Source organism: Streptomyces sp. GQFP, assembly GCF_021545335.1.
Classification (GTDB): Bacteria; Actinomycetota; Actinomycetes; order Streptomycetales; family Streptomycetaceae; genus Streptomyces.
The window spans coordinates 5,499,444-5,722,945 of the sequence record NZ_CP089312.1 but is presented as its reverse complement, the minus strand read 5'-3'; the positions used below and the strand labels follow the sequence as shown (position 1 = coordinate 5,722,945).

230 protein-coding genes, 1 tRNA gene, 9 pseudogenes and 1 riboswitch (1 of these 241 only partly in view) are annotated in these 223,502 nt (G+C 69.7%); of the genes and pseudogenes, 115 read left to right on the top strand and 125 right to left on the bottom strand.

Annotation, left to right across the window (positions count from 1 at the left end):
* The first annotated feature begins 457 nt into the window (after positions 1–457).
* The 3 genes from LUX31_RS25575 (at position 458) to LUX31_RS25565 (ending at position 2,872) form a co-directional block, all read left to right on the top strand.
* Positions 458–1,612 carry a hypothetical protein gene (locus tag LUX31_RS25575; RefSeq protein ID WP_235477350.1) on the top strand — a complete coding sequence of 385 codons (1,155 nt, stop codon included), beginning with the start codon at positions 458–460 and terminating at the stop codon, positions 1,610–1,612.
* A 9-nt stretch (positions 1,613–1,621) separates the two neighbouring features.
* Positions 1,622–2,296 carry a hypothetical protein gene (locus tag LUX31_RS25570; RefSeq protein ID WP_235477348.1) on the top strand — a complete coding sequence of 225 codons (675 nt, stop codon included), beginning with the start codon at positions 1,622–1,624 and terminating at the stop codon, positions 2,294–2,296.
* 96 nt (positions 2,297–2,392) lie between these two features.
* Positions 2,393–2,872, top strand: coding sequence for a carboxymuconolactone decarboxylase family protein (locus tag LUX31_RS25565; RefSeq protein ID WP_235477347.1), 480 nt, complete (start codon positions 2,393–2,395; stop codon positions 2,870–2,872).
* Positions 2,873–2,943: 71 nt separating this feature from the next.
* On the opposite strand, the gene LUX31_RS25560 is transcribed toward LUX31_RS25565, so the two are convergent.
* Positions 2,944–3,837 carry a nuclear transport factor 2 family protein gene (locus tag LUX31_RS25560; RefSeq protein ID WP_235477345.1) on the bottom strand — a complete coding sequence of 298 codons (894 nt, stop codon included), beginning with the start codon at positions 3,835–3,837 and terminating at the stop codon, positions 2,944–2,946.
* Positions 3,838–3,981: 144 nt separating this feature from the next.
* Here LUX31_RS25560 and LUX31_RS25555 point away from each other — a divergent pair, with 144 nt between their 5' ends.
* Entirely contained in the window at positions 3,982–4,977 is a 996-nt protein-coding gene (locus LUX31_RS25555) for an aldo/keto reductase (protein WP_235477343.1), read from the top strand.
* Positions 4,978–5,624: 647 nt separating this feature from the next.
* On the opposite strand, the gene thpR is transcribed toward LUX31_RS25555, so the two are convergent.
* Entirely contained in the window at positions 5,625–6,209 is a 585-nt protein-coding gene (gene thpR, locus LUX31_RS25550; protein WP_235477342.1) for an RNA 2',3'-cyclic phosphodiesterase, read from the bottom strand.
* Positions 6,210–6,294: 85 nt separating this feature from the next.
* On the opposite strand from thpR, the gene LUX31_RS25545 reads away from it, so the two are divergent.
* Complete coding sequence (locus LUX31_RS25545) at positions 6,295–7,056, top strand: bestrophin-like domain (protein ID WP_235477334.1); 762 nt, start codon at positions 6,295–6,297, stop codon at positions 7,054–7,056.
* On the opposite strand, the gene LUX31_RS25540 is transcribed toward LUX31_RS25545, so the two are convergent.
* Positions 7,049–8,491 (bottom strand): MFS transporter, encoded by a 1,443-nt coding sequence (locus tag LUX31_RS25540; RefSeq protein ID WP_235477332.1) that lies wholly within the window; start codon positions 8,489–8,491, stop codon positions 7,049–7,051. The genes LUX31_RS25545 and LUX31_RS25540 overlap by 8 nt on opposite strands.
* Before the next feature lie 80 nt (positions 8,492–8,571).
* Positions 8,572–9,009, bottom strand: a complete 438-nt coding sequence (locus LUX31_RS25535; RefSeq protein ID WP_235477330.1) for a MarR family winged helix-turn-helix transcriptional regulator — start codon at positions 9,007–9,009, stop codon at positions 8,572–8,574.
* A 154-nt stretch (positions 9,010–9,163) separates the two neighbouring features.
* Here LUX31_RS25535 and LUX31_RS25530 point away from each other — a divergent pair, with 154 nt between their 5' ends.
* Positions 9,164–9,346 carry a BrnA antitoxin family protein gene (locus tag LUX31_RS25530; protein WP_235477329.1) on the top strand — a complete coding sequence of 61 codons (183 nt, stop codon included), beginning with the start codon at positions 9,164–9,166 and terminating at the stop codon, positions 9,344–9,346.
* A gap of 22 nt (positions 9,347–9,368) precedes the next feature.
* Here LUX31_RS25530 and LUX31_RS25525 read toward each other — a convergent pair whose 3' ends face one another.
* The 3 genes from LUX31_RS25525 to LUX31_RS25515 form a co-directional block, all read right to left on the bottom strand.
* Complete coding sequence (locus LUX31_RS25525) at positions 9,369–10,748, bottom strand: RICIN domain-containing protein (RefSeq protein ID WP_235480207.1); 1,380 nt, start codon at positions 10,746–10,748, stop codon at positions 9,369–9,371.
* 57 nt (positions 10,749–10,805) lie between these two features.
* A complete protein-coding gene (locus LUX31_RS25520; RefSeq protein WP_235477328.1) occupies positions 10,806–11,546 on the bottom strand; it encodes a Crp/Fnr family transcriptional regulator in 741 nt (246 codons plus the stop codon).
* Positions 11,547–11,831: 285 nt separating this feature from the next.
* On the bottom strand, positions 11,832–13,244 hold the full coding sequence (locus tag LUX31_RS25515; protein WP_235477326.1) for an NCS2 family permease: 1,413 nt from the start codon (positions 13,242–13,244) through the stop codon (positions 11,832–11,834).
* Positions 13,245–13,357: 113 nt separating this feature from the next.
* Between LUX31_RS25515 and LUX31_RS25510 the strand changes: the two genes are divergently transcribed.
* Together LUX31_RS25510 and LUX31_RS25505 are read left to right on the top strand one after the other, a co-directional pair.
* On the top strand, positions 13,358–13,618 hold the full coding sequence (locus LUX31_RS25510) for a DUF2530 domain-containing protein (RefSeq protein ID WP_235477325.1): 261 nt from the start codon (positions 13,358–13,360) through the stop codon (positions 13,616–13,618).
* 220 nt (positions 13,619–13,838) lie between these two features.
* Complete coding sequence (locus LUX31_RS25505) at positions 13,839–16,259, top strand: HAD-IC family P-type ATPase (RefSeq protein ID WP_235477324.1); 2,421 nt, start codon at positions 13,839–13,841, stop codon at positions 16,257–16,259.
* Positions 16,260–16,274: 15 nt separating this feature from the next.
* Here the strand turns inward: LUX31_RS25505 and LUX31_RS25500 are convergent, their stop codons facing one another.
* The 4 genes from LUX31_RS25500 to LUX31_RS25485 all read right to left on the bottom strand — a co-directional run bounded on the left by LUX31_RS25500 (position 16,275) and on the right by LUX31_RS25485 (position 22,653).
* Positions 16,275–17,201 (bottom strand): hypothetical protein, encoded by a 927-nt coding sequence (locus tag LUX31_RS25500; RefSeq protein ID WP_235477323.1) that lies wholly within the window; start codon positions 17,199–17,201, stop codon positions 16,275–16,277.
* Between the two features lie 197 nt (positions 17,202–17,398).
* Positions 17,399–18,328: a hypothetical protein gene (locus tag LUX31_RS25495; RefSeq protein ID WP_235477322.1), complete on the bottom strand. Its 930-nt coding sequence runs from the start codon at positions 18,326–18,328 to the stop codon at positions 17,399–17,401.
* A gap of 155 nt (positions 18,329–18,483) precedes the next feature.
* Entirely contained in the window at positions 18,484–19,284 is an 801-nt protein-coding gene (locus LUX31_RS25490) for a hypothetical protein (protein WP_235477321.1), read from the bottom strand.
* Positions 19,285–19,506: 222 nt separating this feature from the next.
* The gene (locus LUX31_RS25485) at positions 19,507–22,653 is read right to left on the bottom strand and encodes a sacsin N-terminal ATP-binding-like domain-containing protein (protein ID WP_235477320.1); all 3,147 of its coding nucleotides are present in this window, start codon (positions 22,651–22,653) and stop codon (positions 19,507–19,509) included.
* Positions 22,654–22,840: 187 nt separating this feature from the next.
* On the opposite strand from LUX31_RS25485, the pseudogene LUX31_RS25480 reads away from it, so the two are divergent.
* Positions 22,841–23,101: pseudogene (locus LUX31_RS25480) on the top strand (helix-turn-helix domain-containing protein); the annotation flags it as partial.
* Between the two features lie 96 nt (positions 23,102–23,197).
* Positions 23,198–24,085, top strand: a complete 888-nt coding sequence (locus tag LUX31_RS25475; RefSeq protein WP_235477317.1) for a prohibitin family protein — start codon at positions 23,198–23,200, stop codon at positions 24,083–24,085.
* Between the two features lie 84 nt (positions 24,086–24,169).
* Here LUX31_RS25475 and LUX31_RS25470 read toward each other — a convergent pair whose 3' ends face one another.
* The gene (locus LUX31_RS25470; protein ID WP_235477316.1) at positions 24,170–25,129 is read right to left on the bottom strand and encodes a DUF3027 domain-containing protein; all 960 of its coding nucleotides are present in this window, start codon (positions 25,127–25,129) and stop codon (positions 24,170–24,172) included.
* 439 nt (positions 25,130–25,568) lie between these two features.
* Between LUX31_RS25470 and LUX31_RS25465 the strand changes: the two genes are divergently transcribed.
* From LUX31_RS25465 to LUX31_RS25450, 4 genes are all read left to right on the top strand, one after another.
* Positions 25,569–26,993, top strand: coding sequence for an MFS transporter (locus LUX31_RS25465; protein WP_235477314.1), 1,425 nt, complete (start codon positions 25,569–25,571; stop codon positions 26,991–26,993).
* Positions 26,994–27,065: 72 nt separating this feature from the next.
* Entirely contained in the window at positions 27,066–27,545 is a 480-nt protein-coding gene (locus LUX31_RS25460; RefSeq protein ID WP_235477312.1) for a DUF2771 domain-containing protein, read from the top strand.
* A complete protein-coding gene (locus tag LUX31_RS25455; protein WP_235480044.1) occupies positions 27,515–28,246 on the top strand; it encodes a futalosine hydrolase in 732 nt (243 codons plus the stop codon). The genes LUX31_RS25460 and LUX31_RS25455 overlap by 31 nt, the downstream gene beginning before the upstream one ends.
* The gene (locus LUX31_RS25450; protein WP_235477310.1) at positions 28,218–29,087 is read left to right on the top strand and encodes a 1,4-dihydroxy-6-naphthoate synthase; all 870 of its coding nucleotides are present in this window, start codon (positions 28,218–28,220) and stop codon (positions 29,085–29,087) included. Before LUX31_RS25455 ends, LUX31_RS25450 begins: the two co-directional genes overlap by 29 nt.
* Before the next feature lie 36 nt (positions 29,088–29,123).
* Here the strand turns inward: LUX31_RS25450 and LUX31_RS37710 are convergent, their stop codons facing one another.
* Positions 29,124–29,507, bottom strand: a complete 384-nt coding sequence (locus tag LUX31_RS37710; protein WP_328285693.1) for a cold-shock protein — start codon at positions 29,505–29,507, stop codon at positions 29,124–29,126.
* A 175-nt stretch (positions 29,508–29,682) separates the two neighbouring features.
* Here LUX31_RS37710 and LUX31_RS25440 point away from each other — a divergent pair, with 175 nt between their 5' ends.
* Positions 29,683–29,937, top strand: a complete 255-nt coding sequence (locus tag LUX31_RS25440) for a hypothetical protein (RefSeq protein WP_235477309.1) — start codon at positions 29,683–29,685, stop codon at positions 29,935–29,937.
* Here the strand turns inward: LUX31_RS25440 and LUX31_RS25435 are convergent.
* Complete coding sequence (locus LUX31_RS25435) at positions 29,910–30,557, bottom strand: HAD family hydrolase (RefSeq protein WP_443046002.1); 648 nt, start codon at positions 30,555–30,557, stop codon at positions 29,910–29,912. The genes LUX31_RS25440 and LUX31_RS25435 overlap by 28 nt on opposite strands.
* Positions 30,558–30,583: 26 nt before the next feature.
* Positions 30,584–31,594 (bottom strand): hypothetical protein, encoded by a 1,011-nt coding sequence (locus LUX31_RS25430; protein ID WP_235477307.1) that lies wholly within the window; start codon positions 31,592–31,594, stop codon positions 30,584–30,586.
* 238 nt (positions 31,595–31,832) lie between these two features.
* Here LUX31_RS25430 and LUX31_RS25425 point away from each other — a divergent pair, with 238 nt between their 5' ends.
* The 3 genes from LUX31_RS25425 (at position 31,833) to LUX31_RS25420 (ending at position 35,027) form a co-directional block, all read left to right on the top strand.
* Complete coding sequence (locus LUX31_RS25425) at positions 31,833–34,391, top strand: helicase C-terminal domain-containing protein (RefSeq protein ID WP_235477305.1); 2,559 nt, start codon at positions 31,833–31,835, stop codon at positions 34,389–34,391.
* Positions 34,392–34,583: 192 nt separating this feature from the next.
* Complete coding sequence (locus LUX31_RS37530; protein WP_268828199.1) at positions 34,584–34,712, top strand: hypothetical protein; 129 nt, start codon at positions 34,584–34,586, stop codon at positions 34,710–34,712.
* 93 nt (positions 34,713–34,805) lie between these two features.
* A complete protein-coding gene (locus tag LUX31_RS25420; protein ID WP_235477304.1) occupies positions 34,806–35,027 on the top strand; it encodes a hypothetical protein in 222 nt (73 codons plus the stop codon).
* Between the two features lie 4 nt (positions 35,028–35,031).
* Here the strand turns inward: LUX31_RS25420 and LUX31_RS25415 are convergent, their stop codons facing one another.
* From LUX31_RS25415 to fxsA, 6 genes are all read right to left on the bottom strand, one after another.
* Entirely contained in the window at positions 35,032–35,583 is a 552-nt protein-coding gene (locus LUX31_RS25415; RefSeq protein ID WP_235477302.1) for a hypothetical protein, read from the bottom strand.
* Between the two features lie 44 nt (positions 35,584–35,627).
* Positions 35,628–36,845, bottom strand: a complete 1,218-nt coding sequence (locus LUX31_RS25410; RefSeq protein ID WP_235477301.1) for an aKG-HExxH-type peptide beta-hydroxylase — start codon at positions 36,843–36,845, stop codon at positions 35,628–35,630.
* An 86-nt stretch (positions 36,846–36,931) separates the two neighbouring features.
* Entirely contained in the window at positions 36,932–38,131 is a 1,200-nt protein-coding gene (locus LUX31_RS25405) for an FxsB family cyclophane-forming radical SAM/SPASM peptide maturase (protein WP_235477299.1), read from the bottom strand.
* A gap of 166 nt (positions 38,132–38,297) precedes the next feature.
* Complete coding sequence (gene fxsT / locus LUX31_RS25400; protein WP_235477298.1) at positions 38,298–42,332, bottom strand: FxSxx-COOH system tetratricopeptide repeat protein; 4,035 nt, start codon at positions 42,330–42,332, stop codon at positions 38,298–38,300.
* Positions 42,333–42,344: 12 nt separating this feature from the next.
* Complete coding sequence (gene fsxC / locus LUX31_RS25395; protein WP_235477297.1) at positions 42,345–43,667, bottom strand: FxsC protein; 1,323 nt, start codon at positions 43,665–43,667, stop codon at positions 42,345–42,347.
* Between the two features lie 132 nt (positions 43,668–43,799).
* On the bottom strand, positions 43,800–43,985 hold the full coding sequence (gene fxsA, locus LUX31_RS25390; protein ID WP_235477296.1) for an FxSxx-COOH cyclophane-containing RiPP peptide: 186 nt from the start codon (positions 43,983–43,985) through the stop codon (positions 43,800–43,802).
* 215 nt (positions 43,986–44,200) lie between these two features.
* Between fxsA and LUX31_RS25385 the strand changes: the two genes are divergently transcribed.
* Positions 44,201–45,850, top strand: coding sequence for a DNA repair helicase XPB (locus LUX31_RS25385; RefSeq protein ID WP_235477291.1), 1,650 nt, complete (start codon positions 44,201–44,203; stop codon positions 45,848–45,850).
* Between the two features lie 62 nt (positions 45,851–45,912).
* On the opposite strand, the gene LUX31_RS25380 is transcribed toward LUX31_RS25385, so the two are convergent.
* Entirely contained in the window at positions 45,913–46,098 is a 186-nt protein-coding gene (locus LUX31_RS25380) for a hypothetical protein (protein ID WP_235477289.1), read from the bottom strand.
* Between the two features lie 341 nt (positions 46,099–46,439).
* On the opposite strand from LUX31_RS25380, the gene LUX31_RS25375 reads away from it, so the two are divergent.
* Positions 46,440–48,470, top strand: coding sequence for a HelD family protein (locus LUX31_RS25375; protein ID WP_235477288.1), 2,031 nt, complete (start codon positions 46,440–46,442; stop codon positions 48,468–48,470).
* Between the two features lie 222 nt (positions 48,471–48,692).
* Here LUX31_RS25375 and LUX31_RS25370 read toward each other — a convergent pair whose 3' ends face one another.
* Both LUX31_RS25370 and LUX31_RS25365 read right to left on the bottom strand, forming a co-directional pair.
* Entirely contained in the window at positions 48,693–49,385 is a 693-nt protein-coding gene (locus LUX31_RS25370; protein WP_235477286.1) for a copper homeostasis protein CutC, read from the bottom strand.
* A gap of 95 nt (positions 49,386–49,480) precedes the next feature.
* Entirely contained in the window at positions 49,481–50,173 is a 693-nt protein-coding gene (locus LUX31_RS25365) for a maleylpyruvate isomerase family mycothiol-dependent enzyme (protein ID WP_235477284.1), read from the bottom strand.
* A gap of 46 nt (positions 50,174–50,219) precedes the next feature.
* Here LUX31_RS25365 and LUX31_RS25360 point away from each other — a divergent pair, with 46 nt between their 5' ends.
* The 5 genes and pseudogenes from LUX31_RS25360 to LUX31_RS37970 all read left to right on the top strand — a co-directional run.
* The gene (locus LUX31_RS25360) at positions 50,220–50,924 is read left to right on the top strand and encodes an HD domain-containing protein (protein ID WP_235477283.1); all 705 of its coding nucleotides are present in this window, start codon (positions 50,220–50,222) and stop codon (positions 50,922–50,924) included.
* 52 nt (positions 50,925–50,976) lie between these two features.
* Complete coding sequence (locus tag LUX31_RS25355; protein WP_235477281.1) at positions 50,977–52,059, top strand: GNAT family N-acetyltransferase; 1,083 nt, start codon at positions 50,977–50,979, stop codon at positions 52,057–52,059.
* Between the two features lie 171 nt (positions 52,060–52,230).
* A complete protein-coding gene (locus LUX31_RS25350) occupies positions 52,231–52,647 on the top strand; it encodes a Pepco domain-containing protein (protein ID WP_235477280.1) in 417 nt (138 codons plus the stop codon).
* Positions 52,648–52,661: 14 nt separating this feature from the next.
* On the top strand, positions 52,662–55,091 hold the full coding sequence (locus LUX31_RS25345; RefSeq protein ID WP_235477278.1) for a caspase family protein: 2,430 nt from the start codon (positions 52,662–52,664) through the stop codon (positions 55,089–55,091).
* Positions 55,016–56,932: pseudogene (locus tag LUX31_RS37970) on the top strand (wHTH domain-containing protein); the annotation flags it as partial. The gene LUX31_RS25345 and the pseudogene LUX31_RS37970, both read left to right, overlap by 76 nt.
* A gap of 433 nt (positions 56,933–57,365) precedes the next feature.
* On the opposite strand, the pseudogene LUX31_RS25340 reads toward LUX31_RS37970, so the two are convergent.
* Positions 57,366–57,506 (bottom strand): annotated as a pseudogene (locus tag LUX31_RS25340) (DUF4031 domain-containing protein); the annotation flags it as partial.
* Between LUX31_RS25340 and LUX31_RS37525 the strand changes: the two are divergent.
* From LUX31_RS37525 to LUX31_RS25325, 4 genes are all read left to right on the top strand, one after another.
* Positions 57,489–57,620: a hypothetical protein gene (locus LUX31_RS37525; RefSeq protein ID WP_268828198.1), complete on the top strand. Its 132-nt coding sequence runs from the start codon at positions 57,489–57,491 to the stop codon at positions 57,618–57,620. The pseudogene LUX31_RS25340 and the gene LUX31_RS37525 overlap by 18 nt on opposite strands.
* Positions 57,621–57,658: 38 nt before the next feature.
* Positions 57,659–57,955, top strand: a complete 297-nt coding sequence (locus tag LUX31_RS25335) for a hypothetical protein (RefSeq protein ID WP_235477276.1) — start codon at positions 57,659–57,661, stop codon at positions 57,953–57,955.
* Entirely contained in the window at positions 57,952–58,251 is a 300-nt protein-coding gene (locus LUX31_RS25330) for a hypothetical protein (RefSeq protein WP_235477275.1), read from the top strand. Before LUX31_RS25335 ends, LUX31_RS25330 begins: the two co-directional genes overlap by 4 nt.
* 81 nt (positions 58,252–58,332) lie before the next feature.
* On the top strand, positions 58,333–58,554 hold the full coding sequence (locus LUX31_RS25325; RefSeq protein WP_443046071.1) for a GNAT family N-acetyltransferase: 222 nt from the start codon (positions 58,333–58,335) through the stop codon (positions 58,552–58,554).
* Here LUX31_RS25325 and LUX31_RS25320 read toward each other — a convergent pair.
* Both LUX31_RS25320 and LUX31_RS25315 read right to left on the bottom strand, forming a co-directional pair.
* Entirely contained in the window at positions 58,536–58,835 is a 300-nt protein-coding gene (locus LUX31_RS25320) for a DUF4031 domain-containing protein (protein ID WP_235477274.1), read from the bottom strand. The two genes, LUX31_RS25325 and LUX31_RS25320, sit on opposite strands and share 19 nt — an antisense overlap.
* On the bottom strand, positions 58,832–59,224 hold the full coding sequence (locus LUX31_RS25315) for a hypothetical protein (RefSeq protein WP_235477272.1): 393 nt from the start codon (positions 59,222–59,224) through the stop codon (positions 58,832–58,834). Before LUX31_RS25315 ends, LUX31_RS25320 begins: the two co-directional genes overlap by 4 nt.
* A gap of 56 nt (positions 59,225–59,280) precedes the next feature.
* Here LUX31_RS25315 and LUX31_RS25310 point away from each other — a divergent pair, with 56 nt between their 5' ends.
* From LUX31_RS25310 to LUX31_RS25290, 5 genes are all read left to right on the top strand, one after another.
* Entirely contained in the window at positions 59,281–60,249 is a 969-nt protein-coding gene (locus tag LUX31_RS25310) for a MurR/RpiR family transcriptional regulator (protein WP_235477271.1), read from the top strand.
* Positions 60,250–60,341: 92 nt separating this feature from the next.
* On the top strand, positions 60,342–61,289 hold the full coding sequence (gene murQ, locus LUX31_RS25305) for an N-acetylmuramic acid 6-phosphate etherase (RefSeq protein ID WP_235477268.1): 948 nt from the start codon (positions 60,342–60,344) through the stop codon (positions 61,287–61,289).
* 60 nt (positions 61,290–61,349) lie between these two features.
* Complete coding sequence (locus LUX31_RS25300; protein ID WP_235477266.1) at positions 61,350–61,883, top strand: GNAT family N-acetyltransferase; 534 nt, start codon at positions 61,350–61,352, stop codon at positions 61,881–61,883.
* 124 nt (positions 61,884–62,007) lie between these two features.
* Positions 62,008–62,598 carry a hypothetical protein gene (locus LUX31_RS25295; protein ID WP_235477264.1) on the top strand — a complete coding sequence of 197 codons (591 nt, stop codon included), beginning with the start codon at positions 62,008–62,010 and terminating at the stop codon, positions 62,596–62,598.
* Positions 62,595–63,458, top strand: a complete 864-nt coding sequence (locus tag LUX31_RS25290; protein WP_235477263.1) for an aldo/keto reductase — start codon at positions 62,595–62,597, stop codon at positions 63,456–63,458. Before LUX31_RS25295 ends, LUX31_RS25290 begins: the two co-directional genes overlap by 4 nt.
* 79 nt (positions 63,459–63,537) lie before the next feature.
* Here LUX31_RS25290 and LUX31_RS25285 read toward each other — a convergent pair.
* The 4 genes and pseudogenes from LUX31_RS25285 to LUX31_RS25270 all read right to left on the bottom strand — a co-directional run.
* Positions 63,538–63,837, bottom strand: a pseudogene (locus LUX31_RS25285) (MMPL family transporter); the annotation flags it as partial.
* Positions 63,838–63,961: 124 nt separating this feature from the next.
* A complete protein-coding gene (locus tag LUX31_RS25280) occupies positions 63,962–64,381 on the bottom strand; it encodes a PIN domain nuclease (RefSeq protein WP_235477261.1) in 420 nt (139 codons plus the stop codon).
* Positions 64,372–64,578: a type II toxin-antitoxin system VapB family antitoxin gene (locus LUX31_RS25275; RefSeq protein WP_235477259.1), complete on the bottom strand. Its 207-nt coding sequence runs from the start codon at positions 64,576–64,578 to the stop codon at positions 64,372–64,374. Before LUX31_RS25275 ends, LUX31_RS25280 begins: the two co-directional genes overlap by 10 nt.
* A gap of 107 nt (positions 64,579–64,685) precedes the next feature.
* Positions 64,686–66,953 carry an MMPL family transporter gene (locus LUX31_RS25270; protein WP_235477257.1) on the bottom strand — a complete coding sequence of 756 codons (2,268 nt, stop codon included), beginning with the start codon at positions 66,951–66,953 and terminating at the stop codon, positions 64,686–64,688.
* Positions 66,954–67,066: 113 nt separating this feature from the next.
* Here LUX31_RS25270 and LUX31_RS25265 point away from each other — a divergent pair, with 113 nt between their 5' ends.
* Positions 67,067–67,825, top strand: coding sequence for a TetR/AcrR family transcriptional regulator (locus tag LUX31_RS25265; protein ID WP_235477256.1), 759 nt, complete (start codon positions 67,067–67,069; stop codon positions 67,823–67,825).
* A 121-nt stretch (positions 67,826–67,946) separates the two neighbouring features.
* The gene (locus LUX31_RS25260) at positions 67,947–68,237 is read left to right on the top strand and encodes a DUF6355 family natural product biosynthesis protein (RefSeq protein WP_235480043.1); all 291 of its coding nucleotides are present in this window, start codon (positions 67,947–67,949) and stop codon (positions 68,235–68,237) included.
* A 45-nt stretch (positions 68,238–68,282) separates the two neighbouring features.
* Here the strand turns inward: LUX31_RS25260 and LUX31_RS25255 are convergent, their stop codons facing one another.
* Together LUX31_RS25255 and LUX31_RS25250 are read right to left on the bottom strand one after the other, a co-directional pair.
* Positions 68,283–68,486, bottom strand: coding sequence for a hypothetical protein (locus LUX31_RS25255; protein ID WP_235480206.1), 204 nt, complete (start codon positions 68,484–68,486; stop codon positions 68,283–68,285).
* On the bottom strand, positions 68,483–68,695 hold the full coding sequence (locus LUX31_RS25250) for a hypothetical protein (protein ID WP_235477255.1): 213 nt from the start codon (positions 68,693–68,695) through the stop codon (positions 68,483–68,485). The genes LUX31_RS25255 and LUX31_RS25250 overlap by 4 nt, the downstream gene beginning before the upstream one ends.
* A 117-nt stretch (positions 68,696–68,812) precedes the next feature.
* On the opposite strand from LUX31_RS25250, the gene LUX31_RS25245 reads away from it, so the two are divergent.
* From LUX31_RS25245 to LUX31_RS25230, 4 genes are all read left to right on the top strand, one after another.
* The gene (locus LUX31_RS25245) at positions 68,813–69,652 is read left to right on the top strand and encodes a helix-turn-helix domain-containing protein (protein WP_235477253.1); all 840 of its coding nucleotides are present in this window, start codon (positions 68,813–68,815) and stop codon (positions 69,650–69,652) included.
* Positions 69,636–69,842, top strand: coding sequence for a DUF397 domain-containing protein (locus LUX31_RS25240; RefSeq protein ID WP_235477252.1), 207 nt, complete (start codon positions 69,636–69,638; stop codon positions 69,840–69,842). The genes LUX31_RS25245 and LUX31_RS25240 overlap by 17 nt, the downstream gene beginning before the upstream one ends.
* A 293-nt stretch (positions 69,843–70,135) precedes the next feature.
* Positions 70,136–70,948, top strand: coding sequence for a hypothetical protein (locus LUX31_RS25235; RefSeq protein ID WP_235480042.1), 813 nt, complete (start codon positions 70,136–70,138; stop codon positions 70,946–70,948).
* A gap of 562 nt (positions 70,949–71,510) precedes the next feature.
* Positions 71,511–72,185, top strand: coding sequence for a Uma2 family endonuclease (locus LUX31_RS25230; protein WP_235477251.1), 675 nt, complete (start codon positions 71,511–71,513; stop codon positions 72,183–72,185).
* Positions 72,186–72,238: 53 nt separating this feature from the next.
* On the opposite strand, the gene LUX31_RS25225 is transcribed toward LUX31_RS25230, so the two are convergent.
* Both LUX31_RS25225 and LUX31_RS25220 read right to left on the bottom strand, forming a co-directional pair.
* Complete coding sequence (locus LUX31_RS25225) at positions 72,239–73,093, bottom strand: hypothetical protein (RefSeq protein ID WP_235477249.1); 855 nt, start codon at positions 73,091–73,093, stop codon at positions 72,239–72,241.
* A 9-nt stretch (positions 73,094–73,102) separates the two neighbouring features.
* Positions 73,103–73,636 carry a SigE family RNA polymerase sigma factor gene (locus LUX31_RS25220; protein ID WP_235477247.1) on the bottom strand — a complete coding sequence of 178 codons (534 nt, stop codon included), beginning with the start codon at positions 73,634–73,636 and terminating at the stop codon, positions 73,103–73,105.
* Between the two features lie 154 nt (positions 73,637–73,790).
* On the opposite strand from LUX31_RS25220, the gene LUX31_RS37965 reads away from it, so the two are divergent.
* Positions 73,791–74,126 carry a VOC family protein gene (locus LUX31_RS37965; RefSeq protein WP_443046001.1) on the top strand — a complete coding sequence of 112 codons (336 nt, stop codon included), beginning with the start codon at positions 73,791–73,793 and terminating at the stop codon, positions 74,124–74,126.
* A gap of 9 nt (positions 74,127–74,135) precedes the next feature.
* Here LUX31_RS37965 and LUX31_RS25210 read toward each other — a convergent pair whose 3' ends face one another.
* From LUX31_RS25210 to thrC, 7 genes are all read right to left on the bottom strand, one after another.
* Positions 74,136–75,302 carry a subtype B tannase gene (locus tag LUX31_RS25210; RefSeq protein ID WP_235477241.1) on the bottom strand — a complete coding sequence of 389 codons (1,167 nt, stop codon included), beginning with the start codon at positions 75,300–75,302 and terminating at the stop codon, positions 74,136–74,138.
* A gap of 219 nt (positions 75,303–75,521) precedes the next feature.
* Positions 75,522–76,655, bottom strand: a complete 1,134-nt coding sequence (locus LUX31_RS25205) for an NADH:flavin oxidoreductase (protein WP_235477239.1) — start codon at positions 76,653–76,655, stop codon at positions 75,522–75,524.
* Between the two features lie 166 nt (positions 76,656–76,821).
* Positions 76,822–77,199 (bottom strand): hypothetical protein, encoded by a 378-nt coding sequence (locus tag LUX31_RS25200; RefSeq protein ID WP_235477238.1) that lies wholly within the window; start codon positions 77,197–77,199, stop codon positions 76,822–76,824.
* 566 nt (positions 77,200–77,765) lie between these two features.
* A complete protein-coding gene (groL, locus tag LUX31_RS25195) occupies positions 77,766–79,388 on the bottom strand; it encodes a chaperonin GroEL (RefSeq protein ID WP_235477236.1) in 1,623 nt (540 codons plus the stop codon).
* 386 nt (positions 79,389–79,774) lie between these two features.
* Positions 79,775–79,981 carry a cold-shock protein gene (locus tag LUX31_RS25190; protein ID WP_019057200.1) on the bottom strand — a complete coding sequence of 69 codons (207 nt, stop codon included), beginning with the start codon at positions 79,979–79,981 and terminating at the stop codon, positions 79,775–79,777.
* A gap of 453 nt (positions 79,982–80,434) precedes the next feature.
* Positions 80,435–80,710 (bottom strand): MoaD/ThiS family protein, encoded by a 276-nt coding sequence (locus tag LUX31_RS25185; protein WP_235477234.1) that lies wholly within the window; start codon positions 80,708–80,710, stop codon positions 80,435–80,437.
* Between the two features lie 92 nt (positions 80,711–80,802).
* Positions 80,803–82,101, bottom strand: coding sequence for a threonine synthase (gene thrC / locus LUX31_RS25180; protein ID WP_235477233.1), 1,299 nt, complete (start codon positions 82,099–82,101; stop codon positions 80,803–80,805).
* Positions 82,102–82,118: 17 nt separating this feature from the next.
* Positions 82,119–82,265: riboswitch (SAM riboswitch) on the bottom strand.
* A gap of 163 nt (positions 82,266–82,428) precedes the next feature.
* Here thrC and LUX31_RS25175 point away from each other — a divergent pair.
* Positions 82,429–83,373 carry a glucosyl-3-phosphoglycerate synthase gene (locus LUX31_RS25175; protein WP_235477232.1) on the top strand — a complete coding sequence of 315 codons (945 nt, stop codon included), beginning with the start codon at positions 82,429–82,431 and terminating at the stop codon, positions 83,371–83,373.
* 88 nt (positions 83,374–83,461) lie between these two features.
* The gene (locus tag LUX31_RS25170; RefSeq protein WP_235477231.1) at positions 83,462–84,892 is read left to right on the top strand and encodes an alpha,alpha-trehalose-phosphate synthase (UDP-forming); all 1,431 of its coding nucleotides are present in this window, start codon (positions 83,462–83,464) and stop codon (positions 84,890–84,892) included.
* 3 nt (positions 84,893–84,895) lie between these two features.
* Here the strand turns inward: LUX31_RS25170 and otsB are convergent, their stop codons facing one another.
* The 4 genes from otsB to LUX31_RS25150 all read right to left on the bottom strand — a co-directional run bounded on the left by otsB (position 84,896) and on the right by LUX31_RS25150 (position 88,923).
* Positions 84,896–85,741 (bottom strand): trehalose-phosphatase, encoded by an 846-nt coding sequence (gene otsB, locus LUX31_RS25165; protein WP_235477230.1) that lies wholly within the window; start codon positions 85,739–85,741, stop codon positions 84,896–84,898.
* 222 nt (positions 85,742–85,963) lie between these two features.
* On the bottom strand, positions 85,964–86,209 hold the full coding sequence (locus LUX31_RS25160; protein ID WP_235477229.1) for a DUF3263 domain-containing protein: 246 nt from the start codon (positions 86,207–86,209) through the stop codon (positions 85,964–85,966).
* Positions 86,210–86,245: 36 nt separating this feature from the next.
* The gene (locus LUX31_RS25155; RefSeq protein ID WP_235477228.1) at positions 86,246–87,469 is read right to left on the bottom strand and encodes an extracellular solute-binding protein; all 1,224 of its coding nucleotides are present in this window, start codon (positions 87,467–87,469) and stop codon (positions 86,246–86,248) included.
* 200 nt (positions 87,470–87,669) lie between these two features.
* Positions 87,670–88,923 (bottom strand): ABC transporter substrate-binding protein, encoded by a 1,254-nt coding sequence (locus LUX31_RS25150; RefSeq protein WP_235477227.1) that lies wholly within the window; start codon positions 88,921–88,923, stop codon positions 87,670–87,672.
* A 156-nt stretch (positions 88,924–89,079) separates the two neighbouring features.
* Here LUX31_RS25150 and LUX31_RS25145 point away from each other — a divergent pair, with 156 nt between their 5' ends.
* The 3 genes and pseudogenes from LUX31_RS25145 to LUX31_RS25135 all read left to right on the top strand — a co-directional run bounded on the left by LUX31_RS25145 (position 89,080) and on the right by LUX31_RS25135 (position 92,196).
* Positions 89,080–90,021 (top strand): ROK family protein, encoded by a 942-nt coding sequence (locus LUX31_RS25145; protein WP_235477223.1) that lies wholly within the window; start codon positions 89,080–89,082, stop codon positions 90,019–90,021.
* A complete protein-coding gene (gene nagA, locus LUX31_RS25140) occupies positions 90,021–91,223 on the top strand; it encodes an N-acetylglucosamine-6-phosphate deacetylase (protein ID WP_235477222.1) in 1,203 nt (400 codons plus the stop codon). Before LUX31_RS25145 ends, nagA begins: the two co-directional genes overlap by 1 nt.
* A gap of 32 nt (positions 91,224–91,255) precedes the next feature.
* Positions 91,256–92,196 (top strand): annotated as a pseudogene (locus tag LUX31_RS25135) (1-phosphofructokinase family hexose kinase).
* Between the two features lie 80 nt (positions 92,197–92,276).
* Here the strand turns inward: LUX31_RS25135 and LUX31_RS25130 are convergent.
* Both LUX31_RS25130 and cdgB read right to left on the bottom strand, forming a co-directional pair.
* Entirely contained in the window at positions 92,277–93,275 is a 999-nt protein-coding gene (locus tag LUX31_RS25130) for a CBM35 domain-containing protein (RefSeq protein ID WP_235477221.1), read from the bottom strand.
* 158 nt (positions 93,276–93,433) lie between these two features.
* Positions 93,434–95,170: a diguanylate cyclase CdgB gene (gene cdgB, locus LUX31_RS25125; RefSeq protein ID WP_235477220.1), complete on the bottom strand. Its 1,737-nt coding sequence runs from the start codon at positions 95,168–95,170 to the stop codon at positions 93,434–93,436.
* A 480-nt stretch (positions 95,171–95,650) separates the two neighbouring features.
* Between cdgB and LUX31_RS25120 the strand changes: the two genes are divergently transcribed.
* Positions 95,651–96,142, top strand: coding sequence for a flavin reductase family protein (locus tag LUX31_RS25120; protein WP_443046070.1), 492 nt, complete (start codon positions 95,651–95,653; stop codon positions 96,140–96,142).
* A 48-nt stretch (positions 96,143–96,190) separates the two neighbouring features.
* Positions 96,191–96,661 carry a GNAT family N-acetyltransferase gene (locus LUX31_RS25115; RefSeq protein WP_235477212.1) on the top strand — a complete coding sequence of 157 codons (471 nt, stop codon included), beginning with the start codon at positions 96,191–96,193 and terminating at the stop codon, positions 96,659–96,661.
* 212 nt (positions 96,662–96,873) lie between these two features.
* Here LUX31_RS25115 and arfB read toward each other — a convergent pair whose 3' ends face one another.
* Positions 96,874–97,311, bottom strand: coding sequence for an alternative ribosome rescue aminoacyl-tRNA hydrolase ArfB (gene arfB, locus LUX31_RS25110; RefSeq protein WP_235477211.1), 438 nt, complete (start codon positions 97,309–97,311; stop codon positions 96,874–96,876).
* A gap of 175 nt (positions 97,312–97,486) precedes the next feature.
* Here arfB and LUX31_RS25105 point away from each other — a divergent pair, with 175 nt between their 5' ends.
* Together LUX31_RS25105 and LUX31_RS25100 are read left to right on the top strand one after the other, a co-directional pair.
* Positions 97,487–98,062, top strand: a complete 576-nt coding sequence (locus LUX31_RS25105) for a TerD family protein (RefSeq protein ID WP_235477210.1) — start codon at positions 97,487–97,489, stop codon at positions 98,060–98,062.
* 128 nt (positions 98,063–98,190) lie between these two features.
* On the top strand, positions 98,191–98,691 hold the full coding sequence (locus LUX31_RS25100) for a hypothetical protein (RefSeq protein WP_235477209.1): 501 nt from the start codon (positions 98,191–98,193) through the stop codon (positions 98,689–98,691).
* A gap of 302 nt (positions 98,692–98,993) precedes the next feature.
* On the opposite strand, the gene LUX31_RS25095 is transcribed toward LUX31_RS25100, so the two are convergent.
* On the bottom strand, positions 98,994–99,692 hold the full coding sequence (locus tag LUX31_RS25095) for a pentapeptide repeat-containing protein (RefSeq protein ID WP_235477208.1): 699 nt from the start codon (positions 99,690–99,692) through the stop codon (positions 98,994–98,996).
* 144 nt (positions 99,693–99,836) lie between these two features.
* On the opposite strand from LUX31_RS25095, the gene LUX31_RS25090 reads away from it, so the two are divergent.
* Both LUX31_RS25090 and LUX31_RS25085 read left to right on the top strand, forming a co-directional pair.
* Complete coding sequence (locus LUX31_RS25090; RefSeq protein WP_235477207.1) at positions 99,837–101,096, top strand: NAD(P)-binding protein; 1,260 nt, start codon at positions 99,837–99,839, stop codon at positions 101,094–101,096.
* A 68-nt stretch (positions 101,097–101,164) separates the two neighbouring features.
* The gene (locus tag LUX31_RS25085; RefSeq protein ID WP_235477206.1) at positions 101,165–102,145 is read left to right on the top strand and encodes a zinc-binding dehydrogenase; all 981 of its coding nucleotides are present in this window, start codon (positions 101,165–101,167) and stop codon (positions 102,143–102,145) included.
* Between the two features lie 120 nt (positions 102,146–102,265).
* Here the strand turns inward: LUX31_RS25085 and LUX31_RS25080 are convergent, their stop codons facing one another.
* On the bottom strand, positions 102,266–103,663 hold the full coding sequence (locus LUX31_RS25080; protein ID WP_235477205.1) for an NAD(P)/FAD-dependent oxidoreductase: 1,398 nt from the start codon (positions 103,661–103,663) through the stop codon (positions 102,266–102,268).
* An 11-nt stretch (positions 103,664–103,674) separates the two neighbouring features.
* Positions 103,675–104,328, bottom strand: a complete 654-nt coding sequence (locus tag LUX31_RS25075; protein ID WP_235477204.1) for a rhomboid-like protein — start codon at positions 104,326–104,328, stop codon at positions 103,675–103,677.
* A 33-nt stretch (positions 104,329–104,361) separates the two neighbouring features.
* Between LUX31_RS25075 and LUX31_RS25070 the strand changes: the two genes are divergently transcribed.
* Positions 104,362–105,261 (top strand): aminoglycoside phosphotransferase family protein, encoded by a 900-nt coding sequence (locus LUX31_RS25070; RefSeq protein WP_235477203.1) that lies wholly within the window; start codon positions 104,362–104,364, stop codon positions 105,259–105,261.
* A gap of 199 nt (positions 105,262–105,460) precedes the next feature.
* Here LUX31_RS25070 and LUX31_RS37960 read toward each other — a convergent pair whose 3' ends face one another.
* From LUX31_RS37960 to LUX31_RS25060, 3 genes are all read right to left on the bottom strand, one after another.
* Positions 105,461–105,604, bottom strand: coding sequence for a hypothetical protein (locus tag LUX31_RS37960; protein ID WP_443046000.1), 144 nt, complete (start codon positions 105,602–105,604; stop codon positions 105,461–105,463).
* Between the two features lie 545 nt (positions 105,605–106,149).
* A complete protein-coding gene (locus LUX31_RS25065) occupies positions 106,150–106,650 on the bottom strand; it encodes an NUDIX domain-containing protein (protein ID WP_235477202.1) in 501 nt (166 codons plus the stop codon).
* A 36-nt stretch (positions 106,651–106,686) separates the two neighbouring features.
* Positions 106,687–108,042, bottom strand: a complete 1,356-nt coding sequence (locus tag LUX31_RS25060; RefSeq protein ID WP_235477201.1) for a tetratricopeptide repeat protein — start codon at positions 108,040–108,042, stop codon at positions 106,687–106,689.
* Between the two features lie 226 nt (positions 108,043–108,268).
* On the opposite strand from LUX31_RS25060, the gene LUX31_RS25055 reads away from it, so the two are divergent.
* The 4 genes from LUX31_RS25055 to LUX31_RS25040 all read left to right on the top strand — a co-directional run bounded on the left by LUX31_RS25055 (position 108,269) and on the right by LUX31_RS25040 (position 111,307).
* Positions 108,269–109,018 carry a hypothetical protein gene (locus LUX31_RS25055; protein WP_235477200.1) on the top strand — a complete coding sequence of 250 codons (750 nt, stop codon included), beginning with the start codon at positions 108,269–108,271 and terminating at the stop codon, positions 109,016–109,018.
* A gap of 76 nt (positions 109,019–109,094) precedes the next feature.
* Positions 109,095–110,006, top strand: a complete 912-nt coding sequence (locus LUX31_RS25050) for a phosphotransferase family protein (RefSeq protein ID WP_235477199.1) — start codon at positions 109,095–109,097, stop codon at positions 110,004–110,006.
* 1 nt (position 110,007) lies between these two features.
* Positions 110,008–110,700 (top strand): class I SAM-dependent methyltransferase, encoded by a 693-nt coding sequence (locus LUX31_RS25045; RefSeq protein WP_235477198.1) that lies wholly within the window; start codon positions 110,008–110,010, stop codon positions 110,698–110,700.
* Between the two features lie 28 nt (positions 110,701–110,728).
* Positions 110,729–111,307 (top strand): HAD domain-containing protein, encoded by a 579-nt coding sequence (locus LUX31_RS25040; protein ID WP_235477197.1) that lies wholly within the window; start codon positions 110,729–110,731, stop codon positions 111,305–111,307.
* A gap of 181 nt (positions 111,308–111,488) precedes the next feature.
* On the opposite strand, the gene LUX31_RS25035 is transcribed toward LUX31_RS25040, so the two are convergent.
* A tRNA-Thr gene (locus LUX31_RS25035) sits at positions 111,489–111,562 on the bottom strand.
* A 177-nt stretch (positions 111,563–111,739) separates the two neighbouring features.
* On the opposite strand from LUX31_RS25035, the gene LUX31_RS25030 reads away from it, so the two are divergent.
* From LUX31_RS25030 to LUX31_RS25015, 4 genes are all read left to right on the top strand, one after another.
* Positions 111,740–113,158, top strand: a complete 1,419-nt coding sequence (locus LUX31_RS25030) for an RNA-guided endonuclease InsQ/TnpB family protein (RefSeq protein ID WP_235477196.1) — start codon at positions 111,740–111,742, stop codon at positions 113,156–113,158.
* Between the two features lie 327 nt (positions 113,159–113,485).
* The gene (locus LUX31_RS25025; protein WP_235477195.1) at positions 113,486–114,622 is read left to right on the top strand and encodes an ABC transporter ATP-binding protein; all 1,137 of its coding nucleotides are present in this window, start codon (positions 113,486–113,488) and stop codon (positions 114,620–114,622) included.
* A 201-nt stretch (positions 114,623–114,823) separates the two neighbouring features.
* Positions 114,824–115,273 carry a hypothetical protein gene (locus LUX31_RS25020; RefSeq protein ID WP_235477194.1) on the top strand — a complete coding sequence of 150 codons (450 nt, stop codon included), beginning with the start codon at positions 114,824–114,826 and terminating at the stop codon, positions 115,271–115,273.
* 121 nt (positions 115,274–115,394) lie between these two features.
* Positions 115,395–116,126 carry a nucleotidyltransferase family protein gene (locus tag LUX31_RS25015; RefSeq protein WP_235477193.1) on the top strand — a complete coding sequence of 244 codons (732 nt, stop codon included), beginning with the start codon at positions 115,395–115,397 and terminating at the stop codon, positions 116,124–116,126.
* Positions 116,127–116,227: 101 nt separating this feature from the next.
* On the opposite strand, the gene LUX31_RS25010 is transcribed toward LUX31_RS25015, so the two are convergent.
* The 6 genes from LUX31_RS25010 to LUX31_RS24985 all read right to left on the bottom strand — a co-directional run bounded on the left by LUX31_RS25010 (position 116,228) and on the right by LUX31_RS24985 (position 122,914).
* The gene (locus tag LUX31_RS25010) at positions 116,228–117,913 is read right to left on the bottom strand and encodes a DoxX family protein (RefSeq protein ID WP_235477192.1); all 1,686 of its coding nucleotides are present in this window, start codon (positions 117,911–117,913) and stop codon (positions 116,228–116,230) included.
* A gap of 117 nt (positions 117,914–118,030) precedes the next feature.
* Positions 118,031–118,972, bottom strand: a complete 942-nt coding sequence (gene rlmB, locus LUX31_RS25005) for a 23S rRNA (guanosine(2251)-2'-O)-methyltransferase RlmB (RefSeq protein WP_235477191.1) — start codon at positions 118,970–118,972, stop codon at positions 118,031–118,033.
* A gap of 120 nt (positions 118,973–119,092) precedes the next feature.
* Complete coding sequence (gene cysS / locus LUX31_RS25000) at positions 119,093–120,496, bottom strand: cysteine--tRNA ligase (RefSeq protein ID WP_235477190.1); 1,404 nt, start codon at positions 120,494–120,496, stop codon at positions 119,093–119,095.
* A 376-nt stretch (positions 120,497–120,872) separates the two neighbouring features.
* Positions 120,873–121,373, bottom strand: coding sequence for a 2-C-methyl-D-erythritol 2,4-cyclodiphosphate synthase (ispF, locus tag LUX31_RS24995; RefSeq protein WP_235477189.1), 501 nt, complete (start codon positions 121,371–121,373; stop codon positions 120,873–120,875).
* The gene (gene ispD, locus LUX31_RS24990) at positions 121,363–122,115 is read right to left on the bottom strand and encodes a 2-C-methyl-D-erythritol 4-phosphate cytidylyltransferase (RefSeq protein WP_235477188.1); all 753 of its coding nucleotides are present in this window, start codon (positions 122,113–122,115) and stop codon (positions 121,363–121,365) included. The genes ispF and ispD overlap by 11 nt, the downstream gene beginning before the upstream one ends.
* Positions 122,116–122,431: 316 nt before the next feature.
* Positions 122,432–122,914 carry a CarD family transcriptional regulator gene (locus tag LUX31_RS24985; protein WP_003953493.1) on the bottom strand — a complete coding sequence of 161 codons (483 nt, stop codon included), beginning with the start codon at positions 122,912–122,914 and terminating at the stop codon, positions 122,432–122,434.
* A 556-nt stretch (positions 122,915–123,470) separates the two neighbouring features.
* Between LUX31_RS24985 and LUX31_RS24980 the strand changes: the two genes are divergently transcribed.
* Positions 123,471–124,142, top strand: a complete 672-nt coding sequence (locus LUX31_RS24980; protein WP_235477187.1) for a DUF461 domain-containing protein — start codon at positions 123,471–123,473, stop codon at positions 124,140–124,142.
* 82 nt (positions 124,143–124,224) lie between these two features.
* Here LUX31_RS24980 and LUX31_RS24975 read toward each other — a convergent pair whose 3' ends face one another.
* Together LUX31_RS24975 and LUX31_RS24970 are read right to left on the bottom strand one after the other, a co-directional pair.
* Positions 124,225–124,905, bottom strand: coding sequence for a response regulator transcription factor (locus LUX31_RS24975; protein WP_235477186.1), 681 nt, complete (start codon positions 124,903–124,905; stop codon positions 124,225–124,227).
* Positions 124,902–126,227, bottom strand: a complete 1,326-nt coding sequence (locus LUX31_RS24970; protein ID WP_235477185.1) for a sensor histidine kinase — start codon at positions 126,225–126,227, stop codon at positions 124,902–124,904. Before LUX31_RS24970 ends, LUX31_RS24975 begins: the two co-directional genes overlap by 4 nt.
* 202 nt (positions 126,228–126,429) lie before the next feature.
* On the opposite strand from LUX31_RS24970, the gene phoU reads away from it, so the two are divergent.
* The 5 genes from phoU (at position 126,430) to LUX31_RS24945 (ending at position 129,545) form a co-directional block, all read left to right on the top strand.
* Positions 126,430–127,119: a phosphate signaling complex protein PhoU gene (phoU, locus tag LUX31_RS24965; RefSeq protein WP_235477184.1), complete on the top strand. Its 690-nt coding sequence runs from the start codon at positions 126,430–126,432 to the stop codon at positions 127,117–127,119.
* Between the two features lie 122 nt (positions 127,120–127,241).
* Complete coding sequence (locus LUX31_RS24960) at positions 127,242–127,394, top strand: hypothetical protein (RefSeq protein ID WP_235477183.1); 153 nt, start codon at positions 127,242–127,244, stop codon at positions 127,392–127,394.
* Between the two features lie 291 nt (positions 127,395–127,685).
* Complete coding sequence (locus LUX31_RS24955) at positions 127,686–128,822, top strand: sugar ABC transporter substrate-binding protein (RefSeq protein WP_235477182.1); 1,137 nt, start codon at positions 127,686–127,688, stop codon at positions 128,820–128,822.
* A 124-nt stretch (positions 128,823–128,946) separates the two neighbouring features.
* Entirely contained in the window at positions 128,947–129,195 is a 249-nt protein-coding gene (locus LUX31_RS24950; RefSeq protein ID WP_235477181.1) for an SCO4226 family nickel-binding protein, read from the top strand.
* A 98-nt stretch (positions 129,196–129,293) separates the two neighbouring features.
* A complete protein-coding gene (locus LUX31_RS24945; RefSeq protein WP_235477180.1) occupies positions 129,294–129,545 on the top strand; it encodes an SCO4226 family nickel-binding protein in 252 nt (83 codons plus the stop codon).
* Between the two features lie 73 nt (positions 129,546–129,618).
* On the opposite strand, the gene LUX31_RS24940 is transcribed toward LUX31_RS24945, so the two are convergent.
* Together LUX31_RS24940 and LUX31_RS24935 are read right to left on the bottom strand one after the other, a co-directional pair.
* Entirely contained in the window at positions 129,619–130,425 is an 807-nt protein-coding gene (locus LUX31_RS24940; protein ID WP_235477179.1) for a calcium-binding protein, read from the bottom strand.
* Between the two features lie 161 nt (positions 130,426–130,586).
* Entirely contained in the window at positions 130,587–131,348 is a 762-nt protein-coding gene (locus tag LUX31_RS24935; protein WP_235477178.1) for a phosphoglyceromutase, read from the bottom strand.
* A 150-nt stretch (positions 131,349–131,498) separates the two neighbouring features.
* On the opposite strand from LUX31_RS24935, the gene LUX31_RS24930 reads away from it, so the two are divergent.
* Positions 131,499–132,776: an MDR family MFS transporter gene (locus tag LUX31_RS24930; RefSeq protein ID WP_235477177.1), complete on the top strand. Its 1,278-nt coding sequence runs from the start codon at positions 131,499–131,501 to the stop codon at positions 132,774–132,776.
* Between the two features lie 60 nt (positions 132,777–132,836).
* Here LUX31_RS24930 and LUX31_RS24925 read toward each other — a convergent pair whose 3' ends face one another.
* The 5 genes from LUX31_RS24925 to LUX31_RS24905 form a co-directional block, all read right to left on the bottom strand.
* The gene (locus LUX31_RS24925) at positions 132,837–133,232 is read right to left on the bottom strand and encodes a hypothetical protein (protein WP_235477176.1); all 396 of its coding nucleotides are present in this window, start codon (positions 133,230–133,232) and stop codon (positions 132,837–132,839) included.
* A complete protein-coding gene (locus tag LUX31_RS24920) occupies positions 133,229–133,690 on the bottom strand; it encodes a hypothetical protein (RefSeq protein ID WP_235477175.1) in 462 nt (153 codons plus the stop codon). Before LUX31_RS24920 ends, LUX31_RS24925 begins: the two co-directional genes overlap by 4 nt.
* 86 nt (positions 133,691–133,776) lie before the next feature.
* Positions 133,777–134,619, bottom strand: a complete 843-nt coding sequence (locus tag LUX31_RS24915; protein WP_235477174.1) for a helix-turn-helix domain-containing protein — start codon at positions 134,617–134,619, stop codon at positions 133,777–133,779.
* Positions 134,616–135,152 carry a DUF6879 family protein gene (locus LUX31_RS24910; RefSeq protein ID WP_235477173.1) on the bottom strand — a complete coding sequence of 179 codons (537 nt, stop codon included), beginning with the start codon at positions 135,150–135,152 and terminating at the stop codon, positions 134,616–134,618. Before LUX31_RS24910 ends, LUX31_RS24915 begins: the two co-directional genes overlap by 4 nt.
* 5 nt (positions 135,153–135,157) lie before the next feature.
* A complete protein-coding gene (locus tag LUX31_RS24905) occupies positions 135,158–135,394 on the bottom strand; it encodes a hypothetical protein (RefSeq protein WP_235477172.1) in 237 nt (78 codons plus the stop codon).
* A gap of 193 nt (positions 135,395–135,587) precedes the next feature.
* Here LUX31_RS24905 and LUX31_RS24900 point away from each other — a divergent pair, with 193 nt between their 5' ends.
* On the top strand, positions 135,588–136,199 hold the full coding sequence (locus LUX31_RS24900; RefSeq protein WP_235477171.1) for a class IV adenylate cyclase: 612 nt from the start codon (positions 135,588–135,590) through the stop codon (positions 136,197–136,199).
* Here the strand turns inward: LUX31_RS24900 and LUX31_RS24895 are convergent.
* Positions 136,196–136,441 carry a GntR family transcriptional regulator gene (locus tag LUX31_RS24895; RefSeq protein ID WP_235477170.1) on the bottom strand — a complete coding sequence of 82 codons (246 nt, stop codon included), beginning with the start codon at positions 136,439–136,441 and terminating at the stop codon, positions 136,196–136,198. The genes LUX31_RS24900 and LUX31_RS24895 overlap by 4 nt on opposite strands.
* 135 nt (positions 136,442–136,576) lie before the next feature.
* On the opposite strand from LUX31_RS24895, the gene LUX31_RS24890 reads away from it, so the two are divergent.
* The 4 genes from LUX31_RS24890 (at position 136,577) to LUX31_RS24875 (ending at position 138,028) form a co-directional block, all read left to right on the top strand.
* Entirely contained in the window at positions 136,577–137,026 is a 450-nt protein-coding gene (locus tag LUX31_RS24890) for a hypothetical protein (RefSeq protein WP_235477169.1), read from the top strand.
* A gap of 20 nt (positions 137,027–137,046) precedes the next feature.
* Positions 137,047–137,223: a hypothetical protein gene (locus LUX31_RS24885; RefSeq protein ID WP_235477168.1), complete on the top strand. Its 177-nt coding sequence runs from the start codon at positions 137,047–137,049 to the stop codon at positions 137,221–137,223.
* A gap of 266 nt (positions 137,224–137,489) precedes the next feature.
* Positions 137,490–137,714 (top strand): type II toxin-antitoxin system CcdA family antitoxin, encoded by a 225-nt coding sequence (locus LUX31_RS24880; protein WP_235477167.1) that lies wholly within the window; start codon positions 137,490–137,492, stop codon positions 137,712–137,714.
* Positions 137,711–138,028 (top strand): type II toxin-antitoxin system PemK/MazF family toxin, encoded by a 318-nt coding sequence (locus LUX31_RS24875; RefSeq protein WP_235477166.1) that lies wholly within the window; start codon positions 137,711–137,713, stop codon positions 138,026–138,028. The genes LUX31_RS24880 and LUX31_RS24875 overlap by 4 nt, the downstream gene beginning before the upstream one ends.
* Before the next feature lie 118 nt (positions 138,029–138,146).
* Here the strand turns inward: LUX31_RS24875 and LUX31_RS24870 are convergent, their stop codons facing one another.
* On the bottom strand, positions 138,147–138,602 hold the full coding sequence (locus LUX31_RS24870) for a DUF2000 domain-containing protein (RefSeq protein ID WP_235477165.1): 456 nt from the start codon (positions 138,600–138,602) through the stop codon (positions 138,147–138,149).
* 49 nt (positions 138,603–138,651) lie between these two features.
* On the opposite strand from LUX31_RS24870, the gene LUX31_RS24865 reads away from it, so the two are divergent.
* Complete coding sequence (locus LUX31_RS24865; RefSeq protein ID WP_235477164.1) at positions 138,652–139,458, top strand: helix-turn-helix transcriptional regulator; 807 nt, start codon at positions 138,652–138,654, stop codon at positions 139,456–139,458.
* Here the strand turns inward: LUX31_RS24865 and LUX31_RS24860 are convergent.
* Both LUX31_RS24860 and mshA read right to left on the bottom strand, forming a co-directional pair.
* On the bottom strand, positions 139,448–139,945 hold the full coding sequence (locus tag LUX31_RS24860) for a YbjN domain-containing protein (RefSeq protein ID WP_235477163.1): 498 nt from the start codon (positions 139,943–139,945) through the stop codon (positions 139,448–139,450). The two genes, LUX31_RS24865 and LUX31_RS24860, sit on opposite strands and share 11 nt — an antisense overlap.
* Positions 139,938–141,242, bottom strand: coding sequence for a D-inositol-3-phosphate glycosyltransferase (gene mshA / locus LUX31_RS24855; RefSeq protein ID WP_443045999.1), 1,305 nt, complete (start codon positions 141,240–141,242; stop codon positions 139,938–139,940). Before mshA ends, LUX31_RS24860 begins: the two co-directional genes overlap by 8 nt.
* A gap of 190 nt (positions 141,243–141,432) precedes the next feature.
* Between mshA and LUX31_RS24850 the strand changes: the two genes are divergently transcribed.
* The 3 genes from LUX31_RS24850 to LUX31_RS24840 all read left to right on the top strand — a co-directional run bounded on the left by LUX31_RS24850 (position 141,433) and on the right by LUX31_RS24840 (position 145,380).
* Positions 141,433–142,245, top strand: a complete 813-nt coding sequence (locus LUX31_RS24850; RefSeq protein WP_235477162.1) for a class I SAM-dependent methyltransferase — start codon at positions 141,433–141,435, stop codon at positions 142,243–142,245.
* A 222-nt stretch (positions 142,246–142,467) separates the two neighbouring features.
* A complete protein-coding gene (locus LUX31_RS24845; protein ID WP_235477161.1) occupies positions 142,468–143,562 on the top strand; it encodes a C40 family peptidase in 1,095 nt (364 codons plus the stop codon).
* A gap of 324 nt (positions 143,563–143,886) precedes the next feature.
* Positions 143,887–145,380: a PP2C family protein-serine/threonine phosphatase gene (locus LUX31_RS24840; RefSeq protein ID WP_235477160.1), complete on the top strand. Its 1,494-nt coding sequence runs from the start codon at positions 143,887–143,889 to the stop codon at positions 145,378–145,380.
* An 85-nt stretch (positions 145,381–145,465) separates the two neighbouring features.
* On the opposite strand, the gene LUX31_RS24835 is transcribed toward LUX31_RS24840, so the two are convergent.
* From LUX31_RS24835 to LUX31_RS24825, 3 genes are all read right to left on the bottom strand, one after another.
* The gene (locus tag LUX31_RS24835) at positions 145,466–145,804 is read right to left on the bottom strand and encodes a DUF2516 family protein (RefSeq protein WP_235477159.1); all 339 of its coding nucleotides are present in this window, start codon (positions 145,802–145,804) and stop codon (positions 145,466–145,468) included.
* Positions 145,805–145,951: 147 nt separating this feature from the next.
* On the bottom strand, positions 145,952–146,635 hold the full coding sequence (locus LUX31_RS24830) for a hypothetical protein (protein ID WP_235477158.1): 684 nt from the start codon (positions 146,633–146,635) through the stop codon (positions 145,952–145,954).
* Between the two features lie 128 nt (positions 146,636–146,763).
* Positions 146,764–147,270 carry a helix-turn-helix domain-containing protein gene (locus tag LUX31_RS24825; protein ID WP_235477157.1) on the bottom strand — a complete coding sequence of 169 codons (507 nt, stop codon included), beginning with the start codon at positions 147,268–147,270 and terminating at the stop codon, positions 146,764–146,766.
* 343 nt (positions 147,271–147,613) lie between these two features.
* Here LUX31_RS24825 and LUX31_RS24820 point away from each other — a divergent pair.
* Together LUX31_RS24820 and LUX31_RS24815 are read left to right on the top strand one after the other, a co-directional pair.
* Positions 147,614–148,135, top strand: a pseudogene (locus tag LUX31_RS24820) (TnsA-like heteromeric transposase endonuclease subunit); the annotation flags it as partial.
* Between the two features lie 50 nt (positions 148,136–148,185).
* Complete coding sequence (locus LUX31_RS24815) at positions 148,186–149,124, top strand: hypothetical protein (RefSeq protein ID WP_235480205.1); 939 nt, start codon at positions 148,186–148,188, stop codon at positions 149,122–149,124.
* Here LUX31_RS24815 and LUX31_RS24810 read toward each other — a convergent pair.
* The gene (locus LUX31_RS24810; RefSeq protein WP_235477156.1) at positions 149,117–150,334 is read right to left on the bottom strand and encodes an MFS transporter; all 1,218 of its coding nucleotides are present in this window, start codon (positions 150,332–150,334) and stop codon (positions 149,117–149,119) included. The genes LUX31_RS24815 and LUX31_RS24810 overlap by 8 nt on opposite strands.
* Positions 150,335–150,498: 164 nt before the next feature.
* On the opposite strand from LUX31_RS24810, the gene LUX31_RS24805 reads away from it, so the two are divergent.
* From LUX31_RS24805 to LUX31_RS24790, 4 genes are all read left to right on the top strand, one after another.
* A complete protein-coding gene (locus LUX31_RS24805) occupies positions 150,499–150,678 on the top strand; it encodes a hypothetical protein (RefSeq protein WP_235477155.1) in 180 nt (59 codons plus the stop codon).
* 68 nt (positions 150,679–150,746) lie between these two features.
* A complete protein-coding gene (locus LUX31_RS24800) occupies positions 150,747–151,001 on the top strand; it encodes a hypothetical protein (protein ID WP_235477154.1) in 255 nt (84 codons plus the stop codon).
* 739 nt (positions 151,002–151,740) lie between these two features.
* Positions 151,741–153,123 (top strand): erythromycin esterase family protein, encoded by a 1,383-nt coding sequence (locus LUX31_RS24795; protein WP_443045998.1) that lies wholly within the window; start codon positions 151,741–151,743, stop codon positions 153,121–153,123.
* 502 nt (positions 153,124–153,625) lie between these two features.
* Positions 153,626–154,456, top strand: a complete 831-nt coding sequence (locus LUX31_RS24790; RefSeq protein ID WP_235475860.1) for an IS5 family transposase — start codon at positions 153,626–153,628, stop codon at positions 154,454–154,456.
* On the opposite strand, the gene LUX31_RS24785 is transcribed toward LUX31_RS24790, so the two are convergent.
* On the bottom strand, positions 154,374–154,940 hold the full coding sequence (locus tag LUX31_RS24785; protein ID WP_235475859.1) for a hypothetical protein: 567 nt from the start codon (positions 154,938–154,940) through the stop codon (positions 154,374–154,376). The two genes, LUX31_RS24790 and LUX31_RS24785, sit on opposite strands and share 83 nt — an antisense overlap.
* Positions 154,941–155,539: 599 nt before the next feature.
* On the opposite strand from LUX31_RS24785, the gene LUX31_RS24780 reads away from it, so the two are divergent.
* Together LUX31_RS24780 and LUX31_RS24775 are read left to right on the top strand one after the other, a co-directional pair.
* Entirely contained in the window at positions 155,540–156,010 is a 471-nt protein-coding gene (locus LUX31_RS24780) for a TnsA-like heteromeric transposase endonuclease subunit (RefSeq protein ID WP_328285692.1), read from the top strand.
* 88 nt (positions 156,011–156,098) lie between these two features.
* On the top strand, positions 156,099–157,073 hold the full coding sequence (locus LUX31_RS24775; protein ID WP_443045997.1) for an IS5 family transposase: 975 nt from the start codon (positions 156,099–156,101) through the stop codon (positions 157,071–157,073).
* Here the strand turns inward: LUX31_RS24775 and LUX31_RS24770 are convergent.
* Positions 157,070–157,840 carry a methyltransferase domain-containing protein gene (locus LUX31_RS24770; RefSeq protein WP_235477151.1) on the bottom strand — a complete coding sequence of 257 codons (771 nt, stop codon included), beginning with the start codon at positions 157,838–157,840 and terminating at the stop codon, positions 157,070–157,072. The two genes, LUX31_RS24775 and LUX31_RS24770, sit on opposite strands and share 4 nt — an antisense overlap.
* Before the next feature lie 28 nt (positions 157,841–157,868).
* Here LUX31_RS24770 and LUX31_RS24765 point away from each other — a divergent pair, with 28 nt between their 5' ends.
* From LUX31_RS24765 to LUX31_RS24755, 3 genes are all read left to right on the top strand, one after another.
* Complete coding sequence (locus LUX31_RS24765; RefSeq protein ID WP_235480040.1) at positions 157,869–158,330, top strand: MerR family transcriptional regulator; 462 nt, start codon at positions 157,869–157,871, stop codon at positions 158,328–158,330.
* A gap of 146 nt (positions 158,331–158,476) precedes the next feature.
* On the top strand, positions 158,477–159,010 hold the full coding sequence (locus LUX31_RS24760; protein ID WP_443045996.1) for an NUDIX domain-containing protein: 534 nt from the start codon (positions 158,477–158,479) through the stop codon (positions 159,008–159,010).
* 204 nt (positions 159,011–159,214) lie between these two features.
* Positions 159,215–159,892 (top strand): alpha/beta fold hydrolase, encoded by a 678-nt coding sequence (locus tag LUX31_RS24755; protein ID WP_235477150.1) that lies wholly within the window; start codon positions 159,215–159,217, stop codon positions 159,890–159,892.
* A 58-nt stretch (positions 159,893–159,950) separates the two neighbouring features.
* Here the strand turns inward: LUX31_RS24755 and gap are convergent, their stop codons facing one another.
* From gap to LUX31_RS24735, 4 genes and pseudogenes are all read right to left on the bottom strand, one after another.
* Complete coding sequence (gene gap / locus LUX31_RS24750) at positions 159,951–160,949, bottom strand: type I glyceraldehyde-3-phosphate dehydrogenase (protein WP_235477149.1); 999 nt, start codon at positions 160,947–160,949, stop codon at positions 159,951–159,953.
* Between the two features lie 128 nt (positions 160,950–161,077).
* Positions 161,078–162,034 (bottom strand): GlxA family transcriptional regulator, encoded by a 957-nt coding sequence (locus LUX31_RS24745; protein ID WP_235477148.1) that lies wholly within the window; start codon positions 162,032–162,034, stop codon positions 161,078–161,080.
* A 381-nt stretch (positions 162,035–162,415) separates the two neighbouring features.
* Positions 162,416–163,885 (bottom strand): rifampin monooxygenase, encoded by a 1,470-nt coding sequence (rox, locus tag LUX31_RS24740; RefSeq protein WP_235480038.1) that lies wholly within the window; start codon positions 163,883–163,885, stop codon positions 162,416–162,418.
* Between the two features lie 453 nt (positions 163,886–164,338).
* A pseudogene (locus LUX31_RS24735) lies at positions 164,339–164,833 on the bottom strand (sigma factor); the annotation flags it as partial.
* A 162-nt stretch (positions 164,834–164,995) separates the two neighbouring features.
* Here LUX31_RS24735 and LUX31_RS24730 point away from each other — a divergent pair.
* Genes LUX31_RS24730 through LUX31_RS24720 form a run of 3 tightly spaced genes read left to right on the top strand, consistent with a single transcriptional unit; the run spans position 164,996 to position 168,414 of the window.
* On the top strand, positions 164,996–165,499 hold the full coding sequence (locus LUX31_RS24730; protein ID WP_235477147.1) for a helix-turn-helix transcriptional regulator: 504 nt from the start codon (positions 164,996–164,998) through the stop codon (positions 165,497–165,499).
* Between the two features lie 10 nt (positions 165,500–165,509).
* Positions 165,510–165,920 (top strand): VOC family protein, encoded by a 411-nt coding sequence (locus LUX31_RS24725; RefSeq protein ID WP_235477146.1) that lies wholly within the window; start codon positions 165,510–165,512, stop codon positions 165,918–165,920.
* 55 nt (positions 165,921–165,975) lie between these two features.
* Entirely contained in the window at positions 165,976–168,414 is a 2,439-nt protein-coding gene (locus LUX31_RS24720) for an ATP-binding cassette domain-containing protein (RefSeq protein WP_235477145.1), read from the top strand.
* Between the two features lie 473 nt (positions 168,415–168,887).
* On the opposite strand, the gene LUX31_RS24715 is transcribed toward LUX31_RS24720, so the two are convergent.
* Positions 168,888–171,155 (bottom strand): protein kinase domain-containing protein, encoded by a 2,268-nt coding sequence (locus tag LUX31_RS24715; protein WP_235477144.1) that lies wholly within the window; start codon positions 171,153–171,155, stop codon positions 168,888–168,890.
* Positions 171,156–171,296: 141 nt separating this feature from the next.
* The gene (locus LUX31_RS24710; protein WP_235477143.1) at positions 171,297–171,836 is read right to left on the bottom strand and encodes an HAD domain-containing protein; all 540 of its coding nucleotides are present in this window, start codon (positions 171,834–171,836) and stop codon (positions 171,297–171,299) included.
* A 199-nt stretch (positions 171,837–172,035) separates the two neighbouring features.
* Here LUX31_RS24710 and LUX31_RS24705 point away from each other — a divergent pair.
* Positions 172,036–172,883: pseudogene (locus LUX31_RS24705) on the top strand (nitroreductase/quinone reductase family protein).
* Between the two features lie 76 nt (positions 172,884–172,959).
* On the opposite strand, the gene LUX31_RS24700 reads toward LUX31_RS24705, so the two are convergent.
* From LUX31_RS24700 to LUX31_RS24685, 4 genes are all read right to left on the bottom strand, one after another.
* Positions 172,960–175,080: a HelD family protein gene (locus tag LUX31_RS24700; protein ID WP_235477142.1), complete on the bottom strand. Its 2,121-nt coding sequence runs from the start codon at positions 175,078–175,080 to the stop codon at positions 172,960–172,962.
* Between the two features lie 41 nt (positions 175,081–175,121).
* Positions 175,122–175,799, bottom strand: coding sequence for a TetR/AcrR family transcriptional regulator (locus LUX31_RS24695; protein WP_235477141.1), 678 nt, complete (start codon positions 175,797–175,799; stop codon positions 175,122–175,124).
* A 78-nt stretch (positions 175,800–175,877) separates the two neighbouring features.
* The gene (locus LUX31_RS24690; protein ID WP_235477140.1) at positions 175,878–177,893 is read right to left on the bottom strand and encodes an aminoglycoside phosphotransferase family protein; all 2,016 of its coding nucleotides are present in this window, start codon (positions 177,891–177,893) and stop codon (positions 175,878–175,880) included.
* Between the two features lie 254 nt (positions 177,894–178,147).
* Positions 178,148–179,251: an aminoglycoside phosphotransferase family protein gene (locus tag LUX31_RS24685; RefSeq protein ID WP_235477139.1), complete on the bottom strand. Its 1,104-nt coding sequence runs from the start codon at positions 179,249–179,251 to the stop codon at positions 178,148–178,150.
* A gap of 183 nt (positions 179,252–179,434) precedes the next feature.
* Between LUX31_RS24685 and LUX31_RS24680 the strand changes: the two are divergent.
* Positions 179,435–180,187 (top strand): annotated as a pseudogene (locus LUX31_RS24680) (HAD family hydrolase); the annotation flags it as partial.
* Positions 180,188–180,309: 122 nt separating this feature from the next.
* Here the strand turns inward: LUX31_RS24680 and LUX31_RS24675 are convergent.
* The gene (locus LUX31_RS24675; protein ID WP_235477138.1) at positions 180,310–181,287 is read right to left on the bottom strand and encodes a winged helix-turn-helix domain-containing protein; all 978 of its coding nucleotides are present in this window, start codon (positions 181,285–181,287) and stop codon (positions 180,310–180,312) included.
* Positions 181,288–181,463: 176 nt separating this feature from the next.
* On the opposite strand from LUX31_RS24675, the gene LUX31_RS24670 reads away from it, so the two are divergent.
* Positions 181,464–181,646: a hypothetical protein gene (locus tag LUX31_RS24670; protein ID WP_235477137.1), complete on the top strand. Its 183-nt coding sequence runs from the start codon at positions 181,464–181,466 to the stop codon at positions 181,644–181,646.
* Here the strand turns inward: LUX31_RS24670 and LUX31_RS24665 are convergent.
* Both LUX31_RS24665 and LUX31_RS24660 read right to left on the bottom strand, forming a co-directional pair.
* A complete protein-coding gene (locus LUX31_RS24665) occupies positions 181,637–182,371 on the bottom strand; it encodes an HAD family hydrolase (RefSeq protein ID WP_235477136.1) in 735 nt (244 codons plus the stop codon). The genes LUX31_RS24670 and LUX31_RS24665 overlap by 10 nt on opposite strands.
* Positions 182,372–182,415: 44 nt before the next feature.
* Complete coding sequence (locus LUX31_RS24660; protein WP_235477135.1) at positions 182,416–183,315, bottom strand: GntR family transcriptional regulator; 900 nt, start codon at positions 183,313–183,315, stop codon at positions 182,416–182,418.
* A 167-nt stretch (positions 183,316–183,482) separates the two neighbouring features.
* Here LUX31_RS24660 and LUX31_RS24655 point away from each other — a divergent pair, with 167 nt between their 5' ends.
* A complete protein-coding gene (locus tag LUX31_RS24655; protein WP_164416855.1) occupies positions 183,483–183,671 on the top strand; it encodes a hypothetical protein in 189 nt (62 codons plus the stop codon).
* Positions 183,672–183,696: 25 nt separating this feature from the next.
* Here the strand turns inward: LUX31_RS24655 and LUX31_RS24650 are convergent, their stop codons facing one another.
* From LUX31_RS24650 to LUX31_RS24640, 3 genes are all read right to left on the bottom strand, one after another.
* Positions 183,697–184,581, bottom strand: a complete 885-nt coding sequence (locus LUX31_RS24650; protein WP_235477134.1) for a winged helix-turn-helix domain-containing protein — start codon at positions 184,579–184,581, stop codon at positions 183,697–183,699.
* A 225-nt stretch (positions 184,582–184,806) separates the two neighbouring features.
* Entirely contained in the window at positions 184,807–186,078 is a 1,272-nt protein-coding gene (locus tag LUX31_RS24645; RefSeq protein ID WP_235477133.1) for a GNAT family N-acetyltransferase, read from the bottom strand.
* Positions 186,079–186,342: 264 nt separating this feature from the next.
* Complete coding sequence (locus tag LUX31_RS24640; protein WP_235477132.1) at positions 186,343–186,927, bottom strand: RsiG family protein; 585 nt, start codon at positions 186,925–186,927, stop codon at positions 186,343–186,345.
* 179 nt (positions 186,928–187,106) lie between these two features.
* On the opposite strand from LUX31_RS24640, the gene dtd reads away from it, so the two are divergent.
* Positions 187,107–187,532, top strand: coding sequence for a D-aminoacyl-tRNA deacylase (gene dtd, locus LUX31_RS24635; RefSeq protein WP_235477131.1), 426 nt, complete (start codon positions 187,107–187,109; stop codon positions 187,530–187,532).
* A gap of 17 nt (positions 187,533–187,549) precedes the next feature.
* On the opposite strand, the gene ygfZ is transcribed toward dtd, so the two are convergent.
* From ygfZ to LUX31_RS24600, 7 genes are all read right to left on the bottom strand, one after another.
* Positions 187,550–188,515, bottom strand: a complete 966-nt coding sequence (gene ygfZ, locus LUX31_RS24630; protein WP_235477130.1) for a CAF17-like 4Fe-4S cluster assembly/insertion protein YgfZ — start codon at positions 188,513–188,515, stop codon at positions 187,550–187,552.
* A gap of 22 nt (positions 188,516–188,537) precedes the next feature.
* On the bottom strand, positions 188,538–188,993 hold the full coding sequence (locus LUX31_RS24625; RefSeq protein ID WP_235477129.1) for a Fur family transcriptional regulator: 456 nt from the start codon (positions 188,991–188,993) through the stop codon (positions 188,538–188,540).
* A gap of 98 nt (positions 188,994–189,091) precedes the next feature.
* Positions 189,092–189,976 (bottom strand): RNA-guided endonuclease InsQ/TnpB family protein, encoded by an 885-nt coding sequence (locus LUX31_RS24620; RefSeq protein ID WP_328285691.1) that lies wholly within the window; start codon positions 189,974–189,976, stop codon positions 189,092–189,094.
* 157 nt (positions 189,977–190,133) lie between these two features.
* Complete coding sequence (locus LUX31_RS24615; RefSeq protein ID WP_235477128.1) at positions 190,134–190,709, bottom strand: FABP family protein; 576 nt, start codon at positions 190,707–190,709, stop codon at positions 190,134–190,136.
* A gap of 255 nt (positions 190,710–190,964) precedes the next feature.
* Positions 190,965–191,885: a hypothetical protein gene (locus LUX31_RS24610; protein WP_235477127.1), complete on the bottom strand. Its 921-nt coding sequence runs from the start codon at positions 191,883–191,885 to the stop codon at positions 190,965–190,967.
* The gene (locus LUX31_RS24605) at positions 191,882–192,790 is read right to left on the bottom strand and encodes a hypothetical protein (protein ID WP_235477126.1); all 909 of its coding nucleotides are present in this window, start codon (positions 192,788–192,790) and stop codon (positions 191,882–191,884) included. Before LUX31_RS24605 ends, LUX31_RS24610 begins: the two co-directional genes overlap by 4 nt.
* Positions 192,787–193,608, bottom strand: a complete 822-nt coding sequence (locus LUX31_RS24600; RefSeq protein WP_443045995.1) for a hypothetical protein — start codon at positions 193,606–193,608, stop codon at positions 192,787–192,789. The genes LUX31_RS24605 and LUX31_RS24600 overlap by 4 nt, the downstream gene beginning before the upstream one ends.
* Positions 193,609–193,802: 194 nt before the next feature.
* On the opposite strand from LUX31_RS24600, the gene LUX31_RS24595 reads away from it, so the two are divergent.
* On the top strand, positions 193,803–194,165 hold the full coding sequence (locus tag LUX31_RS24595) for a DsrE family protein (RefSeq protein WP_235477124.1): 363 nt from the start codon (positions 193,803–193,805) through the stop codon (positions 194,163–194,165).
* Here the strand turns inward: LUX31_RS24595 and LUX31_RS24590 are convergent.
* Together LUX31_RS24590 and LUX31_RS24585 are read right to left on the bottom strand one after the other, a co-directional pair.
* Entirely contained in the window at positions 194,162–194,365 is a 204-nt protein-coding gene (locus LUX31_RS24590; RefSeq protein WP_235477123.1) for a DUF397 domain-containing protein, read from the bottom strand. The two genes, LUX31_RS24595 and LUX31_RS24590, sit on opposite strands and share 4 nt — an antisense overlap.
* Complete coding sequence (locus LUX31_RS24585) at positions 194,347–195,189, bottom strand: helix-turn-helix domain-containing protein (RefSeq protein WP_235477122.1); 843 nt, start codon at positions 195,187–195,189, stop codon at positions 194,347–194,349. The genes LUX31_RS24590 and LUX31_RS24585 overlap by 19 nt, the downstream gene beginning before the upstream one ends.
* Before the next feature lie 168 nt (positions 195,190–195,357).
* Between LUX31_RS24585 and LUX31_RS24580 the strand changes: the two genes are divergently transcribed.
* From LUX31_RS24580 to LUX31_RS24570, 3 genes are read left to right on the top strand one after another with little or no spacing between them, the layout of a single operon-like run.
* The gene (locus LUX31_RS24580) at positions 195,358–195,762 is read left to right on the top strand and encodes a hypothetical protein (RefSeq protein ID WP_235477121.1); all 405 of its coding nucleotides are present in this window, start codon (positions 195,358–195,360) and stop codon (positions 195,760–195,762) included.
* Positions 195,759–196,103 carry a DUF7848 domain-containing protein gene (locus LUX31_RS24575; RefSeq protein ID WP_235477120.1) on the top strand — a complete coding sequence of 115 codons (345 nt, stop codon included), beginning with the start codon at positions 195,759–195,761 and terminating at the stop codon, positions 196,101–196,103. Before LUX31_RS24580 ends, LUX31_RS24575 begins: the two co-directional genes overlap by 4 nt.
* Positions 196,104–196,126: 23 nt before the next feature.
* Entirely contained in the window at positions 196,127–196,729 is a 603-nt protein-coding gene (locus LUX31_RS24570; protein ID WP_235477119.1) for an RDD family protein, read from the top strand.
* Here LUX31_RS24570 and LUX31_RS24565 read toward each other — a convergent pair whose 3' ends face one another.
* The 9 genes from LUX31_RS24565 to LUX31_RS24530 all read right to left on the bottom strand — a co-directional run bounded on the left by LUX31_RS24565 (position 196,730) and on the right by LUX31_RS24530 (position 202,471).
* Positions 196,730–197,116 carry a VOC family protein gene (locus tag LUX31_RS24565; RefSeq protein WP_235477118.1) on the bottom strand — a complete coding sequence of 129 codons (387 nt, stop codon included), beginning with the start codon at positions 197,114–197,116 and terminating at the stop codon, positions 196,730–196,732.
* Positions 197,117–197,126: 10 nt separating this feature from the next.
* Complete coding sequence (locus LUX31_RS24560; protein ID WP_235477117.1) at positions 197,127–197,387, bottom strand: DUF3099 domain-containing protein; 261 nt, start codon at positions 197,385–197,387, stop codon at positions 197,127–197,129.
* Between the two features lie 76 nt (positions 197,388–197,463).
* A complete protein-coding gene (locus tag LUX31_RS24555) occupies positions 197,464–197,751 on the bottom strand; it encodes a DUF1416 domain-containing protein (protein ID WP_093780197.1) in 288 nt (95 codons plus the stop codon).
* Positions 197,752–197,816: 65 nt separating this feature from the next.
* Complete coding sequence (locus LUX31_RS24550) at positions 197,817–198,656, bottom strand: sulfurtransferase (RefSeq protein ID WP_235477116.1); 840 nt, start codon at positions 198,654–198,656, stop codon at positions 197,817–197,819.
* A 126-nt stretch (positions 198,657–198,782) separates the two neighbouring features.
* On the bottom strand, positions 198,783–198,863 hold the full coding sequence (locus tag LUX31_RS37955; RefSeq protein WP_351335063.1) for an Ms5788A family Cys-rich leader peptide: 81 nt from the start codon (positions 198,861–198,863) through the stop codon (positions 198,783–198,785).
* Between the two features lie 223 nt (positions 198,864–199,086).
* Positions 199,087–199,818: an LmeA family phospholipid-binding protein gene (locus tag LUX31_RS24545; protein WP_235477115.1), complete on the bottom strand. Its 732-nt coding sequence runs from the start codon at positions 199,816–199,818 to the stop codon at positions 199,087–199,089.
* Between the two features lie 354 nt (positions 199,819–200,172).
* Positions 200,173–201,303 carry a hypothetical protein gene (locus LUX31_RS24540; RefSeq protein ID WP_235477114.1) on the bottom strand — a complete coding sequence of 377 codons (1,131 nt, stop codon included), beginning with the start codon at positions 201,301–201,303 and terminating at the stop codon, positions 200,173–200,175.
* Between the two features lie 10 nt (positions 201,304–201,313).
* Positions 201,314–201,568, bottom strand: a complete 255-nt coding sequence (locus LUX31_RS24535; RefSeq protein ID WP_235477113.1) for a MoaD/ThiS family protein — start codon at positions 201,566–201,568, stop codon at positions 201,314–201,316.
* A 39-nt stretch (positions 201,569–201,607) separates the two neighbouring features.
* Positions 201,608–202,471, bottom strand: coding sequence for an alpha/beta hydrolase (locus LUX31_RS24530; RefSeq protein WP_235477112.1), 864 nt, complete (start codon positions 202,469–202,471; stop codon positions 201,608–201,610).
* Between the two features lie 185 nt (positions 202,472–202,656).
* Between LUX31_RS24530 and LUX31_RS24525 the strand changes: the two genes are divergently transcribed.
* The 6 genes from LUX31_RS24525 to LUX31_RS24500 all read left to right on the top strand — a co-directional run bounded on the left by LUX31_RS24525 (position 202,657) and on the right by LUX31_RS24500 (position 208,439).
* Positions 202,657–203,457, top strand: a complete 801-nt coding sequence (locus LUX31_RS24525; RefSeq protein ID WP_235477111.1) for a response regulator transcription factor — start codon at positions 202,657–202,659, stop codon at positions 203,455–203,457.
* A 107-nt stretch (positions 203,458–203,564) separates the two neighbouring features.
* Positions 203,565–204,590, top strand: a complete 1,026-nt coding sequence (locus LUX31_RS24520) for a LacI family DNA-binding transcriptional regulator (protein ID WP_235477110.1) — start codon at positions 203,565–203,567, stop codon at positions 204,588–204,590.
* 132 nt (positions 204,591–204,722) lie between these two features.
* A complete protein-coding gene (locus LUX31_RS24515) occupies positions 204,723–205,880 on the top strand; it encodes a S1C family serine protease (RefSeq protein ID WP_235477109.1) in 1,158 nt (385 codons plus the stop codon).
* A 35-nt stretch (positions 205,881–205,915) separates the two neighbouring features.
* Positions 205,916–206,113 carry a hypothetical protein gene (locus tag LUX31_RS24510; RefSeq protein ID WP_235477108.1) on the top strand — a complete coding sequence of 66 codons (198 nt, stop codon included), beginning with the start codon at positions 205,916–205,918 and terminating at the stop codon, positions 206,111–206,113.
* A gap of 110 nt (positions 206,114–206,223) precedes the next feature.
* Positions 206,224–206,961, top strand: coding sequence for a response regulator transcription factor (locus tag LUX31_RS24505; protein WP_235477107.1), 738 nt, complete (start codon positions 206,224–206,226; stop codon positions 206,959–206,961).
* An 8-nt stretch (positions 206,962–206,969) separates the two neighbouring features.
* Positions 206,970–208,439 (top strand): HAMP domain-containing sensor histidine kinase, encoded by a 1,470-nt coding sequence (locus LUX31_RS24500; protein WP_235477106.1) that lies wholly within the window; start codon positions 206,970–206,972, stop codon positions 208,437–208,439.
* On the opposite strand, the gene LUX31_RS24495 is transcribed toward LUX31_RS24500, so the two are convergent.
* The 6 genes from LUX31_RS24495 to LUX31_RS24470 all read right to left on the bottom strand — a co-directional run bounded on the left by LUX31_RS24495 (position 208,414) and on the right by LUX31_RS24470 (position 212,301).
* Entirely contained in the window at positions 208,414–208,782 is a 369-nt protein-coding gene (locus LUX31_RS24495; protein WP_235477105.1) for a hypothetical protein, read from the bottom strand. The genes LUX31_RS24500 and LUX31_RS24495 overlap by 26 nt on opposite strands.
* Entirely contained in the window at positions 208,779–209,129 is a 351-nt protein-coding gene (locus LUX31_RS24490; RefSeq protein ID WP_235477104.1) for a hypothetical protein, read from the bottom strand. The genes LUX31_RS24495 and LUX31_RS24490 overlap by 4 nt, the downstream gene beginning before the upstream one ends.
* Before the next feature lie 255 nt (positions 209,130–209,384).
* Positions 209,385–209,981 carry a DUF4276 family protein gene (locus tag LUX31_RS24485; protein WP_235477103.1) on the bottom strand — a complete coding sequence of 199 codons (597 nt, stop codon included), beginning with the start codon at positions 209,979–209,981 and terminating at the stop codon, positions 209,385–209,387.
* Positions 209,971–211,203, bottom strand: a complete 1,233-nt coding sequence (locus tag LUX31_RS24480) for an AAA family ATPase (RefSeq protein WP_235477102.1) — start codon at positions 211,201–211,203, stop codon at positions 209,971–209,973. Before LUX31_RS24480 ends, LUX31_RS24485 begins: the two co-directional genes overlap by 11 nt.
* A 76-nt stretch (positions 211,204–211,279) precedes the next feature.
* Positions 211,280–211,480 carry a DUF397 domain-containing protein gene (locus LUX31_RS24475; protein WP_235477101.1) on the bottom strand — a complete coding sequence of 67 codons (201 nt, stop codon included), beginning with the start codon at positions 211,478–211,480 and terminating at the stop codon, positions 211,280–211,282.
* Positions 211,477–212,301, bottom strand: a complete 825-nt coding sequence (locus tag LUX31_RS24470; protein WP_235477100.1) for a helix-turn-helix domain-containing protein — start codon at positions 212,299–212,301, stop codon at positions 211,477–211,479. The genes LUX31_RS24475 and LUX31_RS24470 overlap by 4 nt, the downstream gene beginning before the upstream one ends.
* 134 nt (positions 212,302–212,435) lie before the next feature.
* Between LUX31_RS24470 and LUX31_RS24465 the strand changes: the two genes are divergently transcribed.
* A complete protein-coding gene (locus LUX31_RS24465; RefSeq protein ID WP_235477099.1) occupies positions 212,436–212,708 on the top strand; it encodes a hypothetical protein in 273 nt (90 codons plus the stop codon).
* Positions 212,709–212,874: 166 nt separating this feature from the next.
* Here the strand turns inward: LUX31_RS24465 and LUX31_RS24460 are convergent, their stop codons facing one another.
* Positions 212,875–213,852, bottom strand: coding sequence for a helix-turn-helix transcriptional regulator (locus LUX31_RS24460; RefSeq protein ID WP_235477098.1), 978 nt, complete (start codon positions 213,850–213,852; stop codon positions 212,875–212,877).
* Positions 213,853–214,037: 185 nt separating this feature from the next.
* Here LUX31_RS24460 and LUX31_RS37705 point away from each other — a divergent pair, with 185 nt between their 5' ends.
* Positions 214,038–214,307, top strand: coding sequence for a hypothetical protein (locus tag LUX31_RS37705; RefSeq protein WP_328285690.1), 270 nt, complete (start codon positions 214,038–214,040; stop codon positions 214,305–214,307).
* Positions 214,308–214,479: 172 nt separating this feature from the next.
* Complete coding sequence (locus tag LUX31_RS24450; RefSeq protein ID WP_235477097.1) at positions 214,480–215,202, top strand: response regulator transcription factor; 723 nt, start codon at positions 214,480–214,482, stop codon at positions 215,200–215,202.
* Here the strand turns inward: LUX31_RS24450 and LUX31_RS24445 are convergent.
* The 3 genes from LUX31_RS24445 to LUX31_RS24440 form a co-directional block, all read right to left on the bottom strand.
* Positions 215,160–216,938 (bottom strand): ABC transporter ATP-binding protein, encoded by a 1,779-nt coding sequence (locus LUX31_RS24445; RefSeq protein ID WP_235477096.1) that lies wholly within the window; start codon positions 216,936–216,938, stop codon positions 215,160–215,162. The genes LUX31_RS24450 and LUX31_RS24445 overlap by 43 nt on opposite strands.
* A gap of 94 nt (positions 216,939–217,032) precedes the next feature.
* A complete protein-coding gene (locus LUX31_RS37520) occupies positions 217,033–217,155 on the bottom strand; it encodes a hypothetical protein (protein ID WP_268828187.1) in 123 nt (40 codons plus the stop codon).
* Positions 217,156–217,559: 404 nt separating this feature from the next.
* Positions 217,560–219,374 (bottom strand): bifunctional metallophosphatase/5'-nucleotidase, encoded by a 1,815-nt coding sequence (locus tag LUX31_RS24440; protein ID WP_235477095.1) that lies wholly within the window; start codon positions 219,372–219,374, stop codon positions 217,560–217,562.
* A gap of 224 nt (positions 219,375–219,598) precedes the next feature.
* Here LUX31_RS24440 and mshD point away from each other — a divergent pair, with 224 nt between their 5' ends.
* The 6 genes from mshD to LUX31_RS24410 all read left to right on the top strand — a co-directional run.
* A complete protein-coding gene (gene mshD, locus LUX31_RS24435; RefSeq protein WP_235477094.1) occupies positions 219,599–220,534 on the top strand; it encodes a mycothiol synthase in 936 nt (311 codons plus the stop codon).
* A gap of 92 nt (positions 220,535–220,626) precedes the next feature.
* On the top strand, positions 220,627–221,013 hold the full coding sequence (locus tag LUX31_RS24430) for a GntR family transcriptional regulator (RefSeq protein WP_235477093.1): 387 nt from the start codon (positions 220,627–220,629) through the stop codon (positions 221,011–221,013).
* A gap of 12 nt (positions 221,014–221,025) precedes the next feature.
* The gene (locus LUX31_RS24425) at positions 221,026–221,925 is read left to right on the top strand and encodes an ABC transporter ATP-binding protein (RefSeq protein ID WP_235477092.1); all 900 of its coding nucleotides are present in this window, start codon (positions 221,026–221,028) and stop codon (positions 221,923–221,925) included.
* Positions 221,922–222,068, top strand: a complete 147-nt coding sequence (locus LUX31_RS24420; RefSeq protein WP_235477091.1) for a hypothetical protein — start codon at positions 221,922–221,924, stop codon at positions 222,066–222,068. The genes LUX31_RS24425 and LUX31_RS24420 overlap by 4 nt, the downstream gene beginning before the upstream one ends.
* Before the next feature lie 76 nt (positions 222,069–222,144).
* On the top strand, positions 222,145–223,149 hold the full coding sequence (locus LUX31_RS24415) for a cbb3-type cytochrome c oxidase subunit 3 (protein ID WP_235477090.1): 1,005 nt from the start codon (positions 222,145–222,147) through the stop codon (positions 223,147–223,149).
* Positions 223,146–223,502 carry the beginning of an ABC transporter permease gene (locus LUX31_RS24410; protein ID WP_235477089.1) on the top strand. The gene runs 600 nt beyond the window's last position, so 357 of the gene's 957 nt are visible here — the first part of the coding sequence; the start codon lies at positions 223,146–223,148; the stop codon falls past the right edge of the window. Before LUX31_RS24415 ends, LUX31_RS24410 begins: the two co-directional genes overlap by 4 nt.

Genomic DNA, 223,502 nt, shown 5'->3' with positions numbered 1-223,502 from the left:
GTCAACTTCGAAGGCGGCGTCGGCGAGTGTCGCGCCGATGTCGAAGAACACCACGGGCGTCTCTGCTGGCATCTCTGCGGGCATCTCTGCGCCTCCGTTCCGCGCCTCCGTGAAGTGGACGGCCGCAGCGGGCCCGGCGCATGGGCGATACCTCCAGTCTCCGCGCCCCGGTACGTGATCGCATTCCGGAGCAGGAGGCGCACGAACCCCCCGAAGAGCCGCTCCGGTGCGCCGAGTTCGGCCCGCCCGCGCACGGACTGATGCGGCATCAGCACCGGGAGCCGACACCGGACGACGAGCGAATACCGGGAGGGCGGAGGAGAATGGGAGGTGATGCGTGAGGGCGGCGATCCGGGCCCGGCGCCCGGGCCGTCTCGCGCCCGCCAGCTCCTCCTTTCCCTCCTTTCCCCCCTTTCCCCCTTTCCCCCTTTCCCCTCTTGCTCCTGCTCCGTGACTCATGTCCTCCGTCGCGCGAACCCTCGGCCGACTGCTGACAGCGGTGCTGCTGAGCACCGCGGTCGCACTGGGCCCGACCGCGTTCTCGGGGCCGGCCGCGATGGCAGCGCCGTACCCGGACATCGAGATCAGCGAGACGGCGGGGCGGCCGGGGACGTACATCGACGTTCGGGGTTCCGGGTTCGACGACTGTTACCTGGGCGGCCTCAAGAACGCGGTGGGAGACACCACCAAACGGCGGCCGGGCACGGTCGAACTCTCCATGGGGAACGCCGCTCCCGCCACCACGGCCCCCGTCGACATCAAGACGGGCACCTTCCAGTCCAGCCTCACGGTCTCGGACGACGCCGCCCCGGCGGACTACACGGTGACAGCCGTATGCACCACCAAGACGGACATCCGCGCCGAGGAGACCTTCACCGTCGAACCCGAGGAGGAAGCCGCCCTCACCCTCGATCCCACCGAAGGCCGCCCGGAGGCGGAGTTCGTCGCGGACGGTTCCGCATTCAACTGCTCCAGTGTGGATGTGACATGGGACGACACCGAATCACTCGCCACCGCCGTCCCCGTGTCCGAAACGGGAACATTCACCGAGCGGCTCCAGGTCCCGGAGGGGTCGTCCGAAGGCACGTACACCGTGCAGGCCACCTGCACGGACAAGGCGTACGACAGTGACTCGGCCGAGTTCACGGTGACGGCCACGCAGACGAACGGGAACGGGACCACGAGCGGCGGTCAGACGGACGGCGGCCAGACCAGCGGGGGCCAGACCAACGGCGGAACCGACGGAGGCACCAGCGGCGGCACCGACGGGGGCACCACCGGCGGAACCAACGGTCAGGTCGGCGGCACCAGCGACGGCGGCGGTACGGTCGACGGGACCGGCTCCGTGGACAGCTCGACCCCCGTCGGACTGGTCGTCGGGCCCGCCCTCGGCGGCGTACTGCTCCTGGCCGCCGGAGGACTCGCCCTGGTGCGCCACCGCCAACGCGGCCCACGCTGGGTCCACGACCACGTCAGCACCGTACTGCGCCCCGGCACCGCGAGGTCCGACGTGCGTGAGCCGTACGACACGGGTCCGCCGACCCGCACCGTACGGCTCGAACCGCACCTCAACCCCGGCGACCAGAGCGTCGACGGCACCGACAGAGGCTGAGGCGACGCCATGACCACGACCCACGCACTGCAACCCCTGACCGTACGGGCCTTCCTGCTCGACTCGGAGGGGCGGCAGGACTCCGCCGACGCGCTCGTCGACCCGGTCCGCTCCCACGGGCTGGCCCGCACCCTCCTCAGCGGAGTGCCCTCCCTGACACCGGCGGCCGACCAGGCGGTCGAGCGCGAGCTGGCGACCGTCATCGACAGCTTCCTCGGCCTGGACCTGCTCGACCTGGCGTCCGGCGGCTGGCGCAAGCACGCGGAGCTGACGGCCGCCGCACGGCGTACCCGTGCCGCGCCGGGCAGCGAGGAGGTCGTCGCGCTGGCGACGCACAGCATCACCTCCAGCCACCGCCCGTTCGTGGACGTGTTCGTGGACGGCACCAGGATCGGCACGCTGGAGGTCGAACTCACGCTGCTCTACCAGGTCGCGGGGCTTGTCGCCGTCGTCCAGGACGCCTGTCTGGCCCGCGTACGGAGCGGGGAGTGCACGATCGACGGCACGCTCACCGTGCAGCGGATCGTGCTGGCCGAAAGACAGGGACGGCTGGACCTCCCCGGCACGATGCGACTGCGCGAGCCGATCCCCCTGCTCCGCAACGAGCCGCCACCACCGCCACCACCGCCACCGCCTCCACCACCTCCACCGCCGCCCTCTCCACCCAGGCCGACCCCACGGTGACCCACGTCACATCCATCCATGTCACGTCCGGGTGAGCCGTTCCGTCGTTCATGTGTAACGCCCGACAGAGGCAGCACAAAGACGGAGGAGCCCACCATGGAAGCCCGCTTGAACCTCTTCGCCAACCCGGTCGTGACCAAGGCCACGAAGCACCTCGTCGCGGCGGGCAAGGCGGCCACGGACTCGGCCCTGCCGCTCGCGACGCAGGAGCTGGTACGGCTCCGCGCCAGCCAGATCAACGGCTGCGGTTTCTGCACCGACATGCACACCAAGGAGGCCGCCGCGGCCGGCGAGACCGCGCAGCGCCTCCACCTGGTCGCGGCCTGGCGCGAGGCCAAGGTCTTCACCGACGCCGAGCGCGCCGCCCTGGAACTGACCGAGCAGGGCACCCGTATCGCGGACGCGGCCGGCGGGGTCACGGACGAGGCCTGGGCTAACGCCGCCAAGTACTACGACGAGGAGCAGCTCGCCGCCCTGGTCCTCACCATCACGCTCATCAACGCCTTCAACCGGATGAACGTCATCGTCCAGCAGCCGGCGGGCGACTACCAGCCCGGTATGTACGCCCAGCTCTGAGCCCAACTCCGGCCAGGACGAACCCTGTTGGGCGACGCCGGGACAGGCACACCGGCGTCGCCCGACCACCGTCAGAACATGGTGTTGTCGTTGGCCGAGGTGGCCGGAACGTCCTGGAGCACGTCCCAGTGCTCGACGATCTTCCCGCCCCGCACCCGGAACAAGTCGACGACGGCCTGCCCGCGCTCGCCGGGCGCGTTGACGTAGTGGCTGTGGATGGCGACCAGATCCCCTTCCGCCACAACTCGCTTACGGGACACGGCCAACTCCGGGAACGCCCGGAAGTACGCCCCGAGCCCCTCCCGCACACCGGCGACACCGTCAGCGATGCCGGGATTGTGCTGGTGGTACTCGGACCCCCAATACACGTTCAGCGCGGACAGGTCCTTGTCGACGATGAGCCGGTCGAACGCCTTGGTCACGAGCCGCTTGTTGTGGCCGGTGAGCCAGCGCGGCCCCGGCTGCGCGCTCCGCGGCCAACTGACCGTAGAGAACATGTCGTTGCCGTTGGCGCTGCTGTCCGGCACGTTCTGCCCGGTGTCCCAGTGCTCGGCGATCTTCCCGCCCTGGAACCGGAAGATGTCGAAGACGGCCGAGCCCCGACTCCCCGGCGTCAGCACGACGTTGGAGTGCACGAGGACGAGGTCGCCCTCGGAGATGACCCGCTTGACGTCGTACTTCGCCTCGGGGAACTGCTGGTGCACCCCGGTGGCCAGGCCCTTCAGCGTCTCGGCGCCATCGGCCGCGAGCGGGTTGTGCTGGATGTAGTCGGCCCGCACGAACCGGTCCACGACAGCGGTGTCCCCGCGCTCGAACACGCCCTTGAGGACCCGTACGACGACCCCCTTCTGGTAGTCGGGCCGGGAGCCGTCACCGACGGACGGCGAGGCGGCGGCGGGCACGGCGGCGGCACCCAGCAGCGCGGACGCGGCGAGCGCGGAGAGGAAGGTACGGCGTGCAGGCATACGCGAAATCCTTAGAATCTTGAAACTTAAAGCGAGTAACGCTGCACATACGTAAGCACTAACCACAAGTTAGCGTCAAGGTCCGATGTGACCACCCGGCCGACCCTTGCTTAGAGCGCACTCCACGACGTTGGCTGAGGAGTCATGAAGTACACGCAGCTCGGACGCACAGGACTCAAGGTCAGCAGGCTCGTGCTCGGGACCATGAACTTCGGCCCCCAGACCGACGAAGCCGACAGCCACGCGATCATGGACGCGGCCCTGGACACGGGGTTGAACTTCTTCGACACCGCCAACGTCTATGGCTGGGGCGAGAACAAGGGCCGTACGGAAGAGATCATCGGCAACTGGTTCGCCAAGGGCGACGACCGCCGCGACAAGGTGGTCCTCGCCACGAAGGTGTACGGGCCCATGACCGCGGACGGTTCCGACCCCTGGCCCAATCACAGCAAGCTCTCCGCGCTCAACATCCGCCGCGCGGTGGACGCGTCGCTGAAGCGCCTCCAGACCGACTACATCGACGTCTACCAGTTCCACCACATCGACCGCGCGACTCCCTTCGAGGAGATCTGGCAGGCGATCGACGTGCTCGTACAGCAGGGCAAGATCCTCTACGCCGGTTCGAGCAACTTCCCGGGGTACAAGATCGCCCAGGCCAACGAGACCGCCGCCCGGCGCGGCGGCACCATCGGCCTCGTCAGCGAGCAGTGCCTCTACAACCTCGCCGAGCGCCGCGCCGAGATGGAGGTCATCCCGGCCGCGCAGGAGTACGGGCTCGGGGTCATCCCCTGGTCGCCGCTGCACGGCGGACTGCTGGGCGGGGTCATCAAGAAGGAGGTCCAGGGCGGCCGACGCGCGAGCGGCCGCGCGGCGGACACCCTCGCCGACCCGACCTCACGCGCCCAGATCCAGGCGTACGAGGACCTGCTCGACAAACACGGCATCGAGCCCGGCGAGGCGGCTCTGGCCTGGCTGCTCACCCGCCCCGGAGTGACCGCCCCGATCGTCGGCCCGCGCACGGCCGAGCAACTGGAGTCGGCGGTACGGGCGTCCGAGCTGGAACTGAGCGACGAACTGCTGACCGCGCTGGACGAGATCTTCCCGGGCCCGGGCCCGTCCCCCGAGGCGTTCGCCTGGTAGCCGGGCGGCAGCCGTAGCGGGTGGGCGACAGCCGTAGCAGGAGAGCGGCGGCGTAGAAGGTGGGCGGCAGCCCTAGCAGGTGGGCGGCGGTCGCGATATAAGCCGAAGCCGGGCTCCAGCTCCGGCCTAGGCCATCACTTCCCGATCGCCGCCGCCACGGCAACCACCACGAACATCAGCACGAGCGCACCGGCCATCACCCGGTTCCGGATTTTCGGATTCACACGCCCGAGCCTAACGGGCCACCTCTCGACCCTGCCCGCCCGCCCCAGGCACCCGCCCAGCCCGCCCGGCGTCTGAGGACGAGCACGCCACCACCCTCCAGCCCGCCCGGCGCTTGAGGACAAGCCCGTTCAGCGCGACCTTCCCACCCACCCGGCCGCCACCACCCTCCAGCCCACCCGGCGTCTGAGGACAAGCCCGTTCAGCACGACATCCCACCCACCCGACGGCCGCCACCACCCTCCAGCCCGCCCGGCGCTTGAGGACAAGCCCGTTCAGCGCGACTTTCCCACCCACCCGCCTGCCACCACCCTCCAGCCCGTCCGGCGCTTGAGGACGAGGCCGTTCAGGCCGAAAGCAGGGGTCTGGGGGCGCAGCCCCCAGGGATGGGACGGGTAGGGGCGGCGGGGGCGAAAAACACCCCCCTACCCCCCACCCCGCAGGCCAGGCCCCAGCGACCACCGGCCGACCACCTCGTACCGCGGCTGCTCCCCCCGCACCCCCGACTTCGGCAGATTGCTGCGGACGAGCGCCAGGTCGCCCACCGTCCACGTGCGGCTCGTATACGCGTCCAGAGCCTCGACGTACGACCGCACCTCGAAGGCGTCGCGGCTGCGGGCCACGGTGAGATGGGGCTTGTAGTGCCGGTGCTCCCCCATCTCGACACCCGCCTTCCGACCCGCCGCCTCCGCCCGTTCCGCCAGCAGCCGCAGCACATCCAGCTCACCGGCGACCCCCACCCACAGCGCCCGCCCGTGCCCGAACTGCCCGCCCCCGCACACCGCCAGCGCGAACGGTTCCGTACGGCGCGCGGCCCGCTCCAGCCTCGCCGACAGCTCCGGTACGACGTCCTCGTCGACCTCGCCGTAGAAGGCGAGCGTGAAGTGCCAGCCGGGCACGCCGGTCCAGCGCAGCGCGTCCGCACCGGCCAGGCTCCTCAACCCGGCCACCTCGGCGGCGAGTTCACGGGTCACGTCCTCCGGGGGCAACACGGCGGCGAAGAGTCTCATGCGCGTCACCCTTCCAGGGAATGGATCATCCGGCGAGCCACCCGCACCATGGAACCGGACGGAAACTGGGGGGCGGAACGTCGGCATGCCATTTCTCGGAATCGTGCTGCTCCTGAGCGGTTCGGCCATGGCGACGGCGGCGGTCTTCGTGGTCGCGCGCCTCGTGCCGGTGGCCCGCCGCAAGGTCCACAACGACGTCCTCGGGTTCGTGTACGCGGAGATAGGCGTGATCTACGCCGTCGTCCTCGCGATGGTCGTCGTCGGCGTGTGGGAGACCCGGTCGCAGGCCCACGAGAACACGTACACGGAGACCAACGCGCTGCTCCAGCTCACCTGGTACAGCAGCTCGCTGCCCCAGCCCGACCGCACCCGCCTGGGCACCCTGGTCGAGCGGTACACCGGCACGGTGATCGACGACGAGTGGCCGCTGCTGGCCGAGCAGCGGGCCGACCCGGCGGCCTGGCGGCAGTTCACCGAGATCCGCTCCCTCGTGAACACGCAGGAGCCGGCGACGGGCGCGGACCAGGTCCGTTACGAGGGTGCCCTGGAGGCCGTCGCCCAGCTCGGCGACGCCCGCCGCGAGCGCGTCAACGAGGCCGCGACGGCCGGCGTACCCGCCCTGCTGTGGACGGCTCTGCTCCTGGGCGCCCTGGTCACCGTCGGGTTCGTCTACCTCTTCGGCGTGGAGAGCCTGCGCGCCCACGCGGGCGTGGTCTTCTCGCTGACGTTCATCGTGGGCGTGATGCTGCTGATCGTCTATGAGTTCAACTACCCGTTCAGCGGACCCCTCAAGGTGAACCCCACGGCGTTCCAACTGGCCCTGGAACGCATGAGGTCGATCACCTGACGGACACGGCCGAGGGGACCGCCTCCGGCAACTCCTGTTCCCCTTGTCCCTGTTGCTGTTCTTGCTCCCGCTTGATGAGGAGGACGCGCGGACGTCCGGAGTTCCAGACGACCGAGACCCGCAGACCGCCCACGCGGGTGAGAACCAGGCCGATCGTGAGGGCGGCGGTCGTCGCGACGATGCCGCCGAAGGCGAGGCCGACCCGGGGGCCGTAGGCGTCCGTGATCCAGCCGACTATCGGCGCGCCCAGTGGCGAGCCGCCCATGAAGACCATCATGAACAGGGCCATGACCCGGCCGCGCATGGCCGGGTCGGTGGCCATCTGGACCGAGGTGTTCGCCGTGACGTTGACCGTGAGCCCTGCGATCCCGATCGGGATCATCAGCAGCGCGAACAGCCACAGGGACGGAGCCGTCGCGGCCACGATCTCCAGTGCGCCGAAGGCCACGGCCGCCGCGACGAGGACGCGCAGCTTCGCCGTACCGCGCCGGGCGGCGAGCAGGGCGCCGGTGACGGAACCGACCGCCATGAGGGTGTTGAAGAGGCTGTACGCGCCGGCGCCCGCGTGGAAGACGTCGTCCGCGTACGCCGACAGGAAGACCGGGAAGTTGAAGCCGAAGGTGCCGATGAACCCGATGAGGACGATCGGCCAGATCAGCTCGGGCCGCCCGGCGACATAGTGCAGGCCCTCGCGCAGCTGCCCCTTGGCGCGCGGCGCCCGCTCCACGGCGTTCAGTTCGCGGGAGCGCATGAGCAGCAGCCCGACGATGGGGGCGACGAAGGAGAGCCCGTTGGCGAGGAAGGCCCAGCCCGTGCCGACGCCGGTGATCAGCAGACCGGCGACGGCGGGTCCGACGAGGCGGGCGGACTGGAAGTTCGCGGAGTTGAGGCTGACGGCGTTCTGGAGCTGGTCCGGCTTGACCATCTCGGAGACGAAGGACTGGCGGGCCGGGTTGTCGACGACCGTGGCGAGACCGACGGCGAAGGCGGCGAGGTAGACGTGCCAGACCTCGACGTCGCCGGAGAGGGTCAGCACGGCGAGCGCGAGGCCGGTGAGGGCCATCAGCGTCTGGGTGACGAGCAGCGTGGGGCGCTTGGGCAGCCGGTCGACGAGGACACCGCCGTACAGGCCGAAGAGCAGCATCGGCAGGAACTGGAGCGCGGTGGTGATGCCCACGGCGGTCGAGGAGCCGGTGAGGCTGAGGACCAGCCAGTCCTGGGCGATGCGCTGCATCCAGGTGCCGGTGTTGGAGACGACCTGGCCGAGGAAGAAGAGGCGGTAGTTCCGGACCTTCAGCGAGCTGAACATCTCGGACTTGCGGGTGCGTCCGGTGGGGGCAGGTGTGGGGGTGGGGGTGGAGGTGGGAGTGGGGGTGGGCGGGGAGTCGTGGGTGGCTGGTGCGGGGGCGGAATCTGCTCCGGGTCCCGAACTCAAACTGTTCGCCTCCTTGCGGGGTCCTGCGTGGGGTTCTGCTGGGGTCCTGCTTGCAGCCGCACGGGCTACAGATGCGCGGGCTACAGATGCGCGAGCTTCTCGAGGACGGGGGCGGCGGCGCGCAGTTTGGCCCACTCGTCCTCGTCGAGGTCTTCGACCAGGCCGGCCAGCCAGGCGTTGCGCCTGCGGCGGCTCTCTTCGAGCATCGCCTCGGCGGTCTCGGTCTGGGTGACGACCTTCTGCCGCCGGTCCTCGGGGTGCGGCTCCAGCCTGACCAGTCCCTTGCCCTCCAGCAACGCGACAATACGGGTCATCGAGGGCGGCTGCACATGCTCCTTGCGGGCAAGCTCACCCGGCGTGGCCGAGCCGCAGCGGGCGAGGGTGCCCAGCACCGACATCTCGGTGGGGCTCAGCGACTCGTCGACCCGCTGGTGCTTGAGTCGGCGCGACAGGCGCATCACGGCGGAGCGCAGGGAGTTCACGGCGGCAGCGTCGTCGCCATGGGTTAGGTCATGCATGTTCTTTAGCGTAACTCATTACTCTGACTAAAGACCACCCGCGACGCGCCGAAATGCCCGTGACAAGGGCCACGGAATCCCCACATCACCCATACGAGTGAGTCGAACGCAAAAAGCCCCCCGCCGCCCCGCACCCGCCCGCGACCCTCGTTCCATGGGGACCAGCGTGCTCAGCCTGCGGATAGACGGGGAGCTGCTCGACCGGCTCCGGGACCATGCGGCGAAAAGGGGAATGAGCGTCCAGGACTACGTGGTCGGGACTCTCGTCCGGGACGACTTCGACGAGCGGTTCCAGACCGCGGTCGAGGAGACGGAGAGGTTCTACGGGGTGCCGTGACGACAGGGTGCCCTGACGAGGGTCAGTGGAGGATCCACTGCTGGGCCTTGTTTCCGGCCTGGCAGGTGGTGACGGTGAGCTGCTTGTTCTTGCCGTGATCGGTCAGGCATCCGTCGCCCGACTTGAGATACCAGGCTTTGCCCGAACCGCCTTCCACTTCAGGGCTCGTCCACGCGGAGAGGGCGCCGCTGAAGGTGACACCGTTGGCGGTGCTCGCCAACCCGACACGGCTGTCGGAGTCCAGCGCCAGCGCTACAGAGCGCTCGGTGTCCAGTTCGTTGTAGATGAAGAACTCGGACTCCGAGTACGGGCCGAAGGGGGCCGTCTCCGTCGTCCACCTCTGACTCCTGCTGGAACCGGCCGGGACGACCGTGACACCGGTCCCTTCCGCCACGGAGTCGTCGTACAGGGCCATGACCAGCCCGTCCCCGACGTTCTCGGCCATTCCCGGTCGGTACGTGACCTTGGGCGGCGTCGGACTCGGCTTCTTCGTCGGCGTCGGCGTCGGTGCCGGATCCGGGGAGCCGGACTCGGCAGAGATCAGTGAGCCCGACCCCGCACCGCCCGCGGGTCCGGATTCCGAGACGCTCGGACTGGGGGACGGCGTCACCGAGGGGGTGGGAGACGGCGTACCGTCAGGCGTCGTACTCACCGCGTCCGGCGTCACCTCCGCGGCACCCTGGGAACTGGACGACCAGGACCAGGGCGTCAACGCCCCCACCAGACCGAGCGCCACCACCACGACCGCGGCCGCACAGACGGCCGGCTTGATCATCCGCTGCCGTCGGAACACCGCGCGCACCCGACCGGGCGCGGCCCCCGGCACGGTGATGTGCGCGGCCCAGTGCGTGCCGTGCTTGTCCTGCACCTTCACCGGCACGTACGCCTTCGGATCCAGCCCGTCCCAGCCCTGCTTCACCACGTCCTGGAACACGCGATCGCTGATGATCACCACCAGACCGCTGTCGGCCAGCTTTTCGCTCACGTCCTTGCACGGCCGGCTGCTGACCAGCCGCTCCGCCTCGATCGGCGGCGTGCCCGCGGCTCCCCCGCCCCCGTCCTTGGTGGCGCCGTACGTCACCGCGAGGCGCAGCCGCAGCTTCGGCACGTCTCCGCTACGGCGCTTGTTGGCCTTGTCCAGCGCGTCCGACAGGGCAGGGACGTATTGCTTGAGGTAGGGGACGGCGGTGAGCTTCTTCCAGCACACCGCCTCGCCGTCCCCGCGGCTCTGGATGCCCTTGGGCGGTCGGCTGATCCCCGACTCCTTGTCGGCCTCCGCCCGTATGCCGACCAACGCCTCCAGGATCTCGTGCTGTTGGGCACCGGACAACTTGCTGTAGTCGGGGAAGTCGTCGGTGGTCCAGAGGACGAACCTCAGACCGCCCTCACGCTGCTCGTTCAAGTTGCCGTCCTGTGTGCGGTCGCCGGGCCACTGCGGCCGTGCGCGATGGAAAGGGCTTCACGGAGAGGGGCCGTCAGCATAGGCAAGCGTTCGAAGCGCTTCGAGGTTCCGGACAATTGACCGTTTCCGATTGCGTTCGACGAGGCCGTCCCGTGCCAGATCCGCCATGGCCCGCTCCACGGTCTTCTCCGAGCAGCTGATCATCGTGCCCCACTCCACATGGGTCAGGTCCACCTGGATGACGGTGCTGCCGCGAAGAGGCGTGCCGAAGTCCTCCGCCATCGTGACGAGGGCTCGCGCGAGCCGTATCCGTGCCCTGGTCGAGGAGTTGTCGACGCGCCGCATGGTGGAGGTCCGGAACTTCGCCAGGACCATCCGTTCCAGCTTCAGCCGCACCTCGGGCCAGTCGACGAGGAACTGGTCGGTGCCCTGCCGACTGAGCCGTACGGCCCTGACCGGCTCCTGGCCGCACGCCGTGACGGTCGCGGTTCTCGGGCCGCCGTCCCGCGCGGCGATCTCACCGACCACGTCGCCCCCGGCACGCACCGCCAGCAGCGCCTCGCCGGTGCCTCCGATCCCGCCGGTCACCTTGACGAAGGAGGACATGAGCAGGAAGACGTCCGTGGTCCGCTCCCCCTCCACCATCAGCCTCTCGCCCTTGCCGAAGGCGACCGGTTCACCGGCCATGACGAGTGCTCGCAGCACCTCGGGGCGTAACTCCGCGAGGAAGCTGCCGACGCGCCATGACTCACCGGTGTCCCGTATGAGCTTCGTGGCCGCCGCCTCTGCCTCATCCATCCGCGCCCTCTGGGGTTCCAGTCTGACAAGTGCCGGTCAAAGGCCGAGCCTAGGACGGCAGGGGGCGGCCCGTCAGGGAATCCGCTCCGGTCCTGGCGGCGTGGTCGCACAGGGAACAGACCGCGCGAAGGGCCCTTCTCCTCTCGGAGAAGGGCCCTCGGCGCGCCTGCTCGGGCACCCCTTGGAGGCACCTCAGAGCGGCAGATCGATCAGGTCAGGTCAGGTCAGGTCAGGTCAGGTCAGGTCAGGTCAGGTCAGGTCAGGTCAGGTCAGGTCAGGATCACATCAGGTCAGTCCCAGGGCCGGCATCAGGTAGTAGAACCCGAAGACAGCGGCGACGACGTACATGGCCACCGGGACGTCACGCCCCCGCCCGGCCGCCAGTCGCAGCACGACGAAGGTGATGAAGCCCATCCCGATGCCGTTGGTGATCGAGTAGGTGAACGGCATCATCACCATCGTCACGAAGGCCGGAATGGCGATCGTGTGGTCGGCCCAGTCGATCTCCCTGACCGAGCCGGCCAGGATCAGGAAGCCGACGGCGAGCAGGGCAGGGGTGGCGGCCTGGGACGGAACCATGGTCGCCACGGGGGTCAGGAACAGCGCGACGGTGAAGAGCGCACCCGTGACGACGTTCGCGAACCCGGTCCGCGCCCCCTCACCGACACCGGCGGTGGACTCGACGAAGCAGGTGGTGGCGGACGAGGAACTCACGCCACCGGCGGCAACGGCGATACCGTCCACGAAGAGCACCTTGTTGATGCCAGGCATGTTGCCTTGCGCATCCGTCAGCCTGGCCTCGTCACTGACACCCATGATCGTGCCCATGGCGTCGAAGAAGCACGAGAGCAGCACGGTGAACACGAAGAGGGTGCCGGTCAGCACGCCGACCTTGTCGAACCCACCGAAGAGACTGACCTTGCCGATGAGCCCGAAGTCGGGGCTGGCGACCGGGTTGCCGGGCCACTTGGGGGTGGTGAGCCCCCAGGAGGGCACGGAAGCGACGGCATTGATGACGACGGCAAGCACGGTCATGGCGACGATGGAGATGAGGATCGCGCCGGGCACCTTGCGGGTGATGAGCGCGAGGGTGAGCAGAGCACCCAGCACGAAGACGAGAACCGGCCAGCCGTCGAGGTGACCGTCGGCGCCGAGCTGGAGCGGAACGGTGGTCTGGGCGGCATCGGGGATACGGGACACGAACCCGGAGTCGACGAGCCCGATCAGCATGATGAACAGTCCGATGCCGATGGAGATGCCCTTGCGCCTCGCGAGCGGCACGGCGTTCATGACGCGCTCACGCAAGCCGGTGGCGACGAGCAGCATCACAACAAAACCCGCGAGTACGACCATGCCCATGGCGTCCGGCCAGGACATACGGGGTGCGAGCTGGAGCGCGACGACGGTGTTGACCCCGAGCCCGGCCGCCAGCGCGATGGGCACGTTGCCGACGACGCCCATGAGGAGGGTGGTGAAGGCGGCGGTCACGGCGGTGGCGGTGACCAGCTGACCGTTGTCCAGCTGATGGCCGTACATGTCCTTGGCGCTGCCGAGGATGATCGGGTTCAGCACGATGATGTAGGCCATCGCGAAGAAGGTGGCGAACCCGCCGCGGACCTCCCGGGACAGGGTGCTGCCCCGCTCGGAGATCCTGAAATAGCGGTCGAGGGCGGCCGTGGCGGGGGCCGAGGTGGACATGCGCGCTCGTGTTTCTGTTGGAGTTTCATACGAAAGAAATGAGCCAGGCTCAAGTCGTTTCAGTATGAACATATGAGGCCGGATTGACGAATCGGGCCTCGTAAGCTGTGCGCATGGAGAAGTGGACACCGAAGCACGAGGCGCCGGAGCCCCTGGAGGGCCCCGTCGTCGCCACCATCACAGGCGGCACGATCCTCTGGTTCGTCCTCTTCCTGGCCCAGCTCCCCTTCTACGGCTGGTACGCCGACCACGACCACGAGTGGTGGGTCTGGACGTGTCTCGCGGGGGCGGGGTTGGGCTTGATCGGGATTTGGTACGTCCGAAAGCGGGACGCGGCGATCAGGAGGTCAACCTCCAGCCCGTCCGGCGTCTGAGGACGAGCGCGTTCAGCGCGAAGGGGGGTCTGGGGGCGCAGCCCCCAGGAACGGGATGGGACGGGTAGGGGCGGCGGGGGCGAAAACACCCCTACCCGCACCCCCTACACACCCCCGACTACAACCACCGCACCATTTCCCACCCCACCCCTCCTCCCCAGGTCGGATCTTTGCCGCACTCAGCGGGTGAAGCCCCAAATCCACCCGTACCGTCGAACACATGACGCACATCGACGCCGGCGCGGAACTCGATCCTGTGCACCCCGTACCCCTGCCCCTGTCCAGCGCGCCCCACGGCAGCACCCCCCGCGCCACCGGCCTCACCACCACCGAGGTAGCCGAGCGCGTCGCCCGCGGCGAGGTCAACGACGTCCCCGTACGCAGCAGCCGCAGCATCGCCGAGATCGTCCGCGCGAACGTCTTCACCAGGTTCAACGCGATCATCGGCGTCCTCTGGCTGATCATGATGTTCGTCGCCCCGTTCCAGGACACCCTGTTCGGCTACGTCATCCTCGCCAACACCGGCATCGGCATCATCCAGGAGTGGCGGGCGAAGAAGACCCTCGACTCCCTGGCCGTGATCGGCGAGGCCAAACCGACGGTCCGCCGCGACGGCGTGGCCTCGCAGGTCAGCAACTCCGAGATCGTCCTCGGGGACCTGATCGAGATCGGCCCCGGCGACAAGATCGTCGTGGACGGCGAGTGCGTGGAGGCCGACGGCCTGGAGATCGACGAGTCACTGCTCACCGGCGAGGCGGACCCCGTCGTGAAGCAGCCCGGCGACCAGGTCATGTCGGGCAGCTTCGTGGTAGCGGGCGGCGGCGCCTTTACCGCCACGAAGGTCGGACGCGAGGCCTACGCCGCCCAACTCGCCGAAGAGGCCTCCCGCTTCACCCTCGTCCACTCGGAACTCCGCACCGGCATCTCGACGATCCTCAAGTACGTGACCTGGATGATGGTTCCGGCCGCGATCGGCCTGGTCATCACCCAACTGGTCGTCAAGGACAACGACTTGAAGGACTCGATCGCCCGCACGGTCGGCGGAATCGTCCCGATGGTCCCGGAGGGCCTGGTCCTCCTGACCTCCGTCGCCTTCGCGATCGGTGTCATCCGGCTCGGCCGGAAGCAGTGCCTCGTACAGGAGCTGCCCGCCATCGAGGGCCTCGCCCGCGTCGACACGGTCTGCCTGGACAAGACGGGCACCCTGACCGAGGGCGGCATGGACGTGACCGAGCTGCGCTCCCTCAACGGCAGCGACGAGACATACGTACGCCGCGTCCTGGGCGCCCTCGGCGAATCGGACCCCCGCCCGAACGCCTCCCTCCAGGCGATCATCGACGCCTACCCGGACAGCGAGGACTGGCGCTGCACGGAATCGCTGCCGTTTTCCTCGGCGCGCAAGTACAGCGGGGCGTCCTTCAGCGAGGGCAACGGCGAGAGCAGCACCTGGCTCCTGGGCGCCCCGGACGTCCTCCTCTCCCCCGAGGACCCGGCCCTCGCCGAGACGGACCGCCTGAACCAGGCCGGCCTGCGCGTCCTCCTCCTCACCCGCACCACCCGCGACCTCGACCACCCGGAGGTGGCCACCAACACATCGCCCACGGCCCTGGTCGTCCTGGAGCAGCGGCTGCGCCCCGACGCCGCCGACACCCTCCGCTACTTCGCCGAGCAGGACGTCGACGCGAAGGTCATCTCGGGCGACAACGCGGTGTCGGTCGGCGCGGTGGCGAGCAAACTGGGCCTGACCGGCACGACGGTGGACGCCCGCCAACTCCCCACCGAGACACAGGAGATGGCGCAGGCGCTCGACGAGGGCACGGTCTTCGGCCGGGTCACCCCGCAGCAGAAGCGGGACATGGTGGGCGCGTTGCAGTCACGCGGGCACACGGTGGCGATGACGGGCGACGGCGTGAACGACGTACTGGCCCTGAAGGACGCCGACATCGGCGTGGCCATGGGATCGGGCTCGGAGGCGACACGGGCGGTGGCCCAGATCGTCCTGCTCAACAACAGCTTCGCGACGCTGCCTTCGGTGGTGGCCGAGGGCCGCAGGGTCATCGGCAACATCACGCGAGTAGCAACCCTGTTCCTGGTCAAGACGGTCTATTCAGTCCTCCTGGCCGTCCTGGTGGTCTGCTGGCAGGTCGAATACCCCTTCCTGCCCCGCCACTTGACGCTGCTCTCCACCCTGACGATCGGCGTCCCGGCGTTCTTCCTGGCCCTGGCCCCCAACAAGGAACGCGCGAAACCCCACTTCGTACGCCGGGTCATGCGCTACTCGATCCCGGGCGGCGTACTGGCAGGCACAGCAACCTTCGCCACATACCTGATTGCCCGTCACCACTACACGGGCGAGGGCGCGTTGGACGCGGAGACGAGCGCGGCGACCCTGACCCTGTTCCTGATCTCGATGTGGGTGCTGGCGATCATCGCCCGCCCCTACACCTGGTGGCGGATCGCCCTGGTCGCGTCGATGGGCGCGGGCTTCCTGCTGGTGCTGGTCGTGCCGCAGCTCCAGGAGTTCTTCGCGCTGAAACTGGTGGGGACGACGATGCCGTGGATCGCGGTGGGTATCGCGGCGGTGGCGGCGGCCACCCTGGAGATCCTGTGGAAATGGGTGGACCGCCGCTTCCCGGCGTAGTTCGTACGGGTGCGCCTACTTCACGTCGATGAAGTCGGCGGCGGCGCTGGCGCCCACGGTGGTCCTGGTCCCCGCGAAGACGTACTTGAAGAACCCGTCGGCGGTCGCCTTGACGGTGGTCTTCAGGTCGCCCTTGGTGGTCGTCTTGATGGTCTTGACGACTGTGTAGGTGCTGGTGCCGTTCTTACGGAACTGGAGCTGCACCGGCTGGGTCGCGTACCCGGTGTAGTTGGGCCCGTCCCAGTTGGCGCGGGTCAGCTTGCCGGTGACGGTGATGGTCTTGCCCTTCTTCACCGGCTCCGGGGTGGCGTTGACCGTCAGCTTGGAGACGCGCCGCACGGTCGTGGTGCCGAGGTCGCCCTGCTGGGCGATGCCGACCTTGGACGGGTCGAAGCTGTCGCTCTCGGGGTCCTGCCCGTTGAAGGCGATGGCGAGCCCGCCGGCCGTCCAGGTGGCCCCGGCGTCGGTGTTGGTCAGGTCGCCCTCGCCCGGGTAGATGTCGAGGTTGGCCTTGCAGTTGGCGGTCGTGGTCGACGTGGCCGTGCAGGTGCCGGCCTTCTCACCGAAGATCACGTTGTCCGGCGTCGCGAAGTCGCCCCGGTACAGGTACGGCCCGCTGTCGAAGTCGGCGGCCTTGATGTCGACCTCGGTGCCGTGGGTCAGCGTGTAGGTGACCGGGACGACGAGGTGTCCACCGGCACCGGCGTTGATCGACTTGGCGACCTTGAAGTTGGAGAAGCCGACGTTCAGCTTGTACGGCTCCTCGGCGGCGACCGGCGAGGTGATGAACGCGGACTTGCCGCCCGCCAGGATCTTCGCGGCGGCCGCGCGGTAGCCGGAGTCGGCACCGGAGGCGTGGACATCGGCCTGCGCGGCCGGCACGGCGAGGGCGGAGAGGGCCAGGGCGCCGGAGACGGCGGCCACGGTGGCACGTATACGCATGCGTGTTCCCCAAGTAGGAGAAGGTGATCGTGGAGCCTGTTGGCCCCCATGATCAGATTCCTTGCGGGGGTGGTTGGTTGCGCGGAGGTGACGTTATTTTGCGCACCCCTTGCACACACGCCCGCCGCCGGCCCCGAGAACACGAAGGGACCGACGGCGGAACAAGCACTGCGCGACGCCTACTTCACACCCACTGACTACTTCACATCGATGAAGTCGGTCGCGGAACCGAGGGCGGCGGTGGTCGCGGTGCCCGCGAAGACGTACCGGAAGTACCCGTCGACGTTCGCCTTGACGGTCGTCTTCAGGTCGCCCTTGGTGGTCGTCTTGATGGTCTTGAGGGTGGTGTAGGTGCTGGTCCCGTTCTTCCGGAACTGCAGCTTCACCGGCTGGCTGGCGTACCCGGTGTAGTTGCCGGCGTCCCAGTTGGCGCGGGTCAGCTTGCCGGTGACGGTGATGGTGTTGCCCTTCTTCACCGGCTCCGGGGTGGCGTTGACCGTCAGCCTGGAGTGGCGCAGGAGGTTGGGGCCGGCGAGGCCGTCCTTCTCGACGTACCCGATCTTCGTGATGTCGAAGTCGTCGCTGCTGAAGTCCTGGCCGTTGAGGGCGACGGCGTACCCGAACGCCTTCCACTTCCCGGCGGTCTCGTTGAACAGGTCTTCGCTCGGGCTGATCACGATGGACTGGGTGCAGTTGGCGACGGTCGTCGAGACGGCCTTGCAGCTGGCCCAGTCGTCGCCGAACAGCCCGAACTCGGAGTCGATGTACGTCGTGCCGTAGTACAGCTCGACGTCGGTGAAGAAGTCCTCGGCGGCGATGTCGACATCGGCGGCGTGGGTGAGCGTGTAGGTGATCGGCACGGTCAGCTTGCCGCTGATGCCCGCCACGATCGACCTGCCGTTGTTGACCTTGACGTTGGAGAAGGAGGCGTCCAGGACGTACGGCTCGGCGACAGCGGCGGCCGACGCACTGAACGCGGACTTGCCGGAGGCGGCCTGCCCGGCGGCCTCACGGACCTTGGCGACATCGGCCCGGGACACCGAACCGTCGGCCTGCGCGGCCGGCATGGCGAGGGCGGAGAGAGCCAGAGCGCCGGAGACGGCGGCAACGGTGGCACGTATACGCATGCGTGTTCCCCAGGTAGGAGAAGGGGGCCCGACGGTGGTCGTGCTCGCGGCTCGTCGTCACGCCTGGGCCCAAGTGATCGTCGAGTCTGTTGACTCGCCCGCTGAACAGGCCGGTGCCGCCCAGCCCGGGCGGCACCGGCCTTCGTTGCTCGTCCCTACTTCACGTCGATGACGTCACCGACGGCCGTGATCGGCGCGGTGGTCGTCGAGCCCGCGAAGGCGAAACGGTACGTACCGTCGACCGACGCCTTGACGGTCGTCTTCAGGGCGCCCGCGGCGCCCGTCTTGACCGTCTTGACGGTGGTGAAGGTGGTGGCGCCCGCCTTCTTGAACTGGAGCGCGACCGGGGCGCCGACGTAGCCCCCGTACTTGCTGGTGTTCCAGTTGGCGCGGGTCAGGGTGCCCTTGACCGTGATGGTCGCGCCCTTCCTGACCGGCTCCGGGGTGGCGTCGGTGTTGAGCTTGGAGTGGAACTTGATCTGGGTGGTGCCGAGGCCGCTCTGGATCTTGACGCCGTCTTCGTCGCCCGTGATGGCGATGGCGCCCACCTTCCACGTACGGGCGTCGGTGTTCCGGAGCGTGCCCTCGCTCCCGGGGTGCAGGTCGATGAAGCCCTTGCAGCTGGCGGTGGTCGACGAGGTGGCCGTGCAGGTGCCCGGCTCGTCGCCGATCAGGCGGACGTTGTCCACGGTGAGGGAGGCGCCGACGTAGAGGGCCGGACCGGTGAGGAGGTTGTCCGAGCCGATGTCGAGGCCGGCGGCGTGCTTGAACGTGTACGTCACCGGCACGGAGGTGGTCCCCGCGGCGCGGGCGACGATCGGCTTGCCGTTGTTGACCGTCACCTTGGTGAAGGTGACGTCGGGCGCCGCCGCGGCGGCGGCCTGCGCGGTCGGGACGGCAAAGGCGGAGAGAGCCAGGGCGCCGGTCACGGCGGCCACAGTGGCACGTATGCGCATGCGTTTCCCCAAGTGGAGAAAGGGGGTCCGGCGGTGGCCGTCCGTACGGAATCCATCCGTCACGGATCGTGGTCGCACCTGGACCCGAATGATCTTGGAGTCTGTTGACTCGCTCGCTCAGATTCGTGACGGATGGGAATGGTTGTACGGAAGTTGCGGATGTTTTGGAGATCGCGCAGATTTTACGTACGCATTACCTCAGCACCCCGCCGCCCCCGCACCTCAGTCGAACCAGCGGTCCCGCGCCAGCTCCGTCGTCCTCGACGGATCCTCCAGCAGCGCCGCCACCTCGAACCGGCGCGGCCACTGCCCGGCCGCCCAGGCGAGGCCCGCCGCGACGCCCTCCAAGGTCGAGGCGTGCAGCACCCCGTCCCGTGTCCGCCGCCAGTCCAGCTCCACGCCGTCGACGACCAGTTCCTCGTGCTCGACGTACGTCGCCGGGGTCGCCGGACCGAGCAGCACCCGTACCGACTCCGGTACGTCGTGCTCCGCGCCCTCCGAGGTCACCTCGCCGGTCACCGACTCGCTGAGCCGCCGTACCTGGAACAGTTCCGCCAGTTCGGCTGCCCGCGCCGGGCGTACGGGGAGCAGCGGGACCCCCGCCGTGAAGGGCAGCAGGTCGGGTGAGTCGACGACCACGGCGTCCGCCGCGTCCACCACCTCCACGTGCCCGTCGACCACGGCCCGCAAGTCGTCGGGCAGCGTGACCTGTTCGGGGTCAAGGTCGGCCAACGCCCCGTAGAGGGCGTGCAGTTGGACCCCGCTCACGTCCCGGTCCGGGTCGGCGAGGCGGTCGAGGAGTTCGGCCGCGCCGCCCGGCTCGTCGAGGAGCGCGGCCACCGACGTCCGTACACCCAGCGCCCGCAGCACCTGCTCGTCGTCGAACCCGGTCGCGTCGGCCTCCTCGTACAGGCCCCGGAGGAGCGGGTCGCCGCCCGCCGCGAGGAGACCGGCCGGCCTGCGCCCGTCCAGCACCGGGTTTCCGCGCAACCACCAAGCCGTGTACGGGCGTACGAGTTCATGCGTGCCGTCGGGCAGCAGGACCCGCACCGGCTGGACGATCGCGTCCCGCAGCGGCGGCTGGGCGAGGAGGGCGAGGGCCTGGGGCCAGCGGTCCTCGTCCACGAGGTCCAGGTCCCGTACGGCGACCAGTTCCGTGGCGACGGGCGGCACCGGCGAGTCCGGGAAGCGGTCGAGGATGTCCTCGCTCCACACGTCCACGGCGTCGAGCAGGCCGGGATCGTCGGGTTCGGCGAAGTCGCTGTCCCGGGGCTCCAGTTCGTCCGGGTCGAGGACGACGTCGGTGGCACGGACGAGGGCGAAGTTGGCGAGGACTCCGCAGGCGGCAAGGGGTTGCTCACCCCACCTGTCCGCCAACTCGCCGTCCACCGACGCCAGTTCACCCTCCCTGATCACCTCGGCGAACGGGCTGCCGGGGAGGACGAGTTCACCGGCGGGGGCCAGCTCGCCGTCCTCGTCGGGGAGGGCGAGGGCGCCGAGCCAGGGCTCGTCGCCGGGTTCGAGGCCCGCGTCCCGGACGAGGGCGAGGACCGTGTCGGCCAACTCCTCGGCGTCCGGGGCGTCTTCGTCGTCCCACGCCATGACGGCGTCCTCGTCGAGGGAGGCGGCGACGGCGGCCCGTACCTGGGGAGTGGTGAGGACGGCTCGCGGAGTGGCCGGAAGAGCGCCCAGCTTCTCCAACAGGGGATGCGCGGCGTCCGGGTGGGCGACCTTGAGGCCGAGCCGGGCGAGGGTCTCGGGAGCGGCGCCCCCTTGCCCCTCACCACCCGTGGGCAGCAGGACCTGCCGGGGGCCGATGGTCGTACGCCCGTCGGCGAGCGGCACCGGCAGCCCGGTCAGCCGGTCGGGGTCGACGCCGGCCAGGCTGTCGTACAGCCGGTGCCACCACTCGGGCGCCTTCTCCAGGCCCGCGAGCCGGTCGACGGCGTCGGTCAGGGGAACCCGGGCGACGCCCAACGTCCGCAGTTCCACCCGGCGTTCGAGCCCGGCGGGCAGCAGCGTGGGCAGCACCTCGGCGAGGACGCGGACCGTCTCGGCCCCGGCGCCCTCGACGACCTCCGCGTCGCGGGGACGGAGAGCGGAGGGGAGTTCGTCATCGTCGCCCGGGTCAAGTGCGGGCGGCAGGAAGGCGGTTCGCGGCAGCCGTTCCAGGATCGCGTGCCGCAACTGCCCGTCCAGCTCGCCCTTGCCGAGCGAGCCGGGCACGAGGGCGATGATGCCCTCGCCCACCGGGTGCCAGTCGGCGAGGAGTTCGGCGTACGCGTCGGCGGCACGCTGCACCAGGAAGTCGGTGAGCGGGCCGGGCGCGGCATGCCGGCGGGCGGTGTCCAGCGGCAGCGAGGCGATGAGCAACGCCGGTACGCCCAGCGGCTCGTCGCTCGGTGTGGGCGCGTGCACGACGGGGCTGGTCCGGGGCGGTACGGGAGTGCCGTCGGCGTCGACGGGCACGGCCCAGGTGACCGACCAGAAGGGACGCAGCCGCTCCTCGACCGGCCGCCCGGCCAACAGGGCGGATTCCAGGGGCCCGTGAGCGGAGACCGTACGCCAACGGCTCGTACCGTCCCGCGAATCCTCCACGAGGGTCAGCGCGTTGTCATCGGTGATTCGCCGCAGCGTACGAGGGACCTCGTCCCCCACCTCGATGACGACCTCTTCGAGACCGGGCAACGTCAGGAGCAGCGCGTCGTCGACGCCGCTCAGCAGCCGCTCCGCGAGGTCCTCGGCGGCGGCGTCGCGCAGGGGGAGGATGACGGCCGTGTCGTACGGGTCCGGGGCGGTGCCCTCGGCGGCGAACGGCAGCCGGAGCAGGGGCACATGGCCGTCGCGGCGGCGGATCTCGTCACCGAGCCCGGGGCTGTGCCGGGCGGTCTCGGCGGCCAGCTCGCGGGCCTCGGCGAGCGACCACCGCACACCCCCGTGCCGTCCGACGACGGCGGGCTCGTCGCTCACGGCGAGCACGGCGGCGAAGCCGACACCGAACCGCCCGACGGCGCCGGTCTCCTCGCCGTCCTGGGTGTCCCGCTTGGCGGAGGCCCGCAGCGTGGAGAGGGACTCGACACCGGTGGCGTCCAGCGGGGCACCGGTGTTGGCGGCGACGAGGACGCCGTCGCGGAGGGTGAGGCGGAGCCGCCCGGGTACGCCTGCCCTGGCCGCGGCATCTGCGGCGTTCTGGGCGAGCTCGACGACGAGCCGGTCCCGGTACCCGCCGAGGACGAGATCCTCCTCGGCGTTGGCGTCCTCACGGAACCGGGCGGGGCTGGTCGCCCAGGCGTCCAGAACACCCCGGCGCAGACGGGCCGTACCGAAAGGGTCCGCGCCCTCAGCTGCTGGCCGCACGAACTTGCTCACGTACGTTCACTCTCCTCATCGGCGTGAGCAAGAAGGTACCGCGCGCCGCAGGGCACGCCCGCCACCCGTCGGTGAGAGCTGGGGGAACAGAGAGAGGCGGCCTCCGGACCGGGAGGAGGTGGGCACGGTGAGCGGGGCAGGACCGAGCCTCACTCGGCCCACGGGCCGAGGGCGAATCCAGCACCGTCCCGTCGGACTGGGCGACCCGGCGACGGCCGCCGCCCTGCGGGCCATGCACGCGGACCCGGCCGCCCCGTGGAGCAACGACCGCCTGGCCGCGGAGGCGGGCGTCTCCCGGCCCACCCTGGCCCGCCGGTTCACCGCCCTGGTCGGCCGCCCGCCGATGACGTACCTCACCTGGTGGCGCGTGATCCGGGCCGCCACCCTGCTCCGCGACACCCGTCAGTATCGGGCGCAGACGGCGACTCCCGGCCACCACACAAATCCGGACACCCCTTACGATGCGCTGCGGATCACGCCCGAGGCGGCGCGGATCCATGAATCCGGTACCTGGTAGCAGGTACCTGTTGCTCAGGGGGGCTCTGTGTTCGTGCTGTCCATCCTGCTGCTCATAGCGGCAGTCGTGCTGTTTCTCGTCGGCCGTGGCCGGGACGCCGGCGGCTGGCGGATCGGGGCCGCGCTCAGCGTCGTCGGGGCCGTGCTGGCCGGTGTCTTCGCCTGCGTCCATGTCGTGAGCGCCTACGAGGTCGGGGTGCCGGTGACCTTCGGGAAGATCGGGAAGCCGCTGAACTCCGGCGTCCAGTTCAGGTCGCCGTTCACCGAGGTCACGTCCTTCTCCACGCGTCCCGTGGACCTCAACCTGTACGACAAGGACGTGGTCGAGGTCCGCTCCTCTCAGGGCGGGGTGCTCTACGCCGACGTCACGATCAAGTGGGCCGTCATCCCCGCCAAGGCGGTCGAGCTGTACCGGCTGGCGGGCAGTGAGGAGGCCGTCGAGGAGCGGCTGGTGCTGCCGGACAGCCGGGAGATCATCCGCAACGTCTTCGCGAAGCACACCAGCGAGGAGGGTTACGCCTCCGCCCGCGAGCAGATCGGCTCGGAGATCGCCGCACTCGTCAAGGAGCGGCTGGCTCCGCGCGGGATCGACGTCACCAACGTGAACCTGCGCAATGTGAAGCCGTCGGACAAGCTCCAGGACCAGATCGACAAGAAGATCCAGCAGGAGCAGGACACCGAGCGGGCCGTGGAGGCGGCGCGTACGGCCAAGGCGGAGGCGGAGCGCAAGCGGATCGAGGCGGAGGGTATTGCCCGGGCCAACGAGATCCTGGAGAAGTCTCTGAGCGACAAGGTGCTGTACAACCAGTGCCTGGAGGCTTACAAGGAGGCGGCTGCGGCTAATCCGGTGTATGCGGTGCCGTGTGGTACCGACTCGAATGGGACGCCGGTGATTGTGGACAGCAGTAAGAACTGATCGGTAGTTCGTTGGCTGCGGGCCGGTGGGGGTTTCTCGCGCAGTTCCCCGCGCCCCTAAAAGCACAAACCCCCACCGCACGCCCTACGAGTGGCCCAAGTCCGCCACAGCCTCGTCCGTATCCGTGCCCACCGAACCCGAATCCGCCGCAGGCCGCAGCGGGAACGGGTCCACGATCGTCTCGTCGATCACGTGCGGCGGCGGGACCGGAGGTTTCGGCATGACCGCCGCCTCCGAGTGGCCGCCGCAGCCGTACGCCAGGGAGACCACGCGGCCGTCCGCCGGGGCGAACTCGTTCGTGCAGACGCCGAACGCCTGGCCGAGGGAGCCGCCGATGGCCACCAGGAAGCCGCAGCTCACGCAGGTCGCCGGGGCGGCCTGGGCCATGGGGGTCTTGGGGCCGTAGGCGTCCTCCCAGCGGTCCGCGGCGCTGTGGAGGCCGTACCGGGACAGGACGCGCGCCCGGCGCATGCCCAGTTCCTCCGCCACCGCCGCGATCGAACCGCGGGCCGGCACCACCGTGAAGGCGGACGGTGGGCCCGCCGTGATGTCCGCGTCCTCGGCGTCCGCCAGGTCCGCGGCCAGCTCCACGGAGGCCGCGGCCGTCGCCGAACCGGCCGCCGAGACCGCCGAGTTGGGCAGGGGCTCGTCCTCGCCCGAGTAACCCGGCTCCAGCCGCAGATCCTCCGCGTCCGTCGGGAGCAGGTCGCCGGGGCCCATGTCGCCGGGGCGCAGGCGCTCGCTCCACGGCACCCATTCCGGTGCCTGAAGGGCGTCCGGGCCGGGGAGGAGGACCACCTCGTCCAGGGTGACCAGCTTGGCCCGGGACGCCCGGGCGACCGTCACCGCCCAGCGCCAGCCCCGGTAGCCGAACTCCTTGCACTCGAAGAAGTGCGTCACGACGCGGTCGCCCTCGGACACCAGGCCCGAGTGCTCGCCCACCACGCCTGGTGCCGCCGCCTCCTCCGCCGCGGAACGGGCGAGGTCGACGGCCTCGGCGCACAGGCGGTCGGGGGTGCGGCTTCGCGTTGTCGCTGCGCTCACAGGTATCGCTTCTCTCCTACGCCGTCTCACGAGTGCGCCCGTCCCGACGGGGTGCGAACGGTTGCGAACGGAGCGGACCAGAGGGCCGCGTCGACGTCCGCGCCCGATCGCGCTCGGGCGCACCTACGTCATCCATTCTGCGGGATGGCCGAGAGGCGCGCGGCCGAGAACAACCGCCACTGCGCGCTACGCACGCTACCTTCTCCAGCGCCCGGGGCCCACACCGACGGGACGGTTCACGACGACCGACATCCAACTGTGGCAACTCCGGCCCCTCTCAGACACCGCTCCGACGCGCCTCTCACGCCACTCTTCCCAGCCCTCGATGGCCGGAAAACACCCCCGCGGAACCTGTCTCTCCCTCTCCTCCCCCACCTCACTCGGCCCCATACGCGCGGTAACCGCACTAGGTCCGCGCTTCTCGGGGCACTATTGCGGGGTGGCAAGCGAGAGGTCGCCCCACGGCGCCACCGGGGTCGGTGGGGTCCAGGGGAGCAACCGGCGTGGCGCACGGGACCGGGTGAACGGATCCGTGCGCGCGGTCGGGCGTGCCCTGCATTTCCCCGTCACCGGCACCGCCCGGGGAATTCGTAAAGCCACGCACGCGCACGGGGCCGGTGAGTCCGGGCTCGGCAAGCTCATCGAACTGCACGCGGTGAACGGCGCCGGCGACATGATGATCACCGTCGCCCTCGCCTCCACCGTCTTCTTCTCCGTCCCCACCGACGAGGCACGCGGGCGCGTCGCCATCTATCTCGGCATCACCATGGCGCCCTTCACCCTCCTCGCCCCCGTGATCGGCCCCCTCCTCGACCGCCTCCCGCACGGCCGCCGCGCCGCGATGGCCGGCGCGATGCTCGCCCGCGCCCTCCTGGCCCTGCTCCTGGCCGGCGCGGTCGCGACGGGCAGCCTCGAGCTGTACCCGGCCGCACTGGGCGTCCTGGTCGCGTCAAAGGCGTACGGAGTCGTCCGCAGCGCGGTGGTCCCCCGCCTCCTCCCACCCAGCTTCTCCCTCGTGAAGGCCAATTCGCGGGTCACGCTGAGCGGCCTGCTCGCCACCGGTGTGGCCGCACCCATCGGCGCCGGACTCCAGGCCCTCGGTCCACGCTGGCCGCTCTACGGCGCCTTCGTGATCTTCATCGCGGGTACGTTCCTGTCCTTCACGCTCCCGGCCAAGGTGGACTCCGCCAAGGGCGAGGACACCGCCCTGCTGGCGGCGGACCCGGATCATCTGCACGGGCCGCACCTGCACCCCGTGAAGCGGCCGGGGCTGCGCACGGTCGGTACGGCCGTCACCCACGCCCTCGGCGCCAACGCCGCCCTGCGCTGCCTCTCGGGCTTCCTGACCTTCTTCCTCGCCTTCCTGCTCCGCGAGCACCCGCTGACCGGCGAGAGCGCCGCGTGGTCGCTGGGCATGGTCGCTGTCGCGGCGGGCGTCGGCAACGCGCTCGGTACGGCGGTCGGGGCGGCCGTGAAACAGCGCGCGCCCGAGCTGATCGTCGTGACCGTCGTCGCCGTGGTCCTCTGCGCGACGATCATCACCGCGATCTTCTTCGGCGCCGCCCTTGTGGCCTGCCTCGCGGCGGTCGCCGGGTTCTGCCAGGCCCTGGCCAAGCTGTCTCTGGACGCGCTGATCCAGCGGGACGTCCCCGAACTGGTCCGCTCCTCCGCGTTCGCCCGCTCGGAGACGCTGCTCCAGATGGCCTGGGTGCTCGGCGGCGCGATCGGTATCGCACTGCCCCTGGTCGGCACCCTGGGTCTCGGGGTGGCCGCCGCGATCGTCGCCACGGGCTGGCTGACCACGGCCAAGGGCCTGATCGGCTCGGCCCGCCAGGGAGGCCACGCCCGCCCCCGCGTCGCCTGACGCCGCCCACCGGGGCCCGGCACGCCGTACCCACGTGACAACCGCGCCCCGGGTGCCCGATAGCCTTCGGCCATGACCTCGTTGCGTTCCGCTTCCACTGCGCGCCGTCGCCGCGCTGTTGCCGCCGTCGCCGCCGTTGGTGCCGGACTGCTCGTCCTGTCCGCCTGCGACAAGCCGACGCCGATCTCCACGATCACCGTCGGCCGTTCCTCGGTGAACTCGGAGGCCTCCTGCTACGACGACGGCAAGGAGCTGAAGACCGCCGACGTGGCCGCGTGCCTCAAGGACACGGACATCAAGAGCATCAAGGTGGACCCGGACGAGACCGTGCGCTTCGGTGTCGACCCGGAGATCGCCGACAAGGGCTGGACGATCCTGATGAACGGTCAGCCGCTGACCGACTCCAGCACCAAGACGTACCGCACGATCCCCGGCAGCGTCTTCTTCAACGCCCAGTACGGCGCCCAGGGAAACTCGACGCTCGTCTCCGTCAAGGAGGGCGAGAACGAGGTCAACGGCCTCTGGTCGTTCCGCCTGAAGAAGGACTCCTGACCACGTCGGGCGTACGAGGGGTACGAGTCCTGATCGCCACCGCGGTCCCCGCCGAACGGGACGCGGTGGCACAGGCGTTCGCAGATCCGGTGGGGATCGACATCATCGCCGTGGGAGTGGGCCCGGCGGCCGCCGCCGCGTCCACCGCCACCGCGCTCACCACGGCCGCCCTCCGCGGCACCCCGTACGGCCTGGTCGTCTCGGCGGGCATCGCCGGCGGTTTCCAGCCGGAGGCGCCGGTCGGCTCGCTGGTCGTCGCCGACGAGATCACCGTCGCGGACCTGGGCGCCGAGACCCCGGAGGGCTTCGTTCCGGTCACCGGTCTCGGCTTCGGCACCGTCACCCACCGTCCGCCGGAATCACTCGTACGGGATCTCACGGCCGTGACAGGCGCCCGCACCGGCACCGTCCTGACCGTCTCCACCGTCACCGGCAGCGCCGAACGCGCCGCCGAACTACGCACCCGGCACCCCGGCGCCCTGGCCGAGGCGATGGAGGGCTTCGGCGTGGCCGAGGCCGCCGCGGCGCACGACGTACCGGTACTGGAGATCAGGGCGGTGTCGAACCCCGTGGGCCCCCGAGACCGGGCGGCCTGGCGCATCGGCGAGGCACTGAAGGCCCTGACGGAGGCCTTCGGGAAGCTCGGACCGGTACTGGAGAGTTGGAACCCACATGAGCACCCAAGTGACCCCGGAAACTGAACGTCGACTGCGGATCGCGTACTCGCCCTGCCCGAACGACACCTTCGTCTTCGACGCCTGGGCCCATGGCCGGGTGCCGGGCGCGCCCGCGCTCGACGTGACCTTCGCGGACATCGACATCACCAACGGCATGGCCGAGCGCGGCGAGTTCGACGTGCTGAAGGTGTCGTACGCCGTGCTGCCGTACGTCCTCGACGAGTACGCGCTGCTGCCCTGCGGGGGCGCGCTGGGCCGGGGCTGCGGCCCACTGGTGCTCACGCGGGAGGCGGGGGCGGACCTGACCGGCCGTACGGTCGCCGTCCCGAGCGAGCGGTCGACGGCGTACCTGCTGTTCCGCCTGTGGGCGGCGGACACGATCCCCGGCGGAGTCGGACGGGTGGTCGTGATGCCGTTCCACGAGATCATGCCCGCCGTGCGGGACGGGAAGGTCGACGCCGGGCTGGTCATCCACGAGGCGCGCTTCACGTACCAGAACTACGGCCTGCACAAGCTCGCGGACATGGGCGAACACTGGGAGTCGACGACCGGCCTGCCGATCCCGCTCGGCGCGATCATCGCCAAGCGCTCGCTGGGGACGGAGACCCTGGAACTCCTGGCCCAGTCCGCCCGGACGTCCGTACGAGCCGCCTGGGACGACCCGGAGGCCTCCAGGGCCTACGTCCTGGAGCACGCCCAGGAAATGGACCCGAAGGTCGCCGACCAGCACATCGGCCTGTACGTCAACGAGTTCACCGCCGACCTCGGCGAGGACGGCTATGCGGCGGTCAGGGGGCTGTTGACCCGCGCGGCGGCCGAGGGACTGGTGCCGCCCCTCGGCCCGAACGCACTCGATTTCCCCTAGAACTCTGCGAATCTCCAGAGTCTCTCCAAAGCCGCCTTACACATCCAACTGGTCGGCGACCGCCCGCAGCAGGCCGGCGATCTTCGCGCCGGAGGCCTTGTCAGGGTAACGGCCCCTTTCCAGCATCGGGGTGATGTTCTCCAGGACGGTCGTCAAGTCCTGGACGATGGACGCCAGTTCGTCGGGCTTCTTGCGCTGGGCCGCCGCGACCGACGGGGTCGGATCCAGGATCACGACCGAAAGTGCCTGGTCACCGCGTTGCCCGGCGACAACTCCGAACTCGACGCGCTGGCCCGGCTTGAGGGAATCGACTCCGGCGGGCAGGACCGAGGAATGGACGAAGACGTCACCGCCGTCGTCGCGGGAGAGAAAGCCGAAGCCCTTCTCACTGTTGAACCACTTGACCTTGCCGGTGGGCACGTCTGTTCCTCGTCCTCGTACTCGTCGGAAAACTGCTTCGGGCTGCTGGAGGAAAACGAGCGCTGATAGCACTTGGGCGGGTCGCTGGACCCGCCGGTACCAAGGCTAATGGGCTGCAGGCAGGTGACAAGACGTCGCTGCGTTGTTCCTTCGGGCAGGGAACTACCCTGGTCGAGTGCGTGACAAAACCCAAACGAATTCCGCCGCGGCCGGAGATCGGCTGATCCGTGTCGGTGCCATCGTGTTCTTCGTCGGTACGGTGGCCACTTTGGTCACCGTGGCCCCATTCCTCCTCGGTACGACGCCATTCCCGACGTACATGTTCGGTTTGAGCATGCTGATGGGCGTCGGCTTCCTCGTCGCGGCCGCGGGCGTCCTCCAGTCGGTGGCCGAGGGCAGGCGTCAGGCGCGCGCGTCCACACCGCTGTAGGCGGCCAGCCAGGCCGGGAAGTGGGTGAGGTCGTCGAGGACGACGTCCGCGCCCGCCTCGCGCAGCTCAGCGGCGTCGCAGGGCCCGGTGGGCACGGCCACGGACAGGGCACCGGCGGTGCGTGCGCCGCGTACGTCCCCCACGTGGTCGCCGACGTACACGCTCGCGCCGTGCTCGCGCAGCGCCACCGCCTTCTGCTCGGCCCAGAGGTTCCCGATGACCGCGTCGGGCTCGATCCCGAGGTGCGCGAGGTGCAGCTTGGCGTTCGGTTCGTACTTGGCGGTGACGACGATCGCGCGCCCACCTGACTCCCGTACGGCCGCTATCGCCTCACGGGCGCCGGTCATCGCGGGGGTCGCGGTGATGGCGATGGCCGGATACATCTCCCGGTAGAGGTCGCTCATCTCCGCGATGCGATCGGCCGGAAACCAGTGCACGAGTTCGTCCGCGAGCGGCGGTCCGAGGCGCGTAATGGCCAGATCGGCGTCGACGAACGTGCCCGTCCGCTCGGCGAGCGCCAGATAGCAGGCGTGGATGCCGGGCCGGGAGTCGATGAGGGTCATGTCGAGGTCGAACCCGACGGTGAGCGGGCCGGGGCGTGTGGATGTCATATGCACCATTGTGCGGGAGGCGCAGACAGCGGTCTTCAGCGTGGGCGCTGGGAACGCCAGACCAGGAAGAGCGCGGAGGCGACGGCGGCCCCCCGGACGACCCAGGGCCAGGTCTCGGTGAGGGCCTCGTTCATGTGCCCCTCGACGATGGGATCGCCCCAGCGGCCCTGCGTACGCCCCCACAGCCACCCGGCACCGGCGGCGACCGCCGCGCCCGGGAGGTAGACGACCGCCCACTTGGTCTCGGCCTGGGAGAGCCGGCGCGAGGCGTAGGCGATGGCCCACCCGACGAGCAGGGCGTAGAGGTTGCCGAGGACCGCTCCCGCGACAAGGAGGCCGGCGGCGAGGAGGAGCAGGGGGTTGGTCCAGCGGCCGGCGGGGACGGGGAGGCGCAGCCGGAGACGCCGCCGGGGAGCGCCCTTCTCGGCCTCGTCGGACTCGGCCGCCTGCTCGACTGGCTCGTCGGCGGGCTTGGCCTGCGGCTTGTCCAGTCTCGGTCGCGCCGGCCTGAGCAGGTCGGGGATCTCGACCCCGCCGACGAACCCGGCCGGAAGGCTGTCGGTGTCCGTGAGCGAGCCCCTGCCACTGCCGGTCAACCACCAGTCCGTGTCGCCGGGTACGTCGGTGCCGGTGAGCTGGGGCGGGGCGAGGTCTCCTTCGGAGGGAAAGGGAGCGAACACGTCGGTCTCGGTCCCCGTCCCCGCCCCCGTCTCCGCGGGGCGCGGGCGCGGTACGAGGCGGCCGAGCCCCTTGCCCTTGCGCTGGGGCTCGTCGCGATCGCGTTGTACGGGGACGGAGGCGCGCGGTGCTTCGGGGGCGCCGCCGCCGATGCCGGCGACGACCTCGTCGGGGGTGCCGATGCGGTCGAGGATGCGGCGTACGGAGGCGGGGCTGTCGACCGGGGCCTTGGCGCGGCGGCGGTCGATCTCGTCCCGCAGCCCCGAGACGAGGCGCATACGGTCGCCGGACGGCAACTGGCGCTGCTGGGCCAGGTCTCCGACCTTGCTCAGATACTCGTAGACGACCTGATCGCTCTCGATACCCACGAAGTCAGACGTTACCGGCCGGACCGCCTTTCCTCGCCCCCGCCGCCCCTACCCGTCCCATCCCTGGGGGCTGCGCCCCCAGACCCCCGCTACGGCTGGGTATTCAGCCCCTCCGGCGTTTGAGGAGCGGGGGTTCGGGGGCGGAGCCCCCGAGGATGGGTATGGGTAGGGGCGGCGGGGGCGAACCCCACACGGCGCGCACCCCCGCCCACCCGCACCACCCGCTACCGTGGGCGGGATGAGCACCGAGGAGACACCGGCGCCGCGTTCACTCGCGGAAGCGCTTCGCGCGCGGGACGACGCGTCCCTGGCCGCGCTGCTGCGCAGCCGTCCCGACCTCATCACCCCCGTCCCGACCGACCTCACCCAGCTGGCCACCCGCGCGGGCACGCGTGCGTCGGTCGTACGCGCCCTGGAGCGCCTGGACAGGTTCACCCTCCAGACGGCACAGGCACTGGCCGTCGCCCCGGACCCGGCGGCGTACGACGACCTGCTGGCCCTGCTCGCGGGCGACGCCGGTGATCCGGCCGTGGCCACCGCCCTCCCCCGTGCCCTGACCGTGCTGCGCGAGCAGGCCCTGGTGTGGGGCGGGACGGACCGCCTCCGCCTCGTCCGTACGGCCCGTGAGCTGCTGGCGCCCTCGCCGCAGCATCCGTCCCCGACAGGGCTCGGCCCGACGGTCGCGGAGGCGACGGCGGGCATGTCGCCGGGGCGGATCCAGGAGATCGTGACGACGGCGGGGCTCACGTCGACGCACGACTCGGTGAGCGCGGTGGCCTCGCTGACCGCCCTGTTCACGGACCGCAAGCGGATGGCCGCGCTGCTCGACTCCACCTCCCCGGACTCGGTCGACGTCCTGCGGCGGCTGGTCTGGGGGCCGCCGTACGGCCAGGTCACCGCCGAACCGGCCGCGCATCTGCGCCTGTTGCTGGATCGGGGGCTGCTGCTGCCCACGGCGCCCGGCACCGTCGTACTGCCACGCGAAGTGGCCCTGCATCTGCGCGAGGGCCGGGCGCACCGTACGACCGAGCCGTTGCCGCCGGGTGTCGAGCCGGCCGCGACCCATCGTCCACAGGTTGTGGACAACGCGGCGGCCGGGCAGGCGTACACCGCGCTCACGACCGTCGAGGAGCTGCTGAAGGAGTGGGACGAGGGCGGGCCCGCGGTGCTGCGGGCCGGTGGGCTCAGCGTCCGTGATCTCAAGCGGACGGCCGTCGCCCTCGACCTCTCCGAGCCGGTGGCCGCCTTCTGGGTCGAACTCGCCTACGCGGCGGGCCTGTTGGCGTCCGACGGCGAGGCCGACGAGCGGTACGCGGCGACCCCGGCGTACGACGAGTGGCTGGAGCTGCCCGCCGCCACGCGCTGGGCGCGGCTCGCGGAGGCCTGGCTGACGGCGACCCGGACGGCCGGGGTGATCGGCGGCCGGGACACCAAGGACCGGACGCTGTCCGCGCTCGGGCCGGGCCTGGACCGGTCGGCGGCGCCGGAGGTACGGCACCGGGTGCTGACCCTCCTGGCGGCCCTCCCGGAGGGCACCTCGCCGACCGTCGAGTCGGTGCTGGCCCGCCTGCACTGGGAGCGTCCGACGCGCGGCCCGCAGCAGGACCGGTCCCTGGGGGGAGACGGCGACGAGGATCTGCGCACCCGGCTCGCCCGCTGGACCCTGTCCGAGGCCGAGTCGCTGGGCGTCACGGGCCGGGGCGCGCTCTCCGCACAGGGCCGGGCTCTCCTGGGCCTCCCGTCGGCTCCGTCGAAGGCGCCCGAGCCAGTAGCTGCCGGCCCCGGCGACAAACTCCCGGTCCACCATCACCGGCATCCCGCCCCGGAACCCCTCACCGCCCCCGAGCAGGCCACCGCCTCCGCGACGGCCGCCCGTCTCCTCACCCCCCTCCTCCCCGAGCCGCTCGACCACGTCCTGCTCCAGGCCGACCTGACGGCGGTGGCCCCGGGCCCGCTCGAGCGCCCGCTGGCCGAGATGCTCGACGTGCTCGCGGACGTCGAGTCGAAGGGCGGCGCGACGGTCTACCGCTTCACCCCGGGCTCCGTACGCCGTGCCCTGGACGCCGGCCGCTCCGCCTCCGACCTGCACGACTTCCTGACCGCCCACTCCCGTACGCCGGTCCCGCAGCCCCTCGCCTACCTCATCGACGACGTGGCCCGCAGACACGGGCATCTGCGGATCGGCGCGGCCTCGGCGTACGTGCGCTGCGACGACGACTCGGTGCTCAGCGAGATCCTGGCCGACAAGCGGTCCGCGAATCTGCGGCTGCGGCGCCTGGCGCCGACGGTGCTGGCGGCCCAGACCGACCCGGCGACGCTCCTCGACGGTCTGCGCGGCATGGGGTTCGCGCCGGCCGCCGAGTCCGCCGAGGGCGACGTCCTGATCACCCGCGCCCACGCCCATCGCACCCCGCCGCGCACGGCCCCGGACCCGGTGCCGGACGGCCCGCCGGCGCCCGACGGCACGCTGCTCTCGGCGGCGATCCGCGCGATCAGGGCGGGTGACCTGGCCTCGACGACCCCGCGCAAGCCGACGGAGACCCCGGCCGCGAACGGCGACCTCCCGCGCACCAGCTCCGCCGAGACCCTGGCCACCATGCAGGCCGCCGTGATGACCGGCGAGGCGGTGTGGATCGGGTACGTCAACGCGGAGGGCTCCGCCAGTCAACGCGTCATCGCGCCGATCCGCGTGGAGGGCGGCTTCGTGACGGCGTACGACCACACCGCGGACGAGGTACGGACGTACCCGTTGCACCGGGTCACGGGCGTGGCGGAGCTGGCGGACGACCAGCCGTAACCGCCGCCGTCACTCGTACGGGTGGCGCCCCGAATCCATGCGCGCCACGCCGGAGACTTCCCACGCACGAGGGAGCTTCGGGCCCGTTCGGCATCCCTGAACGGACTGCTGGGCAGCCACGGAACGTCCTGATCAAGTGGTGCATCAAGTGCCAAGTGGTGCATCAAGCGCAGTGAAAGGAAGTCCCGTCCCATGCGTTCTGCCCGTCGTGTCGCCACCCTCCTGGCCGCCACCGCCCTGCTCCTCGGCGCCTTCACCACCCAGGCCGCGGCCATCGGCATCGACATCGCCGGCCTGGTCATCGAGACGCCGCAGATCTGACGCGGGCGGGCCGGGCCCGGCGCCCCGGGCCCGGCCCGCCCCCCTCCCCCCTTTTTTTGCTGTGCCTCTGCCGGAAAGGCCTCCGAAGTCCCCATGCGTGCCAAACCCCCTGCCCGCACCCGTTCCGTCGTCGTCCTGACCGCCGCCGCCGTGCTGCTCTCCGCGGCGGCCCTCGTCGCCGTACTCGCACCCGAGCCCTCGGCGGCCACGTCCGCGCTGCCGCTGCCGCTGCCCGGGGTCGAGTCCCTGGTCACCGAGGGCGTCACCATCGAAGGACCACTGGTCAACAACCTCAACCTGCCACTCCTGAAGTAGCCGGTCAGCAGGTTGCCACCTGGGCCCCGGAGGGCAGGCCGAAGTGGGCTCGGGCGGCGGTCTCCAGGGCGGTGGACGAGAGGGTGGCGTCGGCGTCGGACTCGGCGAAGAAGCTGAAGTGGTCCTCCGTCCAGTCCGCGTAGCCCGCGCCGTCCGGCGGCTCCTCCCGCGACACGACGCGGTAGCCGCCGGGGGCGTCGTCGTCCCGCTCCAGCCGCACGACCTGCGGGTAGCTGGAGCCGCCGCACTCCACGAGAGCGCCCGCGCGGGTTCCGTACGCCATACACAGGGTGTTGACACCGGCCCGTACGAATCCGTCGCCGTCCGCACGGAGTTCGAGCGGCTCCGCCCGGCAGAACCACCGCACCCTGCTCCCGGGCACGGTCTCCTCGTAACCGCTGCCCCGGGAGTCGGCCACGAGCCGGGTCTCGATCACGGGCCGTACCTCGCCCCACAGGCGGGCATCGACCCCCGTCGGCCACAGCACCCACGCCCCGGTGGCCACCAGTACCACCACGGCCCCGACACCGGATGCCCAGAAGCGTATGGACGTCACCGCCGACTCCTTCCCGCCCGTGCGCACCGCGCGGGTCCGCCCGTTCAGACGATCGGAAGGTGCCCAAGGTTGCCGGGAACTTCCCTTGAACGGGCGAGGGCGCGGCGCATCTCCTCGGTGAAGCGGCGGCCGGGGGGCAGGAGTTCGCCGCTGCCGAGGAGCGTGTCGACGGCGGTGTCGGTGTGGCCGTACCAGGTGGTGTGCTCCTGCTCGGCCCGGGGGTCGGGCCGGGCGGCGATCCGTTCGGTGTGCCAGAAGTCGCAGACGCCGAGGTGGGCGTAGGTCCCCTGGAGGAGCGCGTCGAGCGGACGCGGGTCGGGGCGCCAGGGTGCGTCGTAGCGGGCCGAGGAGGGCGGGCCGTACAGCGGGACCAGGTCGAGCAGGGCGCCGAGCTGGACGTGCAGGAACTCGTGGACCAGGGTCAGCGCGAGGAGCACCGGGTCGCCGGGCGGGGAGAGGGCGACGGCGCCGTAGGCCCGGCGGGCGGCCGAACTGACCGACGTACCGCCGGGAGCGGGGTGCAGCGGCACCAGGGTGGTCAGACAGGCGGCGACGGCCCGGGCGTGCCAGGGATGACGACGGACCAGGACCTGCCAGGCTCCGTCCAGCAGCCCCTGCCAGTGGCGGACCTCGTCGGGGGTCTGCGGGGCGGCGAGGGGGTAGCCGTGGACGTCGCGGAAGGGGCCGCGGTCGGCCAGCCGGACGCTCAGTACGACGCCGTCGCACTCGGCGGACAGCACATGCGGTCCGGACAGCGCGGCAGGTCCGCCCCGGACCAGTTCGCCGAACCAGCCAAGATCGGGCCGCGCACCCTGGGCGGACTCGGCCAGCGCACGGGCCAGCCCCTCGTCCAGGTAGGGGTGGAGCATCGTCCGCCGCCAACGGTCCGGGTCGACGCGGTGCATCTCGGACAACCGCCGGTACGGCTCCTCGAAGCCGACGTCGGACGGCAGCGCCCGGCGCACGGCCACCGCCAGCAACATGCGCTTGCCCAACTGGCCCCGGCGCAGCACCGCGACGCCGGCGGCACCGCCCCGGGCTCGGGCGATGGCGTCGATCAGGTCGGGGTCGAGGTCGTGGGGGCGCAGGGCGAGGGAGCCGTGCCGGGGCCTGGGGACGAAGCCGGAGGCGGGGGCAGGGGCGCAGCCGGTCCCGGAAGCAGTGGCAGAGGCGGGGCCGGAACCGAGAGAGGTTGCGGAGCCGGAAGCAGAGGGGGCGTCAAGGGGTGGGCCGGAAGGTCGGAGGGGGGCTGGGTCGGACACGGGGCTTGCTCCTCGCGGGTCGAGGCCGGCGGAGGGGCCGCCGCCATCCAGGAACCGGCCCTGCCGGATTCACCCTCGAAATACCCTTACCCCCACACCGACCCGACAAGGGGCGGAACGTCCCTGCTGAGGCGCCCTGCGATGTGGTCGACCAGGACGGCCAGGTCGGGGCAGTAGACGGATGGGACCGCGAAGGGGGTCGGTACCGCCCCGGGGTGATAGCGGTGGGCGTACAGGCCGCCGCCGCAGACCTCCGCTCGGGGGCAGGCCGCGCAGACCGGGGCGAGGCCGGCCCTGCCGCGCTGGCGGGCCCGGAATGCCTCGTGGCGGGCCGCGTCCGCGAAGGTGTGGGCGAAGACGTCCAGGCCGGTGGCCGGGGCGCCCGGGTAGGTGACCTTGAGGGAGTCGGCCTGTTCGATCGTGCCGTCGGTTTCCACCACCACCAGGTCGACCGGGGCGAGTCCGACCGACTCGCTGCGGGCTGTGCCGCCCAGCAGCAGGACCGAGATCTCCTCGAAGAGCCGGATGCCGGTCCGTCGGCTCGGGGCTCCGTACCAGTGGTCGAACACCGTGCAGAGCCAGCGGGCGTACGGCACCGGCTCCTCGGGGTCCACGCCGGGCGGAGCCGAGGGCGGGGTGGTGCGGCCGGGCAGACCGGGTGGCGGGGTGTGCCAGGTGGCGTGCGGCAGGAGCAGGTCCAGGCGGGGCGGGGCGAACTCCAGCAGGGCCTCGTACGTCTCCACCGGGTCGGCCGTCAGGTCGATGACGCACAGTACGCCCGCGTACAGGCCGCGATACGGGTCGTCGGCGAGCAACCGCAGCGCCGTTGCGACGCCCGCATGGCTGCCGCGGCCGTCCGGGCGGCGGCGGTGCTGGTCATGGTTGGCCGGGGTGCCGTCGAGACTGACGCCGATCCGTACGCCGTACCGGGCCAGGACCGGTAACAGCGCCGGGTCCTGGGCAAGCCGCAGGCCGTTGGTCTGGAGTGTGAGCCTCAGGGCCGCCACCCCGTCGAGGGCGTCGACGAGCACGCGCAGCGTCGCCTCCAGCCGCGCCGCGCCCACCAGTAGCGGCTCGCCGCCGTGCAGCACGACGTGGACCTCGGTCAGGTCGTGGGTGCGGGCGTGTTCGGCGATGAGGGCGGCGGTACGGCGGACCGTCGCCAGGTCCATGCTCATGGGACGGTCGCGCCAGCTCTGGTCGGCCGACTCATAGACGTAACAGTAGTCGCACGCCAGGTTGCAATGGCTGTGGATCTTCAGCAGGAACTGCCGGAAGGGAACCATGGGCCAGCCTCTGGATCAGGCCTGTGCCTGGGCCGCACGCGCCGACGGCCGGGGCGCCACGGGCACAGGGGTGATGGATGGCAGCAACTGACAGCTTGTCAGCTGCCGGGTGGACCGGGGAAAGGCTCGCGGACGAGTTCCGCCGCGGTCCTCCCTCGTCGTCGTCTCACGTCGTCGGCGGCTCGATGTCGGAGTCCAGCCGTATGCCCTCCGTAATCGCCTGGGTTGTCGGGTGGTCCGGCCCCAGAGCGCGTCTGGCCCGCTCCAGGGCGTCGTTGTGCAGGTCGTCCGCCTCCGTCGTGCGGTTCAGGGCGCGCAGGCTGAGCGACAGGTTGGAGGTGCTGGCGATGACGTCGTAGTGGTCGGGCCCGAGGACCGGCAGGAGTCCCTTCCGTACGGCGGTCTCCAGGACGGCGGCCTGCTGGGTCCGGCCCGCCGTCACCAGATCGTTGGCGTGGTTGAGCGCGCAGCAGCAGGTGAACAGGTGCGACTCTCCGAGGACTCTGCGCAGCTGTTCCATGGTGCTGCCCGAGAGCGCGAGTGCCTCCTCCACACGGCCCAGCCGCCTCAGGTACACCGCCATGTTGCTGGCGCAGACCAGGGTGACCGGGTGTTCCCCGCCCAGGTAGTCCTGGTAGCGGCCGAGGGCCCGCTCGGCCAGCTCCAGCGCCTGGCCGATCTCCCCGAGCGCGGCGAAGTCGCTGGCCAGGTTGCAGACGGCAGCGAGGGTGTCGTAGTGGTCGGCGCCATGGGCCAGGAGGAGGCGGTCGTGGATGTCCTGGTCGATGTCGTGGGCCTCGCCGTAGCGGCCGTCCCGGCGCAGGGCGACGGCCAGGTTCCTGCGGGCCCGCAGGGTGTCGCTGTGGCTGTCGCCCAGGACCTGCTGGTAGAGGCGGGTGGTCGTCTCCAACAGGCGCAGCGCCTCCGCCAGTTCACCGGCCTCGCGCAGGTCACGGGCGTAGTTGTTGGCGAGGTTCAGGGTGCGCGGCTTCATGCTGCCCTGGTTCTGCCGCTGCCGTTCGTAGGCCGAGCGGTGCAGGTCGAGGGCGGCTCGGCGGTCGCCCGCCAGATACTCGGACATGCCGAGGTTGTTGAGGTACATCAGGGTCCGCTGGTGGTCCTCGCCGAACTCGCGGAGCGCCACCTCGCAGGTCTGCCGGTCCAGTTCACGGGCCTCCTGGTAGCGGCCGAGGGCGCGCAGGTCGGCGGCGACGTTGCCGGCCGCGGCGAGGGTGGCGGGGTACTCGGCACCCTTGGCCTCGGTGAACCTCCGCAGGACGTCGGAGTCGAGTTCGTACGCCTCAGTGAGCCTGCCCTGGGAGCGCAGTACGTTGCCCAGCTGGGTGCGGAGCATCAGGGTGTGCGGGTCGTCGGGGCCGCCGCCCGGGAAGCCCGGCCGCCCCCAGCGTTCCAGGGTGCGTACGGCGAGGTCGTGGGCCGTGCCGTAGAGACTGCGCTTCCACAGGTAGCGCACCGAGTCGATGATCAGTCTGCGGACCTCGGGGTTGGGGTCGGCCGCCGCGCGCGACGGCTCCAGGTGCGGCAGGAGTTCGTCGTACTCGTCCCAGTCGGTGGTGGACTCCGGGTTGCCGGGGTTGGCGTCCGTCAGTGCCCTGTGCACCACCCCGCGCAGCTCCGTCCAGCGCTGTTCGCCGACGCCGTCCCGGATGACCGCCTGGACGAGCCGGTGCACGGTCAGGGTCTCGCTGCCCTGGTCGCTGCGGGCCAGCCCGAACCTGCTGAGGGCGCGCAGCAGCTGGGCGACGGCCAGTTCGTCGCGGGAGTCGTCGTCCATGGTGAGGGCGCGGGTGACGGCACGGCTGTAGAGCAGCCGCATGGGGATCGGGGCGGGGCCGAAGAAGGAGCAGATCTCCAGCATCTCGGCGGCAGCCCGGTTACGCTCGCGCAGTTCGGCCACCGCCAGCTTCCAGGTCATGGCCGCGGAGGTGGGGTACTCCCTGGGCGGCAGCGAAGTGTCGTCGAGGATGTCGGTGGGCCGGTCGCGCAGCCGGGCGAGGTACATCTCGACGGGCATGCTGCTCTGGCTGAGCCAGACCGCCGCCTGGCCCACCGCGAGCGGCAGGTCGCCGAGTTCGTGGGCGACCTGTTCGGCGTCCTCGGCGGCGAGCTGCGGGCTGAACGTGTGCAGCAGTTCGACGCTCTCCGCCCGGGTGAAGACCTCGACCTCGACCCCGCCCGCGCGGTTGACCCAGGACCGGTCCCGGGAGGTGACGAGCACATGCCCGCCGGGCGGCCCCTCGGGGATCAGGCCGTCCAGCTCGGTGGGGCTGCCCGCATTGTCGTACACCAGGAGCCAGCGCTTGTACGGACGTCCTTCCCCGAGCGCGCGCAGCACGGCCTGGGCGGTGCCGCGCACGTTCTCGCCCGACTCCAGGCCGAGGTGAGGAGCGAGGTCGGCGAGGGCGGAGCGGATGTAGCCGGGCTGGGCGGCGTCGATCCACCAGACCACGTCGTAGGCGGACTTGTAGCGGTGGGCGTACTCCAGGGCGGTCTGGGTCTTGCCCATGCCACTGATCCCGTACAGCACCTGTCTGGGCACCGGGGCCGTGGGCCCGGCGGTGAAGTGGTCACGCAGCCGCTCCAGGAGCGGGCCGCGCCCGGTGAAGAAGACGTTGCGGGAGGGCAGGCGGTGGGTCGACCGGAACGACCCGGGGAAGCTGGGCAGGGACGTACCGGCCGCGGGGGCCGGACCGTCCTGGAAACGGCGGCCCGGGGGCAGCCCGAGAACGGCGACGAGCTGGTCGAAGGCCTCGGCGGCCCCATAGCGGCTGAGGTCGGGGGCCATGCTGTCGAGATACGGCTCGGCGGCGCCCGGGGCGAGTTCCTGGACTGGGACGGCGATCAGGCCGGGGCCCCCGGCGGTCTCGTGCCCGGACAGCTGTAAGCGGATCGCGGCGGCCCGGGGCTGGGCCGCGTACTCGGAGGACAGCATGGCCAGCACCCGGCCCTGGCCGTTCAGGGTGCCGGCCACCTCGGGCAGCACGCCGCTGGCCGGGCCGACCGTGTTGTGCAGCGAGACCTGGTAGCCGATCAGCTCCAGGGCATCCGCCGCCCACTCGGCCCACAGCCGGCCCGGCGGCGCGTAGCTGACGTAGATCCGGGTGAGCAGGGTGCGGGGGACGCGCAGATAGGCGGTGCGCAGTTCGGACCGCCGGTCGGCGGGCAGCGGGGCGAGCCGGCGCACCTGCCCCTCGGAGATCCATTCGGTGAGCCGCTCGAACGCGGTGAGCAGCGAGCGCTCCTGGAGGGGCCGGTCGGCGACCGTGGCGGGGATCTCCTCGTAGGCGTAGAACGCCTTGTACGGGATCTCGATCTCGCCCCAGTAGCGGGCGTGTTCCTCCTCCCTCAGCCAGCGCTGCAGGAAGGGGCCGAACTCGCTGCGGCTGAAGTCCCGGCCGGCCTCCAGCCGTTCGGTCTCGGCCTCCTCGACCCGCATGGGGACGGGCAGCACCCTGATGGGGCGGGGCTCGGAGCGCTGTACGGCGGCTGCCGCGTCGACCCCGCCCCGGATGCTCTGGACGCTCATGGTGAAGCAGTCGACGAGGACGTCGGGCAGCAGGATCGTGCAGATGCCGGAGATGTCGCTGACGCCGGTCCGACTGTCGATCAGCACGTAGTCATATCGGGAGATCATCTCCTCGCGCAGGGTCTGGAGGAAGTGCCCGCCACCGTGCTGGTCGTAGAAGGTGTGCCAGTTGAAGCTGGTGACGGCGGCGGAGTAGGCGGCCGACTGGCGTCCGGCGGGCAGGAAGTCCAGCCGGCCGCCGGGGGGCAGCTCCAGCAGGAGCCCGATGGTGTACGGCGTCAGGTCCGCCGCGGCCCGCAGCCAGTCATCGGCCCCGGCGGTGGCCGTGGCGGAGGCTGCCGGGCGGGACTGCTCCGGACCGCCACTGGCGGCCGTGGAGCGGACCGCGGGCTCCTGGGGACTCAGCACCGTACGTACGTATGCCTGCATCATGTTGATCAGACCGTTGGAGGAACGCAGCTCGGGGTCGACCAGCAGCGGGTGCAGATAGCGGTGCAGGCCGGGGGCTTCCAGGTCCCAGTCGACCAGCAGGACCCGGTGGCCGGCGCTGGCGAGGATCCAGCCGACGTTGGCCAGCGCCATGGTGCGCCCGGTGCCGCCCTTGTACGAGTAGAACGTGACGATCTTGCCCGGTCCGGCGGGCCCAATGGTCATCGTCATGTGTCCTCAGCAGCGGGCCGCGGGCGGCCCGTCGGACACCTCGGGGCCGTCGGGTTTGTGCCGGCCGAAGTCCCCGGGCGGCTCCTGCGGAGCCGAGGGCGCCGGGCCCGGGATGGTGAGACAGTTCAGCGGGGGCGGGGGCGGGCCCGCCGGGAGCCGGTAGGGGGTGGTGCTCTCCATCTCCATCAGCCGATTCTGCGCCACCGTCAGCATCACGGCGAGCCGGTCGTCGAACTCCTCGGCGTCCACGCGCACCCGGAACAACTGGTCGTGCGGGTCGTTGCGCCGACGCCAGTTGCGCCACAACACTCGACTCAGGTCCTGCCAGATCACCTCGCCGACGGACTCCTCGTCGGCGTCGTGGCAGGGCACCAGGACGCCGGTGGCCGGGCGGTACTGGCCGTCGTACTCGGCGAGCACGTCCCGGTAGGCCTCGGAGCGCACCGCCCACGGGTCGACCAGCAGGATGCTCGTCTGGTTGTTCACCATCGTCTCGTCGAGGCGCCCGCTCAGACCGGCGTCGACGACCTCGATGTTGCTGGTGTAGCCCTCCGCCACGATCACCTTCTGCGCCCGGTGGGCGACCGTGGGGTACTTGGGCGGGTGGTACGGCGTCCACTCGCGCGGGGAGCGCCCGTAGTACTCCGGCCGCTGCCGCCCCTCCGGCAGCGGGTCGGCGACCCCGGCGGCCAGGAAGACCTGGACATGCCCGGTGCCGGGTTCCGCGGGCCGCTGCTGCTCGGCAACCGGGAACAACCCGCGCACCTCACTCAGATCGAGGCCGGGCGTGAGCGGCAGCCGGAAGCGGTCCGCGGCCACCCGCACCCGGGCGGCGACCTTCTCGACGACCGCCCGATACACCGGGCCCGTCGGATCGGTGCGCAGGATGTGCATCAGCCCGTGGGTGGCGTACTCCTGCCCCATCCCGGCCTCGTTGTACTGATAACGGGCGATCCCGTCGGGCAGCTCGCCCTCCATGGAAGCCCACAGCACTGGAACCAGAGCCGGCACATCGATCTCGGTCTCCTGGCGGTACTTGTCCAGCCGCTCCCGGAACGCCGTCCACTCCTTGCCGCAGTACTCGCTGCTCAGATAGGAGGGGGAGTACAGCGCGACGAACGCACGGCAGTGCCCGACGGCCCCGCCGAGCACTCGCGCCCAGTCCGCGCCGAGGCCGAGCCGCTCGACGTCCCGGAACGGCGGCTGTGCGGACGGGTCGGCGCCGATGCGGCGCAGCTCCAGTGCGAGATCGTCGTAGAACCGCTTCACGAACTCGTCGCGATCATCCTTCCGCGCATAGCTGAGGAAGAAGTACGGCTCCTGAACCAAAGCGCCCCCCGATACCTCCCGGGCCGACCTGACGGCATGCCGCCTGCACCCCGGTGCACGTCCGGGTCAGGGGCATACCCAGAGCGGTACCGGCTCAAGCTGCCCGACCCAATCTCGAGTGTCAGCCCGATGTCAGATCGAGGAGTCGAAGGCGGCGTACGGCACCCCGACCGGATTGACCGCCTCGTCGACCACGCGTCGCAGCATCGCGCCGAGCACGGTGTCGGGCAGCTTCTCGACCAATTCGTCCAGCGCCTCCATGCTCAGCTCCGTGACATCGAGCAGACATGAGTCGATCCGGGCGGCGCTGGCGTCCATCGGCATCCTTTGCACATACGCGTGCGCTGTCGAGGTCGGTGGCACGCGAAACCTGACGCAGCGTATCGGGACTGTGACGCCTGATCCAGAAAGACACCCCACTCCGTTCCCTGCACCCGCACAGCCTTTCGCGCTTTCGTATCCGCCAGCCCCGGGGTCACCCCCGCGATGGGGCACACTGGACGTTTGACCGTACGGAAGGGAAGTGTACGTACGTGAATGGTCCACTCATCGTCCAGTCGGACAAGACCCTGCTCCTGGAGGTCGACCACGAGCAGGCCGGCGACTGCCGTCGGGCCATCGCGCCGTTCGCCGAGCTGGAGCGGGCGCCCGAGCACATCCACACCTACCGGGTCACCCCGCTGGGCCTGTGGAACGCGCGGGCGGCGGGGCACGACGCCGAGCAGGTCGTCGACGCGCTCGTGCAGTACAGCCGCTATCCCGTGCCGCACGCGCTGCTCGTCGACATCGCGGAGACGATGGACCGCTACGGCCGTCTCACCCTCTCCAAGCACCCGGCGCACGGCCTGGTCCTCACGAGCACCGACCGTCCGGTCCTGGAGGAGATCCTCCGCTCGAAGCGGATCACCCCGCTCGTGGGCGCCCGCCTGGACCCGGACACCGTGGCCGTGCACCCCTCCGAGCGCGGGCAGATCAAGCAGGTGCTGCTCAAGCTGGGCTGGCCGGCCGAGGACCTCGCCGGGTACGTCGACGGCGAGGCGCACCCGATCGAGCTGGCCGAGAAGGGCTGGGCGCTGCGCCCGTACCAGCAGCAGGCCGTGGAGAACTTCTGGCACGGCGGCAGCGGAGTGGTGGTCCTCCCCTGCGGAGCGGGAAAGACGCTGGTAGGAGCCGGTGCGATGGCCGAGGCCAAGGCCACGACCCTGATCCTCGTCACGAACACGGTCTCGGCGCGGCAGTGGAAGCACGAGCTGGTGAAGCGGACGTCGCTGACCGAGGAGGAGATCGGCGAGTACAGCGGCACGAAGAAAGAAATCCGCCCGGTCACGATCGCGACGTACCAGGTACTGACGACCCGACGGAAGGGCGTCTACCCGCACCTGGAGCTGTTCGACTCCCGCGACTGGGGCCTGATCGTGTACGACGAGGTGCATTTGCTGCCGGCCCCGGTCTTCAAGTTCACGGCGGACCTGCAGGCGAGGCGGAGGCTGGGCCTGACGGCGACCCTGGTCAGGGAGGACGGCAGGGAGTCGGACGTGTTCTCCCTCATCGGCCCGAAGCGTTTCGACGCGCCGTGGAAGGAGATCGAGGCGCAGGGCTACATCGCACCGGCGGACTGCGTAGAGGTGAGAGTGAACCTGAACGAGTCGGAGCGACTCGCGTACGCCACGGCCGAGACGGAGGAGAAGTACCGCTTCTGTGCGACCACCGCGACCAAGCGCAAGGTCACGGAGGCGATCGTGCGGCGCTTCGCCGGGCAGCAGATCCTCGTCATCGGCCAGTACATCGACCAACTGGACGAACTGGGCGAGCACTTGAACGCCCCCGTCATCAAGGGCGAGACCCCGAACTCACAGCGCGAGAAGCTCTTCGAGGCGTTCCGGCAGGGCGAGATCAGCGTGCTGGTGGTGTCGAAGGTCGCGAACTTCTCGATCGACCTGCCGGAGGCGACGGTCGCCATCCAGGTCTCGGGCACGTTCGGTTCACGCCAGGAGGAAGCCCAGCGCCTGGGCCGGGTACTGCGGCCGAAGGCCGACGGCCACAAGGCGCACTTCTACTCGGTGGTCGCCCGGGACACCATCGACCAGGACTTCGCGGCCCACCGCCAGCGGTTCCTGGCGGAGCAGGGGTACGCGTACCGGATCGTGGACGCGGACGAGTTGTTGGCTTCGGACGAGAGCTGACGAGAGCTGACGGGGGCTGACGGGGGGAGCTGTTCGGGAGGCTGATGGTGGCGCCGCGCCGCTCACCTGCGGCGCACGCCCGCTTCCTCCCCGTATTCGCCGAGGAGTACGACGCTCAGGGCGGCGCCGGTGAAGACCTTGACGGCGCGGAGGGCGTCGCCGAGGCGGTGGCTGCGTCCGCCCTTCACGGCGGTGGCGCCGGGGCGGCTGGAGGACACGGACGCGGGGGTGAAGGCTGCTGCGCTCATGTATCCATGGTTGCCGCCGGGGTCCGCGATGCCATCGGTCTGCGGGGCGAACCTCCGTCGTCTCGCCGTACGACTCCGGGTGGACGTCTCCTCTGTAAGAAGGTGGAGCCTGCCCCCTAGGGGACTACGGATGACGTAGCCGGGGGCGAGCGTGCTGGGGCGTCGAAATTGATTGGCCTCCGCCTCCTCGCCTCCCCTAAAATCTCCGCTCTTGCCCGCCTCCCGCTCACGGAGTGCCGCCGCCCGGACGGAAACCGGGTGGCTTCGATGTCACACCCCAGCAGCAGAAGCAGATGTGCAGCAGGTATCCGGAGGCACCCCCCTTGTCCAGCCCCATCCCCATGTCCGACGACCCACTCGGCCGCGAACGCTCCCACCTCGCCGCCTCCCGAAGCGCCCTCCGGGCCATGCGTGAGGACGCGGAGGCCCTCGACATCAAGGACGTCACCGCGAACTGGGTCAACGCGGAGGTCCTCTCCCGCCAGATCGGGGAACGGATCAAGGCCCTCGCCGACCTGAGCCACACTCCCCTGTTCTTCGGCCGCCTCGACTACCTGCACGCCCCCGGCGCCGAGCAGGCCGAGGGCGCGGAGGGGGAACAGTTCTACATCGGGCGTCGGCACGTCCACGACGCCGACGGCGACCCCATGGTCATCGACTGGCGTGCCCCGGTGTCCCAGCCGTTCTACCGGGCGTCCAAGAACGCCCCGATGGACATCGGACTGCGCCGTCGCTTCGGATACACCGGCGGCGACCTCACGGCCTACGAGGACGAGCACCTCTCCGACCCCGCCGAGGCGGCGGCCACCAGCAAGCTGCTCCAGCAGGAGATCGAGCGCCCGCGTGTGGGCCCGATGCGCGACATCGTGGCGACCATCCAGCCCGAACAGGACGAGATCGTACGCAGCGGGCTGAGCGGCTCGGTGTGCGTGCAGGGGGGTCCGGGTACGGGAAAGACGGCCGTCGGTCTGCACCGAGTCGCATACCTGTTGTACGCCCATCGCGAGCGACTGGCCCGCACCGGCACCCTGGTCATCGGCCCGAACAGCTCCTTCCTCCACTACATCGAGCAAGTGCTGCCCGCCCTGGGCGAGTTGGAGGTCAAGCAGGCGACGGTCGACGACCTGGTGGCCCACGTGGAGGTACGCGGCACGGACGACGCGACGGCGGCCGTCATCAAGGGCGACGCGAGGATGGCGGAGGTGCTCCGCAGGGCGGTGTACTCCCACGTGACGCTACCGACGGAACCCGTGGTCGTGGTACGAGGATCACGCCGCTGGCGAGTCCCGGCGTACGAACTGGAGAACATCGTCCAGGAGTTGCTGGACCGGGACATCCGCTACGGCGCCGCCCGCGAGGCCCTGCCACAGCGCATCGCGCACGCGGTGCTGGTGCAGATGGAACGTTCGGGCGAGGCACCCGACGACCGCGTCCAGGACGCCGTGGCCCGCAACCCGGCGGTGAAGGCGGCGGTGAAGACGCTCTGGCCGCCGGTCGACCCCGCGAAACTGGTCCTGCGCCTTCTGACGGACGCCGATTTCCTCGCCGTGCACGCGGCCGGGATCCTCGACGAGGACGAGCAGAAAGAGATCCTCTGGGCGAAGCCCGTACGGTCGGTGAAGTCGGCCAAGTGGTCAGCCGCGGACGCCGTGTTGATCGACGAGACGACCGACCTGGTCCAGCGCACGCACTCGCTCGGGCATGTCGTCCTGGACGAGGCGCAGGACCTCTCGCCGATGCAGTACCGGGCGGTGGGCCGCCGCTGCACGACGGGCTCGGCGACGGTCCTGGGCGACCTGGCGCAGGGCACCACCCCCTGGGCGACGCGCAGTTGGGAGGAGGCACTCGGTCATCTGGGCAAGGGTGACGCGGTGGTGGAGGAGTTGACGGCGGGCTTCCGCGTCCCGACAGACGTGATCACGTACGCCTCCCGCCTGCTCCCGCACATCGCGCCGGGTCTGACGCCGGTGGCGTCGGTGCGGGAGAACCCGGGGTTCTTCGAGGTACGGGAGATCAGCGGGACGACTGAAGTCGTGGGCGCCTGTGAGGAGTTGCTGCGCAACGAGGGCTCGACGGGCCTGATCGCGGCGGACGCGCGGATCCCGGTGCTGGCGGAGGCGTTGGGGTCGGCGGGCATCGGCTACTTGTCTCCGGGTGAGGAGACGACGGTCGAGACCCGACTGACCCTGGTGCCGGCGTCGTTGGCGAAGGGCCTGGAGTACGACTACGTGGTCCTGGACGAGCCCCGGGCGGTGGTGGACGGCGAGCCCGACGAACGCACGGGCCTGCGGCGGCTGTACGTGGGGCTGACGCGTGCGGTGTCGGGGTTGATCGTGACGCATGCGGCGCCGTTGCCGGGGGAGCTGGCCTGAGGGTGGCGCGGGGAGGTTTCTCGCCCCCGCCGCCCCTACCCATTCCCATCCCTCGGGGGCTCCGCCCCCGAACCCCCGCTCCTCAAACGCCGGAGGGGCTAGGTTTTTCAGCCCGTCCGGCGTTTGAGGACAAGGCCCGTTCAGGGCCGGAGCGGGCGTCTGGGGGCGCAGCCCCCAGGGATGGGACGGGTAGGGGCGGCGGGGGCGAAGAAAAGCCAGCCCTCAGCCCGCGTCCAACGCCCCCCGCCACCCCTCCACCGCCCCCACAGACACCGGCCTCCCCCACCCCTCCGGCCGAGCCGCCCCACCGATGTGAAACGCGTCCACCCCAGCAGCACGCAACCCCGGCACATGGTCGAGCCGCAACCCCCCACCCACAAGAAGCCGCTGCTCATACCCAGGTTCCCCACACCTCGCCGCCTCGGCGAGCAACGTGGCAAGCCCGTCGTCGACGCCGACGGGCGAGCCGGCGGTGAGGTAGGTGTCGAGCCCGGGCAGACCGTCGAGCTGCTTGCGCACCGCGTCCCGGTCGACGGCATGGTCGAGCGCCCGGTGAAACGTCCACGGGCACCCGTCGAGCACGCCGACAACCCGCTCGACGGCACCGAGATCGACCCCGCCCTCGGCGTCGAGAAACCCGAGCACGAACTGATCGGCCCCGGCCCCCCGCAGCTCCCGGGCCACCCGCACCACCCCGTCCACATCCCCGGCGGCAAAGCCGTCCGCCAGCCGCAGCATCACCCGCAGCGGAATGTCGACGGCGGCCCGGATCCCGGCGAAGGCCTCGACCGTCGGGGTGAGCCCGTCGGCCGCCATGTCGGTGACCAGCTCCAGCCGGTCCGCACCTCCGGCCTGGGCGGCGACGGCGTCCTCGACATCGAGGGCGATCACCTCCAGGACTGCACGCTGGCCCATCGGACCCCTTCCCTCGGTTGCCCTTGGAGCACTACAGGTCTAGTCCAATCCAAGAGTACGCCCGCACCCCCGTCCCCGGACACCCGCCCCCTCACTCACCCCCCGAACATGTTCAGCTCCCCCGCCTCCACCCCCACCAGTTCGAACTCCCCCGCCCCTACTCCTCCCGACACCGGCCGCCCCGCATACAGCCGTACAAGCGAAGCCGCACCCCCGATGAACCGCCCCGGCGTCCGCACCCCCGACACATCCCCCAACCGCAACGGCTCGTCCAGCTCATCGACATCGGCATGCAGCGGCACCAGCCCACGCTCCCGGCTCAGCCGCGCGAGCAGCGGCAGCGCGTACGCCAGCCCGGGCCCCTCGTACGCCCCCGGCTCGCCAAGGGCCTCCCGTACGTCACCGGCGTGCACCCACTCCCCCAGCGCGGCCCCGTCCAGCCTCCCGTCGGCCCTGGCGATCACCGCCCCGGCCTCGCCCATCACCCGCTCCAGCTCGTCCACGACCCGCGCGTTCGTCCAGTCGCCCCGCTCGGCGATGTCCCGGGCGTTGGACTCGGGCGAGAAGGCCCCCTTCTCCAGCCGCCCCTCCACCACCCTCAGCAGCACGGCAGAACAGTGCGCGAGCACATCCCGTACGGTCCACTCCGGACACCCGGCGGTCACGATCCCGAAGTCGGCCTCGGACCGGGCCCGCAGCAGCGGTATCAGCGCGTCGCGCTCGACGATCAGGAGCCGCCCGGGCAGCTCGGGGTCACGTACGTCACGTACATCGGCAGAAGACGTCATGCCTCCCACGCTAGGGGCGGAAGCGACTGACCGGGAGAATGCCCCCATGCCCGACCAAGCCGATCCAGACACCCTCGGCGCCCTCGACGCCCTCCGCACCCGCTGGACCCACACCCTGAAATCAGCCCGGGCCACGACCTCGCCGGAGCCCCCCGACCCCACCCCCTACGCCGACAACCTCCTCACCCGCTACCAGGAACCCCACCGCCGCTACCACACCCTCGCCCACCTCACCGCGGTCCTGGACCACATCGACGTACTGGAGCGGGCCGAAGCCGGGTACGCCCCCGATCCCGCCCTGGTCCGCCTCGCCGCCTGGTTCCACGACGCCGTGTACGCCCCCGACCGCTCCGAGAACGAGGAGCGCTCCGCCCGTCTCGCCGAGCGCGCGCTCCCCGAGGCCGGTGTCTCGGCGGCGGACACGGCCGAGGTGGCCCGCCTGGTCCGCCTGACCGTCACCCACGCCCCGGCGCCCGACGATCACAACGGCCAGGTCCTGTGCGACGCGGACCTCGCGATCCTGGCCGCGCCCCAGGAGACGTACGCCACGTACACGGCCGCCGTCCGCGAGGAGTACGGCTTCGTCCCGGACGACGCCTTCCGGGAGGGCCGGGCAGCGGTACTGCGCCAACTCCTCGCCCTGCCAAGGCTGTTCCGGACGCCGTACGGAGCGCAGGTGTGGGAGGAGGCTGCGCGGGCCAATGTCGCGGCGGAGCTGGGGCGGCTCGAAGCGGAGCCGGGCCCCCTTTAACGGGCCTTTTAATCCGTGTCCGTCCGGACACCCGACCACCTATCCTCACCGCATGCTGAGCATGGGTGCGGACGAACTGGACGAGGCCGTCGCGAGCGTGGTGGCGCTGCTGCGGCCGGCGGTGGACCGGGACTGGACGGGCGTCGACGCCGCTGGGCTGGAGTGGAGTTGCCGGCAGACCGCCGAGCACATCGTCGCCGACTTCGTCGCGTACGCCACCCGGCTGGCGGGTCGGACAGAGCACGGCTACCTCCCCCTCAGGATCAGCCTCACGAGCGAGGACGGCCTGCACACCGCCGACAACACGGACATCCTCGACGTCATCGCCGCGACCGGCGCCCTGCTCGGCGCCGCCATCCGCACCGCACCCCGTGACACGCGGGCCTTCCACCCGCTCCCCTTCCGCAGCGCGAACCGCGAGGGCTTCGCCGCGATGGGCATCGCCGAGGTACTGCTGCACACCCACGACATCGCCGAGGGCCTCGGGCTGCCGTACGAACCGCCCGCGCACCTGGCCGAGTTCGTCCTCACCCGGATCTTCCCGGACGTCCGGCCGGGCCCCGACCACTGGCGGAACCTGCTCTGGGCGACCGGCCGCGCCGACCTCCCCGGCCGCGCCCGGCTCACCGAGTGGCACTGGACGAACAACCACGTCCTCGACACCGAGCGCCTCCGCCTGGAGGGCGTCACCCCGGCCGCCGCCACCGACCTGAGCGCGGGCGGCACCGGCGGCTTCGACTGGATCGAGGGCGGCCCCTTCGACGGCACCCGCGAGGCCGCCGGGATGGTGGTCAAGTCGTACGAAGCGGGCGTACACCGCCCGGAGTTCGGCCTGTACGTCCTCGTACGCCGCGAGGACGACCGCGCGGTCGGCGGCATCGGCTTCCACGGCGTCCCCGACGAGGACGGCAAGGCCGAGGTCGGCTACGACCTCGCGGAAGCGGCCCGCGGCAACGGCTACGCCTCGGAGGCGCTGAGCGTTCTGGCGAAGTGGGCGCTGGCCCGGGACGACGTACGGTCCCTGTTCGCGACCATCGAGCCGAGCAACACCCCGTCCCAGGCGGTGATCGCCCGCGCCGGATTCGTGAAGGTGAGCGAGGACGAGGAGCAGTTCGCGTATGAACTCCGGGGCTGAATCGAGCGCTGCACCGCCCTGACAGCACCATCCGCCCAACTTCCTCGTACGGGAACCCTGCTATCACCGACCGCAAATGCCCCTGTTGGAACTAAAGTTGGCTCTCCAACCATTCACTGGTTCCGCCAGGAGGAGACAAGTCCTGGCAGGGCTGAGGGGGCAGGGGACGGCATGAGTGAGTACGCCATGGACCAGACGGCCGGGGAGGCCGAGGGCACGGCAGCAGGCGCGGAAGATTTGGCGGTCCAGCCGTCGGTCGACGGGCAGTCCCTGTCCTTCTGGGTAACGGCGACCGAGGAGGACATCGCGCTGGCCTCCCAAGGCGGCGACACCATGGGTCTGTTCAGCCGTGACGGTGACGCCGTGCTGCGCACGGTGCCCCTGGGCCCCCTCCGCAAGAACCTCGCCGACACCGTCGACGCCCTGCAGCGGATCTTCCAGGAGGTCTCCGAACGCGGCGGTGCGCTCCCGCTCGCCGAGGCACAACTCTCGTTCCAGGTGACCGCGACCGGCGGCATCCAGCTCGTCGGCACCGGGCAGATGCAAGGCACCCGGGGTCTCACGCTGACGTTCAAGCGTCCCTCCTGACCTGCGCGCCGCACATGCCACAGCACAAGGCGCTGCTCATAGGGGCCAGTGACTACGACGATCCGAGCATCGGGCCCTTGCCCTTCGTCCGCGACGACCTCCAGCGGCTGCACGACGTCCTGATCGGCCGCGGCTTCGCACAGGCCTACATCCTGGAGAGCAGACGCGGCATCATCACGCAGAACATCGTGCGCGGGGCGGTCGGCCGGTTTCTGCGCGACGCCGGTCGCGGCGACACCCTGCTCATCCTTCTGAGCGGACATGGAGTCCACTTCGAGGGCAAGGACTATCTGGTCCCGGAGGACGCCACGTCCGATGCGCGTCCGTTCACCGACAGCTGCATCGAGATCGGCTGGCACAAGGAGGTCGAGCAGTCCCCCGCGGAGCGCGTCGTTTTCCTGATCGACGCCTGCCGAGAAGGGATGGTGCTGGACAGCAAGTCCATCCCCGGAACCCGGCGCTGGAAGCCCCCTGAGATCATCGGTGCACTGCGCCGCAAGGTCGCGTACGTGCACGCGTGCGCGAAACCCCAGGTCGCCCTGTTCGTGAGGGAAACAGACACACTGCGCGCCGGATTCGACGTCGGGACCCAGCCGGGCGAATCGTTCAGCGTCTTCTCGCGCGCCGTGTCCGATGTCATCGCCGGTGATCCGCACGCTCTGAGGCTGCGAGAGTTCGCCCAGCATGTGCAGCAGCAGGTCAACGACTTCCACAAGGCCTACGGCAAGCCGAACTCCCCGCAGCAGATCATGGTGACTTGTGAAGCGGACGCAGACGGTGGAGACTTCGCGCTGCTGCCGGGCATCGGCCGGCGGACCGAGACACACCCCTGGGTACGCGGGGCTGACAAGCACTCGGTGTGGCTCCGCACTCGGGAGGGGCCCGCGAAGGAAACCCTCCAGCAGATCTGCGGCATGCTGGCCGGCCGGCTGGCCGAGGCGTACGAGACGGCGGCCCGGGCGCTGGGCGAAGACCCGTGGCACGATGCCGAACTCGGCCGGCGCGCGCACGAGCGGCTGGCGTTCCTCACGGGCCGCCTGGCGGACAAGGTACGGCTGTCTCCGACCGAGGCCGCGCTCGCCTTCCTGTTCCCCCTGGTCGCCCAGACTTTCTGGACCCAGGAGGCGGCCCAGCGCATCGGCGTCCTCGCCCCAGGCACGGCGGGGGCGGGGCCCGACCAGGCCCGTTTCCACAAGTTCGCCCAGGGCTTTCCCCGGCTGAAGCGGCGCCTGCTCTCGCTGGAGCAGAAGAAGGCCGCCGACGATCCGGCCGAGCAGGCGAAGGCCGTCAAATCGGCGGAGTACATCCAGTGGTGGCTCTTCCACCGCTGGCTGATTCAGCAGCCGGAGCTGTACACGGCGGAGCGGCTCAAGGCGCTCCTCGGCGACGTGACCTCGGGTGGAGAACATCCGCAGTGGGTCGGCGACGCCCTCTCCGGTGAGCGTCTGATGCGGCTCCTCAAAGCACACCGGACCGCCCCGTTCACCATACGGCGGACCACGACAGCCCCTGTGCCCCACGGTCAGGACGCGTACGAGGAGGACTGCGAGCCCATCGCCGCCGCCACTGGTGACGACCACGAGGTGCGCACACCCCTGGTAACAGCCCTGGTCAAGGCGACGCACGCCATGACCGTGGATCCGGTGGACCTGCCCGAGATCGTCGTGGAACACATCGGCGTCCACGACAGCGTCGACCCGGAAGCACTGCGAGCGACGGTACGCCGGTCCGACTGGCGTGTCTCCGGCCTCGGACGCTCCCTCAACGCCGTGTGCACCCACCCGGCGGTCCAGGTTGCGCTGCGCGAGCACGCAACCCGGGTGGACTTGCTGCTGCGCGACATCAATCGTGGCGACAACCCTGTCCTCGCCCCTCTCGGTACGCTCCCGCCCTACGCGGACGGCAGCCGCGTACGCCTCGACGGCAACACTCCCGACCAGCTCTCCGACGGCATCCGCTTCCAGCTGGCCGAGGACCGTGTCCAGGAACTCCTCATGGGCGAGGAGTTGTACGGCGACAGCGAACTGGCCGTCCGCGAGCTGTACCAGAACGCGTTGGACGCCGTCCGCTACCGGGACCGCCGCACCGAGTACCTGCGGCGCACGGGCCAACCGGTGAAGCCGTGGGAGGGCGGCCGAATCGAGTTCACCCAGGGAGTCCGCTCCGACAACCGCGCGTACCTCCAATGTGTCGACAACGGCATCGGTATGGGCATCACAGAGCTCAGCACCGTCTTCTCCCAGGGGGCACGCGCTTCGTCGACCTCCCCGAGTACATCGAGGAGCAGGCGGCCTGGGCGGAACTGCCCGAACCGAAACTGGAACTCCATCCCAATTCGCGGTTCGGCATCGGGGTGCTCAGCTATTTCATGCTCGCGGACGAAATCGTCGTCGAGACCTGCCGTCTGGGGCGGGACGGGCGGCCCGGCCGGCTGTTGCGGGTGACGATCGCGGGGCCGGGCAACTTCTTCCGGGTGCAGGACCTGGGGCCGGGGGACGCCGCCGGGACGACGATTCAACTGTTGCTCGGTACGGAGCACAGGTCGGTGTCCTGCGTGGACGCGCTGGACAAGGTGCTGTGGGTGGCGCCGTACCGGACCTCGGCCAAGCACGGGGCGCGGCACCGCGAGTGGCCACCGGGAGAGCTCTCTTTCGAGAGTCTCGACCTGCGCAACCCCTACCAGTTCGCGCGCAAGGGCCGCACGCTCTGCGTCCCGTCGGGGGACGCCAATGTGTGGTGGGTCGAGGGCGGCGGAGTCATCCTGGCAGACGGTCTGTACGCGGAGAGCGACGACGGCATCCGGGGCGCCGTCGTCAATCTGCATGGTGAGCACGCGCCGGAGCTGACGGTGGACCGCACCAAGCTGCGCTCCTTCGACAAGGATCACGTAATGGCGCGGCTGACCGCCGTCGTCCCGAGTCTCATTCGCCCCGAGCTCGGGCTGCCCGACGCCGTCTGGCTACAGGGCGCGCAGCACTGGTCCGTGGCCTTCGCGGATTGCGTGGCTGAACACGCGCGCCACACCAACCTTCCCTGGCAACTCACGGCCGAGGTGTCGGCTCCGTTCGGCCAGATAGGTTTCTTTCCGCCCGATGTCGACCTGTTGCCGCTGGTCACCGGCCACTACACGGAGGCCGAGCAGTCACGAGCCGCTTCGTTCTTCGTCACCATGCCGCTGCCTGTACTCCGTTGGCGGCTGCATGCGTTGTACGGCGCCGGGCTGGGCGGCCCCGTCTCGCTGCCGGACGTCGACACGCTCTGCGCCCGTCCCTCGGATCTCGTCCTCCTGTCCACCGAATCCCCACAGCACTTCAGCTGGAGCTTCGGGCTCGGACACTGGCTCAAAGGTCCTCTGGCGACCAAGTACTTCAGCTCGTCCGTCCCGTCCGAGCCACTCGCCAACAGCGGTCTGCTGAGCCTTGCCGCGTTGTATCCCTGGCGGAACCCCACGTTGCCGGTCCCGACAGCGGACGTCTTCCAGCTGAGCGAGGAGGCCGAGCGCCCACCGGCCGAGGTGATGGAGCGGCTTACCGATTTGGGGTACGACACTGACCCCCTGCTGGGCTGCGCGGCGGCGCAGTGTTCCGACCTGCCGCTGCTGCGGCCACTGGGTGATCCGGAGAGCTGGCTGGCTCCCGGCGCGACACTCTCAGCCGCTCAGGTCTGCGTCAGCGCGGCCCAGGCTGCGTGTCCCACGCCTCGGGCCGCGCAGCGACTGGGGGAACTGGGGTTCACGGTCCCCGCGGAATACCCGGTCTGGGAACAGTGGACCGAGGAGGAGCTGAGCGTCGTCAAGAGCCTGTGGACTTCGTACGCGGAGCAGCCCTCGCCCGAAGCCGGGGCACACGTCTGCGCGGCGCAGCTGACGGCTGTGACGTACTCGACGGGCCTCGCCGTGCGGTTCGTCAGGGAGTTGCTCGGACAGCTGGGCTTCGTTCTGTCCGCGGAGGCATCGGCCCTGCCCGAACTGACCGACGACGACCGGGGCCTGCTCACCCAGTCCCCTCGGCCACAGGTGGACAGGGAAGTACCACTCCACCATGTGGCCGCCGCCTCCCGCCGCCTCAACCGTCCCGCCCGCGCTCTCGCGGAGAGACTGCGCGAGCTCGGGTACTCGGTCGCCGAAACACCGGACAACGAACATCTGCCCTCCCGCGAGGAGATCACCTTCCTCAGCGCGAATGCCGAGGTCCCCGACCCGCGCCGACCGGTTCCTCTGAGGCGTGTCGTGGAGCTGGCGACCCACGCGGGCATCTCCCTGGCAGAGGCGGTCTCCCGGCTCAGCACCCTGGGGTACGGATTCACCTTCGAGCCCGCAGCCGTCGCCCGTTTCAGGAAACAGGACGCCGGTGCGCTTACCTTCGTGCCTTACCAAAGTCCCGAAGACTTCGGCCCGGTCACCCCCGCCGCCCTCCACGCCATCGCACACCACATCGGCCAGGGGGACCACACCGCCGATGTCGCCGTCTCACTGACCGAGTTGGGTTTCGACGTCGTACAGCCCTCAGAGGAATGGATGAGGGAACGGGACCTGGAAGATCTCCTGCTGTACGCGCTGCAAAGCCCGGAAGCACGAATCGGCGGAAGCCCTCTTCCCGACGACCCGCCGATCTCGCTGGTCACCCTGGCAGTGGTAGCCATGCGGACGTCCAAGTCCCTCCGTGAAGCAGCCTTGAGAGCCACGGAACTCGGCATCCGCCACGAGGCCGAGACCTGGTTCACTCCCGCTCCGACGGAGCCGGACGACCATTCGGCCGCCGCAACCCCGCCCCAATCAGCAGCCGCACCACCTCGCGGCGGCTGACCTTCACCGCCCCGGCCGCTACCACATCCCCGTACCGATGGGACGAAATGCCGTAACCCTGTCACGGCTGTTCGGCATGCCCCACGGCCAGACGGAAGGGGAGGCAGCGGCCCGCCGCAACATCACGTCCGAGCTGGAACTGCTGACGTCGCGGGCCGGGCCGGAGTAGCGTCATAGGACCGCCCTCCGCAGGAAGGATCACATTCCGTGAGTGAGCAGCCCGTCCAGCCGCAGGCTCCCGTCGAGCCACCCCCCATGCGAACCCTCGGCGAGGTGCGGGCCGCCCTCGGCGCCGGGCTGGGCTTCCCAGGCGACCTCGCACGTCTTGAGGCCGAACTGACCGCGACCCTGAACCGCGTCGAGTTCACGGACCTGCACGAGGTGTCGGAGCTGATCGCGGCCTACCGGGGGCACGTGCTGACCCGCTGTGACCCCGACTTCGAGGCGTCCCTCGCCGAGGGAGTGGAGCTGGCCCGATCGCTCAAGCAGGAAGGACACCGTTGACCGAGTTCGGGGCCATTGTGGAGATCACGCACACGGCCCGCAAACGGCTGGACCTGCTCGGCCACGCCGCCACAGTTGCCGTCGAAGAACTACGCACGGAACTGGAGCGAACGCAGCACCTCGGGCGCCGCGTCCGGATCCTGGACCATGGCGCGGAAGTCTGGGTGACACGGATCGAAGCCCGCGCCGACTGTCCTGCCCTGTCTGTGACCTACGTTCATGTGCCCCAGCCCGAACCCCCGACGGGCGCCATCGTCTCCGTCGTACCGGACGACGCCCGGAGCGAAGATGCCTGACCCCTCTGTCGGCGACAACCCCATACGCATCCACACTCGCCGGCTCACCCTGGAGGTGTCACCCCCGCCGCGGCCGCCGACCTGAGCGCGGGTGGCACCGGCGGCTTCGGCAACGGCTACGCCTCGGAGGCGCTGAGCGTTCTGGCGAAGTGGGCGCTGGCCCGGGACGACGTACGGTCCCTGTTCGCGACCATCGAGCCGAGCAACATCCCGTCCCAGGCGGTGATCGCCCGCGCCGGATTCGTGCGCGTCAGCGAGGAACTCGACGAAGAGGGGCTCCAGGCCTACGAGTTGCGCGGCTGACGCCCCGGACTGTCGGTCCGGCCGGCCCCCTTCCGCCTGCGCAACCCCGCCCCGTGCAGCAGCCGTACGACCTCGCGGCTGCTGACCTCCACCGCCCCGGCCGCCACCACATCCCCGTACCGATGCGACGGAATGTCATAGTGATCGCGCTCGAAGGCCCGCCGAGGCACCCCCAACTCATCGGCGAACGCGTGCAGTTCGTCGTACGAGACGTCGCTCACGAGGTGGGACCAGAGGCGGCCGTGCCCCGGCCAGACCGGCGGGTCTATGTAGACGGTCACGACGAGGCGAACCCATCGTCGGCCCCGCCCGCAGACCCCAGCGAGCCCAGCGCCGCCACCCGCACCCCCGCCTTGTGGCACACCCAGTGCGGGTCGGGGCCCAACTCGGGCTCCACCTCCAGGGCGTGCGGATCGCCTGCGCCGCAGACCGGGCACAGGGGCCAGCGGCCGTAGCTCTCCAGGAGGGCGTCCTGGACGTCCTGGGCGACCAGCCCCGCCACGTACCCGGAACCCTCCGGCCACTGCTCGACCCACCAGCGGCGCTGTACGACCGACTCCTCGACCATCGAGACCACGTCCGCCTCGGCGACCTCGCCCGCGACCAGGTCGGCGAGCACGAGGGCGCGGGCCGAGTGCAGCGCCTGCTCCAAGGGGGTGATGGGGGTCATGCACCCATTGTGCGCACTCTTGACCGTACGCCCGAATGGAAAATATCTTTCATCATGTGACCCAAGACGTGAAGGAAATTTTCGGATCAGCGGCCGCCGTACCCGGTGGGCTCGGTGTCACCCCACCCGCGCCCGCCGCCCTCGCCGCCAAGGTGCGGACGCTGGCGCCCTCGATGACCCGCTCGATGCAGCGCGTCGCCGAGGCGGTCGCCGCCGATCCGGCCGGCTGCGCGGCCCTCACGGTCACCGGCCTCGCCGAACTCACCGGCACCAGCGAGGCGACGGTCGTCCGTACCGCCCGGCTGCTCGGCTACCCCGGGTATCGCGACCTGCGCCTCGCGCTCGCGGGCCTCGCCGCCCAGCAGCAGTCAGGGCGCTCCCCCGCCGTCACCGCCGACATCGCCGTCGACGACCCGCTCGCCGACGTGGTGGCGAAACTGGCGTACGACGAGCAGCAGACCCTCGCCGACACCGCCGCCGGGCTCGATGTCGTCCAGCTGTCGGCCGCCGTCAGCGCGCTCGCCGCCGCCCGTCGCATCGACATCTACGGCGTCGGCGCCTCCGGCCTGGTCGCCCAGGACCTCACCCAGAAACTGCTGCGCATAGGGCTGATAGCGCACGCCCACAGCGACCCGCACCTCGCCGTCACCAACGCCGTGCAGCTGCGCGCGAAGGACGTCGCCATCGCGATCACGCACTCGGGGTCCACGGGTGATGTGATCGAGCCACTCAGGGTTGCGTTCGAGCGAGGGGCCAGCACCGTCGCGATCACCGGACGCCCCGACGGGCCGGTGACCCAGTACGCCGACCACATCCTCACCACCTCCACGGCCCGCGAGAGCGAGCTGCGCCCGGCGGCCATGTCGTCCCGGACCAGCCAACTCCTCGTCGTGGACTGCCTGTTCATAGGTGTGGCGCAGAAGACGTACGAGACCGCCGCGCCCGCCCTCTCGGCCTCCTACGAGGCCCTGGCCCACCGCCACACCCCCCGCAGCAGCAACAGCAACACGACATCTCGCCGATAGCACCGAAGGCCGTTGGACCGAAAGACCGTTGAACCGTTAGACCGTTGAACTGTTAGACCGTTGGACCGTTAGATCGGAAAGAGCTGCACGCAATGACCTCAACCGCTGACGCCTCCTCCAACCATCGCGCCCTGAAAGAGGAGTTGGAGTCGCTGACGACCGAGGCGTTCCGCCCGGAGCTCGCCGAGATCGACCAGTTGCCCACCCTCGACATCGCCCGGCTGATGAACGCCGAGGACACCACCGTCCCGGCCGCCGTCGCCGAACGGATCCCGGAGATCGCCGCCGCGATCGACGCCGTGGCGGCCCGTATGGCACGCGGCGGCCGACTGGTCTACGCGGGCGCGGGGACCCCGGGCCGGCTCGGTGTGCTGGACGCGTCCGAGTGCCCGCCCACCTTCAACACCGACCCCGCGCAGGTCACGGGCGTGATCGCGGGCGGCCCCGAGGCCATGGTCACCTCGGTCGAGGGTGCCGAGGACTCCAAGGAGCTGGCCGCCGGTGACCTCGACGCGCTCGGCGTCACCGCCCTGGACACGGTGGTCGGCGTCTCGGCGTCGGGCCGTACGCCGTACGCGATCGGTGCCGTCGAACACGCCCGCGCGCAGGGCGCGTTGACGATCGGGCTGTCCTGCAACGCGCACAGCGCGCTCGCGGCCGCCGCCGACCACGGCATCGAGATCGTCGTAGGACCCGAGTTGCTCACCGGGTCCACCCGCCTCAAGGCGGGCACGGCACAGAAACTCGTCCTCAACATGCTGTCGACGATCACGATGATCCGGCTCGGCAAGACGTACGGGAATCTGATGGTCGACGTACGGGCGTCGAACGAGAAGCTCCGGGCCCGTTCGCGGCGGATCGTCGCCCTGGCGACCGGGGCGGGCGACGAGGAGATCGAGGCGGCCCTCGCGGCGACGGACGGGGAGACGAAGAACGCGATCCTCGTCGTCCTGGGCGGCGTGGACGGCCCGACGGCGGCCCGGCTCCTCGCGGAGAACGACGGCCACCTGCGCGCGGCCCTGGCAGCGGCACCCCACTGAGGCACTACTGAGGCACTACTGCCGTACTGAGGGGCTCGGCCGTCGGGCAGGATGGGCGCCATGACCGAGATCCACACCCCCCGCCTCCTCCTCCGCCGCTGGACCGACGACGACCTCGTGCCCCTGTCGGAGATCCACGCGGACTCCCAGGTGATGCGCTGGATCGACGACGGCTCGGTGCGCGACCTGGAGTACACGGCCGAGGTGATCGAGCGGTGGGAGGAGGAGTGGGACGAGGAGGGCTTCGGGATCTTCGCCGTCGAACTGCTCGCCTCGGGCGAACTGGCGGGCGCGGTCGGCCTGTCCGTGCCCGAGTTCCTGCCGGAGGTCGCGTCCGACGTGGCGATCAGCTGGCTGCTCGGCTCGCAGTTCTGGGGTCAGGGGTACGCCTCCGAGGCCGCCCACGCGACCCTGGAGTTCGCCCTCCAGGACCGGGGTCTCGACCGGGTGATCAGCATCAGCAGGGCGGGCGACGACGCCTCCGAGAACGTCATCCGCAAGCTGGGCCTGACCGAGGAACGGCAGACGACCCACCCCGTGTACGGCCATCAGCTGATCGTCCACGCGATCGACCTGACGGAGTTCGAGGCGTAGGCCCGCCTCCGTCGGCACAGCCGTACTCGCCCGCGTTGTCAGTGGCGTGTGCGACGGTGGAGACCACTGAGCACTCAGCACACCGCACGCACACGTACGCCTGCCCGCCGAAGGGACGACCACCGTGAACCACGCCCAGCTGACCGCCCTCGGGCGAGCCCTGCGCGTCCTCGGCGAGCACGGGGACGCGCTCGGCTCCGACACCCCCGACGCGAAACTGCAGGAGGTCAAGGCCGACCTGAAGCGGGCCCTGGCGATCCTGGAGGACACGGTGTCCGGGTCGGCGCCCACGACCCGCTGCGGCGAGCATCCGAACGGCCCGATCGACGAGAGCGCGGTCGACCTGTGCCTGCTCTGCGAGACGCGCCGCCGAAGCGCCCGCCGCAGCGAACAGAACGGCGACTACGGGCAGCACCGTCCCACGAACCCGGAATCGGCGACCCCCGAGCGCACGATGTCCCGCTACGGCGTCCGCGCAGACCGCCCCCAGCCCCAGCAGCGCTGGCTCCCCGAGGTCTGGACCGGCCAGGTCTGGCAGCTCTGCGGCACCCCGCGCCGCGACCGCCTGGAGGCCGAGCGCTACCTCTCCGCCGAGCGCCGGGGCGCCCGCCCAGGCATCGCCTACCGCCTGGTCCACGAGTTCACCGACTACGAGGTACTGCGGATCTGGGGTACGCCGGTGAAGGTGGACATCGAGCCGATGGGCAACCTGTGAGCACGTTCAGCACGTTCCGTATCGGCGGAGACCAAGAGGCCAGGGCACTTGAGGTCGGCAGGCTCGGCTTCGGCGCCATGCACCTGCCCGCCGAACCGGCCGCCGCCCGCGCGAACGCCGTCGCGGTGGCCCGGCGGGCGGTCGAACTGGGCGTCACCCTCATCGACACTGCCCACCTCTACGGCGGCGGAGCCAACGAGGAACTCCTCGCCGAGGCCCTGCACCCCTACCCCGACGACCTGCTGATCACCACGAAGGTCGGCTTCACCCGCTCCCAGTCGTCCGGCGAGTGGCGCAACGACGGCCGCCCGGACAGCCTCCGTACGCAGGTCGACGAGGCCCTGCGCCGACTGCGCGTCGAACGCCTCGAACTCCTCCAGCTGCACCGTCTGGACCCGGAGGTCCCGCTCCCCGAACAGCTGGGCGCGCTGCGGGAGTTGCGGGCGGCGGGCAAGGTCGCCCGCATAGGCCTCTCGGAGGTGACGGTCGCGGAACTGGCCGACGCCCGCGAGATCGTCGACATCGCGAGCGTCCAGAACCGGTACAACCTGCTCGACCGCGAGCACGAGCCCGTGCTCAGGGCCTGCGAGGCGGCGGGGATCGCGTTCCTGCCGTGGCGTCCGGTGGCTCGGGGCTCGACGGGCGAACAGGCGACGATCACCGCCATCGCCCACGAACTCGACGCGACCCCCACCCAGATCGCCCTGGCCTGGCTCCTCCACCACTCCCCGGCGATCCTCCCGATCCCTGGCACGGCAAGGATCGCCCACCTGGAGGAGAACGTGGCGGCGGGCCGGGTCGAGCTGACTCCGACACACATGGAGCAGCTGGACGGCCTCGCGGAGAACCCCGAGCCCTGACACCAGAGCCCGGTGGTCTCCCGCGCGGTCCGAGGTCAGGCCCCGTCGAGTTCTTCGCGTACGGAGACTCCGCCTCGGCCCCGGCGTAGCCGAACGAGCGGAGGAAGTACTGCGGGAACACGAGGAGCGCCGCGAGCGCGGCGGCGACGGTCGCGGCGGAGAACGCGACCGTACGGCCCGCGGTGTGCACCGTCCGGCGTACCGCGTCGTCCACGCTCGCCTTCGTCGCGAGCTGCTCACGGAACCGGCTGATCATCAGCAGGGCGTAGTCGATGCCCAGGCCGAGGCCCAGTGCCGTGGTGAGGTTGGTCGCCGAGACGGAGACGTCGGTGATACTCCTGAGGAGCGAGAGCTGGGCGAACGAGCCCAGGATGGCGATGTACGTTCCGGTGTAGGCGTCGACGACGGCGCGGACGTTCTCCTGCTGCTCGGTCTGGCGGACATCGAGCCGATGAGCAACCTGTAGCCCTCTTCGGCAACCTCACTGACCAGAGGAGCCCCGCTCACGGCACGGACCCACGCTCCACCACCCACTCGACGGGCTGCCCGGTGATCTCGGCGATGTGCTCGAAGTCGCCGTCATAGTGCAGCACCGTCACGCCGTGCCGCTCAGCCGTGGCGGCCATCAGCAGGTCCGGGATGGACGCCTCGCGGTGCATACCCTTCTCCGCCAGAAGCCCTTGGACCTCGATGACCCGAGCGCCGATCTCGTCGGTGAGTGGCAGCCACTCGAAACCCTTGCGGACCGACCGCCCCGCCGCGTGCTCTTCCCCGTTACGCGCGCTGAACAGGATCTCCAGGTCGACAACAGCACACGTCGCGAGAAGTCCCCGCTGCACAAGAGGCATCAGCGCAGCCCTGACCGACGGATTTCCGGCACGCACCCACACACTCTTGTCGACGAGAAACCGCTCTACCGCCACGCCTTCGCCATCACTTCCGGATCACCGAGGTCACTGAAGACCCCGCCTTCCAACATGTCCATGAACCGCTGCCGCTTCGCCGCCGCCACGAACTCCGCCAGGGCGCCGTTCACCGTGGCTCGCTTGGTCGTGGTGCCCAGTATTTCCGCGGCCTCGGCAATGAGTGCATCATCAAGGTCGATCATGGTACGTGACATGGCATCCTCCAGACACATTCATACCTCTTGCCAGTATGCATGGATTCCCCCAGTAGTGGTGTCCGAACCACTACTGGGGGACGGCCTCCGGCGTGCGTGGTCCGGGGTCAGACCCCGGTCGAGTTCTTCGCGTACGGAGACTCCGCCTCGGCCCCCGGCGCAGCTACGGAGGCCGCCGCAGGTCCCCCCTCGCTGAGGCCGAACCGCCCATGCACTGTCCGCAGGAAACCGGGCGCGTACCAGGCCGAGCGCCCCAGCAGTCGCATCGCCGCAGGGACAAGAACCCCCCGTACAGCCACAGCGTCGATGAGAATCGCCAGCCCACTCCCCAGACCGAACATCTGCATGAAGCTGATCTTCGACGTGCCGAAGGCGAAGAAGCTCACGGCGAGGAGGCAGGCCGCCGCGGTGACGATACGGCCGGTGTGCCCGAGGCCGTTGGCCACGGCGGACTCGTTGTCCTCGCCCAGGTCGTGGAGTTCCTTGATCCGGCTGGTCACGAACACCTCGTAGTCCATCGACAGACCGAAGGCGATGCAGAACATCAGCACGGTCATCGACACCTCCATCGGCTGCGCCGAGAAGCCGAGCAGCGAGGAGAAGTGCCCGTCCTGGAAGATCCAGGTCATGACGCCGAGGGTCGCGCCCAGGCTGACCACGTTGAGGAGCAGCGCCCGCAGAGGCTGGACCACGCTCCCCGTGAACAGGAAGAGCAGGACGAAGGTGGTGAGCGCGACCAGGGCCACGGCGATCGGGAGCCGGCCGCTGATGGAGTCCTTGGAATCGACCAGTACGGCGTCGACACCGCCCACGAGGGGGTCTGATCCGGCGGGCGGCTCGACGGACCGTGCCTCACGGACCAGGTCCTGCGCCTCGTCCGACCGAGGGACCAGGTCGCTCACGACAGTGATCCGCTGCGCCCCGGGCCGCCCGAGGGCGGAGTTGGGAGAATCGGCGGACCGCTGGCCGTCCACGTAGGTACCGGCACTCGCGTCGACCCGCACCACACCACCCAACCCGGACAGTTCAGCCGCGTACACGCTCAACGGAGCCTGCGCGACCGGCCCGTCGATGACGACATGAAGGGCCGACTCGTCGTTGCCGTTGAAGTTCTCGCGCAGGGCCACGGAGACCTGGCGGCTCTCGGCGCCCGCAGGCAGGACGCGTTCGTCCGGGGTGCCGAAGGTGATCCCCAGCAGCGGGCTCGCCGCGACCAGCAGGACCGCGAGCACGGGCAGCGCGGTGAGCGCGGGCCGCCGCATGACGGTACGGGCCAGCCGTCCCCACATGGAAGTACGGGACGTACGAGCGGTCGCGCGCCCCTGCTTCAACCACGGCAACGGCAGCCGCCCGCTGTTGACCCGGTGCCCCAGGACCACGAACAGCGCCGGCATCACGAACAGGGTGCTGACGGCCGCGACGGCGACGACGCCGACCCCGGCGTAGCCGAACGAGCGGAGGAAGTACTGCGGGAACACCAGGAGCGCGGCGAGGGCAGCGGCCACGGTCGCGGCGGAGAACGCGACCGTACGGCCCGCGGTGTGCACCGTCCGACGTACGGCGTCGTCCACACTCGCCCCCGTCGCGAGCTGCTCCCGGAACCGGCTGATCATCAGCAGGGCGTAGTCGATGCCCAGGCCGAGGCCCAGCGCGGTGGTGAGGTTGGTCGCCGAGACGGAGACGTCGGTGACGCTCCCGAGGAGCGAGAGCTGGGCGAACGAGCCCAGGATGGCGATGACCGCGATGACGAGCGGCAGCAGGGCCGCGACCACACTGCCGAAGACGAACAGGAGCAGTACGAGGGTCAGCGGCACGGCGATGGCCTCGGCGAGGACGAGATCGTCGACGACCTGCTTCGACATGTCACCGCCGACAGCGGCGCCGCCCCCGGCCCGGACAGTGAGCGCGTCCCCGTCCCCGTACGTTCCGGTGTAGGCGTCGATGAGGGCGCGGGCGTTCTCCTGCTGCTGGGTCTCGTCGCCCTTCACATGGGCGAGCACGATGGCCTCGCGGCCGTCCCGGGAGCGGAGATCCGCGATGCCGGTGTCCGTATCCCAGTACGAGACGACGTTCGCGAGGCTCTTCTCCGCTCGCAGGTCGGCCACCAGCTCCTGGCCGCTCCGGGCGGCGGCCGAGGCATCGACACGCCCGTCCGAGGCCCGGACCAGCAGAACCAGGTTCGTCTCGCCGCCGAACTTCTCGTCAATGACCTTCGCGGCCCGGGTCGACTGGGAGGCCGGGTCGTCGAAGCCGCCACCGAGCAGTTTACCGAACGCGCCGGCGCCCAGGACACCCATGAGGGCCGTGGCCACGACGGCGACGACGAGGACCAGCCGGGACCGGCGGATCGCCAGCTCGGCTATGCGGTCGAACATGACCGTTCTCCTTTGACAGGAAGGGAGTTGAGAGCGAGGGAAGGGAGTTGACTGGCGCGCCACGAACGAAGTTAGCGGGAGGCAAAAAGATTTGGCAGTGTTAGATTTTCTTCATGCCCGCACACAATCCCGCACACAACCCACCGGCTCCTCCCTCCCTGCGGGAGCGACGCCGGGCCGCCGCAGCCCGGGAGATCCTGGACGCCGCCGAGGTCCACCTCACCGAGCACGGCCCGCACGCGCTCTCCCTGCGCGCGGTCGCCCGGAGCCTGGGCATGACCGTGCAGGCGCTCTACCACTACTTCCCGAGCCGGGACGCCCTGGTCACGGCGCTGATCACCAAGGCGTACGACGACCTGGCCGACGCCGTACAGACCGCCGTCGACACCGGAGGGACCGAGCCGGACGGCTCACCGCTACCGGGCACGGTGGTCGCGGCCGAGGGCTACCGCCGCTGGGCCCTCGACAACCCCGAGCGGTTCCAGCTCCTCTACGGAACGCCGTTGCGGTACTACGAAGCCCCCCAGGACGGCCCGACCACCCAGGCGGTCCGCCGGATGGCCGCGACCTTCCAGCGCGAACTGTTCGGCGGATTCACCACGGAACAGCTCGCCGCGGCGGACGTCCCCCCGCTCTCACCGGCGCTCCGCGCGCACCTGGCACAGATGCCGCCGGACAGCACGGAAACAGCCATCCCACCAGCCGCGACCGCCCTCTTCCTCAGCGCGTGGGGACACCTGCACGGCCTGGTCATCCTCCAGGTGTTCGGCCACACCGACTTCCTCGGCGACCACGAGGCCGAGATCTTCCGCATGGCGATGCGGAACATGCTCCAGGAGACGCACGCCAGGATCCCCGTACTCAAACCTTGATCCACACGACCGGGTGAACCACGGCCCTCATCCGAGGAAAGTGCCGGACCACCGCGCGTTGATCATCAATGCTGCCGGTGTCCGATTCCGCACTTTCCGCAGGAGACCGTCCGTGAAGGCCATGAACGTCCGCCGCGTCCTGACCACCACCCTCGCCGCCATCACCCCCATGACCAGCGCCCTCCTCCTCGCCGTCGCCGCACCGGCGGCCACCGCCGCCGCGAACCCCTGCGGGTTCTACGAGACGGGCAGCGACGCGTACTACAACCACTGCACGGGCGACGGCTCCCGGATCATCATCGAGGTGGAGGTCTTCGGCCCGAACTACGAGAAGTGCGTGGGCCCCGGCGACACCTGGCTCGGCAGCAGCAGCAAGATCGACGGCGCCCACTACGTCGGCCGCCTCTGCTGACCCCGAAGTGACTCGGGCGGCCCGGCCTCGACCGGGCTGCCCGCCTCAGGGCAACCGCCCCTCCCGATTCACCCGCCGCACCCGCGCCCGCAGCACATCCCCAGGCGCCGCCTCCTCCAACGCCTCCGGCGGACAGTCCCACTCGCGCCCACCGCCCACGGGCCGCAACTGCACATACCCGCCCTCGCGCCCCATGACCTCGCCGATGCGCCCGTCGCGCACATCAAGGGCGTACGACACGTCACTCACGTCTCGTCGTCCCCCGCGGCCACGCCCTCCAGCACGGCGGCCAGCCGCGTCGCCGTACGGACGTTGCAGCGCCCGAGGAGCACCAGCGCGAAGGGCTCATCGCTCGCACCGCTCACGGGGTCGACGCCCAGCGACGGCAGGGCGACGCCGACGCCTTTCAACGCCGCCCGCAATCGCACCACGATGTCCTCGGTCGACAGCAGCTCCATCGCGCCCGTTCCTCTCCACTCTGAGTGTTCGCGTTCTCCACACAGCGTGGCGGTCGGGTGTCTAACCTGGCCAGAGCCGGAATCCCAACAACCACATGTGTGAGAGAGGGAGTTGCCATGGCAGGACCGAAGGACCTCGACCCGGCCTCCTCACCTCGGGCCTTCCTGGGCGCCGAGTTGCGCCACGCCCGAGAGGCGGCGGGGCTGAGCCAGGAGCAACTGGGTTCACCGCTCTTTGTCAGCGGTTCGTTCATCGGCCAACTGGAGGCCGGTACACGCCGGATGATGCACGAGTACGCCGTCCAGTTCGACAAAATGCTGGACACCAAGGACTTCTTCGAGCGCAACTGCGCCGCTCTCGCCAAGTCGAAGTACCCCGAGAACTTCACGGAGGCAGCGGAAGCGGAGGCGATCGCGACGACGATCAGGCACTACCTCCCGCTACTGATCCCCGGCCTGCTGCAAACGCCGGAATACGCGGCAGCGCTGTTCCGCACTTACCGGCCGCTGGCCCCGGAGTCCGAGATCGAGGAACTGGTGGCGCTCCGCATGGAACGCACCCACGTCCTCGACGATCCAACAACCCCCTTGTTTTGGGGGATCCTGGACGAAGCAGCGCTCCGCCGGGCGGTCGGCGGAGCGGCAACGATGGCGAAGGCTCTTCGCCATGTGGCGGACATGGCACGCCGTCACCGGATCATCGTGCAGGTGCTGCCGTTCAGCGCCGGAGCACATGCCGGGATGGGTGGCTCCCTGAAGCTCATGGAGTTCGCGGACGCGCCCCCGCTCTGCTTCATCGAGGGGATGGACACGGGGAAGCTGATGGACGACCCAGCCAAGATCGCCCGTCACAGCCTCACGTTCAGCCTCCTCCAGGCGGCGGCACTTTCGCCTCAGGATTCACTGGCCCTCATCGAGGCCGTGGCGCAGGATTACGAGAATGAAGAACAGCCATGAGTACGACCTGAGTTCGGCCACCTGGTACAAGTCGACGTACAGCGCGGGCGACGGCGCCGACTGCCTCGAAGTCGCCGCCGACCACCCCGCCATCGTCCCCATCCGGGACTCCAAGAACCCCCAGGGCCCGAAGCTCACGCTCCGGACGGAAGCGTGGACAGCCTTCGTCGAGAATCTCAAGCACGCCTGACCTCCCGCCGCCCCGAAGCTCAAACGGCGAGCCCCGAGCCCTCTTTCTGAGGAATGGGAGGCGGGCCTCAACCCGCCCTCCCACCCCGCGTGTTGACTTGACGCGTTCGGCTTGCCACGCAGAGTCACGAGGGGTTAGCGTTCCGGGACAGCAAACAAAAACGACCCCCGCCAGGTGCAGCGAACACCTGACAGAGGTCTGACCGTCGAGATCCATGGCTTAAAGGAAATCCCGTGGCTGAAGCCAAGTTTAGTGCTGCCGCCCTGCCCGCGCACGCGACCCCGCCCCACCCGATGGCCAATCCGGGTTACGGCAAACGCGACGCCCCCGACCAACGCCCCCGCACGAACCACGACTTCGCGCATCTCCCACCCCGCGAGGCAGCGGTGGCCGCGTACATCGACCGGTTGCCGAGCGGGGCCGACGTCAGCGTAAAGACGCTGGCCAAGCACCTCCCGTACGGCCAATGCGCCCTCCGCACAACCCTCAACAACCTCCAAAAGGCAGGCCACCTGCGCCGGGGCCGCGAACACCTGACCGGCACGGGAAGCCAACTCTGGATCACCCGAACGTGGTTCACGCGCACGGCACGAGACGACGACTGGTGGGCGACGTTCACGCGGGGAGACGTACCGAAGGAGTCCCCGGAGGGACAGGGCCGCCCGACCCGCTCCCGCGCGTTCATCCTGCTCGTCGCCCTCACCCGTAGCACTCCCACCCTGTCCCTCTCCGAGGCGGACTGCACGTCGCTGGCCCCGCTGGTCGCGGAGTGGTTCGAGCGAGGCGCGAACGAGGAATCCGTACGACACGCCCTGACCGCCGGCCTGCCGACCCCGGTCCACCACCCGGCCGCCCTGATCCGCAGACGCCTCACCACCAAGATGCCCCCGCAACCCACCGCCGCACGGCCGCCGCTGCGGATGCTGGAGTGCGCGAAGTGCGGGGTGCCGGGGCGGGCGGAGGCCCTGCCAGGCGGCATCTGCGGCACCTGCCGGGGCGAGACCCCGCCCCGTCCCTCCTCGCCCCTGCCCGCCTCCGCGATCCACTCCCGCGCGGCCGGTATCCGCGCAGAGATGTCCCGACGCCGCGAAGAGAGCCGTACATGACCAGAACGCACCCGCGCGTTCCGCAGATGCCGCTCGACGACTTCGAGGACCTGGCCCGCGGGGCGCCTGAAACCGTCTGGCTGGAGTTCGTCCGGGGCAGGGCGGCGGTGAAGCCGCCGCCGGACGGCGATCACAGCGAGATCCTGGTGTCGCTGCTGAGGCAGTTCGTGGCGGAGGACAGGGCATGGAACCTGTTTCCGTACGCCGGCCTGCGTACGGAAACCTCACTGGCGGGCCGATACCTGCCCGACGCCTCGCTCGTACGGAGGGACCATCGTCTGGGGCGGAGCCACTGGGCGAGCCCGGAACACCATCACCATCCTCAGCGAGCCCAAGGACGGTCGCTACCAACTCGCCGCCTCGTGCCCTTGGGGGACGACCGTCCAGCTCCCCTCCCCGGTGGACGTCGCGTTGAACACCGAAAGCCTCAAGAGGTACATGGCGCGGAGCACCACGCCATGACCGAGATTCCCGGCCGACCCGAAAGGCAACACGTATGACCGCTCCAACGGTCCGGAGGCATACAGCCGGGGCACCATGGTGGGAAGGAGGCGAGTCCACCATGACCTTTGGCACCAGGCGCCCGCAGATGTCCCGAGAGGACTTCGAAGAGCTGGCCGGTAAGGCCCCCGAAAACGTACAGCTCGAATTCCTCGATGGACGGCTGTACGTCAAGGGCGATCACATCGAGGTCGAGGACTTCGAGGAGCTGGCCCGTAGGGCTCCCGAGGGCGTGAAGCTCGAACTCATCGACGGAAAGCTAGAGGTCAAGCCGTTGCCGGACAACCGCCACAGGGCCATTGTGGTGTGGCTCATTCGGCTGTTCATGCAACTGCGCCCCGAACTCGCCATGTACCACGAACAGGACCTCAAGATCGGCGCCTACCGCAAAGGGAACGCCACGGCGGACGCCGCGTTGGCGCCGTTGGATCACTTCATCGCCGAGGACAAGAACTGGGCCTCGCCGGAGGGTGTCCTCATGGTCGTGGAAGTCACCTCCCACGACCGCGACACCGACCGACGAGACCGCATCGACAAGGTGCGCGGCTACGCGGAGGCAGGCATCCCGGTCTATCTGCTGATCGACCGCGACAACGACACCCTGGTCGTGTACAGCGAGCCGAAGAACGGGACCTACCAGCAGCACCCTTCGTACCCGTACGGAGCCGTGGTCGAACTCCCCGCCCCCGTGAACGTCACCCTCAACACCGAGAAACTCAAGGACTACGCCGACTGAGCCGCCGGAGGCCACCCCACGGACAGCGTGGCCCCCGGCATCGGCCCCGGCCCTCACCCGCCCGCGATGGACGTCTGCCTCTCCTGCATCGGGTTCTCGTCCGCGTACCGCACCAGGTCGAGGAAGCGGGGGTCGCTGACCGTCGCCACCAGTTTCTCCATGGTGACCGGGGCGGAGGTGGTGGCGTCCTCGTCCGGGTTGACCGTGAGTGAGACGTCACTGTCCCCGTAGGAGAAGGTGACCAGGGTGGCCGTGGTCTCCGGCAAGTCGGAGATCATGCGGTACGCGGTTGCCTTGATGCCACCGGGCAGCGTGGCCTGCTCGCAGCTTCCGCCCTTGAGGGCACCGGGGTCGGACGGGCAGCTCTTCGGGCCGGAGTCCTCTCCGGACGGCCGTACGGAGAAGATGACCGGGAACACCTTCCCGTCCTCGGTCTCGCCCTGGTAGCGCCGCACCTCCAGGTCCACCGGCCTGATCAGGCCGACCGCGTCCGGCAGCAGCTTGTCCAGGAGGACGGCCGCCCGCTGCTGGAACTCCTCCCGCCGTTCCCGTTCGGCGACCGGCAGATCGGCCATGGACGATTCCTCGTCGCTCGTGGGTTCGATGTGGACCGGCGTGCGGTACGGCGTCGGCTCTGGCTCGGGCTCGGGTGTGGCGCTCGCGGCAGGGCGGACCGTCGTACGACCGCCGCCCCCGACCGGCAGCGTCACGGAGCCGAGCACCACCGCCCCGACCACGCAGACGATCCCGGCGACGATCGCGAGCCGGGCACGCGCTTTGCGGCGCCTGCCCTGGGCGACCGCGCCGGGCACCAGGTCGTGGAACGGCAGCTCCGCCACCGTACGTTCCATCGCGTCCCTGACCAGCAGGGCGCTCGGGCGGTCCTCTTCAGGCATGTCGTTTCCCATGACGGTTCCTCAGCTCCCTGCGGTGTAGATGTGGGCCTCGCCCAGCTGGGCGCGCAGCTTCCCCAGGGAGCGTGAGCACTGGCTCTTGACCGTGGACTCGCTGCACTTCATGAGCTCGGCGACGGACTCGACGCTCTGGTCCTCCCAGTACCGCAGCACGACCATGGCCCGGGCCTTGGGCGGCAGCCCGGCCAGCGCCGACAGCAGGGTCACCCGCAGATCGGTGTGGTCGGGCACGGGACGGGAGCCGGACCTGCGGTGCTCCAGCAGGTCCCGCAGCCGGCGCCGCCGCTCGGCCAGGAAGGTACGGGTCAGCACGGTCGTGGCATAGGCCTCGATGTTGTCGGCGGCACCCGCCCGCCGCCAGTTCTGGAACATCTTGGCGAGCGTGGTCTGCGTCAGGTCCCCGGCCGTGTCCATGTCCCCGCACAGCAGGTACGCGATCCGGAACAACCGTCTCTGACTCGCCCGGGCGAAGGCTTCGAAGCTCTCGGGCGCCTGGGATCTCTCCGGCGCCTCGGAGCCCCGGCCGTTCTCCGGCATCTGTTCTCCCTTCCGGGCCCCGGCAAGGGGCCCTGTCCGCTGTCACCCCCCTTCAGAGCACTGCGGGCCGCCAAAGGTTGACAGCCAATTTCCGCCGACGGGACGCCGCGAACAAATCGCGTTGCGTGGGAGTTCGCGGGCGCCCTGGCGTTGATTGCCTCATGGGCAGGGAGACCCCGCCTCTGCCTGCGGCTGTGAGTCAGCGGATCGGAGATGCCGACGCCATGACGTCCCACCTTCACGCGCTCTGTTTCGACGCGAACGACCCACTGGGTCTCGCCCGCTTCTGGGCCGGTTTCCTGGACTGGGAGCTGGTCGCCGACGACCCGTACGACGGCGTCGTGCTCCTGCCGAGGGTGATCGGCAGGCGGAGGTCGCCCGTCTCGTCTCCCTCGGGGCGACGCGGATCGACATCGGCCAGGGCGAGGTCGACTGGGTGGTGATGGCCGATCCGGACGGCCATGAGTTCTGCGTACGGGCCTCTCGCTAGCCGCGACCGCTACGGCCTGGGCGACGCGGGCGAGTCGGCACCCCGCCCCTTCGAGTAACCCGACACCTCCCCGATCCACGTCACAAAGTCCCCCGGATCCTGATCCGCCCCATGCCCCGCGTCCCAGTAGTACGACGTGTCGACGTCGTCCCCCAGCTGCTCCAGCTGCTCCAGCCGTGCGTGCAGGTTGCCCGCGACCGTGTGGGACGTGTCCGTGTCGTTCGTGCCGAGGCGGATCCACCAGTGCTTGGAGCGCTTGGCGTTGGCCTTGTCGGCGAGGTGGTGCATCGGGTTCATCAGGGCGAGCTTCTCCGGGATGTCCGCGTCGAGGCGGGCGCTGTCGCCGTTCTCGTGGCGGAGGCTCCAGAGGGTGAAGTGGCGGGCCCGGGTGGTTCCCGTACCGAAGAGGTTGTTCTCGGGGCTGGCCATGTCGAAGGTGTCGAAGGAGGGCACGTTCTTCTTCCGCGCGCCCACGTGGGCGCGGAAGTCCGCCCAGGTGAAGCGGGCCTTGCCCCCGGACCAGGTGATGAACGGGTTCGCGGCCAGGTAGGCCGCGCGGGCCTCGGCCGACAGGGCCGTCAGGTACTTCGTCGCCGACGGTTCCATGAACGTCTTCAGCAGGTACTCGTCGAGATTGCGGGCGGTGAGTCTGCCGTACCCCTCCGCCCGCAGGCCGAGCGACGCCACATGCTCGCCGTACGCCGTCCTCAGCTCGGCCGACAGCGTCTGGTCCACCTGTGCGCCGCTGCTGGCCAGCGGGTTCGCCCCCCAGCACCACTCGTACGCCATGTCCGCGTGTTCGAGGTCCGTGATCGGACACCACGCGCCGGTCCCGAAGATCGCGTCGCTCGCGTCGGCCGCCCCGATCGCCTCCAGGTACGGCTCGTACAGCGGGCTGTCCCCGGACGCGCCCAGCAGTGACGACAACGCCCCGCCCGCGCTGACACCCGACGAGAAGATCCGGTTCACGTTCCCGGGCACCCGGCCCTTGTTGAAGCGGTAGACCACCTCGTGGGCGGTACTGGTGGTGTCGGTGACGGTCACCGTCTGCTCGGTGTGGGCGGCCGGGTCGAAGACGAGGGATGCGGTCGCGTCCGCCACGAGCCCCATCGCGGGTACGGCGGGCATCGCAACAGCCGCAGCCGTGAGTCCCATCACCACTGACCTGCGCTTCATCGCTGTCTCCTGTCTTCGCGGCTCGTTCGGACGCCGCACAGTTCAACAACAGTTCCTTAAGACCGTCTGTGTCTCCAGTGACAGCGGAGGCGGGTGGCCGACAAGCGGCCAGCAAAGCGAACCAATCGCCCGCAAAATTGTCAGCAATTTTGGCGGAAATCTTACGGACGACTGGTTCACCCTCTGGTCGGACCGGACCCAGCCCTTGTCGGACCGGATCTAGCTCAGCGACCCCAGCGCCGCCGCGTCGTACGCCTTCAGCTCACCGGTCCTGCCCTCCAGCACCTTCGCCGCCCACTCCGGGTCCTGAAGCAGCGCGCGTCCGACCGCGACCAGGTCGAACTCCTCGTTCTCCAGGCGGTCCAGGAGGTCGTCGATGCTCTTGAGCGGCGCGCCCTCGCCCGCGAAGCCCCGCATGAAGTCGCCGTCGAGGCCGACCGAGCCGACGGTGACGGTCGGCCTGCCGGTGAGCTTCTTCGTCCAGCCGGCCAGGTTGAGGTCGGAGCCGTCGAACTCCGGGAGCCAGTAACGGCGCGTGGAGGCGTGGAAGGCGTCGACGCCGGCCGCGGCGAGCGGGGTCAGGATCGACTCCAGCTCCTCGGGGGTCCCGGCGATGCGGGCGTCGTAGATGGGGCCCTTCCACTGGGAGTACCGGAAGATGATGGGGAACGACGCGGACACCGCCTCCCTCACGGCGGCCACGATCTCCGCCGCGAACTTCGTACGGGCGACCACGTCACCCCCGTACGCGTCCGTGCGGCGGTTGGTGCCGGCCCACAGGAACTGGTCGATCAGGTAGCCGTGGGCGCCATGCAGTTCGACCCCGTCGAAGCCGATGCGCTCGGCGGCCACCGCGGCCTCGACGAACGCGTCGATGACGTCGTCCAGGTCGTCCTGCGTCATCGCCCTGCCGCCGGTACCGGCGGTGCCGTCCAGCCGCAGCCCGGACGGGCCGACGGGCGGGGCGTCGGCGTACGGGGGCTGCCCGGCCTCCCTGACCATGCCGATGTGCCACAGCTGCGGCACGATATTCCCGCCCGCCGCGTGCACGGCCTCGGCGACCTTCGCCCACCCCGCGAGCTGCTCCTCGCCGTGGAAACGGGGGATGCTGTCGCTCTGCCCGGCGGAGTCGTGCCCGACGTACGTGCCCTCGGTGACGATCAGGCCGACGCCCGCCGCGGCCCGACGCGAGTAGTACGAGGCCACGTTCTCCCCGGGGACTCCACCGGGCGAGAACTGGCGCGTCATCGGCGCCATCACGATCCGGTTCGGCACGGTGAGCCCGTTCACGGTGAGGGGCCGGGAGAGGATCTGGGCCGCGCGGGAGGTCTGGGTGGAGGTGGGGGCTGTCACGTGGGGGCTCCTTGGGGAGGGGGCAGGAGACAAGCGGAGGTGCGGTTGACGCACAGGGCTGGGCCTATGTGCATGCATGTGCATCAACTACGGCTGAGCGTCCGCTCATTCCGGCATCCGGGCACGACTCGCTGTGATCCGGGCCACTGCGCGGGTGCGGCCCTGGTCAGTCCGCCGACTGCTCCCACACCTCCACGGCTGTCGCCGCGGTGCCCGCCGGGGCCGACGTGGCCGTGACGTAGAGGAGCACGATGCGCTTCTCGTCGGTAAGGAGGCAGAGGCTGTCGTCTGCGGCCACCGGTACGCGGTCCGGGGTCGGCCTGGTCGCCCGGAGCAGGTCGACACAATCCTCCGGCGAGGAGACCGTCGAGCCGGGCACCGCTTTCGCCAATACCTGGGCTCGCCCGACCACTACGTACACCTGGCCTTCGGCCACGCCCGCCGCCGCGTCGTCGGCGCTGCCCGGCCGGGGCGGGGCCCGGTCGAAGTCGAGCGGGGACTCGTCCAGCGTCACGTCACCCGAGAAGAAGGGCACCCAGGTCACGGGTACCGGGTCCGAAGAGGGAGGCGGAGGCGGCCCGTTGCTGGGCTGTCCGGTCGTGTCCGTGGTGCCACCGTCCGACGCGGTTTCGCTCGCCCCAGGGCGCTCGGTCCCCGCCACGGTCGGCTCAGCCGTCGGCCCGCTTCCCCCGTCCCCGCTTCCCCCGTCCCCGCCGCCCATCGTCGGCCGCACCGGCGAAGCGGTCACGGCCGGGCCGCCCCCCGGGTCCGGCGGGGAGCCCGCAGTCATGCCCCCGCCTGGGCCCTGCACAGTAAGGAAGAAGAAGACCAGCCCCGCCAGCCCCACTCCCCCACCCACGAACGCCGTATGAACCCCCCGCCCCTTGAGCGGCGCCCGCTCCGGCAGCGACGTCTCGGGCGCGGGCTCAGGAGGCGGCCCCGGTTGGCCAGGACCCCCGGGTCCCCCTCCGTACCGACTGCCGCGTCTTCCGCCAGTTCCCCCGAACAGCACCCGTCAATGGTCCCGCAAACGCCCGAGGGCGGCACCCCCCTTGAAGAGAGGTACCGCCCTCGAACTCGTACGCGATGAACTGCCGATCCCCTGAAGGATCAGAAGTCCATGTCACCGCCCGGCATGCCGCCGCCCGCCGGGGCCGCGGCCTTCTCCGGCTTGTCGGCGATGACGGCCTCGGTGGTGAGGAAGAGCGCGGCGATGGACGCCGCGTTCTGCAGCGCGGAGCGCGTCACCTTCGCCGGGTCGATGATGCCCTCGGCGATCATGTCGACGTACTCACCGGTCGCGGCGTTGAGGCCGTGGCCGACGGGAAGGTTGCGCACCTTCTCGACGATGACGCCGCCCTCGAGGCCACCGTTGACGGCGATCTGCTTGAGCGGGGCCTCCAGGGCGAGCCGCACGGCGTTCGCGCCGGTCGCCTCGTCACCCGTCAGCTCCAGCTTCTCGAAGACCGAGGAAGCCTGCAGCAGGGCCACGCCACCACCGGCGACGATGCCCTCCTCGACGGCCGCCTTCGCGTTGCGAACGGCGTCCTCGATGCGGTGCTTGCGCTCCTTGAGCTCGACCTCGGTCGCGGCACCGGCCTTGATGACGGCCACGCCGCCCGCGAGCTTCGCCAGGCGCTCCTGGAGCTTCTCGCGGTCGTAGTCCGAGTCGCTGTTCTCGATCTCGGCGCGGATCTGGTTGACCCGGCCGGCGACCTGGTCGGCGGAGCCGCCGCCGTCGACGATCGTCGTCTCGTCCTTGGTGATGACGACCTTGCGCGCCCGGCCCAGGAGGTCCAGGGAGGTGTTCTCGAGCTTGAGACCGACCTCCTCGGAGATGACCTCGCCACCCGTGAGGATCGCGATGTCGTTCAGCATCGCCTTGCGGCGGTCGCCGAAGCCCGGGGCCTTGACCGCGACGGACTTGAAGGTCCCGCGAATCTTGTTGACGACCAGGGTCGAGAGGGCCTCGCCCTCCACGTCCTCGGCGATGATCAGCAGCGGCTTGCCCGACTGCATGACCTTCTCCAGGAGCGGGAGCAGGTCCTTGACCGAGGAGATCTTGGAGTTGGCGATGAGGATGTAGGGGTCCTCGAGCGACGCCTCCATGCGCTCCATGTCGGTCGCGAAGTACGCCGAGATGTAGCCCTTGTCGAAGCGCATACCCTCGGTGAGTTCCAGCTCCAGACCGAAGGTCTGGGACTCCTCGACGGTGATGACGCCTTCCTTGCCGACCTTGTCCATCGCCTCGGCGATGAGCTCGCCGATCTGCGTGTCGGCGGCGGAGATGGAGGCGGTCGAAGCGATCTGCTCCTTGGTCTCGACCTCCTTGGCCTGGTCGAGCAGCGCACCGGAGACGGCCTCGACGGCCTTCTCGATGCCGCGCTTCAGGGCCATCGGGTTCGCACCCGCGGCCACGTTGCGCAGACCTTCCTTGACCAGCGCCTGGGCCAGGACGGTCGCGGTCGTCGTGCCGTCGCCGGCTACGTCGTCCGTCTTCTTCGCGACTTCCTTGACCAGCTCGGCGCCGATCTTCTCGTACGGGTCCTCAAGCTCGATCTCCTTGGCGATGGAAACACCATCGTTGGTGATCGTGGGGGCGCCCCACTTCTTCTCGAGGACGACGTTGCGGCCCTTGGGGCCAAGGGTGACCTTGACGGCGTCGGCGAGCTGGTTCATCCCGCGCTCGAGACCGCGCCGTGCCTCCTCGTCGAACGCGATGATCTTGGCCATGTGAAGTGGTCCTCCCGGACTGGGGTGGATTGCTCCGGACCGCGTTGGCGCCCGCGACGGACGGCCAGCCTGCCCCGATGGTTCCTTGCACCACCTGGCCTGCGGGCCTCACCGACCCGGTCCTTCGTTATCACTCTCACCTTCAGAGTGCTAACGCCAATGATTAGCACTCGCCCCTGTCGAGTGCAAGCGGCTCTCGAAGATCCGCAGGTGAACAGGGGGACGCCTACGGGCCGGTAGGCCACTGACAGGCACGCCGACAGGCACGCCGACAGGCATGCGGACACGCCGAAGGGCCCGCACCCCGTGAGGTCCCACGAGGTACGAGCCCTTCGAATCCTTCAATGAAGGAAGAAGAACGTCGCTGCGGTGCGCCGGCGCGTGCTTCAGCTGGTCGCCAGACGGACCATGTCCGCCTGCGGCCCCTTCTGGCCCTGCGAGATCTCGAAATCGACCCGCTGACCTTCCTCGAGGGTGCGGTAGCCGTCCATCTGAATCGCGCTGTAGTGGACGAAAACATCCGCACCACCGTCGACCGCGATGAAGCCGTACCCCTTCTCCGCGTTGAACCACTTGACGGTGCCCTGAGCCATGCCTAACTCCCCTATTACTGGCCCTTGCACAGATCCACACTTCGCGGATCCGGGTCAGACCTCACCCCCCAACCGGTGGGGGTGTGCGCCGGAACGCGTCGACCGCGGCCGAATGTATCTGTCCAACTGCCCTCTGCAACAGGTCAATCGGACGAGAAATCCGGGCAGACCAGGTCATGGAATATGCGGAGAATTCACGCGAATTCAGGGCAAGTCGGGCCCCACAAAGGGAGCAAAAAACGCAAAAGGCCTGCACACTTTGGCTACTTCTCAATGGGTGCGCGGCAGGAATTCATACTCGTGCGGCAGTCGAAGTGGTGCGGCTTCCCCAACTGTACCCCGCTCAACCATACAGAATTGCCCCCTCCGCTTCTCTCACGGAGGGGGCAATTCGATGAACTCTCGGTAATCGAAGTTACCGACGGTTACTACTGGTGGGTACCGAACCCTTGATCAGCCGCCCGCGACAGCGGGAATGATCGACACACCCGCACCGTCCGGCGTCGCCGTCTCCAGCCCCTGCTCGAACCGGACGTCGTCGTCATTGACGTACACATTGACGAACCGCCGCAGCTTGCCCTGATCATCGAGCACCCGGGCAGCGATCCCCGTGTGGTTCTTCTCCAGATCAGCGATGACCTCGGCAAGGGTCCCGCCCTCGGCGGCCACCTCGGCCTGCCCACCGGTGTAGGTACGCAGGATGGTGGGGATGCGGACTTTGACGCTCACGATGGAACCTCCGGTCAGGTGGAGCGCCCCCGAAGGGGCGCGGGGAACTGCGCGACCAGCCCCCACCGGCGACGCAGACGAACAACTACCTCTTAAGAAGCGAGCCCTGCATCCCGGAACGACTCAAGACTGGGCCGAATCGTCGCAGTCAGCCCGGTATCGGCCACAGCGTCCAACGTCTTGAGCCCATCACCAGTGTTGAGCACAACGGTCGTGAGCGTCGGATCCAGCAACCCGTTCTCGATCAGCTTCTTGGCGACCCCCACCGTCACCCCACCGGCGGTCTCCGCAAAGATCCCCTCGGTCCGCGCAAGCAACCGAATCGCGTCAACGACCTGCTCGTCATTGACGTCCTCGACAGCCCCACCCGTCCGCCGCGCGATATCCAGCACGTACGGCCCGTCCGCAGGGTTCCCGATCGCAAGCGACTTCGCGATCGTGTTCGGCTTCTGCGGCCGTACGACGTCCTGCCCGGCCTTGTAGGCCACGGACACCGGCGAGCACCCCTCCGCCTGCGCACCGAAGATCTTGTACGGCTTGTCCTCGACGAGCCCGAGCTTGATCAGCTCCTGGAGCCCCTTGTCGATCTTCGTGAGCTGCGACCCGGAGGCGATGGGCACGACGAGCTGGTCCGGCAGCCGCCAGCCGAGCTGCTCGCAGATCTCGTACGCCAGGGTCTTGCTGCCCTCCGCGTAGTACGGCCGCAGGTTGACGTTGACGAAGCCCCAGCCCTCGCCGGCCGGGTCGCCGATCAGCTCGGAGCAGAAACGGTTCACGTCGTCGTAGTTGCCCTCGATGCCGACCAGCTCACCGCCGTACACCGCGGCCATGACGACCTTGCCCTGCTCCAGGTCGTGCGGGATGAACACGCAGGAGCGGAAGCCGGCGCGGGCGGCGGCGGCGCCGACGGCACCGGCCAGGTTGCCCGTGGAGGAGCAGGAGAGGGTGGTGAAGCCGAAGACGCGGGCGGCCTCGATGGCCTGGGCGACGACCCGGTCCTTGAAGGAGTGCGTCGGGTTGCCGGAGTCGTCCTTCACGAACAGCTTGCCGGCGTCGACGCCCAGCTCGCGGGCCAGGTTGTCGGCCTGGACGAGCTTGGTCCAGCCGGGGTTGATGTTGGGCTTGGTGGCCACGTCCGCGGGGACGGGCAGCAGCGGCGCGTAGCGCCAGATGTTCGCGGGTCCCGCTTCGATGCGCTTGCGGAGTTCCTCGGTGTCGTACGAGGAGAAGTCGTAGGCGATCTCCAGCGGGCCGAAACACTCCTCGCAGGCGAACACCGGACCGAGCGGGACACGGTGGCCGCATTCGCGGCAGGAGAGCGCGGCGGCGGGACCGAGGTCTACGGAGTTGTTGCTGGTCGTCGTGGTGCTCTCGACAGTTTGCGCAGCCATGGAGGCGAGGCCCTTTCTCCTCATCTTCCTCATGGCGCATCTCGCCATGAGACGGATTTGGCACCTTCCCGAGCCGGCAGCCCCGCGCATGACATGCGACAAGACCGGCTGGAGGGTTGCCGGGGCTTCAACGGGCCGTATCCCTCTGCCCCTCTGGATGAGCGGTATGAAGTTGTGAGGTTGTGAACACCGACGACCTCGGACATGCGATGGTCATCCGCGTTGTTCAAGACTGTAACCGAAGGCTTGGATGGTGGAGGGAGCCGTCCGAACCGCGAGATGAAGATCACGCGCTTCCCCGAATGAGAACGCAAGGGAGAGCCGCACGTGCTGGAGAACGTCGAGCGCTGGCTGAGCACGCGCTCCTGGTCCGTCAAGGACCGCCCGCTCAAGAAGCTGATCGCCGCGAAGCGTTCCTCGAACGCCACGGTGAGTGTCGTCCTGCCCGCGCTCAACGAAGAGGCGACGGTCGGTGAGATCGTCGCCGTCATTCGCCGCGACCTGATGCTGAAGGTCCCCCTCGTCGACGAGATCGTCGTCATCGACTCGGGCTCGACCGACCGCACCTCCGAGGTGGCCGCCGCGGCGGGCGCCCGGGTCGTCCACCGCGACGACATCCTGCCGCGTATCCCGGCCGTGCCGGGCAAGGGCGAGGTCCTGTGGCGCTCGCTCCTGGTCACCAGCGGGGACATCGTCTGCTTCATCGACGCCGACCTGAAGGAGTTCTCGTCGGACTTCGTCTCCGGGATCGTGGGCCCGCTGCTCACCGACCCCGGCGTGGACCTCGTCAAGGCGATGTACGACCGCCCGCTCGGCCAGGCGGCCGGCCAGGGCGGCCGTGTGACCGAGCTCATGGCCCGCCCCCTCCTGAACATGCACTGGCCGCAGCTGGCCGGTTTCGTCCAGCCGCTCGGCGGTGAGTACGCGGCCCGCCGCTCGCTCCTCGAACAGCTCCCGTTCCCCGTCGGCTACGGCGTGGAGCTGGGCATGCTGATCGACGCCCTGCACCTGGTCGGCCTCGACGCGCTGGCCCAGGTCGACGTGGGCGTGCGCAAGCACCGCCACCAGGACGGCCAGGCCCTGGGCCGGATGTCCGCCGCGATCTACCGCACGGCCCAGCTCCGCCTGGCCCGCGGCCATCTGATCCGCCCCTCCCTCACCCAGTTCGAACGCGGGGAGGACGGTTTCGAGCCACGCACGTACTCGGTGGACACGGAGGAACGCCCGCCGATGGCGGACATCGCGGAGTACGCGCGAAGGAAGGCCGCGTAGCCCAGTGCGGGCCCCGTGGGGGCTTGTATACGGCTGAGGCGTACGTGTGTACGTTTGAGTGTTTCCGGCCCGGGCTAGGTTGAGGCGTATGGCTTCAACGCAGGGTGCACAGGATGTGCAGGACAGTCCGGGCCACAGTCCGGGCGACTACCGGGTGCTGGTCGCGTCCAACCGCGGCCCGGTCACGTACGAGGTCCGCGAGGACGGCTCGCTGCACGCCAGGCGCGGCGGCGGCGGGCTGGTCTCCGGGCTCTCGGCGATCGGCCCGGACGCGGGCGCCCTGTGGGTCTGCTCGGCCCTCGGCGACGGCGACCGCGAGGCGGTACGGCGCGGCGAGGGCGAGCCGGGCGTACGGATGCTCGCGGTCCCGGCCGACGTCCACGCGGACGCGTACAACGGCATCGCCAACTCGGTGCTCTGGTTCGTGAACCACATGCTGTACCAGACCCCGCTGGAGCCGGTCTTCGACGCGGAGTTCCGGCGCCAGTGGGCGTCGTACGAGGCCTACAACCGCGCGTTCGCGGAGGCGCTGGCGAAGGAGGCGGCCGAGGGCGCGTCGGTGGTGGTCCAGGACTACCACCTGTGCCTGGTCCCCGGCATGCTGCGCGCCCTCCGCCCGGACCTCCGCATCGGCCACTTCTCCCACACGCCGTGGGCACCGGCGGACTACTTCCGGATGCTGCCGTACGACATCTCCGCACAGCTCCTGCGCGGCATGCTCGGCGCGGACCGCCTGGGCTTCCTCACCCAACGCTGGGCCGACGCGTTCACGGCCTGCTGTACGGACCTGCTAGGCGGCCTGGGCGACACCCGTATCGGGGTGCACGGCCTGGGCGCGGACGCGGACTTCCTGCGCCGACGCGCGCACGAGCCGGACGTGGCGGACCGGATGGCGGCCCTGCGCGCGGAAATCGGCGGAACCGACCGAAAGACCATCGTCCGAGTCGACCGCACCGAGCTGTCGAAGAACATCGTGCGGGGCCTGCTGGCGTACCGGCAGCTGCTGGAGAACCGCCCGGAGTGGCGAGAACGGGTCGTCCACGTGGCGTTCGCGTACCCCTCCCGCCAGGACCTGGCGGTCTACCGCGACTACACGGCGGAGGTTCAGCGAGTGGCGGACGACATCAACTCGTCGTACGGCACCCCGACCTGGACCCCGGTCGTCCTCCACGTGAAGGACGACTTCGCCCGCTCCCTGGCGGCCTACCGCCTGGCCGACGTGGCCCTGGTCAACCCCATCCGCGACGGCATGAACCTGGTCGCCAAGGAGATCCCGGTGGTCTCCGACGAGGGGTGCGCGCTGGTGCTGTCGCGGGAGGCGGGGGCGTACGAGGAGCTGGGCGAGGACGCGATCGTGGTGAACCCGTACGACGTGATGGAGACGGCGCGGGCGCTGGAGGAGGCGCTGAACATGGGGCCGGGGGAACGGGCGGAACGCACGAAACGCCTGGCAGCGGCGGCGACGGCACTGCCACCGGCGCAGTGGTTCCTGGACCAGCTGACCGCACTGAACGACTGACGACTAGCGACTGACGACGGCCTGCCCAAGGACGTGAAGCAGGTGTACGACGCCGGCGGGCCCGTCGACGACGAGGTCGGCGCGTTCCGCGATCTCCGTGACCTCCTCGGTGCCGTTGCCGCTGCAGACCAGCAGCCCCGGGATGCCGTTCTGGCGGAGCTTCTCCACCGCCGCGAACGCCGGGAGGTCGCCGAGGTCGTCGCCGGCGTAGAGGACCGAGGTGGCGCCGGTCTCGCGGACGTACTCCTGGAGGGCGACGCCCTTGTCCATGCCGGGTGGGCGCAGTTCCAGTACGAGGCGGCCGGGTTCGACGATGAGGCCGTGGCGGGTGGCGAGGTCGGCGAGGGGTTCGCGCAGGGCGTCAAAGGCGGCCTGCGGGTCCGCTGCACGCCGGGTGTGGACGGCGACGGCCCGCCCCTTCTCTTCGACCCAGGTGCCCTGCGAGGCGCCGTGGCGGTCGAGGAATCCGGGGAGTTCGGCGCGGACGGCGGCGACGCCGGGGTGGGGGGCGGGGGCGGTGACCGTGCCGGTGGCGGCGTCCCAGCGTTCGGTGCCGTAGTGGCCGAGGACGGTGAGGTGTTCGAGGCCGGGGGCGCCCGCGAAGCCGCCGAGCCGGACGGCGACGGCGGCGGGGCGGCCGGTGAGGACGGCGACGGAGGCGATGTGGGGGGCGAGGGTGGAGAGGGCGTCGAGTGTCCGGGGGTGGGCGCGGGCCTGCTCGGGGTCGGCGACGATGGGAGCGAGGGTTCCGTCGAAGTCGAGGACGACGACGGCGCCGCGGGGCTGCGACAGGACGGCATCGAGCCCGTCCCGCCCGGCCTGCGTCACGGGCGTAGGCAGCGAGTCCATGTCCCGACCCTATCTTCCTCGCCCCCGCCGCCCCTACCCGTCCCATCCTCGGGGGCTCCGCCCCCGAACCCCCTTGTCCTCAAACGCCGGACAGGCTGACAAACCAGCCCGTCCGGCGTTTGAGGACGAGGCCGTTCAGGCCGACAGCGGGGGTCTGGGGGCGCAGCCCCCAGGGGATGGGAACGGGTAGGGGCGGCGGGGGCGAAACCAACCCGGCACCCCCTACCGCTCACCCCGCCTCCCCTCCCGCACCCTCCGCAACCGATTCACCGTCACCGGATCACACGCCAACGCCCGCTCATCGTCCAGCAGCGCGTTCAGCAGCTGGTAGTAGCGCACAGGCGCCAACCCCAGCTCCTCCCGTATCGCCCGCTCCTTCGCCCCCGGCCCCGAGAACCCCCGCCGCTCCAACGCGAGAATGTCCTGCTCGCGTTGCCCAAGCCGGCCCAGCCGCTCCCCGTCGTTCATACAAGGAACCGTAGCCCCCACCACTGACACCCGGAGTCACTCCACCGTCGCCGCCCGCTGTATCGCCCCCAGCACCTCCCCCGGCTCCCCCTCCCCCACCACAGCCCCACCGACCGTCTTCTGGATGTTCCGGCTCGTGGCCGCCCACGACGGCTTGCCGACCGGGTACAGCTGGGCGGTGCCGAGCGCGTCCAGGCCGTCCCACAGGTCCTCGTACGTCTTGTTCGCCCGCATCGACGTGGACGCCGACGACGTCACCGGCAGCAACTGGTACGTGCCCGCGAGATCCACCACGTTCTTGTCCTCGTACAGGAAGTTGAGATACTCACCGATCTCCTCGACATGGCCGCCGTCCTTGAACGCGGCGATCCAGTCCGACGTACCGACCGTCGCCGTCATCACGCCCGCCGTGCGCCCCGGCATCGGGACGGCCTCGTACGCCACGGGGTCGACGGACCGCGCGATGTCCCGTACGAGCGCGCCGGGCGCGCTGACCATGCCCGCCTCGCCGTCCACGAAGGCCTCGAGCGCGGCCTTGCGGTTGAGGAGGTCGGGTGGGATCGGGCCGGTCAGGCCCTCGCCCACGAGGCGGTCGCGCAGCCAGGTGAGGGTGGAGATGTTCCGGGCGGAGGCGATGTCGTACTCGCCGGTGTCACCCGTGTATCCGCCGCCTCCGCCGAGCAGCCATTGGAGAGTTTCCGCCTGCGCCTCCTCGGGGCCGAGGGGGAGCGCGTACGGGTATTTCACTCCCCGCTCGTCCAGGATCTGCGCCGCGTCCCTCAACTCCGCCCAGGTGGTGGGGGGTTCGAGGTCGGCCTCGGCGAAGAGGGTCTTGTTGACGTAGAGGAGGCGGGTCGAGGCGAGGAAGGGCAGGCCGTACTGGGTGCGGTCCGTGGTGCCCGCGTCGACGAGGTTGGGCAGGAAGTTGCCCTGGACGCGGATGGAGAGCAGGTCGTCGGCCGGATAGAGGAGGCCGTCGGCGGCGTAGTCCGCGTAGTTGCCGATCTGGGCGATGTCGGGCGGGTCGCCGGCCGCGACCATCTTGGCGACCTGCGTCTCGGCCTCGCCGGGCTCGTACACCTTGACGTCGATCCGGATGCCGGGGTTGGCGGCCTCGAAGGCGGTGTCGACCCGGTTCCAGTACGACTCCGAGTTCTTGACGACGCCGTCGCCGTAGTTCGTGGCGACCACGGTGAGGGTGACCCCGCCGGATCCCTCACCGCTCGCGCCGCAGCCGCCCAGCACCAGGACGGACCCCATGCTCAGAACCGTCACGGCGGCGAAGACCGGCCAACGACTCCCGCCCCACACTTCTCGCACGGCAGACCCCTCCCCGGGGAGGCACACGCGTCACGCTCTGTGGACGCGCGTAGAGCCTCCCGCACCATGGGGTCGAGTCCAATGCCCCGGGCGTTTCGGCCGTGCAACATTTCCGGCCGCCCAGCCCTTCGTGCACCGCCCTATTCGGCGGAATCGGCCTCGTTCTGCGCCGAGTTGGCCTCCGCCTGAAGCGTCGTCAGGACCGCTTCCGGGCTGCCGTTCGCCGCGAACGCCGTACCGATCCGCTTCTTGATGTCCGCGCTGACCTGCGCCCAGGACGTCTTGCCGACCGGGTAGAGCTGCGCGGTCGGGAGTTCCTCCAGGAAGGGGGCGAGGTCCTTGTCCTGGGCGGCGGCGGACATCGCCGTGGAGGCCGAGGTGGTGACCGGCAGCAGGTCGTACTTGCGCGAGAAGGCGAGCACGTTCTTCTCGTCGTAGACGAAGTCGAGGAACTTGCCGACCTCGTTTCGGTGGCCGTTCTGCTTGAACGCCATCATCCAGTCGGCGACGCCCATCGCGGCCCGCGTCGACCGCTCCTCCCCCGGCATCGGCACCATGCCGACGTCCACGCCCTGCGCCACCGCCGTCTTCATCAGCGAGGGATGGCCGTTGAGCATGCCGACCTCACCGCGCGCGAACGCGGCGAAGGCGTCGGCCCGGTTGAGCTTGCCGGGGGCGACGGGACCGGTGAGGCCCTTGTCGACGAGTTCGTCCTTGAGCCAGGTGAACGTCTTGATGTTCTGCGGGGAGTCGATGCCGTACGTCCCGACGGCGCTGGTGTAGCCGTCGCCGCCGCTGAGCAGCCACTGGAGGGTCTCGGCCTGCGCCTCCTCGGGGCCGAGAGGCAGCGCGTACGGGTATTTCACGCCCGTCTCCTTCAGCGCGGCGGCGTCGGCGGCCAGCTCGCTCCAGGTGGTGGGCGGGGTGAGACCGGCCTCGGTGAAGAGCTTCTTGTTGTAGAAGAGCAGGCGGGTGGAGGCGGCGAAGGGCATGCCGTACTGGGTGCGCTTGACCTTGCCGGCGTCGGCCAGCTGGGCGACGAAGTCGGCCTGCGTCGGGATGGAGAGCAGCTCGTCGGCCTGGTACAGGTCGCCCTCGGCCGCGTAGTCGGCGTACGCGCCGATCTGCGCCAGGTCGGGCGCGTCACCGGCGGCGACCATCTCCTTGACCTTGCGGTCGACGTCGTTCCAGGAGTAGACGCTGACGTCGACCTTCACCTCCGGGTTGGCGTCCTCGTACGCCGCGACCAGGTCGTCCCAGTACTTCTGGGAGCTGTTGGCGTCGGAGTCGCCGTAGTCGGCGGCGACCAGCTTCAGGGTGACCTCACCCGAGCCGGTGGCTCCGCAGCCCCCGAGGGCCGCCGTCATCCCGAGTGCGGACACCGCCGCGATCATGCCTGTCCTGTGCCGCTGCACTGCTTCAACCCCAAACCCCGACCGAACGTTCACACATGTGTTCATTGGTACGTTCAATTTATTTGTCCGAGCCATCAGGTCTACACCACGTGAGTGGACTAGACCTCTTGCGGGTCGACGGGCCACACTGTCCCCGTGAGACATGTCATCGCCCTCGATGTGGGCGGCACCGCGATGAAAGCCGCCCTGATCGGGCCGGACGGCGCCCTGCTGCACCAGGCGCGCCGTGCGACCGGACGCGAGCACGGCCCCGACGCCGTGGTCGAGACGATCCTCGGCTTCGCCGCCGACCTGCGCGCCCACGGCATCGCCCACCTCGGCGAGAGCGCCGTGGCCGCCGGGGTCTCCGTCCCCGGCATCGTCGACGCCGACCGGGGCCTCGCCGTCTACGCGGCGAACCTCGGCTGGCGCGACGTACCCCTGCGCGCCCTGCTCACCGAACGGCTCGGCCTGCCGGTCGCCCTGGGCCACGACGTCCGCACGGGCGGCTTGGCGGAGGGCCGGATCGGGGCCGGCCAGGGAGCCGACCGCTTCCTCTTCGTCCCCCTCGGCACCGGCATCGCGGGCGCGATCGGCATCGACGGCCGTGTGGAGGCGGGCGCACACGGCTTCGCGGGCGAGATCGGCCACATCGTCGTACGCCCCGGCGGCACCCCCTGCCCATGCGGCCAGCGAGGCTGCCTGGAACGGTACGCATCGGCGTCGGCGGTGAGCGAGGCCTGGGCGACGGCCTCGCAGACCCCCGGCGCGGACGCGGCGGACTGCGCAAGAGCGGTGGACGCAGGCGACCCACGCGCCCACGAAGTCTGGCATGCGGCAATCGACGCCCTGGCCGACGGCCTGGTCACCGCCCTCACCCTCCTGGACCCCCGCACCCTGATCATCGGCGGCGGCCTGGCAGAGGCGGGCGACACCCTGTTCACCCCGCTACGCACCGCCGTACAACAGCGAATCACCTTCCAAAAGCTCCCAACCATCGTCCCCGCAGCCCTCGGAGACACCGCAGGCTGCCTCGGCGCGGGCCTGCTGGCCTGGGATCTCCTGACCGTCACCGACCTCACGGAGGCAACGCCCTGATGGCAACCCACCTAGGGGCGCGGGGAACTGCGCGACCAGCCCCCACCGCCCCGCACCACGCACACAACCTGGTACTCAAGGGCGCCAAGCTGGTACTCCCCACAGGAATCACCGACGGCGCCCAACTGGCCATCGAGGGCACGCGAATCGCCGAGCACCCACACCAAAACGCCCACGAGATCGACGTACGAGGCCACTGGCTGATCCCCGGTTTCGTGGACCTGCACAACCACGGCGGCGGCGGAGCCTCCTTCACCTCCGGCACAGCGGAAGACGTACTCAAGGGCATCCACACCCACCGAACCCACGGCACCACCACCCTCGTAGCCAGCACGGTCACCGGCGACATGGACACCCTCACCGCCCAGGCCGGCCTCCTCTCCGAACTGGCCGAACAGGGCGACATCGCCGGCGTCCACTTCGAGGGCCCCTTCATCTCCCCGTGCCGCAAGGGCGCCCACTCCGAGGAGCTGCTGCGCGACCCGGACCCGGCGGAGGTCCGCAAGCTGATCGACGCGGCGCGCGGCCACGCCCGCATGGTCACCCTCGCCACCGAACTCCCCGGCGGCCTCGACTCCGTACGGCTGCTCGCCGAGCACGGCGTCATCGCGGCGATCGGCCACACGGACGCGACGTACGAACAGACGGTGGAGGCCATCGACGCGGGCGCGACGGTGGCGACACACCTCTTCAACGCGATGCCGGCGCTGGGCCACCGCGCCCCGGGCCCGATCGCCGCGCTACTGGAAGACGAACGGATCACAGTAGAACTCATCAACGACGGAACCCACCTCCACCCCGCCTCCCTCCAACTCGCCTTCCACAGCGCGGGAGCGGACCGCGTGGCGTTCATCACGGACGCGATGGACGCGGCCGGCTTCGGCGACGGCCGTTACCTCCTCGGCCCGCTGGAGGTCGAGGTCAGCGAGGGCGTGGCACGGCTGGTCGAGGGCGGCTCGATCGCGGGCTCGACCCTCACCCTGGACCGCGCGTTCCGCCGAGCGGTCACCGTCGACCACATCCCCGTCGTGGACGCGGTCGCCGCCCTCTCCGCCAACCCGGCCCGCCTGCTGGGTATGTACGACCGGGTGGGCTCCCTGGAACCGGGCAAGGACGCGGACCTGGTACTGCTCGACGCGGACTTCGCGCTCAAGGGCGTGATGCGCAAGGGGAGTTGGGTATTGAAGCCTCAACTGCCGTAACCGGCCTGCGCCGAGGGAGGGAGGCAGCCCCGGTGATCCTCACGGTCACGCTGAACACCGCGCTGGACATCACGTACCGCGTACGGGAGTTGCGCCCGTACGCCTCCCATCGGGTCACCTCGGTGACCGAACGCCCGGGCGGCAAGGGCCTGAACGTGGCCCGGGTCCTGGCCGCCCTCGGCCACGAGGTGACGGTCACCGGCTTCGCGGGCGGCCCGGCCGGACGGGCGGTACAGGACCAACTCACCGCCACACCAGGTGTGTTGGACGCCCTGGTCCCGGTGGCGGGCTCAACTCGCCGCACGATAGCGGTGGTCGAGGAGACGGCCGCGAACCTGACACCGGAAGCGACCCAACTCAACGAACCGGGCCCGCAGGTCACCCCGGCAGAGTGGTCCGCCTTCCAGGACGTGTACGAGGGGCTGCTGCCGTCGGTCTCGGTGGTGGCCCTCTGCGGAAGCCTGCCGCCGGGGGTGCCGGGGGCGCGTACGCCCACCTCATCCGCACCGCACGGGCAGCCGGCGTACCCGTGCTGCTCGACACCAGCGGGGAGCCGCTCAGGCGCGGGGTCGCGGCCCGCCCCGACCTGGTCAAGCCGAACGCCGCCGAACTCACCGAACTCACCGGCTCCCACGAGCCGTCACAGGCCACCCGGGACGTCCGCAGACGCGGCGCACGGGCGGTGGTGGCCTCACTGGGCCCGGACGGCCTGCTCGCGGTGACCCCGGAGGGCCGCTGGCGAGCGACCCCGCCAACCTGCGTCAGGGGCAACCCGACAGGCGCGGGCGACTCGGCGGTCGCGGGCCTGCTGTCGGGCCTGATCGACCAACTCCCCTGGCCCGAACGCCTGACCAGAGCAACAGCCCTGTCAACGGCAACGGTCATGTCCCCAACGGCAGGCGAGTTCGACAGACCAACGTACGAGCAGCTACTGAGCCGAGTAACGGTGACAACTGAAGCAACGGCCGCGTAGACGCGCCCCTTCAGGGGCGCGGGGAACTGCGCGACAAACCCCCACCGGCCCGCGGACGAAACCCCGAACCCCAGCAGCCCCTACTCAGCAGCAGCCAGATACAGCTGATCCAGATTCACATCACACTGATCCCCCTGCTCACAGGAGATCTTGATCGTGTTCGTGCCCTTGTTCAGCTGGACGGACGCCCACGTGTTCGTCCACCCCTTCGCATAGTCCCCCTCGGCGGCCTTCGCGAAGTTGCTCAGGTTCAGCGGCCGAGACTGCGCCGTCCCATTGACCGTCAGCGTCGCGGAGGCGTCCTTACCGGGCACGCCGTAGTTGACGTACAGCCGGTACTCCCCCTCCTTCGCGATCCCGCTCACGTTCCACGTGACCGACGCGCCCACGTTGTTGAAGTTGCCCACATAGACACCGCCGGCGGCCTGCGCACCCTCGACGTCCGACACCGCGCTGGCGCCACCGCCGAGCAGCAGCGCCTTCGCGTCGATGGTCGGCAGCTCCGCGTCGGCGGACGCCGAGGCGCTGGCCGACGGGGACGGCGACGCGCTCTGCCCGGTCGACGCGGACGCGCTGGCGTCGCCGCCCGCGCCCTCGTTGTCGCCGTCGCCGCCCATCATGGCCACGCCGATCCCGATGACGACCGCGGCGACCACCGCGATCGCGCCGATCAGCAGCCCCTTGGTGTTGGGCCCGCCGCCCCGCCCGCCTCTGCCGTTGCCACCGCTGTACGCGTGCTGCTGCTGGGGACCCGTGGGGCCGCCGCCGAAGGCCTCGGGGGCCTGGTAGTGGGCGTTCGGGCTGCTGCCGTACGCCCCCTGCTGCGGGACCGCCTGGCCGTACTGCGCGGTCGGGGCGGTCTGGCCGTACGCCGGCTGCGGGCCCTGGCCGGGACCCTGTCCCGGGCCCGCCGACGGGCTGTACTGACGCTCGCCGACCGGCCGCACCCGGCCGACCGAGTTCGGGTAGCCGTAACCGCCGGACGGCGGCTGTGCTCCGTTGGCCTGACCGTCTTCGTACAGGTAGCCGAACGGATCGTCGTCCTCGGGCGTGCTCGCGCCGCTGTTGCCGGGCGTCATCCCTTGGTACTCCTCAACAGGTGCGGGGTGGGACTACTGCGGGGGTGTTGCGGGGTTCTGTGAAACATGCAATGCGAATAGCGAGCCTACCCGCTCCCACTGCCCCAAACGGGTGACTCTGCCCGCACGGGGTCACCGGCAGGCCACCGACCTGGTGATCATCCAGCCCGGCGGTGCTGTTTGGGACGAGATCGTTTCTCGACGTACATCCGTTCGTCGGCGGACTTCAGGACCTCGTCCGCCGTCATCCCGCACTGGGCCCACCCGATGCCGAAGCTCCCGCCGACCCGCATCGCGCGGCCGTCGACCCGGATGGGCTGGATGATCTCGTTGCGCAGGCGTACGGCCAGGTCCTGGGCGTCGGCCCGGCCGAGGCCGTCGGCGAGTACGACGAACTCGTCGCCGCCGAGCCGGGCCACCGTGTCGCCGTCTCGCACGGCGCGGCCGAGCCGCCGGGCCACCTCGATCAGTACCGCGTCGCCGGCGTTGTGCCCGAAGCGGTCGTTGATCGACTTGAAGCCGTCGAGGTCGCAGAAGAGAACCGCGAGCCCCTTCGTGCCGTCGTCCTTCTCACCCTCGGGGGCGACCGTGTGGACGTGGTGGTCGTAGGCGCCGTACCCCTCGGAGGCGCCGCGGAGGGCGAAGGCGTGGCCGTTCGCGTCGTACGTCTGGAGCGTGCCGTCGGCCGCCACGGGCGTCGCCGTCGCCGTGTACTGGTCGTTGCGGCCGTACGGGTCGGGCTGGGTGTTGCCGTAGGCCGCGTCGACCGACTCGACCAGCCCTGGCTCCGCCGACTGCGGGCGCTGGCAGAGGCGGGCGCTGAGCCGGGAGCGCAGTTCGGCGGAGTTCGGCAGGCCGGTCAGGGAGTCGTGGGAGGCGCGGTGGGCGAGCTGCAGCTCGCGGCGCTTGCGCTCCTCTATGTCCTCGACGTGGGTGAGCAGGAAGCGCGGGCCGTCGGCGGCGTCCGCGACGACCGAGTTGCGCAGCGACACCCACAGATAGGAGCCGTCACGGCGACAGAGCCGGAGTTCGGCGCGCCCGCCCTCGGCGGAGGTGCGGAGCAGGGTGCCGATGTCCTCGGGGTGCACGAGGTCGGAGAAGGCGTAGCGGCGCATCGCGGAGGCGGGGCGGCCCAGGAGGCGGCACAGGGCGTCGTTGGTGCGGAGTATTCGCCCGTGCTGGTCGCCGCCCATCTCGGCTATGGCCATGCCGGAGGGGGCGTACTCGAAGGCCTGCCGGAAACTCTCCTCGCTGGCCCGCAGCGCCTGCTGCTCGCGTTCGAGTCTGACCAGTGCCCGCTGCATATTCGCGCGTAGACGTGCGTTGCTGATCGCGATCGCGGCCTGAAAGGCGTACATCTGGAGCGCTTCCTTGCCCCAAGCGCCCGGCCGGCGGCCGTTGCGGGGCCGGTCCACGGACAGGACGCCGATCAGTTCGCCGCAGCTGCTGCCGCCGGGCACGCTGGGCGTGAACATCGGGGCGAAGAGCCGGTCCGAGGGGTGCCACTCGTCCTCGAAACGCGGGGCGGGGCCGTCGGTGTACCACTGCGGGACGTCGTCGTCGTCGAGGACCCAGCCCTCGGTGTGCGGTATGAAGACCAGATCGCCCCAGACCTCGCCCATCGCGAGCCGGCGCTCCCAGGAGTCGCGGGAGCCGACCCGGCCGGTGATGAGGGCCTCGGCGGCGGAGTTCCCGGCGAAGGCGGCGACGACGAGATCGCCGTCGGGGCGGACGAGATTGACGCACGCCAGCTCGTAACCGAGGCCGTTCACGACCCCGTCGGCGACGGTCTGGAGTGTGTCCGCCAGACTGCGCGCGGTGTTCATGTCCGCCATGACCTGGTGCAGCTGCCGCAAGGTCGCGAGACGGACGTACGGCTCCTGGTCGGTCTCCATTCGCCCTCCCTCCGCCTATCCCACCATCCCCGCCACTGAATCACAGCGCGCTGCCCACTCGGTACACAGGGTCAACAAAAAGGGGCACCTGTGACTCAAGTCACAGCGAAAGATGAGCAATTGAGTGGAGTTTCTGGGTTCCCCCTGTGCGTTTACTGAACGCAAACTTTGTATCTGTGCGGATACTACGAGCGAGGATACGGGGGAGAAGAGGTCGGCGTGGCCGTTCCCGATCTTTACCGCCCGTTGGGAATCGGCAAGGACCTTGATCGGGATCTCGGTCGGGATCTCGGTCGGGAGTCCTAGGTCCGGGTTCGGGCGCTGGTCCGATGTGGTGGGACAGGAACGCCGCATACGTTTTCCAGTGTGCTGACTCCCCCTGCCGTACCTGCCGTACCCGCCTCGCCCGCCCCCCATGCCACCCCTGCCCCTCCGGGCGGGCATCCTGGGGGCGTGAGCAACGACGACTTCCGCGCCGCCATGTCCCGCCTGGCCTCGGGCGTGGTCCTGGTGACCGCACGGGAGGCGTCCCTCGACGCCGACGACCCCCAGGCGCCGGTCGGCGAGGACGTCGGCATGACGGCGACCGCCTTCCTGTCGGTCTCCCTGGACCCGCCCCTGGTCATGGTCAGCGTGCGCGAGGGCTCCCGGATGGACGACCTGCTCGCCGAACAGCCCCTGTGGGCGGTCTCCGTCCTCGCCGAGAGCCAGCGGCACATCGCGGGCCGCTTCGCCATGAAGGGCCGCATCAGCGACCGCCTCCTCTTCGAGGACATCCCGTACGTCCGGGGCGGCGCGTCCGGCGCTCCCCTGGTGGGCGGCGCCCTGGCGAACCTGGAGTGCCGCACGGAGCAGCGGATCCCGGCGGGCGACCACACCCTGATCATCGGCCGCGTCCTGACGGCGACGACACCGAGCGCGGACGGCGGCCCGCTGGCGTACTTCCGGGGCCGCTACCGCCAGCTGGGCTGACGGGAAACTCGCTGGTCACGTAGGTACCGGGCTGCTTAGGTTGCCCGTATGACGACGAACGACGCGCTGCGGCTGGAGCGGATCAGCTCCGACAACTTCGACGCGGCCGTCGCCGTACGGGTCCGCCCGGACCAGGAACACGCGGTCTCGCCGGTCATGAAGTCCCTGGCGGAGGCGTACGTCCATCCGCGCACCGCCTGGCCCCGGCTGATCCTCGACGGGGAGCGGCCCGTCGGTTTCCTCATGGCCTTCTTCGACATCGCCTGGGACGGCACGGGCGCCGACCTGCGCTCCGGCCTCTGGCGCCTGAACATCGCGGCCGCCGAACAGGGCAAGGGCTACGGCCGCTTCGCCGTCGAGTCCGTCGCAGCCGAGATCCGCCGCCGAGGCGGCACCGACCTATACGTCACCTGGCACCCCGGCCCGACCGGCCCCGAGCCCTTCTATCTGGCGCTGGGCTTCACCCCGACCGGGGAGACGAGCGGGGGCCAGACGGTAGGGGTACTGAAACTGACGTAGACGAGGGCTTGGGGTTGGGGTTGGGGCTAGGGTCGGGGTCGGCCATCACCATCACCATCACCATCGGTGTGATTCGCATCCCACGGCGAGAAATTCATTCCCGGGGCCGTTCCACGGTTCTTTCTCCCGGCCGTTCGGAAATTCACGATCATTCATCCGGCGCCACCGATCCGGTGATCGCGGCGACCGGTTACCGACCAACTCCGGTCCCGCTAACCCCAGTCACGTCCGGTACGGCCCCGCTTCACATCCGCGCGCGCTTTCTTCTGCCGCAAACGGCGTTCATTGATTCCGCGCGGGATACGGGTGGGGGTGCGCGGCTTCGGCGGCGGCGCGGTGGCCTCGGCGAGCAGGGCGGCCAGGCGTACGGCCGCCGCCTCACGGTTGCGCCACTGCGAGCGGTGCTCGGAGGAGCGGACGGTGACGACTCCGTCGACGAGCCGTCCGGCGAGACGCTCCAGGGCGCGCCGCTTCCACACCTCGGGCAGCGACTCGGTGTTCGCGAGGTCGAGGCTCAGCTCGACCTTGGAGTCACTGGTGTTGACGTGCTGCCCGCCCGGCCCGCCGGACCGCGAGAAACGCCACATCAGCTCGGCCTCGGGGAGCGAGACGGAGCCACGGATGAGGTAGGGACCGGACATGCCCACCATGGTCGCGCGGCTGTCCGGTCCACGTCACCCCGTTTTCGCCGGGCGGGCCGTCAAAACAGGTAAAGAAAGTAAAGCCGCGCGGAACCTTCGGTACCCCCGTCGGCGTTCAAGGAGGTGACGGTAGCTTCGTCACCGCACGCACGTACGTCAAAAAACGAGGGAAGGACTCCCAACAATGGCTGTAAGCCTGTCCAAGGGTGGCAACGTCTCGCTCACCAAGGAGGCTCCGGGCCTGACCGCCGTCACCGTGGGCCTCGGCTGGGACGTCCGCACCACCACCGGCACGGACTTCGACCTCGACGCCTCGGCGATCGCGGTCAACCTGGAAGGCAAGGTCTACTCGGACGGCCACTTCGTCTTCTTCAACAACAAGCAGACCCCGGACAGCACGATCGTCCACACCGGCGACAACCGCACGGGCGAGGGCGCGGGCGACGACGAGGCGATCAAGGTCAACCTCGCCGGCCTCCCGGCCGACATCGACAAGATCGTCTTCCCGGTCTCGATCTACGACGCCGAGAACCGCTCGCAGAACTTCGGCCAGGTCCGCAACGCCTACATCCGCATCCTGAACGAGGCCGGCGGCGCGGAGATCGCCCGCTACGACCTCTCGGAGGACGCGGCGACGGAGACGGCGATGGTCTTCGGCGAGCTGTACCGCAACGGCGCGGAGTGGAAGTTCCGCGCGGTCGGCCAGGGCTACGCCTCGGGCCTGGTGGGCATCGCCCAGGACTTCGGCGTCAACGTCTGAGCCGTGGTCTGAGTCGTAACGGCGGCTGAAAAGCCCCTGGCCGAGCGCGATTGGCGTCTGGGCCGGGGGCTTTCGCGGTTCAAGGTTCCCGGACGGGAATCCCGCCGTGCCATGACACCATCACCTCCGTGCTCGATATCGGCTACGCCCTCTCCAACCGCTTCCCGGACCCCCCGCAGACCGACTACCGCCGCGCGGACGTCCACACACTCCGCCACGATCTGTTCTGCGGTGACGTCTACCTCGCGGACACCAAGGCGGACCGGGAGTTGTCCACAGCCTGGGGATGGGTGCCGGTGCTCGACTTCGCGTGGGCGCTGTGCGACATCGTGGAACAGCTGGACCAGGACCCCGCGGGCTCCCGCGCCTCCCGCCCCCAGTACGCGGAACTGGACTTCACCGAGTCCACCGACCGCATGCTGTTCCAGCGCCGCTTCGGGTGGGTGGACATCGAGTCCGACTGGATGCCGGCGGAGGAGCCTCCGCTCACCTTCTCCCACGCCGAACTCCGCAAGGAGGCAAGGGATTTCCTCCACGACATCGTGGCGGACCTGACGGACCTCCACGACGCCCTCGGCGAGAACCCGGCCATCTGGACACTGCAGGCCCGCTTCCCGAGGGTGCGCTGACCGATTCTGGAGGTTTCTCGCCCCCGCCGCCCCTACCCGTCCCATCCTTCTGGGGGCTGCGCCCCCAGACCCCCGCTACGGCCCTGAACGGGCCTTGTCCTCAAGCGCCGGACGGGCTGACAAACCAGCCCATCCGGCGCTTGAGGACGAGCGCGTTCAGCGCGACTTTCCCACCCACCCGGCCGCCACCACCCTCCAGCCCGTCCGGCGTTTGAGGACGAGGCCGTTCAGGCCGAAAGGGGGGTCTGGGGGCGCAGCCCCCAGAAGGATGGGACGGGTAGGGGCGGCGGGGGCGAAAACAACTACCCAACCCCCTCCACCCGCACCCCCAACTCCGCCGCAAACACCCCCGCCAGATCAAGCAACTGCACAGGACTGATCACCGCCCCCGCCAACCGATCCACCCCCCGCGCGAACCCCAACTCCACAGCCCCCCGCAAATCCACATCCCTCAGCGTCGCCGCACTGAAGTCCGCCCCCTTCACCACACAGCCCACAAACTCCACCCGCTCCAGCACCGCACCCCCGAAGTCCGGCTCCACCAACACGCACCCCTCGAAGACGACGTCCTTCAACTTCGCCTTGCGCAGGTTCAGATAGTCGATCTTCCCGCCCCGCACGACCACCCGCTCCAGCACAGCCCCATGCAACTGCACCCCACCCAACCGCGCATCGACCAGCTCCACATCACGCAGAGTCGACTCGGCAAGGTTCGTGCCGACACCCCGTATGCCCGTGAGGACGGAGTCGAGCAGCCGGGCATGGTGCAGCCGGGTCTCGTCCAGCGCGCACCCCGTCAGCGCACAGTCCATGAACCGGGCACCCCCACCGTTCTGCCCCGCGAAGTCGACGTCCCGGAACTCCAGCCCGTCATAGTCCCCGTCCGGCGCCAACTCCCCACCCCCGAACGGCTCCAGCACCGGCAACCGCACCTCGGCCCGCCGAGCAGCCTTCACCCCGGCCCCGGGACCACCCGCTCCACCCACCACACGCCTAGCCATGCCCCCATACTGCACCCCACCACCGACAATCCACCTGACCTGCGAAAACACACCCCGAACCACGCCTCATGTCACATTCCGGCCCCCTCAACCAGTCGTACCGACGGAACCCAGAAAGGCACCCACCAGAAGGAGCCCCCGGACATGGCCCGCACCCACACCCACACCCGCCCCCACACCCCCCTCACCGTCATAGGCGGCGGCCTCGCCGGCCTCACCGCCGCCATCGCCGCCGCGGAGGCAGGCGCCAAGGTCACGGTGTACGAGGCCCACCACACCCTCGGCGGCCGAGGCCGCACCGCCGAGGGGCCGTACCGCACGAACGACGGCCCGCACGCCCTCTACAACGGCGGCCCGCACTGGACCTGGCTCACCCGCCGCGACCTCATCGGCCCCCTCGCCCCACTCCCGCCCCTCGAAGCCGCCCGATTCCACTTCCGTCACCAGGGCACCCTGCGCCGCACCCCGCCCCTCGCGATGCTCAAGCTGCTCCGCCGCAGCGCCCACCAGGCGCCTGTGGACGTCGACTTCATGACCTGGGCCACCGAGCAGGCGGGCGAGAAGGGCGCCCAGGCCGCCGCGCACTACTCCGCCGTCACCCTCTTCCACCACGCCCCGGGGGCCCTGTCCGCCGCCTTCGTCCAGGAACGGCTGCGCCGAGCCGCGACCCTCCCGCCCGAGGCCAACCACCCGCGCGGCGGCTGGGCCACGGTGATCGACCGCATGGCCGCCCGCGCCTGGAACCTGGGCGTACGGATGGAGACCCTGTCCCACGTCGACACGCTCCCCACGGACACCCCGGTCATCGTCGCCACCTCCCTGGCCGCCGCCCGCAGCCTCCTCCACGACGACACCCTCACCTGGACCGGCGCCCGTACCGTCCTCCTCGACCTCGCCGTACGGACCCGGCGCGGCGACCCCTACGTCGTCTCCGACCTGGACGCCCCCGGCCGACTGGAACGCTTCACCGCACAGGACCACACCCTCGCCCCGCCCGGCGAGCAGCTCCTCCAGGGCCAGTTCCCGATCGCCCCGGGCGCCTCCCGCGCCGAGGGCATCGCCCGTGCCGAGGAACTGCTCGACCTGGCCTTCGACGGCTGGCGCGACCGCGTCACCTGGCGCCGCGAGGCCACCTCGAACGGCCGCACCGGCGCGGTCGACCTGCCCGGCACGAGCTGGCGCGACCGCCCCGCGATCGAACGCGGCGACGGCGTCTACCTCGCCGGCGACCAGGTGGCTGCCCCGGGCGTCCTCGCGGAGGTCTCGTTCAACAGCGCGCTGACGGCCGTATCACTGGCACTGGGAACCCGACGACACCACGGCCGCCCCAAAAAACCTCGCGGCCCCCGCAGCCCCCTCAGCCCTCTCGACCCTCTCGACCCTCTTGACCTGAAGCAAGCTTGAGGTTGAAGAGTGGGGACTCCTGCGACACCACAACGAGAGCCACACCCACACGCACCCTGGGGGACCCCATGCACGCCATCCGCCTGCACACCTTCGGCCCCGCCGAAAACCTCACCTACGAACAGGTGGACGACCCGACCCCCGGCCCCGGCCAGGTCCGTATCGCCGTCGCCGCAGCCGGCGTACACCTCCTGGACACCGCCCTCCGCGAGGGCATGCAAGGCCCGGCACCGGAGCCGACCCCCCTGCCGACCATCCCCGGCCGCGAGGTCGCCGGCACCGTCGACGCCCTCGGCGAAGGCACCCCGGAGCTGTGGCGCGGCAAGCGCGTCGTCGCCCACCTCGGCTTCCAGCCCGGCGGCTACGCCGAACTCGCCGTCACCGACATGGAACGCCTGCACGAGATCCCGGCCGGCCTCGACTTCGCCCAGGCCGTCGCGATGATCGGCACCGGGCGTACGGCGATGGGGATCCTGCAGTTCACCGACCTCGGCCCCGACTCCGTGGCCGTCGTGCCGGCCGCCGCCGGTGGCATCGGCACCCTGCTCGTGCAGTACGCCCGGCACACAGGCGCCACCGTGATCGGCCTTGCGGGCGGCCCCGCGAAGACGGCCCTCGTCGAGGCGAACGGCGCCGACCTCGCCGTCGACTACACGGACCCCGCGTGGCCGGAGAAGGTCCGCGCGTATCTCGGCGGACGGCCCGCCACCGTCGTCTTCGACGGGGTCGGCGGCGAGATCGCCCGCGAGGCGACGTCCCTCCTCTCCCCCACCGGACAGCACCTGGTCTTCGGCTGGTCGGGCGAGGGCCTCCACGACGGCACCCCCTACCTCGTCGAGGGCGTCTCCGAACAGGTCCTCGGCCCGGCGATGCTGAGCAGGGCCGGCGGCCCCGACCCCCTACGCACCCTCGAACTCCGCGCCCTCACCGAAGCAGCCACCGGCCACCTGACCCCGTCCGTACACCGCTTCCCCCTCGCGGAGGCGGCCACCGCCCACCGAGCCCTCGAAAACCGCGGCACGACGGGCAAGGTGGTGCTTGAGCCGTGACTCACGGTGGGGGGAGCCACCCCGGCCGAGAAGCGCCCCAATAGGAGCGCGAGGAACTGCGCGACCAGCCACGACGGCGCCGCACCAACCCAGCACCCAGCAACCGCCCCCGCAGGGGACTCAGTGCCGCCCAGCCACCCGATCCGCCACCCGCGCCAGCCTCGAAGACCGCTCCCCACCCCCGGCAGACTCCCTCCGATCCGCGGCACGATAGGTCGCGTACATCCCCCGCACCCCCACCCACCGCAACGGCTCCGGCTCCCACTTCCGCACCCGGTGCCCCACCCACGGCAGACCGGTCAGCCCGGTACGCCCCGCCTGCCCCGAGTCCAGCCGCACCAGATCCCGCAGCGTCCGCGCCGCGAGATTGGCGGTGGCGACGCCCGAACCGACGTAACCCCCCGCCCACCCGAGCCCGGTCGACCGGTCCAGCGTCACCGAGGCACACCAGTCGCGCGGCACCCCCAGCACTCCCGACCAGGCATGCGCGACCCGCACATCACGCAGCACGGGAAAGAGCCGCACGAGAATCCCCCGCAACGCCTCGACCGTCGCCACCTGCGTACGCCCGTCGTTGTCCGTCCGCGACCCGAACCGGTACGGCACCCCGCGCCCGCCCAACGCGATCCGCCCGTCCTCCGTCCGCTGCGCGTACATGTACGCGTGCGCCATGTCGCCCAGCGCCTCCCGCCCCGCCCAGCCGATCTCGTCCCACTGGGCGTCCGTCAACGGCTCGGTCGCGATCATCGACGAGTTCATCGGCAGCCAGGTCCGCCGCTGCCCCTTGAGCGAGGCCGTGAACCCCTCCGTACAGCGCAGCACATAGGGCGCACGAACCGTCCCGTACGGCGTGACCGCATGCTTCGCCCTGATCTCCGTAACAGGCGTCCGTTCGCAGACGACAACACCCAACCCCTCAACAGCCGCCGCGAGCCCTTTGACCAGCTTCACCGGATGCACCCGCGCCCCGTGCGGCGTCCACGACGACCCGAGAGCACCGGCCACCCGCACCCGCTCGGCGGTCGCCTCGGCGCCGTACAACTCACGGTCGCCCTCCCCGTACGACACCTCCACGTCATGGAAGTCCCTCAACCGAGCCAACTGAGCGGACGTGTAAGCGACTTCCAGCACACCCCCCTGATGAATGCCGGCGTCGAACCCCTCCTCCCCCACGACCCGCACCACTTCCCCAACGGTGTCGTTCATGGCCCGCTGCAGCCGTACGGCGGCCTCATGACCGTGCACGCGCGCGTACCGGTCCCTCCCCGCGACCCCGTTGTACAGCCAGCCCCCGTTGCGCCCGGAAGCCCCGTACCCACAGAACTCCTTCTCCAGAACGACGATCCGAAGAAAAGGCGCGGCCTTCTTGAGGTAGTAGGCCGTCCACAACCCGGTATAGCCACCCCCGACGATGACGACGTCAGCCGCCGCATCCCCATCAAGAGGCGCACGAAGAACAGGCAGCCCGTCCTCCGCGTACCAAAAGGAAACCCGCCCATTGACGATCCCGCTGCTCATAGCGCCGGACGCTAACGCCTCAAAGCCCCCACTGTCTCCTCCGGATTCCACACCTCCCCACCCCGCCCACGCGTCAACGGCCAACAGCAGAACCCGACAAGGGCCGCAGTGAAGTGCCCGAGATCGGTGAAGGTACGAGAGAAGACAAGCGGCACTACACACACACCAAGAACGCCGGCCACATACCCATACCGCCAAGGCCGAGCGATCCGATACGCCAGCACGGCGACCACCCCCGCCAGCGCGTAACTCACCCCGAAATCCATCGTGTCCGCCGCCGAGGCCGGCGCCGAACCGTCCCGGATCGCCCGCCACACCGCACCCTGACTGATCAGCGTCGCCAGCACATGCGAGGCCACGCACACCACCAGCCACCGCACAGTCCCGAGCCACCGCTCGACCGACGCGTGAAACACCGAATACAGCACGACGTACGGCGTCCACCACCCGTCGATCCACATCGCACTGGAGATCAGCACCCGCACCGGACGGTCCGACAGCTCATTGATGTTGGTCGACCGCTGCCGCAGGAACTCCTCCTGGAACTCCGCCGACATGTGATGCACGGCCACAGTCGTGAAGAACAGCACGAGCAGCCACACATACGTGCCCGGAGCACTACGGACGTAAGCCCACACCCCGCGCGGGCGGACCGGAAATCGCATGCCCCAATTTACGCACGCACATAAAGTCGCCAGGTGACCCCCACCCCCACCCCCATCCACATCCCCGCCGAACTGGCCGCCACACAGCTCAAGTACAACGGGGAGGCGGGCCGCGCCTTCATCACCGAACTCCCCACCCGCACGGCCGACTTCCTGGACCGCTGGAACCTACGCGTGGACGGCCCCTCAATGCACGGCGTAACAGCCCTGGTCCTCCCGGTCGTCACCACCGACAACACCCCGGCCGCCCTCAAACTCCAACTCCTGGACGAGGAGAGCGAAGGCGAGGCACCGGCCCTCCACCACTGGAACGGCAACCACGCGGTACGCCTCCTGAACCACGACCCCACCACGGGCACGATGCTCCTGGAACGCCTGGACCACACCCGAATGCTGTCCACGGTCCCGGACGCCCACGAGGCCACCCTGGTCATCGCGACCCTGCTGTCCCACCTCACATCGGTCCCGGCCCCACCGGGCATCCGCCGCCTGGGCGACATCGCGGAACGCATGCTGGCCCGAACACCACAGGCACTCCCCCAGATCCCGGACCGGACATCCCGGAACCTGATCGCGGACTGCGCGGCAGCCCTACGCGAAGTGGCCACGCTCCCCGGCGACCGCCTCCTCCACTGGGACCTCCACTTCGAGAACGTCCTGGCCGCCACCCGAGCCCCCTGGCTGGCCATCGACCCAAAACCCCTAACAGGAGACCCCGGCTTCGACCTCTACCCAGCCCTCAACAACCGCTTCGACGCCAACGACATCCTCTGGCGCTTCGACGCCATGACGGCGGTACTGAGCCTCGACCGGGAACGGGCACGCGCGTGGACGCTGGCCCGGGTCCTCCAGAACGCCCTGTGGAACATCGAGGACGGGGATCCGGTGGAGGAGACGGGGCTGGAGATCGGGCGGCGGCTGCGGAATTCGTAGTACTGGAGCCCCCCGTCGGATTCGAACCGACGACCTACGCATTACAAGTCCCTGCATGATCATTCCAAATGGTGTTAGGTCATGCCCTCATATCCCATTTCCCTCGGCCGGAAACCTAGCCTCGAATGCGTCCGACATCTAACACCCAGGATATTCGATCAAGGTTAACTACGCCGGGCCGCCAACAACATGGTGTAACTCACATATCGTCAGCGTCCAGCTTGACCTTGTACCAAGCGAGTTCGTGGTGTGGTTCGTCGGCGAACCAGGCCCATGTCCCGGTAGCAAGATCCTTGAGTCGCTTTCGAGCTGGCGCCGAATTTCGTGACTCGAAGGCCGTCAAGAAGGAACACGCGCGCCTTAATATTCTGTTGCGCAGCCCATTCGAGTAGCGCCTTCCGGCGCTGGTTCATCACGACACCACCTGTCGCCACAGCCTCAATAATCCAGAATCGGACCGGATTATCGCCAATGTCTGCGATTATCACATCAGACAGAACATTCTTGACATCAATTTTGATTGAGGGAACTCCACGAGTCGCCGAGGGGGGATCTACTGGCATCTCAGCTGGTGGGTTGCCTGCAAGGCATCCTCAACGTCCAGCCAACGACCGGCGAGGCCGACGGCAGAAGCTCGGGCCTTCCACCAGGCGAATGGCAGCCAGTACTGCCGCAGCTGTGGGCGTCAACTCACTGGCGCCACTGTCTGCCACCTCGTTGCGGGAACCCCGCGATCCGAGAGGCCGTACAGTTGAGATGTTCTCCACCGCTTCCGACATTGCCGCAGCGACAAGCAGGTCCGACATTCAGCGGCGCTCCTTCAGGCATGGACTCGGCACAACACTATCCACAGGCCCTCTGACGTCATGCGGCCAGTAGAAGGTGGTGTTAGCGCCAACCGTCAAGCGAGACCTGAGGGCCGTCCGTCAGGTAGTCGCGGAGAGCACTGGCGGTAGTGTCTACGAAGTTTTCGGGAATGGTGTCAGCGTCAACCCAGCAGACCTGAGCGTGCTTGTGGGGTTCACGGTTTTCGGGTTCGCCGGTCCATTCGTGGGCAGCGAAGACGACGGTGAGGAAGCCGTTGGGGGCTTCGACGCCCCAGGCGCCGTGAATGATGTGAGCAACCTTCAGGGACCCCGGTTTCACCGTCAGGCCGGTCTCCTCGTACAGCTCCCGCACCGCAGTCTCGGTGACAGGCTCGCCGGGTTCGCTCTTGCCAACGGGAAGATCCCACATGCCCTGGGCGAACTTGGCGTTCTTGCTGCGCTGGAGGAGAACGACGCGGTTGGTGGCCTGATCGTGGACGATGACGGCGGCGACCAGCAGGGTCATGGATTCGAGGGCGGGCGGTAGGGCTTTGGGCTGGTCGTCGGTTGTCCGCTGAGCCACGGCTGGTGTCCCTTCATCGGCCGGTTGGTTGTCAGCCTAAGCCAGCGCTTCCCGTGCGCGGCGGGCGAGTTCGGAGGCTCCCCGCACCTTGCGGCGCTGGTAGACGGCGACCGTTGATCGGAGCGAGGTGATGGCCTTGCGGGTGCGGTCGGAGGTCATGCCCTCCATGAGGGTCAGGGCCTGGGACCAAGCAGCGACAGCCTCGTCAGCGCGGGCCTGAGCGGCAAGGCTGTCGCCGAGATCGGCATACGTCAGGGCGTGCACGCGCTTGTACTTCTCGCGATCCCAGCGGATCAGGGCATCGCGGTGCTGTTGCTCGGTGCCGACGTGATCGGCGAGGTCGGTGAGCGTGCGCGCGGTGTGGCTGGCCACGGTGCCGGCGGCAGGGCCGCTGACGCGGGAGTAGCTGGGCTGGGGGTCGTCGTCGCGTAGGAGGGCGTTCTCGGCTGCGAGCAGGGCGCGGGCCGCTGCGGGCTTCTCGCCGGTGGCAGCGTAGGCGCGGGCATGGGTGATGTGGAGGAGGGCTTCGGTCTGGCCGTCGACGTGGCCCAGGCCCCGCCGTAGGGCGCCTTCGACGAGGTCGACGCAGTGGTGGGGCTGTTTGAGGCTGAGGGCCTGGTGGGCGAGGGCGCGCATCATCCAGGCGGCGTGGCCGTGCGGGTCGGCTTCGCAGGCGAGTTGGTAGCCGACCTGGTAGTAGCGCTGGGCGGCGCCTTCGTGGCCGAGGTCGTGGTGCTTCCAGCCTGCCAGGTAGGCGAGTTCGGCCACGGCGCCGAAGGCTCCACGGCGTAAGGCTTCGTTCGGGAAGCGGCCTCTAAGCATGGGGGCGGCGGTGTCGGCGAGGTATGCGGTGACCGTGGTCAGTCCGTGCCCTCCGCCGAGGCGTTCGTCTGCCGCGCTGAACGCCGCAGTGATCTGCCGTACGACGTCCACGTCGTCCGTTCCGACCGCGGACGTGCCGGTGCGGGCGCGGAGCATGCGGGCGGTGGCCTCGTGGTCGTGGGCAAGCGGCATGGCGACGCCGGCCGTGGTGAAGGCGGCCACCGCGAGGAAGCGGCGACGCTCAACATCGGCCCGGCCGAGGTCAGTTGCAGCTACGACGGGATCCCCTTCGGCTGACTCCTCAGCGTCCGGCGCGCGTAGGCCGATCTCGGTCTGGGTGATGATGCGGCCCGTGCGGCGGGAAAGTGCTTCGGCAAGGTACTGGCCGGTCCGGCCGGTGGGCTGGCGGGTGCCGTTGGCCCAGTGGGAGACGGCCGACTTGTTGGTCTGGAGGATCTCGCCGTTCTCGGCCGCGATACGCCGGACGTCCTTTGCCAGGGCTTCGTACGTGCAGCCGGTTGCCTCGATGGTGCCGCGCAGGCGGGAGTTGGAGGCCTTCTGTGCTGCCACGCTCGCCTCCCATCCGGGGCTGTAAACCGCGTATACCGCTTCGACTGCCTCTCACCGTACCCACTGTGCGTGACGGAGTGTTCACTAATCATCAGCCGCCCGGCCCCCGGTCCGACACCGTGACCAGGCTCCCCCCTTCGGCCGGGCGGCCCCTGAAGTTCCGTACGCCTACACCGGGTTCGGGCATTCCTGTGCCCGATCCCGGCCGATCAGAGACGGAGACACGGTGACCACCATCCACACCGCGGCCATCACGGCCGTACTGCCCGAGGCGTTCGACGAGCGCTGGAGCCGCCTGCCCGGCATCCAGGTCGACGGCCGGCGCATCACCATCGACCCGGCCCAGTACTTCTTCCGCTTCGAGTCCAACACCTGGCTCGTCGCCGACTGGGAGCTGGTCAGGTCCCAGCTCCTGGACGTGGAGGAGACCACCGAGAGCGCGGTCGAGCAACTCGCGCTGGAGTTCATCAAGACCCACACCAAGTCCACCTCGGACGCCGCCCGCGTCCTCGCCACCGCCTACGAGGTATACGCCTACCTCTTCCGCGACGAGCACCTCGTCGGCCTCGGCCTGCCGCAGATCACCGCCGACCACCTGCGGATGCTGCGCCAGGCGGCCACGCTGATGGCGCTCAACAAGGTGGAACTGGACGGGCGTATCTCCAACGTCGGCCCGTGCTGGTTCTTCCCCGCCGCCACCTCCGTCGTCTTCGACCTGGCCGACGAGACGGGCGGCATGCTCGACGAGGTCTACCACGGCGGCTGGTTCAACGAACACCCCCGCATCGAGTCCATCAAGGCCCACGCCGCCCTCGGCGGACGGCTCGTGCACGGCTGCCAGTCCGTACCCGACCAGACCGGTGGGGTCGTGGCGCCCTACGGTGCCTCGATGGCCGTCTTCCGCGACGACCTCGCCGCATTCAAGGCCGGATGGATCGAGCAGGTCTACGCCCACCGCGTGAGCCCTGCCGCGTAGCACCACCGTCTCGGCTCCGGGGCGGGCCGGCACCTCTCACCCGCCCCGGACGCCTTCAACAGCACTGGAGCCCTTGATGGAAACGAGCCTCAACACCGATCTTCTGGACAACCTGCTGACCATCGCCGGCCGGTCCAACGCAGTGCGTGAGGAGGTGCGGGTGTGGTCCATGTCCGGCGTCGAGCGCCTGACCTTCACCGACGGCACCACCGCCATCTTCAAGTACGCCAAGAGGCCCTTCGACAGCGAGGATCAGGCTCTCCGGCTGGCCCAAACCCTCGGTGTCCCGGTACCTGCCGTTCGCGCCTCCGCAGTCGTGGACGGCTGGCTCGGGATGCTGCTGGAGGACCTCGGCCCTGCCGCCCGCGAGGCCGACGACCTCGATGGCGCCACCGCGGCCGTCGTCCTGCACCGCACCCGCATCGCCGCCGCACTGCCGGTCCTCGATCGGGAAGCGCTGCGCCGGCTTCCCAGCCGGGCGCTGGAGCATCTCGGCCGACTCCGCAATGCCGAGCGGTGGCAGAACGCGGACGACATCGAGGACGCCCTCGACCGCATCGCCCAGGCAGCTGAAGCACGCTCGACCGGTACGACGACGGCTCCCTTCGGCTGGGTGCACTCCGAGTTCCACCCCACCAGCCTCCACATCGGCCAACACGGCTGGCGGCTACTGGACTTCGCCCGCGCCTTCACCGGCCCCGGCCTGCTAGACCCCGCCAGCTGGCACGGCACCCTCGACACCCCCGACCCCGTACGCCTGCGCGTCTTCCTGGACACCTACGTCACCGAAGGCGGCACCCCCGACGCCCTCGCCGAACGCGGCGGCCTCCCCGCCGAGAAGTGGGCGCTGGGCTGGCACCGCATGTGGGCCGTCGAGTGGTTCATGGAACAGTCCATCCGCTGGATCAACGACCCGGCCACCGACCCCGCCTACATCAAGGCCGTACGCCGCCACCTCACCGACGTACTCCACCTCCTGGAGATCTGACGTGCCCGCCCAGGCCTCCCCCTGGTACGTCCACGCCCTCCAGCGCACCACGGCCAGCCCCGCCGAGGCACTGACCGTACCCGGACGGATGGAATGGACCACCCGGCCGGGCAGCGGCCCCGGCGCCGAGATCCTCGCCCCGGACCTGCACCGCAAGCAACTACTGGAACTCGGCTGCGGCCCCGGCCACAACGCCGCCCACCTCGCCACCCGCTACGGCGCCCAGGTCACCGGCGTCGACCTCGTCGGCCTCCAGGTCCGCCGAGCCCGCTCGCACTACGGCCGACTGAACAACCTCACCTTCGCGGCCGGCCACGCCCTGCACTACCTGCAGGCCTCCGACGAACACTTCGACGCCATCTACTCCGTCTTCGGAGCCATCGGCCTCGTAGCCCCCGAACTCCTGCTCCCAGCCGTCGCCCAGCACCTCAAGCCCGACGGCACCCTCGCCTTCTCCGTCCCCCACCCCCAACGCGGCGGCAGACCCCCCTCAACCAGCGGCCGTCCAAGCCGGGACCACGTCACCCTCCCCGACGGAGCCCGACTCCCCATCGCCCGCTGGGACTTCGACGCCAACCTCTGGGAGAAACACCTCGCCCAAGCAGGCCTCCGGCTCACCTCGACCCGGGAGTTCCACGACGCACACCAGGGGCGCCGGCCCACCACCCTGCTGATCACCGCGCGCAAACCCTGACCTCCACCCGGCTACCTCGGGAGACTCGATGCGCCCGCCCTACCTGCTCCTCGACATCGACGGCGTCCTCATCCCCTTCCCCGACACGGAAGGCAGCAGCCCAGCGACTCACACCCGGCACACCGTCGTGCCCGCTGACCGGAGCGCCGACAACCCGGTCAGCATCTGGCTCAACCCCGCACACGGCCCCCTGCTCATGCACGTGATCCGGACCGGCCTGGTCACTCCCCTCTGGTGCACCAGCTGGCGCCACGACGCCACCAAGCTGATCGGCCCCCTCCTCGGCCTCCCGGACCTACCGCACGTCGACCTCCCACGCCCGCAGATCACCACCAGCCACCCCAACGGCTACCTCTGGAAACGCGACCACGTCGACACCTGGCTCGGCGACACACCCGCCATCTGGATCGACGACGACTTCACCAACCTCGACCACGAATGGGCCGCAGAACGCACCGCACGCGGCCACGCGACCGCCCTTGTTCAGCCCGATCCCCACATCGGCCTCCTGGCCGAGCACCTGGTCGAAGTTCTGGGGCGGGCCGCTCTGTTGCCCTTCACACCAGCTGCTGCCTTCGACGGTTCAAGCGAAGCAAAAGCTACATAGCGCAGAAAAGCGGATCTTCTGCCACCTACCGGTGAAGGTAGTGCTCCTGGTCGGTGGGCGTCGTCGCCCCTGCGCGCTGGGGTTAGGACTCTGCTGCGTGGCAGATTTCGCCGCGTGACGCGTCATGCCCTGAAAGGCAGAAAAGGCCAGGTCACGGGATATGTGACCTGGCCTTCAACAGAGCCCCCTGTCGGATTCGAACCGACGACCTGATCATTACAAGTGATCTGCTCTGGCCATCTGAGCTAAGGAGGCACCGCGCACCACAAAGCCGCACGCGAAAGCGGCTCCACTGTACACAGAGCGCGATCCCCCGAGCCACGGAGTTCGCAGCTCGCCTCGGCCTCGAAAACCAAACGTAACCATCCGCGCACCCGTTCGTTGATCGCTCTGACGTGCTGTTCCGAAGATCGGATCGTCAGGGAGGGGATCATGGTGGAGCCGGGGGAGTCGGCGTGCAAGCCGAGGCCGGAAGCAGTGAAGGGCGAAGAGGGCAAGCGCATCAAGCGCGAGGCCCTCGGGATCGGCGACCGCCGCAAGCACCACAAGCGCGCGGCGACTCCACTGAAGGCACACGTCAAAGAACCGGACACGCAGCACCGCTTGTACCGCTTCCGCTTCTCTCCGACCGCCGAGCAGGCGGAGCAGCTGGCGAAGACGTTCGGTGCCTGTCGGTGGGTCTACAACGAGGGGCTGGCGTTGCGGGCCGGGGCCTGGGAGCGGCACCGGGTGAATGTGGGCTTCGCGGAGTCGTGCCGGGCGTTGACGGGGTGGAAGCGGGCCGAACAGACGGCGTGGCTGGGGGAGGTGTCGTCGACGGTGCTTCAGCAGTCGTTGCGGCATCTCGATCAGGCTTATGGCCGGTTCTTCAAGGGCTCCGGGAAGTATCCGCGCCGGAAGAAGAAGGGGCGTTCACGGGATTCGGCGACCTACGTCCGGACCGGTTTCAAGTGGGTGGAGGATCCGGAGCGGCCAGGCACAGGGCTCATCACGCTGGCGAAGCAGTCAGGGCCGTTGGATGTTCGGTGGTCGCGGGCGCTGCCCGTGGGGGTCGTGCCGGTGCGTTTGTCGGTGACGCGGGACCGGGCCGGGCGCTACTTCGTGTCGACGCTCGTGGAGGAACGAATTGCGCCTCTGCCCGCCGCCTTCGTGCCGGGGTCGCGGGCGCCGAAGGCTGTGGGGCTGGATCTGGGGCTGGCGTCGCTCGTCACCCTGGATGACGGGACGAAGGTCGATCATCCGCGGCTGTTGAGGCGGTACGCGGAGAAGTTGGCCCGGTTGCAGCGGGAGCTGCACCAGAAGGTGAGAGGTTCGGCCAACCGCGACAAGGTGAGGCGGAGGATCGCGCGGCTCTACGCGCTCATCAGTGACGTACGCAGGGATCTGTTGGACCAGTTCACGACCCGCCTGGTGCGCGAGAACCAAGTGCTCGTGGTGGAGGATCTGGCCGTTGCGAATCTGATGCGTCCGGCGCGTGGCAAGGGTCGTCGGCGGAAGGCGAAGCTGAACGAGGCGATCCTCGATGCCGGATGGGGTGAGTTGGTGCGGCAGCTGCGGTACAAGTGCGAGTGGTACGGCCGGACGCTGGTGATCGTCGACCGTTTCTTCCCCTCGACGCGGCGTTGTTCCGCCTGTCACAGCAAGGGGCCGAAGTTGGATGTCTCGGTCCGGGAGTGGACGTGTGCCGAGTGCGGAGTCGTCCATGACCGGGATGTGAACGCCGCCGTGAACCTTCGGGACGAGGGGCTACGGCTGTATTGGCTGGTGGCGGCCGGGCTGCCGCCCTCGAAGAAGGTTCCGGCTGTGATCAGGGCGTCGGAGCTGGAGGATGACTGCTCGCTGGCCGCTTAGGGACGGCTGGGTGGTACGGACCGACGGGCCGTCGGCCGGAACGCCTGTGGAGCGCGTGTAAGACCGTTCGGGCGCAGTTCATGAGAGCTGTGTGCGTCGGCGGTGCGTGATGAAGCAGGAAGCCTTCAGGCGAGGTCAAAAGTGCGGTGCTCTGACTTCTCGTGAGTTTCCGCCTCGAAAATTTCCGCGAAGTTCACACTCCCCCAACTACTGACAGAACCCGAATCCCCAGGTACCGTCCAGTTTCAGTCCGCGTATGTGGACTACACCACCTTCCTACAACGGATCGTCCGGCACGTTCCTGCCGGTAGAAGGGGGCCCATCACCATGGCCACTGTTTCGTTCAACAAGGCGACCCGCATCTACCCGGGTGGCGACAAGCCCGCCGTCGACCAGCTTGAGCTCGATGTCGCGGATGGCGAGTTCCTCGTCCTCGTCGGTCCCTCCGGTTGCGGAAAGTCCACCTCCCTGCGGATGCTCGCGGGTCTTGAGGACGTGAACGCCGGTTCGATCCACATCGGTGACCGCGACGTCACGCACCTGCCGCCCAAGGACCGGGACATCGCGATGGTGTTCCAGAACTACGCGCTGTACCCGCACATGACCGTCGCCGACAACATGGGCTTCGCGCTCAAGATCGCCGGCGTGAACAAGGCCGAGATCCGCCAGAAGGTCGAGGACGCGGCGAAGATCCTCGACCTCACCGACTACCTGGCCCGCAAGCCGAAGGCGCTCTCCGGTGGTCAGCGTCAGCGTGTCGCCATGGGTCGTGCCATCGTGCGTGAGCCCCAGGTCTTCCTCATGGACGAGCCGCTGTCGAACCTCGACGCCAAGCTCCGTGTCTCGACCCGTACGCAGATCGCCTCGCTGCAGCGCCGTCTCGGCATCACCACCGTGTACGTCACCCACGACCAGGTCGAGGCCATGACCATGGGCGACCGGGTCGCCGTACTGAAGGACGGTCTGCTCCAGCAGGTCGACTCGCCGCGCAACATGTACGACCGCCCCAAGAACCTCTTCGTGGCCGGCTTCATCGGCTCCCCCGCCATGAACCTGATCGAGGTCCCGATCACCGACGGCGGTGTGAAGTTCGGCAACTCGGTCGTCCCGGTCAACCGCGAGGCCCTCAAGGCCGCCGCCGACAAGGGTGACACCACTGTCACGGTCGGCGTCCGTCCCGAGCACTTCGACGTCGTCGAGCACAACGGTGCCGCCGCCGACGCCCTGACCAAGGCCACCGAGGACGCTCCGGCCGGTCTCGCCGTCTCCGTGAACGTCGTCGAGGAGCTGGGCGCCGACGGTTACGTGTACGGCAGCGCCAAGGTCGGCGACGACCTCAAGGACCTGGTCGTCCGCGTCAGCGGCCGTGCCGTCCCGGACAAGGGCGCCACGCTGCACGTCGTCCCGCGTCCGGGCGAGATCCACGTGTTCTCGACCTCCACGGGCGAGCGCCTCACCGACTGAGACCCGACCTGATCGGCGAAGGGCCCCGCGGCTTGCCGCGGGGCCCTTTCCCATACCCATGAACCGTGCGCCCGATACCCCGGCACACCGGTCATTTCGAATCACGTGCGTCAACGCCATACCCAGTGAACGGCACCAATTCATCCCCCAAATTGGTGACTAAATGTCGCCAAATCAGCACCGAGCGCTACCCTCACTCGCGTGAAGCACTCCACTAACCAACTGACGCGAAGTGGCCGTGGCCCCGCCCGCCGGATCGGCCGTAGCCTCGCCCTTGTCCTGCCCGTCGTCCTGGTGCTGTCCGGGACCCTCGCGGTCACCCGAGTCAACTGGTCGGGGAATCCCTCGGACTCGGTGCTCACGGCGTCCTCCGAGGACCTGGCCGCCCGAGCCGCCGCTGCCCCCGCCCCCCAGGACGTCCTGCGCGACCAACTGCTCCTGGAACTCCAGGACAAGGACCCCGGCACCGCCCTCACCCACCTCCAGCAGGCGGTGAACGGCCAACCGTCCCTGGCGAAGCACTGCACGTCGATCGCCCGCGCCCTCGGCCGCGCCGCGGTCCGCGTGTACGGCCCGTCGCGAGCGCAGTCGTACTCCCGCCCGGTCTGCGACACGTCCTTCGCGACAGGGGTGGCAGCGGCCCACAGCTAGCAGCGTCACAGGCCCCTGTGGGCAGCCCCGTAGGGGCGTTGCCCACAGGGGCGCGGGGAACTGCGCGCCCAGCCCCCACCGGACCCGCAGCCCCCGCGGAGCGCACCGTAAAGTTCATGGCATGACCGCTCCCCAAGCCACGACACGCCCCACTCAAGCCGTGGTCCTGGCAGGAGGCCAGGGCTCCAGGCTCCGTCCGTACACCGACGACCGCCCCAAGCCGATGGTCGAGATCCCCGGCACGGGAACGCCGATCATCGGCCACCAGCTCGTCTGGCTGGCCGAGGAGGGCGTGACGGACGTCGTCGTCAGCTGCGGTCATCTCGCCGAGGTCCTCCAGAAGTGGCTGGAGACGACCGACCTGCCGCTGAACGTCACGACGGTCGTCGAGACGGAACCCCTCGGCCGTGGCGGCGGCCTCAAGTACGCCGCCGCGCACCTCCCCGCCCCGGACCGGCCCTGGTACGCCACCAACGGCGACATCTGGACCCGCTTCTCGCTGCGCGACATGGCCGACTTCCACGCCGAGCGGGACGCCGTCGCGACCCTCGCGCTGGCCCGTCCGCGGCTGCCGTGGGGCGCCGTCCAGACGGACGGCTTCGGTCAGATCACGGACTTCATAGAGTCCCCTCCGTCGACCTTCGAGATCAACGCGGGCGTGTACGTCTTCTCCCCCGAGTTCGCCGCCCTGCTCCCGGAGCGCGGCGACCACGAGCGCACCACGTTCCCCCACCTGGCCCGCGAACGCCGCCTGGCCGGCTTCCCGATCCCGCACGGCGCCTACTGGCGCGCCATCGACACCGCGAAGGACCTCACGGAGGCCGCGAAGGAGTTGGCTGCGCTGGGCCGTTGAGCCGACGGTTCACCAACGGCCTTTGCGCATACATCAATTACGTACGTCAATGGGGTCCCGCGCTGTGACAGCGCGGGACCCCATTCGCTCAACTACCGCTGCTAGCCCAGAAGGCCACCCACCAGCCCCGGCTGCCCCGTCGAGGAGCCCCCGGTGCTGCCGTCGCCGCTTCCGCCGGTGCTGCCGCCCGTGGAGCCGCCGCTGGTGCCGCCCGGCGTGCCCGTGGAGCCGCCCGACGAGGACGGTCCGGCGCTGGTGCTGGGCGCCTCCTGGACCGGGGTGGTCTGCTGCGGCGGGGCCTGGCCGCCGCCGTCGCTGCCCTGGGTCTGGCTGGGCCGGCTTCCGGTGACGCTGCCGCTCTCGCGGGCCTCCTCGGGGGTGGTCGCGGCGTCGCCTGTCGTGGGAGTCGCCGAAGTCGCGTCCTGCGTCGGCGACTTGGTGGCCGCCGAGGGGCTCTTCGAGGCCTGCCGTTCGCCGGACTCCTCGGGGAGCGGGGAGCCGGGGAGTTCGTTGCGCGGGGCCTCGCCGGGGCCGGGGACGACCACGCGGTCGGCGTCGCGGACGGCGCCGCCGAGGAGCGAGCCGATGAGGAGCGTGAGCCCGACGACGACGGCGGTGACGAGGGCGCCGCGCCGCAGGACGTAACTGCGCAGCTCCCAGATGTCCGTACGGGGTCCGAGGCGTCGCCAGGCGCTGCCCGCGAGGCGGCCGTCGATGGAGTAGACGGGGGCGCCGGCGATGATCAGTGGCGACCAGGCGGCCAGGTAGATGATGTCGGGGGCGTCGTAGACGGGGACGCTCTTCCAGCTGACGGTGACGAGCAGTGCGGCGGAGAGCAGGGCGCCGCCGACCGCGGCGACCCGCTGCCACAGGCCCAGGACCGTGAGGACGCCCACGATGACCTGGAGGAAGGCGATGACGAGGCCGGAGCCGACGGGGTGCTGGAGCGCGAACTGCCGTAGCGGCTCGGCGACTTCCCAGGGGTGCAGGGTGTTGAGCCACTTCATCATGGAGCCGCGTTTGCCGCCGTCGAAGTAGACGGGGTCGCAGAGCTTGCCCATGCCGGCGTAGATGGAGATGAAGCCGAGGAAGATGCGCAGCGGGAGCAGGACGACGCCGAGGTTCATCCGGCGGCCGGGGTAATAGGCGTGCCGGACCGGGTCGCCCGCGTGACGCTTGGCGCCGGTGCGCCGTTCGTAGCCGTCCTCGTCGAACTCGGCGTCCCCATAGCCGGATTGGCCGTACCCGGAGTCGTCGTACCCGGGCTCCTCGTACGCGCTGCCGACGGTGCGCATGTTGGGGAGGAGGCGGCCGGAGTCGGGGCCGTGGGTGCGCTGGCTGCCGACGATGGGCGTCTCGACGGTCTGGTCGAGGGTGCTGCCGGCGTAGTCGAGGTCGTCGTCGCCGATGCGGGGGATGACCTGCGTCGCTCCGGCGTCGGCGGTCGGCGGCTGTTCGCCGTGGCGCACGCTGGAGCCCCGTACGGCCTGGAGCAGCCGGTGCGCGCCGGTGTCGTCGGGTGCGGACTTCCCGCTCCAGACGACCGCGCGGCGGCGGCCGGGCGTGGCGCCGCCGGCGCCGACGACGGGGATGCGAGCCGTGTCCTCGGAGGCGCTGAGGTGCCGGGCGACGCGGGACGACGGTGCGGCCCGCCGCGTCGAGGCCCCCAACTGCACGCGGAAGCTCGCATGGTTGACGATGACCTGCGCCGGATCGCTCGGCACTTTCACCATGCTCAGCGCGGGAGCGTCGTCGTATCCCGACGGTGTTCTGGTGTCCACACTCATCTAACCGAGTGACGTGTGGTTAGGACACTGCTTTGACTTGGCGGATGTGTCCGGACCGCGTCAAGGTCACGTCACCCGCCCGGATCCGCCCGTACGGGTGACGTCGCGCACGCGTGTTCAGGCGCGTCGGCGGGCCGCCTCGTAGAGCACGATCCCGGCCGCGACACCGGCGTTGAGGGACTCGGTGCCGCCGGGCATCGGGATGCGGACGAGGTGGTCGCAGGTCTCCCCGACCAGCCGGGACAGTCCCTTGCCCTCGCTGCCGACGACGATGACGACGGGCCCGCCGAGCGCGGGCAGCTCGCCGACCTCGGCGTCCCCGTCGGCGGCCAGCCCGACCACCACGATGCCCGCCTTCTGGTACGCCTCCAGGGTGCGCGTCAGATTGGTGGCGCGGGCGACGGGCGTACGGGCGGCGGCGCCGGCGGAGGTCTTCCAGGCGCCGGCGGTCATGCCGGCGGCGCGCCGCTCGGGCACGACGACGCCGTGGCCGCCGAAGGCGGAGACGGAGCGGACGACGGCGCCGAGGTTGCGCGGGTCGGTGACACCGTCGAGGACGACGATGAGCGGGTCGACGCCGTTGTCGTAGGCGGCGTTGGCGAGGTCCTCGGGGTGGGCGTACTCGTACGGCGGGACCTGGAGGACGAGCCCCTGGTGGTTGAGCCCGTTGGTCATGCGGTCCAGCTCGGGACGCGGAGCCTCCATGAGATGGATGCCGCCGCGCTCACCGGCCAGCTGGAGCGCTTCCCGCACCCGCTCGTCGTTGTCGATGAACTGCTGGACGTACAGCATCGAGGCCGGCACGCCCTCGCGGAGCGCCTCGACGACCGAGTTGCGCCCGACGACGAGTTCGGAGGAGGCCTTCCCGCCGCGTCCCTTGGGTGCGGGCCGCCGCTGGATCTGCTTGGCCTTCGCACCGGCAATACGGTTCTTCTTGTGCCCCTTGCGCATCTCGGCGGGCGGCGTCGGCCCCTTGCCTTCGAGCCCCCGGCGCCGCTGGCCGCCACTGCCGACCTGCGCGCCCTTCTTGCCGGACATGCGGCGGTTGTTAGCGGCCATGACCTACCTGTCTGTGTGAAGGCGTGCGTGTGTACGTCTATGAGTGTGCCGCCCGGGGGCCCGGGCGGCACAATCGATCAAGGAGATGTACGTGTTTGTGGGGAATTTGCGGGGAAATGCTCAGCGCGGGCCCAGGCTCCAGCGCGGCCCCTGCGGGCCGTCCTCGATGACGAGCCCCGACTGGTTGAGCTGGTCGCGGATGGCGTCGGCGGTGCCCCAGTCCTTGCGTCCACGGGCCGCCTCGCGCTGATCGAGGACCAGTCGTACGAGGCTGTCGACGACCCCGTGCAGATCCTCGCCGCGGTCCGCGCCGTCCCCGGCCCAGTGCGGGTCGAGGGGGTCGAGGCCGAGGACGCCGAGCATGGCGCGCACCTCGGCGAGGCGGGCCACGGCGGCTTCCTTGTCGTCGGCGGCGAGGGCGGAGTTGCCCTGCCGGACGGTGGTGTGCACGACGGCGAGGGCCTGCGGCACGCCCAGGTCGTCGTCCATGGCCTCGGCGAAGGCGGGCGGCACCTCGGCGGCGGGCTCGACGACACCCCCGGCCTTCTCGACGACACGCTGCACGAAGCCCTCGATCCGGGCGAACGCCGACTCGGCCTCGCGCAGGGCTTCTTCGCTGTACTCGATCATCGAGCGGTAGTGCGGGGTGCCGAGGTAGTAGCGCAGGACGATGGGCCGCCAGGTCTTGACCATCTCGCTGACGAGGACGGAGTTGCCGAGGGACTTCGACATCTTCTCGCCGCTCATGGTGACCCAGGCGTTGTGCACCCAGTACGCGGCGAAGTCGTCGCCGAAGGCCTTGGCCTGGGCGATCTCGTTCTCGTGGTGGGGGAAGATCAGGTCGAGGCCGCCGCCGTGGATGTCGAAGGCGGTACCCAGGTACTTGTGGGCCATGGCGGAGCACTCGAGATGCCAGCCGGGCCGTCCCCGCCCCCAGGGTGTCTCCCAGCTCGGCTCACCAGGCTTTACGGCCTTCCACATGGCGAAGTCACGGAGGTCGCGCTTGCCGGTCTCGCCGTCCCCCGAGGGCTGGAGCAGGTTGTCGAGTTCCTGGTTGGACAGCTGCAGGTAGCCGGGGAAGGAGCGCACGTCGAAGTAGACGTTGCCGTCGGCCTCGTACGCGTGTCCGCGTTCGATGAGGCCGCGCATCATCTCGACCATCTCGGTCACGTGCCCGGTGGCACGCGGTTCGTAGGTCGGGGGGAGGCAGCCGAGCGCGCTGTACCCGTCGTTGAAGGCGCGCTCGTTCTCGAAGCCGATGGACCACCAGGGGCGGCCCTGTTCGTCGGCCTTCCTGATGATCTTGTCGTCGATGTCGGTGACGTTGCGGATGAAGGTGACGTCGTATCCGCGGTACGTGAACCAGCGGCGCAGGATGTCGAAGTTGAGGCCAGAGCGGATATGCCCGATGTGGGGGGCGGCCTGCACGGTGGCGCCACAGAGGTAGATCGAGACACAACCCGGCGCGAGCGGGGCGAAGTCACGGATCTGCCGGGCGCTGGTGTCGTACAGGCGAATGGTCACGAGACAAGGGTAGTGGCCCACACGGAGTGCCCGGCGACCCTTACCCACAAGGCCACGTATTCGTGACATTCGCCCCCGCCGCCCCTACCCGTCCCATCCCTCGGGGGCTCCGCCCCCGAACCCCCGTATCGCGCTGAACGCGCTCGTCCTCAATCGCCGGACGGGCTGAGATGCGCGGGCCGGTGCTGAAGTGCGGCGGGGGCGGGTGGGCGGGGAAAGGGTGGGCTGAGCGGCGGTCGTCCTCGAACGCCGCCCGCACCCCCACCCAGCCCGTCCGGCGTTTGAGGACGAGGCCGTTCAGGCCGAAAGGGGGGTCTGGGGGCGCAGCCCCCAGGGATGGGACGGGTAGGGGCGGCGGGGGCGAGGACACTGGACCTCAGCCCAGTCGGGCCACCAGGGCCGTCGCCACCGCCATCAGGCCCTCGCCGCGGCCCGGGAAGCCGAGGCCGTCCGTCGTCGCGCCGGAGACCGAGACCGGCGCCCCCACCGCCTCCGACAACACCTTCTGCGCCTCCTCGCGCCGCTTCCCGATCTTCGGCCGCGGCCCCACCACCTGCACCGCGACATTGCCGATCGTGAACCCCGCCGCCCGTACGATCCGCGCCGCCTCCGTCAGCAGCGTGACCCCGGACGCCCCGGACCACTCCGGCCGCCCGGTGCCGAAGTGCTGGCCCAGGTCACCAAGCCCCGCCGCCGAGAACAGCGCGTTGCACGCCGCGTGGGCGACGACGTCCGCGTCGGAGTGGCCCGCGAGGCCCGCCCCCTCGCCCTCCCACTTCAGGCCGGCGCACCACAGCTCCCGGCCCTCCTCGAAAGCGTGAATGTCGGTACCGATGCCGACCTGGGGCAGCACCGGGAACTGGCTCTCAGAAGCCATCGTTGAGCCTCCTCCGGGCCAGTACCGCTTCCGCCAGCACCAGATCCAGCGGCCGCGTCACCTTGAACGCCTCCTCGTGCCCGGGCACGACCACCACCCGCAGGCCCAGCTGTTCGACCATGCTCGCGTCGTCGGTGACGTTCTCGGTCACCGTCTCGTGGGCCCGGACCAGGGTGTCGCGCGCGAAGCCCTGCGGTGTCTGGACCGCCCGCAGTCGCGCCCGCTCCGGCGTCGCCAGCACCGGCTCCGGTTCGCCGGGCGTCGTGGCGGGCTCGACCTCCTTGACGGTGTCCGCGAGCGGCAGCGCGGGGACGACGGCCTGCGCGCCCTCCCGTACCGCCTCGATCACCGCGTCCACGGTGTCCACCGGGACGAGCGGGCGGGCGGCGTCGTGGACGAGGACGATGTCGATGCCGGGCGGGAGGGCGTCCAGGCCGAGCTTCACCGACTCCTGCCTGGACTCGCCGCCGGGGACGACCAGGAAGTCGGTGCGGTCTGGGAGCGCGTGAGCGTCGAGGAGGGTCTTCACCTCGGCGGCGCCGTCCGGCGGGGCCACGACGACGACCAGGGAGACGGCACGGGACGCGGCCATCGCGCGCACCGCGTGGATGAGCATGGGCGTGCCGTTCAGCGCGCGAAGCGCCTTGGGGGCGCCCGGACCGAGGCGTACGCCCCGGCCGGCGGCCGGAATGACGGCGGCCGTACGTGCCCCGGGCGGTGTGGGGCGCGATTCGTCAGACATCGGTTCCTGTCAGGTTTGTGTGCCGAGCCCTCGTGGGTATGGCCTGGAGGAGTGCCGGGCGCGAGCCTCGATCGGACCCTTCCGTGACATCCGGTCGAGCGGTCTCCGGGCCCGGCACCAATATCAGTACGTCGGTACTACTGACGGCTTCAGTGGGTGCTCTTCAGTTCAAAGTTCAATGGGTGCTGGAGAATTTACTTCCGGGCACGAACATGCCGCAGCGCCCGGCGACATTGGATACGTCATCGGGCACCGCGGCATTTTCAGTGTGCTGCCTGAACCCAGTGGGCTTTTCAGGGCCTGAGTTCAGTCAGGGTCAGGACGCGAGCACCTCGTCGAGCAGTGCTTCGGCCTTGTCCTCGTTCGTGTTCTCCGCGAGCGCGAGCTCACTCACCAGGATCTGGCGAGCCTTGGCGAGCATGCGCTTCTCACCGGCGGACAGTCCGCGCTCCCGCTCACGACGCCACAGGTCACGTACGACTTCCGCGACCTTGATGACATCACCGGAGGCGAGCTTCTCCAGATTTGCCTTGTAGCGACGTGACCAGTTCGTGGGCTCCTCGGCATACGGAGCGCGCAGCACCTCGAAGACCCGGTCCAGCCCGTCCTGACCGACCACGTCACGTACGCCGACGAACTCCGCATTGTCCGCTGGCACACGTACAGTCAGGTCACCCTGGGCGACCTTCAGCACCAAGTAGGTCTTGTCCACGCCTTTGATCTGGCGAGTTTCGATGGCCTCGATCAGCGCGGCCCCGTGATGGGGATAGACCACGGTGTCGCCAACCTTGAACGTCATGTGACAGGTACCCCTTCCGTGGCTATCCAGGGTAACACGGAAACGGCCGCTTCTGAATGGCGTTTTCGCAGGTCAGGGCATATCTCGGGGCTTGACAACAGCGACAGGAACGTGCTTCGGAAGGGCCCCGGAGGCGAACGGGAGGGGGGTATTCGCAGGTCGGAGCGGCTCTCCGAACGAAGTGAAACCCGGGCGTTACACACACCTGGAGACCCCGCCGGACGACCAAACATCCACTTATGTCCGCTTCCAAGTGTGCGACTTACGCTACTCCGTTCGGTGAGCGGAGTCGGCTGTACGACGAATCCGGAATTGATCACCGCTTGGTGATCTACGGGTGATCAATTTCCGAACCCTTCATTCCTTCACGGTAAATGTGAATGTCGAAGTGGCTCTTGCGGACAGCCCCGCACTCCCACGCCACCACCCCCGTCCGTCGTTAGAGGCGGGTCGGGTGCGGTGGCGTGGGAACGGCTCGGTAACCTAAGGCCGCTGACAGACACTTAGGGTGGCTTTACAAGGAGCTGCCCGCGCGTTCCAAGGAGTTGCCGCCGCCGTGAGCAGCAGCCTTCGACGCGGCGCCCTCGCCGCATCCGCCCTCGCGTTCTCGGTCGCCACGCTCGCCGGGTGCGCAGCCGGAAACAACGCCCAGACGCTGGAGATCAAGCCGGACAACGCGGCCACCTCCGTCGGTGACATCAAGCTGCAGAACGTCGTCATCATCACCCAGCCGGAGCTGGAGTCGACCGGCCCGGCCGCCGTCTCCGCGACGGTGTTCAACAGCGGTACGACCGCCCAGACGCTGGAGTCGATCACCGTCCCCGGCACCGGCAAGACCGCCGAGTTGACGGCCGCGAAGGGCGGGAGCCTGAGCATCCCGGCCGGCGGTTCGCTCGTCATCGGCGGCGCGAACAACGCGTCGGCCGTGCTGCCGAGCAGCCGTGAGGCGGTCAAGGACGGCAACGCGCAGAAGATCACCTTCGCCTTCAGCGAGACCGGTGACGTGAGCCTGCGCGCGTTCGTCGTCCCGGCGGAGAGCTTCTTCTCCTCGTGGGGCCCGACCGAGGTTCCGACGGCCCCGGCGGAGACCGGTGCCTCACCGTCCACCTCCGCGGAGCCGGAGACGTCCGGGTCCCCGACCCCGACCGGGGCCGCCGAGACGGCTGCGGCGGGGGCGACCCCGAGCACCTCGGCCTCGGAGACGGACACGGCCGCCGCCGATCACTGAGCCGTCGTACACGCCGAAGGGCGGGACCTCCTCGGGGAGGTCCCGCCCTTCGGCGTACCGGCGAGCTGCTGTACGGGGCGGTTTACGGCTCAAACTTGTAGCCGAGGCCACGAACCGTGACCAGGTAGCGCGGCGCGCCCGGGTCCGGTTCGATCTTGGCGCGGAGGCGCTTGACGTGGACGTCGAGGGTCTTGGTGTCGCCGACGTAGTCGGCGCCCCAGACCCGGTCGATGAGCTGCATGCGGGTCAGTACGCGGCCCGCGTTGCGCAGGAGCATTTCGAGCAGGTCGAACTCCTTGAGGGGGAGGTCGACCTTGGCGCCGGAGACGGTGACCACGTGGCGGTCCACGTCCATGCGGACCGGGCCGGCCTCCAGCGCGGCCGGGGTGACCTCCTCGGGCTCGCCGCGGCGGCGCAGGACGGCCCGGATGCGGGCGACCAGTTCGCGGGAGGAGAAGGGCTTGGTGACATAGTCGTCGGCTCCTATTTCCAGGCCGACGACCTTGTCGATCTCGCTGTCCTTGGCGGTGACCATGATCACCGGGACGTTGGACTTGCCCCGCAGCTGGCGGCAGACCTCGGTGCCGGGCAGGCCGGGCAGCATCAGGTCGAGCAGGACGAGGTCGGCGCCGTTGCGCTCGAACTCGTCGAGTCCGTCGGGCCCGGTGGCCGCGATGGCGACCTCGAAGCCCTCTTTGCGGAGCATGTAGGAAAGGGCGTCGGAGAAGGATTCCTCGTCCTCGACGACGAGCACTCGGGTCACGGAAGGACCTCCGGGGCGTGAAGCGGATCGTAAGGGGATGTGCCGGTGGTCCGGTCGGCCTCTTCGCCGGGGTCGGACGGTCCGTCCCCGGCTTCGGGGTCGGAGTCTGGGAGTGACTCGGGGTGCGAGCCATGGTCGTACAGATGCGCCCGGTTCGCACGGGCGCGGCGGGCGGCGCCCGCCTCCGGGAGCCGCAGGGTGAACGTGGAGCCCTGGCCTTCGGAGCTCCACACGGTGACCTCTCCGCCGTGCGAGGCGGCCACGTGTTTGACGATCGCCAGGCCGAGGCCCGTACCGCCGGTGGCGCGGGAGCGGGCCGGGTCGACGCGGTAGAAGCGCTCGAAGATGCGCTCCTTGTCCTTGTCGGAGATGCCGATGCCCTGGTCGGTGACGGCGACCTCGATCAGGTCGCCGCCCGTGGCGCTCACCCGGCGGGCCGCTATGCCGACGCGGGTGGCGGAGGGCGAGTAGTTGACGGCGTTCTCGACGAGGTTGCCGAGGGCTGCGGCGAGCTGGCCGCGGTTGCCCCAGACGCGCAGGTCGGCGGTGCCGCCGGCGGCCATGGTGATCTGTTTGGTGCCGGCCTGGTGGCGGCAGCGGTCGACGGCCTCGGCGACGAGTTCGTCGACGCGGACCGGTTCGGCGTCCTCCAGCGGGTCGTCGTTCTGCACCCGGGAGAGGTCGATGAGTTCCTGGACGAGGCTGGTGAGGCGGGTCGCCTCGATCTGCATGCGGCCGGCGAAGCGCTCGACGGCCTCCGGGTCGTCCGAGGCGCCCATGACGGCCTCGGAGAGGAGGGAGAGCGCGCCGGTGGGGGTCTTCAGCTCGTGGCTGACGTTCGCGACGAAGTCGCGGCGTACGGCCTCGATGCGGCGGGCCTCGGTGAGGTCCTCGACCAGGAGGAGGACGAGGCGGGAGCCCAGCGGGGCGACGCGGGCGGAGACCGCGAGGGCCTCGCCGCGGCCGGTGCCGCGCCGGGGGAGGTCCAGCTCGACCTGGCGTATCTCGCCGTCGCGGCGGGTGTCCCGGGCCATCTGGAGCATCGGCTCGACCGACAGTTTTCCGCCGCGGACCAGCCCGAGGGCGTACGCCGCCGAGCTTGCCTTGACGACCGCGTCCGCTTCGTCGAGTACGACGGCGGAGGAGCGGAGCACGGACAGCACCGTGTCCACACCGGGCGGCAGCACGGGGTCCGTGTGCAGCGAGGTGCGGGTGGGGCGCTTCTGGTCGCGCTCGCTCCAGCGGAACGCCAGCATGGCGATGACGCCGGTGAGCACACCGGCGATCGCTGCAGCTGCGGCGACCGCCGCGTTCACGTCCATGCCTCCAGGTTAGGCATGGGGTACGACATGGCCACAGCCATCAGTGTGCGACCTCGAACACTCGTCGCCCAGAGTTCACCTTGGAGCCAGTATTGGTTCATTTGTCGGGGCGGAAAAGGACGCGTCCGGGCCCGAACGTGGGAGCGTGGGGGTCACGGGGCCTGGTGCTGCCCCCGAATGGACGTCAAGAGAGGGACACCTGATGCGTGACGCGTACCACGAAGAACTTGACTCGATCGGCGACAGTCTGGTCGAGATGGCCCGTCTCGTCGGGTCGGCGATCGGGCGCGCGACGACGGCGATCCTCGACGCCGACCTGAAGCTGGCCGAAAGTGTCATCGAGGCCGACAACAAGGTCGACGAGCTGCAGCACGACCTGGAGGGCCGCGCCATAGCGCTGCTGGCCCGCCAGCAGCCGGTCGCCACCGACCTGCGGATCGTCGTCACGTCGCTGCGGATGAGCGCCGACCTGGAGCGCTCGGGCGACCTCGCCCAGCATGTCGCCAAGCTGGCCCGGCTGCGCTTCCCGGAGCGTGCGGTCCCGCGCGACCTGCACGCCACGATCCTGGAGATGGGCCAGCTCGCCCAGCGTCTGATGGCGAAGGCGGCCGAGGTCATCATCACCAAGGACGTCGATCTGGCGCTGCAGCTGGAGACGGACGACGACGAGATGGACCGTCTGCACCGCACGCTCTTCCAGCACCTGATCGACGACCGCTGGAAGCACGGCATCGAGACGGCGGTCGACGTGACGCTGCTCGGCCGGTACTACGAGCGCTACGCGGACCACGCGGTGTCGGTCGCCAAGCGTGTGGTGTTCCTGGTGACGGGCGAGCACGCGGACGAGCTGCAGCCGGACGTGCAGCCGCCCACGGGTGTCGAGGGGGCCTGAACCTCCGTACACCTGTGCGCCGTTGATGCGCCCGACGGAACGGGCATGCAATGGGGAGAAGGCACCAGATCTCCAGGATCCAGCGGATCCGGATCTCCAGGACCACCCTCCAGGAGGGCCCCATGGCCGAGACCCCCAGCACGCCCGACCCGACGCAGGAGCGCGAGACGCAGCATCCCGCCGAGATCAAGCATCTGCCCCTGTTCGGCGCCTGCGGCTGCGGCTCCGGCTGCGGATGCGGATGCCAGTCGGGCGCTCCTTGTCAGTGCGGTTGACGCTCGGCGTCGGCAACAGAGACCCCGCTCTCTCCCCAATGTGGAGAGAGCGGGGTTCTTTTGTGCGCGGTGGTGCCGTTCGCCCTGTTCCGGACCGGGGGGCGGCGGCCACGGTCGTCGCCGAACGGGCATACACTTCACACCAGTTGACGCTCTGGCTCCGTATATGCACAACAGGCACCCTGCTGCCATCTCGTTAACCAGTGCTTCTTGACGTTACGTGCTGTCCCGGCGTTGGCTTCCGTATCTGTATCTGGGTTCGTCATGCTTCCCCGCCTGGAAGGCACCTCCGTGAACGCTCGTACCCCCCGTCGGATCGCCGCACGCCGTACCGCGATCGCGGTGACGGCCGCCGCCTCGGCCCTCTCGCTCGCCGCGTGCGGCGTCATCGACAGCGCCAGTGGAAGCAGCGGCTCCGCGGCGCCCAAGAAGGGCGACGACATCACCGTGGGGCTCCTCATGCCGGACAGGAAGACGACGCGCTTCGAGAAGTTCGACTCCCCGCTCATCAAGAAGCAGGTCACCGCCCTCACCAATGGCAAGGGCAAGGTCGTCGCCGCCAACGCCGAGGGCAACGAGAACAAGCAGAGTCAGCAGCTCGAACAGATGGTCGCCGACAAGGTCGACGTGATCATCGTGACCGCGGTGGACTCCAAGGCCATCGCGTCGGCCATCCAGAAGGCCAAGGACGCGAACATACCCGTCGTCGCGTACGACAGGCTCGCGGAGGGCCCGATCGACGCGTACGTCTCGCACGACAACGAACTCGTCGGCGAGGTGCAGGGCCGCTCGCTCATGGAGGCGCTCGGTGCCAAGGCGGCGACCAGCAAGGTCGTCATGATCAACGGGTCGCTCGCGGACCCTAACGCGGCGCTGTTCAAGGACGGCGCGATGACCGAGCTCCAGGGCAAGGTCCAGATCGCGGGGTCGTACGACACCAAGGACTGGGAGCCCGAGGTCGCCAAGGCCAACATGGAGACCGCGATCAAGGCCGTCGGGCTGAGCAACATCGACGCGGTCTACTCGGCGAACGACGGCATGGCCGGCGCCGTCATCGACGCGCTGAAGGAGGCGGGCGCCTCCGAGATCCCGCCGGTGACCGGGCAGGACGCGGACCTGACGGCCGTGCAGCGGATCGTCTCGGGCGAGCAGTACATGAGCGTCTACAAGTCGTTCATCCTGGAGGCGAACAACGCCGCGTCCGTGGCGGTGGCCAAGGTCCAGGGCCGCTCGATCGAGTTCGACGCGCTGACCCGCGACAGCGTCGACAGCCCGACGCAGGAGCAGATCCCGTCGATGCTGGTCCCGGTGGTGGCCCTCACGGAGGACAACATCAAGGACACGGTGATCCAGGACGGCATCTACACCGTCCAGGACATCTGCACCCCGGCCTACGAGGCGGCCTGCGAGGAGATCGGCCTCAAGTAGCGAGCGGGGCCGCGCACGGGGTCGCCAGGGTGGGCGTACGGGCAGAGGATGGAAGGCAGGCGGCATCCCGTACGCCAGAAGATCTCAGATCGCAGATCGGATAAGGGATAGGAGGTGCGACGTCATGCCCCGGTTCATGGACGTCCACCACGGTATGAAGGGCATCACGGCCGACCAGCTGCGTGAGGCCCACAACGCCGACCTCGCCATAGAGAAGGACGAGGCGGTCCACTTCGAGAAGGCCTGGGCGGACCCCGCCTCCGGCACGGTCTACTGCCTCTCGGAGGCCCCCTCCGCGGAAGCGGTCCAGCGTATCCACGAGCGCGCCGGTCACCTCGCCGACGAGATCCATCCGGTCCCGCTGACGGTGTGAACACGTCCGCCGCCCCGCCGACGCACCGCAGGGTGCCTGGGTGCCCGTACAGGCGCACCATGGAAGGAGGGGGACGGAGATGAAGGAGGTGCGAGCCCATGACCCAGTTCATGGACGTCCACCACGGGGCGAAGGGCATCACGGCCGAACAGCTGCAGCAGGGCCACGACGCCGCCGTCGCCATCCAGAAGGAAGAGGGCGTGCGCTTCGAGCGGGCCTGGGCGGACCCGGAGGCGGGAGTCGTCTACTGCCTCACCGAGGCCTCCTCGGCCGACGCGGTCCAACGTGCCCACATACACGCGGGCAGTGACGCGCCCGATGAGATCCACGCGGTCCCGCTGAGCGTCTGACCCCCTCGCCCACGACGGCCCCCTGCCCGGCGGTATCGCGGGGGCAGGGGGCCGTCGTCTCGCCGGTCCGGGCTTACTTCACATCGACGTAGTCGGTCCAGCCGGCCGCGGGCAGGGTGAGGCTCGTGCCCGCGAAGGTGTAGCGGTACGCGCCGTCCGCCGTCGCCTTCACGGTGGTCTTGGCCCAGCCGTTGCGGTCGGTCTTGATCTTCTTCAGGGTGACGAAGGCGCCGCTCGTGCCCTTGCGGTACTGGAGCAGCACCTGGTGCCCGATGAGGGGCACGTTCGTGTTCTTCTCCCAGCTGGCGACGGTCATCTGGGCCTTGACCGTGAGGTTCTTGCCCTTCGTCACCGGCTCCGGGGTGGCGTCGGTCTGGGTCATGTAGGTCGTGCGCTTGATGCGGGCGAAGGAGGTGAGGTCGTAGAGGCCGTCCCCGCGGGTGACGTTTCCGTCACCGTCCACAGCCGTGAAGCTCAAGTACCAGAGACCGGCGAGGGCGTTGCTGCGGAGGTTGACCTTCGGGTCGGCGGTCAGGAGGGCCTCGCACCAGGAGGTGATCTCGTTGATCTCGTGGCAGGTGGCGGACGCGGTGATGACCGCGTCGGGCTTCTCCGGGTCGTCTCCGCGCCGCAGCTCGACCGACACGCTCTTGATGCCGGACGGGTCGGTGACCGTCGCGGAGATCGGGATCAGTCTCCTCTTCGCGGCCTCGACGCCGACGGTGTAGTTCTGCCAGTCGTGGTTGACGTCGATGTTCGAGAACTTCGAGGCCGAGTCGTCCGGCTCGGCCCCGGCCGCCGGAACGGCGAGAGCGGTGACGGCCAGAGCGGCGCTGAGGGCAGCGGCGGCAGCTGTGGCGACGGTGGCGCGTATGCGCATGGCGTGGTTTCCCCTGTTAGGTGAATCGGTGGTGCCTTCAACTCCGTGAGACTGACGGGGCGGGTGGGGGGTTGTGCAGTCTTGCGGACCTACCGGGCCCGGGCCACGAAAATGCCCCCGATCCGCGCCGTGTGCGCAGGTCGGGGGCACGATCGTGCGACCTACTTTTTCTTGCCCTGGTTCTTGACCGCCTCGATCGCCGCCGCGGCCGCGTCCGGGTCGAGGTAGGTGCCGCCCGGCTTCACCGGCTTGAAGTCGGCGTCCAGTTCGTATGCGAGCGGGATGCCCGTCGGGATGTTCAGGCCGGAGATCGCCTCGTCGGAGATGCCGTCGAGGTGCTTGACCAGGCCGCGGAGGCTGTTGCCGTGGGCCGCGACCAGGACCGTACGGCCCGCAAGGAGGTCCGGGACGATGCCGTCGTACCAGTACGGGAGCATGCGGACGACGACGTCCTTCAGGCACTCCGTGCGCGGGCGCAGCTCCGGCGGGATCGTCGCGTAGCGCGGGTCGTCGGACTGGGAGAACTCCGTGCCGTCCTCGAGGGGCGGCGGCGGGGTGTCGTACGAGCGGCGCCAGAGCATGAACTGCTCCTCGCCGAACTCGGCGAGCGTCTGGGCCTTGTCCTTGCCCTGGAGGGCGCCGTAGTGGCGCTCGTTCAGGCGCCAGCTGCGGTGGACGGGGATCCAGTGGCGGTCCGCGGACTCCAGGGCCAGCTGGGCCGTGCGGATCGCGCGCCTCTGGAGGGAGGTGTGGAGCACGTCGGGGAGCAGGCCGGCGTCCTTGAGCAGCTCACCGCCGCGGACCGCCTCCTTCTCGCCCTTGTCGGTGAGGTTGACGTCCACCCAGCCGGTGAACAGGTTCTTCGCGTTCCATTCGCTCTCGCCGTGGCGGAGGAGGATCAGCTTGTACGGTGCGTCGGCCATGCCCAGAGCGTAATAGAACGTCCCGATCGCTTGCTCGGCCGCCCGGCAACCGGACAGTTGACGGGATCTGTTAATTGAGTGGCTCCTCCAGGAGGCCCCCTCGTAAGTTGTCATCACCATCTGTGCTGCTTACGTCCGTGGGGGATCCCTGTGTCACTCGCCGCCCTGAAGCGCGCCGCCCGCGAGTCCGTCTCCGGGTTGCCCCGCGAGTTCTGGTGGCTGTGGACCAGCACCCTCGTCAACCGGCTCGGGGCCTTCGTCGCCACGTTCATGGCGATCTATCTGACCCTCGACGGCGGGTACTCCGCCTCGTACGCCGGTCTCGTCGTCGCCCTCCACGGACTCGGCGGGGTGGTCTCGTCGATCGGCGGCGGCGTCATGACCGACCGGCTCGGGCGACGCCCCACGCTCCTCATCGCCCAGTCGTCCACCGCCTTCTCCGTCGCCCTGCTCGGCTTCGTGCACGACCCCGTCGCCATCGCGGCCGTGGCGTTCCTGGTGGGCATGGCGAGCAACGCCTCGCGGCCGGCTGTGCAGGCGATGATGGCCGACATCGTGCGACCGGAGGACCGAGTCCGCGCCTTCTCCCTCAACTACTGGGCCATCAACCTCGGCTTCGCCGTCTCCTCCGCCGGGGCCGGCTTCATCATCGAGGTCAGTTACGTCGCCGGGTTCCTCGTCGAGGCCGGTATGACGCTGGCCTGCGCGATCATCATCTTCCTCAAGGTGCCCGAGTCACGGCCGCCGCGAGGCACGAAGACCGAGCAGGCGGAGGAGGCCTCCGTGGGCCTCGGGACCGTACTGCGCGACGGGCGCTTCATGAGCGTCGTCGGGCTGGCGTTCCTCATCGCGCTCATCTTCCAGCAGGGCCTGGTCGGGCTGCCGATCGCGATGGGCGAGGCCGGGTTCACCCCGGCGGACTTCGGGATGGTCGTCGCCGTCAACGGCGTACTGGTGGTCGTGCTGCAGATCCCCGTCACCCGGTTCATCGAACACCGGGACGCCCGCCGGCTGCTGCTGGCCTCGTCCCTGCTCGCCGGGTACGGGTTCGGGCTCACCGCGTTCGCCGGGTCGGTCGGCGTCTTCATCCTCACCGTGTGCGTCTGGACGCTGGCCGAGATCGTCAACGCGCCCACCCAGACCGGGCTGGTCGTCCGCCTGTCCCCGCTGCACGGGCGCGGTCGCTACCAGGGCATGTACACGATGGCCTGGTCGGTCGCCGGCCTCGTCGCCCCGCTGATGTCCGGCTTCATCATCGACCACCTCGGCGCGGAGTGGCTGTGGGGGCTGTGCGCGGTCGTGGGGACGGTGGCGGGGGTGGGGTATTGGGGGCTGATGGGGCGGGTTCCGGCGGAGGACGAGGACACCACGCCGGCTCACCCGGCGGAGGCTCCGGCGTCCGGGGCTGCGGCCGAACAGGCAGTCTGACCTGACCGTCCCGCAGCCAACTACAGGGCCGTCAGCGAGAGAACGCGAGTTCGCGAGTGTTCAGAGGCGTGTGCCCACGGCGAGGGTGTCGACCCCTGACAGGTTGATCATGGCGCGCAGGAGGATCGCGAGGCGTCGCTCGTCGAGGTCCATCACGCGTGTGAGGCTGGTCTGGTGTGGCCACGCGAGGGACAGGACGAGGTCGGCGAAGGCCCGCTCCGACTCGTCCAGCCCCAGGCCGTAGAGGTAGCAGGCGAGGTTCTGCCAGGAGAACTCGATGCCGTCGTCGGTCTGCCGGGCGAGCGCCGTGCGGAAGGTGGGGCGGGCGAGGATCTGCTCCTCGTCCACCAGGGCCCGTACGGCGGCCTGCTCGCGGGGCGTGACGGCGGCTTTCAGGAGCTGTTTTTCGAACGGCGGGGCCTCGGTGTCGTCGTCGGGCGGTGTTGTCGCGGTCATCGGTTTGCCTCCGTGGGGAGTTGAGCACCGTCCAGGCTGAGAGCCGCGCCGAGCAGCACGGGATCAGTCAGTCGGCCCGAGCCGTCCGGGCGTTCGATCCACCAGCGGCCGTTCACCGAGTGGAGGACGGGAGGGCACGTGAGGACCCAGCCGGGCGGGCGGACGGTGAGTCGGCGTATGCCGTCCAGTTCGTCGGTGAGGTCTGGCGGGAGGAGCCACCACGCGACGCCACGGTGTACGTCCGCGAGGGCGGGACCGATCCGGCCCCCGCCGATCCTTGCGAGGGCTTCGAGCGAGCGGGGGATCGGTACCTCGGCGACGTGCCAGTGCGGGCCGGTCGGGAACTCGGCGAGTTCCCCGACGTCCCACGTGCGTTGCACATCAGCTGGGTGCGCGGCGCAGTTCAGGAGCCAGTCCTGGCCTGCCTGCGACATGCGTTGGGCGGACTGTGTGGCCATGTCGAGGACCGTAGGGAGTCCAGTTGCGCGCCCGCGCGACGATTGCGCGCGATTGCGAACCCTCTACAGGTGTTGAGGTGGATTGCTCATGCAAGGTCCAGAGCGGCCCGCGCACGGCCGATGAGCCGGTGCGCCTGAGCCCCGTAGACAGCGCCCTCGTCAAGGCGGTCCCACACGCGTCCGTACAGGGCGACGTCCTCGGCGGATTCGAGGGTGAACTCCGTGTTGATCGTCTCGACGATCACGCGTTCCTCGTCGAAGATCCAAAACCCGTGCTTCGGCGTGAGCTTCAGCTGCACGCCGAACGGCACGATGCCGAGTGTCACGGTACTCATGCCGATCAGGCCGACGAGCCGGTCAAGCTGTCCGGCCATCACGTCATAGGGGCATACGAGGGCGTGGAGGGCGCCCTCCCAGATCAGGACACGGAAGGCTCTATGTGCCTCGTACAGCACCTCCTGGCGCTTCATGCGCGCCCGGACGGCATCGTCTGTGTCGCGCGGCGACTGCATCAACTCGGCGTTGTGGAGGAGCAGATGGCGTGCGTAGTCCGGGGTCTGGAACAGCCCCGGAACGACGGTGGCCTCATACCCGCGCACGGTGGCCGTACGGCGGTATTCGGCGATGTACCGCTCTTGTACGCCACGGTGCCCGGTAGTGAGCTGTCGGCGCCACGACCGAGCCTGTGACTCCAGCCCTCGCAACCGGCTCTTGAGGTCCGCGGCCTCGGCTGGGGCGTTTGCCGCTTCGGTCCAGGCGTCCAAGTCCTTGGTCGTCGCTGTCTGCTTCCCGTTCTCCAGCCGCGACACTTTCGACCGCTGCCAGCCGAGGCGCTCGGCGAAGTCCTTTCCGTTCAGGCCGGCCTCGGTGCGCAGCTCGCGCAGGCGCGCACCGAGGGCCTCACGTGCGGTCTGGAAATCCGTACTCACTTGGCAGACGGTACCCGCGCCTGGAACTGGCTGGTAGGCACAGCGAAGTGGAGAGCAGCGTCCCGGGCCTGGCAGGCGCGTACGACGCTCTCGGCGTCTTCGAGGACCTGTACGCCGAGCGTCACGCCCTCGTTGTCGATGACGAATCTCACGAGGGTGCGGGAGTCGAACAGCCAGAAGTCGAAGTCCGGCAGGCCGATCCGTACGGCGTCCGCCCGATAGAGATTGCGGATGTCCTCGCCTGCGGCCACGTTGCCGAGGCCGCTGGCGAGGAGGAACCGCTGGCCTTCGGTCGGCGGGTCGTCGACGAGGCGAACCCGCCCGTAGCGCTTCCCGGCCTCGGTCTGCTCACGCACGTTTACGTGCCAGGGGGAGGCCGGGTCGTAGTCGAAGGTCTCCCCTCGCTGGAAGCGTGCCCAATTGGTGCTGACGCGGTCTGTCGCGTAGCCGCGCTGGGTCTCCAGTCGCCAAGCGGTGTGCTCGAAGTCCTTGAAGAGGTGGGTGATCTCGTCGAACGGGACCAGGTCCGGCACGCGGTCTACTCCTTCGTCTGCTCGGTGGAGTTGGGCTGCTCAGCGCGGGGAGCGAAGCGGAGCAGCAGCTCGCGGGGCACGCGTACGAACGTCTCCGAGTCCTTCACGTCCCGCAACTGGGCAAGGTGCTCGGGGTCGGTCTCCCGCTCGCCCTGGACAAGGATCTCGCCGGTCTCGACGACCTCGTAGAGGGTGGGGCAGTTGCCGTGTTCCGATGTGGTGCCGATGAACCTGAGCGTCATGTCGCCCTCCATCTGCGCTGGTTGAAGGTCCAGCATGCTGCGGATGGCGCGGGCGCGGTGAAGGATTGCCCGAGATTGCGCCCACGGCGTGTCAGGAGATCCGTTGCATGCAACGGCGCCCGGGCCCTCGGACCATGCGGCGCGGGCCGCACCACGTCCACCTCAGCAGTCGAACCGAAGGAACATGGAGACCATGAAGCACGAGTACGAGGCCAAGTTCCTCGACATCGACGTCGACGCCCTCCAGGCCAAGCTCACCGGCCTCGGCGCCACGCAGACCTTCCCCCGCACCCTCCTCACCCGGAGGATCTTCGAGAACGACGCCCTCGACGCCGGCCAGTGGATCCGGCTGCGCGACGAGGGCACCCGCTCCACGCTGACGCTCAAGCACGTCACCGACGCCACGCGCATCGACGGCACCACCGAGATCGAGACCGAGGTCAGCGACCTGCACGCCATGGCCGACATTCTGCGCGGCCTCGGCCTGCGAGAGGTCCGCTACCAGGAGAACTACCGCGAAGAATGGCAACTGGGCAACGTCGCCTTCGACTTCGACACCTGGCCGGACCTGCCCACCTTCGTCGAGATCGAAGGCCCCGACGAAGCATCGGTCCGTCAGGCGGCCGCCCTGCTCGACCTCGACTACACCACTGCGCGCTTCGGCAGCGTCGACGAGATCTACAAGAGCGAAGCCGGCCGCGACATCCTGGCCGAACCCACTCTTCTCTTCGCCGACGCCGCAGCCGACGCCGACGCCGACGCCGACGCCGACGCCGACAAGAACCAAGTCGACGCCCGCGCCTAGTCCTCCCCCTTGGGGCCGTCCGTGACGAAAGACCCCTGCCCCACTTCCAGCCGTAGCCACCCCTCCGTACGCAGTGCCACCACGGCTTTCTGCGTCGTCGCCTGAGCTACGCCGTACTCAGCGGCCAGCGCCACCGTGCCGGGGAAGCGCTCACCGGACGCCCACTCGCCGGCGCGCAACCGGCGACGCAGATCGTCGGCGATCTGGGGCCAGAGGTTCCGGGAACGATCAAGCTCAGCCATAGGGCCAGCGTGCGCGGTATCGCGTTGATCTGCTACCGCGATACCGCGTAAGCGCGTAAACTCACGAAAAGGAAGGCCCCCGCGCCGCTGTCACGGCCGGGGGCATGGCCCACCAACTGACAGGAGTTGATGAACATGGCCGAGCGTAGCGCGACCTCGCTGCACTGGCTTCTGGTGACCCTGTTCCTCTGGGGACTCACCCGTCTACTGCCCGCCACCGGCACCCGCCGGAAGACACCGACGGCGACTCGAACCGCCGTCACCAGCAGAAACGCAAAAGACCACGCGCCCCCGGCCGCACAAGTACCGGCCCAGCGCAGGTCGCCGTACAGCACCGACCGAGGAGCCCTCGACGGTTCCGCGTCCCGCCTGTCACGGCCGTACCTGCCCGCCCTCACGGGGTGCTGGGCTCCAGAGGAGGCCGCCAAGTCACCTCGTACAGCCCGTGTACGGCCCTGCTGGACGGCCCGGGAACGTGCCCTGCGATGGAAGCGACGGCGCGTCCTCGTGCTGGCGGCTCACTTCCGGCTCGACCTCGACCGACGCGACATCTACGCCGTCCCGGCCGGGAGTGGCGTCCGATGACCGGCGCGAGGAGCACCAGCATGAGCGCGGCCGTACGACAGTCAGAGTTGCCCATGCTGCGCGCGTACCGCCTGTGGTTGGAGCACACGCGTAAATGCGCCGAGTGCAAGAACGTCCGCAAGGCACAGGACTGCTGCGCGAGCGGACGGGACCTGTGGGCGACCTACCGCCACGTCTACGCCGAAGGGTCCCGATGACCACTCCGCCGAAGACGAACACGGACCGGTGCGGGACAGCCCGCGCCTCCCTGCTCCAACACGCCCCCATCCTCAGCGAGCTGGGCGCGTGCGTCCTCCCCCGCGCCGACGTGGACGCCGAAAGCGCCGTACCGGTCCCCCGGTGCTCTCTCGGCCAGCATCCCCGTTCCCGGGACTCAGAGCCACGTGACAGCGGTGTTCCCCGGCATCTCGGGCGCCTCGACAAGAGCACCCCTTTCGGAGTCACACTTCAGTATGATCTCGGTATGACTACCAAAGAGCGAGTCACCGTGACCTTGAGCCCCGACGTGCTGGCCACTGCCCGGGAGGCCGCGGACGGCAACCTCTCCGCCCGTGTGGAACGGGCACTGCTCATGCAGCAGCTCATGGACGACGCCCAGAAGCTGGCCGCTTGGCAGCGGGAGACCGGCGAGGAGCGCGCGGAGGTCCTCGAAGCCGCCGCGCTCGACACCTTTGGCGGCGGGCAGTGAACATCGCACGTGGCGAGGTCTGGCGGGTCCGCATCGGGTCGTTCGAACGGGCAGTGGTCGTCGTCGAGTCGGACCCGGCTCTGTTCACCTTTCCCCGTACGGCCGTCGTTCTCATGATCGACGAAACCGGACAAGCCCCCGACAGTGTCGTCACCGTCCCGCTCACAGACCCCGTCAAGGGCGTAGCCGTGGCGGTGGACATCGCGTCCCTGCGGATCTCCACCGTCGTCTCCGGCGAGTTTCTCGGGGTTGTCGCGGGGCCGGACATGCAGCGGGTGGACCGTGCGTTGCGGGTCGCCCTCGACCTGACCTGAGCCGGGACCCTGAGCCCCGTCTCCCTCGGAAGGCGGGGCCTTTCTGCCGCCCGGCGTGGGCCGAAGGTCGCTCAGGCCCGCTCCTCCGCCTCGACTCCCGAGCGGATCACACCGCGGCTCACGGATGCATCCGCGCCCCCTTCACCACCTTGTCCACCGCGTTCTTAGGCCCGTACACCGCGAGCCCCACCAGATCCAGCTCCCCCGTCCGCACGGCCCGTACCGCCGCCCGGTTGTCGCGGTCGTTGCCGGTGGTGAAGAGGTCGCCGGTGAACACCGCGCGCGGGAGGGAACGGGACAGCACGCGCGCGTGGGCGGCGGTCAGGGTCTCCTTCGTCGCCTCGAAGACCAGGACCGGCTGGCGGAACATCGGGAGGTAGCGCACTCCCTCTCCGTCCTCGTACGGCTCGCCGATCACCTCGGGGACCGTCGTCCCCAGGCCGCTGACCAGGAACGCCGTCACGTTCAGACGCTGCCAGGGCTCCAGGTCCTCCCGCAGCAGGACGGCGATCTTCGTGTCGAAGCGGATCGGAGCGGGGGTGGGGGCGGTGCCCGTCGGGGTCTCAGTGCTCATGCTTCGAGACTGCCGAGCCTCGTACGCACCCGTCTTGTACGTTCTTTGCATGGCCACCCGGCAGGAAGTCTCCGCCTGGCGCCCGGCCGTGACGGGCGTCGTCGAGGTCTTCCACGCCCACTTCACCGAGTACGCGTACCCGATGCACGTACACGACACCTGGACGCTGCTCATCGTCGACGACGGCGCCGTACGGTACGACCTCGACCGGCATGAGCGCGGTACCCCGCACGACACCGTGACCCTGTTGCCGCCGCATGTGCCGCACAACGGGTCGGCCGCCACGCCGGACGGGTTCCGCAAGCGGGTGCTGTACCTCGACTCCACGCACCTCGGCGACGAGTTCATCGGGGCCGCCGTCGACCAGCCCGACCTGCGTGATCCCCTGCTGCGGCTGCGCGTCGGGCAACTGCACGGGGCGCTCGTGCGGGCCGGGGAGGAGTTCGAGGCCGCCAGTCGGCTGGCGCTCGTCGGTGAACGGCTGCGGGCTCGGTTGCGGGAGACCGGCGTATCTCGTGCGCCACGCGCCGATCCGCCGCTCGCCCTCCGGCTGCGCGAGCTGCTCGACGAGCGGCTCGTCGACGGGATCGCGCTCGACGAGGCCGCGCGGCTCGTGCATGCCCATCCCGCGCATCTCGTACGGGCGTTCAGCACCGCTTTCGGGATGCCGCCGCATCAGTATCTGACCGCGCGGCGGGTCGAGCGCGCCCGGCGGCTGCTGCTCGAAGGGCAGGCTCCCGGCGAGGTCGCCGCCGCCACCGGGTTCTACGACCAGGCCCATCTCACGCGGCACTTCAAGAAGTTGGTGGGTGTGCCGCCCGGGCGGTATCGGCTCAGCGGCGGAGTCAGTCCGTAGGACCGGGGCGCTGGGTCAGGTGGGCGAAGGCGTCCAGGTTGCGGGTCGACTCGCCCCGGGACACCCGCCAGGCGTACTCCTTGCGGATCGCCGACGCGAAACCCAGCTCCAGCAGGGTGTTGAAGCCGCCGTCGGCCGCCTCCAGGACCGAGCCGAGCAGCCGGTCGATCTCGTCCGGGGTGATCGCCGAGAGAGGGAGCTTGGAGGTGACGTAGACGTCGCCCAGGCGGTCCACCGCGTAACTCACGCCGTACAGCTTGAGGTTGCGTTCCAGGAGCCAGCGGTGGACGCCCGGCTCGTTCTCGTCGGGGTGGCGGATCACGAACGCGTTGAGAGACAGGGAGTGCTTGCCTACCAGCAGTGACACCGTCGTCGACAGCTTGCGGGTGCCCGGGAGTTTGACCACGTAGTTGCCGGTCGCCGGGCTCTCCCACTCCAGGTCCGCCTCGGTGAGGACCTGTTCGATGATCGACGCCGCATCAGCCATGCAGCGAGCGTACGCGACGCCTGTGGGCCTGCATCGCGGCCGTGTAGACGTCCGCCGTGGCCGCCGCCGAGGCGTCCCAGCCGAAACGTTTCGCGTGCCGGGCAGCCGTCTCGCCCATCCGGGCCGACAGGGTCTCGTCGTCGGCGAAATCGCGCAGCACGCGCGCGTAGGCGGCGGGATCGTGGCCCTGGACCAGGAATCCCGTACGTCCTTCCGCCACCGCCACCGGGAGGCCGCCCACCGCTGCCGCCAGGACCGGTGTGCCCGCCGCCTGCGCCTCTATCGCCACCAGGCCGAACGATTCGTTGTAGGACGGCATGACCAGGACGGACGCCGCCCGGAACCAGTCCGCGAGCTGCTCCTGGCCGACCGGCGGGCGGAAGCGCACTACGTCCGCGATGCCCAGGCGGGCGGCGAGTTTCTGCAGGCCCTCCGGCTTGGCCAGGCCGCTGCCGCTCGGGCCGCCGACTACGGGGACGACGATCCGGGAGCGCAGCTCGGGGCGCTCGTCCAGGAGGACGGCGACCGCGCGGAGCAGCACGTCGGGGGCCTTCAGGGGCTGTATGCGGCCCGCGAAGAGGGGGATCAGGGCGTCCTGCGGGAGGCCGAGACGGGCGCGGGCGGCGGCGCGGCCGTCGGCCGGGGAGAAGCGTTCTAGGTTGACGCCCGGGTGGACGACGGCGACGTTGCGCGGGTCGGCGTCGTAGTGGCGGACGAGTTCGTCGGCCTCTTCGGCGGTGTTGGCGACGAGCCGGTCGGCGGCGGCCACGACCTGCATCTCGCCGATGACGCGGGCGGCGGGCTCGGGGTTGTCGCCGTCGGCCAGGGCGGCGTTCTTGACCTTGGCCATGGTGTGCATGGCGTGCACCAGGGGGGTGCCCCAGCGCTGCGCGGCGAGCCAGCCGACGTGGCCGGAGAGCCAGTAGTGCGAGTGAACCAGGTCGTAGTAGCCGGGGCGGTTGCCGGCCCAGGCCTGCATGACGCCGTGGGTGAAGGCGCACAGCTGGGCCGGGAGGTCCTCCTTGGCGAGGCCCTCGTAGGGGCCCGCGTCGACGTGCCGGACGAGGACGCCGGGGGCCAGCTCGACGGCCGGGGGGAGGGTGCCCGTGGTGGCCCGGGTGAAGATCTCGACCTCGATGTTGATCGCGGCGAGGCGCTGCGCCAGCTCGACGATGTAGACGTTCATCCCGCCGGCGTCACCGGTGCCGGGCTGGTGGAGGGGGGAGGTGTGCACGGAGAGCATGGCTACGCGACGGGGCCTGCGTCGGCGGCCCAGCCTGCCCATGTACTGGCTCACGTGGCGTTCCTCCTCCAGCCTCGTTCCTGCCGTCCTCTGTGGATCCCTCTTCGCGGATCGCTCTTCGCGGAGGTCCGACAGGGGTCCGAAGGGTCAACGCCAGGAGAGCGCAACCCATTTCCTCTTTGCCCAATCATTACCTTTTACCGCTCAACCGTTCGACACCAAGCCGCCCCTTACCCTCATACGCATGGCTGCCCGCGCATCGACGACCCGACCCGTGGGATCAGTCACGCGCGGGACGACCAACCCCAACCGCCTGCGCCGGATGGACCGCTGGATCGCGGCCACGCACGGCGCCGCGCTCCGCCGCACCCCCTCCCCCGTCGCGGTCGACCTCGGGTACGGCGCCGCGCCCTGGACGGCCGTCGAGCTGCTGGCGCGGCTGCGTACCGTGGCGCCACGCGCGCGCGTGGTGGGCGTCGAGATCGAACCGGCGCGGGTCGCGGCGGCGAAACCGTACGAGCGCGAGGGGCTCGTCTTCCGGCACGGCGGCTTCGAGATCCCGGTCCCGGAACGGCCGGCGCTGATCCGCGCGGCGAACGTGCTGCGGCAGTACGAGGAGGGCGAGGTCGCCGGGGTGTGGGCGCGGCTGTGCGCGCGGCTCGCGCCGGCCACCGACGTTCCCGGGGGCGGGCTGCTCGTCGAGGGCACGTGCGACGAGATCGGGCGGCGGCACGTGTGGGTCGCCCTCGGGCCGGAAGGGCCGCGCACGGTCACCTTCGCGGCCCGGCTCGGCTCCCTGGACCGCCCCTCCGACCTCGCCGAGCGCCTCCCGAAGGCCCTCATCCACCGCAACGTCCCCGGCGAACCGGTGCACGCCTTCCTGCGCGACTTCGACCGCGCGTGGGCAGCGGCGGCGCCCTACGCCTCGTACGGGGCACGCCAGCGGTGGATCCGGGCGGTGCGCGACCTGACGGGCGACTGGCCCGTGGTGGACGGGCCGGCGCGGTGGCGGCAGGGGGAAGTGACCGTGGGGTGGGGGGCGTTGGCGCCGCTTTAGATGTCTTTTGGCGTATTTGATTACTTCCTTGGCGCCCCAAATTGCTCACGAATCACGGGCAACGATCTCCGTACCTCGTTCGTCACACATGCGGGGGACAAGGGAAGGGCAGGCACCTCGCAGGAGGCCTGTTTCTTTTCGCGGTGACATGCCACCATCCCCCAGGCGTCCGTAAGTTACTGACGGTTAATCAGGTGGGCGAGAGGTTCGGGGGTACGGGGAATGGGAGCCGGCAAGCGGATTTGGGGCGCGGCAGCCGTGGGACTGGTCTGCGCGGTCACCGTCCTCGGCGGAGCGGGCACCGCGTTCGCGGCTCCGGCACCGACCCCGTCGCCCACGACGACCCCGACGGCCCCGACGGCCCCGAGCGTGACGCTGCCGCCGAACAAGGACCTGGAAGCCGTACACAAGCGGCTGGAGAAGCTCTACCACGACGCCGCGGTCGCCACGGACGCGTACAACGCGGCGGAGGAGGAGACCGAGCGCCAGTCCACCGAGATCGTCGAACTGGCCCGGGAGATCGTCAAGGGGCAGGAGCGGCTGGCCGAGTTGAAGGACCGCGCGGGTGCCGCCGCCCGCGCCCAGTACCGCTCCGGAGGCCTGCCGCCGGAGGCGCGGCTGTGGCTCAGCGACGATCCGCAGGCCTGGCTGGAGGGCGTCAGCCGGGTCCGGCAGGGCCAGAAGGCGACCACGGGCCTGATCGCCGAAATGACCCGCACCCAGCAGGACTTGGAGCAGTACGCGCAGGACGCCTCGGCCCAGTGGACGAAGCTGGAGGCCAGCCGGAAGGCCAAGGCCGCCGCACAGAAGACGATCAAGGAGCAGATCGCGGCGGCCGAGAAGCTGGAGTCCGAGCTGGAGAAGGAGGAGAAGGAACGCCTCGCGGAGCTGGAGCGCGAGGCCGCCTACAAGGCGCAGACATCCTGGCTCGACTCCGGCATCCTCGACGAGATCAGCGGCAAGGCGACCGCGCAGGGCGAGAAGGCCGTGGAGTTCGCGACGGCCCAGATAGGCAAACCGTACGAGTGGGGCGCCGAGGGCCCGGGCACGTTCGACTGCTCGGGCCTGACCCAGTCGGCCTGGGCGTCGGCCGGGGTCGGCATCCCGCGCACCTCGCAGCAGCAGTGGGCGCAGCTTCCCCACATCGACGTCGAGGACATGCGCCCCGGCGACCTGATCATCTACTTCGACGACGCGAGCCACATCGCGATGTACGTGGGCGACGGCGCGATGGTGCACGCCCCGCGGCCGGGGCGGACGGTGACGATCGCGGGGGCGGGGTCGATGCCGATACTCGGGGTGGTCCGGCCCAACTGAGCCCGCGAATCGTCACGTACGGCACTTTCCCGCCGTATGTCACATTCCGTACGGCACATTCCGCACCGTGCGTGACCCGCCCCACGTGACCCACCGCACCCATCGGCCTCTCCCAACCCTCCCGCGGACGTGACATTCGTCATCCCCGGAGGGGCCACCCGGTGCCCAAGTGCGTTACGGAACACGGCATATGACACCGGTGCCACCTCGCCGGCGCTCCGCCCCGCCATTCCGTTCCTGCCCCGTCAACCGCTATGGTCCCGGTCGGTGGATCGAGACCCCTCGCCCATCGTGCCCTCGGGGGGAGGGAAGGAACCCACGACGATGCCCGTACCCGTACCGCGGCAGAGAGCGATCCCGGCCGTCGAGAACGGTCAGGCGCAGGCTCCGGCCGTGCCCGGAGGGACGCCCTCCGCAGGCGCTCCCGGTGGCCCCGGTGGCACCGGTGGCCCCGGCGGCCCCGGCGGCCCCGGCGGCCCTTCCGGCGAAGTGGCTCCGCCTAAGCCGACGACACCCGGCCCGGACGCCGCCAACGCCACCGGGATCACCACCGGGATCACCGCCGGGACCGCCACCGGCACGCAGCTGACCCTGCTGCTGATCCAGGACGACCCGGGCGGCTCGCCCGTCGTGCCCGAGCTGCTCGACGCCACGGGCAAGCCGATCCGCATCCGTACGGCCCGCAACCTCACCGAGGCCGAGCGGCTGCTCACCGACGACGTCCACTGCATCCTGCTGGACCTCGCGCTGCCCGCGCCCCCGTCACCCCCGATCACCGACGACGGCAGCGACGACGAGCTGGCGGTGCTCAAGCACGTCCTGCGGCTCGCGCCCCGGCACGCCGTCCTCGCGCTCACCGCCTCCGGCGACGCCGAACGCGGTGCGGAGGCCGTGCGCGTCGGCGCCCAGGACTATCTCTTCCGCGACGAGCTGGACGGCCGGCTGCTGAGCCGCGCGATCCGCTACGCGGTGGAGAGGAAACGTTCCGACAAGGCCGAACGCCGGCTCACCGAGTCCCGGCTGCGGGCCCAGGAAAACGCCCGCCTAGAACGCGGCCTCCTGCCCACCCCGCTCCTCGACGGCTCCTCACTGCGCTTCGCCGCCCGCTACCGCCCCGGCCGCTCCCGCGCGCTGCTCGGCGGCGACTTCTACGACACGGTCCGTACGCCCGACGGCACGGTCCACGCGATGATCGGCGACGTGTGCGGGCACGGCCCGGACGAGGCGGCGCTCGGTGTGGAGCTGCGGATCGCGTGGCGCGCGCTGACGTTGGCGGGCCTGTGCGGCGACGCGCTGCTGGGCACGCTCCAGCAGGTCCTGGAGCACGAGCGCGAGAACGACGAGATCTTCGCGACGCTCTGTACGGTCGACATCGCGCCGGACGGCCGCAGCGCGGGCCTGTGCCTGGCCGGCCACCCGGCCCCGCTGCTGGTACGCCCGGCGCCCGTGCCTTCGGGGTCTTCGGGGTCTTCGGGGTCTTCGGGGCCTTCGGAATCCGCTGTGGCGGAACTGCTGCCGTTCGACAACAACGGCCCGGCGCTGGGCTTGCTTCCGGGGGCGCGCTGGCCCCGTACGCAGGTGCAGTTGGGGGCCGAGTGGACGCTGATGCTCTACACGGACGGCCTGATAGAGGGCCATGTCGGCGAGGGCCGGGAACGGCTCGGCCAGGACGGCATGGTGGCGATGATCCGCCGCCAGCTGGCCCAGGGCCTGCGCGGCGAGAAGCTGCTGCGGGCGGCCGTGAGAGAGGTGCGCAGGCTGAACGGCGGGGAGCTGACGGACGACCTGGCGGTACTGCTGCTGGACCGAGTGGCGTAGGCCTCGGGCTCGTAGGCCTCAGGCTCGTAGGCCTCAGGCTCGTAGGCCTCAGGCTCGTAGGCCTCAGGCTCGTAGCCCTCAGGCTTCAGCGGCCGCCGTTGTAGGGGCCGTACGGGCCGTCACTGCTGGAGCCGCCGCCCCTGCGGCTGCGGCCACCGCCCGGGAGACCGCGCAGGGCCGGTCGTACGTCGACCATGTACACGATCGTCGCGACCAGGCCGATGATCGGCAGGAACGACAGGATGTTGAAGATCAGGTTCACCACGAAGGCGAGCGCGAGGATGATCAGCCAGAACGGCTTGGTCTTCTTGTCCGCCGCCCGGTAGGCATCCTCGCGGCGCACGGCGGCGTCGATCAGCGCGAAGCCACTGAAAATGATCAGGGCCACGCTCAACAGCCACATGAACCCTGCGAACCCCTGCATCAGCACAACGTCCACCACCAAGTTCGTCAGTTCGTATCTGCGGTCACCGTACCCGTATCCGCAAACCCGCTACCCGAAGAACGGGCCGGGCACGCATGGAGTGCCCGACCCGTCCCCGTACACGCGGTTTCACCCGCTCGGCTCTGCCTACTTGGCGGGCGGAGTCGTCTTCTTGGCGGCCGGCTTGCGGGCCGGGGCCTTCTTGGCTGCGGTCTTCTTCGCCGGGGCGGGCGCGGCCTTGGCCTCGACGGGGGCGGGCGTCGTCTCCGCGGTCGCCGTCTTGACCTCGGCCGACTCGGCCTTCGGCTCGGACTTCGGCTCGACGGCGACGGCCAGTTCCTCGATCTCCTCGGCGGCCTCGCCGCGCCACGTCTTCACGGCCTGCTCGCCGTGCTCGGCGACCTTCTCGTACGTCTCGCGCGCCTTCACGGCGTACTCGGCGGCGACGCCGACACCGCGCAGGGCGAGGTCCGAGGCGCTCTCGCCGAGCTTCTTCAGGTCGGCGTCGATGGTCGAGCCGAGCTTCTTCAGGTCGCCGTCCAGCGTGCCGATGAACTCGCCGACCTTGGACTGGATGGTCTCCTGCGCTTCCTTGGCACGGAGGGCGGCCTTCTCCTGCGCCTCCTTGGCACGGGCGGCGGCCTTCTCCTGGACCGCCTTCGGGTCGGTGCCGCGTACGGCCTCGATCCGGGCCGGCGCCTCGGTGCGCAGCTGCTCGACCAGCCCGGGGACCTTCTTGGCCTGCTGAAGGGCGAGGTCGGCGGTGCCGGCGGCGAAGTAGAACGGGGTGGGGTCGCTGAGGGTCTTACGCAGGTCGTCGGTGATGGCCATGGTGATGGTCCTCCCGGGTTGCTTCGGGCTGAGGGTTTTGGGTTGCGGCGAACGTCGGGCCGGTCTCACGTGCGTCAACTGCGTCCGCGTCAAACGCATCTGCGTCGACTTCATCTGCATCAACTGCATCAACTGGCCGTCTGTTGCGGGTCGGCGTCGCTGCCGGTGCCTATGTGTTCGTCTGGATCCGCTGTGTCCGCTGCGTCTACTGCATCCGCGTCGGCGTCCGGAACGTCCGGCACAGGGACGTCCATCGAGGCCGGCGCGCTGTCCGGATCGGCGATCTCGAACCCGTTCTCCTTGCGGAAGGACTCGTAGATCTGCAGCAGCACCTGCTTCTGCCGTTCGTTGAGGGTGGGATCGGCGAGGATGACGGCACGCGTCTCCACATCGACCCGGTCACGCTCGGCGTCGAGGATGCCGGCCCGGACGTACAGCGTCTCGGCGGAGATCCGCAGCGCCTTGGCGACCTGCTGCAACACCTCCGCGCTCGGCTTGCGCAGCCCGCGCTCGATCTGGCTCAGATACGGATTGGACACCCCGGCGGCATCGGCGAGCTGCCTGAGCGACAGCTGCGCGGTGCGCCGCTGTTCACGCAGATACTCACCAAGATTGCCGACGTTGAGCGATGCCATGCGTCCAGCTTGCCGCACCGTTGCTAACTATTGCAAGCAGGCGCTTGCAAAAGTGCGCTACGCCACTGTGGCTGGGCGCTTGTGCCTTCCAGCTGTCCTTGACCTGTCTCTGTGTAGCTGAGGCAGTCCCGGTCGTCGTGAGGCATCTGGTTGCACGTCTCGCTCAATCTCGGGCATCTGGTGCGGTGTCTCGGTCAACCTGAGGCAGCGGCCTCCTCCGCTCTCTACGGTCGTTGGAGCTGTTCAGCGCACCGAGTTGGGGGTGGCTGGTGGAGGCGGAGGACTTCTGGCTGGAGTACGTCGATGCTGGGGGTGAACTGTGTGGTGGGCCGCTTGAGGTGATGTGCCGGTCCGGTTCGAGTCGGCTGGGCAGGTGCGTGCTTTCCCGTCGTACCGGGGGCAGCGCAATTTTTCGGGTTGGTACTGGGCTGCGACCACCGCGGATTTGGTGGGTTACGAGTCGTGGGTGGAGCTGAGCCACCTGATGCGGCTGGATGCTGAGCCGGAGGTGTGCGGGCTGGTCTCGCAGCCGTTTCGGTTGTCGTGGCGGTGTGACGGCCGGAGCCGGCGGGTCAGTCACACGCCGGATTACTTCGTGCGCCGCCGGGACGGCAGGGTCGTGGTGCTGGATGTGCGTCCGGATGAGCTGGTCGAGCCGGAGGACGCGGTGAAGTTCGCGGCCACGGCGGTGGCCTGCGCTCGGGTCGGCTGGGATTACGAGCGGGTCGGGGTGCTCGGCCCGGTGCTGGCGGCGAATCTGCGCTGGCTGTCGGGTTACCGGCATCTGAGGGTGCGGAGTGAGCCGGTGGCGGATCGTCTGCGAGGAGTGTTTGTCGAGCATCAGGGCCTGCTCGCGGGGGCCCGGACGGTCGGAGATCCGATCGCCGTACTGCCGGTGCTCTTTCATCTGCTGTGGTGCCGGGAGCGAACGAGACACTCGACTCCTACCGTCGGCGCCTCGCTGCCGCGAACCAGACCGAGTTCCGCACCATGCGCAATCCCTCACGCTGGCTGCACTGCCCGCTCAACGAGCTCGAACGACTGGAACTCATCAGCGGCCAGCCCCGCACCACCCTGCTCTGGGCACTACCGGAATTGCGGCGCCACGCTCCCGACATCGTCCCGCCACCCGAGATCTTCATCGTCAACCACCGGCCCGCCTGCGACCTCTGTGCCTGGCGCTCCGGCAGTAACGGCCTGCCCATCCAGGTCTACATCCGAGGGTTCCACGACAACGTCTGCATCCGTCACCGACGCTGGCTGAGCTACGGACACGTGAACGAATCCCAGCAGCTTGACCTGTCACAGGCTCCCGAAATCGTGCAGGCTCAGCTTTTTCTGGACCAGCTCGAACGCCGACACGGTGCCTCCGTTTTCCCTGACTGCTACCGCCTGTGTGAACGTTTCTGGAGGGAAGTGGACAACCGGGCTCTGGTGCGCGCAGGCAGAGATGCCGTGGTCCAGCACATCCCCCAGCTGAACGTCAACGGCCTCCCGGATCGCTTCGCCGTCGCCCGAAGTCCACGAGTCCGGCGAGCTGCCAACTACCCCCAGGTGGCCAGATTCACCAACCTGATCATCTCAATGGCACTACGGCCCGAACTGGAGCGCCGGATCTCACACATCACCGGCGAAACCCAGACCGAGTTCACACAGGTTTTTCCCCTGGACCGCCACCCTCGCGGCATCACGATGCCGTGGTTACGCCAAGGACTCGGCGTCCTGGTGGAGGCAGTCGCCAAATGCCTCACCCCGACCGAGCCAGACGAATCTGAACCGTCTCGCTCAATCTGGCGCATGGCGCGTCAGAGCTTCATGCGTGTGGGGGACCACCCGGACGCCGCCGTCACTTGATCTCAATCCGCCGAAGCGAGGGCACCAACAGCGGCACCAGCATCGCCACCGCTGCAACCCCGCCGCCGGTGACGGCGATCGTCGCAGTCCCGAACACCGCGGCGAGGATCGGCGTGGACAACTGACCGATGGGAATGGGCACGAAGGACCAGAACTCGTCTTGGGCGCCGACCCGGGAGAGCAGCCGCTCCGGAACGTGGGTGTTATTGACGGTCTCCCACACGACGGTGAAGAACTCCGAGGCCATCCCTGCCACAAACGCCGCCGCAGCCAGCCAGAGCGTGTTCGCGCCAGCTCCGAGCAGGATCAGCGGGACGGCGCCCATCGTCATCGAGGACAGCGCGGGCACCATCGGGCGCCGCACCGTCAGCCTCACCATCACCACACTGGCCAGCAGAGCTCCAACACCGCGGGCGCTCAGCACAAGTCCCCAGCCCGCAGCACCGATCGTGGCGTTCGCGATCACCGGGCCCAGGATCTGCCAGACCCCCATATTGAGGGCGTTGAAGACGCCAAAGGCCGAGGTCACCGTCCAAATCCACGGAGTGGAACTGAAGTAACCCCAGCCTTCGCGCAGTTCGGCAAGCATCGTCGTGCCGCCCTCGGTACGCCGTGGCGGTTCAGGCAGCGACATACGCGCGAAGAATGCGGCCGCGAGAAGGAAGGAGGCGGCGTCCGCTGCGATCGCCCAGCCGCCACCCACGGAAGCGGTCAACAGGCCGGCCACGGTCGGACCAAGGATACGAGTGGCGTTCCTGACAGACGCCAGCAGGGAACTGGCCTGCTGGATGCCGCGTCCCATCGCCAGATTCGAGACGATGCCGCGCAATGCGGGCTTGGTCAGTCCCTGAAAGGCGCCGTTGAGGGCAGCGAGCGGCAGCAGGAACGCCGGATGCTGGTGGGCCAGCAGGAGGAACGCGACGCCGACCTGTGTGAGGCCGGCGCCCAGACTGGTGAGACACAGCACGGTGTCGCGTCGGTAACGGTCGGCGATACCACCGCCGAGGAGAAGCATCGCGACCATCGGGACCAAGGCCGCAGTGGTGACCGCGGACAACCAGACCGCACTGTTGGTGACCTCCAGGACGCCGAAGGCCAGAGCGACAGGCGACATGGCGCTGCCAGCCAAGGAGATCGACTGACCCGCCAGAAACCGGCGAAAAGCCAAGGAGCGGAGGGGCTGCTCGGACGCGAGGCCGGTACTGGACATCGTTAATGCGCCGATTTCAGGGACTTGAGGATCTCGATCTTCTGGCACATCTGATGCAGGCACAAGGGGCAACCGTGCCAGCAGACGCAGGACGCCTCAAGTGGTTTAGTCGGTGTCGGCGTACTTGAGAAAGTGCTCAACGACGTACAGGCAAACGTGCTCAGTTGGAGATTGCCGACGACATCCCCGTCTGCTGCGACGACGACACGGACGCGGTGAAGCTCGGCAACGGCGGCATCGCGTACACGTGCAGCAGATGCCGCACCGTCCTGGAGCGCGACAATCTGGCCTCGTCTCCGACCTCCGGGAGAGAACCGCCGTCTGAGCTACCTGTAGGCGAGTAGGTCCCGGCCGATATTCCCGGCGGGAGCCCTCACCCTGTCCATAGACTCCTGCTTCGATGAAGAGACGCGTGCAGTTCACCGAGCAGGTTGTGCGGTTCCGTGACTACACGCCAGCCGCGGACCGGGAGAAGTTCCTGCGTCTCGTTGCCAGGATCGCAGCCGAGCCCGAAGGCGCCGACAGCCACCTTGTCTACACGAGCGACGCTGTGACGCGCGAGGCCTGGGAAGACCGCGTAATGGTCCATTACGTCGTGACGAGCTTCTTCGTGGTCGTCATCGAGGCTGACATCTACGACGCGTCGCGTGGCTTCAACGAGGTGTAGTCGGGCACGAGGGAGCCCTGTCACCGGTCAGGGCCTTCGTCGTGGGCGCGGGTACTGCGCGGTCGATCCACCGGCCCAGCACATCACCAGTTGGGCACGTTCATCCGTACGTGGCTGGGCAAGTTCACGTGTACGCCAACAGTCGGCGCCACATTCCCGTGGCTGCATGCCGGACCCGTCACCTTGGCGGAACAAGCAGCCAATGCCTCACCTCAAGCGAGACAGACGGCTCCGAATCGTCTCGCTGAACCTGAGGTATCACAGGTCAAGCCCTCACCCTGCCCCACCTTGAGCGGGACCGGACATGTCCTGTCGCTGCTGTCCGTTCTCAGTAGATTTGGCGAGTCCCAGTGGTTCTGGCGAACGACCTGGTGGAGTCCCGACAAACAAAGCTGGCCGACTGGTGTCCTGTCGCGCTGAAGCTGTCGGATTCCCACTCGTTCTTGTCCCGTCTCGCTGAGCTTGGATGAGTCTCACTGTTCTGAGTGAGGCGGCCTCGAATCTCATTTCCAGTGGCGGTTGTCGAGGGTGCGGTCACTCACTGGGGTGACTCGCGTCCCGTTCCATGTGGCTTGTCTCACGGCATCAGTGATGGTCGAGCCACGGGTGGGGGGCGCCGCAGGCATGCGGCAGGTCCCGGAGTGGCATCTGCTCTACAGCGGACCTGTGGTTATCCCCAGGAGGAAAACTGAAGGTGGCAGGCTGCCCGGGACCTGCCGCCCATCGGCAGCCTTGGTCCATGCCTGTATTTCACAGATCACATCGATTGCATCGGTTACTGCTGCTCCTGCTGGCGCTGACGCTCGGGGTCGGCACGCTGACGGTCGCCGCCCGGCCGGCGCACGCGAACGCGATGACCACCACCGATCCGGTGCGCGAACTGGCGCGCGTCGCGGAGCCGCTGCGTTCCACGGATGCCGGCGCCCCCGGCAGCGATCTGCGCCCGCTCGGCCGCATGATCGGCTCGGCGAAGATCGTCGGCCTGGGTGAGGCCACGCACAGCTCCCGGCAGTTCTTCACGATGAAGCACCGCGTCTTCCGGTACCTCGTCGAGGAGCAAGGCTTCACCACCTTCGCGCTGGAGGCGCCCTGGTCCACCGGCCTGGTCCTCAACGAGTACGTGTTGTACGGGAAGGGCGACCCGGAGAAGCTCATGCGGGATGAGTTCCAGAGCTCGTACCGGATATGGAACACCCGCGAGTATCTCGATCTGCTGAGGTGGATGCGCGCCCACAACGTTCGCCACCCCGACCACCCCGTGCAGTTCATGGGTGAGGACAACGGCTACGCGGGACCTGAGCTCTTCGACGCGGTCACGGACTATGTGTCCGCGCACCACCCGGAGCTGCTGCCGGAGTTCCGCCGCCTTTACCGCGAGCTCCGGCCGACGGGGAGCGTGGAGGAGACCGTCAACGAGAACATGGCCAAGCCCATCGCCGAGCGCGAGCGGACGGCCGTGGATGTGCGGCGCGCCTACGAGCTGCTTCAGGCGCAGGGGCCGGACGAGGACCGGCAGGCGTACGAGTGGATCCTCCAGCACGCCAGGGCCATCTCCCAGACCGGCATCTTCTACGCGTACTACGACTTCTCCGACCCTGAGAAGATCGCTCAGGCCATGCTCTACCGCGACCAGATCATGGCGGAGAACACTGTGTGGTGGCAGCGGCACAGCGGCCACCGGATGCTGTTGTCGGCCCACAACGGCCATGTCTCCTACGAGTCCGACAACCCTGAGCAGTATCCGAAGACCCAGGGGGAGTTCATACGCCAGATGGTCGGGGCCGAGTACATGAACATCGGCTACACCTTCGGGCAGGGCTCGTTCAACGCGATGGATCTGACGGATCCGGAGGAGCCCTACCGTCGCTTCTCCGTGAAGCCGCTGGGCGCGGGCAGCAACGAGGAGGTGCTGGAGCGAGTCTCGCGCCGGGACTACTACGTCGATCTGCGGGCCATGCCCGAGCCGGCGCGAGACTGGCTGATGGCTAAGCGGCTGACCCGCTCCATCGGGAACGCCTGGCCGGAGGACCCCTACCAAACCTCGCTCGGGCGCCAGTTCGACGTGCTGATACACCTCCATCGCGTCACGGCCGCGGATCTCCTGTCAACGACCCGGGACTGAAAGTCCCGGGCTTGCACAACCGATCGGCTGTGATCGTTCGCCGGTGCTGAGTCCGCCAAGTCTCCCAACGGCGACAGCTCAGTAGGGTCGGGGACTGGCAACGGAGCGTCAGACACCGCACCAGTCCCCGACCCTACTGAGCACCCGGACTCAGACCCATACGCATCGGCTGCAACCGCAGCTGAGTTGTCAGGTCCAGCAGCAGGTTCTGACGCGGAAACGGCCACCTTCGGTGAGTGCGTTGTGGCAAACCGGATCTTGTTCGGGCGGCAGCGGGTGACCATCTGGACGGAGGTTCGGGTGCGGTCGCGGGCATGAGAGAACGGGCCCCTTGGTAGTGACGCGGTTACGACACCAGCACGACCAAGGAAGCCCGTTGCCTGATCAGTTGAGCACTGTCTCTGCGTATGCGTCCACCGCGGTCACCCCTGGGTGTGACTGCTACGTGCACCGGTTCGGTTCGCTCACTCCGGGACGGCGGGCAGGCTGCTATCCGAGTGACATGACGGATGCGGAGTGGGCCGAGGTCCGCGCCGCGATGCCGGTGCCGGCCTGGCTCCTCAAGCGGGGCGGGCGTCCGGAGGCGTACTGCCACCGGACAATGCTCGACGCGGTGCGCTACCTGGTCGACAACGGCGTGAAGTGGACGGCTCTGCCGGTCGATTTCCCTTGCTGGCGGGCGGTCTACGACTTCTTCCGCCGCTGGCGGGCCTACGGCTATGTGCGTGAGCTGTACGAACGCCTGCGACGTTCGGCGAGAGAACGCGCAGGCCGCAACGCCGAGCCCAGCGCGGGGATCATCGACAGTCAGTCGGTGGACGCCTCCGAGACCGTCGGCGAGGACAGCCGCGGATACGACGGCGGCAAGTCACGTGACGGGCGCAAGCGTCACATCCTGACCGACACCGACGGTCTGCTCCTGGAGGTGACCGTGACCACGGCCGATGTGCACGACTCCAAGGCCGCCCCCGCACTGCTGGAGACGTTCATGCAGCAGCCGGGACGGCTGCTGAAACTGGTGTGGGTCGACAGCGCCTACCAGGGTCCGGCGCTGGCGAAGGCGTTCGCCCGTCACGGAGTGCGGACCGAGGTCGTGCGCCGCTGTGACGGACAACGCGGATTTGTCGTACTGGCCCGCAGGTGGGTCGTGGAGCGAACGCTGAGCTGGCTCGCCCGCTCACGCCGCCTCAACCGCGACCACGAACGCCGCCCCGACCACCACGCCCAGATGGTGTGGTGGGCCGCCGTGATCAGACTGTCCCGGCGCCTGGCCGCAGACGCTCCGCGCTGGCCGGAGAAACGCCCCGCCCGACTGCTCCGGGCGCGGGCATGAACCGTCCGTCCTGCGCCCGCACCAGCCAGCCCCGCTTCTCCAGCACATAGGCACGGTGCCGGATTTTCTCCACCTCGTTCTTGATCTCCGCTTCCCGGCCCACCGCCCGCGTCAGCTCCACTCCGTTCACCGGCCCCGAAGCGGCCACCACCGCGGCGAACACCTCCCGATACAGGCCGCCGAGCACATCCTCACCCATACCCGACCGCCACACCGGCGGCCTCTCGCCATACCCCGCGCCCAAGCCGCCCGACCCCACGGCGGCAGCCATCTCACCACCAGACGGCACCGGAACCGGCGTATTCACCGGGCTCTGCCCGGCCAGCACCGACACAAGCTCCTCACGCCCCACCCGGGCCCGCTCAACGCGCTCCCGCGCGGCATCCACCTCCGCCTGAGCCTGCTCCAGAACCTCCGTCCAGGACTCCAGATCCTGCCTCGCCCGCGCCTCACGCTCTTCCATCAACCCCAGCACCGACGGCATCGCACCCTCCTCGATCCACAACAAGCCGTCCGCTGCCTGCCCCTACACCGTCGCCGTCATGCCCCACACACGAAGAAGCCCCTGCTCATCGAACAGGGACTCCCTTTGCCACAACGCACTGAGAACTCTGGAAGCAGGCAGTCCACCGTCCTGACACAGACCAGCTCAGGACACATCGGCCCCGCCATGATCGAAGAGACTTACGCTCGGCGCCAGTGACACGGCCTCCACGATGCCCCGCCAACCCCGCCGCGAATCCCACTCCAACCTGTCACTCCGCAGGTCAATGGCCCCATCTCCGCAAGATCTAATGAGACGGGACAGTTCTCGTTCGTATTGCCGGATTCCCTTTCGTGGCGCCCTGAGCGGCTGTCCGCTCTCACTCCAGTGGCTGGTCAGGGCTCCCGTGGATCAAAATCCAAGCGTATGAGCTGGGGACTCACGGTGTCCCGCTCCAACTGACGGGACTCTGGTCAGAGGCGTCGCTCTCCGCCGCTTCTACTGGGAACGGACAGCTGCGATGTGTAGGCAGTCCCGCTCTTCTGTAGGCATGTGCGGCTCTGTCCCAGTCATGTGTAGGGAAGTTCTGGAGTGTTCCGGTGTACGTCAGCGCGGCCAGGGTCCGCGAGCGGGGATCTTTGGGGCGTCTCTGGTCGGTCGCGTTTGAGTCGGTACGGCCCGAGCGCCGGTTCCCGGCTTTCCGAGGTCAGGGCAACTGGTGCGGCTGGTACTGGTTGGCGACCTGCGGCGGGCATGTGGGATATGAGTCGTGGCTGGAGCGCGACCATCTGATGCTGCTCGACTTCGATCCGCTGGCGACGGGCACGGCCTCGCAGCCGTTCCGGCTGTCGTGGACCCGGCCGGACGGGAAGCGGGTGCGGCATACGCCGGACTTCTTCGTCCGCCGCGCCGACGGCACGGGCCTGGTGGTGGACGTGCGTCCGGACGAGCGGATCGAGCCGGATGACGCGGCGGAGTTCGCCGTGACGGCGGCGGCCTGCCGGTCGGTGGGCTGGGACTTCACGCGGGTGGGGACGCCGGAGGCAGTGCTGATGGCGAACGTGCGGTGACTGGCCGGCTATCGGCATCCGCGGGTGCGCCGCCCGGAGGTCGCCGCCCGCCTAGGTCGTTTCTGATGGCTCTTGCTTGGCTGGGTGGATGAGCTTTGGGGCTGGGCAGGTGCGGTTTGCGGTGCGGCGACATGAGTTGACCGATGCTCAGTGGCACAGGATCGAGCTGTTACTGCCCGCTGGTGGCAAGCCCGGTGGGCAGTGGGCCGATCACCGTGAAGTGATCAGCGGGGTGCTGTTCCGGGCCTGGACCGGGGTGCCGTGGCCGGACCTGCCCGAGGGGTATGGCCCCTGGCAGACCGTCTACGAGCGGCATCGCCGCTGGTCTGCCGACGGCACCTGGAAAACCATTCTGGAGGGGCTGCAGATCGAGGCGGATGCCGGCGACCCGGACGCCCAGCTCGCCCGGCGGATCGGGCGTGAGGAGTTTGCGGTGAACATCGACTCCACCTCCTGCCGGGCGCATCAGCACGCCGCCGGGGCGCAGCACAGGCCTCCGGCAGACTTCCCGGAAAATGGAGGCGGGGCACGTGAGGAGACCAATGGACGCGAGGCGTTGGGGCGCTCGCGGGGCGGGCTGACCTCCAAGGTCCGTCTCCTGTCTGACGACCGGGCCCGCCCGCTGACCTGGCAGACCTCACCCGGCCGGCGCGGCGACAGCCCCATGTTCGTTCCCGTGCTGGAGGCTTTGCGGGGCGGGCGGCGTGGCCCGGGCCGGCCGCGCACCCGTCCGGACCGTGTCCGCGGCGACAAGGCCTGCTCCAGCCGTGACAACCGTGCCTGCCTTCGCCGGCGCGGGATCAAGGCGACCATCGCCGAGCCGGATGACCAGCGGGTCCACCGCACACGGCGCGGGCGCACGGGCGGCAGGCCACCGGCCTTCGACAAGGCCCAGTACCGTCGCCGCAGCGCGGTCGGGCGGTGCGTGAACCAGTGGAAGCAGTTCCGCGCGGTCGCCAGCCGGTACGACAAACGCGACCACGTCTTCAACGCCACCCTGACAGTCGCGGCGATCGTCATCCGGCTCCGCGACACCATCCAAGAGCCATCAGAAACGGCCTAGGCGGAGGCGGAGGCCACGAAGAACGGAATGGCGACGAGGAAGCGGCCGGCCTCGGCGCGTCGGCGCTGTTCGGCGAGCCACTCGTCCGCCTGGTCACGTCCGACGGCACCGCTGGCGCAGGCCGGCTCGGCGAGCCTCGCGACCAGAGACAGCATCGTGGGGTCGGTGAACACGCTGGTGTGCACCTCGACCGTGACATCGTCGAAGCCGCCGGCCAGGAGCAGGCTGCGGTACTGGCGGCCGGCGCGGGGCGTGCCCAGGAGGTCGGCGCGGGCGTGCACGATCGTGCGAGTGAGCGCCGCGTCACCAGAGTCGATCATGATGGCGTCCCAGTCCTGACCGACCAGGACGATCCTGCCGCCCGGGCAGAGGACCCGCCGTGCCTCCGCCACCGCGCGCTCCGGATCCTGAAGTACGTGGAAGACCTTGTCGGCACGGTAGCCACGCACGCTTCCGCCGGCGAACGGCAGATCCTCCGCCCCCGCCTCCCGGAATTCGGCCTGCGACCACCGCTCCCTGGCCGCGGCCAGCATCCACGGGTCGGGGTCCACGCCCACCGCGTGAACGCCGCGTTCGGCCAGCTCGGCGACGGCTCGTCCGGCGCCGCAGCCGACGTCCACGACGGTCGAGCCCGAGACGAGAGACAGCAGTTCGTAGGAGCGGGCCCGCAGCCGAGTGGCGCTCGGCATCTGGTCCGCAGCGTCGAGGACGGCCAGCAGGGCTTCGGTGTCGCGGTGCTTTTCCACCGCTTCCTGATCCTTGGACATGGACGTCATGCTGCGACTTAATGTCGGCATGAAGTCAAGCGAAGACGGCGGCGCCGACACGTTGAGCATCGGCGCCCTCGCGTCGCGGTTCGGCCTGGCCACGCACGTGCTGCGGCATTGGGAGGCGATGGGCCTGCTACACCCCGGACGGGACGCCGGCGGGCGTCGCCGCTACGGTGCGGACGACCTCACCCGCGTCGCGACGATCCTCGTCCTGAAGGAGGCCGGCCTTGGCCTGAACACCATCAGGAGCCTGTCCGCAACCGCCGACCGCGCCACCCGGCACGAGATCCTGCGTCCCGCGGCCGACGAGCTTCGGTCGAGAATCGCGGCAGCCCAGGCCTCATTGGAGCTCATCGAGGGCGGCCTGAACTGCAAGCACGAGGACGTCACCCAGTGCCCGAACTACCAGCGGCTCATCGCCGAGCGGGTCTGCCCCCGAAGTCCGGCCGGAGAGCCAGTGATCGACGCCGTGGCACCAACCCCATAAGACGGCACACCTTGGAGGCGGCTGCCTACAGTTGAGCGGAACACCCATCGCCAGCCTGTCCCAATCAACCGTAGGCACCGCAGGTCACAGGCTCGCCCTGCCCACAGTTATCTGGGACAGGACGGCTCCGGCCGGCAGAGGCGGCGTTGTCAGTGGGCCCTGCCAGGGTGTGTGTCGTGGACGAACTGGTGGAGCGTGTCGACGATCGAGATCGTGTGCTGGGGGTGGTGGTCAGCCGCCGGCAGGCCGTCCGGGAGGGGTGGCTGCACCGGGTCGCCGTGACGGTGTGCCGTGATGAGCGTGGGCGGATCCTCGTTCACCGGCGGTCGGAGCAGTTGTCGCGCTTTCCCGGGCTCTACGAGGTCGTGGTCGGTGGCGCCGTGGGTGTAGGTGAGTCCTATGAACGGGCCGCCGCGCGGGAGCTGGCCGAAGAGCTGGGCATCCGTGTGCAGCCGCGCCTGCTGTTCACGTTCCTCAACCGCAGCGGGTTGAGCCCTCACTGGCTCGGCGTGCACGAAGCCGTGGTGCCGGACGCCGTGACCGCCGATCCCGATGAGGTCGCCTGGCATGGCCGGCTGACCGAGCCGGAGCTGCGGTCGGCCCTGCTGGAGTGGCCCTTCACCCCTGACAGCCACGAAGCCTTCAGCCGGTATCTCGCGTTCCGGACCGCACGGTCCTGACCTTGCCCGCCTCGCGGGCCGGGACGCCTGCTTGACGCCTGCTTGTGGCCAACGGCGCCTTGTCCAAGCGGCTGTTCGTGATGGGGCCACGCCGAGATCCACCCGGAGGAGCAGCCCGGTGACGCTCGGCCCCTGCCGACTGGGCTCGTCGCTCGGCAACTACCAGCCAGGCTCGTCCTGTTCTGCCTGGCCTACGATGACGCGGTGAAGTTCGTGATGGTGCCAGGGGGTTGGCAAGGCGGGTGGGTGTTCGACTCGGTGGCCGCCGAGTTGCGCCGGGACGGGCATCACGTCGAGGCGGTGACCCTGTCGGGGCTGGAGTTGGACGGCCCGGTCGATGTCGATGTGGACCGTCCGCCGAACCTTGACACCCACATCGACCAGGTGGCCGAGATCGTCGACCGTGGCGACGGATCCCCGCTCGCGCTGTGCGGGCACAGTTACGGCGGAATGGTGATCGCCGGTGTCGCGGATCGGCTCGGCGACCGTCTCGATCAGCTCGTCTTCATCGACGCCTATGTCCCGGACGACGGGGATTCGTGCTGGTCTCTGACCAGCGACAGCTTCCGGGAGTCGTTCATCGCGGGCGCCCGCGCCGACGGTCGATGGGTCGCGGTGCCTGAGGGGCTCGACCCTCGTGCGCGACCGCATCCCATGCCGAGCTTCGTCCAGTCGATCAGGCTGGGAGGCAACCCTGGCCCCGCCTTCGGCCGAACGTTCATCAGTGGGGGCGCGTGGGCAGGCAGCCCGTTCGTGACCCTGACCGAACGGCTGCGCGACGACTCGGGCTGGCGGGTTCACGAGATTCCCGTCGGGCACAACATCGCCCGCCGCGACCCGTACAGCCTCGCGGCCGTTCTCGGCGCACTGCCACCCGGCTGACAGCCCTGGCCGGCCCGGCCGGCCGGCCGACCAGAGCACTCGAGTGTCCCGTTTCAGCTCAGCCGGTGGCGAGGAGTTCGAGCGTGTCGATCACGCGGTTCGAGAAGCCCCACTCGTTGTCGTACCAGGCGACCACCTTGACGTGGCGGCCCTCGACGCGGGTGAGGGCCGAGTCGAAGATCGACGAGGCGGGGTTGCCCACGATGTCCGACGACACCAGCGGGTCCTCCGAGTATTCGAGGACGCCTGCCAACGGGCCCTCCGCTGCCGTGCGGTAGGCCGTCAGTACGTCGTCGCGGGTCACGTCGCGGGCGACGGTCGTGTTGAGCTCGACGATCGAGCCCACCGGCACCGGTACGCGGATCGAGTCGCCCGACAGCTTGCCGTCGAGGTTCGGCAGCACCAGGCCGATCGCCTTGGCGGCGCCGGTCGTGGTCGGCACGATGTTGACGCCGGCGGCCCGGGCGCGACGGGCGTCGCGGTGCGGACCGTCCTGGAGGTTCTGCTCCTGCGTGTAGGCGTGCACCGTCGTCATGAAGCCGTGCTCGATACCGGCGAGGTCGTCGAGGACCTTGGCCAGCGGCGCGAGCGCGTTGGTCGTGCAGGAGGCGTTCGAGACGATCGTGTGCACGGCCGGGTCGTACGAGTCGGAGTTGACCCCGAACGCGAGCGTGACGTCGGCGCCGTCCGAGGGCGCGCTGACGAGCACCTTGCGCGCGCCCGCGTCGAGGTGGGCGCGGGCGGCCTTGGCCGAGGTGAAGCGGCCGGTGGCCTCCAGGACGATGTCGACGCCGAGTTCGGCCCACGGCAGCTGCGCCGGTTCGCGCTCGGCCAGCACCTTGATCCGGCGGCCGTCGACGACGAGGGTGTCCCCGTCGACGGTCACCGGGCGCCCGAGCCGGCCGGCCGTGCTGTCGAAGGCGAGCAGCCGGGCGAGGGTGGTGGGCTCGGTGAGGTCGTTGACGGCGACGATCTCCAGGGCGCTGTCGCGCTCCAGCAGGGCGCGCAGCACATTGCGTCCGATGCGGCCGAATCCGTTGATGGCGATGCGAGTCATGAGTGGTGTCCCTTTCCGTCCAGACCCTTCGCCCCCCAGGCTCGCGCGCGGTCGGCGCCGCTGACAGTGGCGGGATCGCCATGGTTCGAAAGGATCCCGCCATGCCCGCCTTGCCGTACCTGGGTAGGTCACTCGCCTCGGGTGAACGTGCGCCGGTACTCGCTCGGCGTCGTGCCGAGGATGCGCTGGAAGTGCAGACGCAGGTTCGCGCCGGTGCCGAGCCCGATGTCGGCGGCGATCTGTTCCACGCCGCGCTCCGAGCGCTCCAGCAGTTCGCGGGCCAGGTCGATCCGGGCCCGCATCACCCACTGCATCGGCGTGTAGCCGGTCTCCTCGACGAAGCGCCGCGAGAACGTACGCGGCGAGACCCCCGCCTGCCGCGCCAGTATGGCGAGGGTGAGGGGCTCGCCGAGCCGGTGCAGCGCCCACTCGCGGGTGTCGGCGAACCGCTCGCCGAGCGGCTCGGGGACGCTGCGGGGTACGTACTGGGCCTGGCCGCCGCTGCGGTAGGGGGCCGCGACCAGGCGCCGGGCCGCGTGGTTGGACGCGGCGACGCCGAGGTCGCCGCGCAGGATGTGCAGGCACAGGTCGATGCCGGAGGCGGCACCGGCCGAGGTGAGCACGCTGCCCTCGTCGACGAACAGCACGTTCTCGTCGACCTGGACGAGCGGGTGCCTGGCCATCAGGGCCCGCGTGTAGTGCCAGTGCGTCGTGGCGCGCCTGCCGTCGAGCAGGCCCGTGGCCGCGAGCGCGAAGGCGCCCGTCGAGATGGCGGCGAGCCGCGCACCGCGCGCGTGGGCGGCGATCAGCGCGTCGACGACGGCCTGCGGCGGATCGTCGCGGTCCGGGAACCGGTAGCCGGGGACGAAGACGATGTCGGCCCACGCGAGCGCGTCAAGCCCGTCGGCGACGTAGTACGCGAGACCGTCGCCGCCGGTCACCGGCCCGGGCGCCGCCCCGCACACCCGCACCTCGTACGGCATGCTCGCGCGGGTCGAGAAGACCTGCGCAGGAATCCCGACATCGAGCGGCTTCGCACCTTCGAGCACGAGGACTGCGACGCGATGCAGGCGGGGTGCGGGCACAAGGGAGAGGTTACGTGGGGACCCGTGCCCCGGGTGGGGGCGTGCGGCCCTGACGGGGCCATGAGCCCCCGGCGGGGGCGTGCGGCTCTAGCGGGGCCATGAGCCCCCGGTGGGGTCATGCGACCTGGCGGGGTGACGAGCACCTGGTGGAGTCGTGCGGCCCTGGCGAAATCATGAACCCCCGGCGGAATCACGCGACCTGACGAAGTCACGAGCACCTCGTGGAGTCATGCAGCCCCGGCGAAATCACGAACCCCCGACGGAATCACGCGACCTGACGGGATCACGAGCCCCCGGTGGGCTCATGCAGCCCCGGCGGGCTCATGCAGCCCCGGCGGGCTCATGCAGCCCCGGTGGGCTCATGCGGCTGGTGATCCGGTGTCAGCCGGCCGGGGCAGGGACATCCGTCGCGCCGAACCACTTCGCCAGCGCGCCGACCAGCTCCCCCTGGTCCGCACCGGCCCACGCCACGTACCCGTCCGGCCGCAACAGCACTGCGGGCACGGCCAGTTCGGCGAGTCCTTCACTGTCGTCGTCGACGACGTGGTCGACCCGGTCCGTCCAGCCCGCCGTCGAGAGGCCGCCCGTCCGGTCCAGGAGGAGGCCTCGGCCGGTGCGTGTCCGCTCGTACAGGCGTCCCTGCTTCAGGGGTACGTCGCGCAGGCGGCGGCCGAGGAGTTCGTGGCCCTCGCCGAGGTCGTAGTGGACGCCGATCGCGGTGATCTTCTCGATCAGGTAGCGGTTGACGTCCTCGAAGTCCATCAGTTCCGACAGGAGTCGGCGCACCGAGCGCGGCCCCGGCTCGGCGGACAGGAGCAGCATCTGTGCGCGGGTGTTGTCCAGGACGTCGGCGGCCACCGGGTGCCGTTCGGCGTGGTAGCTGTCCAGCAGGTCCGCTGGTGCCCATCCGCGTACCTCGGCGGCCAGTTTCCAGCCGAGGTTGAACGCGTCCTGGATGCCGAGGTTGAGGCCCTGCCCGCCGACCGGCGGGTGGATGTGCGCCGCGTCGCCGGCCAGCAGGACCCGGCCTACGCGGTAGCGCTCGGCCTGGCGGGTGGCGTCGCTGAAGCGCGAGAGCCAGCGCGGGGAGTGCACGCCGAAGTCGGTACCGGCGTACGCCCGCAGCTGTCGCCTGACCTCGTCGAGGGTCGGCGGCACCGTGCGGTCCTCGGCCACCCCCTCCGCCGGTACGACGACTCGGTACGCCCCGTCCCCGAGGGGCCCGAGGCCGAAGCCCCGGTGTGTCTCGCGGACCTCGGCCACCACGCTGGCCACCGTCTCCTGCGGTACGTCGACCTGCATCTCGCCGATCAGCGTCTCGACCCGGGCGGACTCGCCGGGAAAGCCGACGCCGAGCAGCTTGCGCACGGTGCTGCGGCCGCCGTCGCAGCCGACGAGGTAGCGGGAGCGCAGGCGCGTCCCGTCGGCCAGTTCCGCCGTGACCCCGGTCCCGTCGGTCGCGTCCTCACTCTGGCTCAGCCCGACCAGCTCGCAGCCGCGCCGGATCTCGGCGCCGAGTTCGACGGCGTGCTCCTCCAGGAGGCGGTCGGTGAGGGTCTGCGGGATGCCGAGTACGTAGGCATGCGCGGTGTCGAGGTCGGGGGCGGGCTTGGTGATGCCGGCGAAGAAACCGGCGCCGACCGGGTACCGCTTGCCGTGTTCGAGGAACCGTTCGAGGAGTCCGCGCTGGTCCATCACTTCGATGCTGCGTACGTGCAGACCGAGCGAGCGGACGACCGGGGTCGGTTCCGTGTCCCGCTCCAGCACGACCACGTGCACACCGTGCAGCCGCAGTTCGGCGGCCAGCATCAGGCCGGTGGGCCCGCCACCGACCACGATCACGTCAATCATCCGAACCCCCATGTTCCCCGTGTCCCCGCCCAACGGGCCGACGAGCCGATGCGCCGACCGCTCGTACGCCCGCAGTTTCTCCGGTGCCAGGATCCAGTACAGCCCGTCGATCCCGTCCGGTCCGACGGTGGCGCTCATCAGGGCGACGGCCGTCCCGTCCTGGGCGATCAGCAGGGCGGGGCCGCCGTTGGCCTCGACGATGCCGTAGTCGGCACCGGGGAAGAACTTCTTGGCGAAGGCGGTGATCATGGCCACGCGTCTGGCGCCCAGGACCTCAAGGCGGGCCACACCGCGCATGCCGTTGCCGTCCGCGTACGCGACGACATCGGCGGACAGGACGTTCTCCAGCGCGGCGACGTCACCGTCCCGGGCCGCCGCGACGAAGGCTTCGAGCAGCCGCCGGTGCTCCGCCGTGTCGACGGGGGCACGGCGCTCGGCGGCCAGCCGTTTGCGGGCCCGGCTGACGATCTGCCGGGTGTTGGCCTGGCCGAGCTGGAGCATGCCCGCGATCTCGTCGTACGGGTAGTCGAACGCCTCCCGCAGGACGTAAGCCGCCCGCTCTACGGGATTCAGCTTCTCCAGGACCAGCAGTACGGCCAGTTCCAGCGCCTCGCCGCGCTCCGCGCCGACCTGGGGATCCACCCGGGTGTCCACGAACTCGGGCAGCCACGGCCCGACGTACGCCTCACGGCGGACCCGTGCCGACTGGGCCACGTTGATCGCCAGCCGGGTGGTCGTCTTCGCCAGGAAGGCGCCGGGATCCAGCACCGCGCCCCGGTCGGCGCCCTGCCAGCGCACCCACGCGTCCTGCACCACGTCCTCGGCCTCGGACACGCTCCCCAGGACGCGGTAGGCGATCCCGAACAGCCTCGGCCGCAGCCCCTGGAACACGTCCGCCGCCGCCTCCAGCCCGGCGTCCAGCTCCTTGAGCGGCCGTTCGTCGTCCATGGTGCCGATGTCTCCGTCTTCGCAGGTCAGCTGCCGTGCCGTGGCCGCAGCCGGTCGGGTTCCGGGGCGAGTACGCCCCGCCCCCTCGATCCTCGCAGACCATGACGCAGACCATGACGCAGACCAGGACCGGACCCCGTACCCCGGTGGTACGGTCGCCGCATGGACCCGCAGGAACTCGCCAACCTCGCGCATCTGCGTCGGGCACGGGATCTGATCGACCGGGAGTACGCGCGTCCGCTGGACGTGCCGACGATGGCCAAACACGCGCTGATGTCGCCGGCGCACTTCTCGCGGCGGTTCCGGGCCGCCTATGGCGAGACGCCGTACAGCTATCTCATGACCCGGCGGATCGAGCGGGCGATGACGCTGCTGCGCGGCGGGATGAGTGTGACCGACGCGTGCATGACCGTCGGCTGTACCTCGCTGGGTTCGTTCAGCTCGCGGTTCACCGAGATCGTGGGGGAGACGCCGAGCGCGTATCGCGGCCGGGCGCACGACGCGGTGACGGCGATGCCCGCGTGCGTGGCCAAGGTATTCACGCGGCCGAGCAGGAACCCCGTACCGGGCCCGGACGCTCCCGTACCGGGCCCGGACGCTCCCGAAGCGGTGGCCGAAAACATGCCGAGCAGGATTCGAGAAGCGGGCCGTACGGCCGCCGCCTAGCGTGGTCGGCATGGACATCGCACTGCAGTACTGCCACATCACGGTCAACGACCCCGACGAGTCGCTCGCCTTCTACCGCGACGCGCTCGGCTTCGAGGTCCGCAACGACGTCGCCTCCGGCGGGTTCCGCTGGGTCACCCTGGGCAGCCCCGCGCAGCCCGACCTCGAACTCGTCCTCTCCGAGCCGCACGCGGGCCGCTCCCCGGCCGACGGCGACGCCCTCCAGGAACTGCTCACCAAGGGCGTCATGCCCATGTTCGTCTTCCGCACCGACGACCTCGACGCCATGTTCGAGAAGGTACGGGCTTCCGGCGCCGAGGTGCTCCAGGAGCCCATGGACCAGCAGTGGGGCCCGCGCGACTGCGCGTTCCGGGACCCGTCGGGCAATCTCGTACGGATCTCGCAGAAGCCGAAGAACTAACGGCACCTGTAGGAGACCGTAAGCCTGTAAGAAAACCGGACGAGACGGAGACCCGATGAGCAGGCCCCCGAAGTCGGCCCAGCAGCCGGCCCCGAAGTCGGCCCCGAAGTCGGCCGCCGAGCCGCACAGCGCCGACAGTCACGACCTCATCCGTGTGTTCGGTGCGCGCGAGAACAACCTCAAGGACGTCAGCATCGAGCTGCCCAAGCGTCGGCTGACGGTGTTCACCGGTGTCTCCGGTTCCGGCAAGAGTTCCCTGGTGTTCGACACGATCGCCGCCGAGTCGCAGCGGCTGATCAACGAGACGTACAGCGCGTTCCTGCAAGGCTTCATGCCCACGCTGGCGCGGCCGGAGGTCGACGTACTCGAAGGCCTGACGACCGCGATCATCGTCGACCAGCAGCGGCTGGGCTCCGACCCGCGCTCCACGGTCGGCACGGCCACCGACGCCAACGCGATGCTGCGCATCCTCTTCAGCAGGCTCGGACAGCCGCACATCGGCCCGCCGAGCGCGTACTCCTTCAACACGGCGTCGGTACGGGCAAGCGGCGGAATCACAGTCGACCGCGGCGCGGCCAAAACAAAAACAGTGAAGGCGACCTTCAACCGCACCGGCGGGATGTGTACGCGCTGCGAGGGCCGGGGCGCGGTCTCCGACATCGACCTCACCGAGCTGTACGACGACTCCAAGTCGATCGCCGAGGGCGCGTTCACGATCCCGGGGTGGAAGTCGGACAACGTCTGGACCGTCGGGATCTACGCCGAGTCCGGCTTCCTCGACCCGAACAAGCCGATCCGCCGGTTCACGAAGAAGGAGATGCAGGACTTCCTCTACCGCGAGCCGACGAAGGTCAAGGTCAACGGCGTCAACCTCACCTACGAGGGCCTGATCCCGAAGATCCAGAAGTCGTTCCTGTCCAAGGACAAGGAGGCGATGCAGCCGCACATCCGGGCTTTCGTGGAGCGGGCGGTCACCTTCACGACCTGCCCCGAGTGCGAGGGCACGCGGCTGAGCGAGGGCGCCAGATCGTCGAAGATCAAGAAAATCAGCATCGGCGACGCGTGCGCGATGGAGATCCGGGACCTGGCGGAATGGGTACGCGGTCTGGACGACCCCTCGGTGGCCCCACTCCTGACCGCCCTCCAGCACACGCTGGACTCGTTCGTGGAGATCGGCCTCGGCTATCTCGCGCTGGACCGCGCCTCGGGCACCCTCTCGGGCGGCGAGGCACAGCGCGTCAAGATGATCCGCCATCTCGGCTCCTCCCTCACCGACATCACGTACGTCTTCGACGAACCGACGATCGGCCTGCACCCGCACGACATCCAGCGCATGAACGACCTGCTGCTGCGGCTGCGCGACAAGGGCAACACCGTGCTGGTGGTCGAGCACAAGCCCGAGGTGATCGCGATCGCCGACCACGTCGTCGACCTCGGCCCCGGGGCCGGTACGGCGGGCGGCACGGTCTGCTTCGAGGGCACGGTGGAGGGCCTGCGGACGGGCGGCACGGTAACGGGCCGCCACTTCGACGACAGGTCAGCCCTGAAGGAGTCGGTCCGGAAACCCACCGGCACGCTCCCGATCCGAAACGCGACGAAGCACAACTTGCAGGGCGTGGACGTGGACATCCCGCTGGGGGTGCTGTGTGTGGTGACGGGCGTGGCGGGGTCGGGCAAGAGCTCACTGATCCACGGCTCGCTGGTGGACACGAAGGGCGCGGTCGCCGACGGGGTGGTGTCGGTCGACCAGACCCCGATCCGCGGCTCCCGGCGCAGCAACCCGGCGACGTACACGGGACTCCTGGACCCGATCCGTACGGCGTTCGCCAAGGCCAACGGGGTCAAGCCGGCCCTGTTCAGCGCGAATTCGGAGGGCGCCTGCCCGACCTGCAACGGCGCCGGTGTCATCTACACGGACCTGGCGATGATGGCGGGGGTGGCGACGACCTGCGAGGACTGCGAGGGCAAGCGGTTCCAGTCAGCGGTGCTGGAATACCGCCTGGGCGGCCGGGACATCAGCGAGGTACTGGCAATGTCGGTGACGGAGGCGGAGGAGTTCTTCGGCGCGGGCGACGCGCGTACGCCGGCCGCGCACCGCGTCCTGGACCGCCTGGCCGACGTAGGCCTCGGGTACCTCAGCCTCGGCCAGCCCCTCACCACCCTCTCCGGCGGCGAACGCCAGCGCCTCAAACTGGCCACGCACATGGGCGACAAGGGTGGCGTGTACGTCCTCGACGAGCCGACGACCGGCCTCCACCTCGCCGACGTCGAACACCTGCTGGGCCTCCTCGACCGCCTCGTGGACGCGGGCAAGTCGGTCATCGTGGTCGAACACCACCAGGCGGTCATGGCCCACGCCGACTGGATCATCGACCTCGGCCCCGGCGCAGGCCACGACGGCGGCCAAATCGTCTTCGAGGGCACCCCGGCAGACCTGGTGACGGCACGCTCGACACTGACGGGGGAGCACTTGGCGGGGTACGTGGGCGGCTGAGCGGCCTGGTGTGGGCGGGGGGGGGTGGGTCGCGCAGCCCGGCGCTGTACGGGTGCCGCTGCGCCCACCCGTGCCGCCCCTAGCGGCACGCATGCCCGCAGCTAGGCGGGTTCGACGGGCACCGCCAGGGCGGGCACCGCCCGTCCGCAGCTGGGCGGGTTGGACGGGCGCGAAGCGCCCTCCAAGGGGCGCGGGGAACTGCGCGCTCAACCCCCACCGCCTCGCAGCCGAACGCATTGGGACGGACGGGCCTTTAGGGGCGCGAGGAACCGCGCGACCAGCCCCCACCGGGCCCGCAGCCAAACGAATCAGGACAGGCGGGCCTTTAGGGGCGCGGGGAACTGCGCGACCAGCCCCCACCGCCTCGCAGCCGAACGCATCGGGACGGACGGGTCTTTTAGGGGCGCGGGGAACTGCGCGATCAACCCCCACCGACCCGCAGCCAAACGCATTGGAGCAGGCGGCTGCGCCAGTCAGTTCGAGGCCGGCGTCGGAGCCGTCGACGTACGCACCGCGACCCCGTCCGCCCGGACAGAGAACGCCGTGTCACCCGCCACAGCCACAATCACGTCCTTCACCAGCAACACACTAGGAAACTTGTCCTCCGCCGAAGTCCCCGCGTCATCCAGCTTGTCCGTACTCCACCGCACCCCACCCGTCCCACGATCCAGCGCAAGCAGCCGACCGTACCGATTGGCGAAGTACAACTCGTCGTACGTCGCCGACCGCACCGGCGCCGACAGGTTCTCCACCTGCGTGCCCGCCTGCCACAGCCGAGCCCCGTCGCTCACCCCGTTCGCGGTGACGGTCCCGTCGGGCCGTACGCAGTACACCACCCCGTCAACGAGGGTGACCGTCCCGCGCGGGGCCCCCGCCAGCGGGATCTCGACGACCGCACCGCTGGTCGGGTCCACCCGCAGCAGAGCCTTGTACGCCTCGTCCCGCCCGTCGTTCGACTCCCACTCCGCCTGCCGCGGCAGCGCGAACAACGGCTGCCCACCGACCACGCCGAGCGGCAGCGCGTTCAGGGGCAGTTCGGCGAGTTCACGCGCCGTACCGTCGGCCGGGTCGAGGCGCAGGAGGGCGTTCGAGCCCTGGGTGGGATCGTCCGCGTCGACGCACGTGCCGTAGGGCACACCGTCCAGGACCAGCACGTCGCACGCGGTGCCGGCCGACGACGTCGCCGGTGTCCGCCACATGTCCTTGCCCGTCCTGGCGTCGACGGCGACGAACTCCCTCGCCCCGTCCGGCATCGCCAGGACGCCGCCGTCGAACAGGGCGGCGCTACGGCCCGCGTCGATCTCCCGCGTCCAGACCGGTTTCCCGGTCTTCGCGTCGAGGGCGAACAGCCGCTGGGTCGACTGTACGTCGGTCACGTTCGGCTGGTCGGCCCCGTACACGATCCCGTCCCGGACGCCGAGGGGCCGCTCGGCGGACTGGGGGCTGCTGCCGAACCGCCAGTCGACGTGGCCCGAGGCGGCGTCGATCCGGGCGACCGTGAAGCCGGTCCCCGAGCAGTACACAGCGGATCCACCGGACACACAGCCGGAATCCACGCTGTCCGCGTTGAAGATCAGGGACTCGTCCTTGACGGGTCGGAAGAGGCTCGCCTGCCAGGGCTGCCAGCCGGTGGGAAGCGCCGGGGTGGGGGAGGCGAGGGCGTCGGCCGCGGGCGGGTCGTCCGTGGTCCTCGAACTCGACACCAGGTGGTACACCGACGCACACACCACGGTGACGGCCAGGGCCGCCCCGACGACGACAAGGCGGCGCACCCGTCGCCCGCGACCGCCGCCCCCGGTCGCGGTCGTCGCACCACCGGACCGCCGGGAGGCCCTCCGGTGCCCTGGACCGGCCGGCGGACCGACCACACCCGGCGGGCTGACCACACCCGGAGCAGCGACCGTGCCCGGAGTAGCGGCACCCGCGTCCGGCAGCGCCCTGAACAGCCCATACAGCTCGGCGAGTTCGGGCCTGGCGCCAGGATCCTTGTCCAGACAGCGCTCGGCGATGCTCCGCAGGGGCTCGCGTACGCCGTCCAGGGCGGGCGCCTCGTGCATCACCTGATAGCCCGTCATGTACGGGCTCTCGCCGTCGAAAGGACGATTGCCGGTGGCCGCGTACACGAGCAGCGAGCCCAGCGAGAACACGTCCGAGGCGGCGGTGACGTCCCGGGGCGCCGCGAACTGCTCCGGGGACATGAAGGGCGGGGTACCGATCAGCCGGCCGGTCACGGTGAGCGTCTGGCTGTCGACGGCGCGCGAGATCCCGAAGTCGATGACGCGCGGCCCGTCCTCGGCCATCAGGACGTTGCTCGGCTTGAGATCCCGGTGCACGACACCCGCCCGGTGGATGTCCCGCAGCGCCTCGACGAGCCCGAGGGCGAGAGTACGCAACTCCCGCCCGGCCAACGGCCCTTCCTTGCTGACGATGTCGGCCAACGTGCGCCCGGGCACGTACAGCGTCGCCATCCAGGGCACTTCGGCGTCCGGATCGGCGTCCACCACGGAGGCGGTGAAGGCCCCGCTGACCCGCCGCGCCGCCGCGACCTCCTGCCGGAACCGGGTACGGAACTCCTCGTCCTGCGCGTACTGCGCGTGCACGACCTTGACCGCGACTTGCCGCCCCGAGGCCGAACTCCCCAGGTAGACGATCCCCATACCGCCACTGCCGAGCCGCTCGCCCAGCACATAACCGCCGACGGACGCCCCGACGGCCCCAGATTCCCCGGCGCTCAGCGGCATCGCCGCCCACCTTCCCAAAACCCCTGTGCCGCACAGCTGTTCAGGAGCCACAGAGTAGTACGCGTGCCACAACCACTTCGATGACGAAGGAGTAAGCACCCGGAGCCGAAGCCGGAACTGAAGCCGAATCCGGACCCTGAATCAACGCAGCCACTCCTCCACGACCCCGAAGTCCGCGTCCCGCAGCCCATGCCGGGGGTCGACCCGATGCAACAGGGCCCGCCCCGGATGGTGCGCCGCCACCCAACTCCGATCGCCCCCACCGATCTCGTCATCGAGCCAGACGAAGTCCCGCCCGGCCGCCCACTCGACAAGGGGGCGAGTCTTCCAATGCACGCCAGGCACTCCGGGCGGAGCATCGGAGCCCGGATCCGGCCAGTCCACCACCGGAAGATCCGGCAGCCCCAGCCACGGCGCGACACACTCGTTCGCCTCGTCCATCCAGGTCGTGGCCCACACCAACTCACAACCCAGCGCGGCGAGTCGAGGCCCGAGTGCGGGGTCGATCCTGGACAGCAGAGGGTTCGCCTCGGACGCCGGGAGCCGCGGTCGCCGGGCAGGCCTGTACGTCGGATAGCCGTCCGGATACTGCTCCGGCGTCCCGCCGAACGGAATCAGCGGTCCGTCGACATCCAGGAAGAGGAGAGGGGGCGGGGCCGGAGAAAAGGAGGGGCTCGTCATCGCCCCCCTTGATACCGTAATCCCCATGACTGCCGGGTCGGCCTCGTGCCGTGAGCGAGTTGGGTGCCCGGCCTCTGAGTGAGGTCGGGGTGGGCCAGGGGCCCGCCGGTTTCTCTTTTCCCCCTTTCCACGGGCTTCCCCCTTTTCCACGGGGAGTCCGTGTGACCGACAGAGAAACCACTCGCACAGAAAGCAGAGCATGCCCAACGACTTCAACCAGCCCGTCATCGACGAGTTCCGGGCCAACCGCGGCCAGGTAGGCGGCTACTTCGAAGGCGCCCGTCTCCTTCTCCTCACCACCACCGGCGCCCGTACCGGAACCCCCCACACCACACCCCTCGGCTACCTCCCCGACGGCGGCGAGCGAGTCCTCGTCATCGCCTCGGCCGCGGGCTCCTCCAGGCATCCCGACTGGTACCGCAACATCCTCGCCCACCCCCAAGTCACCGTCGAGTCAGGCGTGTTCACGTACGAGGCCCGTGCCGTCGTGCTCGACCGCGAGGAGCGCGACCGGATCTTCGCGCGTGCCGTCGAGGCCGAGCCGGGGTGGGCCACCTACCAGGAGAAGACCGACCGGATCATTCCCGTGGTCGCCCTGTACGAGATCGCGCAGGACGGGCCGCCCCGTATCAACGCGTCCGGCATGGGCGAGGCCATCAAGGTCGTCCACGACGCCTTCCGGCGTGAACTCGCCCTGATACGCAAGGAGATGAGCGAAGCGACCAGCAACACCGCGCCCCTCGGCGCCCAGTTGCGCGCCAACTGCCTCACCTTCTGCGCGGGGCTGCACAATCACCACACCGGCGAGGACATCGGCCTGTTCCCCTTCCTCGCCGACCGTCACCCCCGGCCCCCGCCCTGGAACGCCTGCGCACCGAGCACGAGCGGATCGCCGCCCTCGTCGAGCAACTGCGCGGGGCTCTCTCCGGCGAGGGCGAGGGCGAGGACACCGACCCCGCCTCCGTCCGGGCGGAGGTCGAGCGTCTCACCCTCGAACTCGAAGCCCATCTCACCTACGAGGAAGAGCAGTTGATCCCGTTGCTCTGAAGTTCTGAAGTTCTGAAGCAGCGGCAGTGGGGCGCCTCCCGCGAAGGCGCCCCACCCCTCTCCTGCACCTTCACCTTCAGAACGGCAACGGCCGCCCATGCACGACCTCCAGCCGTGACACCGCCCGCGTCAGCACCACGTACAGCCGATGCAGCCCCCGCCCGCTCGCCCCCTCCCCCTCCACGATCGCGGCGGGCTCCATGACGACCACGTGGTCCCACTCCAGCCCCTTCACCGCCTTCGCCGACATCACCGCGACCCGGCCCCCGTCCAACACCCCCGACGCGCCCAACACCTCCCGTACGGCGGCCACTTCGCCCTCCGCCGCCACGACCCCCACCGACCCCTCCCCCTCCAGCGCCCGCCCCACCGCGGCCACCACCTCCCCGGCGACATCCGCGACATCCGTGGCCTCCACCACCCTCAACTCCCCGTCCCCGCGCAGCGATCGAGCCGGCGGCACCGCCACCTCCAGCCTCTCCAGCAGCCGGTTGGCGAAGTCGACCACCGTCCTCGGCACCCGGAACCCGGTCGTCAGCGGGATCACCGTCGCGTCCGGCTTGCCCAGGTGGCCCAGCAAGGGCTCCCAGGCCCGTGCCGCCCACGGAGTGGTGCCCTGGGCCAGGTCGCCCAGGACGGTCAGCGAGCCGTAGGGCGCCCGGCGCGCGATCACCCGGCACTCCATCGGGGAGAGGTCCTGCGCCTCGTCGATCACGACATGGCCGTACCCCTCGGGATGCTCGATCAGACCGGCGACCTCGTCGAGGAGGACCAGATCGGCGGCCGACCAGCGCGCCGACTTCCACGACCTCGGCGGACGCGCCCACCGCACCGCCCGCTGCTCCTCCGCCCCCAGCAGCCCCTCGGCGGCCCGCGCCAACGCCCGCTCGTCGCTGAGGAGTTCGGCCAGCACCTCCTCCGGACGCACCCTCGGCCACACCGCCTCCACGTACGCCCCGACCGGCCGCGCCCGCTCGATCCGCCGTACCCAGCCGTTCGACTGGGCCCCGGCCCGCCGCTCCGCCTCCCGCTGGATACGGGCCACCACCCGCGTCCGTACCCGCTCGCGCCCCACGCCGTACGGCGGTTCCTCGGCCCGTACGCCCGCCACGATCCGCGCCAGCTCGGCCGCAGGGATCCGCCACCGGTACGAATCGTCCGGCACCTCAAGGGAGTTCGGATATCCCTCGGTGACCACGCGTGCGTACAGCGCCCGGCGCAGCACCTCCGCCATCCGCGCGTCGTGCTTCACGGCGGCGGCCCGCTCGTCGTCCTCCGCCCGCACCGGACGGCCCGGGCCCGCGATCTCGTCCGTGACCGTGGACTGCCGTACGCCCGTCTCGCCGAGGGCGGGCAGCACCTCCGAGATGTACGAGAGGAACGTGCGGTTGGGTCCGAGGATCAACAGGCCGCCGCGCTGGACGCGTTGGGGGTGGGTGTAGAGAAGGTACGCGGCCCGGTGCAGCCCGACAGCCGTCTTGCCGGTGCCGGGCGCACCCTGCACACAGACGGAGACGCCGAGCCCGGCCCGTACGAGATCGTCCTGCTCGGGCTGGATCGTCGCGGCGATGTCCCGCATGGGCCCGACCCGGGGCCGAGCGATCTCCCGCGCGACCAGCCCGCCCACTCCACCCTCGCCACCCACGCCACCCACGCCACCCACGCCACCCACGCCACCCACGCCACCCACGCCACCCACAGGCTGCTCTTCCCCTTCCACTAGGTGCTCGTCCTCCAGGCCGGTCAGGTCCGCGGAGTCCCCCGTACTGCCGGGCGCCCAGCCGAACCGGCGCCGCACGGCCACGCCCTGTGGATCGCGGGCGCTCGCCTGGTAGAAGGCGCGGGAGACGGGAGCCCGCCAGTCCACGACGAGGGGCGGGCGGGTCGGATGCTCGGAGATCCGCAGCCGCCCGATGTGATAGCGCGCGCCACGGTGATCACCCCCGTCATCCCCCTCGCCGAAGTCCAACCGGCCGAAGAACAACGGCCCTTCGGGCAGTTCGCCCAGTTCCTTCGCCTTGCTGCGCAGCTGGTACCCGAGCACTTCCGCGTCCGCCCCGGAGGCGGAGACGTCCTCGCCGGTGACGACATGCTCCTGTGCGCCGGCGATCATCGCGGCGAGGGCGGCACGGCAGACGTCGTGATGGGCACGTTCGCGGTGCAGGGCGTCGCGGAGCGGGGAGTCGGGTGGCGTCATTCCAGCAAGCCTACCGAAATAACGTAACCGAGTTAAATATTTTACCCAGTCTTGTCAGTCGCGTTCCCCACGCCACCCGAGCCCACACCCACCGCCCGAAGCCACGGCAGCCCCGCGTCCAGCTGCCCGAACGCCGCCTCGGCCGCCTCGACCGCGTCGCCGCGCACGGCCTCCACCGCCTCCCCCGCGGCTATCCGCCGCCAGTTCTCCTGCGCGAGGATCCGCTGTACGGCGATGATCTGCCCGGCCGCGAGCCGGGCCGCCAGGGTGCCGCCCAGGGCGCAGGCGAGCGCGGCCTCCGACCGCTGCTGGTACTCGTACGCCCGGGCGACCAGCGACGGCGTGCCGTAGAGCAGACCGTGGAAGGCGAGCACCCCGGGGGCGTCGTTGAGGCCGGTGACCGGGTCCTCGCGGCTCAGCCCGTCGAGGAACCGCCGGCGCAGCGCGTCGACCGGCGACGTACCCGCGCCCGCCCCCGCACAGGCCGCCCGGACCACCCGCGCCGCCTCGTCCTCGTGATCCGCGAAGCGGTGCACGACGAGGTCTTCCTTGGCCGGGAAGTACCGGAACAGCGTCGGTTTCGAGATCCCGGCCGCGGCGGCGATCTCCGCGACGGAGACCGCGTCGAACCCCTTCTCGAGGAAGAGCCCGATCGCGATGTCGGACACGTTCTGGTACGTCTGCCGCTTCTTGCGCTCACGCAGCCCGATCTCTGCCATGGAAGGGAGAGTACGCACCACCGCGCCGACGCCCGGAAACGTGCAGGATGCACGGGGTCCGGGCACGCCCACGAACCCTCACTGGATGGGCAACGCCCGGCGCAGATAAGGGTTCGCCGTCCGCCCCGGCGCCAGGCCCAGCTTGGTCAGGGCGGCGGCCAGGGTCCGTTTGACCGACGCCACCGCCCGGTCGACATTGGGTGCCTCCAGATCGGTGCGGGTCACCAGCCGGTCCAGGTCGACGTACGCGGAACGGACTGTCTCCAGCCGCTCGTACGTCGGCCGGTCGCGCTGCCAGTCCCGGGTGTGGTCCACCGACAGGGTCCCCTCCCAGCGGCGCAGCATGTGGTCCTGCACGACCCGGTCGGCCCGGGTGAGGTGGTGGTGGCGGACCAGGTCGTACAGCGGATCGCCGACCATCGCCAGCTCCCAGTCGATGAGGGACAGAGCGAACCTTTCCTCGTTCAGGCGTACGAGGTTCCAGGCGTGCAGGTCGCCGTGCAGCAGGGTCGGGGTGCGCGGGCCGGTCCGGTAGCGGGACAGGATCCGGCCGAGGCGCTCCGGGCCGGGCAGCCCGTACTCCTCGGCGAGCCGGCGCGACTTGTCGGGCAGCGACTCGACCATGCGTACGAGACGGTCCGTCAGCAGCTCGTAGAAGCCGTCGTCGGTCGCCGTCGGGTCGAGACCGCGGTAGTCGACGCGGGTGAGTTCGCAGAGCTGGTCGACCAGGTCGTCGGCCTCGTGCGGCCTGAGGCCGTCCACCGGGTGCTCCGGCGGTGCGCTGCCGTCGCCCTGACCGACGTACGTGTGCACGGCGAAGGGGCCCGCCGGGTCGCCGTCGTCGCCCAGGGCCAGCAGCCCCGGCACCGCCACGCCGACCTTCGCGCGCTCGATCTGCCGGAGCACCAAGTGCTCGGTCAGCACGCCCTGTTCACGCCGGGGGCAGCGGCCCTCGGCACGGCGGCGGATGACGACCGGGGTGCACCGGCCGGGCACCCGCACCACCGAGTTCACATACGCCGTACCCCTGTGCACGGCGCGGTCGGGCACCGAGCGCTCCGCGAGCAGCGCGTCGGCGACATGGGCGTCGGTGAAGTCGTCCAGGTCGGGGTGGCCGCGCTCCGGCCGCCAGCCGACGGACTCCGTCGCGCGACCGCCGCCGACCGGCGTGCCGCACCTGAAGCGCGTCCACCGGTCCAGCACGTCCGCGATCTCCGCCGGGTCCGGCACGTCCCGCATGGCGAGCGGGCCGGCGGCCACCGTCAGCGCCCGGTGCACCCGGTGCACAGCGTCCGCGAGGTGCTGCCGGTCGGGCGACCTCTCCAGCTCGTGCGCCGCGCGGATCACGTCCGGGTAGACGGACTGGGCGTGTTCGAAGTCGAGGTAGTGGCACAGGTCCTCGTGCAGCCCGCGCACCGACTGCGGACTGGTCCGCGCCATCGCCTCCGCCCAGCGGGCGATCACCTGCTTCTCCTGGTACGCGGGGTAGCGCGTCCGCACCAGATGGACGGCGAGATCGTGCAACGGGTCGCCGTACGTGGCGAGTTCCCAGTCGACGACACGCACCGGCGAGTCACAGACGAACGGAATGATCACGTTGCCGCGGTGCAGATCGCCGTGCAGGAGGCTGTACGGCCGGGAGGTCATCGCGGGCAGCCGGGCGGCCAGCGTCGTCAGACCGTCGTCGGGGATGCCCAGCATCCGGAACAGCGGGCCGTGGACAGGCAGATTGGCCTGCCGGATGTCCCGGTCGGCGAGGCCGGCGAGATGCCGCAGGAAGCCCCGGCTGTCGCCGCTCTCGGGCCAGTTGGCGGGCAGCCGGGGCAGGGCGTCCAGGGGCACCAGCGGCAGAAGTGCCAGTACGCCGGTCATCGCCGCGATCAACTTGCCGTTGACGGGGGTGCCGTCACGGTGGAACGCGGACAGCTCCGCGCCCAACGCGAAGGTGTACAGCTCGGACTCGCCCCAGTCCTCCATCAGACACATCGGCGCGCCCGGCACGACGTCCTTGATGGCGACGAGAATCGCGGCCTCCTCGAACGGCCAGGTCTTGACCGTCACGCTCGGCACGTCGCGTCTGGGTATCCGGACCATGACCTCCGTCCCCTCATTGAGGGAAACGAGCCGGGCCATCTCCGGGGTAAGAAGATGAACGAAATTCAGGTTGTGTTGCCCGTTGTAAAGCTTTCCATCGCGGCGGGCCAGTTCCACGAACTGCCGGTACACGGTGGGCTGCCGGGCGGGATGTGCACCCAATGGAGATCCTGTTGTGCTCAGCGCTCCGAACCAGGGGCCACTGACGATAGAGCACTTCTGTGGCCCATGGTGCAGGAGTCACTCAAACGAGCTTACGAGAAGGGGATTTCCCTTTTCCGCCCGTCCCGTTCCCGGTGCCAGCGCACAAGCGCTTTCCCGACATGCCGAATAGTCGGTACGCCCGAGAGCCCCAAGGGCTCCTCCGCGCCCACAAGGGCCTTGTGCACCTTCGAGGCCTCGCGATAGAGAAGCGCCCAGTTGAACCTCGTACCGGAGACCAGGATCTGTGTGGCACGAATGGAATCGGTGAATACGGACTGCGCCCGCTTGAAGTCCATGATTTTCGGGAGGTCCGCTTCCCAGTTCTTCGCGCTACCCGGCCTGATCTTCTCGGCGAGTGAACTCCAGCGCTCGGCGAGGGAGTTCCGCTGAGCTTCCGGATATCGCATCAGATAGAGATGCGTGGCCAGGTCATAGAGCGGATCGCCGAACATCGCCAGTTCCCAGTCGATCGTCCAGAGCCGGTTCTCCCGGTCCAGGATGAGGTTCTCCCGGTGCAGATCGGCATGGAGCAGACAAAAGGGACGTTCGGTCAAGTCCAAAACGTTCTTTCTGAGTTTCTTGAAGGAGTCGGCTTCGATACCCAACGCGTCGAAGAGGGACTTGAAGTCCTCGAGATTCTCCCGGTAGACGCGCTCCTCGGCGAAGGTGATGAGCCGTTCCAGGAACTCCGAGCTGTTGGGGTCGGTGGCCCGGTCCTCGGGCACGCACACACGGGGCGTTCTCAGGGTGTCCGCCGAGATGGCGAGCATCTGCGCGAAGAGCGCGAGGATCTGGTCGACGACCTCGCCGGGGACCTCCCGGCCCGAGCGGTGGCGCGCGGCCAGCGTCCGGCCCTCGATGAACCGCTGCAACCGCATGTCCCCGGCCTCGATCAGCTCGGGAATGCCGTCGACGCGCCTCTGGAGGTCACCCAGCAGCTGCTCCTCCGAGACGAAGCAACGCCGGTCGAACCAGAGCAGGTTGGCGCGCGGCTCACGGACCTTGCCGCGCATCCGGCTGCCGTCCGGGGCGGCCCCGGGGAGCGGGATCACATGCGTCACGTGGTGGTAGCCCTGGAACGTCTCCTGGACGGCGTTCACGGGGGTCACATCGACGGCTCGCTCCGGAGCCGGAGACACTCGTTCGGCTGACATCGCCCGCTCTCTTGCCTGAGGACACATGAGGATCCGTGAGGACCCGCCTCGCCCCCCGGAACCCGTGGGGCCCTTTCCCGGCACCCCTCGTGACCCGCACCGACGGTCCCGCACCGATGAAACCCACAGGGCCCACATCCATGGTGGAGGAGTGATGCACGGTACTCCTCCACCCCTCCGTGAATGAGCATGTTGCCAGAAGCCGATCCCCCGCCCGCATCGGTGTCCCCGCACCGGGCGATTGAGCGCCAGGTGCGCGCCCGACGTACATTCCGACGAACGAGGAGACTCATGAGTGGCGCCCCCGGTGACCCCCGCGCCCAGGACCCGCACCGCCTGCGCGCCCTGTTGCGCGACACACACACGGTGTTGATCGACTTCGACGGCCCCCTCTGCGACCTGTTCGGCGGCGCCTCCACCGGGCACATCGCCGACGAGGTCAAGGCCCGGGCGGAACAGGCGTGGCCCGGCACCGGGTTGGACGAGGACGTCCGGGACTGCGCCGACTCGCACGGCATCCTCCGCCGGCTCGCCGCCATGGCGGACCGGCACGCGCCCGCCCTCGACGGACCGCTCGACTGGGCGGACGAGATCGTCGAGAGGCACGAATACGCCGCGGTGCGTTCGGCGGTGCGTCTCGCCCGGGAGACGGCCGGCGCGAGCGACCTCGTCGAAGCGCTGCACGCCCGCGGAAAACCCCTGGCGATCGTGAGCAACAATGCGGAGGGTCCCGTACGGGAATACCTCCAACGGGTCGGTCTGCTACGGCGGTTCGAGGCGATCTGCGGACGCGATCCGCACGATCCCCGGCTGATGAAACCCCATCCGGATTCGATCCGGCGGGCATTACGCATGCTCGGCGACCCGAAGCCGGAGCAAGTCCTGCTCATCGGCGACCAGTTGACGGATCTGACGGCGGCCGTCGCGGCGGGCGTACGTTTCCTGGGATTCACCCCGTACGGCGACCGGGCGCGCGAAATGCTGGGCCAGGGAGCGGATTTCGTGGTCGCCACGCACGCACCGGTCGTCGAAGCGGTCACGGAATCACCCCCGGGCGGTCAGTCCTTCGCGAGGAGTGTCCAGACCGAGTCGAACCAGGACTGCATACTCGCCACGAACACCGACCCCTGGGATTCCGGACCACCGGAATCCGATCCGCCGGAATCCGACGACCCGGATTCCGGGGACTCCCCGCCCCGCACATAGTGCATGAGGGTGGCGCCGATCCCGACGACGTCGATCGCGGCAAGGGGTTTCGTCTCGTCCTCCAGCACGATGGGGCGCTCGACCACCTCGTACATTCCGAACAGCGCGTCCGTGCCGTTGAGCAGATAGAGCTTGAACGCCGGGACGATCGGCACCCGCCGGATCGCCACCTCGACGTTCTCCACCAGCCCTTCCGCCCGCAGCATGCCCAGCACATGGCGCAGCGAGGTCTCGTGCCGGCTGGTGATGGCCCGGAGCCGGTCCACGGGGCGGGTGTCGGCCGCGTCGCCCTTGGCCCGCGGATACGGCAGCGGCAGATCGTCGGTGGGCAGCAGCATGCGCAGGGCGATGCTCCGCGGGGCGGCGATCTCCCCGGTCCTGATCCGTTCCGCCTGGAGCCAGATGTGCCCCTGCAGGGACTCGGACGTCAACGTGAAGACGTCCAGGGTGACTTCGGGCTTCGTGAACGCCTCACGGATGTGCGGGGCCAGGGTCGTACGCCCGGGACGCGCGAGCCGTACCGCGCCGCCCGACTGGGTGCTGGCCGTACGCGGCGCGGGCTCCGGTACGGCGATCACCCGGGAGCCGCTGCCCTGCCGGGACTCGATCAGGTTCCGGTCGGTGAGCACGCGCAGCACCCGCTGGACGGTGTCCCGGGACACCCCGAACTCCTGGGCGAGTTCACGCTGGGGAGGCAGCAGGGAGCCCAGTGGATAGAGCGCGGGCGTCCCCTCGTCGCCGGACATACGGAGGATCAGTTCGGCCAGGATCCGCTCGAACTCCCTGCCGCCGCCCTCGGTGCCACGCTGGTTGTCCTGTTGCTCACCCACAAATCGACCGTACCTCTTCCGGACCGCGGCCACACCAATTTGCGTCAACCAACCAACCACTTGAGCAGGGTAGTTAAGGGATCTCCCTCCCCGGGAAGACCAGTCTCGAAGGGCAACCAGTCCAATTGGACGGCAAGTTGAGTGATTGACTGCTGTGGAAGGTGCGGGTGGGGGACATGCTTCTTCTTCAAGTGCTGTACGCGTTATGCCAGTTCGCGTTGAGCATGCTGGCGCAGCTACGGCTCGGGCTCTTCGGCCTGATCCTGCTGAGCACGATCTTCGTCGGAATCAGGTCGCGTCACAACGGCCTGGCCGTGGGCGCGGCCGTGGTGTTCGCGCTGCTGATGACTCAGGCCTGACCGGCCCGCGCCTGCCTGTGGACCGCCCGTAGCACCGGCGCCAACGAGGCCACCATCGTTTCCGCACCCGCTGCCCTGAGCGCCTTCTCCTTCTCCTCGTTACGCGCGTAGCCCAGGAAGGGCACCCCGGCCTCGCGTGCGGCGAAGTAGTCCGAGGGGGTGTCGCCGATCATCAGGGCCGCGGACGGGGCCGCGCCCATCGCGTTCAGGGCGCGGTTGAGGCAGTGCGGGTCCGGCTTGAGGAGATGGAGGTCCTGGGTGCGGCCGTAGACGTGCGGGGTGAAGCAGCTGGTCAGATTGCGCACGTCGAGGTAAGTGCGCACCACTCTCGGGGAGTTGTTGGTGGTGATCGCGAGTCTGGATCCGACGGCCTTCCAGGTCTGTATCAGGATGTCGGCGTACGGCGTGGGCATCGACCTGGGTACCGCCCGGAGTTCCTCCTGGGTGAGGCGTTCCTCCAGCTCCGCCACCAGGTCGCTGCCGGAGTGTCTGAGGTCGACGGCGCGCAACACCTGGTGCGGATCAAGGGATTCGAGTTCCCGGTCCGTCAACAGGCCGTGCAGCCCCCGGCCTTCGAGCCAGTCGACCAGCCGGATCGCCACCCGCTCGGCCGAATAGCCCGCGAACAGCCGGCAGATCGGCCCGTCGAAGTCCCAGAGGACCACTCGCGCGGGTGCGATCACTTGCCGCAGGCTCTCCACCAGGTCGTTATCGATCTCGTTCACGGTCTCTGCGGCTGCCGGTTCGGTCTGTGTCGTATCAGAGGTCACTAGGAGAGTGTCAGGTCCGAAGTGATGGTTTCCCAGAGGGCGTCGAACCACTTCTGGGATTGCTCGACGAACGCCGTGTCCCGTTCACCTGCCCCCTTGCCGAACGAGAAGAGCAGCGACTCGGTGCCGAGGGCGTCGTACATGTCGAGCGTGACCCCGCTCTCCACGGCCTCCTCGCGGCGGGCGATCATGTAGTACGCGATGAGCGCCTCGGTCTCGTTGAGCAGATACAGCTTCACCGGCGGGGTGAACGGCAGCGCCCTGAACGTCACCCGTACGTCGATGCCGTGCGAGGAGCGCAGGGCCAGCAGGTTGTGCCGCAGGACGTGCCCCTGGGCGTTGCGCTGGGCGAGCCAGCGCTGGTGGACTGGGGCCTCGGCGGCGTCGCCGGTGTCGTCGACGGGGACCGGGAAGGCCAGGGTGATGTCCCGGGACGGCAGCAGGATGCGTACGTCGATCGACTGGGGGCGCAGGCGGCCCTCGTGGATCAGCCGGACCGGTTCGCCGACGGCCAGCATCAGGGTCTCCGCGGTGAGACAGGCCGCGTCGATCCGGACGTGCGGCGCCGAGAACGCCTCCGTCAGCCGCGGCGCCAGCCCCACCATCGTCGGCTGGGGCCCTTCCCGGGGCAGGGTCATCGCGGCGACCCGCGGCGGGCTGCCCTTGCTGACGTTGGTGAGCAGCTGCTCGGAGTGCAGGACGCGCAGCGCCTCCCGTACGGCACCCCGCTCGACCCCGAACTCCTCGGCCAGCTCGGCCTGAGTGGGCAGCCTGTCGCCCGGCCGCAGGCCGCCACTGCGGATGCGGTCACGCAGGGCGTCGGCGATCTCCTGGGGCGACTGCCGGGGCGACTGTCTTCTGCTGCCGTTCACTGCCACGTTCTCCTGGGTCACGACCAAAACGCTACAACTTCGATCCATCTATGGGGAGTTGTTTGAAAGTTGTTTATGACTAGGGGCCAAGTGGGGACAACATACTCAGAGTTGGTTGCCAACTCGACCAAGTTGGCGGAAGTTTTGCCTCCTTCCTGCCATCCCCGCGACACCGCACCGAAGGAGGAACCACCATGCCCGCCATCGCCCTCCTCGCCGCCGTCTTCATCAGCGGCTTCCAGCAGTTCGTCAGCTGGCAGTACGGCACTTCCGGTGTCGTCGGTCTGCTCCTGCTCACCATAGGCATCAAGGCCCGGAACGCGACCATCAGCTCAATCGGGGCGGTGGTCCTCGCCCTGCTGGTCACCGGCCCCGCCCTGTGACCGTCACCGACCGCTGCGGGAGACCTCAGTCCGTGAGCGTCAGCTCCGAACTGATCGTCTCCCACAGCGCGTTGAACCACAGGTGCGACTGCTCCACGAACGTCGTGTCCCGGAGTCCGGCACCCTGCTCGAACGCGAACAGCATCGACCGGACGCCCTCGGCGTCGTACATCTCCACCTGCTCGTGGTCGATCTCCGCCGCACGCCTCTTCAGCGTGTAGTACGCGAAGAGCGCCTCCGACTCGTTCAGCAGGTACAGCTTCACCGGTGGCGTGAACGGGAGGGCCCGGAAGGAGACGCGCACGTCGATACCGTGCGTGGCGCGCAGGGCCAGCAGATTGTGCCGGAGCACCTGCCCCTGGGCGTTGCGCTGGGCCAGCCAGCGGCGCTGCAGCAGGCTGGTGGCCTCGGACCCGGCCGGGGAGCCGTCAGCCAGGGCCACGGGCGCCGGCCACGCGAGGTCGATGTCCCGGCTCGGCAGCAGCACCCGGACGTCGATCCTGGCCGGATTCAGTCGTCCGGTGTGGATCTGCCGCAGCGGCTCACCGATGGCGAGGGTGAGTGAGACGGCCGTCAGACACAGGGCGTCGATGGCGACGTGCGGCACCGCGAAGGCGGCCTCGATACGGGGTGCGAGGGCGACGGTGGTGGGCAGCGGCGGGGCGGCGGGGCCGGTCAGCGCGGGTCCGGGATCGGGCGCGACCGTCGCCGGACTCCCCTTGCTGACGTTGGTCAGCAGCCGCTCGGCGTGCAGGATGCGCAACGCCTCGCGTACGGCACCCCGCTCGACGCCGAACTCCTCGGCCAGCCTGGCCTGGGTGGGCATGCGCTGGCCGGGCCGCAGCTCACCGGTCCTGATCCGGGTGCGCAGGGCGTCGGCCACCTCGCGGTGTGACCTCTGAGGCTCCACAACCAAACACTACAACTTCTCGCCATCTTTGGGCAGTTCCAGTGAAGGTGGTTATGAGACGCCTCCAAGTGGAGATAAGTACAGTGAAGTTGGCTGCCAATGAATACCAATGACCACCAACTTCAGCAACATGGTCAAACCTTCAGCAGGTTGGCTGCCGAACTCTTCTCCGGAGGGGAGCCTGGAGCTCGGCAGCCACCCACGAGTTGGGGAAGAGAGGTCGGATCAGAAGATGTCCGGGCACCAAGGGCGCCTGGACGTACGCAGCAGGGCGTCGGCCACTCGGGCGGCGCCCGCTCGTTCTTCCCGCACCCGCCCCAACGCGGCAAGCCGCACGGCCGACTCGTCACCGAGCCACAGCGCGGCCAACTCCCGCACATCGAGGGTGAGTTCGGCGGCGTCGCGACTACCCGGGGTACAGGACCCGACCCCCTCGCCGGACACGTCCAGCCGGTACCGCCCACCGGCGAACCCGCCCGCGTCGACGACGTCGAGGACAAGTCCGCGGCTGCCTGCCCCTTCGTGGCTGTCGTAGGGACGAGCCTCCAGAGCCCGTACGACATCCAGGATCCGCACCCACAGCCAGTCCGCGTGCGCGGTGAGCCTGGCGGCGCGCGGGTCCGGCAGGAAGAAGGGGAGCAGATCGTCCGGGGCCCGCCAGCCGGTCTTGACCTTGGTGATCCAGTCGATCGAGCAGAGGTACTGCCACAGGGCGCGCTCGGCGGCCGGGGTCGCGGCGATCAGCCAGTTCACATCGGCGGTGTCCTGCGGCTGCTTGGCCTCCCACTTGTCGTCGGCCTCGTAGGAGACAAGCCCGTCGACCTCCCCGTCCGCCGAACGGTAGACGGCGTAGAAGGGCTCGTCCCAGGACCCCCCGAACCGCACCACGCCCGTGTTGACCTGCCACCAGCGCTCGTCACGGCTGACGGCGCCCGGCTGCTGCCGCACGAGCCGCGCGTGCAGTTCGGGTCCCAGTTTCCGTACGTCCTCCCCGTCCACGAGGTCGATACGGCCGCCGTCCGTCGGGCCCGCCCAGCGGGGGTCGAGGCCGGTGCGCGGTACGTCGATGGTCCACTCGGAGGTCCAGGCGGCGGGGCCGAAGCCGTACCGTCCGTAGATCGGGTACTCGGCGGCGATCAGGGTCGCGACGACGTCCCCGCGGTCCTTCGCGGCGGCGAGGTCCTGGGTCATCATGCGGGTGAGGATGCCTCGGCGGCGGTGGGTGGGGGAGACGGAGACGTTGGAGATGGCGTCGGCGGGGACGGTAGCGCCGCCGCCGACACTCAATTCCTGCGGAAACGAACGGAAGGTAGCGACACATCGCCCGCCATCAAACGCACCGAGCGTCCGCCCCGGCAGAAACCCGCCGTGCCGCGCCTCCAGCTCCACATCACTGACCTCGGGCGACCGAAGAAACCCGGTGCTCAGGGCCCGGGTCCACTCCCGGAGCCCGTCTTCGCTGACGGGGCGTATGTCGATGGCGTCACGGGGGGTCATGGGGCCAGGCTAGGGGGAGGGCGCGGGGGTGTCGCGCGGATTTTTTCGCCCCCGCCGCCCCTACCCGTCCCATCCTCGGGGGCGCTGCCCCCGAACCCCCGCTCCTCAAACGCCGGAGGGGCTGAGATACCCAGGCATATCCAGCCCGTCCGGCGTTTGAGGACGAGGCCGTTCAGGCCGACAGCGGGGGTCTGGGGGCGCAGCCCCCAGGAACGGGATGGGACGGGTAGGGGCGGCGGGGGCGAAAAAATCCTTGCCGCACCCTCAGATCAGCAGGTCCTCCACCTGTGCCTCACCCTCCCGGTACCGCCGCGCGATCTCCCCGCTGCAGTCGTCCGCCGTCCGCTGCAACCCCTGCCGCCGCCGCGAAACCTGCTGCTCGTACCCCACCAACCTCCCCATCGCCGCCGTAAGCTCCGGATCCGTACGCGCGTCCAGATCCGACAGCTCGACCTCGGCGAGCATCTCCGCCGCCAGCCGCCCGTACTCCTCACTGTGCGGCGTCCCGAGCGTCACATGCCGCGCGGACGACCGCTGCCGCGCCGGCGCGTCCGTGAGGATCTCCGACAGCCGCTCGACGACCGACCCCTCCCCCACCGCGACCACGGACGTGGGCCCGCGCCGCGCCAGCTCCGCGCGCAGGATGTCGATACGCCCCTGCAGCAGCCGCCGTACGTAACTGAGGTCGGCCTCGTCCCGCTGGGCGTCCCGGCGCAGGGCGCGCAGTTCGGTCAGCCGCAGCACGGTGAGGTCGTGCGTGGGCGGCTCGGTGGCCAGCAACGAACCGATCGAAGTCGCCGGAGCGACGGCGGCGGCCGTATGAGGCCGCCCGGTACTCGGTGTGCTCATGTGCCTCTACCGTCCCCTCGACAGGCGAATGGGAGCATCGTGCCACCCCAAGTGGCCGCTATGTGACCGAGTGCCCCCGAACGGCCCCAGATAGGGGCTTAAGGATCAAAAAGAATCCCCCGACAGACCTGCGACAGGCCCACGACGACCGCGCGGCACGACCACGGCATGATGGGCGCATGCGTGCAGTGGTGCAGAGGGTGGACGGCGCGAGTGTCGTCGTGGACGGGGAAGTGACCGGCGAGATCACGGGCGAGGGCCTGTGCGTCCTCGTCGGGGTCACACACGAGGACACGAAGGAGAAGGCGGCCCAACTGGCCCGCAAACTCTGGTCGGTCCGCATGCTCGCGGACGAGAAGTCGTGCTCCGACATCGACGCCCCGCTGCTCGTCATCAGCCAGTTCACCCTGTACGGCGACGCCCGCAAGGGCCGCCGCCCGACCTGGAACGCGGCAGCCCCCGGCGACGTCGCCGAGCCCCTGGTCGACGAGGTGGTCGCCCAACTCCGTTCCCTGGGCGCGACGGTGGCGACGGGCCGCTTCGGCGCACAGATGCGGGTGAGCCTGACGAACGACGGCCCGTTCACGGTACTGATCGAAATGTAGGAGCAGTCGTACGGCTGCTACGGCTCGACCACGACCTCCTGCGCCGCCGCAGTCGTATCCGCGACCAGCCGCGCATCCACCGCCACGTTCCGCTTCACCAGCGCGAGCGCGACCGGCCCCAGCTCGTGATGCCGTACGGACGTAGTGATGAACCCGATCTTGCGGCCATCCGGCCCGTCGTCCGCGAGCCTCAACTCCGTGCCGGCGGGCGGCAGATGGACCTCGCTGCCGTCCAGGTGCAGGAAGACGAGCCGGCGCGGCGGCTTGCCCAGGTTCTGGACGCGGGCGACCGTCTCCTGCCCCCGGTAGCAGCCCTTCTGCAGATGCACCGCCGTGCCGATCCAGCCCAGCTCGTGCGGGATGGTGCGGTGGTCGGTCTCGAAGCCGAGCCGCGGCCGGTGCTGCTCGACCCGCAGCGCCTCGTACGCCAGCAGCCCCGCCGCAGGCCCGGCCTTCTCGGCGAACGACTCCAGCTCGGCACGCGGCAGGAAGAGATCACGCCCGTACGGGGTCTCCCGTACGACGACACCGCCGGGGACCTCGGCGATGGCCCCCGCGGGAAGGTGAACCACTGCGAACTCGCCCGTCCGGTCGGCGACTTCGACGCGGTAGAAGAACTTCATCGACTCCAGGTAGGCGATCAGCGCCTCCTGGGTGTCCGGCTCCACATGGGCCCAGGTGGTCGTGCCGTCGTCGACGAGATACAGAGCGTGCTCGATGTGACCGTGCGCCGACAGCACCAGCGCCTCGGTGGCCTCGCCCACGGGCAGGTCGCTGACGTGCTGGGTGAGCAGCAGATGCAGCCAGCTCAGCCGGTCGTCACCGGTGACGGTGATCACGCCGCGGTGGGAGAGGTCGACGAATCCGGTGCCCTCGGCGAGGGCACGCTGTTCGCGGAACAGTTCGCCGTAGTGGCCGGCGACGCCTTCGTCCACACCCTCGGCGGGGACGGCGCCGGGCAGGGACAGCAGAGGGCTCTTCATACGCACAAGCCTACGACGATGCCTACGACTCGGTAGTTGAACCCTTGGCAACCGTGGAAGCCTTGCGCGAGCAGTCCTCGCACCGCCCGAAGATCGCGAAGTGCTTCATGTCGGTCTCGAACCCGAAGGTCTCGCGCAGCTTGGCCGTGAAGTCCGCGGCGACGGTGACATCCGTCTCGATCACGTTGTCGCAGTCGCGGCAGACGAGGTGGATGTGGTGGTGCCGGTCGGCGAGGTGATAGGTCGGCGCCCCGTGCCCGAGGTGGGCATGGCTGACCAGCCCCAGCTCCTCCAGCAGCTCCAGGGTCCGGTAGACCGTGGAGATGTTGACCCCCGACGCCGTCTTCCGCACTTCCACGAGGATGTCGTCGGGGCTCGCGTGCTCAAGGGTGTCCACGGCTTCGAGCACAAGCTGCCGCTGAGGGGTCAGCCGGTAACCGCGCTGCCTGAGGTCGCTCTTCCAATCGGTGCTCACCACACCACAGAGTCTAGGTCTACGTCAGCCACCCAGGCAGTCGCCTCGGGTTTGCAGCTCGGGTCGTCGATGGCGTCGGCGAGCCCCGGCCGCGTCCAGCCTCACACGACGAGTGTGAGAGCAGGGGCCACTGACCTGGCCCCGCAGACCCACACCCACCAGCCGCGTGCGGCGATGTTGTGGGACGCATTCAGATCCGCGTGCTCAACAAAGCCGCAGAACCTGCAGACGAACACGGCCTGTGACGGCCGGTTCCGCCTGTCGATGTGGTGGCACCGGGAGCATTCTCGGCTGCTGTAGGCCGGATCGACATATACGACAGGCACCCCGGCTCGCTTGGCTTTATAGGCGATGAAATTGCCGAGCTGGTGGAAGGCCCAGGAGTGCAGCGCAATACGTTGGGGCTTCTTGAGCCGTACCCGCTCGCGGATGCCGCCCAGGTTTTCCAGAGCGATCCCACGACCAGTGCGTTGAGCCTCTGCCACGATGCGCTTGCTGATCTTGTGATTGATGTCGCGGGCCCGGCGCGCTTCCCTGCCCGCATACTTCTTCGCCCGTCGCTTGGCGGACTTGGTTCCCTTCCGCTGCAGCTTGCCGCGCGCTTTCCGACTCTGTTCACGGCAGCGGTTCAGCCACCGTCCACTGTGCCGCCGCCCGGTGGAAGTCGTAGCGATGTTCACGTACCACTGCCCGTTCCGGCGCAGCAGGTCGGACTCGCCATGTCGGTAGCGGGCCAGCAACTCCACCTGCTCCGGATGCCCCGTAAAAGCGATGCCCTTCAGCCGCCCCCGCACGGTCCAGATCGACACCGTCGTAGCGCTTACCTGCCAGGACAGACAGCGGTCATCGAACGGCTGGGCCACATCCGCGCGGAACGTGATCGGTCTTGAGGTAGCCCGCACGTACCGGTTCGAGCCCGGTTCCCCCAGATTTCCCGCGCGTACCTGTGCCTTCAGCGCGGCGTACGCGTCGGCAACCTTCCGCAACACGTGCAGCGCAGGCTGCGCCGACAGCCCCCGCACCCGTCGTCGGCAGGAGCTTGACCTGCACGACCAACTTCACGATCCAGAACGCTAGGTGGTGGTCCGCACCACGTCCTGGCAAACCTCATCCTTCACCCGAACAGGTGACCATTGACGTGCCTCACTTGAAGAAAGCGATCCCGTCGTCCGGCATGTCGTCCGGCAGGGCCTTCGCCCAGCGTTCGATGTCCTCGGGGGTGACGACCTTCTTCAGCTGGGCCGACATGTACGGGCGCAGCTCGACGTCCGGGGTCTGCTTCTCGCCGACCCACATCAGGTCGCTGTTCACGTAGCCGTACAGGCGCTTGCCGCCGCTGTACGGACCCGAGGCCGCCGTCCGTGCCACCGCGTCGGTCACGATGTCGATCTGCGGCTTCTTGGCGGCCAGCTCGCCGTACCAGACCTCGACGACACCGTCCTGGCGGACCATGACGACCTCGACCTTGCGGTCGGCGTCGATGCGCCAGTAGCCCGACTCGGACTCCAGGGGCCTGACCTTGTTGCCGTCGGCGTCCAGCACCCACGAGTGGGAGTGGTACTCCAGGAAGTCACGTCCGTCGTGCGTGAAGGTGACCTCCTGCCCGAAGTTGCACTTCTCGGCACCGGGGAAGTCGTGCACACCCGCTCCCGCCCACTTCCCGAGCAGGAAGACGAGGGGCACAAGGTCCTTGTGGAGGTCGGACGGGATCTCGATCATGAGCGGCGGTTCCTGCGATTCGTGGTGACGGGGGTCAGACGGGGGTCAGCGCTGACCCTGGTACAGCTTCTTCACCGTCAGACCGGCGAAGGCGAGAACGCCGACGGCGACCAGAACCAGCAGGGCTTCGAAGAATGCCTCAAGCACGGGGTGCTCCTCGGACGATCGATCGGTTGTGGGCACAAGAGCCGGGCCCAAGCTTACGCGGCCGGGACCCGGCTCTCTCGGCCAGGTGGTTCGGTACTACGGATGTGGTCAGCCGAGCAGCTGGCTCTGCAAGGTCACCGTCTGCTGGAAGGGCACGGCCAGGGCCTCGCCCTTCCTGGACTGCACGATCAGCGCGAGGGTGTCCCCGGCCGAGAGGTACGCGTGCCGGACGTGCTCGACGCCGTACGGTTTCGCCTCGACGTACAGCGAACGCGTGATGTCGCCGAGCAGTGACGCGGACGAGAAGTCCTCGTCCGGCTCGGACTCCTCGCCGCCGCGGATCGTGTACGCGGGGCCGTCGTAGTAGGCCAGGTTCGCGTACAGCTCGTCGGCGACGGCCGCGGTGTCGAACCGGAGCAGGTAGATACGGGTGTGCGTGCCGTCCGGCGTCCGCCAGCCGCGCCCGGCTATGTGCCGCAGGCCGTTGTCGGTGAGCACCTGGCTGAACTCGTCGCGCTCCACCGCCTCGGAGTACTCCGCCAGGAAGTCCTCCTTCGGCAGCCAGCCGTCCTCGCCGGCCAGCCCCTCGTCGGCCTCGCCACCCTTGGGCGCGGGCAGCACCAGTGCGCGCAGGTCGGCGTAGTGGGTGCCGGCCGTGTTCGCGTCGGCGAAGGGCGCGGGGCTGCCGGACGGCAGCGGCGGCCGGACGAGCAACGGGTACTCCCACCGCCCGTCCGATTCGGTCGCCAGTCCTGGTACGTCGGTCCGCTCCATCCGGGTGATGCCGTACGCGGCGGACGCGCCCACCACCGCGAAGACGGCCACGGCGGCGGTCCAGCGGAGGGCGGTGCGCAGGACACGGCGGTCCTTCTTGACCGACGGCACGGGCTCCGCCGGGGGCACGGGCTCCGCCGGGTCCGCCGGGGGCGGTACGAGTGGTGGCGCTTGCGGTGCTTCAGGCAGGGCAGGCGGCGGCGCGTCCTCCTGCTCCGGCTCGGTCCGCTGCCCCTCGGTCCGCTGCTCGGTCATACCGCCTCCCCCGGCTCCGTGATGCGGTCGAGCTGCTCGCGCAGCAGCACCGCGACTTCCTTGGTGTTCAGTGGCTCGACCGCGTACGCCGTGGCGCTGACCAGCACGTCGCCGACGTACGCGGAGCAGTACATCGCGTCGAGCTCCGTCTCGTCGCTCTTGGGCGGCAGGAAGCACTCGGCGTTCTTGTGGCCCTCGATCCTCGGGCCCTTGCGGAAGATGTCCAGGGCGTCCATGAACTCGCTCTGGAACCGGGACACGTCCCGGACGGTCGCCTTGTTCGCCATCTGCGCCAGCACGATGCTCACGGTGAAGGCATCCTCCGAGTAGGTGGAGGGCTCGGTGCCCCAGGCGAGGTAGCTGCGCATCGCCATGCCCTTGACGGGCTGCTTGTCGATCTCCCTCTCCAGCCGCCTGCGCTGGGTGCGGGGCAGGTCGCGCAGCGACTCCTTGCGCAGGGCGGTGGCCTGAGCCCCGCTGAGCAGGGAGTCGGAGCCGAACTCCGCGATGTCCGGGCCGCGCTCCCAGGTGTCGGTCTTGTACGGCACGAGCATGCCGGCGAGCCCGGACGCGGCCGTCTCCTGCGTCTCGTCCGCCGTGGTCTTCGGGAACTTCCAGACGGGGGCACCCGCGTCCCGGTCGGCGCCGTTCACGGTCACGACGGTGTAGCCGGCGCCCGCGACGACAGCGCCGGCGAGGAGGACGGAGGTGGCGATGGCGGCGATACGGCCGCGGCGCACCGGCTTCTTCGGGGATGCGGGGTCCGGGGCGGGCGTTACGTCCTGGGGCTCGGAGGTCTCCGAGATCTCAGGAGTCTCCGGGACTTCAGGGCTCTTCTGGGCGTCAGGGCTCTCCTGGGCGTCAGGGCTCTCCTGGACGTCAGGAGTTTCCGCGTTCTCGCTCACAGCCGCTCCATCTGCCGCTTGGCCAGGTCCATGATCTCCGCCTTGGAGATCGGCTTGGTGTCGTAGACCCAGACCTCCATGGCGATGTCACCGCGCCAGGCGTGGGCCTCGGCGCTGTACATCGGCTCATAACCGGCCTCGATCTCGGGCTTGGTGGTGACGTACGCCATGCCCTCGCCCGTGCCGGGGACGGGCCAGCTGCGGGTACCTTCCACGTTCCAGCCGTCGGCGGATTCCGCGGCGGCGAGGTACTCCTCCTGGCGGTACTGGACGAGCCGGATCTCGACGCTGTGCGCGCTGCCCACCTGCCAGGTGGTGTTGGCCGCGCGCCGGAACTCGTCCGCGACGAGGTCGCCGAAGAAGCTCTTCGAGTCCTCGACCTGGTCCGCGTAATCGGCGATGTCCAGCCAGCCGTCCTCGCCCGACGGGAACTCCGAGTCCTTCGCCCCCTTCGGCCGCTTCAGCAGCAGCTTCCGCAGGTCCCCGTCGGTCTTCACCCTGCGGTCCTGCGCGGCCGACAGCGGCTCGGGCCCCTCGCCCTTGGCCTGCGCGAGCACCGGCTGCGAGAGCGAGGGCAGCTTGGTGGGCTCGCGATCGGCCTGTACGAGATAACCGGCGCAGGTTCCAGCGACAAGTCCCAGCACTGCGGCACCGGCGATCAGCAGCGTCGTGCGCCCGCGCCGACGCACCCGCGGCGGCGCGGGCGGCTCCTGCGGGGTTTCCGCGGCCTCCGGCACAGCCGGTTCCTCCACGCCCTCGACGACCTCCAGGGTCTTCGGCGCTTCGGGTACTTCCGAGACTTCCAAGACGTCCCCCATGCAACGTGACGCACGGATTCCCTATCCGCGCGCACAAGAGACTCATGGTGAACGCCCAGAGTTGTAAGGGAGCAGATCACGATTCGGACTAGGCGACCGCGCCGAAGACGAGGGCAACGGCGGTCGCGGTCGGCGCCCGGCACGCGCCGCCCTGAGGTGAACAACGGGTCCGCACCACGGCCTACCATGCGGCCATGGCGAAGAAGCTCGTGATCAAGGTGACAGCGGGGGCCGACGCCCCCGAGCGCTGCTCTCAGGCGTTCACGGTGGCGGCGGTGGCCGTGGCCAGCGGGGTCGAGGTGTCGCTGTGGCTGACCGGCGAGTCGGCGTGGTTCGCGCTGCCGGGCCGGGCCGCCGAGTTCGAGCTGCCGCACGCGGCGCCGCTGCCCGACCTGATCGACTCGGTCCTCGCGGCAGGCCGCCTCACCCTGTGCACGCAGTGCGCGGCCCGCCGGGACATCACGGAGAAGGACGTCATCGAGGGCGTACGGATCGCGGGGGCGCAGGTCTTCGTCCAGGAGGCGATGGCGGACGGTACGCAGGCCCTCGTCTACTAGAGCGAGTCGTCCCTGACAGCCCCGACGAACGCCGCCCAGGCGCCGGCGGGCAGGACGAGGGCGCCTCGACCGGGGTCCTTACTGTCCCGGACGGGGACGACGGCGGGGAGGTTGGGGGCGACTTCGACGCACTCGCCGCCGCTCGTGTTGCTGTAGCTGCTCTTGCGCCACGTCACGCCGGTCACGTCGATGGCTCGCACGGTACTTCCTCCAACAGCCGCAGGATGAACTCCCGCGACCCGGCCGGTGAGAGCGCCAGGTCACGCAACGCATCGTACCTACGTTGCAACAGTTCAACTGAGGCGTTTTCTTCGGTCAGTTCGCCGCGCAGGTCGTTCTCGGTGTAGGCGACCGTACGGCCGTCCAGCAGCCGCAGGAACATCACGGCGGTGTTCATCAAGCCGTGCAGGCCAACACTGAACGGCAGTACCTGGAGGACGATGTTCGTGCGGTCCGCAGCTTCCGCCAGGAACTCCAACTGCTCACGCCACGCCGCCAGATCACGCAGGGGCGTGCGCAGCACCGCCTCGGAGAGGATGGCGCGGAACGGGGGCGCGTCGTCCCCCTCCAGCAGCTTCCGTCGCCCTGCGCGCGCCTCGACCTGCTGATCCAGCTCCTGACTCTTGATCCAGCCCACCGCGAGCGCTTCCCGCACATACCCGTCCGTCTGAAGCAGACCCGGCGGCGCACTCACCGCGTAATGCCACAAGCTCACCGCCTCGGCCTCCAGCATCATGTAGCGCCGATACTGCTCCTTGAACTGCGTCGGATCCCCCACCGCCAGTTCCCACAAGGTGAGTACGAGCCCACCCGTCCCGTAATGCTGATCCAGCGCCTGAGCCACCTCGGGGCTCCCCAGCGTCGCCCCGCTCTCCAGCTTGCCGAAGAGGGACGCGTCCCAGCCCAACACCTCCGCCAGCTGCCGCAGGCTCTCCCCACGCTCGGCCCGGAGTAAGCGCAGCTCCTCCGCGAACCGTCGCCTGGGCTCCTGGCTCCGCCCGGTGATCACCCTTCTCGACGGCATCGGACTCCTCCTGTGGAATTTATGGAACTTGCGCCTCCAGGCGCCGAACAACCCCCGGTCAGCGGCGTTTTGGCCGCGCGGACGAGTCATGCTCACCCTGAACCCGAATACGCAGAGTAGTACAAACACCGCATTCCGTATAGAAGTTGGATGAAAGGAACGGCACCCATGACCCCCGAGCCGACGACATCCGCGACATCCTTCGAGCCCGGCACCCTTGTCCACGACCCGGCCACGGACAGAGTGGGCGAGTACCGCGACACCGTCGGCCCGTACGCGCTGCTGCGCCCCGTCGGCGGCGGCCGTGAGTGGCAGGCCGACCCCGCGTCGCTGCGGGCGGCCACGCCCGAGCAGCGCCTGAGCGCCGGCGTACGGGCCGCCAACGAGCGTGCCGCACGCGACACTTGGGGCCACGTGGACCTGGGCCGACCACCCCTGCCGGTGTCCGGCTGCGAGACGTGCGCCGAACTGGCCGGGCAGCGGCAGACCGCGCGGGCGGAGTCGGACGCCAGCGCGGTGACCGACGCCGACGTCCTGATGCGCAGGCACCAGCGGGCGGAGCACGGAGCGTGACGCGGCGGATCTTCCGGTATGTGGCGTACGCGCTCGTGCAGGACCTCAGCGCGTACCCGGAGTACGCCGCGCGCTGCGTCTCGGGGGAGGAGAAGGACTGCGGGGCGGAGTCCGGCACATGGCCCGGGCCGGGGGAGGTCGAGGAGTGGCAGCGCAGGCACACTCAGGAGACCCGGCACACGCGCTATCGCCGCGTCTTCGCGGACTACGCGGTCATGGAGCCGACCGAGGGGCCCGACAGCCCGCCCCCGGGGACAGAGGTTCACCCGGTTGAGTTGATCCCCGGTGAACCCACGACTCCCCCCACGTCCCGTCACTACGGTGAGGCATCTACCTCGTAACCGAACGTGACCAGGGGGACCTCATGCCCATGTCGAAGCTCCGCCGTGCCCTGGCGTGGTTCGTCGACTTCGCACTGGTGGTGGCAGGGGCCTCCGCCCTCGCCGTGCTCACCTTCCACCGCGTGTCCGCGCTCGTCGCCGACGTACCCGCCCTGGCGGCGCGCAGCGGCCTCGAACTGCTCACCTCGCGCGGCGACTTCATCAAGGCCTCGGCGGAACTCGGTCTCGCGCTGTGGAACAAGTCGGTCCTGTACGTGGAACAGGCCTTCGGCCTGCTGATCCTCGGCACGTTCCTCTACCAGTGGGCCGCACTGGCGTTCACGGGCAGCACCATCGGCAAGGCCCTGCTCGGCCTGAAGGTCGCTCCGGTCGTCCCGTCCGCCCCGCGCCGTGCGGTGCTGCGCGCTGCGGTCACCACCACGGCGGACGTCGCCGTCTACGCGCTGGCCTGCGTCCTGCTGTTCGAGGGCCAGTTCGTGCTCTCGACGCTGGTCTGGGCGACGGCCGTCCTCGTCTTCGCCGGCAACGCCCTGCCGGTCCTCTCCCCCAGCCGCCGCTCCCTGGCCGACCGGCTGGCGGGCACGGCCGTCACGGGGATCGAGCTCGGCCGCGGCGACCGGGGCTGATCAGGGCATGGCCTGCGCCCACAGGCAGAAGGGATGACCGGAAGGGTCCAGCAGGACTCGTACGTCCTCCTGGGGCTGGTACTCGTGGAGGCGGGCGCCCTCCGACACCGCCCTCGCCGTCTCCCCCTCCAGGTCGTCGACCTCGATGTCCAGGTGGAGCATCATCTGCTGGTCGCCGGGGTTGCGGGTGGGCCACACGGGTGGGACGTACGCACGTTCGGTCTCGAAGGCCAGCGAGACGCCCTGCTCGCCGGGCGGTGGGCCGATGAGGACCCAGTCGGGTTCGTCGGCCCGCACGACGTACCCGAGCAGACGCACATAGAAATCGGCCAGCTCGTGCGCGTCATGCGCGTCGAGCACCACAGTGGAGATCCTCGCAGGCGACATGCCCGCCTTCTTACTGGTGCCGCTTCTTGCCGTCCAGCTCGTCCCACCACTCGTCGGACTTGGGGTCGCCGGACGGGTCGTCCCACCAACGGTCGTCCGGGCCGCGGCGGTTGGCGGTCATCGCCGCCAGGGGCGGGATCACCATCGCCACCAGACACATGCCCACCGCCACCGGCATCGACCACAGGCGTACGACGGACCAGGCCAGGACGAAGAGTCCGATGCACGTTCCCATCATGGCGAAGTAGACGTGCCGCCGTCGCGCGTACATACGTCCAGGGTAGGCCCGTACGCGGCGAAGGGCCGCACCCCGGAACCACGGGATGCGGCCCTTCGGACACCGGGTGTCAGACGGCGATCGCGACCTCGGCGAGGCCGCCCGTCTGGGCGACGACCGTGCGGTCCGCCGTGCCGCCGGGGACGAGGGCCCGGACGGTCCACGTGCCCTCGGCCGCGTAGAAGCGGAACTGTCCGGTCGCCGAGGTCGGGACCTCGGCGGTGAACTCGCCGGTCGAGTCCAGCAGGCGGACGTATCCGACCACCGGCTCGCCGTCGCGGGTCACCTGACCCTGGATCGTGGTCTCACCGGGCTTGATCGTCGAGGCGTCCGGGCCGCCGGCCTTCGCTCCACACATGTCTTACTCCAAGAGGGGTCTGACCGGACGGCAGGGAAGGCCGGTCGGGGTGTACGGGGGTTCGCTTACTTGTTGGCGCCGAGCTCGATCGGGACGCCGACCAGGCTGCCGTACTCGGTCCAGGAGCCGTCGTAGTTCTTGACGTTCTCCACGCCGAGCAGCTCGTGCAGGACGAACCAGGTGAGCGCGGAACGCTCACCGATGCGGCAGTAGGCGATGGTGTCCTTCGCCAGGTCCACCTGCTCCTCGGCGTAGAGCTCCTTCAGCTCGTCGTCCGACTTGAAGGTGCCGTCGTCGTTGGCGTTCTTCGACCACGGGATGTTGCGGGCGGACGGGACGTGGCCCGGGCGCTGCGACTGCTCCTGCGGGAGGTGGGCAGGCGCGAGCAGCTTGCCGCTGAACTCGTCGGGCGAGCGTACGTCGACCAGGTTCTGCGAGCCGATGGCCGCCACCACGTCGTCGCGGAAGGCGCGGATGGACTTGTCCTGCGGCTTGGCCTTGTAGTCGGTGGCGGGACGCGAGGGAACCTCTTCCACCAGCTCGCGGGCGTCCAGCTCCCACTTCTTGCGGCCGCCGTCGAGCAGCTTCACGCTGTCGTGGCCGTACAGCTTGAAGTACCAGTAGGCGTACGAGGCGAACCAGTTGTTGTTGCCGCCGTAGAGGACGACCAGGGTGTCGTTGCCGATGCCCTTCGCCGAGAGGAGCTTCTCGAAGCCCTCCTGGTCGATGAAGTCACGGCGGACCGGGTCCTGGAGGTCCTTGGTCCAGTCGATCCGGATGGCGCCTCGGATGTGGTTCTTCTCGTAGGCGGACGTGTCCTCGTCCACCTCGACGATGGCGATGTCGGCGTTGTCGAGGTTGGCCTCGACCCAGTCGGCGTCGACCAGTACATCGCTGCGGCTCATGCTTTTTCTCCTCCGGGGCAGGTGCGGGGGCAGGTGTGGCAGGGGGTGCGACTGGCGCACAGGGCCCTTGGGTGAGGGCGCCGGGGATACGGAAGGGGGTGGGCCGCTGAGGCCGCGCGCTTCCGCTCAGAAAGGGCGACAGAGCATGGCGGCGACGCGGCACAGGTCTACTGCCCGCCGCTTCGTGAGGTCCGCCTGTCGCTGCATAGCGTCGATCGTAGGGACGGATTGCCGGGGATGTCACCGGCATGTCGCATGGTGAGATGCGATCGTCCACAATGTGGGATGCGAGGGGGGAGAGGTGCCCTCGCCGCAGGGGTACGGGCCGGGGCAGCGGGCGTGCGCCCGTCGTCCCATCTGCTGTACGGACAGTCCCGTCTCGCCAGTTGGACGCTCCCGCCCCGGGCGGCAGTTGTCGGCCTGACGCGTCCTACCCCGCCAGGCTGACGTTCGAACCCTTCACCGAGATGTCCACACCGGTCTTCCCCGCCTCGACCGAGTCCAGCTCGATGCCGCCGGGCAGGCCCTCGATCTTCTGCTCGAAGTCGGCGATCGACTGGACCTCGGCGTCGGCGAGCTGGACGTCGTCGTCCAGGCTGGGGATCGAGTCGGCGCTCACCCGGACGGTGTTCCCGTCGACGACGGTGACGCTGCTGAGCAGGTACACGGGCTGCTTCAGGGTGCTCACCTCGACGGCGACCTTGATCTTGCCGTTGCCGCCGTCGGAGAGGCCGACGACCTTCGCGGTGATGCCCAGCGGCAACTGGGCCTCCTGCGCGTTGGCGGCCTTGAGGAGCTGGTCGTAGGAGATGGTCGCGCTGCCGGTGGCGGTGGCCGCGGTGGCGGAGCTGTAGTCGCCGGTGAACTCGACGCCGCGCATCTGGGCGTTCAGGTCGTCGATGCGGATGCTCTGGCCGGAGACTCCGGTGTCGGCCTCGTAGTCCTTGATGCCGACCTCGACGTCGTCGAGTTCGCCGCCGGCGACCTGGGTGAGGAAGGGGAAGCCCTTGATCGACACGTCCGGGGTGGTGGCCAGCCCCTCGCTGGCCTTGAGGCGGTCCGCGACCTCGTCCTCCGCGAAGCCGACGGCGACGCGGTCGGCGATCACGAAGAGGCCGCCGAGGACGACGGCCACGATGAGGAGTATTCGGAATGCACGCATGTGCGCGACGGTACCCGGGGGGCGCCTCCACCGGGCAACTTTCCTCGCCCCCGCCGCCCCTACCCGTCCCATCCCTGGGGGCTGCGCCCCCAAACCCCCGCTGTCGGCCTGAACGGCCTCGTCCTCAAACGCCGGACAGGCTGGGAGGTGGTGGCAGGCGGGTGGGTGGGAAAGTCGCGCTGAACGCGCTCGTCCTCAAACGCCGGACGGGCTGGATGGTGCCAGCCGGGGCTTGATCTTTTAGCCCGTCCGGCGTTTGAGGACAAGGCCCGTTCAGGGCCGGAGCGGGGGTCTGGGGGCGGCAGCCCCCAGAAGGATGGGACGGGTAGGGGCGGCGGGGGCGAGGAAAATCCCTCAGGCCAACGCCCGCCCCACCAAATACACCGCCGGAGCAGCCGCCGCCAACGGCAGCGCCACCCCTGCCGTGAAGTGCACGAACCGCGACGGGTAGTCGTAGCTGGCCACCCGGTGTCCGACGAGCGCGCAGACCCCCGCCGCCACCCCGAGGAACGCACCCTCGCTCCCCAGCCCCGTCATCCCCCCGACCGCCACCCCGGCCCCCGCAGCCGCCAGCAGGGCAACCACCACCGAGACGGCCGTCGGCAACGGCAGCGCCCGGGCCAGCACGGCCACCGCGACCGCGGCCGCCCCGACGCTCACCGCGTCCGGGTCCGCCGCGAGGTGACCGGCCGCGATGATCGTCAGCGCCGCCGAGGCGACCGTCGCCATCAGGCCGGACATCCGGGTGTCCGGATCCGCGTGGGACCGGAGCTGGAGGACCAGGGTCAGCAGGACCCAGACAGCGAGCGTGCCGAGGATCGCCGCAGGACCGTTCTCGCGCCCCGCCGCCAGCAGGGCCACGTCCGCCGTGAGCCCGCCCGCGAAGGCGAGGGCGATGCCCTGCCGGGCCGGCCACATGCCGTTCAGCCGGAACCAGCCGGCCGCGGTGACCGCCTGGAGGACGACGAGCGGCACGACCAGCGCGTACGACCCGATGGCCGCCGTACCGGACAGGAACAGCCCCAGCACCGCCGTGAGGGCGGCGGGCTGCATCCCGGGCTCGATGATCGGCGAACGCCCTTCGAGGCGCGCCCGCTGCGCGTCGGTGATCCGGGCGTTGCCCGCGACCGTGGCGGGCCCGTACCCGGTGTCCCCGGTGTCCCCGGCAGCGCTCTGCGGCGGCAGGTACGGAGTCTCCGGCACCTCCGGCACCTCCGCCAGAGCCGTCACCGGGGCCTGCATCTGGGTCTCCCAGGTCTGACCCTGCCACTGCTGCGTGTACTGCTGCGCCTGCGCCTCGTCGTACGCCTGCTGCTGCCCGGGCCAGGCCTGCGCCTGAGGCTGCTGCTGTTGCTGCTGATACGGGTCGTAACCCTGGTTCTGGCTCTGGTTCTGGCTCTGGTACGCGTCGCCGTACTGGCCCTCGTACTGGCCCTCGTACTGGCCCTCGTACTGCTGCCCATACGGCTGCTGCTGGTCGCTCATAGCCCTGCGCTCACCCTCCTGCGAACGGCGGGAGCACCTCGACCGTGCCGCCCTCGGCCAGCCGTACCGTCTCATGTTCGCGGGTGCCCACGGGGTCACCGTCGATGAGGAACGAGCATCGGCGCAGGACGCGGACGAGTTCGCCGGGGTGTCGCTCGCGGACCTCGTCGAGCGCCTCGGCGAGGGTGGCCGCGTCGTACGGCTCCTCGGCGACCCCGGCCGCGGCCTTCGCGGCGGCCCAGTAGCGCACCGTGACCTTTGGCATCTCTGCTTCCTCAATCAATCGGCTGTGACATCACTCAGGCTAGCCCGCCTGTGCGACAGCCCAGTCCCCGATGCGCCGCAACAGCTCGTCGTCCGCCGCGTGCTCCGCGTGACCCATCCCCGGCTCCAGCCACAGTTCGCCCGCGTCCCCCGCCGCCTCCGCGAGCATCCGCGGGTGGTCCACCGGGAAGTAGCCGTCGCGGTCGCCGTGGACGATGAGGAGCGGGGTCGGCGCGATCCGGGGCACCGCCTCCACCGGGGAGAGGGGTACGGGGTTCCAGTCGCGGTGGTGGATGCGCGTACGGAGGCCGTAGCGGCCCAGCAGGCGGCCCTCGGGGCGGGTCACCAGCCAGTGCACGCGGCGCATGGGGGCCGTACCCCGGTAGTACCAACGGGCCGGCGCACTCACCGAAACCACGGCGTCCGACACCGCATCCGTGCGCCCCTCGTGCTTCGGCCCGTACAGCGCCGCGTGCCGGAGCACGACCGAGCCGCCCATCGAGAAGCCGACCGTGGCGACCCGGGTGTGCCCTAGTTCACGTGCCCATCTGACGGCGGCGGCGAGGTCGAGGACCTCGCGGTCGCCGACCGTCGAACGTCCGCCCGAGGCGCCGTGGCCCCGGAAGGAGAACGTCACCACGGCGCCGTACTGCGCGAACGCCTCCGCCACCCGTCGAACGTGCGGGCGGTCCACATCCCCTGTGAAACCGTGCGCGACGACGAACGCCAGATGATCGGAAGATGGCGTCGAAGCGTCGTATACAACGCCTCCCGGCTCGTATACGGCATCGATCGTCACCCCGTCGTCAGTGCTCAGAAACCTTCGCAGAGGGGTGCGATCAGCCGTCTCAGAGTTCGGGACGGTGAAAGATCGCGTCACATGACCTGCCGGACCAGTGCTCATGTGGGCTATTCTGCTGGGCAGAGGACTCGGGCAGCGTAGCCCCCGAGTCCTTTTGTGCTTTCGAACGCGTTGTATACGAAGCGGAAAACTCAAGGTGACCGCGGGTTGTACGAGGCTTCGGGATCGTGCATGCAGTGCCGCAGTGCCGCAAACGTCCTCGCAGGGACCGAGGAGGAACCAGACGTATGAGTTCTCTGCTGCTCCTGACCAATGCCCTTCAGCCGTCGACCGAGGTGCTTCCGGCCCTCGGCCTGCTGCTGCACAACGTGCGCGTCGCTCCGGCCGAGGGACCCGCTCTCGTCGACACCCCCGGTGCCGACGTCATCCTGATCGACGGCCGGCGTGATCTGCCCCAGGTGCGCAGCCTGTGTCAGCTCCTCCGCTCCACCGGACCCGGCTGTCCGCTGATCCTCGTCGTCACCGAGGGCGGCCTCGCGGCCGTCACCGCCGACTGGGGCATCGACGACGTACTGCTCGACACGGCCGGTCCGGCCGAGGTCGAGGCGCGACTGCGGCTGGCCATGGGCCGCCAGCAGATCGTCAACGACGACTCCCCCATGGAGATCCGCAACGGCGACCTCTCGGTCGACGAGGCGACGTACAGCGCGAAACTGAAGGGCCGGGTCCTCGACCTCACCTTCAAGGAGTTCGAGCTGCTGAAGTACCTCGCCCAGCACCCGGGCCGCGTCTTCACACGCGCGCAGCTCCTCCAGGAGGTCTGGGGCTACGACTACTTCGGCGGCACCCGCACGGTCGACGTGCACGTACGACGGCTGCGCGCGAAGCTCGGACCCGAGCACGAGTCGCTGATCGGGACCGTCCGGAACGTCGGTTATCGATTCGTTACGCCGGAGAAGGGCGACCGCGCGAGCGACGAGGCGAAGGCCAAGGCGGCCCTCGCGAAGTCGGAGGATGCGGGCACCACGGGCGATTCGGCCGCCCTGGACGCCGTGGAGGAGTCCGCCGAGGTCACCGCCGAGGCCTGACCGCCGGTACACGCGTGACGGCGCACGGCATGGTCCGCGCTCCGGGCGGGTAGTAACGAAGTCCTTACGCCCTGCCCAGAGCGGGTCCATCCGCGTAGACTCCGCGCGTGGCCAAGGTAACCAGGGATGACGTAGCGCGACTGGCAGGGACGTCGACTGCCGTCGTCAGCTATGTCATCAACAACGGACCCCGGCCGGTTGCCCCGGCCACGCGCGAGCGTGTCCTCGCCGCGATCAAGGAACTGGGGTACCGGCCCGACCGAGTCGCCCAGGCGATGGCATCGCGGCGCACGGACCTCATAGGCCTGATCGTGCCGGACGCGCGCCAGCCCTTCTTCGGGGAGATGGCGCACGCGGTCGAACAGGCCGCGTCCGAGCGCGGAAAGATGGTGCTGGTCGGCAACTCCGACTACGTCGCCGAGCGCGAGGTCCACTATCTGCGGGCCTTCCTCGGGATGCGGGTCTCCGGGCTGATCCTGGTCAGCCACGCCATGAGCGACAACGCGGCGGCGGAGATCGACGCCTGGGACGCCCGGGTCGTCCTGCTGCACGAACGCCCCGAGGCGATAGACGACGTCGCCGTCGTCACGGACGACATCGGCGGCGCCCACCTCGCCGTCCGCCACCTGCTGGAGCACGGCTACGAGTACGTCGCCTGTATCGGCGGCACCGCCGAGACCCCCGCGGTCGGCGACCCGGTCTCCGACCACGTCCAGGGCTGGCGACGCGCGATGGACGAGGCCGGCGTCTCCACGGAGGGCCGCCTCTACCAGGTCCTCTACAACCGGTACGACGCCTACAAGGCCGCCCTGGAGATCCTCGCCGACCCGGCCACCCGCCCCCCGGCCATCTTCTGCTCCACCGACGACCAGGCGATCGGCCTGCTGCGCGCGGCCCGCGAGCTGCGGATCGACGTACCCGGCGAGCTGGCGGTGGCCGGCTTCGACGACATCAAGGAAGCGGCCCTCGCGGACCCGCCCCTCACCACCGTCGCCTCCGACCGCCCGGCCATGGCCCGCGCGGCCGTGGACCTGGTCCTCGACGACGGCGTACGGGTGGCCGGTTCCCGCCGGGAGCGGCTGAAACAGTTCCCTTCGCGGTTGGTCGTACGTCGTTCCTGCGGCTGCGAATAGCCGCCCCGGACGGGGGTTTCCGCAGGTCCGCAGGCGGTCGGCGCGGGTCTTTATTTCGGGCATACGAGGTTCTGCCGTGCTTCTCAGGGAGCACTCAGTCAGCTCTCATGCGGGGGCGACAAGCTCTGTTCCATGACCGAGAGCTTCCGCCGCAGCGGCGAGTACGAGACCCCCCAGGGCCACGAGCCGCAGTCCGCGTACCCCCAGCAGCCCGTTGCCTCCTCTCCCGTGAACCCCGAGTGGCCGCCCCCGCCGGCGTACGAGCCGCCGACGGTCCAGCAGCCCGCGTACCAGGAACCGGCGCAGGTCCAGCAGGCCCCGTACGAGCAGCCCGCAGCCACCGCCACCCTGCTCGCGGAGGCCCCGGCCGCCGCCCCCGAGGGTGAGGCCTCCCCCTCCCGCAAGAAGCGCGCGAAGGGCCCCTTCGCCCTCCTCGCGGCTGTGGCGATCGTCGCCGCGGCCATCGGTGGCGGCACGGCGTACGGCATCCAGGAGCTGACCAACTCGGACTCCGCCGTGACCTCCAGCAGCACCAGCACCAACGTGGTGCCGTCGAGCGCGAAGGGCACGGTCTCCGGGGTCGCCGCGGCGGTCAGCCCGAGCATCGTCGAGATCAACGCGACCTCGAACGCGGGTTCGTCGACCGGCTCAGGCGTGATCATCACGTCCGACGGCGAGATCATCACCAACAACCACGTCATCTCCGGCGCCTCGTCCATCAAGGTGTCGACGAGCGACGGCAAGACCTACACCGCGCAGGTCGTCGGCACCGACAGCAAGAAGGACCTGGCCCTCATCAAGCTGGAGGACGCCTCCGGTCTGAAGACGGCGACCCTCGGCGACTCCGCCGGCGTCCAGGTCGGCGACGAGGTCGTGGCGATCGGCTCCCCCGAGGGCCTGACCGGCACGGTCACCAGCGGCATCGTGTCCGCCCTCAACCGTGACGTCACCGTCGCGACCGAGGAGAGCCAGAGCCAGGATCAGCAGCAACAGCAGGGCGGCGGCAGCGGCGGCGACTGGCCGTTCGAGTTCGGTGGCCAGGAGTTCAACGGCGACACCGGCTCGTCCACGACGACGTACAAGGCCATCCAGACGGACGCGTCCCTCAACCCGGGCAACTCCGGCGGCGCGCTCATCGACATGAACGGCAACATCATCGGCATCAACTCCGCGATGTACTCGGCGAGTTCGTCCTCGTCGGACGCGGGCAGCGCGGGTCTGGGCTTCGCCATCCCGATCAACACGGTCAAGTCCGACCTGGCGACGCTGCGCTCCGGCTCGACCACCTGAAGCCTTGATAAAGAGATAAGAGACAGGGGTACGTCATGATCAAGCAGGTTTCGCACAAGCTGACCGCCGGTACGGCCACCACCGGCCCGGCCGCCCTGGACCTCGCCCTCGGCGTGGCCTTCGCCCTGCACCCGCCGACGGCTGCGGTCCGGGCCCCGGAGGTGGCGACGGTCACGCGTACGGCAGCGGCCCGCAGGGCGACGACGCGCAGCCGCCGCCCCGCACTCAGCTGATCCTTGCCACAGCTGATCCTTTCCGCTGCCTTTCCTTTCCGCAGCAGACCGGAAACGTGCGAGGCTGAAGGCGCCCGCCATGTCCCACCGCACCCGAGGAATCCACGACCATGAGCCCCGCCGAAGGCGACCGTGACACCCAGCGCATCCTGATCGTCGACGACGAGCCGGCCGTGCGAGAAGCACTCCAGCGCAGCCTCGCCTTCGAGGGGTACGACACGGAGGTCGCGGTCGACGGCGCGGACGCCCTGGAGAAGGCGACCGCGTACCAGCCCGACCTGGTCGTCCTGGACATCCAGATGCCGAGGATGGACGGCCTGACGGCGGCCCGCAGGATGCGCGGCGCGGGCACGACCACGCCCATCCTGATGCTGACGGCCCGTGACACGGTCGGCGACCGGGTGACCGGCCTGGACGCGGGGGCGGACGACTACCTGGTCAAGCCCTTCGAGCTGGACGAGTTGTTCGCCCGGGTACGGGCGTTGCTCCGCCGCAGCTCCTACGCAGCCGCGGCCGTGGCGGGCAGCATCCCGGAGGACGAGGCCCTGACCTTCGCCGACCTGCGTATGGACCTCGCGACGCGCGAGGTGACGCGCGGCGGCCGGGCGGTGGAACTGACCCGCACGGAGTTCACCCTCCTGGAGATGTTCCTGGCCCACCCGCGCCAGGTCCTCACCCGCGAACAGATCCTGAAGGCGGTCTGGGGCTTCGACTTCGAGCCCTCCTCCAACTCCCTCGACGTGTACGTCATGTACCTCCGCCGCAAGACGGAGGCGGGCGGCGAGCCGCGCCTCGTCCACACGGTGCGGGGCGTGGGGTATGTGCTGCGGCAGGGCGGCGCGGAATGAAGCTGGGCATGAAACAGGTGGCGGTAGGCCGCCGGTTCCGCTCCTTGCCCATCCGTACCCGGCTGTCGCTGCTGGTCGCGGCGGCGGTGGCGTTCGCGGTGGCGGCGGTGTCGGTGACGTGCTGGTTCATCGTGCAGGGGAAGCTGTACGACGAGGTCGACAACGATCTGCAGAAGGCGACGGCTCGGCCCCAGCAGTACACCGAGGTGGTGGAGGCGCTCAGCAACTGCACCCAGACGCCGATCGAGACCAGCAACGACTTCCGCGCCCGGGACACCTACTACCTGCAGCTGGTGAAGACCGACGGAACGGCCTGCGTCTCGCTGACCTCCGAAGGCATGATCAAGGTCACCGACAGCGACAAGACCGTCGTCAAGAACGCGGCCAGTGGCAGCGGGATCTTCCGCAACGGAACCGACGACGACGGCAACGCCGTACGCGTGCTGACGACCCCTCTGATCATCTCGCAGGGTCCCGGCACTCAGCCGCAGATCTACGAAGGCGCCGTCCTGTCGGTCGCCGTCCCGCTCAAGAGCACCCAGTCGACGCTCAACGAACTGGCGCTGCTGCTCCTCCTCGTCTCCGGCATCGGAGTCGTGGGCGCCGGAGCCGCAGGCCTCGCGGTGGCCCGAGCGGCACTCCGCCCCGTCGACAAACTCACCGAAGCCGTCGAACACGTGGCCCGCACCGAGGACTTGACGGTCCGCATCCCGGTGAACGAGGAGAGCGAGGACGAGGTCGCCCGCCTCTCTCACTCCTTCAACTCGATGACGTCGGCGCTGGCCAACTCCCGGGAACTGCAACAGCAGTTGATCGCGGACGCAGGCCACGAACTACGCACGCCGCTCACGTCGTTGCGCACGAACATCGAACTCCTCACCCGCAGCGAGGAGACAGGCCGCCCCATCCCGGAGGCGGACCGCAAGGCCCTGCTCGCCTCGGTGAAGGCCCAGATGACCGAACTGGCCGCCCTGATCGGCGACTTGCAGGAACTGTCCCGCTCGGAGGGCCAACGGGGCGAACGCGTCCAGGTGGTAGCCCTGGAGGACACGGTGGAGTCGGCCCTGCGCCGAGCCCGCCTGCGCGGCCCGGAACTGACGATCACGGCGGACATCCAGCCCTGGTTCGTCCGCGCGGAACCCTCGGCCCTGGAACGGGCGGTGGTCAACATCCTCGACAACGCGGTGAAGTTCAGCCCGGAGGGCGGCACGATCGAGGTCCAGCTCGCGTCCGGTGTACTCACGGTCCGCGACCACGGCCCCGGCATCCCGGCCGACGAGATCCCCCACGTCTTCGACCGCTTCTGGCGCTCACCTTCAGCGCGTGCCCTGCCGGGTTCGGGGCTGGGGCTGTCGATCGTGGCGCGTACGGTGCAGCAGGCTGGCGGTGAGGTCACGTTGGCTCGGGCGGTGGGGGGTGGGACGGTGGCTACGGTGCGGTTGCCGGGGGCGGCTACTCCGCCGCCGGAGACGGTGTAGGGAACTCGATCGGGTCGGCTTCCTGCCAGAAGATCTCTTCGACCACGATCTGCGGATCTTCGGTTCGGCGGACGAAGCTGTACTTCAGCCAGCCGTGACCGTCGTCGAAAAAGCAGGTGTGGCGCCCCTTCGGATCAGTCGACCGGCCCGGCATGACCCTCATGCCCTCGGGAAGCCCGGCACCAGCATCGATGCCGCGGAAATACGGGTCTTTCGCCGTGACCAGTTCAGCGCGCACGGCGAGGACGATCTCCCGAACATCGTCGGGCAGGCCCTCGAAGGTGGCGAGGGCATCGATCCGCCAGTCCGCCTGCCAAGGCGGCCCCATGAACCCATCAGTCACTCGCCAGGCTCCAGTTCTCGGACCCGGTAGTGGATCTTGGCAGCTTCTTCCAGGAGTGCCTTGGCCTCGACGATGTCGGTGCACTCGTACGCGGCTCGGTGTTCGAGATCGCGCACGTACGCATCCAACTTGGGGTCACGGGCGAGGGCGTACTCACCCCACCAAAGGGCAATGAAAGCCGGCACCGGGCCGGTGTTGTACGCGTCGGCGATCGCCCACTTCCAGTGGGCGTCGAAGTCAGGGAGAAGCTCGGGAGCGTGCTGCGCAATGGCCGCGCGCAGCGCCTTCGGGGTCCGCTCGGGCATGGGAGGGACAACCGACTCGGGTTCCGCAGCGTGAGCAGCCATGACCGATGTCCTCCTTCGACGCGTCGTGTCTACGACCATAGCCGCGCTCACCGTCCCCACACGTACGGGTTCGCCGACACGTTCGGCACGTAGGCGGTGGCAGTGCTCTCTGTCATGACGTCACAGCGACCGGACCGCTCCCCTTGCCGTCCCGGTTTCCCGCCCCGTTCACCCGACGGTGTTCACACCCGCTGCCCCCTTGACGCCTCCCATGAACGCGGACCAGGACAACGTCAGTCGTTGGCATCCGGGCGGTCACAGGCAGCGCATTCGCTCCAGTGCTTCGCGGAGATCGCCGACCCAGCGGCCGTAGGCGGGGATCTGCTGAAGCTCGGTCAAGGACACGCGCTGTCCAAGGCGGTCGAAGTCGTACTCGGGACGGTGCCGTGGGCCGAACACCTGCCCAAGGGCCTTCTTCGGATCGGCGACCTTCTCGACCTCGCGCGGTGACCCGATCAAGTCCCGTAGCGCCGTTGCCGGGCCGTCGGGCAACGCGGCCGGGTCGGCGAGCATCCAGGCTTCCGTCTCCCGGACGGGGACGATCCCGATGACGCGTTCCGCGGACTGAGGGGCGCTCAGCCCGGCACGTAAGGCCTCGACCTTGCCTCGCTCATTGTGGTCGTGATGGACGATCACGATGTCCATGTGCTCCAGGAGCAGTTCGACCTCTTGGACTACGCGTTCACGGGGCGCGACGGTGAAACAGCTGCCGGGAGTCGTACCTACGAAGTCGAACCCGACCTCGGACTCCGACTCCAGCGCCTCCACCTGACGGTCGATGAGGGGTACGTAGAACCACTGGTCGCTCAGCCCCTCGGTGAGCAGCGCGATGCTCAAGTACCTACGCGCCATGGGCGTACCCCACGGGGTCGAGGTACTGGCGTACCTCGATGGGCGTCACGTAGGTGCCCCGCTCACCGCCTTCGGCGACCTTCCGTGCCCGGGTCAGGCGGGCAGGGGATTTGCCTTCGCCGAGGCGGGTGACGGTGTCGAGGAAGACGACGTCGTGGGGGGCGTCGTCGAGGAGGGAGGCGAGGACGACTGGGGAGTGTGAGGTCACGAGGATCTGACGGAGTCGTTCGCGAACACCGCTCCGACGAACTTCGTTCTCCTTCGCGGGCTCGTAGGAACCGAGATCGGTGGCGTGTCCCCTCAACCGTTCCAACAGCCTCGGTACACGGCTCGGATACAGGCCGTTCTCGGGTTCCTCAAACATCAACACACCAGGGTGGTCCGGGTCATGTGCCGCCGCCAGCAGTGCGAGCATGCGGAGAGTTCCGCCAGAGACGACACGCGGCGCCATTCTCGGCTCGTGCTTGTACTGGACCCAGATATCCCATTGAGCCCGGTCATGGTCCCGGACCACGTCGATCTCCCGGACATCCGGAAGGAGAGCGGACACATCTGCTTCGAAGGCCCATTTCCGCTCCGGATCGCCTTCCCACAATCGCCCCAGCACGGCCCCTAGGTTCCGTCCGTCCTCGGCCAGGCGATCGGAGTCGTACGCATCGGCGGGCTGCCGCATGGCCTCGGGAACGGGGTCGAGGATCCACCAGTTGGAAGCAGAATGTCCCAGTCCACTGGTTGCGAGCATTACGAAATGGTTGTCCGTCTCCGATCGAGGTCCTGTCCAGGACTGGAGGATGGCGGCATTGCTGTCGATCTGCTCGGCCGTCTTCGGTGACACCTCAAGGCGGTGGCTGTCGACTGCCTCGAATGACAGATCGACGGTCAGCGGTTCCGGAGCCTCGCGATAGCCGATGCTCACGTCGACACGCATGTGCACGGCTCCGATCTGGTAAGCCTGCACCAAGACCGTCGCGCCAATCCGGATCTCGTCGACCAGCTCACCGTCCGGCCCCCGCCGAAACAGCTCCCGGGGCCCGCCCCGCCTGGCATACCGGACCAGTGTCTGACTGCTGGGCTCCCTCACCAGCTGCCCGAGCAACGCGACCGCTTCCAGCAGGTTGGACTTGCCCGAACCGTTCGCGCCCAGCAGGACCAGGAACGGCGGCAGGTCGAGCGAGAAGTCGTCGAACGTCTTGAAGCCGTCGATCTCGATCCGGGTGATCACCGCTGCTCCTCACGCACCGCAGGTACACGAAACGGATGCAGCGCCACACTAACCGTCCGACCTGGACCGGGGCGCGCTACTCGCCCCTGACGGCCCCGACGAACACCTGCCACGACGCCGACCCGAAGAGCAGCGGGCGGCTGGTCGGGGTCTTGCTGTCCCGGACCGGAACCAGGCCCGCGTAGCCGTCGGCGACCTCGACGCAGTCGTTGTCTCCCCCTTCGCTGTAGCTCGACTTGCGCCACACAGCCGTGCCGAGGTCAGGGGTGTGCGTCATGATCTGTGCTCCTCCAGTAGGTCCCTGATGAACATGAGCGAGGCCGACGGGGACAACGCCATGTCGCGGAGCCGATCGTAGGACAGTCGGCGCCGCAGGACATCGTCCGGATCCTCGGTCAATTCACGGCATCCGTTGCCCTCCATGTAGGCAGCGGCAGTTCCGTCCTTCTGCCAGAGCACTGTCAGCGATCCACTCATGTGATGGTGAACTCCCGCCGAGAAGGGCAGCACTTGGAGTGTCACGTTGGACCACTGAGCCACTTCCTCAAGGTGAAGCAGTTGTTCACTCCACGTCTTGGCGCTGGCAGCCGGACGCCGAAACGCGACCTCGTCGATGATGGCGCGGACGTCGGACAGCGGCTTCTGCCGCAGGAGGTACTGCCTACCAAGGCGCGCCGCGACCAGCTCCTCGATCAACTCGTCGCTGTCCTCCGTTGTCTGGCCACCGGACAACACCTCACGGGCGAAGTCCTCGGTCTGGAACAGGCCGGGCACCGCAACGGCGAACTTCCACATCGCCCGAGCCGTCCCCTCCAGCCCCATGAACGCCTTGTACTGGTCCTTGAACGCGTCCAGCCGAGCCACCCGCCAGTGGCTCACCAGCAGGTCACCGGACTCGTAGTACGTGTCCAGGTCCTCCATGACCGTCACCTTGGACAACCGCTCGCCCGACTCCAGCCGGGAGAGGTAACTCTTGTCGTACCCGGTCTCCTCGGACAGTTGGCCCAGCGACTTGTCCGCCTGGCCCCGCAGGTACTTGAGCGTCCGCCCGAGCACTGCCCGCCCCGACTCCTGCTTCCCGTCGACCAGTTCGCCCACGTCACTCCTGCCCCTTGCCGGGCGCCCCGGACAACGCCCACCCTCTTCCGCAGCGTACGCCGAAGCAGTGACGATCGGAACACGAACGGTAATCACCGCTCGTCACACATGCCCCCCACCGAAGGACCCCGCCCATGCGTCTCCTCCCCTGGACCACCCCCGAAGGCAACCCCTGTTACCTCAGCACCGACAGCGATCTCAGCCGGCTCTCTCTCCTCGCCGATGACATCGAGGAAGCCCAACTGGACTCCGGGGAGCAGGTCTTGATGGGGGCGCGGGCCTTGCTCGAGGACCCCAAGGCGGGGGAGCGGGCCGTGCGGTTCGGGCTCACGCGGGCTGTCGAGGCGTTGGCCGATGTCCTGCGGATCGCGGTCAGCCGGGGTGGGCGGATCCCCGCGGAGTGGTGATACCCGGTACCCGGCACCCCGTGCCGGGATCCTCGGTCGCGGAGCCGAGCAGAGGTTCCGCTCCGCGACCGAGATTTTCCCCCGTTGCGAGATCAACAATGCCTGGGTGGCTTGCCCTTGTCGTTCGCAGGCGGTGCACACTTTCTTGGCCCTGCGTCTACTCCCCTCAGGGCAGCGTCTGTTGTCTGTGTTCCCTCGGTGACATCCCGTAGGCGGCCCTGAACGCCCGCGTGAAGTCCGACGGACGCTGGTAGCCCCAGCGGGCCGCGATCACATGGATCGGCGTGCCGCGCAGTGAGGCCTCCGCCAAGTCCTTGTGCGCGTTCTCCAGGCGTCGGCGCCGGATCCACGCCGCCACCGTCTCGCCGCCCGCCTGTTGCTGGAAGATGCGGTGGAGGTAGCTGAGGGAGATGTTGTGGGCGGCCGCTATCACCGGCGGGGTCAGTTCCGGGTCGTGGAGGTTCTGCCGGATGAATCCCATGACGTGTTTCACCGTTGCCCGGCCCCGCGTCTCCGGCGACAACTCACCCTCCGCCTCCAGCAGTTGCGCGAACCATGCCGACAGCAGGTCGAGGACCACCGTGCCCAGGCGCGGCGCGTCGGACTGCTGGAGCGTGTCGGCCTGCCGGTCCAGGCCGACGACGAAGTCCGCGAGCAGCGCACCGACCCCCTCCCGCCCCGGCAGGTTCCGGCCCAGCAACTCCCGTACCCGGTGCGGCGGCAGCGGCAGCAGCGCCTTGGGGAAGTCCACGGCCATCCCCGTGACGACACCGCCCTGACGGTCGTCCGCCGATCTCACGTCGTACGGCTGTGAGCTGTCGGCCAGGTGCAGGTCACGTGACGTGTACCTGCTTTCGCGCCCGGCGTGGTCGAGTGCCAGGCCGCCGTCGATCAGCAGCGTCAGGTGGTACAGCTCGGGGTCGGACTGGCGTACCAGTTTCGGAGTCCGTCGGTAGCGCGTCGGCTTGAACGACATCTGGCTCACGACCACCGGCCCCAGCTCCAACAGCCGCTGCTCCGCCCAGAATTCGGCGGCGTGGTCGCTGACGAGTGCGCTGGAGCGCGTCCGGCCGACCAGTTCCTGCCAGTAGTCGAACCTGTCCCCCGCAGGTACGTCATCCGTACGGAACACCGTCCCGATCATTCCGCTTCCCTCCGTCCGATCTCCGTCCCCGGTCTCCGGTCCATTGCTCCGCCCCCGGTCTCCGGTCTCCGGTCTCCGCTCCAGATCTTCCCCGCCGCAATACGGCAACCTTTCCGCCCCCGGCTGCGACAGCCAAGTGACATGGCTCTCCCGCCAGTTAACCCCCCACTTGATCGGAAGCCGCCGTGAGCGAGACCCGCAGCAAGCCGCCCCACAGTCGCAGCCGTCACCGCCGGCGCAGATCCGCCCTGGTCGTCGGCGTACCGCTGGCCCTGGCCTCCGCCGGAGCCATGGCCTACGACGGCGTCTTCGGTGTGTTCGGTGCGGACGCGCAGCCGAAGGCCTCCGCCGCGAGCGGCGAACGCCCGCAGCTGACCGACGCCCAGGCCACCGGCCAGGAGGTCGGCCAGGAGGTCGGCGACTGGCTCGGCGACTGGACGCCGACGGCCGGCTGACCGTCGTACACCCCCTCAAGACCGGCCGGGGAGCGGGGCACCGACGCCCAAGGGAGCGCACGTCGGTGCCGCGCTCCCCGGCCTCACCACCACACCACGCACGCCGCACCTCCCCAGCCCCTCCACACCCCTTTCCCAGGCCCACCACAGCCCGTAGCACCACGTTGTACGGATGGTTGCGCGGAAGATCCTGTTGGCCGATGACGACGCGGCCGTACGTGAAGGGCTCGACCGGGTGCTCCGGTTCGAGGGGTACGAGACCGTCCTCGCCGGGGACGGCCGCACGGCCCTCGCCTATGTGTCCGCACCGGACACCGCGCCCGACCTCGTGCTCATGGACGTCACCATGCCGGGCCTCGACGGGCTCGCCGCGACCCGGCGGCTGCGGGCCTCCGGATGCACCGTCCCGATCCTGATGATCACCGGACGGAACGCCGTCGGGGACCGGATCGTCGCCCTCGACAACGGCGCCGACGACTACCTGATGAAGCCCTTCGCCATCGAGGAACTCCTTGCGCGGGTACGGGCGTTACTGCGCCGCAGCCCACAACGCGTCCCCCCGCCCTCACCGCTCGCGGGCCTCACCTTCGAGGACGTCCACCTGGACCCACGGACCCGTACCGTCACCCGCGCCGACCGCCGACTCGACCTCACCAAAACCGAGTTCGCCCTCCTCGAATACCTGCTGCGGCGGCCCGGCCTGGTCCTGGACCGCGCCCAGATCCTCAAGGACGTCTGGGGCTTCGACTTCGAGCCCACGTCCAACACCCTTGACGTGTACGTCATGTACCTGCGCCGCAAACTGGAGAGCCGGGGCGAACCCCGGCTCATCCACACGGTACGAGGGCTGGGCTACACCCTCAGGGCCAACGTCAACGTCTCCTCCGGGCGGTAGGGCGTCCGGCCCAGTGGCGAGGCCAGCCTCGCGTACACCCCGCCCCGCGCCATCAGTTCGTCGTGCGTGCCCGTCTCCGCGAGGCGGCCCCCGTCGACGACCAGGATGCGGTCCGCGTCCGGGGCGAGGCTCAGATCGTGGGTGATCATGATGGTCGTACGGCCCGTCATCAGCCGGCGCAGCGCCGGGACTATCCGGCGGGCGGCGATCGAGTCCAGCCCGGCCGTCGGTTCGTCGAGGACCAGTACGGGCGCGGCGCGCAGCATCGCCCTCGCGATCGCGATCCGCTGCAACTGCCCGCCGGAGAGCGTGGCCGTGCCGGGGGCGATCCGCGTGCCGTATCCCTCCGGGAGCGCGGCGACGAAGTCGTGGGCGTCGGCCGCCCGCGCCGCCGCCTCGATCTCCGCGTCGCTCGCGCCGGGCCGCCCGCACTCGATGTTCTCGCGGATCGAGCCGTGCAGGATCAGCGTCTCCTGCGGCAGCAGGGCCACGTTCTCGCGCAGGAAGGCGAGGGGTACGTCGGTCAGCGGGACGCCGTCCAGGCAGATCACGCCGGCCGAGGGGTCGTAGAAGCGGGTGAGGAGTTTCGACAGGGTCGATTTTCCGGCGCCGCTCGCTCCGGTGATCAGGACCAGTTCGCCGGGGGCGGCCGTGAAGGTCACGTCGCGCAACGACTCGCGGTCCGTGCCGGGGTAGGTGAAGGACGCCCCGTGGACGCTGACCCAGCCCCGTACCGGCCACTCCGAAACCGGCTTCGCCGGGTCGCTCACCGCCGGTTCGGCGTCGAGCAGCTCGCCGAGGCGTTCCGCGCCCGCGGTCGCCGCCGTCAGGGTCAGGCCCAGCTGGCCGAGGCTGCGGATCGGCGGGTAGAGGTAGCCGACGAAGGCGGCGAAGGCGAGCAGCGCTCCCAGTGACATCCGGCCGGCCGAGATCTCCCAGACGCCGAGCCCGATCACCGTGAGGACGCAGAGCGTCTCGACGACCTCGACGAACTGTTCGTACATCTCGCTCAGCCGCGCCCCGCGCACACTCGCCCGCATCCAGGCGCGGGCCTCGCGGTCGAGGCGCTTCTCCTCGTCGCGGCGGCGGTTGTAGGCCTGGGTGAGGACGATGTTGCCGAGGGACTCCTCCACCACCGAGGTGATCGCGCCGTCGGCGACCCGCTCGTCCTGGCTGGCCGTCCTGATGCGGCCGGCGAAACGGCGGGCGGCGAGGAGGAAGAGAGGGGCCAGGAAGAAGGTGACGAGGGCGAGGTCCCAGCGCAGCCAGAGGGCGGCGGCGGAGTAGAAGACGGCCGAGAAGGCGGCGGAGACGGTGCCGACGACACCCGACACGACCATCTGTTCGATGGCCTCGACGTCACCGGTGAGGCGTTCCACCAGGTCGCCCTGGCGGTGCTTCTGGAAGAAGTCGGGCGGCAGATCCTGGACGTGCCGGAAGACGCCCGCCCTCAGCCGCAGTACGAATCTCTCGGCGGTCCAGGTGGCGAGCGAGTTGCCGGCGTAGCCGACGAGCGCGCCGAGCACGGCGACGGCCAGCCAGGCGCCGGCCGGGCCCCAGAAGGCGGAGAGGGAACCGGCCTCGAGGGCGTTGTCCGTCAGCTCCGCGAACAGCAGGATCGCGGCGGTCTCGGCCAGCGCGGACACCACCACGCACGCGACGATCGCCACCAGCCACTTCCGGTCGCCGCGCGTCAGCGGCCAGAACCGGCGGAAGGCCTCGCGGACTTCCCTCATGGTCACAACTCCCTTCCGTACTCCGGACATGGCTGAGGCGGGGCCACCGGGACGAGCGCACTCGCCCTCCGGTGACCCCGCCTCACAGCGGGCCTCAGCCCTGGTGCCCGACCGGACGGCGCTGGACCTTCTTCGGCGCGGCCTTCTTCAGGACCTTCTTCTTCGGCGCGGCGGGCTTGGCGGCCTTCTTGACGGGGGCGATCTTGTGGAAGCTCATAGGAATTCCCTCCCGGGTTATGAAACAGCTGTTGGTGGTTTGGTTTTCTCTGTGCTCTGCGTCAGTCCTTATGGGCGACCGGGCGACGCTTCGGAGCGGCCTTCTTCGGAGCCGCCTTCTTGGGGGCGGGGACGACCTTGCGGGCCTTCTTGACCGGGGCGATCTTCTTGAAGCTCATGTTGTTCTCCCTTGTTTCCGGTGTCGTTCGCTTTCGACATGGAAAACATTACGGGACCCGAGAAGCGAAAAAAGCCAATTCCGCTTAGACCTCGGTTAATTGCAGCTGAGACCGATTTTCAGGACATCCAGGGAACCGATCGGCAATTCACACAGGTCTTATTACGGGCATTACAAAGGGCCCAAGGCGACAAGCCTTGGGCCCTTTGAAATGTAACCATCAAACGCTACTGCACGATCGTGATCCGGTTCGCCGCCGGCGGCGCGATCGGTGTCGTGGCCGTGGAGTTGGCGGTCAGGTAGTCCGCCAGCGCCGCCAGATCGTCCGTGCCGACCAGGTCGTTCGTGCCCTGGCCCAGCGTCGTGAAGCCGTCGCCGCCGCCCGCGAGGAAGCTGTTCGTCGCGACACGGTAGGTGGCGGCCGGGTCGATCGCCGCACCGTTCAGCTTGACCGAGTCGGTGACGACGCGTTCCGCGCCCGTCTTCGTCAGGTCAAGCGTGTAGGTGAGCCCCGAGGACACCTGGAGCACCTTCGGCGAGGCCGCGTTGGTGCCGCTCACCTGCTCCTGGAGTACGGAGATCAGCTGCGCGCCGGTGAAGTCCTGGAGGTTGACCGTGTTGGAGAACGGCTGGACCGTGAAGCCCTCGGCGTAGGTGACCACACCGTCGCCCTCGGAGCCCTTGGCCGCGTAGGTCAGGCCCGCGCGGATACCGCCCGGGTTCATCAGCGCGAGGTCGGTCTCCGGGTCCAGCTCCTTGCCGTACGCCAGTTGCGCGTCGGCGATGAGGTCGCCCATCGGGGACTCGGTGCCGACGTTGGTGATGTCGCCCGAGATGAAGCCGATCGCGCGGTTGCCGATGGGCGCCGCCAGGGTGTTCCACTTGGCGATCAGCTCGGTCATGTCCGCGGCCTTGGCGACGGTCCGGGTGACCACGTGGTTCGCGGAGGAGACGGCCGTACGGGCGATGTCACCCGTCCAGCGGTCGTACGTCAGCGTGGTGTCCGTGTAGAGGCGGCCGAAGGCGGCGGCCGAGGTGACCGTGCGGGGCTTGCCCGACGGGTCGTCGATCGTGCAGGCGTACGCGGAGTGCGTGTGGCCGGTGACCAGCGCGTCGACCTTCGGGGTGATGTTCTTCGCGATGTCGACGATCGGGCCGGAGATGCCGGAGCCGCCGCCCGCCGCGTCGCAGTCGAAGTTGTAGGCCGAGGAAGCCGGCAGGCCGCCCTCGTGGATCAGGGCCACGACCGACTTGACGCCCTGGCGCTCCAGCTCCTTGGCGTACTTGTTGATCGTCTCGACCTCGTCCTTGAACTTGAGGCCCTTCACGCCCTCGGCGGAGACGACACCCGGGGTGTCCTCCAGGGTCACGCCGATGAAGCCGATCTTGACGCCGTTCTTCTTCCACACCCAGTAGGGCTTGAGGATCGGCTTGTTGGTCTTCTCGTTGAGCACGTTGGCCGCGAGGTAGGGGAAGTCCGCCCCCGAGAACTTCTCGCCCTCGACGTAGCAGCCGTCGACCGGGTGGCAGCCGCCGTTCTGCATACGGGCCAGTTCCGTGGCTCCCTCGTCGAACTCGTGGTTGCCGACCGAGGTGACGTCCAGCTCCAGGCCGTTGAGCGCCTCGATGGTGGGCTCGTCGTGGAAGAGGCCCGAGATCAGCGGGGAGGCACCGACCATGTCGCCGCCGGCCGCCGTGATGGAGTACGGGTTCTCCTTGCGCGCCTCGCGCAGATGCGTGGCGAGGTACTCGACACCGCCCGCGTCGATCGTCTTCGTCGTGCCGTCGGCCTGGAGTTCGGTGACCCGGCCGGAGGAGCCGGACGGCGGCTCCAGGTTGCCGTGCAGGTCGTTGAAGGACAGCAGCTGCACGTCCTGGTAGCGGCTCGGCTTGCTGTGGCCGCCGGGCTTGGACGTCGTCTCGCCGGCGCTGGCCGGGAGCGCGACGGCGAGCGCGCCGACCGTGGCGATACCGGCGGCGGTGGCGAGCAGCGCGCGCGTACGGCGTCTGCGGCGGTGGTCCGGCTGGGGTGTGGCTGGCATGTGCGCCCCTGAGGTTCGCGAGGTCCGGAAGAGGAAGGGACGCCCTCCTGAGACGCGCGAAGACGCGCGGAGTCGTAAGAGGACGTAAGAAGTACGTGAGAACTCAGTCCCATCCCGGCGCAGCCTAGGGTCAACGCGCGTAGCGCGACAGGGGTTCAGGGTTACGGAACGGTTGCCTCACCGGGAGATTCGCCATGAATCGGGCAGGCCTTACCCTCGTAGCCATGACCAGCGACGACACCGCGCCCTCCGGCCCCCCCGCCTTGTCTCGTTCCATCGACACCCTGGCCGCCCTCGATCCCGGGCAGGCCGACGCCGTTCTCGCGCTGCTCACGGACGCCGCCCGGATCGACGGCCAGCAGGCGGTGTCCGAGCAGGGGCGGCTGCAGCTGCGCGGGGGCGCCCGCGAAGGCGTCTCGCACTTCCTGCTCTCCGCCGGCGGCCAACTCGTCGGCTACGCACAGCTGGAGGACACCGACCCGGTCGAGGCCCCGGCCGCCGAACTGGTCGTCCACCCGGCCCACCGCGGCCACGGCCACGGCCGCGCCCTCGGCTCGGCCCTGCTGGCCGCCTCCGGCAAGCGGCTGCGCGTCTGGGCGCACGGCGGCCACTCCGCCGCCCGGCATCTCGCGCAGGTCCTCGGCCTCACCCTGTTCCGTGAACTGCGCCAGCTGCGGCGCCCGTTGACCGACCTGGACCTGCCCGAGCCGAAGCTCCCGGCGGACGTGAGGGTACGGACGTTCGTCCCCGGCGAGGACGACGCGGCCTGGCTCGCGGTGAACGCCGCCGCCTTCGCCCACCACCCCGAACAGGGCTCGCTGACCCAGCGCGACCTCGACGACCGCAAGGCGGAGGCCTGGTTCGACCCGGAGGGCTTCTTCCTCGCCTTCCGCGAGGGCGAACTCATCGGCTTCCACTGGACGAAGGAGCACGCGGCGGAGGGCCTCGGCGAGGTGTACGTCATCGGCCTGCGCCCGGGGGCCCAGGGCGGCGGCCTCGGCCGGGCGCTGACGACGATCGGGCTGCGCCACCTGGCGGGGAAGGGCCTGCCCACGGCGATGCTGTACGTCGACGCGGACAACACGGCGGCGGTGAAGCTGTACGAGCGGCTGGGCTTCGCGACCCACGAGACGGACCTCATGTACCGCACCGAGTCCTGAACGTAACCCCGCACCGGGGGCGGTGATCTTGACACCGCCCCTCTCTTGGACCACCCTTTCACTACTCAATTAGTGAAAGGGTGGTTGTACGCGTGGTCGAGTACCGCATCGACAGGCGCACCGGCGTCGCCACCTACCTCCAGATCGTCCAGCAGACCAAACAGGCCATGCGCCTGGGCCTGTTGGAGCCCGGCGACAAGCTGCCCACGGCCCGTGAGGTCGTGGAGGCCACCGCCATCAACCCGAACACCGTCCTGAAGGCCTACCGCGAGCTGGAGCGCGAAGGCCTGGTCGAGGCCCGCCGGGGCCTCGGCACGTTCGTCCGGAAGTCGCTGGGGGCGGCCCCGGCGGACTCCCCGTTCGGCGCCGAACTCGACGACTGGGCCAACCGGGCCCGTGCTGCCGGGCTCGAACGGGACGACGTGGCGGCGCTGTTCAACTCCGTACTCGACACGCATTTCAAGCAGGACCAGGGATAAGGGGGACCAGGGATGAGCGACACCGCCATGGAGGCGGCCGGACTGGGCAAGCGGTTCGGCCGGCGGAAGGGCTGGGCGCTGCGCGAGTGCGCGTTCCGGCTGCCGGCCGGGCGCGTCTGCGCGGTCGTCGGGCCCAACGGCGCCGGCAAGTCGACGCTGCTGGCCCACGCGGCCGGTCTGCTCAGGCCCACCGAGGGCACACTCACCGTCCTCGGCACCAGCCCGGGAGCGGCCCGCGAACGCATGGCGTACGTCGCCCAGGACAAGCCCCTGCACCCTCAGCTCACCGTCGAGGACACCCTCCGCTACGGCCAGGAGCTGAACCCCCGGCGCTGGGACAAGGCCGTCGCCGAGCGGATCGTGGCGGACGGCGCCCTCGATCCCGACGCCAGGATCCGCACCCTCTCCGGCGGTCAGCGCACCCGGGTCGCGCTCGCCCTCGCCCTCGGCAAGCGCCCCGAACTGCTGCTCCTGGACGAGCCGATGGCCGACCTCGACCCGCTCGCCCGGCACGAGCTGATGGGCACGCTGATGGCCGACGCCGCCGACAACGGCACCACGGTTGTCATGTCCTCGCACGTCGTCTCCGAGCTGGAGGGCTCCTGCGACCACCTCCTCCTCATCGGCGCCGGCCGGGTCCGCCTCGCCGGCGAGCTGGACGACCTGATCGCCGCCCACACCCTGGTCAGCGGCCCGGCCGCCGACCTCGGCGGACACACGGTCATCGAGTCCCGTACGACGGGCCGCCAGACCACCGCCCTCATACGCCCCGGGGGCCGCCTCGCCGGGACCTGGCAGAGCGCCACCCCCACCCTGGAGGAACTGGTCCTGGCCCACCTCCGCTCCCCCGAGGCCCCGTCGCTGCAGCTCAGCGCCGAAGACCCGACCGAGTCGGCGGAGGCCACCGTATGACCACCCTGACCGCCGCCGAGGCCCCGGCACAGAAGCTCAGCACAGAAGACGCGGACACCTCGGCCGCCCTCACGGCCGCCGAGACCCCGGCGCGGACGCCCGGCGCGGACACCTCGGCCGCCTCCGTGGAGGCCGCCGTATGACCACCCTCGCCTCCGCCGAGACCCCGGCGCAGAAGCCCGGCACGGACACCTCGGCCGCCTCCGTGGAGGCCGCCGTATGACCGCCCTCGCCTCCGCCGAGACCCCGGCGCGGAAGCGGTCCCGCAGCCCGTACAAGCCCCACGGCCTCACCTGGGCCCTCCTGCGCGTCCACCGCTCCGCCCTCTGGTTCTGGCTGCTGTACGTCGCCGTGACCGCCGGCGTGATCCTGTGGGCGTACGGGCCGGGCGCGACCGCCGCCATGGACGAACTGGCGGCCTCGGGCTGCCGTGACGGCGGCGGGCCCGACCTCGGCTGCGACATGCTCGGACTCGCCGGGAACCGCTGGGACTCGGGCGTCGTCCTCGGCAGCCTCCTCGTCTTCTTCGCCCCGTTCCTGATCGCGGCCTGGGCGGGCGGCTCGCTCATCGGCCGCGAACTGGAGGACCGCACGGCCCAGCTGGCCTGGACGCAGTCCGTGTCCCCGGTCCGCTGGCTGGCCGCCAAGCTCGCCCTGCCCGCCGTACTGATCACCGCGGGCATGCTCCTGCTCACCGTCCTGCACCGTCTGATGTGGGCGACCACCGGCGAACTGCGCCAGGGCACCTACAACTGGTACGACAGCCAGGTCTTCGAGCCCAACGGCACCCTCGCCATCGCCCACGCCCTGCTGGGCCTGGCTCTCGGCGTCCTCGCGGGCCTGGTCGCGCGCCGCTCGCTGCCCGCGCTCGGCGTCGGGATCGTCGGCATGGGAATCGTCGTACAGCAGCTCCAGTCCCTGCGTCCGCACCTGTGGCCGGCCGAGACCCAGGAGAGCAAGGGCGAGTACCCGGACCACGTCGGCATGACGGTCGAGGAGGGCTCCTACACCTCCACCGGGGCCCGCCTCCCCTACCTGGAGTGCGGCGACCGCGCCAAGTGCCTCGCCGACAACGACGTCGTCGGCATGTACCGCGACTACCACCCGGCCTCCCACTTCTGGCCCCTCCAGCTCATGGAGACCGGCATCCTCCTCGCCCTCGCGACGGTGGCTGCGCTGATCTCCTTCGCCCTCATCAGACGCCGCACGGGAGCCGCCGTATGACCGTCACCGTCACCGGCCCCGCGGCGCGGCGCACCCGGCGCCCGCACGGTCTGCCCTGGGCGATGCTGCGCCTGCACCGCTCCGCGCTCTGGTTCTGGCTGCTGCTGGTCGCCCTGGCCGCCGGGATCCTGCTGTGGATGTACTGGTGGGGTGCCGACGCGGTCGCCGCCGAGTACGCGCGGTCGGGTTGCGACGAAGAGGGCACGGCCGAAGCCTGCTTCTACAGCGGCCCCGCCTACAGCCGCTTCAGCGTCGGCCAGTCCCTCAGCGGCGCCCTGATCGGGCTCGTACCCCTCTTCACCGCCCTCTGGGCGGGCGCCGCGCTCATCGGCCGCGAACTGGAGAACGGCACC

Coding starts and splice junctions, on each gene's coding strand:
- LUX31_RS25575 (WP_235477350.1), top strand. CDS start 458: ATGTCCTCCGTCGCGCGAACCCTCGGCCGACTGCTGACAGCGGTGCTG.
- LUX31_RS25570 (WP_235477348.1), top strand. CDS start 1,622: ATGACCACGACCCACGCACTGCAACCCCTGACCGTACGGGCCTTCCTG.
- LUX31_RS25565 (WP_235477347.1), top strand. CDS start 2,393: ATGGAAGCCCGCTTGAACCTCTTCGCCAACCCGGTCGTGACCAAGGCC.
- LUX31_RS25560 (WP_235477345.1), bottom strand. CDS start 3,837: ATGCCTGCACGCCGTACCTTCCTCTCCGCGCTCGCCGCGTCCGCGCTG.
- LUX31_RS25555 (WP_235477343.1), top strand. CDS start 3,982: ATGAAGTACACGCAGCTCGGACGCACAGGACTCAAGGTCAGCAGGCTC.
- thpR (WP_235477342.1), bottom strand. CDS start 6,209: ATGAGACTCTTCGCCGCCGTGTTGCCCCCGGAGGACGTGACCCGTGAA.
- LUX31_RS25545 (WP_235477334.1), top strand. CDS start 6,295: ATGCCATTTCTCGGAATCGTGCTGCTCCTGAGCGGTTCGGCCATGGCG.
- LUX31_RS25535 (WP_235477330.1), bottom strand. CDS start 9,009: ATGCATGACCTAACCCATGGCGACGACGCTGCCGCCGTGAACTCCCTG.
- LUX31_RS25530 (WP_235477329.1), top strand. CDS start 9,164: ATGGGGACCAGCGTGCTCAGCCTGCGGATAGACGGGGAGCTGCTCGAC.
- LUX31_RS25520 (WP_235477328.1), bottom strand. CDS start 11,546: ATGGATGAGGCAGAGGCGGCGGCCACGAAGCTCATACGGGACACCGGT.
- LUX31_RS25515 (WP_235477326.1), bottom strand. CDS start 13,244: ATGTCCACCTCGGCCCCCGCCACGGCCGCCCTCGACCGCTATTTCAGG.
- LUX31_RS25510 (WP_235477325.1), top strand. CDS start 13,358: ATGGAGAAGTGGACACCGAAGCACGAGGCGCCGGAGCCCCTGGAGGGC.
- LUX31_RS25505 (WP_235477324.1), top strand. CDS start 13,839: ATGACGCACATCGACGCCGGCGCGGAACTCGATCCTGTGCACCCCGTA.
- LUX31_RS25500 (WP_235477323.1), bottom strand. CDS start 17,201: ATGCGTATACGTGCCACCGTGGCCGCCGTCTCCGGCGCCCTGGCCCTC.
- LUX31_RS25495 (WP_235477322.1), bottom strand. CDS start 18,328: ATGCGTATACGTGCCACCGTTGCCGCCGTCTCCGGCGCTCTGGCTCTC.
- LUX31_RS25490 (WP_235477321.1), bottom strand. CDS start 19,284: ATGCGCATACGTGCCACTGTGGCCGCCGTGACCGGCGCCCTGGCTCTC.
- LUX31_RS25460 (WP_235477312.1), top strand. CDS start 27,066: ATGACCTCGTTGCGTTCCGCTTCCACTGCGCGCCGTCGCCGCGCTGTT.
- LUX31_RS25450 (WP_235477310.1), top strand. CDS start 28,218: ATGAGCACCCAAGTGACCCCGGAAACTGAACGTCGACTGCGGATCGCG.
- LUX31_RS25435 (WP_443046002.1), bottom strand. CDS start 30,557: ATGGTGCATATGACATCCACACGCCCCGGCCCGCTCACCGTCGGGTTC.
- LUX31_RS25425 (WP_235477305.1), top strand. CDS start 31,833: ATGAGCACCGAGGAGACACCGGCGCCGCGTTCACTCGCGGAAGCGCTT.
- LUX31_RS37530 (WP_268828199.1), top strand. CDS start 34,584: ATGCGTTCTGCCCGTCGTGTCGCCACCCTCCTGGCCGCCACCGCCCTG.
- LUX31_RS25420 (WP_235477304.1), top strand. CDS start 34,806: ATGCGTGCCAAACCCCCTGCCCGCACCCGTTCCGTCGTCGTCCTGACC.
- LUX31_RS25405 (WP_235477299.1), bottom strand. CDS start 38,131: ATGGTTCCCTTCCGGCAGTTCCTGCTGAAGATCCACAGCCATTGCAAC.
- fxsT (WP_235477298.1), bottom strand. CDS start 42,332: ATGACCATTGGGCCCGCCGGACCGGGCAAGATCGTCACGTTCTACTCG.
- fxsA (WP_235477296.1), bottom strand. CDS start 43,985: ATGGACGCCAGCGCCGCCCGGATCGACTCATGTCTGCTCGATGTCACG.
- LUX31_RS25380 (WP_235477289.1), bottom strand. CDS start 46,098: ATGAGCGCAGCAGCCTTCACCCCCGCGTCCGTGTCCTCCAGCCGCCCC.
- LUX31_RS25375 (WP_235477288.1), top strand. CDS start 46,440: ATGTCCGACGACCCACTCGGCCGCGAACGCTCCCACCTCGCCGCCTCC.
- LUX31_RS25370 (WP_235477286.1), bottom strand. CDS start 49,385: ATGGGCCAGCGTGCAGTCCTGGAGGTGATCGCCCTCGATGTCGAGGAC.
- LUX31_RS25365 (WP_235477284.1), bottom strand. CDS start 50,173: ATGACGTCTTCTGCCGATGTACGTGACGTACGTGACCCCGAGCTGCCC.
- LUX31_RS25360 (WP_235477283.1), top strand. CDS start 50,220: ATGCCCGACCAAGCCGATCCAGACACCCTCGGCGCCCTCGACGCCCTC.
- LUX31_RS25355 (WP_235477281.1), top strand. CDS start 50,977: ATGCTGAGCATGGGTGCGGACGAACTGGACGAGGCCGTCGCGAGCGTG.
- LUX31_RS25350 (WP_235477280.1), top strand. CDS start 52,231: ATGAGTGAGTACGCCATGGACCAGACGGCCGGGGAGGCCGAGGGCACG.
- LUX31_RS25345 (WP_235477278.1), top strand. CDS start 52,662: ATGCCACAGCACAAGGCGCTGCTCATAGGGGCCAGTGACTACGACGAT.
- LUX31_RS37525 (WP_268828198.1), top strand. CDS start 57,489: ATGGGACGAAATGCCGTAACCCTGTCACGGCTGTTCGGCATGCCCCAC.
- LUX31_RS25315 (WP_235477272.1), bottom strand. CDS start 59,224: ATGACCCCCATCACCCCCTTGGAGCAGGCGCTGCACTCGGCCCGCGCC.
- murQ (WP_235477268.1), top strand. CDS start 60,342: ATGACCTCAACCGCTGACGCCTCCTCCAACCATCGCGCCCTGAAAGAG.
- LUX31_RS25300 (WP_235477266.1), top strand. CDS start 61,350: ATGACCGAGATCCACACCCCCCGCCTCCTCCTCCGCCGCTGGACCGAC.
- LUX31_RS25275 (WP_235477259.1), bottom strand. CDS start 64,578: ATGTCACGTACCATGATCGACCTTGATGATGCACTCATTGCCGAGGCC.
- LUX31_RS25270 (WP_235477257.1), bottom strand. CDS start 66,953: ATGTTCGACCGCATAGCCGAGCTGGCGATCCGCCGGTCCCGGCTGGTC.
- LUX31_RS25265 (WP_235477256.1), top strand. CDS start 67,067: ATGCCCGCACACAATCCCGCACACAACCCACCGGCTCCTCCCTCCCTG.
- LUX31_RS25260 (WP_235480043.1), top strand. CDS start 67,947: ATGAACGTCCGCCGCGTCCTGACCACCACCCTCGCCGCCATCACCCCC.
- LUX31_RS25250 (WP_235477255.1), bottom strand. CDS start 68,695: ATGGAGCTGCTGTCGACCGAGGACATCGTGGTGCGATTGCGGGCGGCG.
- LUX31_RS25245 (WP_235477253.1), top strand. CDS start 68,813: ATGGCAGGACCGAAGGACCTCGACCCGGCCTCCTCACCTCGGGCCTTC.
- LUX31_RS25240 (WP_235477252.1), top strand. CDS start 69,636: ATGAAGAACAGCCATGAGTACGACCTGAGTTCGGCCACCTGGTACAAG.
- LUX31_RS25235 (WP_235480042.1), top strand. CDS start 70,136: ATGGCCAATCCGGGTTACGGCAAACGCGACGCCCCCGACCAACGCCCC.
- LUX31_RS25230 (WP_235477251.1), top strand. CDS start 71,511: ATGACCTTTGGCACCAGGCGCCCGCAGATGTCCCGAGAGGACTTCGAA.
- LUX31_RS25225 (WP_235477249.1), bottom strand. CDS start 73,093: ATGGGAAACGACATGCCTGAAGAGGACCGCCCGAGCGCCCTGCTGGTC.
- LUX31_RS25220 (WP_235477247.1), bottom strand. CDS start 73,636: ATGCCGGAGAACGGCCGGGGCTCCGAGGCGCCGGAGAGATCCCAGGCG.
- LUX31_RS25210 (WP_235477241.1), bottom strand. CDS start 75,302: ATGAAGCGCAGGTCAGTGGTGATGGGACTCACGGCTGCGGCTGTTGCG.
- groL (WP_235477236.1), bottom strand. CDS start 79,388: ATGGCCAAGATCATCGCGTTCGACGAGGAGGCACGGCGCGGTCTCGAG.
- LUX31_RS25190 (WP_019057200.1), bottom strand. CDS start 79,981: ATGGCTCAGGGCACCGTCAAGTGGTTCAACGCGGAGAAGGGGTACGGC.
- thrC (WP_235477233.1), bottom strand. CDS start 82,101: ATGGCTGCGCAAACTGTCGAGAGCACCACGACGACCAGCAACAACTCC.
- LUX31_RS25170 (WP_235477231.1), top strand. CDS start 83,462: ATGGCTTCAACGCAGGGTGCACAGGATGTGCAGGACAGTCCGGGCCAC.
- otsB (WP_235477230.1), bottom strand. CDS start 85,741: ATGGACTCGCTGCCTACGCCCGTGACGCAGGCCGGGCGGGACGGGCTC.
- LUX31_RS25160 (WP_235477229.1), bottom strand. CDS start 86,209: ATGAACGACGGGGAGCGGCTGGGCCGGCTTGGGCAACGCGAGCAGGAC.
- LUX31_RS25155 (WP_235477228.1), bottom strand. CDS start 87,469: ATGGGGTCCGTCCTGGTGCTGGGCGGCTGCGGCGCGAGCGGTGAGGGA.
- LUX31_RS25150 (WP_235477227.1), bottom strand. CDS start 88,923: ATGATCGCGGCGGTGTCCGCACTCGGGATGACGGCGGCCCTCGGGGGC.
- nagA (WP_235477222.1), top strand. CDS start 90,021: ATGGCAACCCACCTAGGGGCGCGGGGAACTGCGCGACCAGCCCCCACC.
- LUX31_RS25130 (WP_235477221.1), bottom strand. CDS start 93,275: ATGACGCCCGGCAACAGCGGCGCGAGCACGCCCGAGGACGACGATCCG.
- cdgB (WP_235477220.1), bottom strand. CDS start 95,170: ATGGAGACCGACCAGGAGCCGTACGTCCGTCTCGCGACCTTGCGGCAG.
- LUX31_RS25120 (WP_443046070.1), top strand. CDS start 95,651: ATGTCCCGCCTGGCCTCGGGCGTGGTCCTGGTGACCGCACGGGAGGCG.
- LUX31_RS25115 (WP_235477212.1), top strand. CDS start 96,191: ATGACGACGAACGACGCGCTGCGGCTGGAGCGGATCAGCTCCGACAAC.
- arfB (WP_235477211.1), bottom strand. CDS start 97,311: ATGGTGGGCATGTCCGGTCCCTACCTCATCCGTGGCTCCGTCTCGCTC.
- LUX31_RS25105 (WP_235477210.1), top strand. CDS start 97,487: ATGGCTGTAAGCCTGTCCAAGGGTGGCAACGTCTCGCTCACCAAGGAG.
- LUX31_RS25095 (WP_235477208.1), bottom strand. CDS start 99,692: ATGGCTAGGCGTGTGGTGGGTGGAGCGGGTGGTCCCGGGGCCGGGGTG.
- LUX31_RS25090 (WP_235477207.1), top strand. CDS start 99,837: ATGGCCCGCACCCACACCCACACCCGCCCCCACACCCCCCTCACCGTC.
- LUX31_RS25085 (WP_235477206.1), top strand. CDS start 101,165: ATGCACGCCATCCGCCTGCACACCTTCGGCCCCGCCGAAAACCTCACC.
- LUX31_RS25080 (WP_235477205.1), bottom strand. CDS start 103,663: ATGAGCAGCGGGATCGTCAATGGGCGGGTTTCCTTTTGGTACGCGGAG.
- LUX31_RS25075 (WP_235477204.1), bottom strand. CDS start 104,328: ATGCGATTTCCGGTCCGCCCGCGCGGGGTGTGGGCTTACGTCCGTAGT.
- LUX31_RS25050 (WP_235477199.1), top strand. CDS start 109,095: ATGGAAACGAGCCTCAACACCGATCTTCTGGACAACCTGCTGACCATC.
- LUX31_RS25040 (WP_235477197.1), top strand. CDS start 110,729: ATGCGCCCGCCCTACCTGCTCCTCGACATCGACGGCGTCCTCATCCCC.
- LUX31_RS25030 (WP_235477196.1), top strand. CDS start 111,740: ATGGTGGAGCCGGGGGAGTCGGCGTGCAAGCCGAGGCCGGAAGCAGTG.
- LUX31_RS25025 (WP_235477195.1), top strand. CDS start 113,486: ATGGCCACTGTTTCGTTCAACAAGGCGACCCGCATCTACCCGGGTGGC.
- LUX31_RS25015 (WP_235477193.1), top strand. CDS start 115,395: ATGACCGCTCCCCAAGCCACGACACGCCCCACTCAAGCCGTGGTCCTG.
- LUX31_RS25010 (WP_235477192.1), bottom strand. CDS start 117,913: ATGAGTGTGGACACCAGAACACCGTCGGGATACGACGACGCTCCCGCG.
- rlmB (WP_235477191.1), bottom strand. CDS start 118,972: ATGGCCGCTAACAACCGCCGCATGTCCGGCAAGAAGGGCGCGCAGGTC.
- ispF (WP_235477189.1), bottom strand. CDS start 121,373: ATGGCTTCTGAGAGCCAGTTCCCGGTGCTGCCCCAGGTCGGCATCGGT.
- ispD (WP_235477188.1), bottom strand. CDS start 122,115: ATGTCTGACGAATCGCGCCCCACACCGCCCGGGGCACGTACGGCCGCC.
- LUX31_RS24985 (WP_003953493.1), bottom strand. CDS start 122,914: ATGACGTTCAAGGTTGGCGACACCGTGGTCTATCCCCATCACGGGGCC.
- LUX31_RS24970 (WP_235477185.1), bottom strand. CDS start 126,227: ATGGACGTGAACGCGGCGGTCGCCGCAGCTGCAGCGATCGCCGGTGTG.
- phoU (WP_235477184.1), top strand. CDS start 126,430: ATGCGTGACGCGTACCACGAAGAACTTGACTCGATCGGCGACAGTCTG.
- LUX31_RS24960 (WP_235477183.1), top strand. CDS start 127,242: ATGGCCGAGACCCCCAGCACGCCCGACCCGACGCAGGAGCGCGAGACG.
- LUX31_RS24950 (WP_235477181.1), top strand. CDS start 128,947: ATGCCCCGGTTCATGGACGTCCACCACGGTATGAAGGGCATCACGGCC.
- LUX31_RS24945 (WP_235477180.1), top strand. CDS start 129,294: ATGACCCAGTTCATGGACGTCCACCACGGGGCGAAGGGCATCACGGCC.
- LUX31_RS24940 (WP_235477179.1), bottom strand. CDS start 130,425: ATGCGCATACGCGCCACCGTCGCCACAGCTGCCGCCGCTGCCCTCAGC.
- LUX31_RS24935 (WP_235477178.1), bottom strand. CDS start 131,348: ATGGCCGACGCACCGTACAAGCTGATCCTCCTCCGCCACGGCGAGAGC.
- LUX31_RS24925 (WP_235477176.1), bottom strand. CDS start 133,232: ATGACCGCGACAACACCGCCCGACGACGACACCGAGGCCCCGCCGTTC.
- LUX31_RS24920 (WP_235477175.1), bottom strand. CDS start 133,690: ATGGCCACACAGTCCGCCCAACGCATGTCGCAGGCAGGCCAGGACTGG.
- LUX31_RS24905 (WP_235477172.1), bottom strand. CDS start 135,394: ATGACGCTCAGGTTCATCGGCACCACATCGGAACACGGCAACTGCCCC.
- LUX31_RS24900 (WP_235477171.1), top strand. CDS start 135,588: ATGAAGCACGAGTACGAGGCCAAGTTCCTCGACATCGACGTCGACGCC.
- LUX31_RS24895 (WP_235477170.1), bottom strand. CDS start 136,441: ATGGCTGAGCTTGATCGTTCCCGGAACCTCTGGCCCCAGATCGCCGAC.
- LUX31_RS24890 (WP_235477169.1), top strand. CDS start 136,577: ATGGCCGAGCGTAGCGCGACCTCGCTGCACTGGCTTCTGGTGACCCTG.
- LUX31_RS24885 (WP_235477168.1), top strand. CDS start 137,047: ATGAGCGCGGCCGTACGACAGTCAGAGTTGCCCATGCTGCGCGCGTAC.
- LUX31_RS24880 (WP_235477167.1), top strand. CDS start 137,490: ATGACTACCAAAGAGCGAGTCACCGTGACCTTGAGCCCCGACGTGCTG.
- LUX31_RS24870 (WP_235477165.1), bottom strand. CDS start 138,602: ATGAGCACTGAGACCCCGACGGGCACCGCCCCCACCCCCGCTCCGATC.
- LUX31_RS24865 (WP_235477164.1), top strand. CDS start 138,652: ATGGCCACCCGGCAGGAAGTCTCCGCCTGGCGCCCGGCCGTGACGGGC.
- LUX31_RS24860 (WP_235477163.1), bottom strand. CDS start 139,945: ATGGCTGATGCGGCGTCGATCATCGAACAGGTCCTCACCGAGGCGGAC.
- LUX31_RS24850 (WP_235477162.1), top strand. CDS start 141,433: ATGGCTGCCCGCGCATCGACGACCCGACCCGTGGGATCAGTCACGCGC.
- LUX31_RS24845 (WP_235477161.1), top strand. CDS start 142,468: ATGGGAGCCGGCAAGCGGATTTGGGGCGCGGCAGCCGTGGGACTGGTC.
- LUX31_RS24840 (WP_235477160.1), top strand. CDS start 143,887: ATGCCCGTACCCGTACCGCGGCAGAGAGCGATCCCGGCCGTCGAGAAC.
- LUX31_RS24835 (WP_235477159.1), bottom strand. CDS start 145,804: ATGCAGGGGTTCGCAGGGTTCATGTGGCTGTTGAGCGTGGCCCTGATC.
- LUX31_RS24830 (WP_235477158.1), bottom strand. CDS start 146,635: ATGGCCATCACCGACGACCTGCGTAAGACCCTCAGCGACCCCACCCCG.
- LUX31_RS24825 (WP_235477157.1), bottom strand. CDS start 147,270: ATGGCATCGCTCAACGTCGGCAATCTTGGTGAGTATCTGCGTGAACAG.
- LUX31_RS24810 (WP_235477156.1), bottom strand. CDS start 150,334: ATGTCCAGTACCGGCCTCGCGTCCGAGCAGCCCCTCCGCTCCTTGGCT.
- LUX31_RS24795 (WP_443045998.1), top strand. CDS start 151,741: ATGCCTGTATTTCACAGATCACATCGATTGCATCGGTTACTGCTGCTC.
- LUX31_RS24790 (WP_235475860.1), top strand. CDS start 153,626: ATGACGGATGCGGAGTGGGCCGAGGTCCGCGCCGCGATGCCGGTGCCG.
- LUX31_RS24785 (WP_235475859.1), bottom strand. CDS start 154,940: ATGCCGTCGGTGCTGGGGTTGATGGAAGAGCGTGAGGCGCGGGCGAGG.
- LUX31_RS24775 (WP_443045997.1), top strand. CDS start 156,099: ATGAGCTTTGGGGCTGGGCAGGTGCGGTTTGCGGTGCGGCGACATGAG.
- LUX31_RS24770 (WP_235477151.1), bottom strand. CDS start 157,840: ATGTCCAAGGATCAGGAAGCGGTGGAAAAGCACCGCGACACCGAAGCC.
- LUX31_RS24765 (WP_235480040.1), top strand. CDS start 157,869: ATGAAGTCAAGCGAAGACGGCGGCGCCGACACGTTGAGCATCGGCGCC.
- gap (WP_235477149.1), bottom strand. CDS start 160,949: ATGACTCGCATCGCCATCAACGGATTCGGCCGCATCGGACGCAATGTG.
- rox (WP_235480038.1), bottom strand. CDS start 163,885: ATGATTGACGTGATCGTGGTCGGTGGCGGGCCCACCGGCCTGATGCTG.
- LUX31_RS24730 (WP_235477147.1), top strand. CDS start 164,996: ATGGACCCGCAGGAACTCGCCAACCTCGCGCATCTGCGTCGGGCACGG.
- LUX31_RS24725 (WP_235477146.1), top strand. CDS start 165,510: ATGGACATCGCACTGCAGTACTGCCACATCACGGTCAACGACCCCGAC.
- LUX31_RS24720 (WP_235477145.1), top strand. CDS start 165,976: ATGAGCAGGCCCCCGAAGTCGGCCCAGCAGCCGGCCCCGAAGTCGGCC.
- LUX31_RS24715 (WP_235477144.1), bottom strand. CDS start 171,155: ATGCCGCTGAGCGCCGGGGAATCTGGGGCCGTCGGGGCGTCCGTCGGC.
- LUX31_RS24710 (WP_235477143.1), bottom strand. CDS start 171,836: ATGACGAGCCCCTCCTTTTCTCCGGCCCCGCCCCCTCTCCTCTTCCTG.
- LUX31_RS24700 (WP_235477142.1), bottom strand. CDS start 175,080: ATGACGCCACCCGACTCCCCGCTCCGCGACGCCCTGCACCGCGAACGT.
- LUX31_RS24695 (WP_235477141.1), bottom strand. CDS start 175,799: ATGGCAGAGATCGGGCTGCGTGAGCGCAAGAAGCGGCAGACGTACCAG.
- LUX31_RS24690 (WP_235477140.1), bottom strand. CDS start 177,893: ATGGTCCGGATACCCAGACGCGACGTGCCGAGCGTGACGGTCAAGACC.
- LUX31_RS24685 (WP_235477139.1), bottom strand. CDS start 179,251: ATGTCAGCCGAACGAGTGTCTCCGGCTCCGGAGCGAGCCGTCGATGTG.
- LUX31_RS24670 (WP_235477137.1), top strand. CDS start 181,464: ATGCTTCTTCTTCAAGTGCTGTACGCGTTATGCCAGTTCGCGTTGAGC.
- LUX31_RS24655 (WP_164416855.1), top strand. CDS start 183,483: ATGCCCGCCATCGCCCTCCTCGCCGCCGTCTTCATCAGCGGCTTCCAG.
- LUX31_RS24645 (WP_235477133.1), bottom strand. CDS start 186,078: ATGACCCCCCGTGACGCCATCGACATACGCCCCGTCAGCGAAGACGGG.
- LUX31_RS24640 (WP_235477132.1), bottom strand. CDS start 186,927: ATGAGCACACCGAGTACCGGGCGGCCTCATACGGCCGCCGCCGTCGCT.
- dtd (WP_235477131.1), top strand. CDS start 187,107: ATGCGTGCAGTGGTGCAGAGGGTGGACGGCGCGAGTGTCGTCGTGGAC.
- ygfZ (WP_235477130.1), bottom strand. CDS start 188,515: ATGAAGAGCCCTCTGCTGTCCCTGCCCGGCGCCGTCCCCGCCGAGGGT.
- LUX31_RS24615 (WP_235477128.1), bottom strand. CDS start 190,709: ATGATCGAGATCCCGTCCGACCTCCACAAGGACCTTGTGCCCCTCGTC.
- LUX31_RS24610 (WP_235477127.1), bottom strand. CDS start 191,885: ATGACCGAGCAGCGGACCGAGGGGCAGCGGACCGAGCCGGAGCAGGAG.
- LUX31_RS24600 (WP_443045995.1), bottom strand. CDS start 193,608: ATGGGGGACGTCTTGGAAGTCTCGGAAGTACCCGAAGCGCCGAAGACC.
- LUX31_RS24595 (WP_235477124.1), top strand. CDS start 193,803: ATGGCGAAGAAGCTCGTGATCAAGGTGACAGCGGGGGCCGACGCCCCC.
- LUX31_RS24585 (WP_235477122.1), bottom strand. CDS start 195,189: ATGCCGTCGAGAAGGGTGATCACCGGGCGGAGCCAGGAGCCCAGGCGA.
- LUX31_RS24580 (WP_235477121.1), top strand. CDS start 195,358: ATGACCCCCGAGCCGACGACATCCGCGACATCCTTCGAGCCCGGCACC.
- LUX31_RS24570 (WP_235477119.1), top strand. CDS start 196,127: ATGCCCATGTCGAAGCTCCGCCGTGCCCTGGCGTGGTTCGTCGACTTC.
- LUX31_RS24565 (WP_235477118.1), bottom strand. CDS start 197,116: ATGTCGCCTGCGAGGATCTCCACTGTGGTGCTCGACGCGCATGACGCG.
- LUX31_RS24560 (WP_235477117.1), bottom strand. CDS start 197,387: ATGTACGCGCGACGGCGGCACGTCTACTTCGCCATGATGGGAACGTGC.
- LUX31_RS24555 (WP_093780197.1), bottom strand. CDS start 197,751: ATGTGTGGAGCGAAGGCCGGCGGCCCGGACGCCTCGACGATCAAGCCC.
- LUX31_RS24550 (WP_235477116.1), bottom strand. CDS start 198,656: ATGAGCCGCAGCGATGTACTGGTCGACGCCGACTGGGTCGAGGCCAAC.
- LUX31_RS37955 (WP_351335063.1), bottom strand. CDS start 198,863: ATGCAGCGACAGGCGGACCTCACGAAGCGGCGGGCAGTAGACCTGTGC.
- LUX31_RS24545 (WP_235477115.1), bottom strand. CDS start 199,818: ATGCGTGCATTCCGAATACTCCTCATCGTGGCCGTCGTCCTCGGCGGC.
- LUX31_RS24540 (WP_235477114.1), bottom strand. CDS start 201,303: ATGAGCGACCAGCAGCAGCCGTATGGGCAGCAGTACGAGGGCCAGTAC.
- LUX31_RS24535 (WP_235477113.1), bottom strand. CDS start 201,568: ATGCCAAAGGTCACGGTGCGCTACTGGGCCGCCGCGAAGGCCGCGGCC.
- LUX31_RS24530 (WP_235477112.1), bottom strand. CDS start 202,471: ATGAGCACTGGTCCGGCAGGTCATGTGACGCGATCTTTCACCGTCCCG.
- LUX31_RS24525 (WP_235477111.1), top strand. CDS start 202,657: ATGAGTTCTCTGCTGCTCCTGACCAATGCCCTTCAGCCGTCGACCGAG.
- LUX31_RS24515 (WP_235477109.1), top strand. CDS start 204,723: ATGACCGAGAGCTTCCGCCGCAGCGGCGAGTACGAGACCCCCCAGGGC.
- LUX31_RS24510 (WP_235477108.1), top strand. CDS start 205,916: ATGATCAAGCAGGTTTCGCACAAGCTGACCGCCGGTACGGCCACCACC.
- LUX31_RS24505 (WP_235477107.1), top strand. CDS start 206,224: ATGAGCCCCGCCGAAGGCGACCGTGACACCCAGCGCATCCTGATCGTC.
- LUX31_RS24500 (WP_235477106.1), top strand. CDS start 206,970: ATGAAACAGGTGGCGGTAGGCCGCCGGTTCCGCTCCTTGCCCATCCGT.
- LUX31_RS24490 (WP_235477104.1), bottom strand. CDS start 209,129: ATGGCTGCTCACGCTGCGGAACCCGAGTCGGTTGTCCCTCCCATGCCC.
- LUX31_RS24485 (WP_235477103.1), bottom strand. CDS start 209,981: ATGGCGCGTAGGTACTTGAGCATCGCGCTGCTCACCGAGGGGCTGAGC.
- LUX31_RS24475 (WP_235477101.1), bottom strand. CDS start 211,480: ATGACGCACACCCCTGACCTCGGCACGGCTGTGTGGCGCAAGTCGAGC.
- LUX31_RS24465 (WP_235477099.1), top strand. CDS start 212,436: ATGCGTCTCCTCCCCTGGACCACCCCCGAAGGCAACCCCTGTTACCTC.
- LUX31_RS24460 (WP_235477098.1), bottom strand. CDS start 213,852: ATGATCGGGACGGTGTTCCGTACGGATGACGTACCTGCGGGGGACAGG.
- LUX31_RS24450 (WP_235477097.1), top strand. CDS start 214,480: ATGGTTGCGCGGAAGATCCTGTTGGCCGATGACGACGCGGCCGTACGT.
- LUX31_RS24445 (WP_235477096.1), bottom strand. CDS start 216,938: ATGAGGGAAGTCCGCGAGGCCTTCCGCCGGTTCTGGCCGCTGACGCGC.
- LUX31_RS37520 (WP_268828187.1), bottom strand. CDS start 217,155: ATGAGCTTCCACAAGATCGCCCCCGTCAAGAAGGCCGCCAAGCCCGCC.
- LUX31_RS24440 (WP_235477095.1), bottom strand. CDS start 219,374: ATGCCAGCCACACCCCAGCCGGACCACCGCCGCAGACGCCGTACGCGC.
- mshD (WP_235477094.1), top strand. CDS start 219,599: ATGACCAGCGACGACACCGCGCCCTCCGGCCCCCCCGCCTTGTCTCGT.
- LUX31_RS24425 (WP_235477092.1), top strand. CDS start 221,026: ATGAGCGACACCGCCATGGAGGCGGCCGGACTGGGCAAGCGGTTCGGC.
- LUX31_RS24420 (WP_235477091.1), top strand. CDS start 221,922: ATGACCACCCTGACCGCCGCCGAGGCCCCGGCACAGAAGCTCAGCACA.
- LUX31_RS24415 (WP_235477090.1), top strand. CDS start 222,145: ATGACCGCCCTCGCCTCCGCCGAGACCCCGGCGCGGAAGCGGTCCCGC.